206 protein-coding genes and 1 riboswitch (1 of these 207 cut by a window edge) are annotated in these 230,686 nt (G+C 44.4%); of the genes, 97 read left to right on the top strand and 109 right to left on the bottom strand.

What is annotated here, in order from left to right; translation table 11 throughout:
* The first annotated feature begins 42 nt into the window (after positions 1–42).
* From ACK8OT_RS02170 to ACK8OT_RS02185, 4 genes are all read left to right on the top strand, one after another.
* A complete protein-coding gene (locus ACK8OT_RS02170; protein ID WP_410194862.1) occupies positions 43–387 on the top strand; it encodes a DUF6882 domain-containing protein in 345 nt (114 codons plus the stop codon).
* A 109-nt stretch (positions 388–496) separates the two neighbouring features.
* Positions 497–1,039 carry a hypothetical protein gene (locus ACK8OT_RS02175; RefSeq protein WP_410194863.1) on the top strand — a complete coding sequence of 181 codons (543 nt, stop codon included), beginning with the start codon at positions 497–499 and terminating at the stop codon, positions 1,037–1,039.
* Between the two features lie 362 nt (positions 1,040–1,401).
* Positions 1,402–1,737, top strand: a complete 336-nt coding sequence (locus tag ACK8OT_RS02180; RefSeq protein WP_410194864.1) for a MafI2 family immunity protein — start codon at positions 1,402–1,404, stop codon at positions 1,735–1,737.
* A gap of 148 nt (positions 1,738–1,885) precedes the next feature.
* Positions 1,886–3,463, top strand: coding sequence for an aspartate:alanine exchanger family transporter (locus ACK8OT_RS02185; protein WP_410194865.1), 1,578 nt, complete (start codon positions 1,886–1,888; stop codon positions 3,461–3,463).
* Positions 3,464–3,609: 146 nt separating this feature from the next.
* Here ACK8OT_RS02185 and ACK8OT_RS02190 read toward each other — a convergent pair whose 3' ends face one another.
* From ACK8OT_RS02190 to dapA, 4 genes are all read right to left on the bottom strand, one after another.
* A complete protein-coding gene (locus ACK8OT_RS02190; protein ID WP_410194866.1) occupies positions 3,610–4,782 on the bottom strand; it encodes a choice-of-anchor X domain-containing protein in 1,173 nt (390 codons plus the stop codon).
* A 306-nt stretch (positions 4,783–5,088) separates the two neighbouring features.
* Complete coding sequence (locus ACK8OT_RS02195; RefSeq protein WP_410194867.1) at positions 5,089–6,195, bottom strand: phosphoribosylaminoimidazolesuccinocarboxamide synthase; 1,107 nt, start codon at positions 6,193–6,195, stop codon at positions 5,089–5,091.
* A gap of 86 nt (positions 6,196–6,281) precedes the next feature.
* Positions 6,282–7,379: an NlpB/DapX family lipoprotein gene (gene bamC / locus ACK8OT_RS02200; RefSeq protein ID WP_410194868.1), complete on the bottom strand. Its 1,098-nt coding sequence runs from the start codon at positions 7,377–7,379 to the stop codon at positions 6,282–6,284.
* A gap of 12 nt (positions 7,380–7,391) precedes the next feature.
* Positions 7,392–8,273 carry a 4-hydroxy-tetrahydrodipicolinate synthase gene (gene dapA / locus ACK8OT_RS02205; protein ID WP_410194869.1) on the bottom strand — a complete coding sequence of 294 codons (882 nt, stop codon included), beginning with the start codon at positions 8,271–8,273 and terminating at the stop codon, positions 7,392–7,394.
* Positions 8,274–8,655: 382 nt separating this feature from the next.
* Here dapA and bcp point away from each other — a divergent pair, with 382 nt between their 5' ends.
* Positions 8,656–9,120 (top strand): thioredoxin-dependent thiol peroxidase, encoded by a 465-nt coding sequence (gene bcp / locus ACK8OT_RS02210; RefSeq protein WP_410194870.1) that lies wholly within the window; start codon positions 8,656–8,658, stop codon positions 9,118–9,120.
* A 344-nt stretch (positions 9,121–9,464) separates the two neighbouring features.
* The gene (gene cysD / locus ACK8OT_RS02215) at positions 9,465–10,391 is read left to right on the top strand and encodes a sulfate adenylyltransferase subunit CysD (RefSeq protein WP_410194871.1); all 927 of its coding nucleotides are present in this window, start codon (positions 9,465–9,467) and stop codon (positions 10,389–10,391) included.
* A 72-nt stretch (positions 10,392–10,463) separates the two neighbouring features.
* On the opposite strand, the gene ACK8OT_RS02220 is transcribed toward cysD, so the two are convergent.
* Together ACK8OT_RS02220 and ACK8OT_RS02225 are read right to left on the bottom strand one after the other, a co-directional pair.
* On the bottom strand, positions 10,464–11,531 hold the full coding sequence (locus ACK8OT_RS02220) for an AI-2E family transporter (protein WP_410194872.1): 1,068 nt from the start codon (positions 11,529–11,531) through the stop codon (positions 10,464–10,466).
* A 32-nt stretch (positions 11,532–11,563) separates the two neighbouring features.
* A complete protein-coding gene (locus tag ACK8OT_RS02225; protein WP_410194873.1) occupies positions 11,564–11,782 on the bottom strand; it encodes a sulfurtransferase TusA family protein in 219 nt (72 codons plus the stop codon).
* A gap of 175 nt (positions 11,783–11,957) precedes the next feature.
* On the opposite strand from ACK8OT_RS02225, the gene bepA reads away from it, so the two are divergent.
* Positions 11,958–13,403: a beta-barrel assembly-enhancing protease gene (gene bepA / locus ACK8OT_RS02230; RefSeq protein ID WP_410194874.1), complete on the top strand. Its 1,446-nt coding sequence runs from the start codon at positions 11,958–11,960 to the stop codon at positions 13,401–13,403.
* Positions 13,404–13,406: 3 nt separating this feature from the next.
* Here the strand turns inward: bepA and ACK8OT_RS02235 are convergent, their stop codons facing one another.
* A complete protein-coding gene (locus tag ACK8OT_RS02235; protein ID WP_410194875.1) occupies positions 13,407–13,853 on the bottom strand; it encodes a TlpA family protein disulfide reductase in 447 nt (148 codons plus the stop codon).
* A 158-nt stretch (positions 13,854–14,011) separates the two neighbouring features.
* On the opposite strand from ACK8OT_RS02235, the gene arsC reads away from it, so the two are divergent.
* Both arsC and ACK8OT_RS02245 read left to right on the top strand, forming a co-directional pair.
* The gene (arsC, locus tag ACK8OT_RS02240; protein WP_410194876.1) at positions 14,012–14,362 is read left to right on the top strand and encodes an arsenate reductase (glutaredoxin); all 351 of its coding nucleotides are present in this window, start codon (positions 14,012–14,014) and stop codon (positions 14,360–14,362) included.
* Positions 14,362–14,754, top strand: coding sequence for a DUF2069 domain-containing protein (locus tag ACK8OT_RS02245; protein ID WP_410194877.1), 393 nt, complete (start codon positions 14,362–14,364; stop codon positions 14,752–14,754). The genes arsC and ACK8OT_RS02245 overlap by 1 nt, the downstream gene beginning before the upstream one ends.
* 102 nt (positions 14,755–14,856) lie before the next feature.
* Here the strand turns inward: ACK8OT_RS02245 and hda are convergent, their stop codons facing one another.
* The 4 genes from hda to upp form a co-directional block, all read right to left on the bottom strand.
* Positions 14,857–15,579, bottom strand: a complete 723-nt coding sequence (hda, locus tag ACK8OT_RS02250) for a DnaA inactivator Hda (protein ID WP_410194878.1) — start codon at positions 15,577–15,579, stop codon at positions 14,857–14,859.
* 64 nt (positions 15,580–15,643) lie between these two features.
* Positions 15,644–16,675, bottom strand: a complete 1,032-nt coding sequence (locus tag ACK8OT_RS02255; protein WP_410194879.1) for a DUF2066 domain-containing protein — start codon at positions 16,673–16,675, stop codon at positions 15,644–15,646.
* A gap of 123 nt (positions 16,676–16,798) precedes the next feature.
* Positions 16,799–18,070 (bottom strand): uracil-xanthine permease family protein, encoded by a 1,272-nt coding sequence (locus tag ACK8OT_RS02260; RefSeq protein WP_410194880.1) that lies wholly within the window; start codon positions 18,068–18,070, stop codon positions 16,799–16,801.
* 134 nt (positions 18,071–18,204) lie between these two features.
* Positions 18,205–18,831, bottom strand: a complete 627-nt coding sequence (gene upp, locus ACK8OT_RS02265; RefSeq protein WP_410194881.1) for a uracil phosphoribosyltransferase — start codon at positions 18,829–18,831, stop codon at positions 18,205–18,207.
* 211 nt (positions 18,832–19,042) lie between these two features.
* Between upp and purM the strand changes: the two genes are divergently transcribed.
* The 5 genes from purM (at position 19,043) to ACK8OT_RS02290 (ending at position 24,968) form a co-directional block, all read left to right on the top strand.
* The gene (gene purM, locus ACK8OT_RS02270) at positions 19,043–20,083 is read left to right on the top strand and encodes a phosphoribosylformylglycinamidine cyclo-ligase (RefSeq protein WP_410194882.1); all 1,041 of its coding nucleotides are present in this window, start codon (positions 19,043–19,045) and stop codon (positions 20,081–20,083) included.
* An 8-nt stretch (positions 20,084–20,091) separates the two neighbouring features.
* Positions 20,092–20,736 (top strand): phosphoribosylglycinamide formyltransferase, encoded by a 645-nt coding sequence (purN, locus tag ACK8OT_RS02275; protein ID WP_410194883.1) that lies wholly within the window; start codon positions 20,092–20,094, stop codon positions 20,734–20,736.
* Between the two features lie 137 nt (positions 20,737–20,873).
* The gene (locus ACK8OT_RS02280) at positions 20,874–22,856 is read left to right on the top strand and encodes a S9 family peptidase (RefSeq protein ID WP_410194884.1); all 1,983 of its coding nucleotides are present in this window, start codon (positions 20,874–20,876) and stop codon (positions 22,854–22,856) included.
* Positions 22,857–22,989: 133 nt separating this feature from the next.
* Positions 22,990–24,471: a S9 family peptidase gene (locus ACK8OT_RS02285; protein WP_410194885.1), complete on the top strand. Its 1,482-nt coding sequence runs from the start codon at positions 22,990–22,992 to the stop codon at positions 24,469–24,471.
* The gene (locus ACK8OT_RS02290; RefSeq protein WP_410194886.1) at positions 24,444–24,968 is read left to right on the top strand and encodes an alpha/beta hydrolase family protein; all 525 of its coding nucleotides are present in this window, start codon (positions 24,444–24,446) and stop codon (positions 24,966–24,968) included. Before ACK8OT_RS02285 ends, ACK8OT_RS02290 begins: the two co-directional genes overlap by 28 nt.
* Positions 24,969–25,025: 57 nt before the next feature.
* Here ACK8OT_RS02290 and ACK8OT_RS02295 read toward each other — a convergent pair whose 3' ends face one another.
* From ACK8OT_RS02295 to ACK8OT_RS02310, 4 genes are all read right to left on the bottom strand, one after another.
* Positions 25,026–26,843: a class I poly(R)-hydroxyalkanoic acid synthase gene (locus ACK8OT_RS02295; protein WP_410194887.1), complete on the bottom strand. Its 1,818-nt coding sequence runs from the start codon at positions 26,841–26,843 to the stop codon at positions 25,026–25,028.
* 58 nt (positions 26,844–26,901) lie between these two features.
* Positions 26,902–27,249: a phasin family protein gene (locus ACK8OT_RS02300; protein WP_410194888.1), complete on the bottom strand. Its 348-nt coding sequence runs from the start codon at positions 27,247–27,249 to the stop codon at positions 26,902–26,904.
* A gap of 138 nt (positions 27,250–27,387) precedes the next feature.
* Positions 27,388–28,623, bottom strand: a complete 1,236-nt coding sequence (locus ACK8OT_RS02305) for an acetyl-CoA C-acetyltransferase (protein WP_486348272.1) — start codon at positions 28,621–28,623, stop codon at positions 27,388–27,390.
* A 24-nt stretch (positions 28,624–28,647) separates the two neighbouring features.
* On the bottom strand, positions 28,648–29,388 hold the full coding sequence (locus ACK8OT_RS02310; protein WP_410194889.1) for an SDR family oxidoreductase: 741 nt from the start codon (positions 29,386–29,388) through the stop codon (positions 28,648–28,650).
* A 444-nt stretch (positions 29,389–29,832) separates the two neighbouring features.
* Here ACK8OT_RS02310 and ACK8OT_RS02315 point away from each other — a divergent pair, with 444 nt between their 5' ends.
* The 4 genes from ACK8OT_RS02315 (at position 29,833) to ACK8OT_RS02330 (ending at position 33,044) form a co-directional block, all read left to right on the top strand.
* The gene (locus tag ACK8OT_RS02315) at positions 29,833–30,327 is read left to right on the top strand and encodes a hypothetical protein (protein WP_410194890.1); all 495 of its coding nucleotides are present in this window, start codon (positions 29,833–29,835) and stop codon (positions 30,325–30,327) included.
* An 80-nt stretch (positions 30,328–30,407) separates the two neighbouring features.
* Positions 30,408–31,259 (top strand): polyphosphate kinase 2, encoded by an 852-nt coding sequence (ppk2, locus tag ACK8OT_RS02320; protein WP_410194891.1) that lies wholly within the window; start codon positions 30,408–30,410, stop codon positions 31,257–31,259.
* Positions 31,260–31,437: 178 nt separating this feature from the next.
* Complete coding sequence (locus ACK8OT_RS02325) at positions 31,438–32,712, top strand: hypothetical protein (RefSeq protein WP_410194892.1); 1,275 nt, start codon at positions 31,438–31,440, stop codon at positions 32,710–32,712.
* A gap of 134 nt (positions 32,713–32,846) precedes the next feature.
* Entirely contained in the window at positions 32,847–33,044 is a 198-nt protein-coding gene (locus ACK8OT_RS02330; protein ID WP_410194893.1) for a hypothetical protein, read from the top strand.
* Positions 33,045–33,095: 51 nt separating this feature from the next.
* Here the strand turns inward: ACK8OT_RS02330 and ACK8OT_RS02335 are convergent, their stop codons facing one another.
* Together ACK8OT_RS02335 and ACK8OT_RS02340 are read right to left on the bottom strand one after the other, a co-directional pair.
* The gene (locus tag ACK8OT_RS02335; protein ID WP_410194894.1) at positions 33,096–33,347 is read right to left on the bottom strand and encodes a DUF2999 family protein; all 252 of its coding nucleotides are present in this window, start codon (positions 33,345–33,347) and stop codon (positions 33,096–33,098) included.
* A 108-nt stretch (positions 33,348–33,455) separates the two neighbouring features.
* Positions 33,456–33,881 carry a secondary thiamine-phosphate synthase enzyme YjbQ gene (locus ACK8OT_RS02340; protein WP_410194895.1) on the bottom strand — a complete coding sequence of 142 codons (426 nt, stop codon included), beginning with the start codon at positions 33,879–33,881 and terminating at the stop codon, positions 33,456–33,458.
* Positions 33,882–34,038: 157 nt separating this feature from the next.
* Here ACK8OT_RS02340 and ACK8OT_RS02345 point away from each other — a divergent pair, with 157 nt between their 5' ends.
* The gene (locus ACK8OT_RS02345) at positions 34,039–35,745 is read left to right on the top strand and encodes a protein adenylyltransferase SelO (protein WP_410194896.1); all 1,707 of its coding nucleotides are present in this window, start codon (positions 34,039–34,041) and stop codon (positions 35,743–35,745) included.
* 79 nt (positions 35,746–35,824) lie between these two features.
* Here ACK8OT_RS02345 and glnS read toward each other — a convergent pair whose 3' ends face one another.
* Both glnS and nagE read right to left on the bottom strand, forming a co-directional pair.
* The gene (gene glnS, locus ACK8OT_RS02350) at positions 35,825–37,498 is read right to left on the bottom strand and encodes a glutamine--tRNA ligase (protein WP_410194897.1); all 1,674 of its coding nucleotides are present in this window, start codon (positions 37,496–37,498) and stop codon (positions 35,825–35,827) included.
* A gap of 239 nt (positions 37,499–37,737) precedes the next feature.
* Positions 37,738–39,240, bottom strand: coding sequence for an N-acetylglucosamine-specific PTS transporter subunit IIBC (nagE, locus tag ACK8OT_RS02355; protein WP_410194898.1), 1,503 nt, complete (start codon positions 39,238–39,240; stop codon positions 37,738–37,740).
* A gap of 587 nt (positions 39,241–39,827) precedes the next feature.
* Here nagE and nagB point away from each other — a divergent pair.
* The 3 genes from nagB to ACK8OT_RS02370 are packed head-to-tail and all read left to right on the top strand — an operon-like array spanning position 39,828 to position 43,013.
* On the top strand, positions 39,828–40,628 hold the full coding sequence (nagB, locus tag ACK8OT_RS02360) for a glucosamine-6-phosphate deaminase (protein ID WP_410194899.1): 801 nt from the start codon (positions 39,828–39,830) through the stop codon (positions 40,626–40,628).
* Between the two features lie 18 nt (positions 40,629–40,646).
* On the top strand, positions 40,647–41,783 hold the full coding sequence (gene nagA / locus ACK8OT_RS02365) for an N-acetylglucosamine-6-phosphate deacetylase (RefSeq protein WP_410194900.1): 1,137 nt from the start codon (positions 40,647–40,649) through the stop codon (positions 41,781–41,783).
* Positions 41,784–41,786: 3 nt separating this feature from the next.
* Positions 41,787–43,013 (top strand): ROK family protein, encoded by a 1,227-nt coding sequence (locus ACK8OT_RS02370; RefSeq protein WP_410194901.1) that lies wholly within the window; start codon positions 41,787–41,789, stop codon positions 43,011–43,013.
* Between the two features lie 192 nt (positions 43,014–43,205).
* Here ACK8OT_RS02370 and yfcE read toward each other — a convergent pair whose 3' ends face one another.
* The 4 genes from yfcE to ACK8OT_RS02390 form a co-directional block, all read right to left on the bottom strand.
* Positions 43,206–43,757 (bottom strand): phosphodiesterase, encoded by a 552-nt coding sequence (gene yfcE / locus ACK8OT_RS02375; RefSeq protein WP_410194902.1) that lies wholly within the window; start codon positions 43,755–43,757, stop codon positions 43,206–43,208.
* Positions 43,758–43,842: 85 nt separating this feature from the next.
* A complete protein-coding gene (locus tag ACK8OT_RS02380; RefSeq protein WP_410194903.1) occupies positions 43,843–44,085 on the bottom strand; it encodes a FeoC-like transcriptional regulator in 243 nt (80 codons plus the stop codon).
* Positions 44,066–46,369, bottom strand: a complete 2,304-nt coding sequence (gene feoB / locus ACK8OT_RS02385) for a Fe(2+) transporter permease subunit FeoB (RefSeq protein ID WP_410194904.1) — start codon at positions 46,367–46,369, stop codon at positions 44,066–44,068. The genes ACK8OT_RS02380 and feoB overlap by 20 nt, the downstream gene beginning before the upstream one ends.
* Positions 46,366–46,602, bottom strand: coding sequence for a FeoA family protein (locus ACK8OT_RS02390; RefSeq protein WP_410194905.1), 237 nt, complete (start codon positions 46,600–46,602; stop codon positions 46,366–46,368). Before ACK8OT_RS02390 ends, feoB begins: the two co-directional genes overlap by 4 nt.
* Positions 46,603–46,803: 201 nt before the next feature.
* Between ACK8OT_RS02390 and yciH the strand changes: the two genes are divergently transcribed.
* Both yciH and ACK8OT_RS02400 read left to right on the top strand, forming a co-directional pair.
* Positions 46,804–47,124 (top strand): stress response translation initiation inhibitor YciH, encoded by a 321-nt coding sequence (gene yciH / locus ACK8OT_RS02395; protein ID WP_410194906.1) that lies wholly within the window; start codon positions 46,804–46,806, stop codon positions 47,122–47,124.
* Between the two features lie 30 nt (positions 47,125–47,154).
* On the top strand, positions 47,155–47,712 hold the full coding sequence (locus tag ACK8OT_RS02400; protein ID WP_410194907.1) for a TMEM165/GDT1 family protein: 558 nt from the start codon (positions 47,155–47,157) through the stop codon (positions 47,710–47,712).
* Positions 47,713–47,714: 2 nt separating this feature from the next.
* On the opposite strand, the gene ACK8OT_RS02405 is transcribed toward ACK8OT_RS02400, so the two are convergent.
* From ACK8OT_RS02405 to ACK8OT_RS02430, 6 genes are all read right to left on the bottom strand, one after another.
* On the bottom strand, positions 47,715–50,063 hold the full coding sequence (locus ACK8OT_RS02405; RefSeq protein ID WP_410194908.1) for a DNA polymerase II: 2,349 nt from the start codon (positions 50,061–50,063) through the stop codon (positions 47,715–47,717).
* A gap of 116 nt (positions 50,064–50,179) precedes the next feature.
* A complete protein-coding gene (gene nhaD, locus ACK8OT_RS02410; RefSeq protein WP_410194909.1) occupies positions 50,180–51,619 on the bottom strand; it encodes a sodium:proton antiporter NhaD in 1,440 nt (479 codons plus the stop codon).
* A gap of 407 nt (positions 51,620–52,026) precedes the next feature.
* Complete coding sequence (locus ACK8OT_RS02415) at positions 52,027–52,599, bottom strand: GNAT family N-acetyltransferase (protein ID WP_410194910.1); 573 nt, start codon at positions 52,597–52,599, stop codon at positions 52,027–52,029.
* A gap of 147 nt (positions 52,600–52,746) precedes the next feature.
* Entirely contained in the window at positions 52,747–54,609 is a 1,863-nt protein-coding gene (locus tag ACK8OT_RS02420) for a formylglycine-generating enzyme family protein (protein WP_410194911.1), read from the bottom strand.
* A gap of 426 nt (positions 54,610–55,035) precedes the next feature.
* The gene (locus tag ACK8OT_RS02425) at positions 55,036–55,563 is read right to left on the bottom strand and encodes an NlpC/P60 family protein (RefSeq protein WP_410194912.1); all 528 of its coding nucleotides are present in this window, start codon (positions 55,561–55,563) and stop codon (positions 55,036–55,038) included.
* Between the two features lie 21 nt (positions 55,564–55,584).
* Positions 55,585–55,872, bottom strand: a complete 288-nt coding sequence (locus ACK8OT_RS02430; protein ID WP_410194913.1) for a DUF406 family protein — start codon at positions 55,870–55,872, stop codon at positions 55,585–55,587.
* 199 nt (positions 55,873–56,071) lie between these two features.
* Here ACK8OT_RS02430 and ACK8OT_RS02435 point away from each other — a divergent pair, with 199 nt between their 5' ends.
* Positions 56,072–57,082, top strand: coding sequence for a M14 family zinc carboxypeptidase (locus ACK8OT_RS02435; RefSeq protein ID WP_410194914.1), 1,011 nt, complete (start codon positions 56,072–56,074; stop codon positions 57,080–57,082).
* 39 nt (positions 57,083–57,121) lie between these two features.
* A complete protein-coding gene (locus ACK8OT_RS02440) occupies positions 57,122–57,907 on the top strand; it encodes an alpha/beta fold hydrolase (RefSeq protein WP_410194915.1) in 786 nt (261 codons plus the stop codon).
* Here ACK8OT_RS02440 and ACK8OT_RS02445 read toward each other — a convergent pair.
* On the bottom strand, positions 57,904–58,518 hold the full coding sequence (locus ACK8OT_RS02445) for a TetR/AcrR family transcriptional regulator (protein ID WP_410194916.1): 615 nt from the start codon (positions 58,516–58,518) through the stop codon (positions 57,904–57,906). The genes ACK8OT_RS02440 and ACK8OT_RS02445 overlap by 4 nt on opposite strands.
* Before the next feature lie 527 nt (positions 58,519–59,045).
* On the opposite strand from ACK8OT_RS02445, the gene adhE reads away from it, so the two are divergent.
* Together adhE and ACK8OT_RS02455 are read left to right on the top strand one after the other, a co-directional pair.
* Positions 59,046–61,712 carry a bifunctional acetaldehyde-CoA/alcohol dehydrogenase gene (gene adhE, locus ACK8OT_RS02450; protein ID WP_410194917.1) on the top strand — a complete coding sequence of 889 codons (2,667 nt, stop codon included), beginning with the start codon at positions 59,046–59,048 and terminating at the stop codon, positions 61,710–61,712.
* A gap of 101 nt (positions 61,713–61,813) precedes the next feature.
* On the top strand, positions 61,814–63,115 hold the full coding sequence (locus ACK8OT_RS02455; protein WP_410194918.1) for a cyclic di-GMP phosphodiesterase: 1,302 nt from the start codon (positions 61,814–61,816) through the stop codon (positions 63,113–63,115).
* Here the strand turns inward: ACK8OT_RS02455 and ACK8OT_RS02460 are convergent.
* On the bottom strand, positions 63,112–63,927 hold the full coding sequence (locus tag ACK8OT_RS02460) for a helix-turn-helix domain-containing protein (protein WP_410194919.1): 816 nt from the start codon (positions 63,925–63,927) through the stop codon (positions 63,112–63,114). The genes ACK8OT_RS02455 and ACK8OT_RS02460 overlap by 4 nt on opposite strands.
* Before the next feature lie 660 nt (positions 63,928–64,587).
* Between ACK8OT_RS02460 and ACK8OT_RS02465 the strand changes: the two genes are divergently transcribed.
* Complete coding sequence (locus tag ACK8OT_RS02465; RefSeq protein ID WP_410194920.1) at positions 64,588–65,418, top strand: hypothetical protein; 831 nt, start codon at positions 64,588–64,590, stop codon at positions 65,416–65,418.
* A gap of 46 nt (positions 65,419–65,464) precedes the next feature.
* Positions 65,465–69,226, top strand: coding sequence for a zinc-dependent metalloprotease (locus ACK8OT_RS02470; RefSeq protein ID WP_410194921.1), 3,762 nt, complete (start codon positions 65,465–65,467; stop codon positions 69,224–69,226).
* 134 nt (positions 69,227–69,360) lie between these two features.
* Here ACK8OT_RS02470 and pcp read toward each other — a convergent pair whose 3' ends face one another.
* From pcp to ACK8OT_RS02500, 6 genes are all read right to left on the bottom strand, one after another.
* On the bottom strand, positions 69,361–70,014 hold the full coding sequence (gene pcp / locus ACK8OT_RS02475; protein WP_410194922.1) for a pyroglutamyl-peptidase I: 654 nt from the start codon (positions 70,012–70,014) through the stop codon (positions 69,361–69,363).
* Positions 70,015–70,095: 81 nt separating this feature from the next.
* Entirely contained in the window at positions 70,096–71,073 is a 978-nt protein-coding gene (locus tag ACK8OT_RS02480) for an ABC transporter ATP-binding protein (protein ID WP_410194923.1), read from the bottom strand.
* Positions 71,073–72,107, bottom strand: a complete 1,035-nt coding sequence (locus ACK8OT_RS02485) for an ABC transporter ATP-binding protein (protein ID WP_410194924.1) — start codon at positions 72,105–72,107, stop codon at positions 71,073–71,075. The genes ACK8OT_RS02480 and ACK8OT_RS02485 overlap by 1 nt, the downstream gene beginning before the upstream one ends.
* Positions 72,088–73,896, bottom strand: a complete 1,809-nt coding sequence (locus ACK8OT_RS02490; protein WP_410194925.1) for an extracellular solute-binding protein — start codon at positions 73,894–73,896, stop codon at positions 72,088–72,090. The genes ACK8OT_RS02485 and ACK8OT_RS02490 overlap by 20 nt, the downstream gene beginning before the upstream one ends.
* 81 nt (positions 73,897–73,977) lie before the next feature.
* Entirely contained in the window at positions 73,978–75,024 is a 1,047-nt protein-coding gene (locus ACK8OT_RS02495) for an ABC transporter permease (RefSeq protein WP_410194926.1), read from the bottom strand.
* Position 75,025: 1 nt separating this feature from the next.
* On the bottom strand, positions 75,026–76,042 hold the full coding sequence (locus tag ACK8OT_RS02500) for an ABC transporter permease subunit (protein ID WP_410194927.1): 1,017 nt from the start codon (positions 76,040–76,042) through the stop codon (positions 75,026–75,028).
* Positions 76,043–76,570: 528 nt separating this feature from the next.
* Between ACK8OT_RS02500 and ACK8OT_RS02505 the strand changes: the two genes are divergently transcribed.
* From ACK8OT_RS02505 to purU, 4 genes are all read left to right on the top strand, one after another.
* Positions 76,571–78,622 (top strand): prolyl oligopeptidase family serine peptidase, encoded by a 2,052-nt coding sequence (locus tag ACK8OT_RS02505; RefSeq protein ID WP_410194928.1) that lies wholly within the window; start codon positions 76,571–76,573, stop codon positions 78,620–78,622.
* 114 nt (positions 78,623–78,736) lie between these two features.
* Positions 78,737–80,173, top strand: coding sequence for a leucyl aminopeptidase (locus tag ACK8OT_RS02510; RefSeq protein ID WP_410194929.1), 1,437 nt, complete (start codon positions 78,737–78,739; stop codon positions 80,171–80,173).
* Between the two features lie 202 nt (positions 80,174–80,375).
* Complete coding sequence (locus ACK8OT_RS02515) at positions 80,376–80,852, top strand: YchJ family protein (RefSeq protein ID WP_410194930.1); 477 nt, start codon at positions 80,376–80,378, stop codon at positions 80,850–80,852.
* Positions 80,853–80,868: 16 nt separating this feature from the next.
* Positions 80,869–81,705, top strand: coding sequence for a formyltetrahydrofolate deformylase (purU, locus tag ACK8OT_RS02520; RefSeq protein ID WP_410194931.1), 837 nt, complete (start codon positions 80,869–80,871; stop codon positions 81,703–81,705).
* Between the two features lie 36 nt (positions 81,706–81,741).
* On the opposite strand, the gene ACK8OT_RS02525 is transcribed toward purU, so the two are convergent.
* Complete coding sequence (locus tag ACK8OT_RS02525; protein ID WP_410194932.1) at positions 81,742–82,281, bottom strand: VC2046/SO_2500 family protein; 540 nt, start codon at positions 82,279–82,281, stop codon at positions 81,742–81,744.
* Positions 82,282–82,534: 253 nt separating this feature from the next.
* Between ACK8OT_RS02525 and ACK8OT_RS02530 the strand changes: the two genes are divergently transcribed.
* Entirely contained in the window at positions 82,535–84,193 is a 1,659-nt protein-coding gene (locus ACK8OT_RS02530; RefSeq protein ID WP_410194933.1) for a response regulator, read from the top strand.
* Between the two features lie 8 nt (positions 84,194–84,201).
* Here the strand turns inward: ACK8OT_RS02530 and ACK8OT_RS02535 are convergent, their stop codons facing one another.
* Entirely contained in the window at positions 84,202–85,167 is a 966-nt protein-coding gene (locus ACK8OT_RS02535; protein WP_410194934.1) for a glutathione S-transferase family protein, read from the bottom strand.
* A 196-nt stretch (positions 85,168–85,363) separates the two neighbouring features.
* Between ACK8OT_RS02535 and ACK8OT_RS02540 the strand changes: the two genes are divergently transcribed.
* The 4 genes from ACK8OT_RS02540 to ACK8OT_RS02555 all read left to right on the top strand — a co-directional run bounded on the left by ACK8OT_RS02540 (position 85,364) and on the right by ACK8OT_RS02555 (position 88,725).
* Positions 85,364–86,365, top strand: a complete 1,002-nt coding sequence (locus ACK8OT_RS02540) for an ion channel (protein WP_410194935.1) — start codon at positions 85,364–85,366, stop codon at positions 86,363–86,365.
* Between the two features lie 102 nt (positions 86,366–86,467).
* Positions 86,468–87,364 carry a DMT family transporter gene (locus ACK8OT_RS02545; protein ID WP_410194936.1) on the top strand — a complete coding sequence of 299 codons (897 nt, stop codon included), beginning with the start codon at positions 86,468–86,470 and terminating at the stop codon, positions 87,362–87,364.
* A gap of 66 nt (positions 87,365–87,430) precedes the next feature.
* A complete protein-coding gene (gene xthA / locus ACK8OT_RS02550; RefSeq protein ID WP_410194937.1) occupies positions 87,431–88,240 on the top strand; it encodes an exodeoxyribonuclease III in 810 nt (269 codons plus the stop codon).
* Between the two features lie 17 nt (positions 88,241–88,257).
* Positions 88,258–88,725 (top strand): EVE domain-containing protein, encoded by a 468-nt coding sequence (locus ACK8OT_RS02555; RefSeq protein WP_410194938.1) that lies wholly within the window; start codon positions 88,258–88,260, stop codon positions 88,723–88,725.
* Positions 88,726–88,996: 271 nt separating this feature from the next.
* On the opposite strand, the gene metQ is transcribed toward ACK8OT_RS02555, so the two are convergent.
* The 5 genes from metQ to ACK8OT_RS02580 all read right to left on the bottom strand — a co-directional run bounded on the left by metQ (position 88,997) and on the right by ACK8OT_RS02580 (position 94,642).
* A complete protein-coding gene (gene metQ / locus ACK8OT_RS02560; RefSeq protein ID WP_410194939.1) occupies positions 88,997–89,830 on the bottom strand; it encodes a methionine ABC transporter substrate-binding lipoprotein MetQ in 834 nt (277 codons plus the stop codon).
* A 19-nt stretch (positions 89,831–89,849) separates the two neighbouring features.
* Entirely contained in the window at positions 89,850–90,503 is a 654-nt protein-coding gene (locus ACK8OT_RS02565; protein WP_410194940.1) for a methionine ABC transporter permease, read from the bottom strand.
* Positions 90,496–91,527, bottom strand: a complete 1,032-nt coding sequence (metN, locus tag ACK8OT_RS02570; RefSeq protein WP_410194941.1) for a methionine ABC transporter ATP-binding protein MetN — start codon at positions 91,525–91,527, stop codon at positions 90,496–90,498. Before metN ends, ACK8OT_RS02565 begins: the two co-directional genes overlap by 8 nt.
* A 196-nt stretch (positions 91,528–91,723) precedes the next feature.
* Entirely contained in the window at positions 91,724–93,640 is a 1,917-nt protein-coding gene (locus tag ACK8OT_RS02575) for a putative bifunctional diguanylate cyclase/phosphodiesterase (protein WP_410194942.1), read from the bottom strand.
* Positions 93,641–93,889: 249 nt separating this feature from the next.
* The gene (locus ACK8OT_RS02580; RefSeq protein ID WP_410194943.1) at positions 93,890–94,642 is read right to left on the bottom strand and encodes a substrate-binding periplasmic protein; all 753 of its coding nucleotides are present in this window, start codon (positions 94,640–94,642) and stop codon (positions 93,890–93,892) included.
* Positions 94,643–94,971: 329 nt separating this feature from the next.
* On the opposite strand from ACK8OT_RS02580, the gene cspE reads away from it, so the two are divergent.
* The 4 genes from cspE (at position 94,972) to ACK8OT_RS02600 (ending at position 99,962) form a co-directional block, all read left to right on the top strand.
* Positions 94,972–95,181: a transcription antiterminator/RNA stability regulator CspE gene (gene cspE, locus ACK8OT_RS02585; RefSeq protein ID WP_410194944.1), complete on the top strand. Its 210-nt coding sequence runs from the start codon at positions 94,972–94,974 to the stop codon at positions 95,179–95,181.
* Positions 95,182–95,425: 244 nt separating this feature from the next.
* Positions 95,426–96,835, top strand: a complete 1,410-nt coding sequence (locus ACK8OT_RS02590; protein ID WP_410194945.1) for a C45 family autoproteolytic acyltransferase/hydrolase — start codon at positions 95,426–95,428, stop codon at positions 96,833–96,835.
* Positions 96,829–99,084, top strand: coding sequence for an ATP-binding protein (locus ACK8OT_RS02595; RefSeq protein WP_410194946.1), 2,256 nt, complete (start codon positions 96,829–96,831; stop codon positions 99,082–99,084). The genes ACK8OT_RS02590 and ACK8OT_RS02595 overlap by 7 nt, the downstream gene beginning before the upstream one ends.
* Positions 99,081–99,962: a diguanylate cyclase domain-containing protein gene (locus tag ACK8OT_RS02600; RefSeq protein WP_410194947.1), complete on the top strand. Its 882-nt coding sequence runs from the start codon at positions 99,081–99,083 to the stop codon at positions 99,960–99,962. Before ACK8OT_RS02595 ends, ACK8OT_RS02600 begins: the two co-directional genes overlap by 4 nt.
* 115 nt (positions 99,963–100,077) lie before the next feature.
* Here the strand turns inward: ACK8OT_RS02600 and ACK8OT_RS02605 are convergent, their stop codons facing one another.
* Both ACK8OT_RS02605 and ACK8OT_RS02610 read right to left on the bottom strand, forming a co-directional pair.
* On the bottom strand, positions 100,078–101,676 hold the full coding sequence (locus ACK8OT_RS02605; protein WP_410194948.1) for an isocitrate lyase: 1,599 nt from the start codon (positions 101,674–101,676) through the stop codon (positions 100,078–100,080).
* A gap of 110 nt (positions 101,677–101,786) precedes the next feature.
* Complete coding sequence (locus ACK8OT_RS02610; protein WP_410194949.1) at positions 101,787–103,973, bottom strand: malate synthase G; 2,187 nt, start codon at positions 103,971–103,973, stop codon at positions 101,787–101,789.
* Positions 103,974–104,114: 141 nt separating this feature from the next.
* Between ACK8OT_RS02610 and ACK8OT_RS02615 the strand changes: the two genes are divergently transcribed.
* The gene (locus ACK8OT_RS02615; protein ID WP_410194950.1) at positions 104,115–105,701 is read left to right on the top strand and encodes a DUF3612 domain-containing protein; all 1,587 of its coding nucleotides are present in this window, start codon (positions 104,115–104,117) and stop codon (positions 105,699–105,701) included.
* A 64-nt stretch (positions 105,702–105,765) separates the two neighbouring features.
* Here ACK8OT_RS02615 and ACK8OT_RS02620 read toward each other — a convergent pair whose 3' ends face one another.
* From ACK8OT_RS02620 to ACK8OT_RS02630, 3 genes are all read right to left on the bottom strand, one after another.
* Complete coding sequence (locus ACK8OT_RS02620; protein WP_410194951.1) at positions 105,766–107,616, bottom strand: methyl-accepting chemotaxis protein; 1,851 nt, start codon at positions 107,614–107,616, stop codon at positions 105,766–105,768.
* Between the two features lie 423 nt (positions 107,617–108,039).
* Positions 108,040–108,714, bottom strand: a complete 675-nt coding sequence (locus ACK8OT_RS02625; protein ID WP_410194952.1) for a DUF2913 family protein — start codon at positions 108,712–108,714, stop codon at positions 108,040–108,042.
* A gap of 101 nt (positions 108,715–108,815) precedes the next feature.
* Positions 108,816–109,697 (bottom strand): helix-turn-helix domain-containing protein, encoded by an 882-nt coding sequence (locus ACK8OT_RS02630; RefSeq protein WP_410194953.1) that lies wholly within the window; start codon positions 109,695–109,697, stop codon positions 108,816–108,818.
* Between the two features lie 186 nt (positions 109,698–109,883).
* Here ACK8OT_RS02630 and ACK8OT_RS02635 point away from each other — a divergent pair, with 186 nt between their 5' ends.
* Positions 109,884–111,110, top strand: a complete 1,227-nt coding sequence (locus tag ACK8OT_RS02635) for a sugar efflux transporter (RefSeq protein WP_410194954.1) — start codon at positions 109,884–109,886, stop codon at positions 111,108–111,110.
* 173 nt (positions 111,111–111,283) lie between these two features.
* Here the strand turns inward: ACK8OT_RS02635 and ACK8OT_RS02640 are convergent, their stop codons facing one another.
* The 6 genes from ACK8OT_RS02640 to ACK8OT_RS02665 form a co-directional block, all read right to left on the bottom strand.
* The gene (locus ACK8OT_RS02640) at positions 111,284–111,493 is read right to left on the bottom strand and encodes a cold-shock protein (RefSeq protein ID WP_233069928.1); all 210 of its coding nucleotides are present in this window, start codon (positions 111,491–111,493) and stop codon (positions 111,284–111,286) included.
* 340 nt (positions 111,494–111,833) lie between these two features.
* Positions 111,834–112,541 (bottom strand): TIGR01621 family pseudouridine synthase, encoded by a 708-nt coding sequence (locus ACK8OT_RS02645; RefSeq protein WP_410195066.1) that lies wholly within the window; start codon positions 112,539–112,541, stop codon positions 111,834–111,836.
* Positions 112,542–112,610: 69 nt separating this feature from the next.
* Complete coding sequence (locus ACK8OT_RS02650; protein ID WP_410194955.1) at positions 112,611–113,354, bottom strand: ABC transporter permease; 744 nt, start codon at positions 113,352–113,354, stop codon at positions 112,611–112,613.
* Positions 113,355–113,356: 2 nt separating this feature from the next.
* On the bottom strand, positions 113,357–114,100 hold the full coding sequence (locus tag ACK8OT_RS02655) for an ABC transporter permease (RefSeq protein WP_410194956.1): 744 nt from the start codon (positions 114,098–114,100) through the stop codon (positions 113,357–113,359).
* A 116-nt stretch (positions 114,101–114,216) separates the two neighbouring features.
* On the bottom strand, positions 114,217–114,990 hold the full coding sequence (locus tag ACK8OT_RS02660; protein ID WP_410194957.1) for an ABC transporter substrate-binding protein: 774 nt from the start codon (positions 114,988–114,990) through the stop codon (positions 114,217–114,219).
* 122 nt (positions 114,991–115,112) lie between these two features.
* Positions 115,113–115,883, bottom strand: a complete 771-nt coding sequence (locus ACK8OT_RS02665) for an ABC transporter ATP-binding protein (RefSeq protein WP_486348273.1) — start codon at positions 115,881–115,883, stop codon at positions 115,113–115,115.
* Between the two features lie 685 nt (positions 115,884–116,568).
* Here ACK8OT_RS02665 and ACK8OT_RS02670 point away from each other — a divergent pair.
* From ACK8OT_RS02670 to ACK8OT_RS02680, 3 genes are all read left to right on the top strand, one after another.
* Positions 116,569–117,177, top strand: a complete 609-nt coding sequence (locus tag ACK8OT_RS02670) for an acetate uptake transporter (protein ID WP_410194958.1) — start codon at positions 116,569–116,571, stop codon at positions 117,175–117,177.
* Positions 117,178–117,571: 394 nt separating this feature from the next.
* Positions 117,572–118,666, top strand: coding sequence for a YjgN family protein (locus ACK8OT_RS02675; protein WP_410194959.1), 1,095 nt, complete (start codon positions 117,572–117,574; stop codon positions 118,664–118,666).
* Positions 118,663–119,676, top strand: coding sequence for a M48 family metallopeptidase (locus ACK8OT_RS02680; RefSeq protein ID WP_410194960.1), 1,014 nt, complete (start codon positions 118,663–118,665; stop codon positions 119,674–119,676). Before ACK8OT_RS02675 ends, ACK8OT_RS02680 begins: the two co-directional genes overlap by 4 nt.
* A gap of 33 nt (positions 119,677–119,709) precedes the next feature.
* Here ACK8OT_RS02680 and ACK8OT_RS02685 read toward each other — a convergent pair whose 3' ends face one another.
* From ACK8OT_RS02685 to ACK8OT_RS02700, 4 genes are all read right to left on the bottom strand, one after another.
* Positions 119,710–121,692 carry a methyl-accepting chemotaxis protein gene (locus ACK8OT_RS02685; protein WP_410194961.1) on the bottom strand — a complete coding sequence of 661 codons (1,983 nt, stop codon included), beginning with the start codon at positions 121,690–121,692 and terminating at the stop codon, positions 119,710–119,712.
* A 104-nt stretch (positions 121,693–121,796) separates the two neighbouring features.
* Positions 121,797–122,318, bottom strand: a complete 522-nt coding sequence (locus ACK8OT_RS02690) for a DUF2753 family protein (protein ID WP_410194962.1) — start codon at positions 122,316–122,318, stop codon at positions 121,797–121,799.
* A gap of 6 nt (positions 122,319–122,324) precedes the next feature.
* Positions 122,325–123,266 carry an ATP-binding cassette domain-containing protein gene (locus ACK8OT_RS02695; RefSeq protein WP_410194963.1) on the bottom strand — a complete coding sequence of 314 codons (942 nt, stop codon included), beginning with the start codon at positions 123,264–123,266 and terminating at the stop codon, positions 122,325–122,327.
* A 7-nt stretch (positions 123,267–123,273) separates the two neighbouring features.
* Positions 123,274–124,131 carry an ABC transporter ATP-binding protein gene (locus ACK8OT_RS02700; RefSeq protein ID WP_410194964.1) on the bottom strand — a complete coding sequence of 286 codons (858 nt, stop codon included), beginning with the start codon at positions 124,129–124,131 and terminating at the stop codon, positions 123,274–123,276.
* 477 nt (positions 124,132–124,608) lie between these two features.
* Here ACK8OT_RS02700 and ACK8OT_RS02705 point away from each other — a divergent pair, with 477 nt between their 5' ends.
* Positions 124,609–125,457 (top strand): tetratricopeptide repeat protein, encoded by an 849-nt coding sequence (locus ACK8OT_RS02705; protein WP_410194965.1) that lies wholly within the window; start codon positions 124,609–124,611, stop codon positions 125,455–125,457.
* A gap of 86 nt (positions 125,458–125,543) precedes the next feature.
* Here the strand turns inward: ACK8OT_RS02705 and sohB are convergent, their stop codons facing one another.
* Positions 125,544–126,593 (bottom strand): protease SohB, encoded by a 1,050-nt coding sequence (gene sohB / locus ACK8OT_RS02710; RefSeq protein ID WP_410194966.1) that lies wholly within the window; start codon positions 126,591–126,593, stop codon positions 125,544–125,546.
* A 149-nt stretch (positions 126,594–126,742) separates the two neighbouring features.
* Between sohB and ACK8OT_RS02715 the strand changes: the two genes are divergently transcribed.
* From ACK8OT_RS02715 to ACK8OT_RS02735, 5 genes are read left to right on the top strand one after another with little or no spacing between them, the layout of a single operon-like run.
* Positions 126,743–127,477 (top strand): YciK family oxidoreductase, encoded by a 735-nt coding sequence (locus ACK8OT_RS02715; protein ID WP_410194967.1) that lies wholly within the window; start codon positions 126,743–126,745, stop codon positions 127,475–127,477.
* 24 nt (positions 127,478–127,501) lie between these two features.
* Positions 127,502–128,440 (top strand): LysR family transcriptional regulator, encoded by a 939-nt coding sequence (locus ACK8OT_RS02720; protein ID WP_410194968.1) that lies wholly within the window; start codon positions 127,502–127,504, stop codon positions 128,438–128,440.
* A gap of 15 nt (positions 128,441–128,455) precedes the next feature.
* Positions 128,456–129,193: a 5-oxoprolinase subunit PxpA gene (locus tag ACK8OT_RS02725; RefSeq protein WP_410194969.1), complete on the top strand. Its 738-nt coding sequence runs from the start codon at positions 128,456–128,458 to the stop codon at positions 129,191–129,193.
* Between the two features lie 10 nt (positions 129,194–129,203).
* On the top strand, positions 129,204–129,905 hold the full coding sequence (gene pxpB / locus ACK8OT_RS02730) for a 5-oxoprolinase subunit PxpB (RefSeq protein ID WP_410194970.1): 702 nt from the start codon (positions 129,204–129,206) through the stop codon (positions 129,903–129,905).
* Positions 129,902–130,846, top strand: a complete 945-nt coding sequence (locus ACK8OT_RS02735; RefSeq protein WP_410194971.1) for a 5-oxoprolinase subunit C family protein — start codon at positions 129,902–129,904, stop codon at positions 130,844–130,846. Before pxpB ends, ACK8OT_RS02735 begins: the two co-directional genes overlap by 4 nt.
* Before the next feature lie 262 nt (positions 130,847–131,108).
* Here ACK8OT_RS02735 and ylqF read toward each other — a convergent pair whose 3' ends face one another.
* Positions 131,109–132,032 (bottom strand): ribosome biogenesis GTPase YlqF, encoded by a 924-nt coding sequence (ylqF, locus tag ACK8OT_RS02740; RefSeq protein WP_410194972.1) that lies wholly within the window; start codon positions 132,030–132,032, stop codon positions 131,109–131,111.
* Between the two features lie 466 nt (positions 132,033–132,498).
* On the opposite strand from ylqF, the gene ACK8OT_RS02745 reads away from it, so the two are divergent.
* The 4 genes from ACK8OT_RS02745 (at position 132,499) to ACK8OT_RS02760 (ending at position 136,940) form a co-directional block, all read left to right on the top strand.
* Complete coding sequence (locus ACK8OT_RS02745; protein WP_410194973.1) at positions 132,499–133,476, top strand: TAXI family TRAP transporter solute-binding subunit; 978 nt, start codon at positions 132,499–132,501, stop codon at positions 133,474–133,476.
* Positions 133,477–133,563: 87 nt separating this feature from the next.
* The gene (locus ACK8OT_RS02750) at positions 133,564–136,149 is read left to right on the top strand and encodes a TRAP transporter permease (protein WP_410194974.1); all 2,586 of its coding nucleotides are present in this window, start codon (positions 133,564–133,566) and stop codon (positions 136,147–136,149) included.
* A gap of 9 nt (positions 136,150–136,158) precedes the next feature.
* Positions 136,159–136,590 (top strand): universal stress protein, encoded by a 432-nt coding sequence (locus ACK8OT_RS02755; protein WP_410194975.1) that lies wholly within the window; start codon positions 136,159–136,161, stop codon positions 136,588–136,590.
* 155 nt (positions 136,591–136,745) lie between these two features.
* Positions 136,746–136,940, top strand: coding sequence for a YaeP family protein (locus ACK8OT_RS02760; protein WP_410194976.1), 195 nt, complete (start codon positions 136,746–136,748; stop codon positions 136,938–136,940).
* Between the two features lie 56 nt (positions 136,941–136,996).
* Here the strand turns inward: ACK8OT_RS02760 and ACK8OT_RS02765 are convergent, their stop codons facing one another.
* A complete protein-coding gene (locus ACK8OT_RS02765; protein WP_410194977.1) occupies positions 136,997–137,746 on the bottom strand; it encodes a hypothetical protein in 750 nt (249 codons plus the stop codon).
* Between the two features lie 299 nt (positions 137,747–138,045).
* On the opposite strand from ACK8OT_RS02765, the gene ACK8OT_RS02770 reads away from it, so the two are divergent.
* Both ACK8OT_RS02770 and ACK8OT_RS02775 read left to right on the top strand, forming a co-directional pair.
* The gene (locus ACK8OT_RS02770; RefSeq protein WP_410194978.1) at positions 138,046–139,161 is read left to right on the top strand and encodes a sensor histidine kinase; all 1,116 of its coding nucleotides are present in this window, start codon (positions 138,046–138,048) and stop codon (positions 139,159–139,161) included.
* A gap of 116 nt (positions 139,162–139,277) precedes the next feature.
* Positions 139,278–139,889, top strand: coding sequence for a hypothetical protein (locus ACK8OT_RS02775; RefSeq protein WP_410194979.1), 612 nt, complete (start codon positions 139,278–139,280; stop codon positions 139,887–139,889).
* A 77-nt stretch (positions 139,890–139,966) separates the two neighbouring features.
* On the opposite strand, the gene ACK8OT_RS02780 is transcribed toward ACK8OT_RS02775, so the two are convergent.
* Positions 139,967–140,890, bottom strand: coding sequence for a LysR family transcriptional regulator (locus ACK8OT_RS02780; protein WP_410194980.1), 924 nt, complete (start codon positions 140,888–140,890; stop codon positions 139,967–139,969).
* Between the two features lie 254 nt (positions 140,891–141,144).
* On the opposite strand from ACK8OT_RS02780, the gene ACK8OT_RS02785 reads away from it, so the two are divergent.
* The 3 genes from ACK8OT_RS02785 (at position 141,145) to ACK8OT_RS02795 (ending at position 144,406) form a co-directional block, all read left to right on the top strand.
* Positions 141,145–142,359 (top strand): pyridoxal phosphate-dependent aminotransferase, encoded by a 1,215-nt coding sequence (locus tag ACK8OT_RS02785; RefSeq protein ID WP_410194981.1) that lies wholly within the window; start codon positions 141,145–141,147, stop codon positions 142,357–142,359.
* A gap of 95 nt (positions 142,360–142,454) precedes the next feature.
* Positions 142,455–143,051, top strand: coding sequence for a 5'-deoxynucleotidase (gene yfbR, locus ACK8OT_RS02790; RefSeq protein ID WP_410194982.1), 597 nt, complete (start codon positions 142,455–142,457; stop codon positions 143,049–143,051).
* A 32-nt stretch (positions 143,052–143,083) separates the two neighbouring features.
* Positions 143,084–144,406 carry an anti-phage deoxyguanosine triphosphatase gene (locus ACK8OT_RS02795; RefSeq protein WP_410194983.1) on the top strand — a complete coding sequence of 441 codons (1,323 nt, stop codon included), beginning with the start codon at positions 143,084–143,086 and terminating at the stop codon, positions 144,404–144,406.
* Between the two features lie 307 nt (positions 144,407–144,713).
* On the opposite strand, the gene ACK8OT_RS02800 is transcribed toward ACK8OT_RS02795, so the two are convergent.
* The 8 genes from ACK8OT_RS02800 to pspA form a co-directional block, all read right to left on the bottom strand.
* Positions 144,714–145,301, bottom strand: a complete 588-nt coding sequence (locus tag ACK8OT_RS02800; protein ID WP_410194984.1) for a SanA/YdcF family protein — start codon at positions 145,299–145,301, stop codon at positions 144,714–144,716.
* 249 nt (positions 145,302–145,550) lie between these two features.
* The gene (locus tag ACK8OT_RS02805) at positions 145,551–146,516 is read right to left on the bottom strand and encodes a hypothetical protein (RefSeq protein ID WP_410194985.1); all 966 of its coding nucleotides are present in this window, start codon (positions 146,514–146,516) and stop codon (positions 145,551–145,553) included.
* A gap of 76 nt (positions 146,517–146,592) precedes the next feature.
* Entirely contained in the window at positions 146,593–146,943 is a 351-nt protein-coding gene (locus ACK8OT_RS02810; RefSeq protein ID WP_410194986.1) for a 4a-hydroxytetrahydrobiopterin dehydratase, read from the bottom strand.
* A 3-nt stretch (positions 146,944–146,946) separates the two neighbouring features.
* Positions 146,947–147,954, bottom strand: coding sequence for a YcjF family protein (locus ACK8OT_RS02815; protein WP_410194987.1), 1,008 nt, complete (start codon positions 147,952–147,954; stop codon positions 146,947–146,949).
* Complete coding sequence (locus ACK8OT_RS02820) at positions 147,951–149,363, bottom strand: YcjX family GTP-binding protein (RefSeq protein WP_410194988.1); 1,413 nt, start codon at positions 149,361–149,363, stop codon at positions 147,951–147,953. The genes ACK8OT_RS02815 and ACK8OT_RS02820 overlap by 4 nt, the downstream gene beginning before the upstream one ends.
* Positions 149,364–149,427: 64 nt before the next feature.
* Positions 149,428–149,832: an envelope stress response membrane protein PspC gene (gene pspC / locus ACK8OT_RS02825; RefSeq protein WP_410194989.1), complete on the bottom strand. Its 405-nt coding sequence runs from the start codon at positions 149,830–149,832 to the stop codon at positions 149,428–149,430.
* On the bottom strand, positions 149,829–150,056 hold the full coding sequence (gene pspB / locus ACK8OT_RS02830; RefSeq protein WP_410194990.1) for an envelope stress response membrane protein PspB: 228 nt from the start codon (positions 150,054–150,056) through the stop codon (positions 149,829–149,831). Before pspB ends, pspC begins: the two co-directional genes overlap by 4 nt.
* A gap of 26 nt (positions 150,057–150,082) precedes the next feature.
* A complete protein-coding gene (gene pspA, locus ACK8OT_RS02835) occupies positions 150,083–150,745 on the bottom strand; it encodes a phage shock protein PspA (RefSeq protein ID WP_410194991.1) in 663 nt (220 codons plus the stop codon).
* 187 nt (positions 150,746–150,932) lie between these two features.
* Between pspA and pspF the strand changes: the two genes are divergently transcribed.
* The 6 genes from pspF to ACK8OT_RS02865 all read left to right on the top strand — a co-directional run bounded on the left by pspF (position 150,933) and on the right by ACK8OT_RS02865 (position 157,222).
* Positions 150,933–151,925, top strand: coding sequence for a phage shock protein operon transcriptional activator (gene pspF / locus ACK8OT_RS02840; RefSeq protein WP_410194992.1), 993 nt, complete (start codon positions 150,933–150,935; stop codon positions 151,923–151,925).
* Positions 151,926–151,997: 72 nt separating this feature from the next.
* Positions 151,998–153,602 (top strand): ABC transporter substrate-binding protein, encoded by a 1,605-nt coding sequence (locus ACK8OT_RS02845; RefSeq protein WP_410194993.1) that lies wholly within the window; start codon positions 151,998–152,000, stop codon positions 153,600–153,602.
* 3 nt (positions 153,603–153,605) lie between these two features.
* Positions 153,606–154,571, top strand: coding sequence for an ABC transporter permease (locus ACK8OT_RS02850; protein ID WP_410194994.1), 966 nt, complete (start codon positions 153,606–153,608; stop codon positions 154,569–154,571).
* Complete coding sequence (locus ACK8OT_RS02855; protein ID WP_410194995.1) at positions 154,558–155,448, top strand: ABC transporter permease subunit; 891 nt, start codon at positions 154,558–154,560, stop codon at positions 155,446–155,448. Before ACK8OT_RS02850 ends, ACK8OT_RS02855 begins: the two co-directional genes overlap by 14 nt.
* Positions 155,448–156,449, top strand: coding sequence for a peptide ABC transporter ATP-binding protein (locus ACK8OT_RS02860; RefSeq protein ID WP_410194996.1), 1,002 nt, complete (start codon positions 155,448–155,450; stop codon positions 156,447–156,449). Before ACK8OT_RS02855 ends, ACK8OT_RS02860 begins: the two co-directional genes overlap by 1 nt.
* Entirely contained in the window at positions 156,446–157,222 is a 777-nt protein-coding gene (locus tag ACK8OT_RS02865; protein ID WP_410194997.1) for an ATP-binding cassette domain-containing protein, read from the top strand. Before ACK8OT_RS02860 ends, ACK8OT_RS02865 begins: the two co-directional genes overlap by 4 nt.
* Positions 157,223–157,271: 49 nt before the next feature.
* Here ACK8OT_RS02865 and ACK8OT_RS02870 read toward each other — a convergent pair whose 3' ends face one another.
* The 8 genes from ACK8OT_RS02870 to ACK8OT_RS02905 form a co-directional block, all read right to left on the bottom strand.
* Positions 157,272–157,622 (bottom strand): DUF2850 domain-containing protein, encoded by a 351-nt coding sequence (locus tag ACK8OT_RS02870; RefSeq protein ID WP_410194998.1) that lies wholly within the window; start codon positions 157,620–157,622, stop codon positions 157,272–157,274.
* A gap of 74 nt (positions 157,623–157,696) precedes the next feature.
* Positions 157,697–159,598, bottom strand: a complete 1,902-nt coding sequence (gene ppiD / locus ACK8OT_RS02875; protein ID WP_410194999.1) for a peptidylprolyl isomerase — start codon at positions 159,596–159,598, stop codon at positions 157,697–157,699.
* A gap of 139 nt (positions 159,599–159,737) precedes the next feature.
* Positions 159,738–160,034, bottom strand: coding sequence for an HU family DNA-binding protein (locus ACK8OT_RS02880; protein WP_410195068.1), 297 nt, complete (start codon positions 160,032–160,034; stop codon positions 159,738–159,740).
* A gap of 203 nt (positions 160,035–160,237) precedes the next feature.
* The gene (gene lon / locus ACK8OT_RS02885) at positions 160,238–162,586 is read right to left on the bottom strand and encodes an endopeptidase La (RefSeq protein WP_410195000.1); all 2,349 of its coding nucleotides are present in this window, start codon (positions 162,584–162,586) and stop codon (positions 160,238–160,240) included.
* A 158-nt stretch (positions 162,587–162,744) separates the two neighbouring features.
* Positions 162,745–164,028 (bottom strand): ATP-dependent protease ATP-binding subunit ClpX, encoded by a 1,284-nt coding sequence (clpX, locus tag ACK8OT_RS02890; protein WP_410195001.1) that lies wholly within the window; start codon positions 164,026–164,028, stop codon positions 162,745–162,747.
* Between the two features lie 160 nt (positions 164,029–164,188).
* A complete protein-coding gene (gene clpP, locus ACK8OT_RS02895; protein ID WP_285229707.1) occupies positions 164,189–164,812 on the bottom strand; it encodes an ATP-dependent Clp endopeptidase proteolytic subunit ClpP in 624 nt (207 codons plus the stop codon).
* 86 nt (positions 164,813–164,898) lie between these two features.
* A complete protein-coding gene (gene tig / locus ACK8OT_RS02900; RefSeq protein WP_410195002.1) occupies positions 164,899–166,212 on the bottom strand; it encodes a trigger factor in 1,314 nt (437 codons plus the stop codon).
* A 278-nt stretch (positions 166,213–166,490) separates the two neighbouring features.
* Positions 166,491–167,438: a chemotaxis protein CheV gene (locus tag ACK8OT_RS02905; protein ID WP_410195003.1), complete on the bottom strand. Its 948-nt coding sequence runs from the start codon at positions 167,436–167,438 to the stop codon at positions 166,491–166,493.
* 123 nt (positions 167,439–167,561) lie between these two features.
* On the opposite strand from ACK8OT_RS02905, the gene ACK8OT_RS02910 reads away from it, so the two are divergent.
* Complete coding sequence (locus ACK8OT_RS02910; protein ID WP_410195004.1) at positions 167,562–167,885, top strand: hypothetical protein; 324 nt, start codon at positions 167,562–167,564, stop codon at positions 167,883–167,885.
* 74 nt (positions 167,886–167,959) lie between these two features.
* Here the strand turns inward: ACK8OT_RS02910 and pyrC are convergent, their stop codons facing one another.
* Together pyrC and ACK8OT_RS02920 are read right to left on the bottom strand one after the other, a co-directional pair.
* A complete protein-coding gene (gene pyrC / locus ACK8OT_RS02915) occupies positions 167,960–168,997 on the bottom strand; it encodes a dihydroorotase (RefSeq protein WP_410195005.1) in 1,038 nt (345 codons plus the stop codon).
* Positions 168,998–169,157: 160 nt separating this feature from the next.
* On the bottom strand, positions 169,158–169,634 hold the full coding sequence (locus ACK8OT_RS02920; protein ID WP_410195006.1) for an FKBP-type peptidyl-prolyl cis-trans isomerase: 477 nt from the start codon (positions 169,632–169,634) through the stop codon (positions 169,158–169,160).
* Positions 169,635–169,773: 139 nt separating this feature from the next.
* Here ACK8OT_RS02920 and ACK8OT_RS02925 point away from each other — a divergent pair, with 139 nt between their 5' ends.
* The 3 genes from ACK8OT_RS02925 to ACK8OT_RS02935 all read left to right on the top strand — a co-directional run bounded on the left by ACK8OT_RS02925 (position 169,774) and on the right by ACK8OT_RS02935 (position 171,617).
* Positions 169,774–169,908, top strand: a complete 135-nt coding sequence (locus tag ACK8OT_RS02925) for a hypothetical protein (protein WP_410195007.1) — start codon at positions 169,774–169,776, stop codon at positions 169,906–169,908.
* Positions 169,892–170,356, top strand: coding sequence for a DUF2390 domain-containing protein (locus ACK8OT_RS02930; protein WP_410195008.1), 465 nt, complete (start codon positions 169,892–169,894; stop codon positions 170,354–170,356). Before ACK8OT_RS02925 ends, ACK8OT_RS02930 begins: the two co-directional genes overlap by 17 nt.
* A gap of 61 nt (positions 170,357–170,417) precedes the next feature.
* Positions 170,418–171,617 carry an ABC transporter substrate-binding protein gene (locus tag ACK8OT_RS02935; protein WP_410195009.1) on the top strand — a complete coding sequence of 400 codons (1,200 nt, stop codon included), beginning with the start codon at positions 170,418–170,420 and terminating at the stop codon, positions 171,615–171,617.
* Between the two features lie 87 nt (positions 171,618–171,704).
* Here ACK8OT_RS02935 and ACK8OT_RS02940 read toward each other — a convergent pair whose 3' ends face one another.
* On the bottom strand, positions 171,705–172,574 hold the full coding sequence (locus ACK8OT_RS02940) for a flagellar protein MotY (protein WP_410195010.1): 870 nt from the start codon (positions 172,572–172,574) through the stop codon (positions 171,705–171,707).
* 163 nt (positions 172,575–172,737) lie between these two features.
* On the opposite strand from ACK8OT_RS02940, the gene rnt reads away from it, so the two are divergent.
* Together rnt and ACK8OT_RS02950 are read left to right on the top strand one after the other, a co-directional pair.
* Complete coding sequence (gene rnt / locus ACK8OT_RS02945) at positions 172,738–173,388, top strand: ribonuclease T (protein ID WP_410195011.1); 651 nt, start codon at positions 172,738–172,740, stop codon at positions 173,386–173,388.
* A gap of 276 nt (positions 173,389–173,664) precedes the next feature.
* Positions 173,665–174,987 (top strand): Na+/H+ antiporter family protein, encoded by a 1,323-nt coding sequence (locus ACK8OT_RS02950; protein ID WP_410195012.1) that lies wholly within the window; start codon positions 173,665–173,667, stop codon positions 174,985–174,987.
* Positions 174,988–175,091: 104 nt separating this feature from the next.
* Here ACK8OT_RS02950 and ACK8OT_RS02955 read toward each other — a convergent pair whose 3' ends face one another.
* Positions 175,092–175,439: a Grx4 family monothiol glutaredoxin gene (locus ACK8OT_RS02955; protein WP_410195013.1), complete on the bottom strand. Its 348-nt coding sequence runs from the start codon at positions 175,437–175,439 to the stop codon at positions 175,092–175,094.
* Between the two features lie 215 nt (positions 175,440–175,654).
* Here ACK8OT_RS02955 and sodB point away from each other — a divergent pair, with 215 nt between their 5' ends.
* Positions 175,655–176,236, top strand: coding sequence for a superoxide dismutase [Fe] (gene sodB / locus ACK8OT_RS02960; RefSeq protein WP_410195014.1), 582 nt, complete (start codon positions 175,655–175,657; stop codon positions 176,234–176,236).
* Positions 176,237–176,502: 266 nt separating this feature from the next.
* The gene (olsF, locus tag ACK8OT_RS02965) at positions 176,503–178,221 is read left to right on the top strand and encodes a bifunctional ornithine lipid synthase OlsF (protein WP_410195015.1); all 1,719 of its coding nucleotides are present in this window, start codon (positions 176,503–176,505) and stop codon (positions 178,219–178,221) included.
* Between the two features lie 21 nt (positions 178,222–178,242).
* Here olsF and ACK8OT_RS02970 read toward each other — a convergent pair whose 3' ends face one another.
* The 3 genes from ACK8OT_RS02970 to ACK8OT_RS02980 form a co-directional block, all read right to left on the bottom strand.
* Positions 178,243–178,527, bottom strand: coding sequence for an Rdx family protein (locus ACK8OT_RS02970; RefSeq protein ID WP_410195016.1), 285 nt, complete (start codon positions 178,525–178,527; stop codon positions 178,243–178,245).
* Positions 178,524–179,180 (bottom strand): GTP cyclohydrolase I FolE, encoded by a 657-nt coding sequence (gene folE / locus ACK8OT_RS02975; RefSeq protein ID WP_410195017.1) that lies wholly within the window; start codon positions 179,178–179,180, stop codon positions 178,524–178,526. The genes ACK8OT_RS02970 and folE overlap by 4 nt, the downstream gene beginning before the upstream one ends.
* A gap of 61 nt (positions 179,181–179,241) precedes the next feature.
* Positions 179,242–179,397 carry a hypothetical protein gene (locus ACK8OT_RS02980; protein WP_410195018.1) on the bottom strand — a complete coding sequence of 52 codons (156 nt, stop codon included), beginning with the start codon at positions 179,395–179,397 and terminating at the stop codon, positions 179,242–179,244.
* A gap of 147 nt (positions 179,398–179,544) precedes the next feature.
* On the opposite strand from ACK8OT_RS02980, the gene moeA reads away from it, so the two are divergent.
* Positions 179,545–180,789: a molybdopterin molybdotransferase MoeA gene (moeA, locus tag ACK8OT_RS02985; RefSeq protein ID WP_410195019.1), complete on the top strand. Its 1,245-nt coding sequence runs from the start codon at positions 179,545–179,547 to the stop codon at positions 180,787–180,789.
* Positions 180,790–180,999: 210 nt separating this feature from the next.
* On the opposite strand, the gene moaE is transcribed toward moeA, so the two are convergent.
* The 11 genes from moaE to moaA form a co-directional block, all read right to left on the bottom strand.
* Positions 181,000–181,443, bottom strand: coding sequence for a molybdopterin synthase catalytic subunit MoaE (moaE, locus tag ACK8OT_RS02990; RefSeq protein ID WP_410195020.1), 444 nt, complete (start codon positions 181,441–181,443; stop codon positions 181,000–181,002).
* Positions 181,444–181,692, bottom strand: coding sequence for a MoaD/ThiS family protein (locus tag ACK8OT_RS02995; RefSeq protein WP_410195021.1), 249 nt, complete (start codon positions 181,690–181,692; stop codon positions 181,444–181,446).
* Positions 181,685–182,167, bottom strand: a complete 483-nt coding sequence (moaC, locus tag ACK8OT_RS03000; protein WP_410195022.1) for a cyclic pyranopterin monophosphate synthase MoaC — start codon at positions 182,165–182,167, stop codon at positions 181,685–181,687. Before moaC ends, ACK8OT_RS02995 begins: the two co-directional genes overlap by 8 nt.
* Positions 182,168–182,170: 3 nt before the next feature.
* On the bottom strand, positions 182,171–182,683 hold the full coding sequence (gene moaB / locus ACK8OT_RS03005) for a molybdenum cofactor biosynthesis protein B (protein ID WP_410195023.1): 513 nt from the start codon (positions 182,681–182,683) through the stop codon (positions 182,171–182,173).
* A gap of 63 nt (positions 182,684–182,746) precedes the next feature.
* The gene (gene mobA / locus ACK8OT_RS03010) at positions 182,747–183,319 is read right to left on the bottom strand and encodes a molybdenum cofactor guanylyltransferase (RefSeq protein ID WP_410195024.1); all 573 of its coding nucleotides are present in this window, start codon (positions 183,317–183,319) and stop codon (positions 182,747–182,749) included.
* Positions 183,320–183,449: 130 nt separating this feature from the next.
* Positions 183,450–183,992, bottom strand: a complete 543-nt coding sequence (locus tag ACK8OT_RS03015) for a NapC/NirT family cytochrome c (protein ID WP_410195069.1) — start codon at positions 183,990–183,992, stop codon at positions 183,450–183,452.
* A 79-nt stretch (positions 183,993–184,071) separates the two neighbouring features.
* The gene (locus tag ACK8OT_RS03020; protein ID WP_410195025.1) at positions 184,072–184,545 is read right to left on the bottom strand and encodes a nitrate reductase cytochrome c-type subunit; all 474 of its coding nucleotides are present in this window, start codon (positions 184,543–184,545) and stop codon (positions 184,072–184,074) included.
* A 25-nt stretch (positions 184,546–184,570) separates the two neighbouring features.
* Positions 184,571–187,063 (bottom strand): nitrate reductase catalytic subunit NapA, encoded by a 2,493-nt coding sequence (napA, locus tag ACK8OT_RS03025; protein WP_410195070.1) that lies wholly within the window; start codon positions 187,061–187,063, stop codon positions 184,571–184,573.
* Entirely contained in the window at positions 187,063–187,359 is a 297-nt protein-coding gene (locus ACK8OT_RS03030) for a chaperone NapD (protein WP_410195026.1), read from the bottom strand. Before ACK8OT_RS03030 ends, napA begins: the two co-directional genes overlap by 1 nt.
* A 49-nt stretch (positions 187,360–187,408) precedes the next feature.
* Entirely contained in the window at positions 187,409–187,888 is a 480-nt protein-coding gene (gene napF / locus ACK8OT_RS03035; RefSeq protein ID WP_410195027.1) for a ferredoxin-type protein NapF, read from the bottom strand.
* 219 nt (positions 187,889–188,107) lie between these two features.
* Positions 188,108–189,088 (bottom strand): GTP 3',8-cyclase MoaA, encoded by a 981-nt coding sequence (moaA, locus tag ACK8OT_RS03040; protein WP_410195028.1) that lies wholly within the window; start codon positions 189,086–189,088, stop codon positions 188,108–188,110.
* Positions 189,076–189,221, bottom strand: a riboswitch (molybdenum cofactor riboswitch). (Overlaps the previous gene by 13 nt.)
* Before the next feature lie 95 nt (positions 189,222–189,316).
* On the opposite strand from moaA, the gene narQ reads away from it, so the two are divergent.
* The 3 genes from narQ to yvcK all read left to right on the top strand — a co-directional run bounded on the left by narQ (position 189,317) and on the right by yvcK (position 192,651).
* Complete coding sequence (gene narQ / locus ACK8OT_RS03045) at positions 189,317–191,044, top strand: nitrate/nitrite two-component system sensor histidine kinase NarQ (protein WP_410195029.1); 1,728 nt, start codon at positions 189,317–189,319, stop codon at positions 191,042–191,044.
* Complete coding sequence (narL, locus tag ACK8OT_RS03050; protein WP_410195030.1) at positions 191,031–191,669, top strand: two-component system response regulator NarL; 639 nt, start codon at positions 191,031–191,033, stop codon at positions 191,667–191,669. The genes narQ and narL overlap by 14 nt, the downstream gene beginning before the upstream one ends.
* A gap of 85 nt (positions 191,670–191,754) precedes the next feature.
* On the top strand, positions 191,755–192,651 hold the full coding sequence (yvcK, locus tag ACK8OT_RS03055; protein WP_410195031.1) for a uridine diphosphate-N-acetylglucosamine-binding protein YvcK: 897 nt from the start codon (positions 191,755–191,757) through the stop codon (positions 192,649–192,651).
* 56 nt (positions 192,652–192,707) lie between these two features.
* Here yvcK and ACK8OT_RS03060 read toward each other — a convergent pair whose 3' ends face one another.
* Both ACK8OT_RS03060 and ACK8OT_RS03065 read right to left on the bottom strand, forming a co-directional pair.
* Positions 192,708–193,463 carry a Nif3-like dinuclear metal center hexameric protein gene (locus tag ACK8OT_RS03060; protein WP_410195071.1) on the bottom strand — a complete coding sequence of 252 codons (756 nt, stop codon included), beginning with the start codon at positions 193,461–193,463 and terminating at the stop codon, positions 192,708–192,710.
* A gap of 86 nt (positions 193,464–193,549) precedes the next feature.
* Positions 193,550–193,747: a DUF2517 family protein gene (locus ACK8OT_RS03065; protein WP_410195032.1), complete on the bottom strand. Its 198-nt coding sequence runs from the start codon at positions 193,745–193,747 to the stop codon at positions 193,550–193,552.
* A gap of 254 nt (positions 193,748–194,001) precedes the next feature.
* Here ACK8OT_RS03065 and ACK8OT_RS03070 point away from each other — a divergent pair, with 254 nt between their 5' ends.
* From ACK8OT_RS03070 to ACK8OT_RS03090, 5 genes are read left to right on the top strand one after another with little or no spacing between them, the layout of a single operon-like run.
* Complete coding sequence (locus ACK8OT_RS03070; RefSeq protein ID WP_410195033.1) at positions 194,002–194,373, top strand: type IV pilin protein; 372 nt, start codon at positions 194,002–194,004, stop codon at positions 194,371–194,373.
* Positions 194,374–194,384: 11 nt separating this feature from the next.
* Positions 194,385–194,825, top strand: a complete 441-nt coding sequence (locus ACK8OT_RS03075; RefSeq protein ID WP_410195034.1) for a GspH/FimT family pseudopilin — start codon at positions 194,385–194,387, stop codon at positions 194,823–194,825.
* Positions 194,825–195,238, top strand: coding sequence for a type IV pilus modification PilV family protein (locus ACK8OT_RS03080; protein ID WP_410195035.1), 414 nt, complete (start codon positions 194,825–194,827; stop codon positions 195,236–195,238). The genes ACK8OT_RS03075 and ACK8OT_RS03080 overlap by 1 nt, the downstream gene beginning before the upstream one ends.
* A gap of 8 nt (positions 195,239–195,246) precedes the next feature.
* Positions 195,247–195,792, top strand: coding sequence for a PilW family protein (locus tag ACK8OT_RS03085; protein ID WP_410195036.1), 546 nt, complete (start codon positions 195,247–195,249; stop codon positions 195,790–195,792).
* Between the two features lie 21 nt (positions 195,793–195,813).
* The gene (locus tag ACK8OT_RS03090) at positions 195,814–197,415 is read left to right on the top strand and encodes a DUF7305 domain-containing protein (protein ID WP_410195037.1); all 1,602 of its coding nucleotides are present in this window, start codon (positions 195,814–195,816) and stop codon (positions 197,413–197,415) included.
* Positions 197,416–197,482: 67 nt separating this feature from the next.
* Here ACK8OT_RS03090 and ACK8OT_RS03095 read toward each other — a convergent pair whose 3' ends face one another.
* The 4 genes from ACK8OT_RS03095 to ACK8OT_RS03110 all read right to left on the bottom strand — a co-directional run bounded on the left by ACK8OT_RS03095 (position 197,483) and on the right by ACK8OT_RS03110 (position 201,793).
* Complete coding sequence (locus ACK8OT_RS03095; RefSeq protein WP_410195038.1) at positions 197,483–197,956, bottom strand: response regulator; 474 nt, start codon at positions 197,954–197,956, stop codon at positions 197,483–197,485.
* Entirely contained in the window at positions 197,943–199,319 is a 1,377-nt protein-coding gene (locus ACK8OT_RS03100; RefSeq protein ID WP_410195039.1) for a sensor histidine kinase, read from the bottom strand. Before ACK8OT_RS03100 ends, ACK8OT_RS03095 begins: the two co-directional genes overlap by 14 nt.
* Complete coding sequence (locus ACK8OT_RS03105; RefSeq protein WP_410195040.1) at positions 199,319–200,728, bottom strand: SLC13 family permease; 1,410 nt, start codon at positions 200,726–200,728, stop codon at positions 199,319–199,321. The genes ACK8OT_RS03100 and ACK8OT_RS03105 overlap by 1 nt, the downstream gene beginning before the upstream one ends.
* 198 nt (positions 200,729–200,926) lie before the next feature.
* Positions 200,927–201,793 carry a M50 family metallopeptidase gene (locus tag ACK8OT_RS03110; RefSeq protein ID WP_410195041.1) on the bottom strand — a complete coding sequence of 289 codons (867 nt, stop codon included), beginning with the start codon at positions 201,791–201,793 and terminating at the stop codon, positions 200,927–200,929.
* A gap of 41 nt (positions 201,794–201,834) precedes the next feature.
* Between ACK8OT_RS03110 and ACK8OT_RS03115 the strand changes: the two genes are divergently transcribed.
* From ACK8OT_RS03115 to ggt, 9 genes are all read left to right on the top strand, one after another.
* Positions 201,835–205,326, top strand: coding sequence for a hybrid sensor histidine kinase/response regulator (locus tag ACK8OT_RS03115; RefSeq protein ID WP_410195042.1), 3,492 nt, complete (start codon positions 201,835–201,837; stop codon positions 205,324–205,326).
* A gap of 554 nt (positions 205,327–205,880) precedes the next feature.
* A complete protein-coding gene (locus ACK8OT_RS03120; RefSeq protein ID WP_410195043.1) occupies positions 205,881–207,437 on the top strand; it encodes an ABC transporter substrate-binding protein in 1,557 nt (518 codons plus the stop codon).
* 159 nt (positions 207,438–207,596) lie between these two features.
* Positions 207,597–208,574 carry an ABC transporter permease gene (locus tag ACK8OT_RS03125; RefSeq protein WP_410195044.1) on the top strand — a complete coding sequence of 326 codons (978 nt, stop codon included), beginning with the start codon at positions 207,597–207,599 and terminating at the stop codon, positions 208,572–208,574.
* A gap of 2 nt (positions 208,575–208,576) precedes the next feature.
* On the top strand, positions 208,577–209,491 hold the full coding sequence (locus ACK8OT_RS03130; RefSeq protein WP_410195045.1) for an ABC transporter permease: 915 nt from the start codon (positions 208,577–208,579) through the stop codon (positions 209,489–209,491).
* Positions 209,488–210,531, top strand: coding sequence for an ABC transporter ATP-binding protein (locus ACK8OT_RS03135; RefSeq protein ID WP_410195046.1), 1,044 nt, complete (start codon positions 209,488–209,490; stop codon positions 210,529–210,531). The genes ACK8OT_RS03130 and ACK8OT_RS03135 overlap by 4 nt, the downstream gene beginning before the upstream one ends.
* 16 nt (positions 210,532–210,547) lie before the next feature.
* Entirely contained in the window at positions 210,548–211,528 is a 981-nt protein-coding gene (locus ACK8OT_RS03140) for an ABC transporter ATP-binding protein (protein ID WP_410195047.1), read from the top strand.
* Positions 211,529–211,557: 29 nt separating this feature from the next.
* Positions 211,558–213,264 (top strand): glycoside hydrolase family 9 protein, encoded by a 1,707-nt coding sequence (locus ACK8OT_RS03145; protein WP_410195048.1) that lies wholly within the window; start codon positions 211,558–211,560, stop codon positions 213,262–213,264.
* A gap of 87 nt (positions 213,265–213,351) precedes the next feature.
* Complete coding sequence (locus ACK8OT_RS03150; RefSeq protein ID WP_410195049.1) at positions 213,352–215,238, top strand: family 20 glycosylhydrolase; 1,887 nt, start codon at positions 213,352–213,354, stop codon at positions 215,236–215,238.
* 148 nt (positions 215,239–215,386) lie between these two features.
* Entirely contained in the window at positions 215,387–217,144 is a 1,758-nt protein-coding gene (ggt, locus tag ACK8OT_RS03155) for a gamma-glutamyltransferase (protein ID WP_410195050.1), read from the top strand.
* Positions 217,145–217,160: 16 nt separating this feature from the next.
* Here the strand turns inward: ggt and tamB are convergent, their stop codons facing one another.
* Both tamB and tamA read right to left on the bottom strand, forming a co-directional pair.
* The gene (gene tamB / locus ACK8OT_RS03160; protein ID WP_410195051.1) at positions 217,161–220,871 is read right to left on the bottom strand and encodes an autotransporter assembly complex protein TamB; all 3,711 of its coding nucleotides are present in this window, start codon (positions 220,869–220,871) and stop codon (positions 217,161–217,163) included.
* The gene (gene tamA, locus ACK8OT_RS03165; protein ID WP_410195052.1) at positions 220,868–222,592 is read right to left on the bottom strand and encodes an autotransporter assembly complex protein TamA; all 1,725 of its coding nucleotides are present in this window, start codon (positions 222,590–222,592) and stop codon (positions 220,868–220,870) included. The genes tamB and tamA overlap by 4 nt, the downstream gene beginning before the upstream one ends.
* 351 nt (positions 222,593–222,943) lie before the next feature.
* On the opposite strand from tamA, the gene ACK8OT_RS03170 reads away from it, so the two are divergent.
* The gene (locus ACK8OT_RS03170) at positions 222,944–223,507 is read left to right on the top strand and encodes a carboxymuconolactone decarboxylase family protein (RefSeq protein WP_410195053.1); all 564 of its coding nucleotides are present in this window, start codon (positions 222,944–222,946) and stop codon (positions 223,505–223,507) included.
* A complete protein-coding gene (gene lpdA / locus ACK8OT_RS03175; protein WP_410195054.1) occupies positions 223,500–225,644 on the top strand; it encodes a dihydrolipoyl dehydrogenase in 2,145 nt (714 codons plus the stop codon). Before ACK8OT_RS03170 ends, lpdA begins: the two co-directional genes overlap by 8 nt.
* A 40-nt stretch (positions 225,645–225,684) precedes the next feature.
* On the opposite strand, the gene ACK8OT_RS03180 is transcribed toward lpdA, so the two are convergent.
* The 4 genes from ACK8OT_RS03180 to bioD all read right to left on the bottom strand — a co-directional run.
* A complete protein-coding gene (locus tag ACK8OT_RS03180; protein WP_410195055.1) occupies positions 225,685–228,177 on the bottom strand; it encodes an EAL domain-containing protein in 2,493 nt (830 codons plus the stop codon).
* A complete protein-coding gene (locus ACK8OT_RS03185; RefSeq protein ID WP_410195056.1) occupies positions 228,170–229,147 on the bottom strand; it encodes an ABC transporter substrate-binding protein in 978 nt (325 codons plus the stop codon). The genes ACK8OT_RS03180 and ACK8OT_RS03185 overlap by 8 nt, the downstream gene beginning before the upstream one ends.
* A gap of 219 nt (positions 229,148–229,366) precedes the next feature.
* Positions 229,367–230,233 (bottom strand): protease HtpX, encoded by an 867-nt coding sequence (gene htpX / locus ACK8OT_RS03190; RefSeq protein ID WP_410195057.1) that lies wholly within the window; start codon positions 230,231–230,233, stop codon positions 229,367–229,369.
* A gap of 205 nt (positions 230,234–230,438) precedes the next feature.
* On the bottom strand, positions 230,439–230,686 hold the 3' portion of the coding sequence (gene bioD / locus ACK8OT_RS03195; protein ID WP_410195058.1) for a dethiobiotin synthase. The gene runs 466 nt beyond the window's last position; only the last 248 of its 714 coding nucleotides appear in the window; its start codon lies off the right edge, out of view; it ends in the stop codon at positions 230,439–230,441.

Here is a 230,686-nt window from a genome sequence, read left to right on the forward strand (position 1 = left end):
TACCTCGGTATGGGGTCGAATAAGGTGTTATGAGTAAAATGGATGAATGACGACGAATTTCAACAATACATAGATTATTGTTTCGATGCCTTAGAAAGGAAGCAACAGAGCCGGATCGATGAGTTCGGTTTTGGATCGTTCGATAGATTTCAGCATGTCTTTGAAAAAGAAAAAATTTACCTTCTAAAAGACGATAAAGTCAAAGCCAAGATTATTCCTATAGGCAGCTTCAATACTAGGACTTACACCTGGATGTGGAGATGGGCCAATGAAGCCTTCCCCAGCAAACTAAGAGATAAATCAGCTAAGTTAAAAGAAATTGAAACTATTACTGGCTTTGAAGTGTTTGGCAATGAAATGGCAGATATCGAACCCAATATGGCTTGAAAAATAGCAGGAATGGCTCTTAATCTTCTAAATTCAGAAGGTGTTTATCGCGGCCACGCCTCGCTATCGCTCGTCTGTGCTAAAGGCTTTATACGTGAAAGGAAAAATCATGCTAGATCAAGATATCAAGACACTTTATTCAGGAAATATCGCAATTGAGTACGGACAATTTTACATTGATATCCCCGAGCTTGATGATGAAGATGACTACTTAGACCCAGAAGTCGCTTTCAAAGATCAACAGAATGGAATCTGTGGTGCTTCACAATCAGGTAAATTGTTCTTCGTCACAGGCATCCAAAATGGAACAGCATCAGTTGAGATCAAACTATATTCGTCTGAACCAACAATAGATGACGCCTTCGAAGAAATTGTTGAAGTGTCTTTCAAAAGAAATAAAACTCCTGTGGCCTTATGTGAATGGGGTTGCGAAGAAATTTACCCTATTGACCTTCCAGAAGGGAATTATGGTGTTCGCTATTGCATTATCGCCATGGGCGCGGATTACGGTGATGACGATGATTGGGAAGCCCCAGTTAAGGGACAGAAGCACTTGATCCAAATATGGCCGTCAGAGCCCACCATGGATAAAATTATTAAGAGCACTTCCGATACTGCAAGCTATTGGCACAAAGAATGGGGCGGTCAGTAAGCGTATAACAAAGCGTTATGTGTTACTGGAGTTTAAGTGAAAACTAAGTATGTGTTTTTAGCATTCCAGTTTTATATGGCTTGTTTTGGCACTTAGCTAGATATTTAAATTGGAACTTGAGTACGAATTTTAATATCCCGAGTTTTTTTTCCTTATTTTGGCAATGCCTTGGACGCTGCTTGCGATAGAAGTAGGCGAGTTTGCTAATAGTGTTTGTGGTATTGTCGGTAGAAATATTGTGACTATTTTAATGACTGGGTTAGGTTTTGGTTTAAACGTAGTTTTTTCGAAATTATGTATTTGTTGGCTGCTAAATAAATACAGAAAATCAAAAATAACAAAGGGTTAAGTTAAAGCAAAGTATGAACGAAGATCTTAGGTTATCTGCGCAAAGGGCACTACTCGGATGCGTTACTCGTGGACTTAGAGCTGTTTCTATAGAAATGGTTGGAAATACAATTAAGTGGCGCTGTGTTTTTGGTTCTGACATTGCGAAAGAGTCGCAATGGGCAATATTGTCCGAGGCGGCTGAAGCCCTAGCAGACTACGTTGAGCCAATTACAATTGAAGAGGAATATCTGGTGGTAAAGTTTAGAAATGCAGAAAATGAACCACCAAATGTAATTCCTCATTTAAAGCACATTGTATATCTAAGGCACGAGCGTGGGAGTTACCCAGAACTTGCAGTTAGTGTTTAAGACAAATCAAGGACTCCCGCCTAAATTATTTGGCTAAAAAACATCGGTTACTGGCAAGGTAACAGACTTTTCACAATAAAATTTTAATCATTTTTCACCTTTTACTGTTATGATTGCAACAAAATACAAGGGAAAGGATCAGTTTTAAATGATTGAAACTATTGCGCACTTTTTGAATTCTCAGCCATTTATTACACTCTTTTTGGTCATTGGCATTGGCTATGCCGTCGGTAAGATTAATATTGGTGGTTTTTCGCTTGGCATTGGCGCCGTCCTTTTTGTCGGTTTAGCTTTCGGCGCTATTGCACCTAATGCTACCCCACCGGGATTGCTTGGACTAATGGGGCTAGTGCTGTTTCTTTACGGCATTGGAATTCAATACGGTAGACACTTTTTTTCTGGATTAGCGAGTTCATTTGGTATCAAAGCTAATTTATTAGCAGCTATCGCCGTTTTGGCTGGTTTTGGAACCGCTGTCTTACTTAGCCAAACGATGCATTTTTCATCGGATTTTGCCGCAGGTATGTTTGCGGGCTCTTTGACCAGTACAGCAAGCTTGCAGGCGGCTATTGATGTTTCAGGAAATAATAGCCCCGCTGTTGCTTATGCGATTGCATATCCCTTTGGTGTGTTCGGCCCAATGATATTTTTCTACTTAGCATTGCGCGTATTTAAACCAAATATAGATGTACAGCCACCTAAGCGATTGGCCACCGGTGAGCTGAATGCAACTACCCGGAATTTCACAGGGCTAACAGTTGATAAGGTAATGCAACAACTTCCCAAGCAAGTAAATTTGCTTGCAATCAGGCGCAACGAGGAAAACCTGCTCCCAGCAAATGATCTGCAGATTGACGCCAACGACATGCTCTTGATCGCCGGTTACCCTGAACATATTTCCATGCTACAAGCTACCGACAGTGACAACGCTACCCAAGATCGACACAACCTCGACTACGTGCGCATGTTTGTCTCAAAGGAGCAACTCATTGGCGTAAAGTTGCGTGATATTGCCTTACCCAAAGATATTTCCGTAGAAATTATTCAGGTTCGCCGAGGCGATAACGACCTACTTGCTAAACCTGACTTGGAGCTGGAGTATGGTGATCAACTGGGTATTTTGGTTGAACCAAGTAAAAAGGAGCAGATAAGGAAGCTGTTTGGTGATTCTATTAATGCTGAGTTTCAACACAGTTTCGTGGCCATGGGCTTAGGCATTGCTGTTGGTGCTATGATTGGCTTAATCCCTTTTCCGATACCAGGTGTAGGTGTAGTTAAATTTGGAATAGCCGGCGGTGTATTAATTATGTCATTGGTACTTGGCTATGTTGGCCGCCTTGGTCCGTTAAATTGGAGTATGCCGATAGTTGCGAATACTTTATTGCGCAATTTTGGCCTAACCTTGTTCTTGGCCAGTGTTGGTATATCCTCAGGAGCACCATTTGTAGACAACATCGCAGGCGCAGGACTAAGCATATTCTTTGCAGGGATCATTGAGCTTGCAGTTGTCGTGCTGGCCGTTATCTTATTGGGGCATTTCATTTTCAAGATTAAATTTGATGAGTTACTCGGAATCGCATCTGGTGCAACCGGTAACCCCGCTATCCTTGCCTACGGTAATCAACTCGCCCCAACAGGCCGGCCCGAAATTTGTTACGCAATGATTTTCCCTGGCGTAGGTACGATATTGAAAATTATATTAGTGCAGTTTTTTATGGTGATTTAGCAACAGCCACGTTAAAGCATAAAGCGAGGACATTCTTCTAAGTAATTCATGATCGTATTACTGAAAGCTGCCTCGTTTTTTGTTAAGCGAACATTATACAATAGTGGTTGTCCAGCTATTTTTATGTATGCAAACTATGTTAAGTTTTAAATATTCACCCGACAGAAGCCGCTCTCTTTTAAATAAAACTTATCTGCTATGGCTGCACGTGGATTAACCACAGAATTAAACCCAGGGGTACCTGCTCTATCAAGATCTATGATTTCAATAAGTAGTGGAGAGAATGAGATTATTTCCTGTTGCGAGAACCTCTTTATCAACGCCTCCTTAGAATAAAATAATTCAATATCATGTTCACCTTGCGATAAGTCCATTTTTTGAATAACTCTAATACCAAACCGGTTATCTAAAGAACCTTTTAATGAGTTATATATGCTATAGTTACCTGATTTTTTTACTGTTATATTTGCCTTTAATATAACCTCTTCAGCACAAGAATCTTGCGGTATCATTACCTCTGTTTTGTTAACTATAGCAAGTTGTTCAGTCACAACGATATTCTTAGCAGCTTGGGTTTGATATTCATAACCTAGATGCTGTGCTGTCACTTTCGCTTCTATCAAATGCTCGCCTAGTTGCTGGTAAGGATAGGTCGAAACACTACTATACACACCATCACCAGCTGCACCATCAAAACCTAAACCATTATCGTAACCAGCAACTGTCAGTGTACTCCCATCAGGGTAAGTGAGTAAGAATGATACATCGGCATTAGGAATCCCTTCACCATTTGCTTTCACGATCACTGAAGGAGCCATTAAATCTCCTACAACAGCGAGGTTGCCAGGAATAGTCACCTTCGCATCAACTGTCATCTGTTTGAAAATTTGAGTGACAATCATTGAATCATAGCCAGGGGAATCATACTGAACAACAAACTGCCAAGTACCAGTCCTGTTGGCTACATCTATTAATGGTAAATCATATCTTACACCCGCTAATCCATCTCGCATGTCCGAACCATGGACCACCTTTATGTCATTGTGCTGATTGTCAAAAACAACAGTTCCATCTGCTGCAATTAACTCAAAACGAGCTCCAGTGATAGGAATCACAATAATAGACCAAAATGACTGCCCTTGAGTGACTTCAAACTCAACGACAGTTTTTGTATCTTCCTTTTTAAAAGGAGTATCAATGTAACCTAGTGAATCCCTCACCGAGGACGAAGGCGTAATATTATTGGCATTAGACATAAAATGAAAAGTTAATAATGCAATCAGAAAAACACTGAAGATAAAAATCATTAAATTGTTCATAATTATTTTCCTGATTGCATTGGCATGGGTTCTCCTTGTATTCCTAACTTGTTTATATATCGTCAGATTGGGAATCCATTTAAATGTCATGTCATCATATATCGAACTGTCTACACCGTCGCCAACGCTTTGAGCGAATTAGCAACAGGCTCACAAGCTGATTGGGTTTAGGCTTATGAAGTGAAACGTATTACTAGCTATAGCCCCGTAGGTTCAAGTTAACTCGCAGTTATGGGGAGCAGAGATCAAAAAAGCCAAACAAGTGTTTGGCTTTTAATTATTCAGTTAGCAGTATAACCAATTAGCTTAGTCAGCGATTAATTGGTATTCATCACGTAAGATCTGGATGATTTCTGCTTTAGGGTTATCCGATAGGGTAATTTTCTCACCTGTGATCTTCTCAGCAACGCCTAAATAGATTTCCGATACCTTCATTAGCACGGCTTCTGGAAGCGCATTATCACGCGCTAGGGCTTCACGCTCTGGCATGCGATCTTTATTTAGCAGGATGTCGGGATCAGGGAAGTGGTTGAGCAGTAATTGACGGAATTGCTCTTTTGAGTTTTCAATCACGTTACCTTTGGCAAACTCTGCGGCATCCCAGATGCGTGATGAATCGGGAGTACCCACTTCATCCATGTAGATTAGTTTCTCTTGGCCGTTTTTATCGGTAACGTAACCAAATTCAAACTTAGTATCGACAAACATCTGGCCAATATTAGCCAAAGCCTCACTGATCACACCAAAGCCTTCTTTTAATAGCTTCTCGTATAGATCGATGTCTTGCGCTTTAGTGAAGTTAAATGCAGCAAAGTTATCTTCAATATTTTTACGGGTAACATTCACGTCATCCGCTTCCGGCACGCCTGGAATACCACGTAATATCCCTTTGGTAGAAGGAGTAATTAATAGCTCAGGCAATTTTTGATCTTTGCTTAAACCGTCTGGTAGTTGAATACCACAAAATTCACGCTCGCCCTTTTCGTAGGCGCGCCACATTGAGCCCGTGATATATTGGCGACAAATCGCTTCAATCATCACTGGGCGCGCTTTTTGAACAATCCAAACAAATGGATGTGGAATGTCAAGAATATGGCTGTCCGCTAGGCCTTGCTCTTTAAACAGGCGGAACCAGTTGTTTGAAATAGCGTTAAGCGCCGCACCTTTACCTGGTACGCCATTCATGTCACCTTCACCGTGCCAAATGCAATCAAATGCTGAGATGCGGTCGCTGATAACCATAATGGCCAATGGCGTATCCGGTGCAACATCGTAGTTTTTCTCAGCAATCAAGCGACGACTATCGGCTTCGGTTAGCCAATAAACGGAGCGTACCTTACCACTGTGAACAGGCTTGTCGGTACGGATAGGAAGATCATTATTGACTGCTAAAACCTTGTCAGCAAGACTCATTATTATTCGCCTTCTTAAATAGCAATAACTGAAATACAGCTAGTATTGTTCATTAAAAAGGGCGCGATTAATTCGCGCCCGGGTGGTTATTTTGCTTCCACTTGCATTTGCTTTTGCATTAGGTCTGCAATACTTAGATACATACTGCTCACCTGTTGCACCGACAAAGGTTTTTTATCTTTGTCGAAGATTGTCACAAGTGTTTGCCCATCTTGAGACTGACCAAGTTGGAAAATGTAGTCACCTCTGTCTAGATCGAAGCGACGAACACCTTGCTCTTTCCAGAAACTCTCAGAGGGTTGCTTAAAGCTCATACGATAAAAACCAAGGGTTTTGTTGCTGGCTTCTTCCTCAAAGTTGAGTGCGCCCAGTGCCAATGGCAATTTTTGCCATACTTTGTCGTAGCTGACCGTTGTCACCCACGCAGGTAAACCATTGGCATCAAAACCTAGCTCAATCGGCACTCGGTTATCGACGCTTTGCGAAGCGCCAACCAAACGTTGATGCTCGGCAAGTGCGAACACTAATAGTCGGTTGATCATGTTGGTTTCGTAACGGTTTTTTTCCGCAACGGTAAGCGGCCCTTTATTCACGTCACCATCAATGGATTCGGTCACGTCAAGTAATTCAACCGCTAAGCTGGCACTGCGTGAAGAGCTAGATTCTTTGAGGTAAAACTTATATTGCTCTTTGGAGCGAAAGCGAGTTTTATTCCAGAACGAGCCAAACGTTTCTTCGAAAGTAAAGTAATCAGATACCAGCTCCCCTCGCCCTTTATCGAGCGATACTGTCGCTACGTTTTGTTGAGCAAGGAAATTCAGCATTAAGGTCCAAACATCGTCCTTCATCGTGCCGCCGCGAATCGCTTCGGTAAAGGTAACGGTTACCTTATCACTGGATTCATCAACATACGTACCTTGGAGTACTGGCAGAACTTGGCTAGGCGAACGTACGTCTACTTTTTTCCCAAGATATTCGCCAGAGGCATTTGTACCCAATGCAGGAATTTTATAGGTTGGATCTTGCTCCAATTCACCCACTCCTTCCGTTGAAAGGGGTGTGGCAAGGGAGGCATCCAAATAATCGAAGTCATTGACGGCTTGCTTACGTGACTCAGGGCTACTACACCCAGCCAAGATCGCTAACAAGACCCCACCAACTAATATTTTTTGTCTATTTAACACGCAATAATTACCCTAATCTATGAGTCCAGCTTGTTGTAATGCTGTTGCCACAATCGGTTGCTGCGGCTCAGAAAGCGTTGTTAATGGTAAACGCAAGGTTCCATTAGGAATAAGGCCCATACGCTGAGCAGCCCATTTTACCGGAATCGGGTTGGCTTCAACGAATAGCTTTTGATGTACCGGCATCAGCTTTTGATTAATTTCTTGTGCGGCATCTGCATTACCTTGCGCCACTAAGTCACACATGGTTGCCATTTGTTTAGCAGCAAGGTTAGTGGTTACGGAAATCACGCCATGACCGCCTTGAAGCATAAAGTCCAATCCTGTCGCATCATCACCGCTGTAAAGGGCAAAGCTGTCATCAACTAAGGCTTTGATATCGGCTAAACGCTGCAGATCACCGGTTGCTTCCTTAATACCTATGATGTTTTCAATTTTAGCTAAACGCGCCACGGTTTCTGGCAGCATATCCACTGCGGTACGCCCTGGTACATTGTACAAAATTTGTGGCAATGATGAGGATTCAGCTATGGCCTTATAATGCTGATATAAACCTTCTTGAGTTGGTTTATTGTAGTAAGGCGTTACATTTAAGCCTGCCGCAAGGCCAGTATTTTGAAATAGTTTGCTAAAGGTGATGGCTTCAGAAGTTGAGTTAGCCCCGTTACCCGCAATAATTGGAATGCGACCTGCTGCATACTCTAATGTTTTCATCACCACTTTAACGTGGTCGTCGACATTTAAGGTTGCTGACTCACCGGTTGTCCCCATTGAGACGATGGCAGAAGTGCCTGCTTCAACGTGGTATTCCACTAAACTCTTCAGCGCCTGAAAATCAATTTCACCGCTATTATCCATAGGTGTAATTAAAGCAACAATACTACCCGTCAGCATCTAGACATCTCCCTAATAATCGAGCGAATTATGGTACTTTTCCAACTCATTAAAAACAAGCATGAGGGCCAATTAGGATCACTTATATTCAGCTTGCAGCTGTCAACAGTGTATAAAATAACCAACACCTTAATGTCACAGCTTGACCCGTTGAGGTGGTATCAGGAGCATAAGTTACTTGGTTCTTTTCCAACAAGCGTTTTTTGTTGTTCTGCGCTTGTAATCATTTGGCAAATTTAGGCCAAAGATACCATATTCACTGGCGGTTTCGGACTGTTTTATTTTCCTAACCGAGTGGAAAAGTAGAATTCACAACAATAATGTGATCCAATGTAGCATTAAAACTGTATTCCATTGGTTTACTTAATTTCACGGAGTCCCCATGCAAACACTTCAAGCAGGTGATAAAGCCCCCGCTTTCAGCCTAAAAAACCAACTAGACAACACTATCAGTTTGGCTGACTTAGCAGGTAAAAAGGTATTAGTCTATTTTTACCCTAAAGCCATGACACCCGGTTGTACCACTCAAGCCTGTGGTTTACGTGACAGCAAAGCCGAGTTACAAGATCTAAATTTAGTGGTGTTAGGGATAAGTCCTGATCCGGTCAAGCGCCTAGCCAAGTTTGTTGAGCGCGATAATCTTAACTTCGACTTACTTGCTGATGAAGATCATCAAGTCGCCGATGCTTTCGGGGTTTGGGGACCTAAGAAGTTCATGGGCAAGGAATATGACGGCATTCACCGCTTGAGCTTTTTAATTGATGAGCAAGGCGTGATTGAACATGTATTTACCAAGTTTAAAACCAAAGATCACCATCAGGTGGTCATGGATTACTTAAGTCAGTAATGCCAGCCGAGGGTAACCCGGGCATCTGGTTATCCTCGGGTTACCCTTTTAATACACCTAGCAATATCCCCCTCATCATTTGGCTTAGCTAAGCCTTGTTCTATTTCACGTCTTGCCACTCTATTAAGTCATTTCGCCATTATTGATATCACTTGCCTTGATCTTAAAAAGAAGTAAGAGCCTCGCATAAAATACGAAACGATTATCCATTGTATGTTCAAACCGTTCTGTATAACGAAACGGTTTGTGAATATTTATCTATTTTACTTAATCGACAATTCTATCCACAATGTTTTGGTCAGCATGCACCGCAATTTGAGTTTAACTAAACGATAGGATTAATCATGACCGTGAATCGCCTCACTCACATTAAGGCTCTTGAAGCAGAAGCCATTCATATTATTCGGGAAGTAGCTGCTTGCTTTGAACGCCCCGGACTTTTTTATTCTATCGGCAAAGACTCGACCGTTTTGCTTCACCTTGCGCGTAAGGCATTTTGGCCTGCGCCTATCCCGATTAAGTTACTGCATGTGGATACCACTTGGGAATTTGCCGAAATGGCACAGTTTCGCGACAAAATTGCAGACAAATTTCAATTAGATATCGATGTGCATATTAATCATGAAGCGTTAGCCAAGGGAGTCCATCCCATTACTTCTGGCTCGGTTAAATACAATGACCAAATGAAAACCCAAGCATTAAAGCAAGCATTGGAGCGGCTAAAATTTGATGCCGCCTTGGGCGGAGCAAGGCGCGATGAGGAGAAATCGAGAGCCAAGGAGCGAATTTTTTCGGTGCGTAATCAATTTCAAAGCTGGGATCCGAAAGCACAGCGACCAGAGCTTTGGAAAAACTACAATACCCAGCTTGGTTTAGGCGAATCAGTGCGGGTATTTCCATTATCAAACTGGACCGAATTAGATGTTTGGAGTTACATCGAGCTAGAAGGAATAGAGATTGTTCCCTTGTATTTTTCAGCCTCCAGAATGAGCTGGCGCTGCCAAGAAAGTCAGCAAGTTTTTGCACTGGACGATGACCGTATGCTGGCGTTTTTAACGCCGCAAGAGCAGCAAAGCTTAAAAATGCGCAATATACGCTTTCGTACCCTTGGCTGTTATCCGCAATCTGGAGCGGTCGAAAGCGATGCTCAAAGCGTCAAAGATATTATCCATGAGCTGCTCATTGCCCGTACCAGTGAGCGCCAAGGCCGCATGTTAGACAGAGATCAATCAAGCTCTATGGAGAAGAAAAAAAGGGAAGGTTATTTCTAACCTCCCCCTTCTCTTTGCATCATGCACTGTCACCTCGTGCACTTTCGCTACTGAGTCATGTGATGCCCTAAACTAGGCGGCTTGTTGAGTCGCCTTATCAGAAGGCCATGCATTGACCACGGCTTTAACTAAGGTCGCCAGTGGAATAGCAAAAAAGATCCCCCAAAAGCCCCAGATCCCGCCAAATACAAGCACCGCCACAATGATAGAGACTGGGTGTAAATTAACCGCTTCAGAGAATAATACAGGCACCAAAACATTACCGTCGAGGGCTTGGATCACGCCGTAGGCAATCATTAAATACCAAAAATCAGAAGTAAACCCCCACTGAAACATGCCCACCAATGCAACTGGCACCGTGACCGCAGCAGCGCCAATGAAGGGGATCAGTACAGACAAGCCAACTAACACCGCCAGTAGCGCTGAGTAACGCAGATCTAACACCGCAAACACCACATAGCTAACAATCCCTACTATGAGGATTTCAACCACCTTACCGCGGATATAGTTAATAATTTGGCTGTTCATTTCGGTCCAAACTTGGCCAGCAAGTTGACGATTTTCGGGTAAGAAACGCGTCACGCTTTGCATCAATACCACTTTGTCTTTAAGCATAAAAAAGACCAATAAGGGCACTAAAATACAGTAAATCAGCAGAGCCGCGATATTAATCAGTGAGCCTAAAGAGAATGACACAATGGCCTCACCACTGCTAATTAGCTTGTTACGCACATTATCCATTAAGGTCGACACCATCTCGGCATCAATCATTTCAGGGTATTGCTCAGGTAAGGTGAGCAAATAGCCTTGCGCCTGATTAAGCATATAGGGTAACTCACGAACAAAGTTGGCACCTTGCTTAAATACCGTGGGTAATAATCCAAGCACGGCTAATACCGCAACCCCAACAAAACCCAACATCACGAAGATCACCGCGCCGGTACGGTTAATGCCGTATTTTTGCAAGGAATTGACTGGCCAGTCGAGCAAGTAAGCAATGACAATCGCGGCTAACAATGGCGCTAATAAGGAGCCAAAAAAGTAAATAATGCCAAAGCCAAACAACAATAAGATACCTAAGGTAACCGCATGAGGGTCGGAAAACCTATCTTTGTACCAACGAGAGAAAACATCAAACATATCGCGAATGGCTCCTATAAAAACTGATTAACTTACTTACTTGATATCACCAATGTCAGCTTGTTGGCTGATGCTTCGCATATTTCATAAGGTATTTTATGTTTGTCTAAATAACGTGGTATATCTTGCTTCGAACCGGTGTCATCGAGCACGAGCCTCAATTGTGCAGGGTAAATTGCTTGAGCTAACCATTGCCGCATTTTAATCAATGGCATAGGGCATTGCATCCCCTGACAGTCCAAATGAGTCATTGACCACTTACCTATTATTACACCGACTGAGGATTATCAAGCTATTCAAAATACAACACAACATTAACCAGCGGATTTGACGATTTAATTATTTACTTAGTTTTACCAAGGGAACCTTGCGCCAACCTAGCTTGAGCGTTTATGCTGCTAAAATCGTCCTAAATGAGATGCTTTTGTGTTTTTTATTTCAGCTTTTCGTGCTTTTCTCTTTGGCCTATTAATGCTTGTCGGCAGCGCATCTTGCTTTGCTAACTTGCCCGAAATCGGCACCGCAGGTGCTAGCGCCTTAACCATAGATAAAGAGAAGGAATATGGCAAAGCCTTCAGTGTGATGCTGCGTGGTGGCTTGCCTGTTATTGATGATCCCGTCTTAGTCGAATATATCAGTGAGTTAGGTCATAACTTAGTGGCCAATGCCGACTCAGTGAAGTTCCCTTTTCATTTTTTCCTAATCAAGGACGATGAAATTAACGCAGCGGCGTTTTTTGGCGGCTATATAAAAATTCACACTGGGCTATTTCTTTACGCCGATAACGAAAGCCAACTTGCCTCTGTGGTCGCCCACGAAATCGCCCACGTCACACAGCGCCATCTTGCGCGAATGATGGAAGCGCAGTCGCGCAGCAATCCGGCCACCTTGGCGGCCTTAGCAGGCTCTTTATTGCTAACCTTAGTTTCTCCTGAAGCGGGGATGGCGATGCTGCAAACCAGCCTTGCCGCTAATATGCAAGCCAGTATCAACTACACGCGCACCCATGAATTTGAGGCCGACCGTATTGGCATCTATACACTGAGCCGCAGTGGTTATGATCCTAGAGAAATGGCGGGCTTTTTTGGAAAATTATCAGCCCAATACCGCTACGCTAGCACGCCACCGCAAATGTTATTAACTCACCCACTGCCGGATACTCGTGTGGCAGAATCTCGCAGCCGCGCAGCACAATTACCCAAAGTAACGATCAAGCCAAGCTTAGATTTTCATTTAGCCAAAGCCAGGATTGAAACCCGCTATTCTAATCGCAGCGCCGAAGGCAGCTTAAGCCATTATGACAATCAGCTGAAGAGTCAAAATTACTCGGTGAAAGAAGCGGCGTTATACGGCAAAGCGCTGGCTTTATTGCAGTTAGAGCGCTATCAAGATGCACACATTATCATCGACCAGCTAATTCAAAATGATGGGCGTAATTTGTTTTACCTTGATGTCAAAACCGATCTCGATTTGGCGCAAAAAAACTATGACCAAGCCATCGCCCGCCTTAATACCTTTTATCAACAGATGCCAACCAATGCCGTGGTTGCCATTAACCTGATCAATGCGTATATGGAACAAAAAAACTACCAAGCTGCCGCCAAAGTGGTTGATAGCTTTTTGCGCCAAAAGCCAAATAATGCTCTTGCTTGGTCGATGGCTATCCAGGTTTACCAAGGCCTTGGCAATCTTAGCCAAGCCTATCAAGCCCGAGCCGAATACTTAGCCTTACATGGTGATTATAAAAGAGGAATACGCGAGCTCGGTAGCGCGCTAGCAGAAACCGACAACACCCTAGAGCGGGCTCGCATTGAAGCCAAAATTGAGCAATTTAAACTTTCTCAAGCTTGGCTAGAAGAGCTTAATGGTTAAGGTTTAATTAGACTGGGCTTGTTGCCAAGCTTGTAACAAGCTAGCTTGGCTTTGCTCGCCAATTAAGGTAGCCACCAGCTCACCTTGAGGATTAAGCAAATAGGTTGTTGGTAGAACCTTAGGGCGCGCTAACCTAAAGTCTTCTCGCTCTACTCTGGCGAAATCAAAAGATACCTGCCACTTTTGCCAGCTAGTCTGTAACTGCGCTAAGGGTAAATCATCAAAACTAATGGCAAGAACGGTATGCTGGTCTGACGACTGATCAAACTTGTCCAATTCAGGTAATTCCTTGATACAAGGTTTGCACCAATCGGCATAGTAATTCACCCATAACCACTGACCTTGATAATCTTTTAAGTTAGCGCTTGCTCCGGTTGCCAAAGTCAATTCTGCTTGGCCGCATCCAGCTAACAGCAAAAATAAGGACAGAAACGTGACACGTAATTTCATCTTTGTTTAACCTAAGGTTGACCACATTCAGTAAAGCCTTCTCGCATCTTAGCGCGCTTTGGGTTTACAATGCGCTATCTAATCGAGCCATTTAGTCTTGGCCTGTCGCTATTGGTTGACACGGGGCCGAGCTAATTATGTTGAAATGGAGATCCAGCATGTCACAAGTACAAATTTATCACAATCCACGTTGTTCAAAGAGTCGCGAAACGCTGGCGTTACTTGAGCAACATGGTGTACAAGCTGACGTGGTTTTATATTTAACCACCCCACCCAGCGCTGATACCCTCGCTACTATTTTGCAAAAACTTAATTTTACCAGTGCCAGACAATTAATGCGCACCAAAGAAACCTTGTATAAAGAATTAGGCTTGGCCGAGGTGGAAAATGAAGATGAGCTGATTGCTGCGATGATCGCCAATCCGAAATTAATCGAACGTCCAATTGTTATTAAAGGTGATAAAGCAGCCCTTGGCCGACCGCCTGAGCAGGTGTTGGACATTTTATAATGCAAACTCAAACTTATCGTAAAATCGCACAACTAGGTTATTTTAGTTTGATGGCCTACGTTTTGATGTGGCATCTATGGTTATCGCCCCCACCAGAAGGGATCAGCCTTGGGCTAATGTTAGGGCTATGGTTTGTGCCGCTTTTGTTTCCGCTACGCGGCATTCTAAGAGGCAATCCCTATACTTATGCTTGGGCTAGCTTTATCAGCCTATGGTATTTTTTGCATAGTTTAACCATCATAGTCGCCGATGAAAATGAACGCTGGCTCGCCGTGGTTGAATTGCTATTAGCCAGCACTTTCTTTTATGGCTGTGTCTATTATGCTAAATACCGTGGCCGCGAGTTAGGCTTAAGTATCCGTAAACCCAAACAGCCAAAATCCCCTAAATAGCTACCTAAATAGCTACCTAAATAGCCTAAAGTTACCCTGAATATCTGATTCAGGGTAACAACGCCAATAGTTAAGCAATTAATGTAATCTGTAGCGCTAAAGCTACAGATTTAGAGTTTCTTTAACAAAAGGAATGGTAAGCTTGCGCTGCGCAGCAATTGAGGCGCTATCTAAGTGGTCTAGCGTTTTCAATAGCATAGCCATTTCTCGACTCAAACGATTGAGCAGGAATCGACCTACTTCTACCGGTAATTTAAAACCTCGTAGCTGCGCCCTTAACTGCAGCGCACCTAATTTAGCCTCATCGTCAAGGGGGGCAATACGATAGCTGGTTCCCCACTCGAGCCGGGAAACTAAGTCTTGGAGTGATAAGTTCAAGTATTTGGGGCTGTTATTGCCTGTAAATATCAAGCAGTTGCGCGCTCGATTTGCTGCTTTCTGCTCCAAGCAGCGATTATACAGATTAAACAGCGCTTGCTCCCATGGCCCATTGCCCGCGATAGCTTCAAGCGCGTCAATGCAGATAAGCGGCATATTTTCCATGCCATCCAGCATTGCAGGATTCATCATATGATGTAAATCCAATGGCACATACGCCGCCGCTAAGCCACTATCGTTAGCTTCTGCACAGGTGGCATGCAACAAGTGGGAGCGGCCCGAGCCCTCTGCCCCCGACAAAAAAATCACATCGTCGCCTTGGCCAATAGCGGCATTTTTTAAGGCGGTTAATAACTGGGCATTGTCACCGGGGTAAAAACTGGCAAAGGTCTCATCATCTGGTAACTGCACCGATAGCGAAAGCTGTGAAGGGTTATGCTGTTCCACTCAATCATCTTAATGTCGGGGTGTGAGCCAAGTGTATCATTAGCTAGTTTGTTCGGCAAAGCGCTCATGGCGCTTCATTTGCTTGATTAACCCCTAGCCAGGTTACTGCTAAATGCTGATCTTGTACGCTGTCTTCTTGCCAAGCAATTTGACCTTGCTCGGTCAGTAATTGAATCAACTGTTCTTTGCTACTGAGTAATTTAAGGGAAAGTTGCATGCCATTGGGTTTCATGGCGGCCAAGGTCACTTGGTGCACCCCCGTTAATTGCTCAAAATATCGCTTCACTAAAACGACATCGGCCATCCCTTTGATGTTATCTATGTCTACCAAGATGGTTGCGTCTGTTTCAGCTTGTGGCGGCGATGCTAAATTATCGGCAAAATAATCTGCCAGTTGATTTGCTAATGCAACACCACTGTCTTCAAGTAATCCCAGTTCTTCTCCTTGTAAAATGGGCAACCCAGCGTTATCTATCAATTGCCATATTACTTGGCTTTCATCAGGCGTTTTTTCGTTATGCTGCGCTTTAATTAAAGCAATATAGTTCACTTGATAGCGCTGACTGGCTTGCACGACAGGTTGCAAAAAGCGCCCCCAAATATCGGTAAAGGTAATTGCACTTAGGTCATCTAAATCTAATAAAGGCAGAGTGACCGTTAACGCGCGCTGCTGTGCGCCTTCTTCTATTCCTGACACCAACTCATTCGGCTGATATTCAGCTATGATGGATTTGTCCTGCCCACTTTGCTGCGCAATCCAAACCAATACACGAGGGCGAGGCTCGGGCCAAACATCAATATTGGCAGTACTTAGTAGTTGATTCACTTTATACTGATTAAAGCTCACTTGTAGGGTGTCATCTATGCGGGTTTGTTGATAGATAAGATCTGTCATTGGCGGTAAAGTAGGTAATTGCATTACTCTGTCGACACGTTGATGACTGCCTGTCACTTTAAGCAACATACGTTCAAAGGCGTTAACCAAGAGTGCCTCTTCTTCGTCAGTGGACGCCTTTAACGTCACTTGATAAAGGTTTTGCGCCATCACAGGGGTTACAACTAGCCCAAGTAATACCAATACCATGGCGCTCAACATTCCCCTAACCCTAGTACCCAACACGTTTTCTTTCCTCACTTTTATTAACCTATTATATAAATAACAGCCATTAAAAAGGCGGCACCCAAGCCGCCTTAACGTTATTGCTTTTGCCTTATCCGCTTAGCGTTTAGGCAGTAGCAAATTAAGGGCAATGGCCACTAAACCACACAAGCTCACCCCTTGTAGACTAAATGAGCCAATACCGAATGCCATACCGCCGATACCAAAAACAAGTACCACCGAAACGATACATAAGTTTCGGGCTTTACTTAAATCAACTTGATGGCGAATTAAGGTATTTAGACCAACAGAAGCGATTGTACCAAATAACAGCATCATGATCCCCCCCATTACCGCAGGCGGTACGGTTTGCAGCACAGCGCCAAACTTACCAATAAAAGCCAGTCCAATCGCAAATACGGCAGCCCAAGTCATGGTCACCGGATTAAAGTTACGCGTGAGCATCACCGCGCCCGTGACTTCCGAATAGGTTGTATTTGGCGGCCCACCAAAACAAGAGGCAGCAGCTGTAGCAATACCGTCACCAAACAAGGTGCGATGTAGGCCTGGCTTTTTCAGGTAGTCTTTTTTGGTGACATTACCTATGGCTAATATATCGCCAACATGCTCCACCGCCGGCGCAATGGCAACGGGCAGCATAAATATAATGGCATGCCAATTAAATTCAGGCGCCACAAAGTTGGGAATGCTAAACCAAGCCGCTTGCTGAATTGGCGTAAAGTCAACTTGGCCAAACATCACAGCAAGAATATAACCTGCGACCACACCAGCAAAAATTGGCACTAATTTAAGTAAACCTTTGGCTAAGGTAGACATCAACAAGGTGACCAGCAATGCCGAGATAGAGATAATCATCGCGGTGTCTTGCTCCATCAACACCACGCTGCCGTCGCCGGTTTTACCTATGGCCATATTCACAGCCACGGGCGCTAAGCCTAAACCTATCACCATGATCACCGGCCCCACCACCACGGGAGGTAAGATACGGTGAATAAACTCACTGCCCCGCACTTTGACAAACATGGCCATCAACATATAGACAAAGCCAGCAGCCATAAGGCCAGACATGGTACCCGCTATCCCCCACGTTTGTACGCCGTATAAAATAGGCGCAACAAAAGCAAATGACGACGCTAAAAAGATCGGTACTTGACGCTTGGTTACCCACTGAAACAATAAGGTACCTATACCAGCCGTAAATAAGGCCACATTCGGATCAAGTCCGGTGATAAGCGGCATTAATACTAAGGCTCCAAAGGCCACAAATAACATTTGCGATCCGGCCAGTGCGGTTTGCCAAGGGCCGTTAGTGATCACTTGATCTTGTGGCCCTATATTTTGCGCAGGCGGCGCTTCTTCAACTTGACTCATATCTTCCCCAATATTATGTGTAAAACGAGACTGCGCTAAACCTGCCATGTTTGACTTTAGCCTGCGCAGTGGGCATTAGAGGTTAAGACCTGAAATTGATCTGGCTCTTAGTGGCCATTTACTAATCAACCTGCCTATTTGGTACCGAAAATTTTATCTCCGGCATCACCAAGACCAGGCATAATGTAGCCCTGCTTATTCAAGCCTTGGTCAATAGAAGCGGTATAAAGTTCGATATCCGGATGCGCTTGCTCAAGTGCCGCGATCCCTTCGGGCGCTGCCACTATGACTAACACTTTAATGTTGGTGCAGCCCTTCGCTTTGAGTAAATCTAGGGTAGCGATCATAGAGCCACCTGTCGCCAGCATAGGATCAACCACTAACGCTAAGCGGTCATCAATTTGGTTAACCAGCTTTTCAAAATAAGGCACAGGTTGTAAGGTTTCTTCATCACGATAAATCCCCACTACACTGATTTTGGCACTGGGCATATGTTCAAGCACGCCATCCATCATGCCTAGGCCTGCGCGCAAAATCGGCACTACCGTGATTTTTTTGCCTTTAATCTGTTGCACCGTGATTTCTTCAGCCCAGCCTTGAATGGTGACATCTTCTAATGCCAAGTCAGAAGTTGCTTCATAAGTGAGCAATGCACTTACTTCCCTTGCTAATTCACGAAAACGTTTCGTGCTAATGTTCGCCTCACGCATCAACCCTAGTTTATGTTGAATTAATGGGTGTTTAACTTCACGAATCTTCATAATCAACTCCAATACACAATAAAAAAGCAAAAAACCGACCAATTCTAGCAAAAAACGCCACCACCTAAGATCAATTTTTATTATTTTGCGCATTAATACACAGAAATATTTCTACTCAGGGGCTAGCCCTGTTAAAATACCCGCGAATTTTTACCGCTTAGTGGCATTAGTCACTGGCTATATATTGTCTGGTTATGGGTGAGGGACTTCTGTGAGCAACAAAACCACTTCCTTGAGTTATAAAGATGCTGGCGTAGATATCGACGCGGGTAACGCTCTTGTAGAACGCATTAAAGGTGTCAGCAAACGAACTAAACGACCTGAAGTTATGGGTGGCTTGGGAGGTTTTGGTGCGCTATGTCAAATTCCTGCTGGTTATAAAGAACCATTACTGGTTGCAGGTACCGATGGTGTAGGCACTAAGTTGCGTCTTGCTATCGACCTAAAAAAACACGACACAGTGGGTATTGACCTTGTTGCTATGTGTGTAAACGACTTGATCGTACAAGGTGCAGAGCCACTATTCTTCCTTGATTACTACGCCACAGGCAAGCTAGACGTAGACGTTGCAGCAGCCGTTGTGACCGGTATTGGCGCTGGTTGTGAGCTATCAAATTGTTCGCTTATCGGCGGTGAAACCGCTGAAATGCCAGGCATGTACGAAGGCGAAGACTACGACATTGCCGGTTTCTGTGTCGGTGTAGTAGAAAAAGCCGAAGTGATTGATGGCTCAAAAGTAGCAGCTGGTGATGCACTTATCGCACTGGGTTCAAGTGGCCCACACTCTAACGGTTACTCATTAGTTCGTAAAATTTTAGAAGTTTCAGGTGCTGACACCAGCGCGCCATTTGGCGATCGTACATTAGGTGAAGCCCTACTAGAGCCAACCCGTATTTACGTTAAACAAGTACTTGAGCTAATCAAGCAAACAGACGTTCACGCCCTATCACACATTACGGGTGGTGGTTTCTGGGAAAATATCCCTCGCGTGCTACCAGCTAACACCAAAGCCGTTATCGACGGCAGCAGCTGGCAATGGCCTGAGATCTTTAACTGGCTACAAGAAAACGGCAATGTTGAAACCGAAGAAATGTATCGCACCTTCAACTGTGGTGTGGGCATGATAATCGCGGTTGCTGACGCAGACAAAGAAAAAGCTCTTGAACTATTAACCAGCTTAGGCGAAAACGCTTGGTTAATTGGTCATGTCGAAAACGCTGCCGATGGCGAGCAACAAGTCGTCATTAACTAAGGCTAACCATGAGTAGTAACAGAATACTGGTGCTCATTTCTGGTAGTGGCAGTAATTTACAAGCTATCATCGACCAAGTTCACCTTGGCCAAGAGCCGGGTGAAATTGTCGCAGTGATTAGCAACAGAGCTGATGCGTACGGATTAGAGCGAGCAAAAGAAGCCAATATTCCGGCGATCACCGTTGCCAGTAAAGGCATCAGTGATCGCAGTGCTTATGATCAAGCTTTGATGGCTGAGATAGATAAGCTTAATCCTGACTTGATCGTGATGGCAGGCTTTATGCGAATCTTAACCCCTGAATTTGTGCAACATTATCAAGGTAAGATGCTCAACATCCATCCTTCACTGTTGCCTAAATATCAGGGATTAAACACCCATCAACGCGCCATTGACGCGGGCGATGAAGAGCACGGCGCAAGTGTGCACTTTGTTACCGAAGAGCTTGATGGTGGTCCGGTAATCTTACAAGCTAAGGTGCCGGTATTCACTGACGATACCGCCGAAGAGCTCGCTGCTCGAGTACAAGATCAAGAGCACCGCATTTACCCGTTAGCTGTTAAATGGTTTATCAACAACCGTTTAACCATGAAAAATGGTAAAGCTGTACTTGATGGTAGCGAACTACCAGCCCAAGGCTATGCTCACGATTAAGTTGACGAAGCAAAAAAATACTAACTTGAACCCTGCATTGCAGGGTTTTTTATTGTTCAAGTTGTGACATATTATGTCTTTACATCAATAAAAAATAAAAATACAATATTCTTAATCTACCTATTTAAGGATATTTCATGGAAACCAAACTGCTACCTTGTTTATTATTGGCTGGACTATTAAGCGCGTGCGCCAATACAACAAACGATACAACAAGCACACCTAGCGCTACTTCTGATATCCAACAAGCTGATTCAATGCTTGCACTGGTAGGACCTTATCAAGTTAAACATCAAGCCGTTGAACTTTTCTTTAAAAAACCGGCTATTAGTAACTTCCAATTATCACCTAATGGCAAGCACATCAGTTACTTAGCTAGGAACAAACAAGGAAGGCTACAATTATTCTTGAAAATGGATGGGCAACAAGACAAGCAATTAACACAAGTGACCAGTCAAAACCTAGACGGTTATTTATGGTTAGATGACGCTCATTTGGGCTATTTCCAAGACAATGATGGAGATGAAAACTATCAACTCAACATGGTTAATGTAGACACAGGAGAAATAACTAACCTTACCCCTTTCCCATCTACGCGGGTTGCTAATGTAAGGAGAATCAAAAATAAACCCGGCAAAATTACTTTCTATATGAACAAAGAGGATAAACGCTACTTTTATCCCTATTCCCTAGACATTAACACGAAACGAATAACTCCCGAGTTTGTACGTTCTGATAGTCTATGGGGCCCGATATACGACCAAGATGGTTTCGCCAGAGTTAAGTCGCGCTGGGCACCTAACGATGATAAATATGAAAAAATGGAATACCATTATCGTAATCCAGGCGACATGACCTTTAGTAAGCTGATCACAATAAACAAAGGCGACGACTTCTCAATCATCCACTTCAATGATGCGACTAACGAAATTTTTGCATTAACTAACCATAACTCCGACAAAGTAAGGGTCGTTAAATTCGATATGGATACGCACCAAATGGCGACCGTGTTTGAACATGATGATTATGATGTATTGGGAGCAGGCTTTCTCCCGCAAGACAATGAACTTTCATGGGTCTACTTTGCCGAAGGCAAAGGTAAATTAAAGCCTCTATCGCCTACAACAAAAAAGTTGTATCAAGTTATCGAATCGAAATTCTCAACTCACTTCACGGTCAATTCGATAACTCAAGACGGCAAGAAAGCGATACTAGCCAATACCGATGCCGACATTCCCGTAGAGTACATGTTATTTGATAGTGAAACACACAACTTTACAGCCCTTGGCCAGGCCACCCCTTGGTTAAAACCCGAGCACTTAAGTGAGATGCACCCAGTGAAGTTCCAATCGCGGGATAATTTAACTATTCATGGCCTATTAACTCTGCCGCATAAAAAGGAGAAAAAGAACCTTCCTATTATCATCTTACCCCATGGTGGCCCATTTGGGATACTCAACACTTGGGGATATAACCCTGAAGTGCAAATGCTAGCGCATCAAGGTTACGGCGTTTTACAAATCAATTACCGCGGCTCAGGTGGCTATGGTAAAAAATTCCTTACCGCGGGTTTCAACCAGTTTGGGACTGGTAGTATGCAACATGATATTACCGATGGAGTGAAATGGCTTATAAAGCAAGGCATTGCCGATCCTAAAAGAGTAATGATCTACGGTGCGTCCTATGGTGGCTATGCCACCTTAGCAGGCTTAGCTTTTACCCCTGATTTATATGCCTGCGGAGTAAATTATGTTGGCATATCTAACCTGCATACATTCTTAATGAATATGGATGAATCTTGGGGTATGGGCCGCGAATTCTGGCTTGAGAATGTCGGTAATCCTTATACCGATATTAAGAAATTGAGAGAAATATCCCCGTATTACCATGTTGATAAGATCAAAGCCCCCTTATTTGTGGCGCAAGGCGCTCAAGATCCTCGCGTTAAACAGCAGGAGTCAGATCAAATAGTCAATGCACTGCGTAAGCGTGGAGTAGAAGTAAAATACATGCTGAAACAAGATGAAGGACATGGTTTTCATAAAGAGGAGAATCAACAGCATTTTTATGATGAAATGATTGATTTTTTAGCGAGCTGCCCTGCTAATAATCGTATCTAATTTACGGACATAAAAAACCGCCTTCTCTATAGCTGGCGGTTTTTAACAAATAATGTAATACGACATATTATGCCTTTACATCAAATTATGGTAGATGTAACCTTCCCCTCAATTTTTTTGAGGGATGTAAAAAATGATACGACTAGCCAGCCTTATATTAGTGGGATTATTAAGTGGTTGTGCTAATACAACCGATACTCAACCTGAAACTTCTTTAGATACTCAACAAGCCCATTCACTGCCCGAGTTGTCAGGACAATATCAAGTTAAACATAAAGCTGTTGAGCTATTCTTTAAAAAAGCTCAAGTTGGGCATTATGTATTGTCTCCTGATGGAGAGAAGTTAGGTTATTTAGCTCGAGACCAGCAAGGCAGAATGCAGGTATTTGTTTCTCATGATAATATTCCCAACCCTAGCACCGATAAACAGTTAACGCGCTTTGTAGATCAAGACTTAGATTATTACTTATGGTTAGATAACCACCACATTGGTTACTTACAAGATAAAAATGGTGATGAAAATTTTCACTTATATGCCGTAGATATTAGCAGCGGGTTAACAACTAACCTAACGCCCTATGAGAATACCCGTGCCGCCAATATTCAACGGGTCAAAAACCAACCAGGTCAGATTCACTTATTATTGAATAAACAAAATAAAAGCCACTTTTTACAGTATTCAATCAACATTAAAACAAAAAAATTAACCTCGGAATATTCACTCAGCGACACCTTGTGGGCTCCCATATACGATGATAATGGCAACGCTCGAATCAAAGTACGCTGGCATCCAAATGATGACAATAAATTTGAAAAGCTCGAATATCATTACCGAGGTCCGAATGATTTAACGTTTCGCCCTTTTGTTACTTTAAATAATGGTACCGTTTTTTCTGTTATTAAATTCAATGATGATAAAAACGAAATGATTGTCCGAACTAACCATCGCTCCAACACGATTAGAGTTGTCAAATTCAATACTGATACTTTCGCGATGACGCCTATTATTTCAAGGGCAGGATACGATATTTTATCGGCTGGTGTATTACCCAATGATACACAACTATCTTGGGTCTACTACCAGAGAGACAAAGGCGTATTACTCCCTCTGTCTCAACAGGCTAAGGAACTTGATCAAGTAATAACTGAAAAATTCTCAAAACACTACCGAGTAATCTCTTTGTCTGATGATGGAAAAATCCTATTATTAAATGACAAATCGCCGCAAAGGCCAGGTCGCTACGCAAAATTAGATACTAGCACTTTATCAATCACGACCTTGCCTAATGCCTATCCTTGGCTTAACGATATCCCGTTAGCTGAAGTGAAAACTGTACAATTTATGACGCGTGATGGTCGAAGATTGAATGGCTTGTTAACAATGCCAAATAACGCTAAAAAATCTATACCCGTCGTAATTCATCCTCACGGCGGACCTTTTGGTGTGCTCGACAAATGGGAATATAATCCAGAGACGCAGCTACTAGCAAGCCAAGGGTACGGCGTTTTACAAATCAATTATCGCGGCTCAGGTGGCTATGGTCGCTCTTTGTTGCTGCCGGTTTTCACCAGTTTGGTACTGGAAGTATGCAGCATGATATTACCGACGGGGTAGAGTGGCTTATCGAACAGGGCATTGCCGATCCTAAAAGAGTAATGATCTACGGTGCGTCCTATGGCGGCTATGCCACCTTAGCAGGCTTAGCTTTTACCCCTGATTTATATGCCTGCGGAGTAAATTATGTTGGCATATCTAACCTGCATACATTCTTAATGAATATGGATGAATCTTGGGGTATGGGCCGCGAATTCTGGCTTGAGAATGTCGGTAATCCTTATACCGATATTAAGAAATTGAGAGAAATATCCCCGTATTACCATGTTGATAAGATCAAAGCCCCCTTGTTTGTGGCGCAAGGCGCACAAGATCCTCGCGTTAAACAGCAGGAGTCAGATCAAATAGTCAATGCACTGCGTAAGCGTGGAGTAGAAGTAAAATACATGCTGAAACAAGATGAAGGACATGGTTTTCATAAAGAAGAGAATCAACAGCATTTTTATGATGAAATGATTGATTTTTTAGCGAGCTGTCCCGTAAATAATCGTATCTGATTAGATAAAAAAAGCGTGGCACTATGCCACGCTTTTTGGAGTTAATCATTCAATCAATCAAACCATGGCAACAAACTCTTCTGTCTCAACGACCTTTGCAGCTGTTTGTATCGGCAAGGTTTGCTTAACGTATTCACCCGGAGCTGCCGCTAACACAGGATAATTTGCCGCGCCAATATGATAAGGCTCTACCTGCTCATCTGGATTAAAGCCAAGTAGCCATTGATGCCAATGTAACCACCAAGAGCCTTCGGTATGGTCGGCATTATCAAACCACTGCTGAGCGTCTTCCACTAAGTTTTGGTTAGTCCAAAATCCGTACTTGTTTTTGTCAGGATGATTAACTACGCCCGCAATATGGCCAGACTCACCTAAAACAAACGTTTTATCGCCGCCGATTTGCAACGCACCGCGATAAGTTCCTTGCCACAAGGCAATATGATCTTCTTTCGTCGAAATGAAGTAACTTGGGACCCGAATTTTAGCCAGATCGATCCAAACACCACCCACTTTTACGCCTTTGTCTTGAACCAGTTTGTTTTGCAAGTAAAGCTCTCGCAGCATAAAGTTGTGCGTCTTCGCTGCCACATTGGTACTGTCACTGTTCCAATACAACAAATCAAAATCGACTGGACTATTACCTTTAAGGTAATTATCCACATAGTAATTCCAGTACAAGCTATTTTCACGCAATAAGCTAAAGGTCACGCTTAATGAGCGACCATCCATATAACCTAAGGTGTTATTTTGTAATTCAATCGCACGAACCACAGGCTCGTTGATAAACGCGCCCACTTCACCCGGTTGGGTAAAGTCTAATAATGTAGTGAATAGCGACATCGATTTGATGCGTTTTTTCATCCGCTTAGCAGCATAATAAGCGACCGTTGAAGCCAGCACAGTACCACCAATGCAATAGCCTGCGGCATTAATTTGCTCTTGGCCGGTAATATCTTCGATGGCTGAAACGGCCTTAACCACACCTTCGGTCACATAGTCGCCAAATTCCACATCGGCGTGGGCGGCACTTGGATTGCACCAAGACATCATAAATACCGTATGGCCTTGATCCACCAGCCAGCGCACCATGGAATTCTTTTCACGTAAATCTAGGATGTAGTATTTATTAATAAATGGCGGCACTATTAGCAGCGGTGTAGCATTGACTTTTTCGGTGGTGGGACGGTATTGAATTAATTCAAATAATTGGTTTCTATAGACCACATCACCTGGGGTATTGGCAACGTTTTCACCTAACTTGAACGAATCGCTATTGGTCATGCGAATTTTCAACACATCCGCACTGTTTGCCATGTCTTGCTGAAGCACCGATAAGCCCGCTATTAAGTTCTCACCATTTTTTTCCATGGTTAACTTGAGTAGCTCAGGATTGGTCGCAATAAAGTTACTTGGCGACATCGCATTGATCATCTGACGAGAAAAGAAGCTCAAGCGCTCTTTGGCTTTTTCATCGACACCTTCAACCGCATTAATCGTATCTAGGTAAGTTTTACTAAACAATAAATAGGACTGTTTAATGAAATTATAAATGGCTTGATCTTGCCAAGCTTGATCAGCAAAGCGTTTATCACCGCGCTCAGCCTCAATCACTGAAGGCTTATCCGTTTCTTGCAGGATAACATTTTGCCAAATTTCCATCTGCTTTTGCCACCACTGCATTTGCAGCTCTAACATTGCCGCAGGCTGATTGACTGCACCTTGCAATAATTGCTTAAAGTCTTCACAGTTGACTTCGTTCATGGCTTGATTCAGTGGTGAATTGACGGCTCCCTTGCCTTGCTCAAAGTCCTGCCACCATTGCTGGTTGCTTTCTTGCAATTTGACAAGATAGTCCGAGAAGAAGTTTTGAAACATAAGTTGACCCTCTTGAACGGAAAAAGCCACCCAGAAAGGGTGGCTGACTTGTCGATTATTAAGCGGGTGTAGCCGCTTTGATATTCTCGTTAGTTAGCTCTTCAACATCTTGTTTAAATTCTTTGGCGATGTTTTGTAACTTGTTGCTGTCTTCCATCATTTGTTGTGACAGACGCGTTAGCACAGCCATTTGGTTGCTGTTAAATACCGCTAGTGAAGACACATCTTTCACTTCGGTGGCAGCTTTCATTTGCGATAAGCCAATCTCACTGTAAGTACGCACTGCGTTTAATTGCAACTCAGTCAATACTTCAGCATTTTTAGCCATCAGTTTATTGAACTTAATGTATGGCTGTAGGGCTTTTTCTGATTGCTCATTAAACATCTTAAACATATCGGTATACATGGTTTATCTCCTAAATTTTAATTTGGCGCTTAACATTAAGCGCCGTTTCCAACTTGCTATTAAAACCACATGCCTCACCCCTTTAATTAATTAACTAACTTAAATTAACTAAGATGAAGCAAGTTTCCTTATTGCCAACTACGAACAGCGTTTCACTATGACCGCCGTGCCCATACCACCGCCCACACATAAAGAAGCCACCCCGTAGTTTCCTTGCTGGCGAGCTAGCTCATGAACTAGCGATACTAAAATTCGATTACCTGACGCGCCCAATGGATGGCCTAATGCGATAGCACCGCCATTAACATTCGCTTTGTCTAAAATAGCTTGCACTGGCACGCCATGCTCTTTAGCTAGCTCTTTAGCAACGCCTAATGCTTGCGCCGCAAAGGCCTCATTTAATTCAAAAACATCAATATCTTGGATTGCTAATTCAGACTTAGCTAATGCCGCCGTGACTGCGCCTACCGGGCCAAGACCCATTACACTTGGATCTAACCCCACTTGCGCATAGCTTACGATTTCAACTAAAGGCGTTAGGCCAAGGCGCTTAACCGCGCTTTCAGATGCCAAAATAACGCTACTTGCACCGTCATTAATGCCAGATGCGTTACCCGCCGTCACACTGCCCTCTCGGTCAAATGCTGGACGTAACCCACTCAAGCCATCAAAAGTTGCATTGGCTTTTGGATATTCATCAACAGCAAACTGGGTAGTCTCACGACGTGACACCACATCAACAGGCACGATTTCATCGACAAAGCGACCCGCTTCAATGGCTGCGACCGCTTTTTGCTGGCTGGCAAGGGCAAACTCGTCTTGCTCTTGACGCGTAATACCAACTTGCTTAGCCACATTTTCTGCTGTCACGCCCATATGATATTGATTAAAAACGTCGGTTAGACCATCGTTAATGAGCAAATCCGTTAATGCCAGATTGCCCATTTTTTGGCCTTGACGCATCGCAGCCGGTGCCGCAAATGGAATTTGCGACATCACTTCAACACCTGCCGCCACAACAACTTGCGCATCGCCAGCGCGAATATGTGCCACACCGTCCATCACCACTTTCATGCCACTACCACAAACCATATTAACGCTGTATGCAGGTACTGATGCGGGGATGTCAGCATAGATAGATGCTTGACGCCCCACGTTCATGCCTTGAGCGGCACCGATAACATTACCCACGATAACTTCATCGATTTCAGTGGTAGGCAGTGAAATCGAATCCAATGCCCCTTTAATACTGCAAGCTGCCAATTTGCCAGCTGAGAAATCTTTTAAACTACCTAAGAATGCGCCTAATGCAGTACGTTTAGCCGCAACAATGTAAACTTTTTCCATCTCTACCTCATCCTTCTTCAAGTTCATTAACACCAATTGCACAAACTGTGCTTAGTGCATGTGTAAACCGCCGTTAATGGACAAGGTTTCACCCGTAATATAAGCCGCGTCATCACTGACTAAATAGCTCACCGCCGCCGCAATTTCTTCTGGCTTAGCAAGGCGTTTCATTGGAATTTCACCAGTAATGCTCTCAAGCACGTCTGGGCGCATCGCCGTCACCATAGGTGTCGCTGTGTAACCAGGTGCAATGACATTCACAGTTACGCCACTGCGCGCACCTTCAGCGGCAAGGGCTTTAGAAAAACCTATCATGCCAGCCTTAGCTGCCGAATAGTTGGTTTGGCCAAATTGACCACGAATACCATTGACCGAAGAAATGTTGATAACGCGACAATTGCCTTTTTCGCACATAGCCGCAAACAATGGGTGGGTAACGTTAAATAAGCTATTAAGGTTGGTATTAATCACATCGTGCCACTGCTCAGCGGTCATTTTTTTAAACACGCCATCACGCGTCACACCCGCATTATTAACCAGTACATCGATAGTGCCTTCTTCTTGCAAAATGGCACTCAGTCGTTCTGCACATTGGGCCGAGTCAGACACATCTAACTCTAAAAGTCGCACCTGCTCATCAGTGAAGCTTTGCTCTTCAAACCATTTTTTGGCGCACTCTAAGTTACCCGTGTAATACGTGGCGATAACACGATATCCCTGAGCAACCAATTTACATGTAATTGCGGAACCAATACCGCCTTTTGAACCCGTGATCAAAGCTAGCTTCTTCATTAAGATTAAGACTCCAAGTAAACAACGTACAAAATGTAAAGATGTCTGAAGCCGCATCTGGAACTGCTCAAACCAGAAATACAGTCAACTTTATTAACCATGCCATTCCATTTGGTAAGCGAATCAAAAATAGATCAACTGAATGACAGTTTTATTAATAGTAGTTTTAAAATTAATCAAGGAAGGAACAAAAGCAGATTTTTGATCAGCAAAAATGATTTTTTAGAGGTCGCTCTCAGATTAATCAGTGATTTGTTAAAATATTGTAAATAAAAAGGTTTTGATTAAACGTTTTTGTTACTCAATCATCTACTTAGAAGTCATACTAAGGTCGATTTCAGCCTAGCTTGACAAGACTTTTGTCTGTTATGAGCCACACCAACAGCCATTCAAGTTGATTTAGTGATATTATTTTTTTTATTTTATGAACACTTATATTGAACCATGAGTCACCCGAACCCGAGTTCAAAACAGCAAGCCCCTTTATACAGCAAACAAGAGCGCATCCGATTAATTGCCGGATACCTTGTTTTAACATTGCTTGGCTGGGCACTTAATCACTACTGGATCAGCCCGAATTTAAGTCAATTCTCAGACACAGCACATTGTTACGATTACCTCGGTATCAATGGCATCGCTTGGTTGATGTATGGGGTGTTTGTCGGTGTGCCCTTGCTGATCTTTATTATTTTTGCAGGTTTCGGTTGGCCAAGTGGCTTAAGGATTTTACGTGATGGTCAATATCCAGCCAAAGGTAAAAAGGTACTACGTCCGACCGTCATAACATACGGAATAAAGGCTAAATTAATGGGATGGCTGCTGATACTTGCCCCTGTGATGGTGCTAGCCATCGCTATATGGGGCGCGACTCAAACAGAAACAATGCTCTCACAGCCAATAAAATCAAGTGCGTATAGTGTTTGCCAAACCCTGAAGTAAGATTATAAAACGCTAATTAGGCAAAGAAATTTAATCCATTACACTAATACATAAAAACAAACCGATGCAAGGATCTCAATATGTCAAAGAAAAAACATGATAAGGGTGATACCGATTCAGCCAAAACAAGCAATGCTGCAAGCCCTGATAATGGGTTGGAAAAAATGAAAAACAAACCCTACATGAAAGAGCTACGAGCCCTGCATGTTGAGTTGGTTAAAATGCAGCGCTGGATCCAACACAAGGGCCTAAAAGTGTGTATCGTATTTGAGGGACGTGATGGTGCAGGCAAAGGCGGCACCATTAAAGCCCTTACGGAACGAGTTAGTCCACGTGTATTTCGCATTAATGCACTGCCTGCGCCAAGTGATCGCGAGAAAACACAAATGTATTGGCAGCGTTATGTACCGCATTTGCCTGCCGCAGGTGAAGTCGCCATCTTTGACCGCAGTTGGTATAACCGCGCAGGTGTTGAGCGAGTAATGGGATTTTGTTCTGAGGAAGAAGCGCAAGATTTTTTAAAGGGGGCGCCCATTTTTGAAAAAGCCATGATCGATTCAGGCATTATCTTGCTTAAATACTGGCTAGAAGTCACACCAGAAGAGCAAGAGCGACGTCTGCGCGATCGAATTAATGATGGTCGCAAAACATGGAAACTCTCGCCGATGGACGTAGCTTCATATAATAAATGGGACGACTATACCCAAGCCAGAGATGACATGTTTAAATACACAGACACCGAATGGGCACCTTGGTTCGTTGCGCATTCGGAAGACAAAAAGCGAGTTCGCTTGAATATAATCAAACACATCCTAGCTCATGTACCTTATGAGGATCTGCCACTCGAAAAAGTTAAATTGCCTAAACGTAAAATTAAGCAACCCTTAATCGATAATGATCATCCATTGCGTATTGTGCCCGAAATTTTTTAATTTCTTTGCCCTTGTGAAGAGGGCAATGGCTGCTTTTAGCCAAATAATTCGATCTGCTTCATGATGTCGCACAGCCAAGCTTTTATATAAAACAGGTTGCATATAAAGTTTGGCTTCATCATTTGATATAAGGGTTGGCCGCTTGAGCCAATTCCTCCCTCCCCCTTAGAGGCAGGTTATGAACAAACATTTGTTAACAAAACTATGCGTTGCCAGTGCGCTCACCTTAGGCATTATGTCGGCGCACAGCGCCAATTTATTACTTGACGAAAGCTTTGACAGTCTACCTGATTGGCATTCGGGCTTACCCGAAAATGGCCTTAACTTGTATGGTATTCACGACGGCCGCACCTTTGGCGATGATAAAAAAGCCGACTTTGCCCAGCGTCGTACTTTAGGCCATGTATTGCCAGGGAAATTCTTTTCAGCGCGCCAACAAGGTCAGCATTACAGTCCACGTAACGGCTATGACAATCACCATGAGATCATCGAAATCCTTGCCGCAAACAGCGATAAAGCGCTAGGCAAACAAGGGAAGTCCGCCGTTTTTTGGCGCGAGCCAACCCAAGACAACAGCCATGAGTGGATGACGGATGGCATTTTAAGTGTCTATTTGCCCGATCTAGTAGCAGGAGAGCCAGTCTTTGATCGCAATTCACATCAAGGGTTAGATGAGGTTTATTTTGAATTTTGGATCACCTTTAGCGACAACACCACTGTCTATCCACCGTGGCAAGATATTGGCCGTCGCGCCGATATGAGTAAAATTGCCCGAGTATCGAGCTTTGACGAACGAGGCAGCGAATATCAAGGCTTTCCCGGCGGCGATAAAGGCCCGATAGTTATCTGGAATTGGATGACAGATTACTATGGTGTGCGCAATGTGATCACCGTACGTGGCGGCCCACACGGGCACAGTTACACATTTAAAAATGGCGAGATAACCATACCGCAAGGCTCAATGAACTATGTTGAGATGATTGAAGGCATGGGCCCAAACGGCACAACAGAGCGACCATTAAACCTTCGTGATGGCGGTATTATCGAACAAGCTCCAGTACATCATACGCAAATTCATGGCAGCGAACACGACTGGGTTAAAATGGCCTTCTACGTCAAGATGAACTCGGCCATGGACGTACGCGATGGGGTGTTAATTCAATGGATGAACGGCCGTCGCTTACTGACCATCACCGACGTCCCCTACTTGCGTAGTGAGCGCAATGATGGCGAAGATGTGATAACGCCAGACGGCTATGTTAAATGGAATATAGTGGCCATTGGTGGCAATGATTTTTTCCATAGCTGGCCCAAAGAATCCATGCGTGAAGAATGGTATGCCATTGATAATCTGCGTATCTATGATGGCTTACCTGACTTTGCCGAAACCGACATCAATGGCTTTACCCTACCACCGAAACCACCAAAACAATTCAGTGTAGTAGCAAGATGAGACCTAAACCGTTTTGATACCGCCCCATCGGGCTAAAGTTTTTCCTGTATAAAGTCCATTGATGCTCTATCTTGGATCGCTTTTTGCCTAATCCTATGTGGTCGTCATGGGTTTGACGACCAAAGGAGGCCAAGATGCAAGCAATAAAACGGCATACTCGAACTAATATTTTTCAACAACTGAGAATAGATTTTAACTACCTTGGTGTAGCCTGTTGGCTTGGTGCCAATGTGGTGTTGTTTGGATTTACCTTAACTGAATTGGCGATAGGATTGTTTATTAGCAGTGGGCTCAGCTTATTGTGCGGATGCTTAATGCGAGCCCATCCTTAAAGCGTGTGGCGAAAAACTCGCCACAGCATAAACAAGAAAGGGCTAACACCATTACTGCTGCAATTTAGCTTTTGCCTCTTCCACCTTGGCAAAATCTAGTCCAAGCTCATCAACAGCGTCCTTGAGCAGCTGTGGATTTTGCATCACTTGCGCCATCAAGGCTTGCAATTTATCTTGCGGCAAGCCTAGTTGGCCTAATGTTGCCATCGCCATTAATGGGTTTTGCGTTAGCTCTTGAAACAATGAATGGATCTTATCTTCACTAACATTGTGTTCTTTTAACAGGGCAATAATTGGGTTCATGATCACCTCGTAGCCTAAGTTACGGCTCATTGATATTGACTAAATTGAATGGCCGCAAGTTTATCATTAGCCGGCCTGACAGGGTACATACTATCTTGGCTTTTTACCTTAGCTCAACTCTCCTTGGATGGTGATCACAAGCCTCCGACTACCCCCATCATTACGATGCTCTCCCAAATAGATGCCTTGCCACATGCCTAAATTCAACTGACCATGGCTAATAGGAATGGTTAAGCTATTGCCTAACAAGCTGGATTTTAAATGAGCAGGTAAATCGTCACTGCCTTCATAGGTATGACGATAATAAGGCTCGTTTTCTGGCACGCTGCGATTAAAGTAACTTTCAAAATCCTGGCGTACCGTGGCGTCAGCATTTTCATTTATGGTCAGTGACGCCGATGTGTGCTGAATAAATATGTGAGCAAGGCCCATTGAAAATTTCTTTAATTCAGGAAGTTGCTCCACTATTTCCGTGGTGACTAAATGAAATCCGCGTCGTTTCGGTAATAATTCAATCTCTTTTTGTAACCACACTGGTTTTTTCCTCAACTCTTTGTTTATTAGCATTTAAAATATGACACCCGCCATCAATAGCCCAGTTAAGTGCCAGGGCTGAATTAAACTCTTATTCACAATCCCACGTATTACCTGCATTATTATCGCCAAATGTAGACAAAAAAGGATGGCCGCGATGACAGCGCCTTCAACAACCGCCTCATCGGCGTTGATTTCAGATTTAACCACGTTCAGCAAGGCCGCTGATTTTTCGTTACTTAAAGCCTTAACACCCGATCCACAAGCAACCAATGACGGCAATGATCACTATGCGCGGCAAGTGTTCTGTGGCCATTATGTCCACGTAACCCCAACCCCATTGCCAGAGCCCGAATATGTTAGCCACAGCCAAGCTTTGTTTACCCAACTTGGTTTAGCCGATTCGCTGGCCCATGATAGCGGTTTTCGTCAACTTTTCTCGGGGGATTTAAGCCACGCCCCTGCCCCCATGCACCGTTATGGCTGGGCGACCGGCTATGCCTTGTCGATTTATGGCACCGAATACACTCATCAATGTCCATTTCGCACCGGCAACGGCTATGGCGATGGTCGTGCTATCTCGATTTTTGAGGGGCTACTCAATGGCCAACGTGTTGAAATGCAGCTAAAAGGGGCAGGCCCTACGCCATATTGTCGCGGCGCCGATGGCCGCGCCGTGCTGCGCTCCAGCGTACGCGAATTTTTAGCCCAAGAGTATATGCACGCATTAGGCATACCTAGCTCACGCTCATTGACATTATATGTATCTAAAGCTGAGACAGTGGCACGACCTTGGTATTCAGCAGAATCAGATGCAACCGATCCCGATATCATGGTCGATAACCCAGTTGCCATCTCTACACGTGTTGCCCCCTCGTTTTTACGGGTCGGACAAATCGAACTATTTGCTCGCCGAGCCAGAGAGCGCAAGCACGATAACGATTTAACCGAACTCAAAGACATAGTAGCGCACTTGATTGAGCGTGAGTATCGCCGTGAAATAGACCCAAGCCTGAGCTTTAATCAGCAATTGGTTACCTTAGCCGCCGTTTTTCGCCAACGTTTATGTGCCCTGGTCACCCATTGGCTGCGCGTAGGCTACTGCCAAGGCAACTTTAACAGCGATAACTGCGCGGCTGGTGGCTTTACCTTAGATTACGGCCCATTTGGATTTTGTGAGTTGTTCTCACCTGAATTTCAGCCATGGACCGGTGGCGGCCAACACTTTTCATTTTTTAATCAACCCGCTGCGGCCGAAGCCAACTTCCATATGTTTTATAGTGCACTAAGGCTACTGCTCGCCCAAGATGAGCCAGCCTTAGCCCAACTGGATAGCCTACGCCAAGGCTTTAGAGACGAAATACAACAGCAATACCAAGCCATGTGGGCAGCCAAATTAGGACTCACTGAATTTCATCCCGCGCTTTTTGGTCAGCTAATTCGCTTAATGATGCAGACCCAAGTTGACTACACCATCTTGTTTCGTGAGCTTTCTCATATCCCGCAAGATATTAACCCGTTGAAGAAAAGCTTCTATCAACAAGCCAGTAGTGAGCTAGAGCAGCAATGGCAAGCTTGGTTAGCACAATGGCATACTCAGCTGGATGCTGAGCCGAAAGACTTAGCGACTATTAAAGCAAATATGCAACAAACCAACCCTAAATACACCTGGCGTGAATGGTTGATCGTCCCAGCCTATGACCAAGCGATGCAAGGAGATTATTCATTAATTGAAGAGCTAAAACAGGTGTTTAGCGATCCTTATGGCGAGCAAACAAAAGCGGTGGAGGACAAATACTATCGCCTAAAACCAGCCGTATTCTTCAATGCCGGTGGCATCTCTCACTACAGTTGCTCGTCATAATAACGCCAAAAAAAATGCCGCTCACTTTAAGTGAACGGCATGATTTAGGGTTAACCTAGAGGAGTCTAACTTAGACTAATTAGTCTTCTATTTTGCCCCAAGTGTCTCTCAAGGTAACCGTGCGGTTAAATACAGGTTTATCGGTTGTTGAATCAACATCGTCCAAACAGAAATAACCTTCACGCTCAAACTGATAAGCCACCAAAGGCGCAGCATTAGCCAGTGAAACTTCGGCAAAACCTTGCTTCACGACTAATGACTCTGGATTAAGCACTTGATGAATATCTTCGGCTGCACCTGGGTTTGCCACGGTAAATAAGCGATCGTATAAGCGGATTTCAACAGGCAGATTTTGCGCAGCACTTACCCAATGAATAACACCCTTAACCTTGCGGCCATCGGCTGGGTTTTTACCTAAGGTTTCATTGTCGTAGCTACAACGCAGCTCGACAATTTCGCCTTGCTCATCTTTAATCACCTGCTCGGCTTTAATCACATAAGCGTTGCGCAGACGAACTTCTTTGCCTAATACTAAACGCTTGTATTTCTTATTGGCTTCTTCACGAAAATCATCGCGATCGATGTAAATTTCACGGCTAAATGGCAGCTCACGCGAACCCATAGATTCATCTTTCGGGTGATTCGCAGCATTAAGCATTTCAATCTGATCTTCTGGGTAGTTCTCAATCACGATTTTAAGGGGATTGATGACAGCCATTGCGCGCGGCGCACGCACTTCAAGATCTTCACGAATACAAGCTTCTAGCATCGCCACTTCAACGGTATTTTCTTGCTTAGTGACGCCAATACGCTGACAGAAATCAACAATGGATTCTGGCGTATAACCACGACGGCGAATACCGGCGATGGTTGGCATCCGAGGATCGTTCCAACCACTGACGATGTTTTCCGTTACTAGCATGTTTAACTTACGTTTAGAAGTTAATGTGCTTTCAAGGTTTAATCGTGAAAATTCAATCTGCTGTGGATGACAAGGAATGGTGATGTTATCAAGCACCCAATCATACAGCGGACGATGGTCTTCAAACTCTAACGTACAAAGACTGTGTGTAATGCCTTCGAGCGCATCCGAAATACAGTGCGTAAAGTCATACATAGGGTAGATGCACCACTTATCACCGGTTTGGTGGTGATGGGCATAACGGATGCGGTAAATTACCGGATCGCGCATCTTCATGTTAGGTGATGCCATGTCAATCTTAGCACGCAGCATCATCTCGCCTTCTTTGAACTCACCTGCGCGCATACGCTTAAACAAATCTAAGCTCTCTGCTACTGGGCGATCACGATAAGGGCTGTTCTTACCAGGCTGCACTAAGGTGCCACGGTATTCACGGGTTTGCTCTGCATTTAGCTGACAAACATAAGCTTTGCCATTTTCAATTAATTCAATAGCAAACTGATATAACTGCTCGAAGTAATCGGACGCATAATGAATATCACCATGCCACTTAAAACCCAACCATTGCACGTCACGCTTAATCGCTTCAACGTAATCTATGTCTTCTTTTTCTGGGTTAGTGTCATCAAAACGAAGATTACAAAGGGCATTGTCATAATCGCGGGCAATACCAAAGTTCAAACAAATAGACTTAGCATGGCCTATATGTAAGTAACCGTTAGGCTCAGGTGGAAAACGGGTATGAACGCGCCCACCGTGCTTACCGTTTTTAATGTCTTCATCAATGATTTGACGAATGAAGTTGCTAGGACGAGTGTCCGCCTGACTCATTGCATACCTCGAGTAATTAATATATTTCAACAAATAGCCGCTAATGATCACCCATTAGTGGCCTGAGCACAATAGCTGATCATGCTCCTAGCGTAAAAATTAGCAAGCAAAATCTAGTCAAACCAAAATAGAACAACCAATAGGCTCTCAAACCTCGATTTCTGGCGTATCACAGAATTTTAAGGCAAAAAAAAGGAGAGCCGAAGCTCTCCTTATCAAATCAGTTTGCAGCTGATGAATTACTTACCAGCGATGGCTTTCATTTCACCTGCAACGATTTCAGCTTGTGGGCCAAGGATAACTTGTAGGTTGTTATCACCTAGTTTAACCACACCCATCGCACCTAAACCTTTTAGGGTCGCTTCGTCGATAACGCTGCGATCTTTAAGAGTTAGACGTAGACGAGTAATACAAGCATCAATTACCGTTAGGTTGTCAGCACCGCCTAGCGCAGCTAGGTATTTTTGTGCTAGTTCACGCTTGTTTTCGTTACCTGATGCAGAAGATGCACCTGCGTTTGCTTCAGCCGCTTCACGACCAGGAGTCGCTAGGTTGAACTTAGTGATAACCACGCGGAATACTGTGTAGTAGATAGCGAAGAACACTAGGCCTTGTGCAATTAGCATGTACCATTGGTTAGCTACTGGGTTTTTCGCAGATAGGATCATATCCACAAGACCCGCTGAGAAACCAAAGCCCGCTGTCCATTGCATAGATGCAGCGATGAACAGAGAAATACCCGTTAGTACTGCGTGTAGTAGGTATAGTACTGGCGCAACAAACATGAATGAGAATTCTAGAGGCTCTGTAACACCTGTGAAGAAAGATGCGAAACCAGCCGCTAACATGATAGAAGCAACGCGCTCTTTGTTCTCTGGCTTAGCTGTTTGGTAAATAGCTAGTGCAGCACCTGGTAGACCGAACATCATAACAGGGAAGAAACCAGCCATGTACATACCAGTTACACCTTTAACGGCTTCACCAGAATCTAGACCTTGTTGAGCCATCCAGAAGCGACCTAGGTCGTTGATGCCTGCAAAGTCAAACCAGAATACTGTGTTTAGTGCATGGTGTAGACCAACTGGGATTAATAGACGGTTAAAGAAACCGTAAAGACCCGCACCTACATTACCAAGACCTGTGATGAACTCACCGAAGCTGATTAGGGCACCGAAAATGATTGGCCAAGTGTACATAAGTACAAAAGACATCACGATAGCAGCCCAAGAACATAGGATAGGAACTAGGCGTTTACCACTGAAGAATGATAGCGCTTTGTGTAGTTCTACTTGGTAGAAACGGTTGTAAATTTCAGCCGCGATAATACCCGATAGAATACCAACAAATTGGTTGTTGATTTTAGCAAAGGCCAGCTTAGTGCCTTCATCCGCAACCGCCACTAGACCAATAGCCTCAACCGCACCAGGGCTTAACAGCGTAGTGATTACCATAAAGGTAACAAAACCTGCTAGTGCTGCTGCGCCGTCTTTGTCTTTCGACATACCGTAAGCAACACCAATTGCAAACAGTACAGACATGTTATCGATGATTGCCGCGCCTGATTTAATCAAGAACGCCGCTAGAGCTGAGTTACCACCCCAACCGGTTGGGTCGATCCAGTAACCGATACCCATGAGTACAGCTGCTGCTGGCAAGACGGCCACAGGGACCATCAGCGCGCGGCCGATTTTTTGTGCATAACCAAGAATATTCACAATTACCTCTCCTTTCCAATAGGTCATTATGTGTATGTGTATTTATCGTAGATTTGTTATTTTTAAGCCTACTTTTATCTACCTAAAGTAAGCATGTCGGGCAGTCTAAGGGTTTTATTTCGCTGCGCAAATTAATAATCAAAACTTTTGTGATCGGTGTCAATTGCACTAAGCCTTTAGTCTCATAACTGTGCTTAATGCCACATATTCAGGGCATAGTTAGCCCGCTTTTGCATCACGATGGGGGCGACTCACCTTGAAGTAAAACCCAGTGGAACGATGAACCCAATAATGACGGACTAAGTTATCTATTTATCGGTTAAATAGTGATGTTTTCTGTTCATTGTGCGATCGTGAAGCCAAGATTTAGCTTTCAATTAAACCAAGCACTGAAAAATTGATTTGTAACAAGTAAGGGTATAAAAAAGTTTCTTCTCGCCGCGAATTAACTATTGCAAATCTGAGCCTCACTCGCCACAATGTAAGCAGTTTAATAAGTTTATTTTTGTGGCTGTGGCCAAGCGCTTTTTGAACTTAATTTCAAATGGCTCACTCGCGCTCACCACGTTGATTAAATTTCAATTTTATTTAACCCAATTTTGGAGAAAATCCCAATGAGACTGATCCCTCTTGATAATGCAAAAGACGTTGGCCTATGGTCTGCACGCTACATCGCTGATCGTATTAACAAATTTGCACCAACTGCCGAGCGTCCTTTCGTATTAGGTTGTCCTACTGGTGGCACTCCACTAAATACTTACAAACGCCTAATCGAGCTAAACAAAGCGGGTGAAGTGAGCTTTGAACACGTGGTTACTTTCAACATGGATGAATACGTAGGTATCGCACCGGATCATCCAGAAAGCTACCGCAGCTTTATGTACAACAACTTCTTCAACCACATCAACATTCAAGACAAAAACATTAACCTATTAGACGGTAATGCCGAAGATCTTGAAGCTGAATGTCAACGTTACGAAGACAAAATCAAAAGCTACGGTCAAATCCACTTGTTCATGGGCGGCGTAGGTAATGACGGTCACATCGCATTTAACGAGCCAGCTTCTTCTCTTGCTTCTCGTACTCGTATCAAAACACTGACGCCTGATACCCGTATTGCTAACTCTCGTTTCTTTGATAACGACATCAACCAAGTACCTAAACTAGCACTGACCATTGGTGTTGGTACGCTACTTGATGCAAAAGAAGTATTGATCCTAGTAACTGGTCACAACAAGGCACAAGCCCTTGAAGCTGCTGTTGAAGGCAGTGTAAACCACTTATGGACAGTATCTGCACTACAACTTCATCCAAAATCAATCATTGCTTGTGATGAAGCAGCAACCATGGAACTAAAAGTTAAGACGTTAAAATACTTCAAAGAGCTTGAAGCTGAAAACGTAAAACACTTATAAGCTTAGGAGTGGTTTGATATGTACGCTTTAACTAATTGTACTATTTATACAACCGATGCTGTGCTGAAGGATCATGCGGTATTAGTTGATGGCGACCAAATCCACTCTATCGTTGCGGCTGCTGATTTAGCAGCCGACATCGAGCAAGTTGATTTAGCAGGCGCTAACCTTGCCCCAGGTTTCATTGATCTACAGCTAAATGGCTGTGGTGGTGTGATGTTTAACGATGAAGTATCGGTAAAAACATTGCAAATCATGCAACAAGCTAATTTAAAGTCAGGTTGTACTAGCTACCTTCCTACGCTGATCACTTCTTCTGATGAAGACATGCAAGCAGCGCTTAAAGTCGGTCGTGAATACATGGATGCAACCCCTAACGAAGTGTTAGGTTTGCACCTAGAAGGCCCTTACTTAAGCCTTGAGAAAAAAGGCATTCACCGCGCTGAATACATCCGCAAACCAGCACAAGAAATGATCGATCTGATCTGTGCTAACGCAGATGTGGTCAGCAAGGTAACGCTAGCACCTGAAAACACCCCACTAGAAGTCATTACACAACTCGCACAAGCGGGCGTGGTGGTGTCTTTAGGTCACACCAATGCCACCTACGAGCAAGCAAAAGCCGCCATTGATGCCGGTGCAACCTTTGCTACTCACCTATTCAATGCCATGAGCCCAATGACAGGCCGTGAGCCAGGTGTACTGGGCGCAATCTATGATAGTGAGAATGTTTACACCGGCATTATCGTTGACGGTTTCCACGTGGCTTACCCGAACGTGCGCATTTCGAAAAAGATCAAAGGCGACAAGCTGATCTTAGTGTCTGATGCGACGGCTCCTGCTGGCGCAAACATTGACCAATTCGATTTTGTCGGCACCACGGTTTACTACAAAGACGGTAAATGTTTTGGCGCAGACGGCACCTTAGGTGGTAGCGCGGTAACCATGATTGAGTCAATTGAGCAATCAGTGAAATTTGTGGGTATTGAGCTAGATGAAGCGATTCGTATGGCAACCTTATACCCCGCTCGCGCTATTTCAGCGGATAACAAGCTAGGCAGCATCGCTGCGGGCAAAATCGCTAACTTAGCTATCTTTAACAGTGACTATAAAGTAACTGGCACTGTGGTTAACGGTGTATATAAGAAGCAATAAATCATGAAAAATGGACAGATCGCCAACGTAGATTTAATTAAACAGGTAAACAGCGCCGCTGTTTATCGCTTAGTCGATTTACAAGGGCCGATCTCGCGCGTCAAAATTGCCGAAGTGAGCCAGCTTGCTCCCGCGAGCGTGACCAAAATCACTCGGCAATTAATCGCCCATGGTTTAATCAAAGAAGTGGCGCAGCAAGCCTCAACCGGAGGCCGGCGCGCGATTTCCTTGACCACGGAAAAGTCCAAATTTCATTTTGTCGCCGCCAAAATTGGCCGGCGACTACTTACCCTGTCGTTGTATGATTTATCGGGTAACGAACTGGCTGGGGTACAACTGCCGATTCAAGTTACCGAGCAAGACCAACTGGTTGAATTTCTTTGTCAAACCCTAGAAGAATTTTTACAGCAGTACACCAGCAAAAGTCAGAAAATCATAGCCATCGCCGTCACTTTATCTGGTCTGGTTAATCCACAAACGGGGGTCGTGCTTTATACCCCTAGATACAAGATGAAAGATTGCCCCTTGGCCGAGATCATTGCCAAACGCTTTGACCTGCCCGCTTACGTAGGTAACGATACCCGCGCTATGGCACTGGCCGAGCACTACTTTGGCGCATCCAGTGATTGTGCCGATTCAATCTTGATCAGCATACATCACGGTACTGGCTCTGGCATTATGTCACGCGGCCAAGTATTTCTGGGTAGCAACCGCAACGTTGGCGAAATTGGCCATATACAAATCAACCCATTAGGTAAACGTTGTCATTGTGGCAACTATGGCTGCTTGGAAACCGTTGTCTCCAATGAAGCCATCATAGATCAAGTGAAACACTACCTAAGTGAAGGCAGAGCCAGCTGCTTAAGCGATCAAGAAGTAGACATAAATAGTATTTGCCAAGCCGCCAACAAGGGCGATGCACTGGCTATCTCTGTGCTCAGCAATGTCGGTAAATACCTAGGCCAAGCCATTGCCATTATGGTCAACTTGTTCAACCCTGAAAAAATCTTAATTGCCGGTGAAATCATGGCCGCCGAGCAAGTCTTGCTTCCAGCTATAAAACAATGTGTTGAGCATCAATCGCTGCCGAGTTTTCATGCCAACCTGCCGATTATCGCAGCGCAATTTCAAAAACAGCCTACCATGGGTGGCTTTGCGTTAGTTAAACGCGCTCTACTAGACGGCTCTTTGCTGCAACTGATCATGGAAACCAGCACCGCCCAGCGTTAAGCTCAGGCTAAGTCTTGAAACAAGATAAGCTTACTATCACTAAGACGCTTCACCGACACACCTCTTGAGCCTCAATCAAATCAGCACAACCTCATGTTCAGGCTAAATCTTGAAACAAGATAAGCTTACTATCACTAAGACGCTTCACCGACACGCCTCTTGAGCCTCAATCAAATCAGCACAACCTCATGTTCAGGCTAAATCTTGAAACAAGATAAGCTTACTATCACTAAGACGCTTCACCGACACACCTTCTGGCTCAATCAAACCATAACTTGGGGGATTGTTTTCACCTCTTGGTAGGGTAATTGAACCGGGGTTAAACATCACCAGATTGTGTTGCTTTTCGGCCATGGCAATATGCGTGTGGCCATAACAAAATACGTCACCACGCTCTAAGGGCGGCAAATTTAGTGGGTGGTAGATGTGGCCATGAGTGATAAATACTCGCCTGTTGCCTACTAAAAGCTGGTTGTAACTGGCATCAAGTGGAAAATGCAATAAGCCTTGATCCACTTCACTGTCACAATTACCGCGAACCGCAATAATTTTCTTTGCATATTCATTGAGTTTCGCCGCCACCATGGCTGGCTCATAACCGTTTGGAAGCGGGTTGCGAGGCCCGTGATTTAAAATATCCCCAAGTAATACAATATAGTCAGCCTGCTCTTGATGGAATGCTTGCAGGGCAAGGTTTAATGAAGATAAAGAGCCGTGAATATCGGTAATAACAAATAATTTCATGTTGCTCCAAAAATAACCTACCCCGCAGATTTGCGGGGTAATGAGACACGCTCAAGCATCTTCAAGATGCTTAGATATGAGTATCTTAGCTAATTTCGGTAGTCGGGATTTGCGCTATATCATGCCAGCTGTACCAAACCTCATTCTCACGGCCACAGCAAGATTTGGCTGCCTGTATCGACATAGATTTATGCACATGGCCACGCTTAATTAAAATATTGAGCATGGCATCCACGCCGTGTGGCGAAATTCGATAGCGCTGACAGAGTTGCTTTTGACTAACCCGACCAGCACGCTGAATATCTTGCTTAAGCTTTTGCAGGATCATTTATCACCACCGGCACTTTCACTAAATTGCCTTTTTGTTTAAGTAACTGTACCGCCACCAAAGCGATCACGACAATGGCAACTAACCAAGCCGAAGAGCTACCCGGATGGACATCAAAACGGGCTAGCTGATAAACCAATACCGCACTCATGTAAGCAATAGCCGTCGTCCAGCAGGCGGTAAATAACGCCCATTTCTGTCCCACTTCACGTACTAAAGCGCCCATTGCGGCAGCGCAAGGTATGTAAAGTAAGATAAACAACAGATAGGCAAAGGCACCTGCTTGACCATCAAAGCGCTGGCGCATATCACTAAACACGCTTATGTTCACTTGCTGTTCATCCGCCACGGCAGCGGTATCGGATAAATCCCCGACATCTAGCCCCATAGGATCGCTAAAGCTTACATTCACTAAGTTTTCGGGGATGGTGTTAAGCGCTTCAACTAACTGGTCAACTAAATTAAATTGAGCCTCTTCTTCAGCCTCAGGTGTTGAATATAAGCTGTTTAATGTGCCCACCACGGCCTCTTTAGCAAACACCCCAGTGATGACCCCAACCGTTGCTGGCCAATTGTCTTGGCTTATCCCCATAGGAGCAAATACGGGAGTAACAAACTGCGCTGCAGCACTTAACACAGAATGTTCACTGTCTTCGTTACCAAAACTGCCATCCGTGCCCAAAGAATTCAAAAAGCTCAGTAGAGCGACCACAACTACGATGGTTTTACCGGCGCCTAAAACAAAATTCTTTAATTTATGCCATGTCTTTAGCGCAATGTTACGTGCTTTAGGGATCTCGTAATCGGGCAACTCTAAAATGGTATTCTCACTTTTGCCCGGCAGCAAGGTGCGACTGAGTACCAAACCGGTAAACACCGCCACCAAAATTCCCGTAAGATACAAGACAAATACCAAATTCTGACCATTCTCAGGGAAAAATGCCGCCGCAAACAATGCATACACAGGTAACCTTGCCCCACAAGACATAAACGGAGACATAATACTGGTCAGCAGACGCTCGCGCTCTTGGTCTAACGTGCGCGCAGCCATTACCGCAGGCACAGTACAACCAAACCCGACGATCATAGGCACAAAAGCTTTACCCGGTAAGCCCATCTTTTGCATTAACTTATCTATCACAAAAGCGGCTCGAGCAAGATAACCCGAGCTTTCTAGCAAAGATAAAAACAGATACAAACAGGCAATGACCGGAATAAAGGTAGCAACCGTTTGAATACCAGAGCCAATACCCTTAGCTAAAATCGCCACCAGCCATATCGGCGCGCCCATTTGCTCGAGTAAATGCCCTGCTCCATCGACAAAAATCGCGCCAAAGCTGATATCAAAGAAGTCGATAAAGCTACTGCCGATGTTAATACTGAACATAAATAGCAAATACATCACCGCGAGAAACACAGGGACACCAAGCCACTTGTTCAGCACCACATTATCTATTTTATCCGATAAACTCAGTGACAATTTACCTTGATGACTGACGCTTTGTTGTACGATTTGGTATATCAATGAATATCTTGCATCAGCCAGATGTAAATCAACATCATGCGCAATGTCTAATTGAGCTCTGGCATTAGCAACCTGTTTTTGCTCATCAGCATTGAGGTGTTGTAACACTTTCGGGTCGCCCTCAACTAACTTAATGGCGATTCCTCGGGCCGTACAGGTCGAACTTATTTTGTCTGATAACCGACTAAGTGTTGCTAACTGGGCACTAAAATCAGCACCGTAATCTAAAGCAAATGGCGTGACACTTAGCTTAGCCATCAGCTCAGGCAAGGCTTGCTTAAACTGCTTTACTTGCTTGTTGTCATGGGCACTTAAACCATAAACAGGACACCCCAGCGCCGCACTCAACTTAGCCAAGTCAAAACGTAAATGTTGTTGCTCGGCACTGTCCATTTTATTCACGACCACAAGCACCGGAAAACCTAGCTCTCTGAGCTGCAAGGTTAAATACAAGCTACGCTCGATGGCACTGGCATCCAAGACATTAATGATTAAGTCAGGTTGCTGGCTCAGCACATAATTAAAAGCGATTTGTTCATCGACAGAGCTGCTATCACCAGCGTCATCAAAACTGTAAATACCAGGTAAATCAGTCAGTTGATATTGCTGTTCACCTAGACTAAATTCGCCGACCTTTTTATCAACGGTCACTCCGCTCCAGTTACCAACTTGCTGCCTCGCGCCCGTTAAACCATTAAATAAGGTGGTTTTACCGCAATTTGGATTGCCAACTGTGATGATCTTTAATGCTTGGCTCATTGGCTGACCTCAACCAAAATTTTTTCGGCTAACGCTTTACGTAACGCAATATTGATGTTGCTGGCTTTAATTTGCATGGGATCGCCAAAAGGTGCACTGCGCACATATTGAACTAAGGTTTGTGGCAACAGTCCCATGGCGAGTAACTTTTTACGATGTCCGGGACTGATATCTTGATAACTGATGATTTTTGCATATTGACCCATTGCCAATTCAGAAAGCTTTATTGCCACGCCTCAACCTTAAATACGAATTGTTTTCATTATTGGTATTCTACCGATTAGCCCCTCGCCATTTTTGCTGTAGATCAAGTTTGATCGAATCGATAAGTTTTTTAGTGCTGCTGACAAAAATTAACAACCGGGTTTATTTCTATTTCTCTTGTTGTTTGCGTTAGAATAGCCCCCCTTTCAGCGCTATCTCAGAGGCGAGTCATGAGTGACAGTAAATTAGTTTATTCGACAGAAACGGGCCGTATTAAAGACAGTGGCCCCAGTGAACAGATCCCTGAAACCGATGGCATTGTAAGGATCCGTCGTGAAACAAAAGGGCGCAAAGGCAAAGGTGCAACCTGTATCAGCGGCCTAGGATTACCGGAAAAAGAGCTAAAAGAATTAGCTAAGGCACTGAAAAAACGCAGCGGCACTGGCGGCACAGTAAAAGACTATGTAATTGAAATGCAAGGCGATCAACGAGAACTCGCCAAGGCATTTTTAGAACAAAAAGGCTATACCGTTAAATTGGCTGGCGGCTAACTCTTACTAAACAACTTGGAAATATTGACTTTGGAAGCTCTCTTAACTTCAACCGTTGCCGTGGCGATAGCCGAAATCGGTGATAAAACCCAGCTATTAGCCTTTTTGCTTGCCACTCGGTTCAAGCGGCCATTACCGATTATTTTGGGTATTTTTGTCGCCACCATTGCCAATCACGCTGCGGCCGCTTGGATTGGTGACTGGGCCGCAGGTCTAGTATCGGCTCAAGTGCTTAATTGGATTGTGGGTTTGTCGTTTATTGCCGTTGCCATCTGGATCTTAATCCCAGACAAAGCGGATGATGAAAACAACCGGCTTTATCAATACGGTCCTTTTGTCGCTAGTTTAGTGCTGTTTTTCATCGCTGAAATTGGTGACAAAACCCAAGTGGCAACGGTATTACTGGCCGCAAAATACGATGATTTATTGATGGTAGTCGTGGGAACAACCATCGGCATGTTACTGGCCAACGTACCTGTTGTTTATGCCGGCCAATTTAGTGCTGAGCGCCTACCGTTAAAGTGGATCCGCATCATCACCTGTATTCTATTCGCTGCGATTGGCGCCGCGACCTTAATTTGGAATTAGTCCTAAAACAGGCCTAGTTGATCATCAGCAATGGCCGCAAAACTCAGCCCTATGGCCGGTAATATCGCATCGGCAATGGGCTGCAGTTGTTTCTCTATGTAATGATCGTAATCGGGTGTACTGGTTAAATACTCGATAGCTTGTGGGCCAACTAAGGTCTGCACATATCTGACCACCCCTTTGTATTGATATTGTAATGGCTTACCTTGCCTTTCATTCTCTAAGTCGGCATTGATTGCAGCGCGCGCATGGGGCGGTATGTTTTTCACATAGGCTTTAATGGGCTGACCTAAGCGCTTGCGATACACCAGCTGTTGGTCAAAATCCCCGCGACGCGTTTGCAGCACCAGTTGGCGAATGTAGTCACTGGGATCTTGTTCGGCAAACACCATTTCATACAAGCGAGTTTGAAATAAACGGGCTAATTCGGTCCAATCGGAGCGCACCGTTTCTAGCCCCTTAAACACCAACTTTTGCGTGCTTCCATCGTCGATTAACCCCGCATAGCGTTTTTTACTGCCTTTTTCCGTGCCCCTGATGGTTGGCATAAAAAACTGGCTGTAATGGGTCTCGTATTCCATCTCTAGAAAACAATCTAAGCCAAACTCTTTAGCCAATTTTTGCTGCCATGCCTGATTAATCTCGGTAGCTAAGGTTTTACCTATTTTGTCTGGATCTTGGCCAACTTTAAGCTCATTGCCTAACCAAACAAAAGTTGAATCGGTATCGCCATAGATCACTTGCCAACCCTGTTGCTCTATCCACTGCTGGGTTTGTTTCATTATTTGATGACCCCGCAGGGTAATCGAGCTAGCAAGACGCGGATCGTAAAAACGACACCCACCAGAGCCGAGTACGCCATAAAATGAGTTCATAATGATTTTAATGGCTTGCGATGCCGCACTATCTTGCTCAGCTTTAGCTTGATCGCGCGCTAGCCATAAATGGCTAATAATATCGGGTAAAAAATGGTTGTCGCGAGAAAAATAAGCGCCGACAAAGCCCTCAATCGCTTGCTCTGGCTGCTTTAACCCTTCGATCATCCCCACTGGATCTATTTTAAAGGTGCGAATAATCGAGGGATACAAGCTTTTATAATCCAGTACTAACACGTGTTTGTATAAGCCCGGCTGACTGTCCATCACATACCCACCGGGGCTGGCTAGACCACCATGAGGTGGCAAATTGGGCGCAACATAACCGGCTCGGTGCACCTTAGGTAAATACAAGTGCGTAAAGGCGGCCACCGAGCCACCTGCACGCCCTAACTCTAATCCTGTTAAACGGCTACGTTGTTGTAAAAAGGGCAATAATTGGCATTGCTCAAATAAACGCCAAACCAATCGACAATCTTGTAAGTTATATTGCGCTAGGGCGATTTTATCGTGTTGGAATTGATAATTAATCTGGCTGAGTTTATCTACACTAACATCAAGCTCTTTGCCCTCGCCGAGTAAGGTGTTAGCGACATGCTCTAAGCTAAAGTTCTCAAACTGATAGCTGGCAGCTTTAAAGGCTTCGATGCCATCTATCACCACCCGCCCTTGGATCTGCAAAAAACCATTACCTTGCTGTCTATCACGCCATTTTGCTTGGGTATTGGCTCGGCCATAGTTTGGTTTGATCCCCAGCAACTCGGCGCGCTGCACGAGAATACGAAAATCAAAATTAATCACCGCCCAGCCGATCACCACATCGGGATCATGCTCTGTGAGCCAAGCTAAAAAGCGACTAATTAAGTCATGCTCTGACTCGCACCAATGGAGATAGTCAGGGGCATTTGGCACTGATGCTCCGCGCATATAGACCCATTGTCCCCAATCCGCATAAAGGCCTATGCTGTATAGCTCCCCCTGCTCTGAGCATTCGATATCCAGCGACACAATTTTTAACTGAGCTTCACAATTGGCTGGCTTAATTTTGGCGTCACGCACCTCAATATAATGCTCGCGCTGTATAAATTGCCCAGTGAAACAGGCATCACCTTGCACAAAGCGCTCCATTAAATAGCGCTCATGAGCCTTAATGTCTGCTTCAAAGGTGTCGATATTGGCCGCCGCTAAGCGCCGCGCAGCTTGGTGAGCTTGATAGCTAGAGTCAAAATACAAGCCACACACTTTTTGATGATCGAAGGTCGTTAATGCCAGGGGGGTCGCTTGCAATGAAAAGTCGGTAAGTAGTGCTAAAGCCAGCTCAAGCTGCGCCTCTACCACAAAGAAAACCACAGGCTCAGGCGAAGTGAATAAACGATATACTTGGTTTTCACCCTTTAACCAAAACTCATTACTGACGCCGGTTGGCCGATTATGGCTATGACGCGATAAAATAAAGCCCGTTGCTAGATTAACCACTTTCACTCCTTATCGTTATCAAGCCGTATGATAACCGTAACGAAAGCAAAATACTTAACCAAGCAGGCATAAAAAAGGCGCAGAAACTGCGCCTAAAGACAAGTAGAGTAACCAGATTAAAATAGGCTACTGTTCAACCATAGGTGAACTAAGATACTCGCCGCATAACCTAAGGCGATAGCAGGAGCCCACTTTAGGTGTGCGCCAAAGGTATAGATACCACGCGCTTGACCCATTAATGCAACACCTGCCGCCGAGCCAATAGACAATAAGCTACCACCCACACCCGCTGTTAAGGTTACTAATAACCATTGGCCATGTGACATTTCTGGATTCATCGTCAATACCGCAAACATAACCGGAATGTTATCGACAATAGCCGATAAGATACCCACCGCCACGTTAGCAAAGGTCACATCCCATTGAGTATACATGACATGAGAAATCAAGCTTAAGTAGCCAATAAAGCCAAGACCACCTACACAAACAACCACACCATAGAAAAATAACAACGTATCCCATTCAGCTTTAGCAACACGATTGAACACATCAAATGGCACCACCGAGCCTAGGTACTGCAAACGCTTTTCGTCATTAGCTTGCTCCGCTAATGCACGTTTGCGAGCCAAGGATTTATTCAGTGTGCGGCGTAAGTAGTAACCAAAGAATTGTAATAAACCTAGGCCTGTCATCATACCTAGCACCGGCGGCATGCCTAGGAAAGAGTGAGCACTAACAGCCATCACTATGGTCAGCAAGAATAAACCCACAATCACAAAGGCACCGCGCTTGATTTCTACCGCTTCATCATTCGCTTCTGGTTTTTCATTACTGATAAACAAACTCATTATCGCAGCAGGCACTAAGAAGTTAACTGCCGATGGAATGAATAAATCGAAGAACTCAGTAAACCCTAAGATGCCTTTTTGCCACACCATCAGAGTTGTAATATCACCAAAAGGACTAAATGCACCGCCAGCATTAGCCGCAACCACGACGTTAATACAGGCCATAGCAACAAATTTCTTGTTGTCGCCACCCACTTTCATGATGACGGCACACATTAACAGCGCGGTGGTTAAGTTATCCGCCACAGGTGAGATAAAGAACGCGAGGATGCCCGTTAACCAAAATAAACGACGTAGGGTAAAGCCTTTATTGACCATCCATGAACGCAGGCCATCGAATAACATACGCTCTTCCATCGCATTGATGTAGGTCATCGCCACCAATAGGAACAGCAGCAGTTCGGCATATTCTAGCAAGTTATGGCGAAATGCTTGCTCTGCTTCATGGCTCATCCCATGCTGCGCATAAACAAAACCTATCATGCCCCAGATAACACCGGCAGCGACCAACACAGGCTTAGATTTACGCAAATGCAGTACTTCTTCGCCCATCACCAAGATGTAAGCGACAACAAATACCAATACCGCAATATAGCCCACAGCCGATGAAGTAAGATCTAAGGAATCTCCTCCCGCACTGGCGAAACATAAAGGTGAAAATAACATCACCAATAACACCCACATCGTTCGGATCACGCTTTTATTCATTATTACTACCTTTGTTTTGCATCCTTGAAAAAAACTGGCGCGACAATAGCACAGGGATTTTTCTATTTTTTGAATCAAGTTCAAAGTTTTAAGATGACAACAAATTTTTACCGATACTAAACATCGGTATTTTCGATGCTTAAATCGTTCATTTTTCAGTTTTCTGATAAGTGGTCAAATTTCACCCAATTATCAGGATGATAAGTGAGACGCAGCCGAGCTTAAATAAGGCATTAGGATGAGATAAATACAAGCTAGCGGCCGATTTCGCTAGCAGTAACAGAAATCCAAAAGGCAGCATTGCGCAGATTGAGATGTGACAGCAGCGCGCACCTCAACAGGCGGTCGAGGTGAAAAGTAAGCTTTAGCCATTATTGTTAAGATATGCTTGTAAAAGCTAGTCTAACTTATGCGCTATGTACTTTTTTAGAGCGATGGGTAAGGCAAGCCAACTCATAATATTGGTTGTTATTATATGAAAACTCCTGAATGACTTGCAGCCCCACTTTTTTAGTGTGCGCAGCATAAGAGCGGGGATTAATCTTGTTAATAAAAGTGACGAGTACCGCGTACTTTGATGACATTTGCTGTAAGGAGAATTCAAACACCATTTCTAATGCGCCCTGCCCTCGAACTGATTTATCAACGCACACAGGCCCATATTGATATGAGTTGTCTGTGTTTAGCTGGTAACCTTGGTAAGTTAAGCTCGGTAACTCTTTGATCATGTGTGCAAACATTGGCCAACGCGCCCAAAACTGCCAAGAAGCCGCCATTGCATAAGCCACTATACAGCCATCTTTTGTGACCACAGATAGACCATTTTCCGACTCAATAAGCTCCACTAATTGGGCCTCTGTGAAAGCGGTGGTGATAAAGCCATCCTGCTTATCTTCTGCGGCAATAGAGTCAACTTGATATCTAAAATGCAGATCTAAAACCTCAGAAATATCAGCCACAGTGGCTAAACGTGCTTGCATAATATGCCTCATGTAAAAGTGTTGTGCAGATCTTGTTCAGTGTGAAGAGTCAGCTTAAAAAGTATCTATTCTGGTTGATTCAGCATGCCAAAAATAAAAAAACCGCGACACAAGGCGCGGTTCTTTTGATGCTAATTCGAGTGTTGTTTATTGCGCTCGAACGACGCGAAAACCTATGTAGTTAGCAGCAAAATTTGAGCTAATCTCAAGTCTTGAAGAAGCGCGCGCTAAGCTAGGAGCAAAATTCCATGCACCGCCTCTTACTACTGCAGGGTTACTGTCGGTTAATTCCCAAACGTTACCTACGGTATCAAATAAACCAAATTTATTGGCTTTAAATGAGCCTGTTGGCGCCGTGCCATTGTTAGACCAACGACTGCCACACCAACCGCAGTTAGCATTACCGGCACCCACGTTGTTGCCCCACCAGTAATCAGTACTTGAGCCCGCACGCGCAGCAACTTCCCACTCGGTTTCGGTTGGTAAACGATATTGATACCCCGTGCTTCGGCTTAACCATTTGGTATAAGCCTGCGCATCCGCACTGGTTACACAAACAACAGGTGAGCGTTTAGACTGCTCAAAACCCGGATTTTGCCAAGACATACTTGAACTGTACTCAGGTGCACCACTTGAATAAGATGCACAGCCCTGGCCTTTTTCTGCTGTAGTGCGATAACCCGTTGCATTAACAAATTTTTCAAACTCAGCAACGGTGACTTCTTTTTGGCCAATACCAAAAACAGCCCCGATGGTAACGTTACTAGGCGCTTTTTCATTGCCTAGACCACGCCCCTGAATATCACCAATTTTGTAACTACCCGAACCAATAGCAACCATTGCAGGTGCTTTACCGCCGTCACTGTATTGATCTGAGAATTTTTGCCCCGGTTTTAAATTAACCACTAAGCGACTTAGCTCGGCACGAATGGTTTTAGCACCCGATAGTTTCACGGTTGTATTGTAGGTATGAAAACCAGGTTTTTTTACCGTGACCTTGTATTCACCAGGTGGCAACATGGCATCAACACGACTTGCGCCGTAACTTTTGCCATTAATAAAAACTTCATCATGGAACTGATCTGAGCGCACCGTTAAGGTGACCATGCCAGGTTCATTTTGCACGGGAGAAAATTCAACTTCTTGATAATCACCTGACGCTGCCTGGTCAGAATTAACGCCACAGTAGCGATAATCTAAGCTAAGTAATCGACATGCTTGCGCTTGTGGTAAGCGGCCTTCCATTTCCACCAGCATTTTTACGCTGTAATCGCCTTGACCACTAAAGCCACTTTCCAACACTTTTTCACTGACAATTTTAATGCCTGCAGCCGCTGTATCACGATGCTTAGACACCAAAGCTTGCTCTGTCACGTTTTGAAATAGTTTATTGGTTAACATTTGGCTAGCCGTTTTTTTAGCCAAATCATTACCTTGCTCAGCACACTGCTTAAATGTCACGTCTTCGCCACAAGCAATGCTTTGGCTCACTTCCATCTTGCCGCCTTGGCTAAACTCACGCTTAATCCGCTCAACCCTAGCAAAATTGAAACGCTCCTTGAGGTTTTCAATTTCATTAAGCATGCTGAACTGAGTCACTTTTGAATTTGCGAGCTTTTCTTCATTAGAAGCCAACAGTGTCTTTTGTGCTTTTACTTTTTCTTTGTTCAGACTTTGGGCTTGAAGGGCATATTGATAAGCTTCAATTGCGGCTGAGATATCCAAAGAGGGATCCGAAACCAACAATTCGTACTGTTTATCCATTTCAAGCAAAGCAGCTTTACGCTTATTCTCAAGAGTTGTGTTGAGTTCAATCAGACGTTGTAGTTCATCTTTGTCTTGTTGAATTGAGCTTCTAATTTTTTCAAGACCGCCAACATAAGCGTCAAACTCAGCCTGTTTTGTCTGAATTTTATTATCTAACTCAGCGACTTGGCTTGCATATATGGGAGTGGCAGCCATGCCTAATGAGAAGATACCAGCCGATAATACCAGTGGAGCTATCCGCATTTTTTCTATTCCATGCCAAAAACAGTCTCATCACCAAAAATAATGAGTAAAATGTTTGATTATTATGATCTTTATATTTGTATATATACCAAAAGCATTACGCATTGGTAATTTTGCCTGTCAATCCTATTGCCTAACGCACAAAATGACAAGTGCAGGCTTATCAGAAAAGCGACCTAAGGACAGGAAAAATCGACATTTTTTTAACATTCTTAGCCCTTAACTGGGTATTAAACTAAGGGCTAATGCCTTGTTATATCAATGCTTACAAAGGACTTAGATATATTTAGTACGTTTGATTTTACCGTACATATAGGTTGCTTAAACTAATTTGGAAAAATGTCAAATTATTGGGCTTAGTCACGATTTTTCTAATGAGTGCGCTATTTCTGTAAAAAATCCCGTTTCGCCATTTTTCTGTCATCCTTATTGGATACGTCGTGACATCCAGTAACGCTTTTTCCAGTAAGGATTATCTAATTGTGAAATGATCACGCCTTTACTGGTGCTCGCATGCAGAAACTGGCCATCTTTAAGGTACACTCCAACATGCTGAGTTCTACGGGATATGCGGAAAAAGACCAAATCCCCAGTTGTCAGTTCACTGCGCTTAATTTGGCGTCCAAGCTGTGCTTGCTGAGTCGTCGTCCTTGGCAAAATGGCATCAAAACTATCTTGATAGACCCGCTGTACATACCCCGAGCAATCAACCCCTTTGGTGCTCGTACCGCCAAGTCGATAGGGTACGCCTTGCCATTGCTCATAATGATCGAGCAAGAGGTCGATATCGTGGGGCTCACTTGCTGGTTTTGCAGCCACTTTTGCTGGTTGCTGACTTGACGGCATAGTCGTTTGTTTAACCTGATTCGTTGTTGACTCAGGTGACGAACTACAGCCAGTAAGCAACAAAGCCAGTCCAGCTAGCACCAATATGAAATAAGGTCGACGGCCCATTTAAGCTCCTTAAAATGGCGATTAACGCAAGCTCATTTCAAAAATCAGTCGCTCAGCAGTGCATGAAAAGCGAATGTTAATCTGCATCGCAATCCCTGCATCTAAACCTTGTGTCACTTCTTCAATTTCACAATCAGGGTACTTTTCTTTAGCACGTTGAATGTAATCTTGTGCTAACGGCCGAGCTTGTTCAATACTAGGCGCACTGATTGGCAAAGTTAAAACGTTGTCATCTTCATGGATAACGCTACCTAGCTCAACTAGCACACCACAGGCTTCACATACATCATCATTTTTTTCAACTGTCATAATAATCCCCTTTAAGTAAAGTCTGCGCATTAAAACCTAAGGCCAAATCAAAAAACAAGCAGAATTAACCAATAGACCCGCGAAAAACAATAAATGTTAATTTAGAACAACTATTAACCGAAATCCAAGTGCTTATTTTCATCAAACTGTCTTACGCTTATTTTACCGTTAACCCTAACTCCCTTTTCTCGAACACGGCATGCAAACAAACATACCTGAATTAGACAAAATAATTGAGCTTATCGAGCGCCATCAGGACATTTTACGTGCCAACGTGCTTGGTTATGTTAACGAAAAGAAAGAGTCATACCCTATCCATGGGATCGAAATAGGCAGTGAATTGCCTCATAGCCCTACGGTTATCTTTGTTGGCGGCATACACGGTGTAGAGCGAATTGGCAGCCAAGTGATTATCGCCTTTCTCGACAGCATTTTGGAGCGATTACAATGGGATAATCACTTTCAACAGCTGTTTACTCAAGTTCGAGTGGCGTTTTTGCCATTGGCCAATCCCGTCGGTTTTTTAAAAAATACGCGCTGTAATGGTCAAGGGATAGACTTAATGCGCAATGCGCCCGGGGATGCCATTTGCCCGACCACTTGGTTAGTTGGCGGACATAGGATCAGCCGCCACTTGCCTTGGTATCGGGGCAAGCAAGGCTTGGCGCCAGAAAGTGAAATTTTATTATCTTTTGTCAGTAATTTGGTCGACCGCGCGAGTTTAACCCTTAGCCTTGATGCTCATTCAGGATTTGGCCTGCGCGATCACCTATGGTTTCCCTATGCAGGAAATATCGCCCCCTATCCCATGCTTGGTCAAACTTATGGCCTAATGAACTTATTTGATCAAACTTACCCCTATCACGCCCATTATCAAGTTGCACCGCAAAGTCACTTTTACACTACTCACGGTGATCTCTGGGATCATTTATCCAAACAGCATAAGCGTCAGCTTTTTATCCCGCTCACGTTAGAAATGGGATCTTGGCTATGGGTAAAAAAGAATCCTCGCCAACTGTTTAACTTTGCCGGTTTTTTTAACCCACAAAAACAGCACAGATATGAGCGTATTTTAAGAAGACACACGGTACTGATGAATTTTTTAATACAAGCCGCATATTCATCAGCAAACTGGCTGCCAGAAGGCAAAACCTTAGGCCTGATGAATGATGCCGCTAAGCGATTGTGGTATCAGGACTTAAAACGATAACGACAAATCGTTCTTTCGCTCAATATTGAGGAAGCTCAGATGGAACCATTAAATGCACAGCCTACGGTAGTACTATTAAGAGGTTTATCACGTGAACAGCGCCATTGGGGGGATTTTCCGGCGATCTTACAAAAGCAGCTCCCTCAGCATCAGGTGATCTGCTTAGATACTTTGGGCAATGGTGAACGCTTTCAGCAACAAAGTCCGCTATGTATTAGCCTGTACTGCCAAGACATTTTAAACCAATTAGCGAAGCAGAAGATTGAGAATGCGATTTTAGTGGGGTTATCATTGGGGGGAATGGTTGCCCTAGCCTCGTTGGCAGCGCATTCCAGTCAAGTAGATAAAGTGAGTCAAGTTATCGCCATTAATACTAGCTCACGCTATTCTTGGCCTTGGCAGCGCTTTGCGCTATTACCTTTTTGCAAGGGATTACTGAGCGCGAAGCGCTACCCAGATTGTAGCAAAATGGAGCACACCATTTTAACCCTCACCAGTTTACTGCATAAACAAGATTTAAATGTACTCAAGTATTGGAGTGAGTTGCGCCAGCAAGCCCCGACATCGATAACAAACAGCCTGCGCCAGATTATTGCAGCAGCAAGGTTTAAACCGTCTATTGACATGCTAGTGGGTAAACCCGTGAGTTTTATTTATGCTAAACAAGATCAATTGGTTAACCCTAAATGCACATTAGCTTTAGCCAAGGCCTTAAAAGCAGCTACTTATGTCATCGATCAGGCGGGTCACGATGTTGCCCTCGACCAGCCGCAAGTGTTGGCCAACACCCTAGCCAACATCATCAACAGCGGGAATAAGAATTAGTACTCATTAATGGCTTCTAACTCATCGCATAATTCATACGATGGCTGCATCGCTAAGGTAATCAAGTCACGCATCAATTTGATTTGACGCCTTGCCATCACCGCATTCATCTGCGGGTTAAGCCGGTTAACGCTTAAACCTGTGATAAAAGTGCGCACTAAATGAGCCAACGTATCTTCACTTGATTGCGCCATGGGTGAAAAACAACGCCACAAATTTTCTGATCCTTGATATAGCACAGGCCCAACCACCTGCTCGAGCTTGCTGTCGCCGCGCATCGATAACCATAAGTCCATCATCACTAGCTGCATTTTACTTTCAGGATCACGGTATAAGGCATCTAACATGGCCTTCACGAACTCTAAAGGATGGCAATATCCATGTTGGTAATAAAGCGCCACCTGCTCAGCAAACATGGTTTCAACTAAGTCGGCGATCAGGCCCACTTTACCATCTGGATATTGATGATTGAGAGCGCCACGAGTCACCCCCGCTGCATTACAAATCGCGCTGGCGTTGGTACCTGAATAACCAAATTGAACCAATTGGCTTAATGCCGCCTGACGAAGTGCCTCTCGGGTTGCTGCGTTTCGCTCTGCTTGAGTTGCCATAAGTAGCACCAATATCTCTAGTTGAAAAAATTAAGCACTGAAATATACGATAACGAAGTTTAAATTACTTTGAATATTAATAAAAACAATACAAAATTTTAATAAACGCAACAACAGAGGATGCAAAATAGATAAACAAAGTTGCGACTGAACACGGTGGCTGTAACTAAAGGTTAAATCAGTGCGATTTAATGTGATCTAACGCTAACAGAAGGTCAAAAAAGATGAAACTTTCCTACCATTTCAGGCAATATAATGGTTAGCAGCCAATATTAGTAATGCAAATAACACTTCAGAAGGCCTGTTATTTAGGGGCTGACGGTTAATTTTCAACCGTTCTACCCCAAGAGTAATAGATTTTCTTTTGTAATTTAGCAACAACTGATCCAAATCAACATTTTGACCACGATCAGTCATATAATCCTTCATGAAAGTTATTTACTAAGGCAGCAACAGCGTCACCCCCAACACTCTGGGATAATGTTCCACCCTTAATAAAGAATTTTTATTTACTAGGAGTAACCAAGATGACAGTTAGCAATCTTGCTGAATTAGACGCAATGGTCGCACGTGTTAAAGCGGCACAGAAAGAATTCGCAAACTACAGCCAAGAGCAAGTAGACAAAATTTTCCGCGCGGCTTCACTCGCTGCTTCTACAGCTCGTATTGAACTAGCCCGAATGGCTGCTGAAGAATCAGGCATGGGTATCATGGAAGACAAAGTAATCAAAAACCACTTTGCTTCTGAATTCATCTACAACAAATACAAAGATGAAAAAACCTGTGGCATCATCGACAAGAACGATGAGGGCGGTACTATCACTATCGCTGAGCCAGTTGGTATCGTTTGTGCCATCGTACCAACCACCAACCCAACCTCAACTGCTATCTTTAAAGCACTGATTTCTCTTAAAACACGTAACGGTTGTATCTTCTCGCCACATCCACGTGCTAAAAACGCAACTAACTTCGCAGCTAAACTAGTTTTAGACGCAGCTGTTAAAGCGGGTGCACCAAAAGACATTATCGGCTGGATTGACCAACCTTCGGTTGAACTATCTAACGCGCTAATGAAGCACAATGACATCGCCCTTATCCTTGCAACAGGTGGTCCAGGCATGGTTAAGGCAGCTTACTCTTCTGGTAAGCCAGCTATCGGTGTTGGTGCTGGTAACACACCAGTGGTTATCGATGAAACTGCAGACATCAAACGTGCTGTTTCTTCTATCTTAATGTCTAAAACATTCGACAACGGCGTAATCTGTGCTTCTGAGCAAGCCGCTATCATTGTTGAGTCTATCTACGACGACGTAGTAGCACGTTTTGCTAAGTACGGCGCAGCAGTACTAAACAAAGCTGACGCAGACAAAGTGCGTAAAGTATTAATGATTGACGGCGCGCTAAACGCGAAAATCGTTGGTCAACCAGCATACAAAATTGCTGAGCTAGCGGGTGTAACTGTACCTGAATCTACTAAGATCCTAATCGGTGAAGGCCTAGAAGCAACACCTGAAGATGAATTCTCTCACGAGAAACTATCTCCAACCCTAGGTGTTTACAAAGCGAAAGACTTTGAAGACGCAGTACGTCAAGCTGGCATCGTACTAGATATCGGCGGTGTAGGTCACACATCTGTACTTTATACTGACCAAGATGCTAACGCAGATCGCATCGCTTACTTCGGTGACAAGATGAAGACCGCGCGTATCCTAATCAACACGCCTTCTTCTCACGGTGGTATCGGTGACCTTTACAACTTCGAACTAGCGCCTTCTTTAACACTAGGTTGTGGTTCTTGGGGTGGTAACGCGATTTCTGAAAACGTAGGTCCTAAACACCTAATCAACAAGAAAATTGTAGCGAAGCGAGCAGAAAATATGTTGTGGCACAAACTACCTAAATCTATCTACTTCCGTCGCGGCTCTCTACCTGTTGCAATGGACGACCTAGACGGCAAGAAACGCGCTATGATCGTAACTGACCGTTTCTTATTCAACAACGGTTACATCGATGACCTACGTGCCATCCTAAAAGAAAAAGGCATGGAAGTTGAAGTGTTCCACGAAGTAGAAGCGGATCCAACACTTTCTGTTGTTAAAGCGGGTGCTGCGGCATGTCACAGCTACCAGCCAGACGTAATCCTAGCAGTGGGCGGTGGTTCACCTATGGATGCAGCGAAAATCATGTGGGTAATGTACGAGCACCCAGAAACTGATTTCGAAGACCTATCAATGCGCTTTATGGATATCCGTAAACGTATTTACAAGTTCCCTAAAATGGGTAGCAAAGCTGAACTAGTATGTATCACAACTACTTCTGGTACAGGCTCTGAAGTAACACCATTTGCGGTTGTAACTGACGATGCAACAGGTCAGAAATATCCACTAGCTGACTACGAACTAACGCCAAACATGGCGGTTGTAGATGCTAACCTAGTAATGGATATGCCTAAGTCACTATGTGCCTTTGGTGGTTACGACGCGGTAACTCACGCAATGGAAGCTTATGTTTCTGTACTAGCGAACGAGTACTCAGACGGCCAAGCACTACAAGCGCTTAAACTACTTAAAGAGTACCTACCAAGCTCTTACGCTAACGGTAAAGCTGACCCAGTTGCACGTGAAAAAGTACACAACGCGGCAACTATCGCAGGTATCGCGTTTGCTAACTCTTTCCTAGGTGTATGTCACTCAATGGCGCACAAACTAGGTGCTGAGTTCCATATTCCTCACGGTCTAGCTAACGCATTACTACTGACTAACGTAGTACGTTACAACGCGACGAATACACCGACTAAACAAACTGCTTTCTCTCAATACGACCGTCCAAAAGCACGTGCTCGTTACGCAGAAGTAGCTGACCACTTAGGTCTTGGCGGTAAGAACACAGAAGAGAAGCTAAATAACCTACTAGCATGGTTAGACGAGCTGAAGAAAGAAGTTAACATCCCAATGTCTATTCAAGAGACAGGCGTTAACGAAGCTGAGTTCTTAGCGAAAGTTGACGAACTAGCGGTAGATGCGTTTGATGACCAATGTACTGGTGCAAACCCACGTTACCCACTTATCAGCGAGCTTAAAGAAGTACTAATCGCTTCTTACTACGGTGTACCGTACGTTGAAGGCCAAAAGTGTCAAGACAAGCCTGCAGCAGAAGCCAAGCCAGCTAAAGCTAAAAAAGCAGCAAAAGCTTAATTAACATAAAAAATGTGTTAACTGAGTTAAAAAACAAAGCCCGCAAATAGCGGGCTTTTTTGTTTTTGAGATAAAGCCAACTAAACTGGTTATACAGTCCAATGAAGTTAGCTAATATGGCAGAAAACAAAGTAAAAAAATCTCCCGTTGCAATAAATGACCTAGCGATTGGCCATTTCGTAGAGCTTCCTCTTGGTTGGAAAGACCACCCTTTTATGTTCAACAGCTTTAAAATTAAAAACCAAGAGCAGCTGACCATTATTCAAGCATTAGGTTTAAGCCAAGTTGACGTAGACTGGCAAAAAAGTGATGTTAAACCTATCACTCCAGCTCAATCTGAAAATCCACCCGAACAACCAGTAAAAAAAGTTGTGCGGGAACTGACAGAAGAAGAGAAACAGCGGGCGATATCAAAACAGCTACGCATGGATAACAAACGTGCCGATGCCGCATACCATCATAGCCTACTGAAATTTCGTGAGGCCATGGGTCAGTTTGGTTTAGCGCCTGAAGAAGCTCTGGTAGAAATAAAAACACTGATAACGGCCTTATGTGCTGATGTGTATGCCAGCCCAACAACCAAAGTGATGCATGTTATACAAGCACAGCCTAGCTCAGATGATCTCTTCTATCACAGCCTAAATGTGACCGTGCTATGTTTAGTGGCAGCCAAAGCCCTAGAATGGAGTGAAACCGAAGCACAAACCCTTTGTCTTAGCGCGTTTTTACATGATATAGGCCTGCTCAAGGTTCCCACTTCGATCCGGCGTAAAACCACCCCCTTGACCACATCTGAAGATAATTTTTATAAAATGCACACCACTTATGGTGTTGAACTCATTAAAAAAGCCAACTGCTTCCCCAGTGAAGTACTGCCTTTAATTGCCCAGCACCATGAACGCTTAGACGGCAGTGGCTACCCTAAGCAGGTTAAAGCTAACCAATTAGATGAAATGACCCAGTTATTGGGCTTAGTCGATGCCTACGATAACTTGTGCTTTCCACATCCATCGCAGAAAGCTTTAAGCCCCCGTAGCGCGATTGCTCTGATGTTTAAACAAAGTGAAACCAAGTTTAATCGCAGTATGCTGGAGGTATTGGTGAAATTACTGGGGGTTTATCCTCCTGGATCTTTAGTCCAGTTAGATGACAATACACCTGCGTTGGTGATGTCAACTAACCCAGAAGATGCAATGAATCCAAATGTACTCATCTATGAAGTTGGTAAAAACCAATCCACTGGCTTGGTCATTCCACTAGCCAAGCATGAACGAAATATTAGCCGAGTACTGAGCTTTGAGGATTTAGATGAACTAGCAACTCGCTATTTTAACAATCATATTCGCTATTGTTTGTACTTTTCACCACGAGTTGCGTCAGCAGAGTCACCACTCCCTGGCTAATTGCCACTTTGATTCACCTGCTCAATAGTCGAAAAGCTTTCAATGCTGCTTGATACATGAGCTAAAAATTCATTGGGCAAATTAACAATACCATTAGAAAACAAGATCTTTTGATGAGGTCGGATCATCAACAGCACGTCATGCTGTAGCTGTTCGGTCTCGTGGGCTTTAAGCCAATGTTCAGTATTGGACTCTAAGATCTTTCTCACCACCATATCTTCAATTTCTTGAATACATTTTTTAGTCAAAAACATCCGCGAACAAGCAATGTTAGCTTTCTCTTCCCCCGAGCCATACACATGCTCTTTCAATTTTTGATCAAACAGATAGCTGAGTTTTGAATGCTCAGAAAAACGATAGTGGCAAGGCCCCTTAAGAAAAAACTTATTATTGGGTAGCAATTCAATCAGACCTATCATTTCCAACGCGCGCAAATACGAATAGGTACTTGTGGGAGTGAGTTGATAAGCCGCCACCATTTTATCAAGTGATTCTGGGGCAAGGCGTAATTCTTGGAAAAAATCGTAAAGTTCTGGAAATTGGAAAAACACCTCATCTTGAATTTCAGTAAATAAATCATCACTTTGCGATTGCAACTGACGAGCTTGTTTAATCAGATCATCTAAACTTAACTCCACCATACGACAGTATTCAACCAACTTGTCTAAGGATATGGCAGGACTATGTAGGTGCCTTTTTAGCGTCGACAAAGGCACATCTAGCTGCTGAGCCAACTTTGCGTAAGTTAAATGGCTTTCCTTAATTCGTTCACGCAGCGCACGCAGTAAATATTCCGGCTTTATATCATGCATAACCTTATCCTTTTCATCTTAACCTGTTTATTTAAATGAAAAAAAAGTAAAACAAACAGGCAGAACAATTATCCATACATTATAGATGAGCCATGGCTAATTAAATCAGAGCTGGGATAAATTTTTAATAAATGAAGACAGCCAATAAATCGTTAAAATCGAAACAAATAAACAAATTTATTATATATATGAGTTAATTCGATTCATCTCTCTTGATTATTGAGTTCAACCAATTTCGCAAAGACGCTTTATTCAATTTGACAATATAAATGTGATATCAAAATAAAACTAATTCACTAATGTATGTAGTAAAACTAGCACAACAAAACCAACAAACGCTCAACAAACAAAATAATAACTCAAAACAAGACCTGTAATTAGACATAAAAACCACCAATAAACCATTAGCAAAACAATTATCCTAAACAGCCGTTAAAGTTGGAATTAAACCCCAAAAATCGACCTTTGAGGTATCAAAACATACGGTTCATTTTAAGATACTAATAGGTTCACCCAGTGAACTCCTGCCCCACCAACTTAAAAAAATGTTCATTTTTCGGTCATTACAGTTTAAAAATCTCCCCACTAGTAATGTGGGGTAGTTCCTATTGCTAGATAAAGCAAGCACACAAAATAAAAAATAACTAAGTAGGCCACAATATGATACGGACATTGACTAAAGGCATTCTGCCTGCCGCAGTTTGCTGCGTATTCTCTGCAAATACCTTTGCAAGCACAACGTCCACCGAGGAAACATCTCTCCTCGACCGCGTTTCTGGTTCCATTGCAATTGATTACTCCCGTAATGCTTATAAAAGCAGTAGCTACAAGGCAAGACGTTCGACCGGTATCAGCTTGGGCTTACGTTACAGTACCGATACCGATGTGGTATTTGGTGTGAACGGACGAACTCAATACAGCTATGACATGGAAGAAGGCTGGTTTGAGCAAGACATATGGCTTTCAGCAGCTAAGGGCAACCTATTTAAGCCTTATGAATGGCTGACTATCGGCGGCGATATTCGCGCTGCGATCCCTGTTTCTGAATACTCAGATAAAACCAAACTTAATACGGCTGTGCGTGGTGCTGTGACGTTCGCTGTTGATCTTTCCTCTTGGGCCGAAGGGTTACGCTTTACCTATCAACCTCGTGCGATGAAAAACTTCCACAAATACAAAACTGCTGGCGGTCAAAATTTAGTTGAGTGGGAACTAAGCGGTTATTATGAGTTGGCTTACGGATACCAAGATTGGAGTTTCGTGGTGGGCGCTATCAACAACCACACGTGGACTTACAAAGGTAATTACAACCACCCTTCTCTGACTCACCAAGAATACATAGGTTACAAATTAACCGACAGCTTTAGCTTTGGTGTTGGTCATACCAACAGCATCAGCTTTTTTGACCCATCACGTGGCCCTGCGCCAGTGACGCGTCTACTTGATTATAAAAACTCAACCTTTTATGCGCTGGCCGTATATTCGTTTTAACAACATAACAATTAGAACATCGTAAACACACGAAATGGAGTTATCTATGAAACTAACTAAGTTAGCCTTCAGCGTTGCTGTTGGTTTATCACTAGTTGGCTGTGGTGCAGGAGATGCGCCGTACGACGAAGTAGTCAAACCAACAGAACAAGTAAAAAAAGATGTATTTGATACCGAAAAGGTATACATGTACATGCCTTCAATGAGTAAAGCCCCTCGCTATGCAGTAGCAATGGCGCCGTTCATGCAGGGTCAAGAAGCATTAGTTCGCCTTAACTTTACCGAGCAAGGCTTACAATTACGTGCGCTTAACTCAGACGTTATCAGCCAAGCACAACTTAACAGTGGTGATTTTGGTCGCTGGAATGACGATGAAACAGACAATGCACCGCTGTTGACTATTCCGGGTGATTACGCCGACTACCGTTGTAAGCTAGATGCCTATGACGAATGTACCAACAAAGAAGAAGAAAATACTGACGCCGATGTTAAGTGGTACGACAAACAATTCTTCACCCCTGACTTTGCTAACGTTAAAAACATTGCTGCTTCATGGAATGATTTCTCATACGGCAACCGTTGTTTCAGCCCAGTTGGCAGCCCGCGCTTAACCGAAGACCCAGCCACAGGTTGGAAAGGTTACGAAGTATCTGAAGATGGCTCTATCTTTATCGAAGTTGAGCAAGAATACACAGTAAACAAATCTTGGGGCTGTTTGGTTAATAGCCTGATTGCAGCTGATTTTAACTTCAGCGAATTAAGCTTCACCGTTGCACACAGTTACTCAATCGTGCCGCTAGAAAACCTAGCAAGCAAAGACTATGAGCCAATTCTTTATTCGGTAAATGATGAAGACACCTTTGGTTTCTTTACCAGCGAAGTGAGCCGCCCAACTGCAGCGAACATTGATGGCGAAGCAGGCTCTAAACATCAATACCTACATCGCTTTAATCCGAATCTAGCATCGATTGACTACCACTTAAGCGACAGTTTTAACAACAACGAGTCAACTCGCTTCTTCAAGCAAATCACCATTGAGGTGATGAACCGCATTAACCCTCAGCTAAAAGCTGCAGGTGTACCAACTATTAACATCGTTGAGCCATCAGGCAAGCACTCAGGTGACCTACGTTACAACGTAATCAACCTCATTGATGAGCCACTTGAAAACGGCTTAGCTGGTTACGGCCCATCAGCAGCGAACCCTGTTACCGGTGAAATCGTTCACGCCCATATCAACCAGTATGCAGGTGTGCTTGAATCTGGTGCAAACTTCTACTGGGATACGATTGCCAGTACCTTTAACCGAGGTGCAACGACGCAAACTTCTACTTTAGAAGTCACCGAGCAAGCCGCATCTGAGTCAGCAGACACAACTCAAGAAACGCAATTCGCAGAGCAAAGTGACATCCTACCAGCCGATGCGGTAGCTATTGCCCAAGCCGGTGAGTTGATTACTGAAGCCAATGTTGCCGAGACACAATACCTAGATCGTGAGCTCAACAAGCTGGCAGATGACGTTCATACCGAGAGCTTTGCTCTAGTACTAGAAGAAATTGCTCGCCTAGACAATATCGATGAAGAATCGTTAACTAACCAACAACGTGTTCGCCGTGATGAGTTAGAAAAACGCGTTTGGGCAGAGAACAATATGTTCCCAGCAGCGTCACTTTGGACCAGTGCGACAGCGAAAGCATTGCCTACTGGTATCGCTGGCCACACCATCGATTATTCTGATGCAAGCCTTTGGGTTAACGGCGTTATCGCAGAAGAGTTCGGCGGTGCACGTTCAGACAAACCCGCTCGTTTGAAAAAGTGGGCAGAGCTAACAAACGAACAACAAGTTAATATTGGTCGCGTTTTGGCGGGTATTTCTTACGCTAAAACCTTAGTACATGAATTGGGCCACAACTTGGGTTTACGTCACAACTTCAAAGGTAACGTAGACGCATCTAACTTCTTCAGCCAACAGCAAGCTAAAGAAAACGGTTTAATTCACGTACCAGCATACAGCTCTATCATGGATTACAACCCGTCAATTCTTGATGCACTTCCTGTATTTGGTCCTTACGATCTAGCGGCCCTTAAGTTTGGTTACAAGCGTGAGGTTACGGTTTTAGATCCAGAAACCAAAGAAGTATCAGGCGTTCGTAGCGTAAAAGACTACGATAACCAACTGCTTACAGAATACCTGGACATTAACCAAAGCATTTCAACTGAACTTAACAACGGTGTTATCGCCGCGTTAACGCAAGACTTGGAAGAAGAAGCAACAGCAGAAGTTAAACCTTACGAATTCTGTACCGATGGTAACGTAAGTGGTAACACCGACTGTAACCGTCACGATGAAGGCCGTAACCACGACGAGATCAACAAGTTCTCGATCCAACGTTACATTGACTTCTACGAGTTAAGAAACCGTCGTAATAATCGTGAAGATTACACTGAATCTTTCTTACACGGCTATGCAGCAGCGCGTGAAAGAGAGTTTGGTGCGATGCGTGACAACGTTGAATTCCTAAGCCGTGCTTGGGGTGGTAGCGTATCTCAAATGAACAACCAACTGCTATTTGCTAACCACAACCTAGCAGCAGAATTGGGCTGGCCTGAAGATAACTGGACAACCCGTTGTGTCAATCCACAAGGATCCACATTCTGGGAAGGCGAAGCACCTAAAGTTGATGATTTCCTATGGGATATCTACTGTGCCCTGCCAGCAGCAGTTGCGCGTACTCAGCAGCACTTCATTGAAGTTGTTTCTGAGCCGGATCACACCTGTGAGCTACAAGACACACAAACAGGTGCAGTTCGTTACTCACTGCTATCTGACCTAATGAACGGTAAATACGACAGCCTACGCACGCCGACCAGCAGCATGAACACTGCGCCTGAGTTTGGCATGAGTGTGGTACCAACCAGCTGTTTCGATGATGCCCTAGTCGATGCCGTAGCCGTTGACGGTTACCAAATCACTGCCGAAGCGGGTCGTCTGCTTAACAGTGGTCGTGCACCAGAGCGTAACCCTAACCATAAATACTCAAACGACCGTGATTACCTAGGTACTTGGGTAGATAAGTTAGTTGCAATGCGTAAATTGGTTGACCGTACGACATCAATGCCGATTTCAGATCGTCAATCTATTGCCCTAGCTGACTTGTACGAGTTCCGTACAACGCCACAAGGCATCATGCAGTACCCTGCGTTTAAACTACTAGTGAAAGATATGGTGCTTCAAGACAAGCCATTCTATGCACCTAAGTTTAAAAATGCACAAGGTGAGCAAGTTGCACCGCAAGGTGACTACAAAGGCCAGTGGAGCTGGGCGACGAATATCGAAGCACTACCGCTTTACTCTAGCTACCGTTGTCTATCTTGGTGTTATGGTCTAGCAGATAAAGGTGAGAACAATCTAATCGAAGCACTTCTTGAGCAGGTTATGATTGAAAGCCGTGATAGCAGCCTAGCAGGCCGCGATCAAGCTGAAGAGCTAGCACGCTTTGTCTCTATCCGTACCAGCGACACGTCACAAGTTAACGCGGTTTACTGGGAGCACAAAGGTACTCGCTATGCTGCAACACCAGAAAATGGTTTAGCACACGAGATCATTGTTAGCCAACAAGAGCTTGCCTACATGCAAGCACGCCCGAACTTAAATGAGTTAACTCAAGAAGAAGTTCAAACTGTGCTAGCGAACCAATATGTAGATGCGCGTGCATTCTACCTTGGCAGCGAAGAACAACGTGCAGAGCTAGTTGCAACAATTGAAGGCTACAAAAACGCTCTACCTATGCTACCGGTATGGAACTAAGTTAAATCTAACTTAACCATCACCTAAGTAAGCATCTAAAGCCAGCTGTTATAGCTGGCTTTTTTTATGTCTGGTTATATTGCTTTAACGAACTAAAATCGATGAAAGGAGTGACTCAAACAAACACGGTTTCGTTAGCACTCCACTCCAGTAACTATCTTAGGGAGCTGCTCATTTGGCTCTAACACGGCCATTAATGCCGCTTTTAATCCTTTAAGTTGCGCGGTTAAACCCATGCTTGGCTGCTTACCCTGTAAGCTTTGCTCCGGTAATAAAGGTAAGTGCATGAAGCCCATTTTCACTTCGCGCCCCCCCTCTGCTGCCTGCAAACTGTGCAGGGTGCGATAAAAAATATGATTACACACGAAAGTGCCCGCAGTATTGGAGATAGCCGCAGGGATCTGCGCCTTAAGCATGCTCTGAACCATGGCTTTGATGGGTAAAGTGGTAAAATAAGCCGCAGGGCCATCAGCAACAATGGGCTGCTCTAGAAGCAGTTCACCTGCATTGTCAGCAATCGGATAATCGTCTAGGTTAATGGCCACCCGCTCTAGAGTAAGCTTGTCTCGCCCGGCGGCTTGCCCCAGCACGAGAACAATATCAGCTTGATATTGTTCAATATAACCCATCAGTTTTGCGTGTGAGGCTGCGCCAACCACAGGCAATGTATGACAATGAATACACGCCCCATTCAACTGCAAGTTTGCCACTAAAGGCAGCAGCTCACTGGCAGGATTGATGTTCTGACCATTAAATGGCTCAAAGCCGGTTATTAAAATAGATTTCATAGGGAAGCTCGATAACGAAGACAAAAAAAAGCCGCATCAAGCACACTTGATACGGCATTAAACGAAGTTAAATATAACCTCTTACTGTTGAGGTTGTACTAACAGACAAGCCACCTGATGCCCTTTACCGTCATAGTCGACCAACTCAGGTCGCTTAACCCGGCACTCATCCGTGGCATGCATACAACGGGCGTTAAAATGGCACCCAGGCGGTGGATCCATCGGTGATGGTACATCACCTTGTAAGATGATCCGTTTGTTGCGCTGTCTCGGGTTCGGGATAGGAATGGCCGAAATTAAGGCTTGGGTATAAGGGTGCTTTGGCTCTCTATATAAGGTTTCCGCATCGCCGATTTCAACCACTTTACCTAGATACATAACCGCAATACGATCTGAAATATGCTTCACCACCGACAAGTCATGAGCGATGAAGATCAGCGCCAAATTCATTTCTTGTTGCAGCTCTAGCAGCAGGTTAACAATTTGCGATTGCACCGACACATCTAACGCCGAGACAGCTTCATCACACACAATAATTTTTGGTTTTAAGGCAATAGCACGGGCGATACCGATACGCTGGCGTTGTCCCCCTGAAAATTCATGTGGATAACGATCGGCAGCCGATTTGGGTAAGCCGACTTTCACTAATAACTCTTCAACCCAGACTCGACGCTCTTCGGGTGTGCCTATGCCGTGTATTTCAAACGGCTCGGCCATGATGCCGCCGATAGTATGGCGCGAGTTCAAGCTTTCCATGGGATCTTGGAAAATGATCTGCATTTCTTTGCGCAAATCGCCCATTTCTTTGCTGCCGAGCTTGGTAATGTCACGACCTTCAAACAATATCTGACCCGATGTCGGCTCATACAGTTTTAACAAGGTACGACCCACGGTACTTTTACCACAGCCAGACTCCCCCACTAAACCTAAGGTTTCACCCGCTTTAACATCAAAGCTAATACCATCAACGGCATAAACGAACTTCTTTTTGCTAAATAAGCCGCCACCAATCGCAAAGTGCTGCTTTAAATCGCGAATAGATAATACTACGTCACTCATTAACTTAGCTCCTTTAGCCTTAAGCAACTCACCATATGATCATCGGCAATCATTTCAGGCACAGGGGTTTGATGTTCACACTGAGCTTGACGATCGGGACAACGGTTGAAAAAACGACAGCCCTTTGGCATCTCGGCCAACGAAGGCACCGAGCCTTCAATGGTGTTTAAGCGCGTTTTTGGCTTATCATCTAATCGAGGAATCGAATTCAATAAACCACGGCTATAAGGGTGGCGGGGGTTCTCAAATAGTTCAAACACATTGGTTTTCTCTACCGCGCGCCCTGCATACATCACCACCACTTCATCACAAATTTCAGCAACGACACCTAAGTCGTGAGTGATAAAGATGATCGCCATGCCAGTTTCTTGTTGCAGCTCTTTCATCAAGCTTAAAATCTGGGCTTGAATGGTTACATCCAGCGCCGTGGTCGGCTCATCGGCAATCAAAATATCGGGCTTACATGCCAGCGCAATAGCTATCATTACCCGTTGGCGCATACCGCCTGATAACTCATGAGGGTACACATTAAAACGCTTTTCAGGGGCGGGAATATCCACCTTTTTAAGCATTTTAATGGCTTCTTCTTTACGCTGCTTTTTGTCAAATTCTGGGCGATGTAAACGAAATACTTCACACAGCTGCTCACCAATCGTGTGCACCGGGTTTAACGCCGTCATCGGCTCTTGGAAAATCATGGCAATGCGATCGCCGCGCATTTCATAGAGTTTTTCCGGCGGTAACTTAGTCACGTCTTGACCTTTATAGATCACCTCGCCGCCGGTTACTTGACCATGAGGACGGGGTAAAAGACCCATAATCGACAATGAAGTCACACTTTTACCACAGCCAGACTCACCTACGATGCCAATGGTTTGGCCGCGTTTCGCTTGAAAGCTAACACCATCAAGCACTTTAACCTGACCTTGCTCGGTAGTGAAAGTCGTTTCTAATTGGCGAACATCGAGTACGACTTCGCCCAAATCTGCGGCTTGCTCAACTGCTGAGCTAGGGTTAGATTTTAAAGGTTTCATCTATCTTCACCTCTGGCTCATAAGGAATACGCTTTTTACGTGCTTTTAGCACTTCTTCTTTCTCTTCTTCATCAATCCAGAACAAGCCAAATGTCATGGCGGCATCAAGTTTAAACATGGCTCTGGACATACGCGTGATCGGCACTTCTGGTGTATGTACCCAGCGCCAATGAGCAGCGCGCGAAGTTGACTCCTGATAACCCGGGATAAACATGGCCTGATCGTGGATCATATGCTGGATTTGTTTGGCTTGCTTGATGCGCGTCTCAACATCAAACTCAGTGCGATAAGCTTCAATTAACTTATCTAGTTCAGGATCCGCCGTGTTGGTGGTGTTATTGGTATTATTTTGTCCCACATGAACCGAGTGGAAAAATTGCCAATAAGCAGGTGCAAGCACACCCACACCCCAACCGCCCCAATAAGCTTGGTGTTTGTTCTCACCAACGGTGCGAATACGGGTAGTGAAATCCACCTTGTTTAGACGTAAATCAACGCCGGCTTTTTTGGCTTCTTCACGCAAAATAACCATTAGGTCGTTACGCTCATCGCCGTTGTACATCAATTCAATGGACAATTGTTGACCGTCTTTAACGCGAATGCCCGTTTCATCACGCTCACTCCAACCGGCTTTACTGAAGTACTCTTCCGCTTTAGCCAAATCAAATTCGCGCGGTTTGATGTCTGCTTGGTAAACGCCATTGCCTGAGGTGAACTGAGGCAAACGCTGGACATCACCACGTAGGGCTTTATCAATGCCTTTTTGCATATTCATGGCATGTTGTAAGCCTAAGCGAATATTGATATCCGACAGCAAGGGCGATTTAGTATTTAGATAAATACCCCAAGGGATCCGAGGCTTATCGTTATAAGCTAAGGTTTTTAAGATATAGCCAGAGGCAAATTCACGGGTTTTGGTTTTTTCATGCCAGTAAATCGGCTCAGGCATTTCAAAAGTATCTAACTGACCTTTTAAGAAGTGCTTGTAAGCAATGGCTTTGTCACGAATGATCTTAATGCGAATTTTATCGACGTTGAATCGATTCTGCTGAAACTTAAGATCTTTGGCCCACCAATCTTGATTGCGTTTAAAGGTAACGGTTTTACCTTTACGAAAGTTACTTAGAATGTAAGGACCTGTATTTGGCGCTACTTCCCAGTTTGCTTCTCTAACCCAATTTTCACCAATGCGACCTTTATAGAAGTGCTCAGGTACAGGAATAATACTGGTCGCGGCAATCAACTCTTGCTTTTCTTTGGCCTCACCTAAGGTAATCGAGATCGTATGATCATCGTACTTGGTCACATCAACCAATTGATTGGTGTAATACTCGTGATACCAAGGCGCTTTAATATTTGGGTTTAAGTGAAATTCACGGGCAAAAACGAAGTCATCTGCCGTAACAGGCTCACCATCAGACCAACGCGCCGCTGGGTTTAACTTAAAGTAAACGGTTTTAAAATCATCTTTAACCGCCCACTCTGTGGCGATTTGTGGAATGAACTCTTTGGTATTGGGATGCAACATGGTCAATGCCATTTGGTTACCCAAAATATACTCGCGAAACTCACCGTTGGAGTTTGGCCCAACCACACGAAATGTAGGTGGGTAGCTGTCGGTATAAAGGCGCAAGGTACCGCCTTTTTTTGCTTTATCTGAAGCAAATACCGGTTGGTCTAAATTATTTTCCCAAACCAGTCCTTGAGGCAGCTCAGCACTGAAGACGGCTGTCGAAAAGAGACTTATGGCCGCAATCAGGCCGTAATGCAATTTTAGACTTAACTTCATAATCTGTCCTTTTTCCATGTTCCGCCTGACAACTTGAACAGGCGCTTAAGTGACAAGGCAAGTCAATGCCCCGTCATTTCCTTAAATGTATTTAGTGTGTTTTTTCGGATCGAAGGCTTCACGAATCGCTTCACCAACAAAGGTAACCATGGTTAATACCACCACAATGGCCGTGACCACAGAGGCCACAATCCACACCGCGTCTAGATTATCTTTACCCTGAGATAACATTTCACCCCAACTTGGCGTTGGTGGCGCTAAACCTAACCCTAAGTAATCTAACGAAGTCAATAAGGTTAAGTTACTCACTATGGTAAACGGAGCCATGGTCACTATCATCACCAAGGTATTGGGCATGATGTGCTTAAATATGATGCGTGCGGTTGAAGCGCCTTGCGCTTTGGCCGCCATCACATATTCACGCGCTTTCTCTTTATAGGTAAGCGTTCGCATATACCAAGTCATGGCGGTCCAGTTAAACATGACGATAATCATCACAAACAGCCAGAAATTTGAGCCAAAGATAGACACGATAATCATGATCACGTAAATGCCCGGCAGCTGACTCCAGATTTCAATCACACGTTGGCCTAACAAGTCTGCTTTACCGCCCCAATAGCCCATGAAACAGCCAACCGTGACCCCTATGGTGTAACAAATAGCCATAACCAAAAATGCAAAGCCCATGGCTAAACGAAAACCATAAATCAAACGCGCTGCCACGTCACGGCCGTAGGTATCTGTCCCTAGATAATGCTTATCCTCAAAGGAAGGCGCCGTCGGCGGGTACTCGTTTTCGCTATAGTTATTTTCAAAAGCGTTATACGGAATAAATGGCATTAATACCCAGTTATCACCGCCTTCTTCAGCAAATTGCTGTTGTAATTCACGGTATTTGGTTTCATAGGCATAATCCAAACCAAAAGTTTTGCCCGAATAGACATCGCTGTAGGTTGGGAAATAGAAATCACCATTGTATTTAACGATCACCGCCCGGTTATTGACCCAAAGTTCGGCAAAAGCAGACAACAATACCAGCACTAACAAAATGATAGCGGAGTAGTAGCCACGTTTGATGGATCGAAAGCGATTAAGTTTTTTCAGCGTTAACGGATTTAATTTCATCATACTACTTCCCAAACTTAACTCGTGGATCAACCAAGGCAACACAGATATCCGACAAGATATTACCTATCATCATGGCGATTGAAGTCATCACTAAGATACCCATAACCACAGGATAATCGCGCTGCAAGATAGCGTCGTAACCTAATAAGCCTATGCCGTCGATATTAAATACCGCTTCAATTAAGAAAGAGCCGGCAAAGAAGACGCTAACCACGGCACCAAAGTGACTGGCAATCGGGATCAAGCTATTACGCAATGCGTGTTGTTTTAGCGCGCGATCAAATGGCAGGCCTTTAGCGATTGCGGTGCGCACGTAATCCGCTGACAGGTTCTCCATCAGTGAGTTTTTCATTGTCATGGTTAAAATGGCAAAGTCACCGATGGCATACGCCAACAAAGGCAACACGGCATGCCAAAGAATTTCATAAATTTGTTCACCTAAGGTTTCTAAGTCTTCAAATTCATCACTGACAAAACCACCAAAGGGAAACCACTCAAGCTGAAATGAGAATACCGTAAGCAGTAAAATACCCACCACGAAGCCGGGCAAAGCAAAGCCGACAAAAATAGCAATGGATGAAAGGTTATCAAACCAGCTGCCATGATGGCGGGCTTTGGCGATACCTAAGGGGATCGACACACCGTAACTGATTAAGAATAAACAGACCCCATAAAAGGTAGATACGGGTAAGCGCTCTAAAATCAGATCAAGTACGGGATCTTGGTAAAAGGTAGATTCACCTAAATCGCCTTGTAATAATTTCGCCATCCAGTCGAGATAGGCTTGCCACACTGGCTTATCCATCCCATAGAAGGCACTTAATTCTGCGAGTTGCTCTTCTGATAATGAACTGCTGCTCATGCTTGAGCCTTGCGACAAGCTCATTTGCTGCATTTCAGCAATCGCACGCTCCATCGGGCCACCGGGAACAAAGCGAGTAATGGTAAACACCAGTACGGTAATACCAATAAATGTGGGAATAACCAGCAATAAACGCCGGATAAAATAGGCTAGCACAACCCTCTCTCCTTCTTGAGCTAACGATTCAGCTTGAATCAGTACTGCCGACTCAGACGACCAGTTCGGTATTGGCCGCTGGTGGGACGCTTGATACTATCGCACCATTTTAAAATTGCCGCATTCTAGCACGGCTAACCTATCGCCTTGCTGTGCCAAGCCAGAAAGCCTCACTGCACGATACGCACAGTATCAATAAATGATCCTAGTACAACTTCACTCTGCAAACTCACTCAAAAGCAAGGGACAAAAGTGGGTCTATTGCACAAAAAAACCTGCCCAAAAACAGATAATAATTATCATTATTAAGACTTACTCAGCGCCTTAGTCACCTAAGTTGGCCTCATCTAGTGCACCCTTAGGGCTTATCCATAGGCACTTTTTGACATCCGCTATTTTACGGCCTCTATTCTTGGCAATATCAGTAGATTATGGGGAAGCCAAACAATGGAAAATGAGTACCGCCAACCTAGCTGCATGGTCTGACTTTTTACCGTGCACAAATCAATATGGAACAGGAGTTGTAACATGGTACAAGATGACTTGATACAAGATCACTCAGTACAAGATAACTTGCTCGAAGATAACTTTCTATGGTTAGAAGAGGTAGAAGGTGAGCAAGCACTAACTTGGGTTAATCAACAAAACCAGCGTAGCCAAGCTGAATTAGAGAGTATTAAGGAATTTAAACCGTTTCAACAAGCCATATTATCCAGTTTAGAAAACGACCAAAAAATCCCTTATGGTCAACGCCGCCAAGGCGACTACTATAACTTTTGGCAAGACAAGGAACATGTTAAAGGCATTTGGCGTAAGACCAACTTCGCACAATTCGCCAACGGCCAAGACTCTGTCGAGTGGCAAACCTTGCTTGATATTGATGCCCTAAGTGAAGCGGAAGGACAAGCTTGGGTGGTTAAGCAAATTGATGTATTAGCCCCGCAGCATAACAAAGCCCTTATCACGTTAAGCCCAGGCGGCAGTGACGCCAGTGAAGTTCGTGAATTTGACTTAACTAACCAAGCTTTTGTCAGCGATGGTTTTTACTTACCGCAAGCGAAAAGTAGCCTTGTTTGGGTAAATGAACAGCAAGTGTTAGTCGGCACTGACTTTGGCCCAAATAGCTTGACCGATTCAGGTTACCCCGCGCAATTAAAGCTTTGGCGTCGAGGGCAGCCACTGAGTCAGAGTAAACATCTGCTCACCATTCCTAGCAACGAAATGGGGTTATTTACGTTTCGATTAGAGCATGGCGATCACAGTTACAGTGGCGTTAGCCGTTGTATCGACTTTTTCCACCATAAGACCTACATCTTAGTGGGACAGAAATTAATTGAGTTACCGCTTCCTCAAGAGCATCAGATCCACGGCCTATTCAATAATCAGCTACTGATAACCTTAAAAGCCGATTGGCAAGAGTTTAACCAAGCCGATCTGATTGCCCTGCCGATGACTTCATTATTATGTAAAGAAATTCAACCTGAGCTAGTCTATCGAGCAGGCAGCCAAGCCGCTGTTGAGCGAATAAGCACAGCTGGCAACGTGATTTATATTGAAGTATTAGACAATGTTTCTTCACGCCTATTGTGCTTAGACGGCAACTGGCAGGTACGCGACCTGACGCCACAAGATAATTTAAGTTTATCTATCATCGACACTAATGAAGATGACGATACCGTGCTGGTCAAAGCCGAAGGCTTTTTAATGCCTGAATCCTTACTCTTAATTGGGCCAAACCAAGCCCCGCAGGTTATCCAACAATTAGCGCCACAATTTGATGCCACCCAGCTAGAAGTAAAACAGCACTGGGTCAACTCTAAAGATGGCACCCGAGTTCCCTATTACTTAATTGCTAACAAGGATCTCGCCTTAGATGGCAGCACACCTACCATACTCTATGGTTACGGTGGCTTTGAAGTTTCACTTAAGCCGAGTTATCTGGCCCACGCAGGTGTCACTTGGCTGGCTCAAGGGGGCGCTTATGTTATTGCTAACATTCGTGGAGGCGGAGAATTTGGTCCCGCTTGGCATCAAGCGGCGTTAAAGCACCATCGCCAGCGCGCTTATGATGATTTTTTTGCCGTGGCCGAAGACTTGATTAGCAGAAAAGTCACGCAACCCAAACACCTTGGCGCGATGGGCGGCTCTAATGGGGGTTTATTAATGGGCGTATGTTTAACCCAACGCCCTGAGTTATTTAACGCCATCGACATTTTAGTGCCCTTGTTGGACATGAAGCGTTTTCATCTATTATTGGCCGGTGCAAGCTGGATGGCAGAATATGGCAACCCAGATATCAGCGCAGACTGGAACGTGATTAAAACCTATTCGCCATACCAAAACTTAAAACCTAATCAGTCTTATCCCAAGGTGTTGTTTAGAACCTCAACCAAAGATGACCGCGTTCATCCAGGCCACGCCCGTAAACTTGCGGCCAAGATGGAAGCACTCAATTACCCATTTTTCTATTACGAAAATACCCAAGGTGGTCACGCTGGCGCAGCTGATTTAAAACAAAGTGCTTATGCCAAAGCGCTCGATTTTGCTTATTTTTGGCAACAACTCGGGAGCAATGGCTAGCCATTGCTAGCCATGAATAGCGACATCCATTACCCTGCACTTCCGCTTTGCTATAAGCTTGGCTGTAGTGCAGCCCTACCATTTACATATAAAACAAATAAATAGAGCAGTATTATGAAGTTTAACTTTACAACTAACCGTCAACTCGACAATCACACCCTAGTGGTACCTGTATTTCAAGATGATCATCAAGCGCTAGCTGGCCTTGAGGCTGAACATGCTATTGCCGCCCTGATTGAACAAGATGTTATTGCAACCAAAACAGGTGTGGTGACGCCCTACTTTGGCCAGCAGCAAAGCATTTTAGTGGTTGGCGCAGGTAAACGTGAAAAGTTCGATGAAAATGAATTACTTAAGCTTGTACAAAGCCTAGCAACGGCGACTAAAGACAGCCAAAAGCAACTAAACCTCGCAATAGAAGCATTAGTTCCTACGGGCCGCAGCCTAGATTGGACCTTAACTCAGGTGACTCAACAATGGCTAAGCAGTCTTTACAGCTACGACACCACTAAATCGGACAAAACACCCGCTCTAAAAATCGAGCTAGTGAACTTTATCACCGAGCAAGAAAACACCGCTGCGGTGCAATTAGGTCAGGCCATTGCCAAAGGCATGAACATTACCAAAGAGCTTGGCAACCTACCTTCAAACATTTGTACGCCAACTTACCTAGCTGATTTTGCAGCTGAACTGGCCACGCAAGACAGCGCATTTGAGCTTGAAGTACTCGAAGAAAGCGATATGCAAGCATTGGGGATGGGATCATTTTTATCTGTCTCAAAAGGCAGTGATGAGCCAGCCAAACTGATTGTATTGAAGTATCAAGGCGCCAACGAAAACCAAGCGCCTCACGTATTAGTAGGTAAAGGTTTAACCTTTGACAGTGGCGGTATCAGCTTGAAACCAGGCGCAGGCATGGAAGAAATGAAGTATGACATGGGCGGCGCAGCTTCTGTCCTAGGCACCATGCACACCCTAGCCGAGCTAAAACCAGCACTAAATGTGGTTGCTATTATCGCTGCAGCAGAAAACATGCCATCGGCTCGCGCCTCTAAACCTGGTGATGTCGTTACCAGCATGAGTGGTAAAACCATCGAAATCATCAATACCGATGCCGAAGGCCGTTTGGTGTTAGCCGATGCCCTTACCTATGCTGAACGTTTTAACCCCGCCAGTGTTATCGACATCGCGACCCTAACTGGCGCCGTTATTGTTGGTTTAGGCATTCACCCCACTGCCGTTTACGCCAACGACGACAAGCTCAGCCAACAATTATTAACTGCTGGCACAGAATCATGGGATCGCGGCTGGCCAATGCCTTTATGGCAAGACTATGCGGCTGAAATCACCTCGCCATTTGCGGATTTACGCAACACGGGCAACATCGCCCGCGCGGGTGGCTCAATCACTGCGGCCATGTTCTTAAAAGCCTTCGCTGAAAAATACAACTGGGCTCATCTAGACATCGCAGGCACAGCATGGCAAGGCAGTAAAGGCTCAACCGGCCGCCCCGTGCCTATGCTAACGCACTATTTATTAGCGCAAATTTAAGCATTTAAATTCATTTTTGCACGGCGTTGATATTGGATGACACCCTGTGTGCATCCCCTAAATAACGCCGTAACAGTTTGAATCTTCTAAAGCCGTCATCCATGCTATGACGGCTTTATTGATCTTATCCATATTTTCTCTTGTGATATGCCTTCAATATCTCCATTAAGGTGTGCATAATAGCGCCGTTAAGGAGAAATCAATGTCCCATTGCCACTGTGGTAATCCATTACCCTATCAAGAATGTTGTCAGCCGTATCATCTCGGGCTAAAGCAAGCGCCCACGTGTGAAGCCTTGATGCGATCACGTTTTAGCGCTTATATTGAGCAACAAGGGGATTACCTATTCAACACTTGGCACCCAGACACGCGCCATAAACTGACTCCTGCGGCATTAGCGCAATCCGGTAAAGAAACCGATTGGCGCAGTTTAAACGTACTCGCATCAGAAGGTGGCCCAGCGGATCAAGCGGGCGTGGTTGAGTTTGTGGCTTGGTTTATGGTCGATGGGGAATTGCAATATCACCATGAAAAATCGAACTTTAGCCGAATCAATGGTGCATGGGTATATGTCGATGGGATCTTTAATCCGAAAAATCAATCCGTCATTCCGGGGCGAAATGAACCTTGCCCCTGTATGAGTAAAAAGAAATTTAAAGCCTGTTGTGGCAAAAACTAATTAGATGAGCAGCGAAATGGAACGCAAAATATTACTGACCGATTGCCAAGATCAGAAAGGGCTAATCGCACAAATTACTAACATTTGTTACAAGCACCAGTTAAATATCATAAAAAACAATGAGTTTGTAGATAACGACTTTGGTCGCTTCTTTATGCGCACCGAGCTCGAAGGGCATTTTAATGATGCAACCTTCCTTGCTGATATTGACTCAGCACTGCCTGCTGGAGCCAATCGCAACCTAGTACAAGCCGGTCGTAAGCGTATCGTGATCTTGGTAACCAAGGAAGCGCATGCCCTAGGTGATATCTTAATGAAACAAGCTTACGGTGGCATGGATGTCGAAATTGCTGCCGTTATCGGTAACTATGATGCCCTTGAAGATTTGGTCAGTAAATTTGATATTCCTTATCACACCGTTAGCCACGAGGGCTTAAGCCGTCCTGAGCACGAAGCTAAGATTGTTGAATTGATCAACCAATATGATCCTAACTATGTGGTATTGGCGAAATACATGCGTATCTTAACGCCAGAGTTTGTCGCGAATTATCCAAATAAAATCATTAACATCCACCACAGCTTCTTGCCCGCATTTATCGGAGCTAGCCCATATAAGCAAGCGTTTGATCGCGGTGTTAAAATCATTGGTGCCACCGCTCACTTTGTCAACAATGACTTAGATGAAGGGCCAATCATCACTCAAGACGTGATCCACGTAGATCACACCTTCAGTGCACAAGACATGGCGAAGGCAGGTAAAGACGTTGAAAAATTAGTGCTAACACGCGCACTGTCGCTAGTGTTGGACGAGAAAGTGTTTGTTTACGGTAATAAAACCGTGGTGTTTAGATAACCGCTTGTTGTGACGGCTCTTTGAGTAGAAGGGCCGTTAAGCCACCATATCAAGTTTGTGCAACTTAAGATCTTTACTGTAATCAAAACCTTCAATTACCTGATTCATACTCACTTGCTCATACTTAACCGGCTTGGGCACCGCCTTAGTGAGTTGCTCCATCCACTGTAAACGCTTTTTCAAGCTAATATTATCAAGGACTTCTTGCCCTAGCCCACCCGTACTATCAGGCTGACACAGGGGTTTAGGCTGTAGCAATTCCATTAATCTTACCGAGCTAGTTAAACCTTGGCTGGTTAAATCACTGTACTGTTTGGCACGCTCAGCGGTTATGCCCGCTCCCCTTAGCGGGACAGGGTTAGCCAAACCAAACTCACGACGTAAATCCACATCGGATTTTTTCATCAGTGGTTTATCAGCAAGAGCAAACTGTGGCCATTCAGGCACATCGGCACATAGCATGCTCAGCAATAGTGAAAACTCAGCACGATGACCATGATGCACAGCCTGATTGAGGCGTGAGCCCAATTGCAGTTCATCGGTCAGTAAGAGTTCACGTATTTGGCCTGAGATCATTAAGCTACATCACTACTTATCGCTTGGAGTTAATGCTTATATCGGCGCAATGGCAAAATACATGAACATTTTTTTCTGATATCACTATAATCGCCCGATGCAACGGTCGCTTGTTGATTGTTTATTGACTACAATCTTGGTGATCGAGGATTAATGCAATTGCGGTACCCCAAAACGCAACTCGGGTTTTGGTTAGCATAGGCAGACACACATATTTTTCGAACCAACCTTCAGTGAGCATGTAGGAAACCTATTGGAACAACAACTTTACCGCTACCACAGTAAAAAGGTTCTGATCGTTGATGATCAGCGCGCTTTTCAAGTGATGCTCAAAGCCATGCTCACCAACCTAGGTTGTAACTCTGTCTATTTTGCTGATAATGCTGAATCTGCCGTCAAAATGTGCCGTGAAATCCCCTTTGATCTCTTGTTGGTCGATTACAACTTAGGCACAGGAAGAAATGGCCGCCAGTTACTGGAATACCTGAGACGCAATAACTTAATCAGTGTTGAGTCCATTTTTATCATAGTGACGGGGGACAATTCTCGCTCTATGGTGCTCACCGCCCTCGAATTAGAGCCCGATGATTATTTGATGAAACCCTTTTCCGGTCATCAACTCGATACCCGAATTCAACGCTGCTTTAGAAAGAAAAGTGAATTAATCGACGTCTTCACCGCCCTGCGGGATCAAAAATACGATCAGGTTGCGGCTTTGTGTCGCCGTAAACTAAAAGAAGATACGCGCTATAAAAATTACTGCCGCAATCTCATGGCCGAAATGCTGATCCGCACCGAGCGTTATGATTCAGCTCAGGTATTGCTGGAAAAAATCGTTGAACAACGGGAATTTACTTGGGCTTGTATTACCTTAGGCAAAGTCTATTTTTTGCAGGGCGATTATGACAAGGCCATCACCACATTAGAAAAAGTCATTAAGTCTAACTCGTTATTGATTGATGCTTATGAATGGCTCGGTCGCGCCTATGAAGGCAAAGGGAATGCCGAAAAAGCCTTAAGTATTGTGACGCGCGCTGCGGAGCTGGCTTATCACAGTGTCGAGCGCCATAGATTATTGGCTCGCCTCGCTACCGATGCGCAAGAATATGAAATGGCTAAAGACAGCTTTGGCGCGATTTTACAGCTATCACGAAATTCGTTTTATCCGGCTATCGAACACTTAGCCAATTACATTCGCAGCATCTTACAAGCAGCTAAACACACCGACGATATCCACCGCCGTAATCGTATTTTACAAGATGTGCACTCAGCTCTGTTTAAAGGCCGCCATGAAGAAGGTCGCCAAGAAGACTTTGACTTTGATATGTACGAGAACATTTGCCACGCCAGAGTCCATGAGACCAAAGGCGAAATGCTCAAAGCCAAGCGCACCTTGTTACATGCAATCGAGCCGATTTTGGAGCAGCATGATGAGGCTTCAACGCCAATTTTAGCGGAGTCTATGTTGGCACTGGTTGCCATAGGTGAATATGAGTATGCCGAGTCAATGGCCCAAACGTTAGCGCAACGTGATGTGGTCGATGAAGTCACCAATAAAACCTTAACTGACGTTACCCAAGGGGAAATGAAAGAGGCGCTGACTACCTTTAACGAGCTAAACCAAGCAGGTAAGCAAGCGTATGAGCATGAAGACTATGAAGTAGCACGAGGCTATTTCGATCGAGCACTGAAAAAAGCCCCAATGAATTCAGGTGCCGCCATTAATAAATTGCAAGCAACCATTAAACTGCTGTTACTTGATAGCAAACAAGCGCGTAAATTCACTGATGAATGTGAAGCTTGCATTAATAGCCTTGAAGGCATGCCGCTCTCAGCCAGTCACCGAGAGCGTTTTTTATCCCTTAAAGACGACTTCCATCAAGCCGTTGCCAAGGTGAATAAACGCAAGTAAGTCATTACTTACTTAGCGCTAATCTGGTCCCGAAGATGGGGCGATTCAAAGTCTAAACTAGGCCCTACCGGCACCACTTGGGTCGGATTAATCATGGTATGACTGTAGTAATAATGCCGCTTTATATGACTCATATTCACCGTTTCTGCCACTCCTGGTGTTTGATATAGCTCCTTTAAATAACCTTGCAGATTGGGGTAATCGGCAATACGAGCTTGATTACATTTAAAGTGACCAACATAAACCGCATCAAAACGTACTAAGGTGGTAAATAATCGCCAATCCGCTTCCGTTAATCTATCACCCAGTAAGAAACGGTTGCTGGCAAGGTGATGCTCTAGCCTATCTAATTCTGCAAATAACGTAGTAAATGCCGATTCATATGCGGTTTGAGTCGTGGCAAAACCACAGCGATAAACGCCGTTGTTTATGTTGTCGTAGATGGTTGCATTGAACGCATCTATTTCATTCCTTAGTTCCAACGGATAAAAGTCCAGTTTATTACCTGTTAGCTCATTGAAAGCGCTATTAAAGATTCTGATAATTTCGGCCGATTCATTGTTCACTATACGCTGGGTTTGCTTATCCCATAATATGGGCACAGTTACTCTGCCTGTATATTGATGATCCGCTTTTTGATAGATCTGATACAAATACTGACTTTGGTATAGATCATCCACCAGCCCGAGCTCGGCATCAAACTCCCAACCGTGCGACAGCATATCTGGGCTAACCACAGAGACTGAAATATGCGACTCTAACCCTTTTAATTTACGAAAAATAAGGGTGCGATGAGCCCATGGGCAGGCTAATGACACATAAAGATGATAGCGCCCCGAATCAGGCGTAAAGCCCTCTTGGCTATTGGCTTCAATAAGATGGCGAAACTGGCTTTGTTCGCGTTTAAATTCACCCTTGGTCTTACCCGTGTCATACCACTTGTCTTGCCACTTTCCGTCTACTAATAAGCCCATTGATTTATCCTCTTTCCCGTTTTTATTTATCATAATTCACAACAAATCGAAAACAAGCAGGCTTTTTAGCAGCATTAACCCTAAAAAATCGAATATTAAAATAAGAAAAGCAATAATGATGACCGCAACAAGCTTGTATAACTGGCCTATACTAACCTTGAGTTAGCCATGAGTAATACGCTGTTAAGGATGAGAAATGGCATCAAGTAGTATTTCTTCAAACAAGTCGGGGTGTTGTAAATTTCATGATCACCTAGGTGCAAGGTGTGAGCAAGAAGCAGGCCCAAGCGGATTGTGCTTTTGGCATGACCCACACACAGATAAAACCGGTACAGACATAAGTAAACGGCTAGAAGAGTACGCCAAAGGCGGCGGCATGCTGCATGGCTTAGCATTGCAACATGCAAATTTGGAAGGCGTTAACCTCGTTAAACCTCGCGCTAAGACCGGCTACGATCTCAGTGGTAGTGATTTTTATCGAGCCAACTTGCGTGGTGCACATTTGTTTAATGCTTCCTTGTGCAAAGGCAGCTTGATGAAAGCCGACTTGACTGGGGCAAATCTGCATTGTGTGCATTTAGGCGACTGTAATTTACTTGGCGTCAAACTGATCAAAGCCAAAATCGACAATATCAAAGTGGGCAACCAGTTACTGCAAGAAAAGCGCGCCGAGCAAGCGAAAAAAAATCACGATTTTGAAGCCATGTTAGACAACTATGAGCAAGCCGAAGAAATTTATCGAGATTTACGCAAAGCCGGTGAACAGCAAGGTTTGTTTTCTTTAGCGGGTCCGTTTTTACAGCGTGAATTAACCATGCGCCGCTACCAAATGCCACTCTTCTCTTTCTCAAGGTTATTTTCAAAAACCGTTGATCTGTTTTGTGGTTATGGCGAGGAGCCCATCCGAGTGGTGCTATTTTCCTTGTTATTGATCGTGGCCAGTGCCATCTTCTACTTCTTCTTTGGTATCAGTTTTGCTGGTGAAATTGTTGCTTTTAACCACGAGCATGGTCTTCTCGACAATACAATTTCCTTTTTAGAGTGCCTGTATTATAGCGTGGTCACCTTTACCACCTTGGGCTATGGTGACTTTACCCCGGTTGGTTTATCGCGAGGCATGGCTGCTATTGAGGCCTTTACTGGCAGTTTTACCTTAGCCTTATTCGTGGTGGTATTTGTTAAGAAGATGACGCGATAAAGACTTTATCAAGACAATGCAATACGCTGGATTAAAGCTACAAAGGCAGGTAAATTAGCCACCAATACCAAAGTATAAAGTTAAATTAACGGACTAATTTAGATGCCAGCAAACCTATGCCTGACGATCGCCATGATCATCTGGGGCAGCTCATATATAGCCTTAAAACAGGCCATTTTATTCTATCCACCTGAATGGGTTATGTTTTTACGCATGTCCACCACGCTGGTTTGTTGTCTTTTGCTATGGCGCTGGGTACGTCGCTTTACCTACCAAGCAGGAGATTGGAAACTATTGCTACTGATGAGTGCCGCTGAGCCTTGCTTATACTTTTGGTTTGAAGGCCAAGCCATGCAATACACGTCCGCAGCACAAGCCGGTGTGCTAGTTTCTTGTTTGCCCATTTTTGTTGCCCTATTGGCTTGGATTTTTCTAAAAGAGCGCTGCAGCACTACTTTAGCCTTTGGTTTTACCTTATGTATCGGCGGCAGCATTTTACTGTCTTTAGTATCTGAAACGTCAGATCATGCGCCAAATCCATTACTGGGCAATACGTTAGAAATTATTGCGCTATTTTTCGCTGCGGTTTACACCTTGTGCGTCAAAAAGCTATGTACTCGCTATTCACCACTCACCTTGATTGCCCTACAAGGCCTCAGTGGCAGCTTATTCTTTGCCCCACAAGCAGCATTTACCCCCTTCCCAACCGAGCATAATACCGCTGGTTTACTGAGTATTTTTTACCTTGGTGCCTTTGTCACCTTAGGCGCTTATGGTTTGTATAATTACTCAATTTCAAAGCTCAGTGTGCTTAAAGTAGCCGCCTTTTCGAACCTAACTCCGGTGTTTGCTTTATTGCTGGCGGTATTATTGCTTGGCGAAACCATCACCTTATTACAAGGAATGGCCATCGGCTTGATTTTCCTTGGCGTCTATATCAGTCAACAACATAAAGCTAATAAGGTAAGCCAGCTGGCCACTGAGCCCCCGACAGCTTAAGTTATATTGAATAATAAAAACCACTGCTCTAGTATGTGACCTTTTGATATCTCCAAAGGTCACATCATGAAAGTCGTTTCGTTTAATATTAATGGCCTACGTGCCCGGTTACATCAGCTTGCAGCGCTGATTGAAAAACACCAGCCTGACGTTATTGGTCTGCAAGAAATTAAAGTCCATGATGAAGCCTTTCCCTTAGCCGATGTGGAAGCCATGGGTTACCACGTCTATTTTCATGGCCAAAAGGCACATTACGGTGTGGCCATGTTATGTAAGCAACAGCCCTTATCCGTGCAAAAAGGATTTGCAACCGATACCGAAGATGCTCAGCGCCGGATGATCATGGTGACCGTTGCCGACGAGCAAGGCCAACCAGTGCGCATCCTCAATGGTTATTTCCCTCAGGGTGACAATATTCACCACGAAACTAAGTTTCCCTATAAGCGCCAATTTTACCAAGATCTGCAACACTATTTAGAAACAGAGCACAGTAATAACGAGCAACTCATCGTGATGGGCGATATCAATATTTCACCCACAGATTTAGATATCGGTATCGGCGAAGCTAATGCCAAGCGCTGGTTAAAAACCGGTAAATGTAGTTTCCAGCCCGAAGAGCGTGAATGGCTGGCTAGGTTAACCAATTGGGGCTTAGTGGATACCTTTCGTCAACTGCATCCTAAGGTGGAAGATCAATTCAGCTGGTTTGATTACCGCTCTAAAGGGTTTGATGATAATCGAGGACTGCGTATCGATGTGATATTGGCCACCCCGAGCTTAGCGGCCAAGGCTAAAGCTGCGGGAATTGATTATGAATTGCGTGGCATAGATAAGCCATCGGATCATGCCCCTATTTGGACCGAGTTCGGCCAATAATTGACTAGGAAGTACGAATGAATTATTGGTTATTTAAATCTGAGCCGGATGATTACAGTATTCGAGACTTAGCAACGGCACCAGAGCAAACAGCGAAGTGGGATGGGATCCGCAACTATCAAGCACGAAACTTCTTGCGCGATCAGGTAAGCCAAGGCGATCAAGTGCTGTTTTATCATAGCCAGTGTAAAGACATAGGCGTGGTGGGCATTGCAGAAATCGTTCGCGCCGCCTACCCCGATCCCGCTCAATTTGACGATACCAGTAAATACTTTGATGCTAAGGCCAGCTTTGAGCAGCCTCGCTGGTTTTGCGTCGACATTAAGTATCAAGCCAGCTTTAAACGCGTGATAAGTCTAGCGCGCCTAAAGGCTAACCCAGCTCTGGCTGACATGGTATTACTTAAACAGGGACGCTTGTCGGTCCAACCGGTTACCCAACAAGAATGGCAAGCTATCTTAGCGATGGCCGAGTCATATACCTAATCAACTTGAAGATGCATGCTCCAGAGTATAACCGTAACTAACCTGAGCTTTGGATAAGCTATATCGTATAAATAATCCGCAAAAACGCGGTGAATATATCCCTGTACGCTCTGCGTTTTCATCCTTGAAAACGAAGTTTTGCTACTTATTCATACGATATTCATTGGCTGGATCCATTAACCAGAATTGAAGTTAAGCAATAACATAAAAAAAGCCACCTCAACTTTCCAGTGAGGTGGCCTTTGTGGTTAGTTATAGTAAGAAATTTGGCTTACCAGCCTTTTACCACACTGCCTTTAAACAGCTCTTGTGCCGCTTGATAAACTTCTTCAGATTGGAATGATTGAATAAACTGCGCCACTTTCTGCGCATCTTTATTATCTTCACGTGTCGCAATGATGTTTACGTAAGGCGAATCTTTATCTTCAACAAATAAACCATCGCGCGTTGGTAGTAAATCAATTGAAGAAGCATAAGTTGTGTTAATCACCGCCAGTGCAACATCATCTAATGAACGCGGTAACTGCGCAGCTTCTAGCTCAACAAATTTGAAGCCTTTTGGATTATCAACAACATCCATAATGCTGGCGTTAAGTCCGGCATTTTCTTTTAAGCTAAACAAACCTTGCTTAGCTAATAAGATCAATGAACGACCTTGGTTAGTCGGATCATTAGGAATAGCAATGCTAGCGCCCTCTTCTAACTCGCTAATGTCTTTAATTTTTTTAGAGTAAGCCGCGATTGGATAAACAAAGGTGTTGGCTACGTTAACAATTTTAAAGCCGCGATCTTTCACCATGGTATCTAGGTAAGGCTGATGCTGAAACGCGTTTGCATCGATACTGCCATCAGACAAGGCAATGTTAGGCGTCACATAATCGGTGAAGGTAACCACTTCCACGTTCAGGTTAAATTTTTCTTTCGCCACTTGCTTGGCGACTTCTACTAGCTGAGCTTCAGCGCCAGCGATAGCCCCTACTTTAATGGTTTCAATCTGTGCTTTTGGCTCTGAGTTAGCTTGCTCTGGCGCGCTATTATCGCTACAAGCAGTGACAAAAAATACCGCAGCAAGAGCTGCAACATATTGTTTTAAATTTAGTTTCATTATAATTTCCATGATTAATTTAACGATGATCCACTTTGTTCACTAGGTAGTCACCTAGCATTTGTATTAACTGCACTAATGCAATCAGCACCACCACAGTAATAATCAGAATTTGCGGCTCGAAGCGATGAAAGCCATACCGGATCCCCACATCGCCTAAACCGCCGCCGCCCACAGCACCAGCCATGGCCGAATAGTTAACTAATGTTACAAGTGTAATGGTGATGCTGTTGATAATGCCCGGTAAGGCCTCCGGTAAGCACACCTTACAAATGATTTGCAGCGGACTTGCCCCCATGGCATTAGCGGCTTCCACTAACCCGTCTGGCACTTCCATCAACGCGCCTTCTACCAATCTGGCGACAAAAGGAATAGCTGCGATGGTCAAAGGCACGGTCGCCGCCAAGGTACCGATAGAGCTACCAACAATGAGGCGTGTGAGCGGGATGATCGCGACCAATAAAATAATAAACGGAACCGAGCGACCAATATTAACCATAATGCCTAACACATGGTTTAGCGCAGGATTTGACCATAACTCACCGGCTTTGGTGTTATGCAGTAAAACCCCGAGTGGCAGTCCCAATAAACAACTGATCAACCCCGACAATCCTACCATCATGAGGGTTTCACCAAAGGCTTGGATGAGTAAATCAATCATGGCATCAGACATAGCCCAAGACCTCCACACTAATATGATGTTCGATTAAAAATTGGATTGCTTGTTGTGTTTGATCTGGCTGCCCGAACAATTCAGCTAGCATATAACCAAACTTGACCCCGCCTGCGTAGTCCATATTGGCACTTAAAATACTGATATCGACATTGAACTGGCGGCTCATCTCAGAGATTAATGGCGCATCGACACTGGCTCCAGAAAACCCTAAACGCACCAAAGGATAAGTGTCAGGTCGAATATCAGCATGTAACCTAGCCTGATAATCATGAGGAATTTCAATGTGTATGGTGGCCGCAATAAAGCGCTTGGCTAGTTCGGTTTTAGGATGAGAGAAAAACGCAGCCACACTGTTTTGCTCTATCAACTGCCCGCCATCAATAATCGCGACTTCATCACATATGTTTTTGATCACTTCCATTTCATGGGTGATCAACAAAATCGTAATATTCAGCTTTTGGTTGATGTCTTTTAGCAAGCTTAGAATCGATTTAGTGGTTTCCGGGTCTAAGGCTGACGTTGCTTCATCACACAACAATACCTTAGGCGACGTGGCTAATGCTCTGGCAATGGCAACCCGTTGCTTTTGACCGCCACTGAGTTGAGCCGGATACACATTTGCCTTGTCGGCCAAGCCTACTAAAGGCAATAACTCAGCGACTCGCTGCTTAATGTTCGCTTTACTCTCACCCGCTAATTCTAGCGGCAACGCAATATTGGCGGCGACGGTGCGCGAGGATAGCAAGTTAAAGTGCTGAAATATCATGCCTATTTTACTGCGAGCTTGAGCTAACTCTGATTTAGATAATAACGTTAAATCAACGCCATCAAGCACCACTTGGCCGGAATCTGGGCGTTCAAGTAGATTGACACAACGGATCAAGGTGCTTTTACCTGCACCTGAAGCCCCTATCACGCCAAATATCTGACCAGCCTCGATATTTAAACTAACCTGTTGCAGGGCCGTCACTTGATTCGCCCCCGAGCCAAAGGTCTTATTCAAATTTTGCAATTGGATCATAGTAATGAGTGGGTCCTGAGCGCATGAAACGAGAGATTAAGATACATTTACTAGTAATAGCATTGTATTGAGTAATAAGGTCTAACACCCCACAAAAACGGGGTGGATAATGCTAAAAATTATAAAAGACTAAGTCAATGTATTATTTTATTCTAAAAAGTGCTGATATATGCTTTTTAAGTCAGATTGGGACGGGCTAACAGATAGCGGTCACGGCAAATGGCGTATCTTGCTCAAGGAGTCTGGCGACTTCATTAGCCAATAAAGGCTTAGCAAAATAGTAGCCTTGAATGGTGGGGCAACCCAAAGATAAGAGATGTTGCAACTCTGCTTCACGTTCAACCCCTTCGGCAACCAAATTAAGACCCAGGTTTTTCGCTAACTCCACTATGGCTTTGGTAATAATTTGTTGATCGGATTGTTGGTCTATATGGTCAACAAATGAACGGTCTATCTTGAGTTTGCTGATCGGGAAACGCGATAAATAAGCCAAGTTGGAATATCCCGTACCAAAATCATCAACACTCAAGCTAAGGCCAAGTTGACGCAATTCATGTAGCGTTTTATTAAGCTTGATTTCATCTTTCATTAAGATGCTTTCGGTTAGCTCCAGCTCAATGAGCTCACCCGGTACGCCAGCTTCATTGAGGCTTTTACCTATATCTTTGACCAAATCATGTTGATGAAATTGCAACCCTGAAACGTTAATCGAGACAGGCACACAGCTCAATCCAGCTTGATGCCATTGCGCTTGTTGTTGCAGCGCAGCCTTAAGCACGTACTTGCCTACGTCAGAAATCAATCCCGACTGCTCGGCAAAAGGAATAAATTCCGCAGGACCAATTTCGCCACGCTCAGGATCTTGCCAACGGATCAAGGCCTCCATCCCAACCATGGCACCGCTAACACCATCGACCATAGGCTGATAGCGCAAGAATAGCTGCTCTTGCTCGATTGCTAGCCGTAAACGCTTATCCATAGACAACTGCTTCAATGCTATGCCTGCGAACTGCTCCGAAAATAATTGATAACGTTTCCTGCCCGCTAATTTGGCCTGATACATAGCAATATCGGCATTTTTAACTAGCTCCCAACATTCACTGCCATGCATGGGATATAAACTGATCCCCATGGTCACCGCCAAATCAAACTCAAAAGCTTCGATTTCACAGCGCTGACAAACACAATCCATTATTTGTTGTGCCCACTCTTCTATCTGTTGTTGCTCACTAAGATCAGCTGCAACCAACACAAACTCATCACCACTGAGTCGGTAAACCTGCGTGTTGGCCGGAGCCGCTTGTTTTAATCGCTCCGCGGTAATGACTAATGCCTTATCACCTGCGGCATGGCCCATAGAATCGTTGATTAACTTAAAATTATCCATATCGAGAAAGGCAACCAATAAATCAGCAGGCTTAAGAGCTAAAAGTCGATTTAAGTCTTGTTCCAGCGAGTATCGATTGGCTAACCCGGTTAAAGAGTCATAATGGGCTAGATGTGCCAGTTTTTCTTGCGCTTTTTTGCGCTCGCTAATATCGCGTGCGGTGCCTGCAGTGCCTACTACTTTACCTGCTTTTACAACAGGCACTTTAATCAGCTCAATCCACGCCTGTGAGCCATCAACTGCCGTTGCGAGAAATTCTTGTCTTAATTGTTGGGCCGTTTCCATAACATGGAGATCATCTTGGCGATATTGCTCAGCATCTGCTCGATGAGAAAGGTCAAAATCAGTCTTGCCTATCAAGGTTTCATAATTGACGCCAAAGGCTTTTTCAAACTGGGCATTGACCGCCAAGAAACGGCCTTGCGGGTCTTTTACCCAGGCTAAATCAGGTAAGCTATCGAGTAAGGTTTGATACTTTTGGTTTTTATCCGAAAGGGAGGCAACATCTATATTAAGCAGTCTGTTTTGCTTAGCTAATTCAGCATTTCGCTGACTGAGCTGATGCACTTTTTGGCCCAGCTCTTTGAAATGAAAATATACCAATAACAATAAATTAACGACGGCAGAATATGCTATCAGGTGTACCATTTTGATATTTTCTTGAAAGAACACCCAAGCCAAAGTGTCTACCAATACGGTCAGCGCCAAGAAAATAAATAAAATCAAGTAACGCCCCACGCTTGACCTCACTGCTTTGTCATCTGTAAAACGAAATGAGTGTATTGCCCTAATAATAGAGATGAATCCACATCAGAGCCAGTATATCCCTCAGTTAAAAGCGATATCGACAACAAAAGGTGAAGGCGTGATGAGCACAACGCCTAATTTAAATAAATCGTAATCTAGCTAACAAATATAAACAATATTTTAAATTAAATTGGCAATTTTAAAACTTTGTGCTTTCAATATAAGTTCCTAGTCATGGGGGGCAAAATACTGGCGTGTTATTTCTTCAAAATCCTCACTTTGTAACAATTCCACCAGCGCTTTCTCAATTTCGCCAGCTAATTTTAAGTGTGGCGATTTTTTTGAAAATCCAATAAACAAAGATACCTGATGTTCTGGTTTATAGGGGGCTCTTGCCAAACTCAACCATAACCCTTGTCTCGATATCTCATACTCCACTTGACAATCTGTGCCAATAAACACTTCTATGTGACCTTTTTGTGCCATTTTTAGCAGCTGAATTTCCGTTGGCACGCTGTGTTTTAGCAGCTCTTTGTCCGAGTCAAAAGGTTCAAAATATGCCGAATCTCGCACATATCCAATGCGATAGTAATAAAGGTCTTGATAGCTATTTATCGGTTTGTGAATATCTTTTGTCGTATAGAAAGCGGGATAGCAATCAAAGTAGCTCGGTTGTAAATAATGAATATACTTTTCACGCGAGGGGGTCTTGGCTAAGCCAACCATCATGTCAACTTGCCCTATTTCCATATGGCTCAATGCTCTTGCCCAAGGGTAGCGTTTGACTTGAAATTGAATACCCGTTTTTGCACTTAATGCGGCCAACAAATCTATGTCTAAACCGATAAAACCATCCCCTGGCTTAGATATTCTAAAGGGGGGCCATTCATCTGTCGCGACTATCAGTTTGGCTGTTTGCCCTGCTGCAAAACTAGCAGCGAAAATGCAGTAACCAAAGATCAGCAATCTAATCGCTTTCATTCACTTACTCCAAACTACAAGTGACTTTATGAGTATAGAAGAAATATCGAAATGGCTTATAGATAATCTTGCTGGAAAAATATAACGCCAAGTAAATCACTTAAATTGGTTTACTTTGCTAAGCGCTGTGTTAGTATGACCGCGGGCTGTCAGACAGACCTTTGTTTATATGTAATTCTACAATGTTATGCTTTAGAAACCTTCGTTCCATCTGTTAATCAGTTAGTGTCATGAAGTCTTTCCTTACATCGTTAATGCAACAAATAAATAATTCTTTTCTGGCTACTAAACGCATCATGCGTACAAATTTGAAAAGTTAGGAGACAAACATGTCTAAATCTACTGGTATCGTAAAATGGTTTAACGAAGATAAAGGTTTCGGTTTTATCACTCAAGACAACGGCGGCGCAGATGTATTCGTACATTTCCGTGCTATCGCTGACGAAGGCTTTAAAACTCTAGCTGAAGGTCAAAAAGTTTCTTTCGACCTAGAGCAAGGCCAAAAAGGCCCACAAGCTGCTAACGTAGTTAAGCTTTAATCAAGACGGCTTAGGCCAACTTGGTATCTATCTGCGATTTTTCGTAAGATAAAATGATAAGTGCTGGCGATTGCCGGCATTTTTTTGCCTCATTACTTCTCACTCCTCCCCTATTTAATTCCCTAATAAAAAAATAATGCGCTACATCTTGCTATCCAAGCATTATGATTGACATCATTAATTCATCAAATAAGCTTAACATTACGAGCAATCTAAGCCCTCTATTTACATGTACGAATCTATTTTGAGTAAAGGACGTTTAACCTTAGAGCAAGGTGTTAAGACGTTAATAATGAAAGGCTCTCATTATGAAATGGGATTCCAGCATGGCTATTTACTAGCCGCTCAAATTAACACTATGATCCAACAAACCCAGCCAGCAGCCATTGCTGTTATCGCCAAAACATTACAACATGATTGGGATAAAGCAGAACGCGCCTTTCACCAAGGAGCCAAGGTCGCTGAAGAATTTGTACCTGAGTGCTTACTAGAAGAAATGCGTGGCATTGCTGAGGGGGCGCAAGCTGCGGGCTTTGACATCAGCTTAGAGCAAATCCAAACTTGGAACACCATGTACGATCAGTGGTGTATTTATGCTCATCCCTATTATTGGAATGTATTTGATGAGGAAAACAAGGGACACTACCCTGCCCATGGCGCAGGGACTCGGGTGCTAACAGGCGCGGGCTGCAGCAGTTTTTCCGCTTGGGACGACACCGTAGGATCGGACGGTGAGCTCATCTTTTGTAAGAATGAAGATAATCTAAACCTACCTGGTCAACTGGAAAATCGATATATCTTTATCAGTGTCCCTGACCAGGGTCAGCCCCATCTATTCCTGTGTTTTCCCGGCATGGTCGGCTTTGATGGCGGTTTTAATACGGCGGGCATCAGTGTGATGACGCAATACGATGCATCCATCGATGAAACCATGAGAGGTTATGGTTTAGGGGTATTGACTCGCTTGGCGCTACTTAATGCCACTAGCTTAGAGCAAGCTTTGGATACATTTCGCCATAATCCACGGCGCACCGGTATCGCTTATCATTGCGCTGATGCCAACAATCGCTGCGCAGCGGTGATCGAAGCTTCCGCGAAAATAACCACGGTTCGCTACCCCATGAACAACACAAGTTGTTTATGGCAAACAAACCATTCGATTTGTTACCCTGGCTATATGGGCTATTCAGGGTACAATTATGCCCTTGACCAGCAGCAAGTTTATGCCTTAGGTCCTATCGATAATATCCCTGATTACCTTGAACAGCTGCGCCACCCCTATAATTTCATTGTTCCGGCGCCCAGTCGTTTTGAGCGCTATCAAACACTACTCCATGAGTATTATGGTCAAATCAACGTGGCCAACGCCATCAAGATCATGAGTGATAGATTCGATCCCTTTACACAGTTAACTCGGGAACAAGGGGTTCCTTCATTTACCAATAATATACTCGCAACGATCAGTGCATATTATTCAGAAGAGACATTTACAACACCCAAGCAGTCTTTTGCTGCTGGCGTAGCGAATCTGTGGTGTTTGATAGCCTACCCCAACAAGGGGGATTTTTATTTAGCCATAGAGGGCTTTCCTGCCAACCAGCACGGCTTTAAAAAGTTTAATCTACTAGAATTACTACAGAAGAACACATGGTAATGATTTCGCCCGACGCTTTCACTCAATCACTATCAAATACCCTGGTTCATTTACCCTTAGCCAGCGCTTTGTTAGATCGCCAGTTAAACCTGATCAATTACAACCTTGCTTTTGCTCAATTATTCGACCTTATTGACTGCAAAACAAATAACCAACCACAAGCTAATCTGTTAGATATCATTGGCCAACATCATCAGCAGATGATTAATCAGCACATTTCAGAAGGCCCACAAACCGCCTTGAGTATCTCGGTCAATACCGCTGCTACAACCCAATACCTTGATTTATATATCGCTGTGTTAGCAAACTCGGAGCTATTTATATTGCAATGTATCGACACGAGTGAAGCAAACCATAAACAAAATCAGCTTGAACAAGCTAATTTAGACATTGACCGACTTGAGTTTGCAGCCCGTGGGGCGAATATCGGTATTTGGGATTTTTATCCACAACAAGGTCGAATTATCGCCAATCAAACTTGGGCGACCCAAAAGAAATACTCGCCAGATATCATGTTTGACAGCAACGAGTTGTTTTCAAAGGTTATCAACGGCTTAGAGCGCTGGTCAGAAATGGTGCACCCCGATGATCTCGACCAAGCCGTAGCCAAAATTCAAGCCCACCTTAATGGCGAAACCGAGAGCTACGAAGCTGAATTTAGAATGCGTTGTGGCGATGGTGAGTGGCGCTGGATCCTCGACTTAGGCAAAGTCTCTAACAGAGATGCTCAGGGACAGCCTACTCGGATGAACGGGATCCACCTTGACATAGATAACATCAAAAAATTACAGCAAAGCCTAGCAAAAGCCAAACATCAAGCTGAAGTGGCAAACCGAGCAAAATCAACCTTTTTGGCCAACATGAGCCATGAGTTAAGAACCCCGCTAAATGCAGTACTTGGCTTTTCTAAAGTGTTGCAAGACGCTAGCGGCCTCAGCGATGAAAACCTCAACTACATTAATATCATCAATCAATCAGGCGAACACTTACTCGCCTTGATAAATGATGTCCTCGATATGTCAAAAATTGAGGCAGGTCATTACCAACTTGAGCCACAAGTGGTTAACTTTCATGAGTTAATTGATGATTTATATAACTTACTATTAATTAGAGCCAAAGAAAAAAACCTTAGTTTAAGGGTGAACTATGATTCTGAATTGCCACAATTTATTATTGCAGATGGTATCAAAATAAGACAAATCTTACTGAACCTGCTGGGTAATGCGATTAAATTCACTGATCAAGGTCATGTCACTATGACCCTAAAGTGTCACGCCCCCAATTCGGCTAATTGCCAATTAAGCATCAAGATAAGTGATAGCGGATGCGGTATCCCCAATGCAGATTTAGCGCGTATTTTTCTCCCCTTTGAACAATTAGACCCATCAAACAGTGCCAAAGGCACCGGATTGGGCCTGAGTATTACTAAACAGTTTGTCGAGCTCATGCACGGCAATATACAAGTCAATAGTGAGCTAGGTGTTGGCAGTCATTTTTGCCTATCGCTCCCTATCAACATTGCTGATAGAGCAAGCCAAGACATTGAACTACTGCGCAAAGGGATCCAACTGCATCCGCAAAATGGGGAAATTAAAGTACTGGTGGCAGAAGATGAAGCCTTTAACCAAGAGCTTATTTTAAAAATTCTCAACGGGGCGGGCTTTCAAACTAAGCTTGCAGACAATGGCGAACAAGCTGTCGCCCTTTATCAGCAATGGCAACCCGACCTGATCTTTATGGATCGTCGCATGCCGTTACTCGATGGCCTAGCGGCCACCAAAAAAATCCGCAGTTTGAACACCAACAAGGCAAAAAAAGTCAAGATTATTGCACTCACTGCCAGCGTGTTTAAAGATGAAAGACACGAAATGCTACTGGCCGGTATGGATGATTTTATCTGTAAGCCGTATCGTCCAAACCAGTTATTTCAATGTTTAAAACAACATCTAAAATTAGAATTTAGTTACAACCAAGAACAGCCCTTACCCAATATTGCCCCTGATACATTGAGCCACGATCTGGTGACTCTCGTTGCTAACCTTGAGCCTAATTTAATACAACAATTAGTGGATAGTGCTGAAGAAGGGGATCAAGAACAACTAATCGAGCTATTAAATCAAGATGGGATCCCTGAGCCATTAAAAGCCCACCTGCTGAAATTAATTGATGGTTATAACTTCGCCGATCTTACGCTGATGTTAACCAAGCCAACATGCCTGATAGCTCAAGAGGATAAAGTTAACGGATGACATCTGATATTTTAATCGTTGATGACACAGTAGAAAACATTCGTTTGTTGAGTAAGTTACTTAAAGACGAAGGCTATCAAGTGCGCGGTGCCGCTGATGGAAAAACAGCTTTGATGCTGTGTGACAAAAAACCACCGTCATTAATTTTACTCGATATAATGATGCCCGGTTTGAGTGGTTATGATGTGTGTCGCCAATTAAAAGAGCAACCGGCAACCAAAGATATCCCGGTTATCTTTCTCAGCGCCCTCAATGAACTTAGCGACAAGATCCATGCCTTTCAAGCGGGAGGCGTTGACTACATCAGCAAACCTTTTGAAGCACTTGAAGTTCTTGCTAGAGTCTCTACCCATGCGCGCATAGTGGCATTGCAACGTAGCTTAATGGAAAAAAATGCCCAACTAAAAATGCTTGCTGAAACAGACTCCTTGACGGGCTTATTTAACCGTCGCTATTTAATCTCAAAAGTAAAGGCTAGCTCAGTTCACTACTCGGTGATCTTGTTTGATATTGATGACTTTAAACAGGTCAATGATCAATATGGTCATCAATTTGGCGATGAGGTATTAATCAGTTTAAGTAACCGAGTGATCGAGCTGTGCCGTGAACAAGATATTGCAGCGCGCTGGGGCGGCGAAGAATTTCTAATTTATCTGCCAGAAGCAGATCAGCAGCAAGCTAATGCATTGGCAGAGATGTTGCGCCTTAGCATTAACCAATGCGGTATTGAGCCGGCGGGTAATATTAGCGCAAGCTTTGGTGTCGCATCACAAATCCAAGGCGAAAACTTGGAGTTGTTGATTAAGCTAGCCGACAGTGCATTATATCGTGCAAAGCTAAAGGGTAAGAATTGCGTTGAACTGGCCTTACCACCCTAGTGTTTGGTTAGATGAGTTCAGTGAGCCCCAATCACATCGTTCACATAATTTAGTTATGCTCATGGGGCTTCACTGATTTGCCGCCTACTCTAACGAGCTTGGCTATAAGCAGATGTTAAGAGAACTGATTCATGGTGTTATTCTCACCTGAAGCCTTCAAGGCTTGATTGCCTGAGAAGTACTCTTTATGGTCATCACCAATATTCGAACCCGACATATCTTGGTGTTTAACCGAGGCTAAACTTTGACGGATTTCTTGGCGCTGAACACCCGCCACATAGGCAAGCATGCCTTGCGCACCAAAGTAATCTTTGGCCAGATTATCAGTGGAAAGCGCCGCAGTATGATAGGTTGGTAGCGTAATCAGATGATGGAAGATCCCCGCTTGTTGCGATGCGTCACGTTGGAAATTTCTGATCTTCTCATCCGCAACTTGCGCTAACTCTGAGCTATCATATTGCTGACTCATCAAGTTTTCGCGATGATACTCGCCGACATCACGCCCTTCTTGCTGCCAAGCATCAAACACTTGCTGTCTGAAGTTCAAGGTCCAGTTAAAGGATGGGCTGTTGTTGTAAACCAATTTAGCATTGGGCACCACTTCGCGGATCCGGTTTACCATACCCGCAATTTGCTGCACATGGGGTTTTTCGGTTTCGATCCACAGTAAATCAGCGCCATTTTGCAATGAAGTAATACAGTCAAGTACCACTCTATCTTCACCCGTATTGGCCTTAAACTTGACTAAACCATTTGGCAAACGCGTTGGTTTAATTAACTTATCGCCTTGGCGTAGCACCATATCCCCCGAGCCCAATTTGCTCACGTCGGTGATCTCTTCGCCATCGATAAAGGCATTGTATTGGTCGGCTAAATCACCAGGGTATTGTGATACCGGGATTTTTTGCGTGAGACCTGCGCCCAACGAATCGGAACGCGCGACAATAATGCCATTTTCAATCCCCAGCTCCATAAAGGCATAGCGAACCGCATTGATCTTAGCGAGAAAATCTTCATGGGGTACGGTAACTTTACCGTCTTGATGACCACATTGCTTAGCATCGGATACTTGGTTCTCAATTTGAATACAGCAAGCCCCCGCCTCAATCATCTTCTTGGCAAGCAGATAAGTGGCCTCTTCATTACCAAAACCGGCATCAATATCTGCAATAATCGGCACCACATGGGTTTCAAAATCGTCAATGCGTTTTTGCGCAGCACGCTCTTTGACCTGATCCCCTTCCTCTCGCGCGGCATCGAGCTCTTTAAACAGATGATTCAACTCTCGTGCATCGGCCTGTTTCAAAAAGGTGTATAGCTCCTCAATCAAGGCTGGCACCGAGGTTTTTTCATGCATGGATTGGTCCGGTAATGGGCCAAACTCAGAACGCATGGCCGCCACCATCCAACCAGATAGGTATAAATAACGACCTTTTGTCGTGCCAAAATGCTTTTTCACAGAAATCATTTTTTGCTGGCCGATAAAGCCATGCCAACAACCTAATGATTGGGTGTATTGACCTGCATCTTGGTCATATTTCGCCATGTCACGACGCATAATATCGGCCGTGTATTGGGCAATATCAAGCCCAGTTTTAAAGCGATTTTGTAACCGCATTCGCACCACATACTCAGGATTGATTGCACGCCAAGTGTCGCCTTGCTGTGCTAAAAAGTTGCTGGCTTGAGTCATTTGGTTAGTATAAGTCATCATAATTTGCCTCTTACTTTGTCCATGGTTCGCTAGCCAAGCTAGCGAAGGTTATCTACTTACTTGGAGTGACTATTCGCCAACGTTCCTTGCAGTCTTGCCTTATCACCCAATTAACCAGCTTGTTTAGCTAATCGGCGATATTGATGTAACAGGGGTTCGGTGTAACCACTGGGTTGATTTCCTCCTTCAAAAATTAATGCTTTAGCACTTTGAAACGCCAAGCTGTTATCAAGATCTGGGGTCATAGGGTGATAACCATTTACCCCCGCGTTTTGTTGGTCGACCTTAGCGGCCATGGTTGCCATCACTTGCAGAACTTGCTCAGCACTGCAAATGCCGTGCTTAAGCCAATTCGCTAGGTGCTGGCTGGAAATTCGCAGTGTGGCGCGATCTTCCATTAAACCTATGTTGTTGATATCCGGAACCTTAGAGCAACCTACGCCCATCTCTACCCAACGCACCACGTAACCAAGGATGCCCTGAACATTATTGGCAATCTCCTGCTCAATCTCGCTTGCCGTTAAGATGCGGTCTGTTGGTAACAAGGGCTGAGTTAACACATCCCTTAGTAGTGCGGGCGCACGTGTGGTTAAGGCTTGCTGCACTTGATGAACATTAACTTGATGATAATGAAGTGCATGTAATACCGCCGCCGTGGGTGAAGGCACCCAAGCGGTGCTGGCACCGGCTTTTGGATGATCGATTTTGGCTTTCATCATGGCGGCCATTTCATCTGGCATGGCCCACATGCCTTTACCAATTTGTGCCTTGCCGACAAAACCACAGCTCAAGCCTGCATCAACATTGGCGTCTTCATAGGCTTGGATCCAAACTTGCTGTTTGATTTCGTTTTTCGGTAAAAACGCGCCCGCTTCCATGCTGGTGTGTATTTCATCGCCGGTGCGATCTAAAAACCCGGTATTGATAAAGAACACGCGTTCACGCGCTTCATAAATACACGCTTTTAGGTTAACTGTGGTGCGACGCTCTTCATCCATAATGCCAAGCTTGAGGGTATTTCGGGTAAGGCCGAGCATATCTTCTACGCGACTGAACAATTTGCAGGTGAATGCCACCTCGGCAGGGCCGTGCATTTTTGGCTTCACAATATAAATACTGCCACGACGAGAGTTATGGATATCTCGTTTACTCATATCGGTGTCATGCATATGGGCTAGGTCATACATAGCAATCAAGCTGGTCACAACCGCATCAACAATCCCTTCGGGCGCTAAATTGCCTTGGGCATCCTGCATCAGCTCGGTATCCATTAAATGGCCAACATTGCGCACCAATAACAGTGAGCGGCCGTGTAAGCGATACTCTTCACCATCTTTACAATTAAAAATCTTGTCTGGATTAAGATGGCGCTCCATCACAGTGCCGTCTTTGTCAAAGGTTGCACTCAGATTGCCTTGAATTAAGCCCATCCAATTACGATAAGCGGCGATTTTGTCTTGTGCATCAACAGCAGCAATCGAGTCTTCAAGATCCATGATGGTGCTTATCGCCGCTTCCACCTTAATATCGTCAATGCCTGACAAATCGTGCTGACCGATAAAACCATTGCGATCGATAACCAACTCAATATGCAGACCATTGTTTTTAAGTACGATTGAGCTTGGATCCGCTTTAGAGTTGGCAAACGCAGCGAATTGACAAGGTTGCATTAAGCCCGATTCTGAGCCATCAGGGAAATAGGCTAACAAGTGTTGGAAATAAACCGTATAGCTGGCCACATCATGGTGCGAGCCTTTTTCTAACGGGAACACCTGATCGAGAAAGTCTTTGGCAAAATCGATAACATGCTTGCCGCGAGCGGGATTGTATTTACGACAGGGAGCCAATCCCGATGTCGATGGAATAACATCACTTCCATATAGAGCATCATAAAGACTGCCCCAACGCGCATTAGCTGCATTTAAGGCAAATCTTGCATTCATCACAGGCACGACCAGCTGTGGGCCAGCAATAGTGGCAATTTCATCATCGACATTGCTGGTGCTGATGGTAAAAGGGGCTGGCTCATCCACGATATAGTCAATACTGCGTAAAAAAGCCTCATACTCACTAGGCTCAGCATTTGGGTTAGTGCGATGCCATTGATCAATTTGATCTTGTAGCTGCTGACGAGTGCGAAGCAGTGCGCGGTTTTCAGGCGCAAGCTCTTCCACTAATGCCGTAAAATCATGCCAAAATTTGGCGCTGTTTAAGCCTGTATGCGGTAAAACTTCTTCGTTAATGAAGCGATAGAAGCCCTGATTAATTTCACATTGTTTCTTTAGTGCTTGGTTCATGGCCTCTTCCTCTTAGGTCGACAAGAACAAAATGGTTAAAGTGTGAGCACAAATCGATGTTTATTTGTTCACTGAATGGAAGTGTAGAGGAAGGAGAACTAAAATTTCACAATAGAAATTTCACAGTGTAAATTTTACAAAATGAAAAATAATAAAACCTTATATCGGCAATCTCACTTTCTTGGCACTAAAATCAGGAACTTACGTAAAAGAAACAACCTGACTTTGGAACACTTGTCAGCGCGTTGTGTAAAAATCGACCCGGAGGAAGCCCCTTCCGTGTCTTATTTATCCATGATTGAGCGGGGTAAGCGGGTACCCAGTGAAGCCATGCTCTTGGTGATTGCCACGGTATTTCAAAAAGAATTAAACTGGTTTCTCGATGATGAGCCAGAGCCGCAAGACATTACCCCAGAGAAAGGCAATCGAGGTGGTATCAGTGGTATCGCTCTTGAACCAAGCTTTTTGTTTTCCAATGATATTTTACAAATTGCTATTCCTGAAATGCTCTCCCAAACGGGCACCACTGGACGTCAATTTGCACACCTGCTGATCCGTGCTTACCAAGAGCATCATCAAAATCATTTTCCGGATTTAGAGCGAGCCGCCGAATCGGTTGGACACAAACGCATGCCCCTTCATGTCGATGATTTACTCGATATTGCTAAGCAAGTGGGGTTAGATGTGCATTGGTTTGAGCGCTCGGAAGAGCATTTTATTGATGAACAAGGTGAACCCAGTAACAGCATCATTACCTCTTTTTTTGAGCCGCCTAATGGGGTGTATTTAAACCAACAGTTAAAACAACATGTGCCTAGGCTCAAATATGATTTGGCGGTACACATAGGTCACTGCGTACTACACAACAATGACGGCATGAAAAGCGTAATGATCGCGGGGAAAAACCAAAGTCTCGGCTTGCATCAAGAAAGTCATCAACAGCGAGCCATGACGACCCTTGAGTCACAAGATATTTTGCATGCTTGGCGCGATTTTGAGTGCAGTTTTTTTGCTGGCGCACTGTTGTGCCCTAAGGTGCCGTTTCGTCAATTATTAGATCGCCATGGCTACGAAATTCAGGTGAGTCAAATGTTAGATGTCTCTGAATCTGTGGTGATGAGACGGATGACAGCGGTATCCCCCTATCCTCACTGGCACTACTTTGACGCCTATGCGCCAGGCAAACTAAAAGCCGTCTATCGTGGCAATGGCATCCCGCTGCCTTGGGGTAACATGCGATTGGTTAACGATCCTTGTCAGCATTGGTCGGTATTTCGCATGATCAACAGCAATACCTCGGGAACTTGTGCCCAAATCTCGATTTTAAACCAAGGCGATACGCCAAGAATTTATTGCTGTGAATCGATTAAGGTCGCCGATATCGCCGATAATCGCCATGTATTGTGCAGCGGAATAGATCTCAATCCAGCACTTGAAGCCCAAGGCCATGACAGCGTTGCCATTGCGACCGAGTTAAAGCAAGCTTGTATTCGCCATGGCGGTGAGGCAAATATTCCCGCTCCAATCAAAAAAATACTGCAAAGTGTGGCGCAGATTTTAAACATCGCTTGGGTCGAAAGAGGCATCAATACCCAAGCACGTTTAATCTGTTCTCGAGGCGGAGAATGTCCAAGAGAGCCCAAATGTTACGGGCAAAACTGTCCCGACAAATCCCGTTTTGATGTACAACAGATACAGGCTGAGATTTTGGCATCCCTAGGCAAATAGCCACTTAAACTAAGCAGCGGCAGCTTATGACTGATTAAGCTACCGCTAACGTTAATCGAGGCACTTAAACAATAAAGCGTGCCACATCCTTTTGCATTTCATCGGCATGCTCTTGCAGCGCTTGATTACTGCGTTGATTGTGATTGGCGTCAGCCAGTAATTGCTCTGCGGCACAAGAAATACTGTGAGTCGCATCACTGACATGCTCGACCGTTGATTTTTGCTCAGCCGTTGCCTGTGCAATTTGCGCCGTCATCTCTTTAATCCGATCAAATTCAATGCGAGTTTGCAAAATATGCTCACTGGCTTGTTTGACTTGCTCTACGGTGCTATCGACTAACACCAAACCCGATTCCATAGATTGAGATGATTGCTGTACCACATGCTGAAGTTGATTGATGATTTTTTCAATATCTACGGTAGACGTTTGCGTGCGTTGCGCTAGGGTGCGAACTTCATCGGCCACTACGGCAAACCCTCTGCCACTCTCACCTGCTCTAGCCGCCTCAATCGCGGCATTAAGGGCAAGTAAGTTGGTCTGTTCGGTAATTTCGCGTATAACCGCTACAACTTGACCAATTTCTTGGCTCGCACGGGCTAATTCGGCAACACTATTTACGCTTTGGCTAACTTGGTGTTGCAGTTGGGTAATGCGCTCTTGGGCTTGCTGCATGGCCGTATCACTTTGACGAATGATCACATCGGCCTGCTCCGCACTGTGTGAAACTTGCTGGGTATGCTGCGCGACCTGTTCAACCGCGATGGTCATTTGCTCTATCGAGCTGGCCACCGCTAGGGTTTTATTTCGTTGCTCTTCTATTGCCTGAGAGGAGCTAGTTGCCAGCATAGCGCTGTCTTTAGCACTGCTACCTACCGCATAGCCCTTGTCTTTAATTTCTAGCACTAAGCGCGCAGTGGTACTAATAAAGCCATTGATGGCATTGGCCAATCGGGCTATCTCATCTTTACCACTGATGTCTATTTGTTGAGTCAGATCACCATCGCCATTGCAGATATCTTCCATTCTTAATGCTGCCAATTTTAACCGTTGCGTCACCCGTAACGATTGCCAAATAAGAAACGCTGCGATCAGGCTGGTTAACAGCAATGCAATACTGATGCCGCTCATTCGACTTTGCTCTAATTGTGCTATCAACTGCTGCTCAAGTAAGTCGCTTAAACTGGCAATTTCTTCCTCTACTTCATGAATATTGCTACGCAGATCGCCACGCAAGCCAGACGACTCATCTAAACCCCGTGTCACCAAAGCTTGCGCAAGCTCATTGGTCACGGTTTCATAATCACTGATCGCTTGATGCTGCGAGCTAGTGGGATCTTCTAAACGTGTTTTGACCACGGATATATGTTGGTTTAACTGGGGTTGCAGCGCTAAATCTCGGCTGGCGGTAAAGTGTTGCTCTAAGAGCACTAGTTTAAGAATATCAGCCTGCCAGCTGGCATCTTGTACATAACGCACACTTTGATAAACATCCTGCTGCGCTTTTCGTAACTGAGCTTGCAACCCTTGATTGCTATCTAGGCCAATTCGCTTATCCACCGCAACTAACTGCTGGAATGTATCCGCATATCTATCCAACAACGCATTACTCTTATCTATGTCTTGCTGTACTTCTGCTAAGGTAAGCGTGTTTCTAAACCAGCTTAAACGCTGCTTCATTTCACTTAACTGAGCATGAAACTTAGCCAAGTATTTTTCATTCTTGCGCAGTAGAAAATCTTTCTCGTGGCGGCGTAACATCAGCATGTCAGTTTGCAAATTTTTTGCCTGCACTTGCTGGTAGCCTAAGGCTTGCATTTCCCCACTGGCTTGCCACAGCAAAGCGGACATCAGGCCCATACCAATGAGCACAAACAGTGAAATAAATAAGAAAACTTGCTTAATTGACAATGACATAGCGACAACACCTTATAATCATTTGACTACACCATGTAGCATTTCAATATTAGTAGATGCATATCACACGCAGCAGACCGGGCGATGAATCGACAAAAAAGACGCTTAAAGCGCTATTAAAACCGATTAAATGGTCATTATGAAATAGTCAAGGGAAGGAAAAGCGGTGGCGATAGCCTCGCCACCGTGATCAGGGCAAACGCATGAATATTTTTAAAGCAATTAGTGATGTTTTCTTATACGAATATCTGCCGCAAGGATGCGGCAGTTAAGCCATCATGGATGATTTTACGGCATTTCGTATAAGAAAATGTCACTTGGTACACTTGGATGATCGTTTTTTGTACGTTCATGCGGTCACCCTGCCACAGTGATGATTATCTTAGTGCTGTACTTATTGACGCTATTCCTTAGGTTTTGTAATCAATTCGCGGGGGAAGTGACATTAAGACTTGGAAATTCAGGTAAAAAGTCGCCTTTGTTACTTGGGAAAACAACATATTCCCCATGAAATTTCACCTTGGACTTGTAATCTGACATTTTGAACAGGAGCAGTTTTTGTTGGTACGCCAAATCAACCAACTGGCTCACATTGCCACGCACATATAAAGAGAGCGGACGAATTAAGCGCTGCTCGCTAGGCTCGATAGCATGAGCGTATTGCTTAGCACAAATGATCAACGAGTCTTGACCTGTGCTGTTTAGCTTCATTTTACGGGCTAATTCAACCTGATCTATCACATTCCAATCATCCGTAACTAATTGCTCTAACACGGTTTGTAATTGCGAGTCGTAAACCTTAGTTAAGTTGTTCTGATTATCTAACACCTTGGCATAGGTGCTAATAATGCGGTTTAAGGTTTGCGGCAAATTAGCATTTTTACCTAAGCTGCGAGCCTGCTGTTGCCAAAAAAGCAAGGTTTTGGCAACACAATGAGGAAAGCGCTGCGCCTTAATCGCTTTGGTAACCCAAGCATTAATGTAATGCGCTTCACTCACAGGCGTTCTTGATACAGCCCCTTGTTGACAAGCTTGCTCCAGTTCATCAAGAGCGGTGTTGGCGACTAAGGTGATCGCTTTGGCAAATTCATCATTCATGACATGACTCTACACGATAAAAAATGGGCCTAGTCTAGCTGATTTGTTTCCCTCTGTTGAGCTTTATTAGCCTCATCATATTAACGGTTCAGCCTTTCACTTTATTGAGACTTGTCGTTTCCACCTAAAGCAAATCGACGCCGAAATTCAGTCGGAGTCATGCCTTTATAATGCTTAAATTGACGATTAAAGTTAGCTAGGTTATTGAACCCAACTAGATCCGCAATCACGGCGATGCCCTGCTTACTATTAATGAGTTGTTGACATGCTTTGCCAACACGATATTGATTTAAATGCGCCGTAAAGCCTTCATTAATATGTTTATCAAACAGGCGCTTCACACTGCTGGGGCTCATATGCAGTAACTGACAAATGTCATTCATACTAATGTCTTGGTGGTACTGCTCAGCAATAAAGTTGGCGACCTTGGCAAGTTTGTTTTGGGCAACCTCGTCTTCTTGCCAAGTAAGTTGACGACCGCGAGTTAAATTTTCAACCTGTTGGCATTCCGCCATTAAGATTAAGATCTCTATTAGATTATTGACTTGCCTAATAGGGCTTAACTGGGGATGTAAATTTAGCCGTTGAAATACTTCTTCAGCTAACGCCTCTGGAAATAGAATGCCCTGTTGGGCATGACAGAATAACCTCTCTATTGGTCTAAATTCCGGGATTGATTTCACTAATCCACTGAGCCATGAAGGGTGAAACCACACCGCGAACGTATCACTGTGCTCGGCTCCATTAAGTAGCTGCCTAATGCAACTTGTGTGAGGTAAATTTGGACCGATTAACGCTAAGGTATTGTGACTATAGGGAATGATACTATCGTCAACAAACAACTGCCCAGCGCTGTCACGCTGTAAGATCAACTCATATTCTAAATGATAATGCCAGTCAAACTGAGCACCCGCACACTGATAGCGCGAAACTCGCCAAGAGCAGGCGTTATCGCCACTTATTTTTTCCATGTAAGGCTTCATGAGTCACTTTCCTATCGTTTTGTTTAGGCTATTGAGTGAACGCTTTTACGTCAATAAGTTATACTATTTAATCACTGAGATTCTAAAAATTGGGCTAATAGTATCAAACAATGACTAAAAGCTATCACTTTTCACCGCCTCTACCTCGTACAGTACTCCGGAAATATTATTCGTATCGAGGTTTACATGTTCAAACAACCGATTGCACTTGGCTTTATCCTAAGTACCTTTATATCCGGACTAACCACTGCCTTGGTTTTTCCCCTAACAAGCTTGTATTTGATCAATCAGGTGGGCGCAAGTCCAATGGCCATGAGCTATTATTTGGCTGCCATGGTGTTAAGTGGCGTCATTGTGTCTTTGTATCTTGGAAAGAAATCCGATATGGGCTGGTCAAGAAAAGTAATCTTAGTGCTGGGGCAAATTGGCTTCAGCCTAGGCGTGTTAACCATGGCACTGACCGATCATTATTGGCTAGCTTTAACCAGTGCTATTTGTTTTTTAAGCTTTAGCAATGCGACCTTACCACAGCTTTTTACGTTGGGCAGAATCTATGCTGATAACAAAATGCCAGACCATAGCACTCAATTTATATCTGTTATGCGCGCAGGTATCGCCTTGGCTTGGGTGATAGGGCCGCCCACTGCTTTTATGCTACAAGATAGCTTCGGTTTTGCCCTTACTTTTGCCAGCTCTGCTACTTTGGCACTTCTATTGATCGGCTTGATCGTATTTTTGCCAAATCTAGACTCACACGAGGTAGCACCAAGCATAAGCGCTACAGAAAAAACGACTACGTTATCATATGTTGAAAAAACACCCCATTGGTTAACTGTGCCTGGCGTCGCATTATTTCTTAGCAGTATTTTGGCAATGTGCGCAGCTAATACCATGTACTTAACCGCGCTACCGCTTTACCTCAGCCAAGAGCTCAACACCAGCACTCGCTTAGCTGGCTATATGATGGGCACTGCAGCTTTGTTTGAGATTCCCATTATGCTATTAGCCGGTAGTCTAGCAATTAAACTTGGCAATAACCGACTAATGTTTATTGCTTTTATTTCAGGTGTCATTTTTTATAGCGGCATGGTCGCACTGCAAAATGCCAACTTATTACTGTTAATCCAGCTGTTTAACGGTATCTTTATCGCTATCTCCGCATGTATCGGCTTGGTTATTATTCAAGACATGATGCCAAAACAACTCGGGCTAGCGACCACTTTATTCAGTAATGCCCAACAGCTTAGTTTGTTACTTGGTAGCTTATTGGTGGGGATGATCGCTCAACAATTCAATTATTATAGTGTTTTCCTTGCTTGCCTCATCGCCATGATAATTGCGTTAGCGTGTTTTGGTTTGATGATACGATCTCGATGTCAACGCTCTGCTGCAGCTACAACGCAAGTTGCTTAGGAACACAATCAAGCAAACTGATCCGTTCAGAGATAATAAGACCTTGGCTTAAACTCGGGATGTTAGATAAGAGACACTGTTATTTCACATAACAGCTCAGAATCGCTAGAGAAAAAAAGCAAAAAAAAACGAGACAGTATGTCTCGTTTTATCAAGGCAAAAGAACCGCTCTATTATAGAGGTACGATGTTCTCAGCTTGTGGACCTTTTTGGCCTTGAGTAACTTCAAACTGAACTTTTTGACCTTCAGCTAGAGTTTTGAAACCAGTACCTTGGATTGCACGGAAGTGAGCAAATACGTCAGGACCATTCTCTTGTTGAATGAAACCGAAACCTTTTGCTTCGTTAAACCATTTTACTGTACCAGTAGTTGTATTAGACATAATAAATATCCTGTAAATTCAAGAGTAATAAGCTCATCGAGCTCGTTGTTTTGCTGGAAGTGTTGCTATTACTTATGAAAACAGGATTGAAGATGTAATTCTTTAATCCGGATGGTGCGCATAAATATAAACCGTACTTTCAAGCTAAAAAGATTATAAACCCCCTTGCCATTAAGTCAATGTATTTTGTGTTAGTTTGAGGTTTGCGAGCTCCTCACTCACTCCCAATAAGATCGCTTTTAAAATCAATAACTAAAACAAAAAAACCTGTTCATCGATAAGCAACTAAAATTCCCCTTAAAATGAAAATTGCGGATTAAAATACAAACTACTTATGCCATTACACCTTCTCATCATCGGCTAAATTTTTCGGCAATCGATATCGCGGCCATGGCAGTGTTTGTAGATCATCGAGTTCATTCAAGCATTGCTTAAACTCCATCAGATTAAACAACTCTCCGCTTAACACCTTGGCTTGATAGCAAAAATCTTTTCCCTGATACGAAAAGCTAAGTTGATAGGCATGTAAATACCCCCTATCACAGGCTTGCTGGCCATAGCGTAGATCCCCCGCGATTGGCGCACCGATACTCTTTAATGCCACCCTGAGCTGATGCGTTTTACCGGTTAGCGGTTTAAGCACAAATAACCGCAGCCCCTCTCGCACATTAAAACTAAAAAAATGTGTGATAGCTGGGTTATGTTGCGTTTTAGTTAGCTTCCAACTGCCACGACGACTTTTAACCATATCCCCTTTTATCAGGCCTTGCTTCTTATTGGGTTTAGTATTACTTAAAGCAAGATAGAATTTGTCTACTTTTCGCTGAGCAAAAAGCTCAGAAAGTTCCGCAGCAGCTTGGGGGGATTTAGCTAACAACAAGATGCCTGAGGTTAACTTATCTAAACGATGCACGCTGTATAGCTTTAAACCAAGGGTTTGCTCAACCGTCACCACTAGGCCAGCTTCGCCTTGTTCACTATGAAAATTACAACCCGCTTGCTTATTAATCACCACAAAATCGGGCTCATCAGCAATCAGCTCAAACATAGCCATATCACCTTACCTTCAAATTCCATCAATAAAAAAAGGGCCAATTGGCCCTTCTTCGATAAGCAATTATACCTCAAGCGGCTTAAGATGCTTGTGCCATCGAGCTTCCCACTTCTTAAACAGGAAAACAATCACAAAAGTGGTCAGCATGTATAGCATACCCGCCGTGATAAATGCCTCAAACGGCGCATAGTAACGTGAATTAACAATCCGCGCTGCACCGGTCAAATCAACTATGGTCACCACCCCAGCTAACGCACTGCCATGCAACATAAAGATGACCTCATTGCTGTAAGCTGGCAATGCACGGCGAAACGCACTCGGCAGCACAATACGCGACATGATCTTAAAGCGACTTAAACCATAAGCTTTTGCAGCTTCAACCTCACCGTTGGGCATGGTGTTGATACTGCCACGTACAATTTCCGCTGTGTAAGCGCCGGTATTGAGCGTGAAAGCCAATAAAGCGCAAAACCACGCCTCTTGAAACCAAGGCCACAATGCTAAAGCAACGGGATGCTCATTGTTGGCCAAAAACTGGCCTGCGCCGTAATAAATCAAAAACAGCTGGATCAGTAAGGGCGTACCACGGAAAAAGTAGATAAATGCCCACGCCGGAAAACGTACCAACCAATTCTGGCTGTTATTCATGATCCCTGCGGGAATGGCAATAAACAAACCTAAGAAAAGCGACAGAGCCACCAGCCAGAGAGTGGTCCACAGGCCCGATAAATAAAGCGGCCATTCATCGGCAAGTAATTGAATATATTCGAGTTGAGTAAACCAAGAAATAACAGAATCAAATGACATGACTACCTCGACACGATGGCATACTTTTTCTCAGCTAAATTTAGCAAGCTGGTCGAAATAGCTGTAAAGACTAAGAAAATAAGTGCAACTACAAAGTAGAAAGTAAACGGCATTTGCGTAGAGCCACCCGCATCACCAGCAGCTTTAACCATGTCTTCTAAGCCGATAATAGAAACCAAGGCGGTTGTTTTTAACAATACTAACCAATTATTGCCAAATCCGGGTAAAGCATGGCGCATCATTTGCGGAAACATCACGCGGCGAAAAACCATCATGCTACTCATACCGTAAGCTCTTGCAGCTTCTAACTGACCTTTATCGACGGCGATAATTGCACCGCGAAAAGTCTCGGCCATATAAGCCCCAAAGATAAAACCAATAGTAGCCACGCCAGCAAAAAACGGGCTGACATCGACATAATCAGGTAAGTAACTGGTCCATTCATGTTGCGGGTTTTGACCACTAAAATACTCATTGAGCCAATCGTTGATAGTGACATTAAATTCATTGATAAAGATTTGCCCGCCGAAAAAAATCAGCATCATCAAAATCAAATCGGGAATGCCGCGGATCACTGTGGTGTATAAGGTTGCCCACCAACGAAAAAAAGCAATCGAAGAGAGTTTGGCTAAAGCCCCCATCATCCCCAATACCACCGCAAGCAGCAGTGATAACAATGCAACTTGTAGAGTGATCCAAGCGCCAGTTAGGATGGTGCCTTCATAGCCCTGTAAGTCTAACAACATAAATAGATTCTTAAATGCAGCAAAAAGCGTAAGGGAGCCACTCCAGCATCATTATCAGCAGCATCAATCGTCATGCCGCGTAATAGAGATTAAGGCTCCCTCGTTAAACGGCGGTTTTACTCGTCGCCGTAAATATCAAAGTCAAAGTACTTATCTTGTAGCTCTTTGTACTTACCGTTTGCGCGGATAGCTTTGATCGCTTCATTGAATTTTGCATGCAGCTCAGTATCGCCTTTACGCATTGCAATACCCGCGCCTTCACCAAACCATTTTGGATCGTTTAGTTTTGGTCCAACAAATTCAAATTCGTCACCACCAGGCTTGTTGAGCAGACCTTCTGAGATAGCAGCAGAATCAATCATCACGTAATCAATACGGCCCGCTTTAAGATCAAGATAAGCTTCATCAGCTGTACCGTAGCGTTTTACTTCCGCTTTCGGGAAGTTATCCGTTACATAAGTATCCATCGACGTAGCACGTTGAACACCAATGCGTTTGCCTGACATAAACGCTTCAGTTAGTTCAATTGAAGTGCCTTTTTTAGCGGCAAAACGCGCTGGAATATGTTGATATTTATCTGAAAAAGCGACCTTTTTCTTGCGCTCTTCGGTGATATCCATGGTCGCGATAATGGCATCGTATTTACGCGCTAATAGCGCAGGAATAATGCCATCCCAGTCTTGTTTCACTAAAGTACACTTCACTTTCATCTCTTCACAAAGTGCATTAGCAATATCAATATCAAAACCTTTCACTTCACCATTTGGCTCGGTCCAACTAAATGGAGGATATGCGCCTTCAATACCGATTCGAACATTCTTCCACTCTTTAGCTTGTGCTGTGCCAACGGCGGCACACAAAATAGCTGCAGCGATGATCAGTTTTTTCATCTAACTCTCCCTCTAGGTTTATAAGTGAGCGGGCCTTATTAAATGGCCGGTCTACTTCTTGTTGTGTTTGTACTACTTAAAAAACATTTCCGTGCAAAGCCGATTATTTTTATTTTAGCTGGCTAATAAACGGATGAAATAAATTGTTTAAATCGGGCCGACTTTGGCTGAGTGAATATCAGCTCTGGCGCCCCTTCTTCTTCTACTAACCCTTGATGTAAAAACATCACTTTATTTGATACATCCCGAGCAAACGCCATTTCATGAGTCACCACCAACATGGTACGCCCTTCTTCCGCCAAATTGCGCATAACCGTAAGCACTTCGCCAACCAATTCTGGGTCGAGTGCAGAGGTGGGTTCATCAAATAACATCACCTCAGGGTCAACGGCGAGCGCTCTAGCAATCGCCGCGCGCTGCTGTTGTCCGCCCGATAAGTGACCGGGGTAATAATCTCGGCGATCGTACAAGCCCACCTTGTTTAAATATTCGTGAGCCGCTTCAATGGCTTGTTTTTTAGGCACACCCAATACATGCACCGGCGCCTCGATGATATTTTGTAATACCGTCATATGAGACCATAAGTTAAAACCTTGAAATACCATGGCTAAACGTGCACGAATGGCTTCAACTTGCTTTTGATTGGCCGGGATCCGTTCGCCATTTTTTAACGGCTTCATTTGGATCAATTCACCTTTAACGTAAACATCTCCGGCATTGGGCATTTCTAATAAGTTAATACAACGCAAAAACGTACTTTTTCCCGAACCCGATGAGCCCAGAATTGAAATTACATCACCTTGGTTAGCAACAAGATCAATTCCCTTTAGCACTTCATTTTGGCCAAATTTTTTATGCAGAGCTTTCACTTCTAAAGTGGGGATTGCATTCATTTGGGTACAGGTTCCTTAAATTGGTCTTAACAAATTATGGGCTAATTGACGTTATTGCGCTAAAGCTATTTTTTAGCCAATAGACAGCGAAAAAACCAAGGATGTGACAAAAGATACTGCGGTTAATGAATTGCCAAACCAAAGATAACGCCAATAAACGGGCAGAATCTAACATCTAGCCATTCACCAATAAAGCATATTTAGTCAAAATACGATTTTTTTGATAACTGCCACGATCAGCATCACTTTTTGCACTGATTTAGCCAAGGACTGACAATAGAGACAATAAAAACCAATAGCCAACCGAATAATGGCATCAAACAAATATCACCCTAACCGACAAAACAGTCACATCCGTTGCAAAACTAGTCAAATTCAGAAAATAAAACTAGCCCATAAGAAAATACCTAAGCTAACAGCCAATATCGCAATCAAGAGCCAATTAACCCACCGCAACAATGTTTGGCATAAGCGATAATTTAAGACCTGTCTATTACCGTCTTAAATAACACTTTGTTGACGTTTTGTTATCAATAACACACTAACTTGCTAACAGGTATTTACAGGATAATTAAATACGAAAAATGTTTTTAAATGTGCTAGGAATGTGATCTTGATCCTGCTACATTCGCGCAGATTTTCCACACCATCTAAGCGATAGCTAACAAATTAAGGAGCACACTAGGTGTCAACAAACTACGCAAATCCTGGTCCACTTGGGTTAATGGGCTTTGGCATGACAACCGTTTTATTAAATATTCATAATGCCGGTTTTTTTCCTATTAGCGCTATGATTTTAGCCATGGGACTTTGCTACGGGGGCATGGCTCAAATTATTGCTGGTGTGCTTGAATTCAAAAAGGGTAACACCTTTGGTTTAACCGCTTTTACTTCTTACGGCTTTTTTTGGATAAGCCTAGTGGTATTACTTATTTTGCCTGAATTAGGCCTAGCCGAAGCCACTCCTCATGCCTACATGGGCTTTTACCTGTTAATGTGGGGTATTTTTACTGCCTTTATGTTTGTCGGTACACTAAGCCACAACAAAGCGACGCAATTTATTTTTGCCAGCTTAACCCTGTTATTCTTTTTACTTGCCGCTCGTGATTTCACTGGCTCAGAGTTAATTGGCACCTTAGCTGGTTTTGAAGGCATTATCTGTGGCGCGAGTGCGATTTACACGGCAATGGCAACCGTCATTAACGGCGAACTAGGCCGTGAAGTGCTACCTTTAGGTGAAAAGAAAGCTAGCACTGGCGCGCCAGTAGCAAACGCTCAAGCGCAAACAGCGTAACCTATTTAAACTCTTTATAGCCGAAAGCCCAATGGCTTTCGGCTATATACCCAAGACACTTGGGTATATAGCCCTCCTCAACACCAAAAGATTACCTTTCTAATTGATTGATAATTCACACTAGTGCTTGAGCGAGCATACGAGTGTACTTTTTGTGTGCAAGCTAGCAAGCCAAGTGATATTTGCTTATACCAAGCGCCATGAAATTATCCTTCAATCAGTGTTCACATTGATGTTTACATTAATGCGCTTACCCCATAACTAGCGCCATCACACTTTGCAATAATAAATAATATCGGGCGTAACCCTAATTGCTTATTAATATGTTTGATTGATAAAATATTCATCTTAAAATTTTATGACTCATTCATCTAAGCCATTTTGGGAGTTAACATTGAGCGAGCAACAAGACGTAACAGCGCAACCAGCGCCAACCTCAACCAAGGCGTATTACCGCGTTAATTTCACAGGGCAAGCTAGCGAGTATTTCAAAATTTGGATCGTCAATATCGCGCTCACCATCATTACGCTGGGTATCTATTCGGCGTGGGCAAAAGTAAGAACGCGTCAATACTTCTATAACAATACCTTAATCAACAATACCAGCTTTCAATATCATGGTGAGCCTTTGGCTATTCTCAAAGGCAGGATTATCGCGGTGATCTTGTTTGTACTTTATTCCTTTGCTGTTAATAGCTTACCTATTATTGCTTTACCCACATTTTTAATCTTTATGGCCGCTTTGCCATGGATAGTGATGCGAGCACTCGCCTTTAACGCACGTATGACATCTTTTAAAGGGATACGTTTTAAATTCAAGGCTAACTATCTAGAAACGTTACAAATTGTCCTGTTATGGCCCATATTACTCATTTTCACTTTTGGTTTAATATTCCCTTTGATCAAACACAAATACTATGAATTTGTGGCTAAGCACACCCAGTTTGGTAACAGCGGGTTTGCGTATCAGGGCAAAATCTCTGACATGTTTATCATCTATCTTATCGCGATGGCGATCAGCGCAGGGGTTACCACCGCCATGGTGATAATCGGACTGATATTTGCGGGATTCGCAGGGCTAGCATCAGGTATGGAAGATTCTTCCGCCTTGATGATATGGTTCGCATCGAGTGGCGTCACCTTATTCATCGTGTTATACATAGCGCTAAATTTAGTGATCTGGGCTTTCGTCCAAGCTAAAACCGTGAATTTGATTTTTAACAATCTGACCTTAGGTGAAAATCGCTTTTATGCTGATTTAAACTTCTCCCAAGTCGCGATCATTCAATTCACTAACACCTTAGCTATCTTATTTTCCTTGGGCTTGGCTTATCCTTGGGCAGCTATCCGTATGACACGCTATCGTAACACCTGTATTCAAGTGATTGCTGCAGATAACCTAGATAATTTTACTGCGAGCGAAGCTGAGCGTGTTAACGCTTTAGGCGATGAAGCAGCTGAAGTATTCGACTTGGACCTTGCGTTTTGATCTCAATATCAGGCCACTATTACTCAGGCAAAAACAGCAAGGCAACCCCTTGCTGTTTACGATTGCAAGGTGATAAACAAGTAGAAATTACCCAAGTTGGACTTTATTTTGACCTCACCCAGTTACGCATTCCGGCCAGAATTGGCAGTGGCAACCGCTGGATCTACTTCCCTGATGGCAGTAGTTTTGAATCGACAGACAGTGATGCCGTCGATAAAGTAAAACAAGCTCAACCCAGTTTTAGCCTGAATTTACATAAATTTGAAAGTCGCTTTCGTTACATAATCCCAAGCCTAGTGCTAACAGTGGCATTTGTTATCGCGTTTGCTAAATGGGGGATCCCTGCAACCACCTATTGGATAGCCGAAGCACTCCCCGAACAAACAAGCTCACTTATCGGCAATCAAAGCTTAGAGTGGGTCGAAGGCTCTTTGTTTGAACCTTCAAGCCTAAGCCAAGAAAAGCAAGACGCCGTTCATAAACTGTTTCAACCTTATTTAAAGCCTCATCATCAAGTCCTGATCCGCCATAGTGAAGCGCTAGGACCCAACGCCTTCGCTTTGCCAAATGGCACCCTAGTCTTTACTGATGCCATTATAGAGCTGACCAATGATCAAGAATTACTGGCTATTTTAGGCCACGAGTTAGGGCATGTTGATCATAAACATGGCTTACAACAGATGATCAGAAGCTCATTGATTTTATTCTTATACATGATGGTAACCGGTGATGCGGCGGGCGCCTCGTCAACGGTGACGGCCATTCCTGCCTATTTGTTAGAGCAGGGTTACTCTCGCGAATTTGAGCGTGAAGCCGATGATTATGCTATCGCCTTTTTGCAAAAGCATCAGCTCCCCACAACGGCTTTAGCTAGCGCACTTAACAAACTTTATCAGTCACACGGTATTAGCATCGGACAGCAGCAAGATCAGGAAACCAAGATTTACGATTACTTATCTTCTCACCCTGCTCCACCACAGCGATTAGAAAGGCTGAACGAAACACCTTAACCTAGAATTAAACCTCAGGTTAAGGTGCTTGATTTAGTGAATTTTAAATTGTCCAATATTTGTGGCTAAGCGCTGACCTAACTGATTTAGTAGCTCAGCAGAATGCGATGTCTCTTCGGTTTGGCTATAGGTTCGACTCGAAATATCAGACACCATGTTAACATTTTGACTGATTTCATCCGCGACCGTAGCCTGTTGACCCGCAGCATCGGAAATGTGTTCAATAGCAGAATTTATTTCACTAATGAAATCCGTAATCGAAAGCAGTGATTGCTCAGCGGATTGCACCAAGTCAACCGTATCTTGGGCACTATCACAGCTCTCCTGCATGGCTTTGTATGCTCGCTCCGAGCCTTGTTGTAAGGTTTGAATTATACTTTGAATTTCTTGCGTTGAGTCTTGCGTGCGTGACGCCAAAGAGCGAACCTCATCTGCCACGACGGCAAAACCACGTCCTTGTTCACCCGCCCGCGCCGCTTCAATCGCCGCATTTAAGGCAAGTAAATTGGTTTGCTCGGCAATACTTCTGATCACCTCAAGGACTGTGCCAATTTGCTCGCTGTCTTTTTGCAATTCAGACACGATATTTGATGAGTCTATGATTTGTTTAGATAAACCAGACATGCTAGATACAGAATTAACCACGACTTCCCGGCCTTGATTTGCAGTATTCATTGCGTTAGCTGACAACTCAGTCGCCTTGGTTGCACTACTGCTCACCTCAACGGCGCTTGCTGACATTTCTGTCATGGCTGAGGCGGCCAGATGTGCTTGGGATTGCTGCTCTTGGACATCATCTTGAGTGGCCCTCGCTTTACTGGTTAATTCCGCAGCAGCACTCAATAATTGCTCGGTCGATTCACTGACCTCAGATACCGAGGTTTGAATTTTTTGCGCGAACTGATTAAAACTAGCAGCCAGTTGTGACAGTTCATCTTTACCTTGCACGGGAATACGCTTAGTTAAATCGCCTTCGCCTTGGGCGATGTCAGCAAACACAGCATTTAAAGTTCTTAAACTGGCAATCAAAGCGCTTGAGATAACAAAAGCGATCAATAAACCTAAGATCAAGGCAGCGACCGCGACCGTAATCAACATAGATTCCGAGGATGCGGCTGTTTCATCTGCCTCATTCGAGGCTTGCTCCATGGAGGCCGTGATAGACTCGGTTAACTGGTTGAGTAACTCGGCGACATGAGGCCCAGTGCTATCTAATATCGCAATGCCTTTATTACGGGCAAAGATATAGTCAGCCACTTCATTTGCACTCTTTATATAAACGTCTATGTCTTTTTTCGCTTGCTCCGTTAAAGCTCTTCGAGCTGGATTTTGCAACTCACTTAACAAGGAATCCATGTTACTGCGCGCATTAGTCAACTCTGCTTTAAATCGCTCAACTTGTTCCGGTTTATTCTCCACTAGAAACTTCGCCACATACAAACGGCCAAGTAATAAATTTCGTACCGCGGTACCCGCCTCCACTGCCGCCACAATATCACCGTCGGCTTGTGCAGATTTCATTACTTGGCTAAGTGCACGTTCAATCTCAGGTCCCTTAACATTAAGAATATTGTTAACTAGCGTATTGCGTTTCTTTTGATTGGGGACCACTTGATCATTAAACGCGGCCAAATAAATCGCCTTGTCTTGTTTAATGCCATCGAGCATGGCAATCCGCTCTGGATTTTGAATCGATTTATAAGCTTGTTCTAAAGAGCTGTCCCAGATGTCGGCATCTTGATTAAATTTACCCGCAAGACTGTCATTACCACTTTTAATGTAATTTTTAACTGTTATACGAAGCCGATATAAGTTTTCTGTTATATCGGTTGAAAGGGCGGAATCGGGTGCGAGATCAAAGGTGATTTTGTGCATGTTTTCACGCACTTTAGCAAGGGCATTGACTCCAACAAAAGTCACTAAAACTAGAATAAGACCAAGAACAACAGGTGCAATGGCGAGTTTGGCGGCGACAGATATATTGTTCAACAGCTTCATCAAGGCTATCCCTTTCATTTACATATCCTTAGGTATAGCAGGTCAATTTGGCACAACGTCTAAATTAAAAGTAAAAAAAAGTGCTTAATTTGAAACATTAAAGCCCTAGATAGGGCTTTGTACTAATGAAAAGTCGCATTGCTGGGGTGGTGCTGACAGCCTTGGCAATGTTCACAATTGGGCTCAAGATTTTTATGTTGATGCTTATCCATATAAGCCACATGCTCATCCACTAAGGCATTGGATAGCAACTGCCAATGCGCTCCTTGATGTTGCTGGTGAAACTCAAGCAATCCGACCAAGGTTACGTCTAACATCTTCAAGCTGGTCACCCTAGTTAGCTCTGATATGGCATCCTTATCAGCAAACTGCTGCAGCTGCGCATGAGCTAGTTGCAAATAATAATGCTCATTCTCTATGTCACCTTGCTGCTTACAGGTGTTAACTAAGTTATGACAAGCTGTCATATAAAGCCGCGCCGTGTGCTCATAATCAGCCGCCAGCGAGAGATCATCAATCAGCTTTTGCGCTTCGGTTAATGCCAGCTTGTAAAAAATTTCAGCTTGGCGACTATCACCTTGGCGCAAATAATGTTGCCCTTGGGCTGATAAGGTCTGCCATAGTTCGAGTGAAAATGTGGCCATCGTCAATTACCCCGCCAAAAGCCGTACATAATGATTGTGGTTCACTCGCTTCACCTGATCCACTTTAGCGCTACTTATTTCTCTGATTTTTTGTGCATGGCCAGAGTAATCTTCATCCCCTTTAATCACATCAGCAAACCGCACATCGGGATCGGGCACAGCAGATATCAGCAATTGAGTGTAAGGGTGCTGCGGATTATTTATGACTTCGGTGGTATCCCCCCATTCCACAATTTGGCCTTTGTACATCACGGCCGTTTCTTCGGCGATATAGTGAGCGGTAGCAAGATCATGAGTGATGTATAAAAAGCCCAAATTGAACTCTTTTTTCATCCTTTGCATCAAATCTAATACTCCGATACGAATGGAAACGTCCAACATTGAAGTGGGCTCATCCGCTAGCACCAGATCCGCTCCCACCGCTAAGGTTTTGGCCATATTAACACGCTGACGTTGACCACCACTTAATTCATGCGGGTATTTGTCGGCCGTTAAGGCGGGTAATTCAACCATTTCCAACAACTCACAAACCCGCTCGCGTAATTTGGTTTTGTCATTTTCACACATTCGATGGAGCAGCAAGGGCCTAGCTAAATGATGGTAAATGGTATGGGTAGGATTGAGGGAGCCAAACGGGTCTTGGAAGATCATTTGCACGCTTTTGCGATAATTTAACACTTCCTGTCGAGCCTTAATTTGGGTGATATCTTGACCGCGAAATAAAATTTCACCCTCGGTCGGCTCGTAGATCTTTGTGATTAACCGAGCACAAGTACTTTTACCACAACCGGATTCCCCCACCAGCGCCAGCGCACGACCTTTGTGGATAGAAAATGACACATCATTTAATGCACGAAACACATCGGTTTTAGCAAATCCACCGCCGGTGGTGAAATCTTTCACCACATTACGTAATTCTAAAATAGGGGTATAGGTATCTGTCATCATAAGCTCCTTATAATTGAATTACTTCTGGGGTAAAGCCAGTGGTGGGTTGATAATGTTTTCGACCTTCATGGATAGAAGGAAAAGCGGACCAAAGTTTTTGGGTATAAGGATGCTGCGGATGATGGCGTATTTGTTGGGATTCGTTGACTTCTACTAACTCCCCCTGATACATCACGCCAATGCGATCGCAAAACTGGGTCATTAGGCTCAAGTCATGGGTAATAAATAAAATAGAAAAACCAAACTCTTCCTTGAGGTGATAAATCTGCTGCAAAATCTCACGTTGCACCACGACATCAAGGGCCGTAGTCGGCTCATCCATTACAATCAGTTTTGCATTCAAGGCTAAGCAGATGGCAATAACCAAGCGCTGGCGCATCCCGCCACTGAATTGATGGGGATAATCACGTAAGCGCTCTCGAGGGATTTTTACGATATCGAGTAATTTCTCTGCGCGATCGATGGCTTGTTCACGTGTCATTTGGGTGTGAGTCATGATCACATCACAAAACTGCTCTTCGAGGCGCAGCACCGGATTAAGGGAGTTCATGGCACTTTGAAACACCATGGCAATTTGCGTCCAGCGGAAATCTCGTAATTGCTTTTCCGTTAACTTTACAACATCAACACCATCAAAAATAATTTCGCCGCCACTGATTAAAGCAGGTGGCCGATGCAATCTTGTCACCGCAAATGCGATGGTACTTTTACCACACCCAGACTCACCAGCCAGACCAAATACCTCACCGGCACCGATATCAAAGCTCACCTTTTTTACCGCTTGAAACGCACCATCTTGCGTTAAGTAATCCACCTCAAGGTTTCGTACTTGTAGCAAGGGACGCTGGGTAGCTGATTCACTCATAGTCCACTCCTGTTTACACTCTTAAATGCGAGTTAGCCAAAATAGCTATCTCAAAAACAGCAATGCTATTGCGAATCCATATCATTTGCAATATCAAACAATCCTAATCTAAGTCACTTTCTTGCTTTTGTGATCTTTTACCTGCTTGTATTTCTTTACATTCGTGCCCACTATACCCAAGACACTTCAAGATGCAGGATTCAGAGCCGCTCATTCTGTTCAGTTTTAGGCAAAAAGACGAAGGAATGGCGTTCCCTTTCGAGTCTTTTTAACGACAAAATGGACATAATGAACGGCTCCCAAAGGGCGAGTTTTGTAGGCTGTTATGCTTTGTTGCTGATTTTCAACGTAGAATGACTATGTCTCAAATCAGCGTCGCGCCTAACAGCCTACAAATTCTCGCTGAACAAGCATCTTGAAGTAACTTGGGTATATATAAAAAACTGTTAGGAGCGCCGCGAGCGGATGCAAACCAAGATGCAATCAAACATAGTTGATATTTCTCTAGATAATTTTCAAGCTGAGATCTTAGAAGGCTCTACGCAACATCCCGTGATGGTCACATTTTGGGCCCCCAGTCATCAAGAGTCCCTTGAATTGGTCACCACTCTTGAAAAGCTAGCACATGAATTTACTGGCCAATTTGTGTTAGCCAAAATCAATTGTGAACAAGACCAAACGATTGCCATGCAATTCGGTGTTCAAGCCTTGCCAACCACCGCGATGTTTATTAATGGCCAACCTTGCGATGGCTTTGCAGGAAATCAAAGTGAACAGGACATTCGCAGTATTTTACAAAAGCATTTGCCTGATGAGGCTGCGCTTTTACTGCAACAGGGGCAACAGCAAATCCACCAGCAAGCGTTTGAGCAAGCCATCACGACCTTAAAGCAAGTGTTAACCCTTAAACCTGAGCTTGCCTCAGCTCAGCTATTACTTGCTAAAGCCCACATCGAATTAGGCCACATCGCCGAAGCGCAAGCATTAACCGAGCATATTAAGCTTATCGATCAAGATGAGCTTTATCACAGTGTCACTGCGCAAATTGAACTGGCGAAAGCCGCTGCCGATACCCCAGAAATTCGTGCATTAGAAGCACAAATGAAGACGCAGCCAACGCCCGAACTAAGTCATGATTTAGCCATCCAATACAGTCAAGTGAATCGCTTAGAAGAAGGGCTGGAGTTGTTATTTAAATTATTACAACAAGATATGAACAGTCTGGATGGCAAAGTGAAACAAACCTTTATGGATATTTTAACCACCCATAACAGTGATCCTGCCACCAGTGTCTACCGCCGTAAGCTCTATAGTTTGCTGTACTAAATCAGCAGGCATAAAAAAACCAAGCTTATAATAATCAAGCTTGGTTTTATTTTTTAGGCCTAACGCTGTTATCAAAGACAAGCAACTTAACTATTTAAGAATGGCCCCTTACCTTGTTGCCACAGTTTCATTAAACAACGCTCTAACGCCATGGAAGCACCATGAGCAATTTTGTCTGCCAGCTTTTTCTTGGTGACATAGCGCACCGAAATGATTTTTTTAGTTTCGTTTTGTTGCAGTAAATAGTCATCGCTGGTTTGAATTTTATCGATTAAATTCAAAGCGAAAGCTTGGCTACCATACCAGTGCTCACCGGTTGCGACTTTATTGATGTCTAATTGCGGGCGGTTGTTACTGACAAAATCTTTAAACAACACATGGGTTTCTTCCAATTCTTGTTGGAATTTCTCTTTGCCCTTTTCGGTATTTTCGCCAAACATGGTCACGGTACGTTTAAACTCACCTGCGGTCATTTGTTCAAAGTCCACATCGTGCTTTTTTAGCAAACGGTTGAAGTTTGGGATCTGCGCGATCACGCCAATAGAGCCGACAATGGCAAACGGTGCGGCGATAATTTTGGGTGCCACACACGCCATCATATAGCCACCACTGGCCGCCACCTTGTCTACCGACACCGTAAGATTAATGCCTTTATCACGTAAACGCTGCAATTGTGATGCCGCTAAGCCGTAGCCATGCACCATACCGCCACCACTTTCAAGGCGCACAAACACTTCATCATTGGGCTGGGCAACCCCTAAAATCGCGGTCACTTCTTGGCGTAACGAAGTGACTTCTTTGGCATCAATGCTGCCTTTAAAGTCAATTACATAAAGTTTATTCTTAACTTCTTCAGCAGATTCAGCTGGGGTTTTCTTGGCGGCTTTTTTCGCTTCTTTGGCGGCCTTTTTCTCAGCCTTGTGTTTGGCTTTTAATTCTTGCTCCGACAGCAGTTGCTCTTCGATGTGCGTCTTGTTATCACTGATTTGCTCCGAGAGGTCGGTGATTTGCAATTCCCCTTTTTGCCCTTTTTGCTTAGTCGCCAAGGCAAAAGCGGTAATTATGATGGCAAGTATCGCTGCCACAAAGGTCAAGGTCTTGGCAAAAAACAAACCGTATTCAAATAAAAAATCCAATCGTTAACTCCTATGTAAACTGCGCATCAACTGCCCCACCATGAGGCATCTTGCATTGCTGATAATACGCATCATGCAATTGCTCGCCAGCATAGCAAAAACCAGCCAAAGACGTTAGAATTTGCACAAAATTTTGCAGGAGACCTCCCTTGGATTATCAAGCCCCACAAGACCTACTTGCCAATAAAACCATTTTAGTGACCGGCGCAGGCTCAGGTATAGGTAAAGAAATCGCTTTAACTTACGCAAAGCATGGCGCACGAGTTATTTTATTAGGCAAAACCGTGGCTAAGCTCGAAGCTGTGTATGATGAAATCGAAGCCCTTGGCGCACCGCAACCGGCAATAATCCCGTTAGATTTACAAGGAGCAACTGAGCAGCATTATCAAGACATGGCAGAAACTATCGCGGGCCAATTTGGTCATTTAGATGGCTTAGTTCATAACGCCGGCGCTTTAGGTGTATTAGGACCGTTTCATCAAATCGGTCAAGATACTTGGGATGAGGTCATGCAGGTAAACGTGAAATCGCAATTTTTGATGACCAAGCATTTACTGCCGGTGTTAAAGGCTGCGCCACAAGCATCGATTATTTTCACCAGCTCAGGAGTGGGCCGCCAAGGACGTGCTTATTGGGGAGCTTATGCTATCTCTAAATTTGCCACCGAAGGCATGATGCAAACCTTAGCCAGTGAGCTAGATGGTAGCCATGTGCGCGCTAACTGTATTAATCCGGGGGCAACTCATACACCGATGCGCTCTAAGGCATACCCAGCAGAAGACAGCAGTTTATTGAAACGTCCAGCTGACATTATGCCAACTTATCTATACTTAATGGGCTCAGATAGCTTGGACATCAACGGCAGCAGTCTCAATGCACAATAATTTACCTCGATAGTAAGATAAGCAATGACAGACACCACCAACAAAAGATTAAAGGCCACCCTAGAGCAATGGCGAATATTGCAAGCCGTAGTGGACTGTGGTGGTTACAGTAAAGCGGCCGAAACCCTCAATAAAAGTCAGTCATCACTGAATCATGCTGTGAGTAAACTGCAGCACCAAATGGGGGTCGCGCTGCTAGAGGTGAAAGGCCGTAAGGCGTATCTTACTAATGCAGGTGAAGTGATGCTAAGGCGCTCACGACTGCTCACCCAAAGTGCATTCGAGCTAGAGCTACTGGCTGATAACCTCAGCCAAGGTTGGGAGCCAGAGATCACTGTCTATGCCGAGATCATTTACCCTCGGCAAAAATTATATGGCGCATTGAAAGCGTTTTTACCTCAGAGCCGTGGCTGTCGTGTATCCCTCTTAGATTCGGTTATTACCGGCACCAGTGATGCCATCGAAAAAAAGCGCGCCGATATTGTGATTGCGGGAATGCTGCCAAAAGGCTACATCGGCCAACCCTTAGTGCATGTTGATCTGTTACCCTGCGTGAGTAAAAACCACCCACTAAGCCAAGCTGAAGTGGTAGATGTACAAGAGCTGATGCAAGATTTACAGGTGGTTATCAAAGACACATCTAACCAGCCCGATGAGCGTTTGGGTTGGCTTAAGTCGGAGCAACGCCTCACCGTAAGCAATTTTCATGAGGCCTTAGCCTTAGTTAGTCAAGGCATCGGCTTTGCTTGGTTTCCTGCACATTTTATCAATCAAGAATTGGCCCGTGGTGAATTAGTCGCCTTGCCTTTAAAACAAGGTAAAAACCGCACTAGCGCGACTCACTTAGTGATCCCAGATGAAAATCGAATCGGCCCGGGTGCAGCCACCTTTATTGAGTGTTTACTGGCTGAGCATGGCATTGACAGTAGCCAATACCGCGACAAGCCGTTTGACCTTGCATAATTAATTAGGAACACGATGAAACTCAACTGTGATATGGGAGAAAGTTTTGGCCAATGGCAAATGGGCTGTGATGAAGCCATTATGCCCCACATTGATATGGCCAATATTGCTTGCGGTTTTCATGCCAGTGATCCCGTCATCATGGACCAAACCGTTAAGCTAGCTAAGCAATATAATGTCACTATTGGCGCCCATCCTGGCTACCCCGACTTGCAAGGGTTTGGCCGTCGTGCCATGCAGATTGCACCCAGCGAACTTGCCAGCATGGTGCAATATCAAGTCGGCGCCCTTGGGGCAATCTGCCAAGCCAATCAAGTTAAGCTCAGTTATGTTAAACCCCACGGTGCGCTCTATCATGCCATGATGCAAGACAGCGCCGTTATGGCGGCCTTAATGCAAGGGATTGCCGATTTGAACATGGATTTAGCCTTGATGATCCAAGCCAATAGCGAATCCGAGCAATGGGTAACATTAGCTTGCACCTTTAATCTCCCTTTATGGTTTGAAGCCTTTGCTGACAGACGCTACCTCGATAACGGTGAATTAATGCCGCGCTCACAATTAGGCGCTCAGCTCGCGCTTGATGATATGCTGAATCAAGCCGAGTCTTTATTTAGCAAGCAAGGTGTTGTTACCAACACTGGTAAATTATTGCCCCTCAAAGCCGATACTTTATGCGTGCACGGTGATAATCCGGCTGCGATTGCAGCCATTGCTAAACTAGCCCAGATGCGTTCTGGTTTTGGTCAATAGTTTTCAGCATATGCTACAAATTGATCAACTCAACGAAACTAGCCTGCTGATCACATTTGGTCACAGTATCAATGCCACCACCTTAGATACCATCCAACGATTTTGCTATCAGCTCAGTCGCACCTGCCCGCTCGGCTTGTTTAAAGAAGTGCTACCGTCTTATAACACTGTGATGATCGAGTACCATATTGACCGGATCAACTTTGATCAGCTGCACCATATGATCCACCAAAGCTACCTTGCGGCTAAGCAACTTAATCACTCACAAACAACAGCGAACTTGGTTGAGTTACCGGTATATTATGCCGGGCCTGATTTAGAGCGTATTGCCAATCGCGCCAAGTTAACCATAGAGCAAGTTATCCAACACCATAGCACCACCTTATATCGCGTTTATGCGATCGGTTTTAGCCCAGGTTTTCCCTACCTAGGAGATGTTGCCCAAGCTATTGCCACACCAAGGTTAACCACGCCAAGAAAACAAGTTGCAGCCGGCAGTGTTGGCATTGCCGATAATCAAACCGGTATTTATCCGCATACGTCACCAGGAGGTTGGAATATAGTCGGCTTTTGTCCACAGCCACTGCTTGACCAAGCCTACCAATGCCTTTTAAAGGTCGGTGATCAAGTCAAATTTAACGCGATTAACCGCGATGAGTATTTACAGCTCGGTGGCCAGCTAAGTGATAAGCTCGGTGGAGACTGGAGATGAGTATTCAGGTCATCCATGGCGGTATCTTTAGCCAAATACAAGATTTAGGCCGTGTTGGTCAGGGTCATATCGGGTTTAGCCAAGGTGGGCCAATGGATTTACCTGCCGCTTGCTGGGCAAACTATCTCGTTAATAATCACATTCAGAGTGCTGTGATTGAAATTACCTTAGGCCAGCTTTCCTTGCAGTTTAATCAAAGCACAACCTTGGCGCTATGCGGCGCCGATATGCAAGCCAAGCTAAACCAGCAACCAATGCCCATGTGGCAAGCAATAGCGGTTAAAGCAGGTGATGTCATCAGCATGGCAAGCTGCCAATCGGGAATGCGAGCCTATTTAGCGGTTGCTGGTGGCTTTGTCGGGCAAGATGTTTTAGGCAGTGTGGCCACTGTAGCGCGTGATAAAGTGGGCGGTTTAGGTCAAGGCAAGCCTTTGCAAGCCGGCGATGTGATTGAGTTTTATCCCAAAGCGGCACAAGACATTGAAGTCGGTAAAATAGCTCCCCCTAGTGCTTATCGCCAAGGCTATCAATATAGCGCCAAAAGCTGGGTTAGATTAGACGTCTTTAAAGGGCCGCAGTGGCATTTATTCAATCAAGCCGATCAGAGGCTATTTTTACAGCAGACTTACCGCATCGAGCAAAGCAGTAATCGCATGGCTGCCAGTTTTTCAGGTCAGCCCTTAACCAGTGAACTTTCAGGCATTATTTCTCAAGGCATTACGCTGGGAGCCATTCAAGTCCCCCCCAGTGGTTTGCCGGTGGCACTACTTAATGATCGTCAGACGTTAGGAGGCTACGCTAAGATAGCAAACTTAAGCCAAGGCGCATGCTGGCGTTTAGCGCAATTACCACCGGGATGTCAGGTTCAATTTCGCTTGGCAGACATCAGCCAAGCGCAGCATCAACTTCTGCAGTTTCAGCGTTTCTTTCAATTGAATTAGGCGAGTTAGCGGATGAGTGATCAAAGGTAAATCGATGATCACTTGAGATATTAGCGACCCTATTGGTGCAAATAGCTACTGGCAGAGCTACTTGTATAGCTTCTTGCAGAACTGGCTTAATCTCAGTTCTGGTTAATGGAGCCTGCCAATGCATATCGTATGAATAAGTAGCAAAACTTCGTTTTCAAGAATGAAAACGCAGCGAGTATAGGGACATATTCACCGCATTTTTGCACAATATTCATACGATATAGCGCTCAGATTAGTTACGACGGCGCTTTTTCGTTTTCTTACGCTGAGACTGTTTTTCTTCGCGCTCTAACATCAGTTGCGCAACCACCACTTTTTCCTGCTCAACCATAGCAGGGGTTTCCAGGCTAATGCGCCCTAAAGCAGCAGAGCGTATTTCATGCAGCAAAATTTCCGAGACTTTGTGTAAATCAGCACGGCCACCAGCACGTTTAGCGCCTCGTTTAGCCGCAATGGCTTCTAACAATTCTAATTCAGAATCAGGTAGCTCATCGAGTTGATAGCGCCCTTTAACTAGCTCCGGATACGCGTTAAGTAAGTATTCGGCAGCAAAAAAAGCAACGTCTTCATATTCCATTGCTGTGTCTTTAATTGCACCGGTCACGGCCAAACGATAACTCGAATTGTCGTTCATTACTTTTGGCCACAATATGCCCGGTGTATCAGAGAGCACAATACCGTTTTTTAAATTGATCCTTTGCTGCGCTTTGGTTACCGCAGGCTCATTGCCTGTTTTTGCAATGATCCGGCCGGCGAGAATATTAATGGTAGTGGATTTGCCGACGTTCGGGATCCCCATGATCATTGCGCGAATGTTGGCGACACCTTGATCTTTTTCTGGAAACATAGCTCGGCATAAATCCAAAATCCCGCGCACTTGTTCTGGCTCTTGAGTTGTCAGGGCAACCGCTTTGATATTGGTTTGCTGATTGTAATAATCAAGCCAAGCTTGAGTTACTTGTGGATCGGCAAGATCGGATTTATTTAGTATTTTGATACAAGGCTTATCGCCTCGCACTTCGGTGACGACAGGGTTTTCACTGCTGTAGGGAATGCGCGCATCCAATACTTCTATAATTAAATCTATATTTGGCATAGCTTCACGCATTTCACGTTGCGCTTTGTGCATATGACCGGGATACCAATGAACAGCCACTTTATTCCTCCTGACAATCGCTTGGCGCCATACTAACGACTCTGGCACAGAAGTACAGGTCTAAGTCTAATTATGTTTTCCATGTGCGGGACAATAACCACATGGTTTATTGCAGCATATTTCACCAATTTTTTTGCGATACAGCCATGCTCGACAATAAAAACGCATAAATTTCAATTTTATAACCTACATCACGCTTTTCTGAGAGTGAATTGCATTTGCTTGTCCTGATCTCTAAATTAGTCTTATATCATTGATTATTCTAGGCATCGAAAAGACGCCTGAGGGGCGACTCTGGTTGGAAAACATCAGCATTGGCCACCCCAGCACGCTTCACGTTTGCCTACGACATAGCATGATAATCATAATTAAATAATAACTATCTACAATTTAGAAAAGTCGACGCTTTTATAGCAACTCGACAGCAAACTCCCTGCACACAACACAAATACAAAAGGAACGGTACATGTCGTTAAAACAAAAGTTATCACTTGCAGTCGCTGCAACGGGTTTAAGTTTAGCCATGGCAATGCCCACGGCCAGTGCACAAGAATTCATTAGTATAGGCACAGGTGGGGTAACTGGAGTTTACTATCCTACCGGGGGCGCGATTTGTCGTTTAGTGAATAAAGATAAAGACCAACACGGTATTCGTTGTTCGGTTGAAAGTACCGGCGGCTCTATTTACAACCTAAATACGATCCGCTCGGGTGAATTAGACATGGGTGTAGCGCAATCTGATTCACAATATTACGCTTTTAAAGGCGAAGGCCCGTTCAAGGAGGCAGGCGCTTTCGGTGAACTACGCTCGGTTTTTTCGGTGCACGCTGAACCTTTCACGATTGTGGCAAGAAAAGATGCCAATATTCAAAATTTTAGCGACCTAAAAGGCAAGCGCGTTAATATCGGTAACCCAGGCTCAGGTCAACGCAGCACCATGGAACTGGTGATGGGCGCATACGGTTGGACCAATGCAGATTTTAAACTGACTTCCGAGCTAAAACCTGCAGAGCAATCACAAGCCCTTTGTGACAATAAAATTGATGCCATTGTTTATGTAGTTGGTCACCCAAATGGTTCAATCAAAGAAGCAACCACCTCATGTGAAACCGTGCTGGTTAATGTTGCTGGCCCTGAAATTGATCAGTTAGTGGCGGGTAACTCTTACTACCGTAAAGTTGAAATCCCAGGCGGTATGTATCAAGGCAGTGAGCAAAACACCCAAACCTTTGGTGTTGGTGCAACCTTTGTGAGTTCAACTAAAACATCAGAAAAAGTTGTTTATGAAGTGGTCAAAGCTGTATTTGAAAACTTTAACCAGTTCAAACGTTTACACCCTGCATTTACCAACTTAGAAAAATCTCAAATGGTGCAAGATTCCCTTTCTGCACCACTTCATGATGGCGCAGTTAAATATTACAAAGAAGCAGGATTAATTAAATAATTCCTGCCCCTGCCTGCCAGAGGAGCATCAATTAGAACCGCTAGATGCTCCTCTTTTCTTTGCTTTACCAATGCTTTAGGGGAGACGATGCACAACTCATCTCACACTGATACCGATCTTGAATTACAAGAAATGCTCGCAAAATCCGATACTGGCGCTAGGCAGCCCGTGGGGAGTGCTGGCGTTATTTTACTCTTGGTGCCACTACTTTGGGCACTATTTCAGCTTTGGTATGCCTCGCCTCTGCCTTTTGTATTTGATTTGTTGGTTTTTAACGACACCCAAGCGCGCGCCATTCATCTTGCGTTTGCTATATTTCTTGCCTTTACTGCCTATCCGGCATTAAAGCACTCGCCAAGGCAATACATACCTTGGCAAGATTGGTTATTTGCCTTACTTGGTGCCTTTAGTGCTGCCTATTTACTGCTTTTTTATGAAGAGCTTGCCAACCGCTCAGGTGCGCCTACCACATTAGATGTTACGGTTGGTGTTATCGGCATGCTATTACTGCTTGAGGCGACGCGGCGCGCCTTAGGGCCACCTCTTATGATAGTGGCTGCGGTCTTTTTAACTTATGCCCTCGCTGGGCCTTACATGCCCGATATCATTGCCCACAAAGGGGCCAGTTTAAATAAACTCATCTCTCATCAATGGTTAACCACGGAAGGCGTGTTCGGGGTGGCCCTTGGCGTTTCGACCTCTTTTGTGTTTATGTTTGTTTTGTTTGGTGCGCTATTGGATAAAGCCGGCGCAGGAAACTACTTTATTAAGGTCGCATTTTCCTTATTGGGACACCTTCGTGGCGGCCCCGCAAAAGCCGCGGTGGTAGCATCAGGATTAAGTGGCTTAGTCTCTGGCTCCTCTATTGCCAATGTAGTGACCACAGGCACCTTTACCATTCCGTTAATGAAACGGGTAGGCTTTCCAGCCGAAAAAGCCGGCGCTGTTGAAGTGGCGGCATCTACCAATGGTCAGTTAACGCCTCCAATTATGGGCGCGGCGGCCTTTTTAATGGTGGAATATGTGGGAATTCCTTATGTTGAAGTCATTAAGCATGCCATTTTGCCTGCTTTAATCTCTTACATAGCCCTTATTTATATTGTTCACCTTGAAGCACTCAAAGCCAATATGAAAGGCTTGGAAGGCCCCAACTCTTTAACTACCTCGCAATTTTTATTTGTACTGTTAACGGGCCTTTTCATGGTGACAGGGATCGGAGCCGTAGTTTATTACTTTATCGTCTGGACCAAGCAACTGGTTGGCGACGGCGCCGCTTTCGTCATTTCGATAGCCACACTCGCTAGCTATATTGGACTGGTCTATGTTTCGGCGCGAAATGAAGATTTAGCGATAGATGATCCTAACCAAGCAGAAGTGGTTATTCCGCCGCTTGGTGCCACCTTAGTCTCAGGTTTGTATTATTTATTACCCATAGTTGCTCTGGTTTGGTGTTTGGTGGTTGAGCGCTTCTCTCCGGGGCTTTCGGCATTTTGGGCGACCCTTTTTATGATTTTCATCGTGGTCACCCATCGCCCTCTTAAAGCCTTGTTTCGACAACAGCCGCAGCTTCGTCGCATCGCTTGGCTTGGCCTTACCGATTTATTCCAAAGCTTAGTCAATGGCTCACGCAATATGATTGGTATTGGGGTTGCAACGGCGGCCGCGGGCGTGGTGGTTGGCACCGTCACTCTCACAGGCATAGGATTAGTGATGACCGAGTTTGTCGAATTTATTTCCGGCGGCAACCTCTTCCTGATCTTATTATTTACCGCCATCATTAGTTTGATCTTGGGCATGGGCCTGCCAACCACAGCAAACTATATAGTTGTTTCCACATTAATGGCGCCCGTTATCGTCACCTTGGGTGCCAATGCGGGTTTAATTGTGCCTTTAATCGCGGTGCATTTATTTGTGTTTTACTTTGGCATTTTAGCGGATGATACGCCCCCCGTCGGCCTAGCCGCCTTTGCGGCTGCCGCAATCGCTAAGTCTGATCCTATTCGCACCGGTATCCAAGGGTTTACCTATGATATCCGCACCGCCATTTTACCCTTCATGTTTATTTTCAATACTCAATTGTTACTAATCGGCATTGATAGTATCTGGCACTTAGTTTGCACCATTGTCAGTGCAACCATTGCTATGCTGGCCTTCGCCGCTGCCACTCAAGGGTTTTGGCTGGTTAAAACTAAATGGTGGGAAGTGCTTGGTCTCCTGTTAGTGGCGTTTACCTTGTTCCGACCTGGTTTTTGGTGGGATGAGTTATATCCACCAACAGAGCAAGTACCTGCGGCTCAAATTGAGCAAGTCATTGCCAATTTACCTATTGGTGAGCCATTACAAATGCGGGTTTCGGGTGAAACCTTAGATGGTGACCAAGTCAGTAAAATAGCTCGCTTGCCTTTTGATGAAAAAGCCATTGATGGCGCAGCTCGCCTTGCCAGTACAGGCTTAAACCTACGCCAAGAGCAAGAAGAGCTGGTAGTAGATTTTGTTGAATTTGACAGCCCAGCTCAACAAGAGGGCATTGATTTTGATTGGGTCATTGAAAGTATTGAGCGCCCACTTGATCGCCCTGCGAAAGAATGGATGTATATTCCCGCTTTGCTGCTATTAGGATTACTGGCCTTTGGCCAAACGCGACGCCGTAAAGCCCAATCAAGTGTGGCATAAGGAGCGATGATGTATAAGAATATTTTAATACCGGTAGATCTCAATGCGGTTGGCTTTTGTGACAAAGCCATCGCCTGTGCCATTTGGCACGCAAGACAAAATGACGCTCAATTGCAGCTCATTTCGGTCTTGCCGGGCATGAACATGCCCATGGTGGCATCGTATTTTCCTGAAACGGCGATTACAGCCATGGCCAATGACACTCGCTCACAATTAGTATCATTTGCCAAGCAACATATCCCAACTGATATTCAGGTAAGTGTACATGTAGAGCAGGGAAAGCCGTATAAACGCATCTTAAAATATGCCCAAGCTAAAGACATTGATTTGATTATTATACCGAGTCATAAACGCTCCAAGCTCAATAAGGCAGTACTAGGCTCGGTAGCAGCAAAGGTTGTGGAAAACGCCAACATCGACGTGCTGGTGATTAAACCTTAAATCATAACTAGCACGGCTGCTATCATCGCCACGGTTAATCGCATATATAGTGGCGTATTTGATAAAAGATGAGTCGTAAAGGGAACCTGATATCGACAATAAATCGTGATATCTTTCAACTAAGTGTTTAGCCCTTATTTACTATTGGAACAGAAATGGAACTATCAAACAAAACCCGATCTACCGCAAATCAAATCGCCAGCGGTGACATCGGTTACGTCAGTAAGGCGATTGGCTGCGCCATTAAAACCTTAGATGAAATTGCTCAAGATGAATCACTGCCCGAAGCGGTTCGTAATAAGGCCGCTTTTGCTGCAGCTAACTTACATTTAAGCGATCATCAAGACTAATAAGGTCAGACTCGGTAAGACTTCCCCTCCAGCTGAGAGGGGATGCTCATGCCCCATTAACCCCGACAGCGTTTACTAAAATCACCAACGGGACAAATATAAGCTTGTTGCTTTAGATACAACTCGGTTTGACGAGCGGCTTTTTTAAAATCGCTCAGCGCCTGTGGATTGGGGAAAATATCCTGCTTTAACCGTTCAATGGAAATGGCCGTGACATCAAACGGTTCAACCCGCCATTCCCTTGTCACCAAATAAATCGCTTCTTTTCCGCGTAGCGCTTTAAAGTATGCGATCACGCCCTGCTCGGTACCTCGACGTCGACCACAATAATATTTGCCATAAGCTACGCCGACGCCTTTTTCAACATCAGCGTAGATAGGTTCATTGATTGAGCCATCACATACACTGTTCACAATGTCTTTAAGAGAAGTTGCAAAGCGCTCTGCGGGCATACTCTTTGGCAAAGCAGTCAGCCACTGCTCATTAAGCAAGTCGCTAAAGTTAAACTGGCTTTGACCTTCTGGAATGTGCTCAATTTCACGGAAGCTACCCAAGCGTTCATCCTTGATCTTTTGCCAATTCCCCCAACCTGGAAAAACTCCGACGGTCAAAAATTCTCTGCTAGCATCTTTACGTTTTTGGGTTTTTTTGCGCTCTTGCTCATAAGAAGGCTCCGCAACATCCAGATCACATGGTTGGCTGGAGAATACGACCTTGTCACCAAAATCACATTGATAAAACGATGCCCATGCAGGCAAGGTAATTAGCCATGTAACAATGAATACAAAAAGACGTATAAAACTCATTGGTATTGTGTCGCTTCCATATCGACGCGGGATTCGGCTAATAGTGCCAGACCCTGCTCTGTTGCTATAATTTTTTTCCTAAGATTGTGATTCAAAACACAAAGGAAAACCAGTTTTTGCCTTATTTATTAGCATTTTCACAGCTCTGAGCAATAAACTAACTCGAGGTGTTTTTTCTCTGTCGCTCCCATGTAATAGTTGATAATATGAACATATTGTCTACTGATTATCACTTTTCGGGTTTCTTATTATTTTCACGATAGTCATGTCATTAATTTTGATTCAAATGGTCGCAGCCTATGTCGTTTAGACTTGACAATAAAACAGGGAAGTTACGAGTCAAAGGCGTGATAACCGATATCGTTATCTCCAGTCTCCTTGCTTTTACCGTCACAATTATTCTCTATATTACAGAGATAAGCACTAATTTTACATTAAGCCTATCCATTGCTCATGGTTTTAGCCTTTCCTGTATCTTCATCGCTATTTTAGTTGATGCCTATTATCCTTTCGCATCAAGAGTGTTTAAAACTTCAATTATTGTCTCTGTCGGCATGGCTTTAGGCGCCCTACTCACCTATTTGTTTCTGATCAACTTTTATGGGCCCTCGGCTAACTTCTTAAATGAACGAGTCTATAAAGCGGCCGTGATATCACTCACCATAGGGTTAGTGGCTACTTTTTTCTTCCATAGTCGCGATCGCACCGTGATGATCCAACACAAGCTCAGCGAAGCCCAGCTGCAAAAAGCAAATCAGGAAAAAGCCTTGGTTGAGGCACAACTAAAAATGCTGCAAAGTCAGATTGAGCCTCATTTCTTGTTTAATACCTTGGCCAATATTCAAGCGATGATTTTTCATCAACCAGATATAGCCAGCCAGCTATTAACGAACTTAACCGATTTACTCAGACAAAGTTTAACTAAGACTCGCCAAGATAAGATACATATCAGTGATGAACTCACCTTTATTCGTTCATATCTTTCTATTCAAAAAATTCGCTTAGCGGAACGGCTAGAGTTTAGCATTGAATTAAGTGAACATTTACCCGATGACACTTATTTACCGCCTTTACTCATCCAACCCTTAGTTGAAAACGCAGTTAAGCACGGTATTGGGCCTCGTCAAGAAGGGGGCGAAATTAAAGTGCTGTTTTCCAAAATCAATGACCAACTCTGCGTTGCGATTAAAGATAATGGCGTTGGATTTTCTATTAGCCATACCAAAGGCAACGGTATTGCGCTGAATAATATTCGCAATCGGATAAATAGTTTATTTGGCGAAAAAGGCAAACTGGTTATTCGAGAGAACATGTCTGGAGGGGTAACATCTGAACTTCATATTCCTTTATTGACGGCAGCATCTTCACTGACCCCTAAGGAATATGAAACACAACAAACAGACCATGCCACTTAGTGTGCTCGTGGTGAGCCGCCTTTAGCATAAACTTAGCAAAATAGCGGTTCTGTTAAATCAGGTTACACTTTAACAAATACTCAATGGATTGAGTCCCACTGGACTGGGGTTTTGCTATGTGGATGTTGATTTGTTTTATATTTGTCTGCTTAACGGTTTTCACGCTGATTTTTATCTTAAACCAGACGTTATTAAAGCCGTTATTGCAACAACCTGAGCGGTATTTTTTACCAACTGAGTCAGCGCTTACCAGCCCTTTTGACAGTATCAACTGTTGGGCACAAAACCATGATTTTTTTGAAGATGGCCAATTCGTTTTCCAACGGGACCAGCATATTGCTCATTGCGCTAGTTGGATTAATGAAGAGGCAAACACCTACCTGTTGGCTTGTCAGTGGGATAGCAAACAATTATTGTTTTTTGTCCAGCTGTTTAATACAGGCGATCACTTTATTACCGCCAACACCTATCCGTGGTTAATTTTACCCGCACTCACCCAAGTCAATGGATGTTACCTCACCACCATCGATATTGAGCAACTTTGGCAACATCATTTGGCTAATGCCCCTAAACAATCGGCCTACATTGCCAATACCAAAACCTATCGCTTACTGTGTCGGTTCCTCAGAAAGCAACATGCCAGTTATATGGCATTACCTTGGTGGAAGATAAATTATTTTAAATTATTCTCATGGCACCGAAAGAGCAACGCAGCCCCATTTGAATAACTCTTTTGGCGCTCGCGCAAAACGAACTCATCAGCTTACAGCAATTGAGCACAGCCATAATTGCGACCTCACCCCTGTTAAGCGCTAACTACGTGTTTGATGCCCTTTAAGTTATTAAAACTTGAATTAATTGCAGTGGATAAAAAATCGCTCATAAATGGCAAATCAGCCTGCTCAGCACGCACCGCTGCGTAAAGTGTGCTCCAAAGGCCTTGCTCGCCTAGCGGTTTAGCCAGTACATAATCACGCTCTAAATACTCGGTCAATGCCCAATTAGGCAATGCCGCCACACCGCGGCCACTGGCCACTAGCTGAAGCATCATAATCGTCATATCGGCTTGTCGAATGCCTGCTGGCGACACACCAGCTGGATCTAAGAACAAATTAAAAATATCGAGGCGGTCGGTTTCTACCGGATAGGTAATGAGTATTTCCGAGGCTAAGTCTTCAGGCAACACAAAAGCACTATTGGCCAAAGGATGATGACGACTAATCGCCAGCATGGGCTGATAGCTAAATAGCGGCTTATACAAAATGCCGGTCATTTCCTGTGGATCTGACGTCACCACCAAATCGAGATCTCCCCTAGCTAGGGCTGGCAAGGGCGCAAAACTAAAGCCACTACTCAAGTCCAGTTCAACCTCAGGCCAACTATCACGGAACTTGTCGATTGCAGGCATAAGCCACTGAAAGCAAGAATGGCATTCGATTGCCATATGCAAACGCCCTGCTTCACCGGAATTGAGGCGGCTAATGTCCCGCTCTGCGCTAGCGATACTAGGTAAAATCTCATCAGCCAGATTTAATAAACGCTGGCCTGCTACCGTAAAACGTATGGGGCGGGTCTTGCGAATGAATAACTTGGCATTTAATTTAGCTTCAAGATCTTTAATCTGATGAGATAAAGCTGATTGAGTTAAAAACAAACGCTCGGCCGCTTCCACCAAGGAATTACAACTGCGCAGCGCTACGAGCGTGTTAAGGTGCTTAATTTCTATCACTTGAAAAAACCTATCGTTAAATTAAAACTAGATGAATTAAAATAATCTTATTGGAGTTTATGCTCAAAAACTAGCAGCAAATAGCACTAATCAAATACAAATACCAAGCCGTTAGAGCAAAGCTTCAACAATGCCCTAGTTGGCTAGATAATCCCCCCTGAAAATCATTTTAATTTAACGCCTTTAGCAGTTTATTCTACAACTAGAATCAGGTAGTTTGAGCACATCAGGTTTCGCAACAGAGCGGCTCAACAATGAATTCAATCAATAAATCGCAAAAATTAGATAACGTTTGCTACGACATCCGAGGCCCTGTCCTCAAACATGCTAAACGACTGGAAGATGAAGGTCACAAAGTTTTAAAGCTAAATATTGGTAACCCGGCTCCATTCGGTTTTGAAGCGCCCGATGAAATTGTCATGGATGTCTTGCAAAACCTGCCACAAAGCCAAGGCTATTGCGACTCTAAAGGTTTATTTTCTGCCCGTAAAGCCGTCGTGCAGTTTTACCAGCAACAAGGTATGCGCAGCGTAGATGTGGATGATATCTACATGGGCAACGGCGTCAGTGAGCTCATCGTCATGGCCATGCAAGCGCTACTTAATAACGGTGATGAGCTACTTGTGCCTTCTCCTGATTATCCGCTATGGACCGCAGCCGTTACCCTAGCTGGCGGCCATCCGGTACATTATATCTGTGATGAGCAAGCCAACTGGTTTCCTGATTTAGACGATATTAAGCGAAAAATCACACCGCGCACGAAAGCCATTGTGCTGATCAACCCCAATAACCCAACGGGCGCCGTTTATAGCCGCGCCTTGCTTGAAGCGGTTGTAAACATTGCTCGAGAGCATAATCTAATCATCTTTGCTGATGAGATTTACTCCAAAATTATCTACGATGACGCCGAGCATATTCCGCTTTGTACACTGGCCGATGATCTGCTCATTGTCACGTTCAACGGCTTGTCTAAAGCCTATCGTGTATGCGGTTTTCGAGTTGGCTGGATGATGATAAGCGGCGCTAAATCCAACGCCAAAGACTATATTGCCGGTTTAGATATGTTGGCCTCGATGCGTTTATGTGCCAACGTGCCGATGCAGCATGCCGTGCAAACCGCCCTGGGCGGGTATCAAAGTATTAATGAATTAATCGTACCGGGAGGGCGCTTATACGAGCAACGTGAAACCGCATGGCGACTCATTAATGATATTCCCGGTGTGTCATGTACTAAGCCAGATGGTGCCATGTACTTGTTCCCTAAGTTAGATCAAAAGAAGTTTAACATTAAGGATGATCAACAATTCGCCCTAGATCTGCTGCTCAAAGAAAAAATCTTACTGGTGCAAGGAACTGGATTTAACTGGCATAAGCCGGATCATTTCCGTTTGGTATTTCTACCCAATGTAGTGGATTTGGAAACGGCCATCGGCCGAATGGCGCGTTTCTTGGAGCACTATAAGCAATAGTTGAAAGCATATAGTGAAAGCAATAGTTTAGTATTTACCTAAGGCCTATAGCTTGGGCCTGTTATCATTAATAGCCAATCAAAGGTGAAAGTACAATGAGCCATTTTTATGCCCATATGGCACGGATGAAACTGATTCAGCGCTGGCCATTAATGCGCAATATTGAACGAGAAAACGTGGCTGAGCACAGTCAGCAAGTTGCCATGGTGGCTCATTTACTGGCTTTAATTAAAAACACCTTATTTGGCGGTAACATTAATCCAGCAGAGGCCGCTTTATTGGCACTGTATCATGATGCCTCCGAGGTCATCACAGGCGATTTACCCACGCCAGTGAAATACTTCAATCCCGATATTGCCAAGGAATACAAAAAAATAGAGTCCTTTGCCGAACAAAAATTGCTTGATATGTTGCCGCCAGAACTGCGTCAAGGCTTTATCCCTTTACTCGACAGCGAGCAAATGGATAACGAATACAAATCCTTGGTAAAAGATGCTGACACGTTATGCGCTTATATCAAATGTCTTGAGGAGTTAAGTGCTGGTAATCATGAATTTACCTTAGCTAAGCGACGTCTTGAAGCCAGTATTGAAACCAGAAAAACACCCGAGATGGCTTATTTCATCAGTCATTTTTTGCCCAGTTTTGAGCTCACTCTTGATGAAATCAGTGAAGATGAGAACAAGTTATAACGAGAGCCGTTTAACCCATTAGAGTTAAAACAATGACGACAAATAGCATTCTGAATACTGATTGGCAACAACGCTTAGGTAATGAAGCCAACAAGCAAAGGTTAAATGATCATCGCAGTCCATATCAACGAGACCGAGCGCGTATTTTGCACAGCGCCGCTTTTCGCCGCTTACAATCAAAAACCCAAGTGCTCAGTACCGGCGCCAATGACTTTTACCGAACTCGTTTAACCCACTCCCTTGAAGTATCGCAAATCGGCACAGGGATAGTTGCTCAACTAAAGCAAAAACAACCCGAATTAGCCCATTTATTGCCTTCCACCAGTTTAATCGAAGCAATTTGTCTCAGTCATGATATCGGCCATCCCCCTTATGGCCATGGTGGCGAAGTCGCGCTCAATTATATGATGCGCGCTCACGGCGGGTTTGAAGGTAACGGTCAAACGTTGCGTATTGTGAGTAAACTTGAGCCCTACACCCCTGAAAATGGCATGAACTTAGCGAGGCGCACCTTACTGGGATTACTGAAATATCCCGCACTTATTAGTCAGGTTAAAAGCGACATAGCACCCGAGCCTCCCGTCAACTTTCGTCAATTAAAAGCCAGTGATTGGGCCCCAGCCAAAGGCATTTATGATGACGATAAAGATATTCTTGATTGGATCTTAATGCCGTTATCCGATTCTGATCGCGAGCATTTATCCCTAACGCGCCCTAATGAGGATCCAAAAAACCATCAAAAAACCCGCTACAAATCCCTTGATTGTTCCTTAATGGAATTAGCCGATGACTTTGCTTATGGCATTCATGATCTCGAAGATGCCATTGCCATGGGTATCGTCAATAAGCGCCTATGGCAAGAGCAAGTGGCTTGCAAATTAGCCGACATCGATGGTTTTTGGCTATCTAAAGACATTAATAATCTGACCGATAAACTGTTTTCAGATCATCACTACCAACGCAAAGATGCCATTGGAGCCTTGGTCAACGCATTAATCACTTCGGTACACATCCAGCCCGTAGAAATACGTTTTGATGAGCCATTACTGCAATATCACGCCCTGCTGACGCCAGACATGGAGCAAGTACTCAATGTGCTAAAACAATTTGTGTTTAATTATGTGATCAGTAAAACCGAGTTGCAGATAATGGAATACCGCGGCCAACAAGTGGTTATGGAGCTATTTGAAGCCTTTGCCGGTGATCCTAAACGTCTGTTACCCAATGACACCAAAGCCCGCTGGCAAGCTGCAACCGAGCATGGGCATTCGGGCTATCGCGAAATTGCAGATTATATATCCGGCATGACCGATGGCCACGCCTTGCGCCTGCATGGCAATTTATTTGGTACTTGAGCCTAGGGTCTGTTGATCTTTGGTGGTTAATTTTTGTTCGAGAGGGGACACCCTGTCTAAAAGCGTTTTGAGCAAGGCGAGCAGTGTATAGCTTAGCATTCTAAGCAAATACTGCTCAACGACGGGTAGAATGCTTACGCCCGAAGGGCTTTAGCCGAATCCGTAGGACAGCGTTTGTTGGTCATTTCTACTGCGTTAGCGCCTTTTCGCGTAGTTCACTATGCCACAAAGGTGCTGGCCACAACGAACGTTTTGTATAAATACCCAACAAATCGCTGCAAAAACCAGCTCAAAAGATCAACAGACCCTATGGGTTTTGATAGGGGCTTCTCGGTGGAGGAGCCTTAAGAATGACAACTTCTTGTTGACCCAAAAACTTGGGCTGTTTATTTAATACATTAATATCAAGCACCGCCTTGGCACGAGCCAACACTTCCCTCAGACGAATTCTTACCGCGGCAAGGCCGGTGGCATTATCTGCACTTAAACACAGTGCATCGATATCTATCGACCGAGCAATATAAATAGCCCGCTCACAATGGAACCCTTGACTCACTATGGTCAATGCATCTTGACCAAAAATGCGTTTTGCACGGATCACCGAATCTAAGGTGCGAAATCCAGCATAGTCTTTCACCACATAGCGCCTTGGCACGCCGGCCCGGACCAGATCGTTTTCCATCGTCTGTGGCTCGTTATAATAGCGTGTCGCATTATCACCACTAACTATAATGGCTTGTACTTTATTATTTTCAAACAAAGCATAAGCACCATTTAACCTTGGCGGGTAAAAGGGGTTGATGCGCTTTCCTATGTATTTGCTGGTGCCCAACATTAAGGCAACGGGGCGGTGGGGGATGGCATTAACATCGGTATACACACGATCCCTAGCCATATAAGAGACATACCAATCTAAGCTCACAAGTAAACTTGCAGCTAGAAAAACGAGCAGCAACGAAAAAATAAATATTTGGCGAATCCGCTTAACCAATGGCACCGCCCTAAGCTTAAAAAAGGAATCATAACCGTTTGTTTAGGCATAATAAATAAAAAAACGATGACAGCAGTTAGCGAACGAGGAGGCAACGCCAGACTTTTGTACAAAATAGGATGACTCGATTACCTTACAAGCGTATTAATTCGATTAGCTTACAGCAGCCTTGACCATCGTCTTGATTCGACCGAAAAGGTTTCTGCCGGCATCATCTTGTACATAGATTTCAAGCGTATCACCCAAGCTTAACCCTATAAATTCCCCCTGCTCTTTTGTTTGCTGCGCTTTACTCCAAAGGTTGGCAGGGCCACTTAACTGAACTTGGTTCATGATTGGGCCAATACTTAACATCGCACCAGCAGATAATGAGCGATGCTGCGTTAATTGCATCAAAATGGCAGCAAAATCACTATGGGAGTCTTGCCAAGGATTCAGTGCCGCGAAGGGTTTACCGTTTAATTTAGTGATCACCGGCAAATTCATCATATTAGCTTGCCAAGCCTCGCCCAACTCTTCAGGGGTGACTAAAATAGGGGCGCTAACCAACTGATAAAAACTGTGGTTAATCCCCCAGCCTAAATTAAGCTCTGCCATTAGGTGCTGCGGACTGTAGATTTGATTATGCAAAGCCAATAAACGTATGCTTTGCTCACACTGATCAAGCTGAGAATAACGAGCAATAGGACCACAAATAGCCGACAAAAAGACTGAAAAGTCCAAAGGAACGGACTCAGATAAACTTATTTCAGCGGTCGCACTGCACTGCTGACCACTCGCTAACGCCACCACAGGCAAGGGATCAGGCTTATGCTGGTGCTGACAAGCTGCATTGAGTAACTCAATATACGGACGGTAATTAAGCGCTAAATAATGCTCAAAAGCATAGGATAACGGAGCAATACACTGACTCAACATCAACTCAAATGAGCCCGCGATAGGACCTTGATTTAATTCATGATAAATCATGTGTAGCAGAGGTGAGACGCTGTCCCAGTCATCTAAAGCGGCAGGCAAATTAGGCGCTAAAATCCCAACAAATTTAGCTCTGCGTAAATCTTGGCTAACCACGACCAAACGGCCGTAGCGAGAGCCATCATTCAAGCTTGCTAATTTCATGATCTGCCTCACCCATTATTTGCGTCTTGTTTAATACTAGACGCAAAAATGTGGTCATGAGCTAGAAAATCAGCTTCTAGATATGATTGCCTTGGTAGAGTAAATCCGTTTGTGCGGCCATGATGAAATCGTTTAAATGCAACGCTCCTAAACTGTGAGTCCACCACACCACGGTGACCTTGCCCCATTCTAAAGTGATCATGGGATGATGCTGAACTTGCTCGGCTAACTCAGCTAATTGTGCGGTGAAGTTCGCCGCCTCAGGATAAGTATTAAAGCGAAACACCCGAACAAGGCGTTGGCCGCCTTGCTCGCTTTGCCTTTGCCAATCAGGCAATTGCTCCATTAATGACTGTTGTTGCGATTCGGCCATGGCATGCATATCACCTTGGCAGGCCTGACAACGTAGCTGACTCAACGGTTTCATTCATTATCCTTTGATAACAGACTTTAACTTAGCGATTAGCGACATTCTTACTTCCTTTGCTTTAGGCCTTTCATTGTCTTGCCAAGGCAAGGGACGACAAATTTGCATGGCTTTAAAACCGAGCCGCGCAGTCAGCAAACCAGCCGCAACGCCTTGGGCGGCTCTGGCCGAGACTAAGCCCGCCATTTCTGCCCCTAGCATGTCAGAGCCTAAATCGGTGGCGACTTCCGCGCCGGCGGCATAAATCATATTGCTAAGCACTAACTTAAACAGTTTCAATCGACTTAAGTAGCCCAGCTCAATGCCATAAATATTGGCAACGGCCTCAATCATCTTAGTATTGCGCCATAATATAATCAGCATATCGACTAAGGCTAACGGGCTAATAGCAACCAACAAAGCGGCCTCACCCGACCATTTTGTTACCGCGGACTTGGCCCGTTGATCCTGTGTGGCTAAAACCTGGTGGCGATATAAATCCAACACCTCTTGATTATTATGGCTGTCACTTAATTGCGCCTGCCAGTTTTGATACCCCAGACTATCGAGCTGCCGGCTCACCTTAGCTAACTGCTGACAGTATTGATATGCGCCGTCGTTGGCATGCTGATCTAATAACTGCGCTTGGTTTTGTAACTTTTTATTTAGCCTAAGTCGATTGAGTTTACTGACCTCACTCCACAAAAATTTGAGCAAAGCAACCACTAAACAGATACAGACTAGGCTGTAAAACATGCCTAACAGCGGATTATTAAGCACAGTAGCTTGTAACCAAGTCACTGTTTCCCAGGTGACCCCGGCAGAAACACCAAACAAACCTATCCGTAACCACCAATTTGGCCGCGCCGGGGAAAGCGCGGCATCAAGTAAACTCTCAGCGCTCTCTTGCTCTTCATCTGGTACGAACTCATCGGCTGCAAATAGTTGCGCTGATTTAATTGTCGTGTTTTGCTGCGCCTCATCGGGGGCATTAAACACTTTTTTGGGTGCAATTTTGGGTGATTCTGTCATAACAATTTGTCCCCTAATAAATGCTCGATGGCTAAATCCATGCGAATATGAGGTAGTGGTAAGTTGCTTGCCACGACAGGGGGAGCAAAGTTTGTAAAATCAAAGCCTTGCTCTTGCCAAAATTTAGCTTGCGGTAAATCGGCCGGCACTTCCCCTGGATACAAACTAATCATTTCAGACGTATCCAACTGTCGCCCCGTCAGGGCGGCATGGGGCTTACCTTGATAATCCACTTTACCGGCTTGGGTACTTTTTACCGCGGCAAGGGCAATACAATGACTTTCAATGCCTGAAAAGGCGACTTCTCTTTGGCCGTTCACGATGATTTTATCGACCAAAGCAAGTAAGTTTTCGTGTTGATCAGGGGTGACATGATCCGCCTTACTGGCCGCAAAGACGATACGATCAATTTTAGGCGCAAATAAACGCCTTAATAAACCCGATTGGCCATATTGAAAACTTTGCATGATTTGCTCAATCGCCATTTGCATATCTTCAAAGCTCTGCCTGCCCGCATTCAGCGGTGTTAAACAATCTAACAACACAATTTGCCGATCGAAATGAACAAAATGCTGCTGATAAAAGCGTTTAACCACATGTTCTTTATATTGTTCAAATCGCGCTTTAAGCATGTTGAACGCACTGTCTTTGTCCTCTTGTCCTTGCCCATTGAGCTCACCCCAGACATAAGGAAAAAAAGCCAGTAAGGGTGCACCTTCTAGCTCGCCAGGCAAAACAAATCGGCCTGGCTGAATATGATGCAAACCTAATTGCGCCTTACACTGATGCAAGTAATCCGTATAGGCTTGGCTAATTTGTGCAATTTGTAGCTCATCATAGGCGCCATGGAGCTCAAGCTGTGCCCCTAGGTTGAGCCAATTCTTAGCAAGCTCGGCGCGCCCAGGCTGAGTCAAGGTTTGCGCCATTTGTTCACTCCACTGCTCATACGTCATTTGCAGTAAAGGCAAATCAAGCAGCCACTCGCCAGGATAATCGATAATATCTAAGGTCAGCTCCGCGGTTTGACTGATATTACGCCACAGTAAAGAATCTGGTCGATACTTTATCTTCAGGCGAATTTCACTCACCCCAGCGGTCGGTACTGGCCACGAGGGCGTGTCGGCGCGAAGGGATTTAATATTTTGCTCAAACTTAAAACTGGGAATATGAAAGTGCGCCTGAGGCACTTTTTTAGCCCCTAAGAAACGGCCTTCTCGCGCCACAGACCACAGCGGTAATTGATGATGTACAGGTCCTTGTAATAAATGATCCACCAGCGCGGTAATAAAGGCCGTTTTCCCTGAACGGCTCAATCCCGTAACGGCTAAACGTACGTGCCGGTCTAAACTGCGATTAACTAAATCCTTCGCGCTACGTTGCAAATTTGAAAATGTTGCTTTGGATACCATATATAATGGACTCTTATGAAAATAGACCAAGGGCATGACGGCCACTTGGTCTTAACTGACGATGTTATAAGCGGTTAATTTCTCGGTTTACTTTAAATGAAGCCGATGTCACTACTTTTTCTATATGATTTATCTTCCCTTCCAGCCTATCTAAGATATTAGAAACTTCTGCTAGGGCTTGTTTTGGTAGCTCCCCCCTTTGCCACACCTTGCTCTTCACATGGATATGGGCTGATGTTGGTTGTTGCTCAAAATCAGTCTGTATTGGCGTCTCGGGTTTCTTATCCAGCATTAACCATGCAGCGCCATAACCTAACGCCGCTAACGGAAAACTAAACAAGAAAGCACTGATGACGATGATCCTGACTAGCCACACTTCCATATTGAAGTAGTCAGCTAAGCCTTTACACACTCCGGCCACTTTGCCAGCTTTAGCGTCTCGATAGAGGTATTTAGTGGGTTGACTCATTCTTGATTCCTCCAATTTGGTGCTTCAACATCCAAGATGGATTCCAGTGTACGCACCCGCTTTTGTAATTTTTCAGCTCGCTCAACCAGTTCGTTTAATTGTGCGGTTTCTTGCACAGAAAGCCCCTCGCCCAATTGCTTTTTACTGCGATAATGAAGAATTAACCACAAAGGTGCGACCACAACCAGAAAAACGATAATGGGAAAAACCATAAAACCCGACATAAATACCCCCTATAGATCCACTTTGCTTATGCGTTATTGATTTTCTTTTTCAGCTCAGCTAACTGTTTGCTGATTTCATCATCAGCTTGCAGCTCTGCAAACTCATCTTTTAACTCAGGTTTACCACCTATATCATAGGCATCAGCTTTGCTATTTAGTTCATCAATACGACGCTCAAACTGGTCAAATCGCTCCATGGTTCGCGCCATTTTCTGACCGTCCAATTGTTTTTTAACATCTAAACGACCATTGGCAGCACGATGACGTAGTTCGATGCTTTTTTGCTTAGCACGCGTTTCAAGTAGCTTTTGCTCTAATTGCGTAATTTCGCCTGATAGTCGAGTCAAGGCTTCATCATTGGCGGCTAACTCTTCGTTCAACGAATCTTTTAACTCATTGAGTTTTTGCTTCTCAAGCAAGGCGGCTTTGGCTAAATCTTCACGCTCTTTGCGCAGCGCCAATTCAGCCTTGTCTTGCCAGTCTTGTTGGGTTGCTTCGATACGCGCAATTTTACGCCCCAAATCTTTCTTTTCCGCTAACACGCGAGCCGAAGTAGAGCGAACCTCAACCAAGGTGTCTTCCATCTCTTGAATGATCAAACGGATCATTTTTGCTGGATCTTCGGCTTTATCTAATATCGATGTCACGTTGGCATTGATAATGTCTGCAATTCTTGAAAAAACACCCATAAATCCTCCAAATATTCTATGTTAAGTAATAACTTGCTCGATTGCATTGCAAGCTACTGGCTTAGTTATAGCAATGGCTGTGCCAACATTTCAAAGACAAATAACCAACTGATATTAAAAAGAAAACAAAATAACACCTTGGCAAACCTCTAACTCACTTGGTATATTTAACCAACTATTAGTAATTTTGACCAATATAATGAAATCAGAGAATTTAATCGGTGAGTCCGACGCTTTTGGTTTAGTGCTTGAGCAGGTTTCACAGGTCGCCAAGCTTGATAAACCTGTGCTGGTTGTCGGTGAGCGAGGAACAGGCAAAGAGCTAATCGCGGCACGCCTGCACTATCTTTCAAAACGCTGGGACAAGCCTTACGTATCACTAAACTGCGCCGCATTAAACGACAACTTGCTGGATTCTGAATTATTTGGCCATGAAAGCGGGGCATTCACCGGCGCAGCCAAACGCCATCAAGGTCGCTTTGAGCGTGCAGACACAGGCACCTTGTTCCTCGATGAACTGGCCACAGCGCCTATGCTAGTACAAGAAAAGTTACTTAGAGTGATTGAATATGGCACTTTTGAACGTGTTGGCGGCTCGCAAGCCATACAAGCGGATGTGCGACTAATCTGTGCCACCAATGAAGATCTTCCCTCCCTCGCGAAACAAGGTCGATTTCGTTTTGATTTACTCGACCGCCTTGCCTTTGATGTGATCACCTTACCGCCATTGCGTCATCGCATTGAAGACATTCCTTTACTGGCTGAATACTTTGCTATAAAAATCTGTCAGGAATTAAGACGAGACTTTTTCGCGGGCTTTAGCAGCACTGCTATTAAGGCATTGCAACAGTATCAATGGCCAGGCAATGTGCGCGAACTAAAAAATGTCGTTGAGCGCAGTATCTATCGGCAAACGGATATCAACGCCCCGGTTAAACAGCTGATTTTCGATCCCTTTGCCTCTGAGTGGCAGCCTAACGTAACCCATGAATCGATAAGCGACCAAAAAGACTACAATTTTCCTATTGATTTTAAGGCATTAAGTGAAAAATTTGAGGTAGATCTAATTTCACAAGCGTTGAAACACGCACAATATAACCAACGCCAAGCCGCCATAGCCTTAGGGATAAGCTATCATCAACTAAGGGGCTTACTAAAAAAATATGCTATTAATACGTAACGTTACATCAGTGTCCACTTGGGCCTGATGCTAGGGCCATGTTACATTATGCAACCTAAAGCTACCTTTGACATGAAGTCTATGATCCGATTATTTGCCTTACTTTTCAGCTTACCTATGCTGGCCAGTTGCATGAAGGAAAGCCAAGTGCTTAATACAGGCTTGGTTTATTGTTCCAGTGGTAATCCAACAAGCTTCAATCCTCAGCTGAGTCAAACCGGTGACAGTTTAGATATCTCCAGTCAGCTTTATAACACCTTGGTTCGATTAGACCCCAATACCCAAGCGATCACATCGGGGTTAGCGAGAAAATGGCATGTCAGCCGCGATGGCTTACGTTATCAATTTGAGCTTCGCCGTGGAGTAACGTTTCACAAAACCGACTATTTCACACCTAAGCGCACATTCAATGCCGATGATGTAGTGTTTAGTTTTCGTCGCATTATCCACCCCACCCATCCGTTCCACAGTGCGTCGGGCGGAGTTTATCCCTTTTTCAACAATACCCAATTTAGCCAGCTTATTAAAAGTGTTAAAAAAATTGCCCCCTATAAGGTTGAGTTTGAGCTTCATCGTCCCGACACCTCTTTATTGGCTAACCTTGCGACCGAATTTGCCGTGATCCTGTCGGCGGAATACGGCGAGCATTTGCAACAACATGGCGATTTTAATCAGCTTGATCATCTGCCAATAGGCACCGGGCCATATCAATTTAAACAGTATCTGCCCGATAATTTAATCCGTTTTGAGCGTCACTGGGAATATTGGGAAGGCGGCGCACGTATGCCACAATTGGTGTTTGATATTACAACAAGCCCAACCTTAAGGCTCGCTAAGCTGATCACCGGAGAATGTGACGCCATGGCCTATCCCGCTGCCAGTCAGGCTAATGTTATCAGTGAGCATCCAGATTTATTAATGAATGTTGAAACAGGCTATAAGGTATCGTACTGGGCATTCAATCACGATAAACCGCCCTTTAACAATGCCAAAGTCCGCAAGGCCTTAGCTGCGGCTATCGACAGACAAACCATTTTGAAGGCCGTTTACTTTAATACGGGCGTCGCCTCTCATGGTCTACTTCCACCTACTTCTTGGGCTTACAACCCCTATCTAGATGATTACGCCTATTCACCTAAACTGGCCCGTAAACTATTACAAGAAAGTGGGCTTAAACTACCGTTATCTATCACCATTTACACTTCTTCTAATCCTGAGCCATATAACCCTAATTCATTTAAAACGGCGGAATTTATTCAGCGCGACCTACAAAAAATAGGGGTTAACGCCAAGATAGTGGTACTGGAGCCACACCACCTGCAAAGCAGTATTGTTAAGGGTGAATACGACACGCTGGTGAGTGGTTGGAGCGCCGTGACAACGGATCCGGATAATTTCTTTCGCCCTCAATACAGTTGTAATGCAATAGCGAATCACACCAATACAAGCCGTTGGTGTTCAGCAAAACTTGACGCCTTAATCGACCAAGCTGTGAAACAAAATCGAATGGTGCCTAGGATCCGAATTTATCGAGAGATTCAAGCTAAGTTACGTGATCGTTTACCCTTGCTACCATTGGCCCATTCGCTGCAATTGCAAGCTTATCGCCGCGATGTCCATGGCTTGAAGTCAACGCCTTTTGGCGGCGTTAACTTCTCACAGGCTTATCGAGATTAATCCATGCTAATTTATATTATCCGACGTTTAAATGTGTTAGTGATTACGCTGTTCTTGCTGAGCGTGGTTGCATTTCTATTACAACGCCAAGTTATCACCGACTTTGTAAATACGAGCAATGTATTAGGTGACTACCAACGCTATTTAATGGCGATGCTATCTGGAAATTTTGGGGTTTCACAAGCCTCTGGCAATCCCGTATTACAGGATATTTTAACCATATTCCCTGCCACCTTAGAGTTGTGCTTAATGGCATTTATCGTGTCATTATTGATCGGGGTGCCCTTAGGTATTTTGGCTGGTTTAAGCCGCGGAGGAGCAACGGATTACGGCATTATGACCGTCACCTTAGTCGGCGTATCTATTCCTGCTTTTTGGTTCGCCATGTTGCTGATGATGTTTTTTTCTTTGCATTTAGGCTGGCTACCTGTTTCAGGGCGCATGGGGTTGCTTTATGAAATTCCTGTCGTCACGGGATTTAATCTCATTGATACCTTACTATCAAGCCAACCCTATAAATATGAAGCGTTTTTAGATAGTCTGCAGCACCTTGCTCTGCCTACGCTGGTGTTAGCCACCTTACCAACCACCGAAGTGATCCGCCAAGTTCGCGCTTCCATTGGTGAGGAAATGGACAAAAATTACATCAAAGCCGCTCAAGCTAAAGGCCTTAATACCTTTCAGATCATTAAGCGTCATGGTTTACGTAATGCCCTGCCCGCGGTGATTCCTAGTCTAGGTTTGCAGTTTGGCCGCGTTTTAACGACAGCGATGATCACGGAGACGGTTTTTTCTTGGCCTGGAATAGGGCCTTGGATGGTCAACAGTATTTATTTAGAAGATCACAGTGCGATCCAAGGTGGGATGCTATTTATCGCGGCTTTTGTTTTGCTTGCAAACATGGCAACCGATTTACTGCATTTGCTAATTAATCCACTTAAAAGAGATGAGCTCTATGGCAAATCATGACGTTTTCAGGGAAGAGACCATACGCTCACCGCTTGCCCACAGTTGGTATATTTATCAGCAAAACACCATAGGTATGGTTGCCCTGTGGGCATTGATATTTATTGGACTGCTGGCCTTAATCGGTCCCTGGATAGCCCCCTATCCCCTTGATCATCAAGATGTAGGTGCGCTACTTAACCCGCCTTCTTGGTTTGAACAAGGCGAGGTGCATTTCTTCTTTGGTACGGACGATTTAGGCCGAGATTTATTATCCCAACTAATTTATGGTGCCCAGCTTACCTTTGGCGGGGCGCTCATTGCGGTCTTTTTAGCCATGTTAATTGGCTCGGCGATTGGCATCATAGGTGGGATGAGCCGAGGTATGCAAGCCAGTATATTGCATCACTTTCTGGATACTTTGCTGTCTATTCCGTCGCTCCTGTTGGCGATTATCATCATTTCGGTATTAGGCCCCGGCTACTTCAACACCTTGCTGGCTGTATTTTTAGCCCTGTTGCCGCTGTTTACACGTGCTGTTTATCGCTCTGTACATGACGAATTAAACAAGGAATACATTATTGCATTACGCCTCGATGGAGCGACGCCACTTCGCGTACTGAGATACGGTATTTTACCCAATATAGTAGAAACCTTTGTTAGTCAAACGACCAGAGCCATGACTTCAGCGATTTTGGACATTACCGCCTTGGGTTTTCTAGGGCTAGGAGCACAGCGTCCCTTACCTGAATGGGGCACCATGTTATCCGATACCATGGAGCTTGTTTTCTTAGCGCCTTGGACGGTCACCCTACCAGGCCTAGCAATCTTACTCACTATCTTGATCATCAACATTGTCGGTGAAGGGCTGCGTCAGGCCATCATTAAGGGGATGGATTAATGGCAATACTTGATATTCGCAACCTGACCATTGAATTGGATTCGTCACAAGGCCGGATTAAGGTGGTAGAGCGCGTTAACCTAACCATGGTTGAGGGCGAGATCCAAGGTTTAGTGGGAGAGTCAGGCTCGGGAAAAAGCTTAGTGGCAAAAGCCATTTTAGGGATCAAAAAAGACGGCTGGATAGTACAAGCAGATCGGATGCGATTGGGCGATATTGACCTGCTCAACTTAACGCCCAGCGAACGTCGTAAAGTCATGGCCAATGACATAGCGATGATTTTTCAAGAGCCCAGCAGTCATCTCGATCCCAGCCAAGAAATTGCCGAGCAAATCGAGGAAGCAATCCCCTCTCGTACCTTTGAGGGAGGTTTCTGGCAACGCTTTCAGTGGCGTAAAAAGCGGGCCATAACCCTACTACATAAGGTAGGTATCAAAGATCCTGTAAGCGTGCTGCGTAGCTATCCACATGAGCTATCAGAAGGGGTATGCCAGAAAATCATGATAGCGATGGCGATAGCAAAAAACCCGCGCTTATTGATTGCCGATGAACCAACGACGGCAATGGAATCAACCACCCAAATTCAAATTTTGAAGCTGTTGCATAAACTGAATAAAGTGAACAACACCAGTATTTTGTTCATTAGCCATGATATTGAAAGTGTTGCGAATTTATCAGACTCGCTGACCGTGATGTACTGTGGTCAAACGGTGGAATCAGGCACTCGAGATCAAGTCGTGAATCATCCACGTCACCCCTACACCAACGCTCTACTTCAAGCCATTCCCGATTTTGAAAGTAACCTTGCCCACAAGAGCCATTTATATGCTCTGCCCGGCAGTATACCGCCGTTAGTGCATCTCCCCATCGGCTGCCGATTAGGGCCTAGGTGTCCCAATGCACAAAAAACTTGTGTGCAAAAACCACACTCAACTCGGATTAAAGGACATATGTTCAACTGCCACTTTCCCCTTGAAATTAAGGAAGATAAGAGCGCATGATAGTATTGAGTGTCAACAAGCTAAGTAAAAGCTATGTGCAACATCATGGCTTATTTTCGCGCAAGCATATTACCGCTTTTTCCTCGGTTAGCTTTGAACTCGAGCAAGGCAAAACCTTGGCTATCGTAGGTGAAAGTGGCTCAGGTAAAAGTAGCTTAGCCAAGGCGCTCACGGGCGTGATCACGCCGAGCTCAGGCAGTATTTGTATCGATGGCGTTAACATCGCTAATAAAGACCATCAACAGCGCTGTCGGCAAATTAGGATGATTTTTCAAGATCCCAGCACCTCACTTAACCCACGGTCTCAAGTGGGGCGTATTCTGCGCTCCCCACTACTTCTTAACACCGAATTATCCGAGCAAGAAATGGATGAGCGTGTCAGTGATGCGTTGCGTCTCGTTGGTTTATTGCCTGAGCATGCTCAATTTTATCCTCGCATGCTCTCGGGTGGGCAAAAACAACGTGTTGCCCTAGCACGGGCATTAATCTTAAAACCCAAGATAATTGTCGCTGACGAAGTGCTCGCTACCTTAGACGTATCGGTACGCTCGCAAATCATTAATTTGATCTTGGATGTTCAACGCCAACAAAAAATTAGTTTTATCATGGTTGCCCATAACCTAGGCATAGTGCGACACATCAGTGATAACATCATCGTCATGCATGAAGGGCAAATTGTTGAAGCAGGTGAAACAGCTGCAGTGCTGGACAACCCTCAACATACCATCACCCAACGACTGCTAATGAACCAGCAAGTGAAGTTTAGAAAATAACTCTAAGCCGAATGGAAAGCCGATTGATTCAAGGCAAGCTTACCTATACCTATTCTACACGGTTATAGCGGATCCGTTTTAATCTTGGCACTTCGCGCTCGATCAAACTATCGTTGATCACTTTAAAGGTTAAGGTTTCACCACGTTTAGTGATAGTCACCATTTTGCCGTCTGTTTCGTAGCTAGCAGGATGAAAGCGGTTTTCAAAGGTATAGCCTTCCGGGGTAAATTCGAAGTATTCATAATCTCCATAAGGCTTGTCTTCGCTTTTCCATTTTCCATATATCTGGGTATCGACCACCTGTGGCTCACCACTAAAGTCATAATAGGCAACAAAAGCGGCTGAGCCAAACAAGATAACCGCCAACGAAACAATACAAATCAGGATGGTTTTAAGCAAAATTTCACCTCAATAAAAAAGGGTAGCAGCGCTACCCTTAATAATATATCTGCCTAGCGCTATTTCAAGCCGAGTTATTCCGCTTTAGGATAGCTAATCTCGGCGCGAGCTTGCAGTAATTTTAGCAGAGCTTGATAAGAAGTATCTGCCTGAGTGTTTTGAATGAACTGGCTTAACTGACTCGTTTCCGTGTCACTTGGCACTGTGTCAGCGGCAACTTCAATTACTTTATGAAGCTCAACAATCGACACATCCCCATTCATTAGCGTCACCTTAGAGCGCACAATCTCGTTCTCTTTCGGTTTAGCTAGGGTAAACACTGTTCGTGCAACTTCTGGGCTAGCACCCGGATCCATACGGCTAACTGTGGTTAACTCTGTGAAGCTCAGTTGTGCTTCTTCAAGTTCAGCAGTCACGTCGACACCTTGCGCTAATTTAGCCATTAATGCATCTGCGTAATCATTTGCAGCAGTTAAGGCTTTTTCACGTTGAAGGCGAAGCTCAAGCTCAGGTTTAACCTCGTCTAAGGTTTTTACCTGTTGCGGCTTATAATCAGTAACACGAATTACCATCACTTTCTCAGGAGTCAATTCAATGACTTCCGAGTTGAGTTGTTCTTCACGTAATGATTCACTAAATGCTTGCGCTAATACAACTTGCTCCGCAAATTCACCTTCAGCCGTGGCACGACTAAATAAGCCCGTTTGTTGGACTTTTAGGCCCGCTGCATCAGCTGCTTCGGTTAAGCTATCTGGCACTTCAAATGCTGTTTCACTTAACTTTTGCAACTTGTCATAAAACACTTCCATCGCTTGGTCATGCTTTAGGGTTGCGGCAATTTTGTCTTCAACGTCTGCTAACGGTGCAGCAGCGTCGGCTTCAACTTCAAGTAGTTTGATAATATGGTAACCAAACTCACTTTTAACCACTTCAGAAGTATCACCTACTTGCTCTAGCGCAAATGCGGCAGCTTCAAAGTCAGGATCCATCACACCTTGTTCAAACCAATCTAGCTCACCGCCATTTTCACCACTAAAGGTGTCACTAGAGAAGTTTTTAGCAAGCTCAGCAAAGTCATCACCAGCTTGTACTTTCGCTAATAGATCTTGAGCGGCTTGTTCAGCGTCGTCTTGATTAATATCAACGAGGATATGCGCCACACGACGTTTTTCAGGTGCTTTGTAATTAGCTTGGTTCGCTTCGTAGTAAGCGGCAACCGCGCCTTCCTCTAAAGTAATGCCTTCGCTTAATGCAGCTTTATCCAGTAACACATACTCAAGGTTAACCTGCTCAGGATGCTGAAATGCGTCTTTATTCTCTTGATAGTATTCATCAAGCTCTTGCTCACTGACACTCACCTTGTCTAAGAAAGGAGTGACCGCAATATTTAGCTGTCGCACTTCACGTTGCTGCGCTTGCAAACGATAAATTTGCAATGCTTCACTCGGTAAGCTGATCTCACTGCTTAAATAAGCTTGCAGTAATTGACGACGAGTCATGTCTTGGCGCAACATTTCTGGGAACTGCTCAGCTTGAATGCCTGACTGACGCAGTACGGCTAGATAAGTATCGTTATCAAATTTTCCGTCACGTTGAAATTCTGGCATAGAGCGGATCGAGTTTTTGATTTGCTCATCGCTAACACGTAAACCTAACTCATCAATGGCTTGATCGGTTAAACGCTCGCTAACCAGTTTCTGTAAAGCGTTGCTACGCAGTTGCTGAGCAAACGAAGGGTCTGCAGCGATAGCGGCAAATGACTCACCATATTGCTGCTCAACTCTGCTTCTCTCTTGCTGATATGCGGTTTCTAACTCTTGGCGTGAAATATCTTCACCGTTGACAACGGCTGCTGGCTCTTCTGTGCTTGAGCCTAGGTAACCACCAACACCTGCTAATGCAAATGATAGGATCACTACCCCTAAAATAATCTTTGCCGCGGGGCCCTGCGCACCTTCGCGAAATTTATCCAACATGCTGTACTTCTCTCTTAATTCCCTGGACAAAACCTAAATAAAAAAAGCGCATCAGTCAAAGATGCGCCAGAGTATCTGCTCTTGAGCACTGATGCCCAAGTGTATCAAGTTTCAGCCTGCAGGTCTGCAAACTCTTTGATTAGTTACAAGCGTCTTTCAGCGCTTTACCAGCTTTAAAGCCTGGTACATTAGCCGCAGCAATTTCAATGGTTGCGCCTGTTTGTGGGTTACGACCAGTACGCGCGCTGCGCTCTTTTACTGCAAAAGTTCCAAAACCAATTAAGGCAACTTGGTCACCGGCTTTTAAACTCTCTGTTACAGCATCTACGAATGCATCTAAAGCACGTCCCGCAGCTGCTTTAGAAAGATCTGCACCATCAGCTACTTTGTCGATAAGTTGAGCTTTATTCACTATTTTGTCCCCTATAGTTCTTATACTTAATCTGGGTTGACCAACTTAGTTAGTCACTACTAACCCCATCAATATTGAGAATTTGACACTTGGCCCGTCATCAGAATTGGTAAAGCAAAATATCAATCTGGTTAAATCTACTGCCAGCCTAGGGTGGCTGGCAAGCAAATTTCCCCCTGTAACCCGCTAACTTTGCGGATCATCAAGTTTTTTCGATAGCAATTGCGTTAACTCACCACTTGAAATTTTTCTGGGTGCTCTTGAAGTGCAACCGCGAGCACCTCATCAATCCAGCGAACCGGTATAATTTCTAGCTCACGAGTTACGTTTTCTGGAATTTCTTCCAAATCACGCACGTTTTCATGAGGAATAAGAACGGTTTTAATTCCACCACGTAATGCCGCTAATAACTTCTCTTTTAAGCCGCCGATTGGCAAGACTTCACCACGTAAAGTAATCTCCCCGGTCATGGCTACATTCGCTTTGACTGGGTTGCCCGTCAAAGATGAAACTAGGGCAGTACACATGGCAATACCGGCACTTGGACCATCTTTTGGTGTCGCACCTTCAGGTACATGAACGTGAATGTCACGTTTCTCGTAAAAGTCTGGGTTGATGCGTAACTTTTCAGCACGAGCGCGAACCACTGTCATTGCTGCTTGAATCGACTCTTGCATCACATCACCCAAAGAGCCGGTATGAATAAGTTTACCCTTACCCGGTACAGCCGATGTTTCGATGGTCAATAGATCACCGCCAACTTCGGTCCAAGCGAGACCGGTAACTTGGCCTATTTGGTTGTTCTCTTCTGCTTTACCATAATCACATTTCTGTACCCCTAAGTATTCCTTAAGGTTCTCCATGTTAATGGTGACCGACTTAATGTCTTTATTAAGCAAGATTTTTTTCACTGCTTTACGGCAAAGCTTAGAAATCTCTCGCTCAAGACTACGTACGCCAGCTTCACGGGTATAGTAGCGAATGATGCCAATAATCGCCGAGTCCTCGACGACTATTTCATCCGGTCTTAAACCGTTACGCTTAATTTGCTTATCAAGCAGATGCTGCTTAGCAATATTGAGCTTCTCATCTTCGGTATAACCCGATAGACGAATGACTTCCATACGATCAAGCAAAGGACCCGGAATGTTCATCGAGTTTGAGGTTGCCACAAACATCACATCCGACAGGTCATAATCCACTTCAAGGTAGTGATCGTTAAAGCTGTTATTTTGCTCAGGGTCGAGTACTTCCAATAATGCAGAAGCAGGATCACCGCGCATATCTGACGCCATTTTGTCGATTTCATCGAGCAAAAACAGTGGGTTTTTAACCCCAACCTTGGACATTTTTTGAATCAATTTACCCGGCATAGAGCCAATGTAAGTCCGACGATGGCCTCGAATTTCAGCCTCATCGCGCACACCACCTAACGCCATACGCACATACTTTCGTCCTGTGGCTTTTGCGATAGACTGTCCCAGAGAAGTTTTACCTACACCAGGAGGACCGACTAAGCAAAGAATTGGGCCTTTTAATTTATTGATGCGGTTTTGCACCGCCAAATATTCAAGGATCCGCTCTTTTACCTTTTCTAATCCGTAATGGTCGGCGTCGAGAATATCTTGCGCTTTGGCCAGGTCTTTTTTCACCTTAGAGCGTTTTTTCCAAGGTACGCCTATCATCCAATCGATATAGCTGCGTACCACGGTCGCTTCTGCCGACATCGGAGACATCATTTTCAGCTTTTGCAATTCCGCTAAGGTTTTTTCTTTACCTTCCTCGGTCATGCCTGCTTCATCAACCTTTTTGGCAAGCGCTTCAAATTCATCGGGCGCGTCATCAAGCTCACCTAATTCTTTCTGGATCGCTTTCATTTGCTCATTAAGGTAATACTCGCGCTGGCTCTTCTCCATTTGCTTTTTAACGCGGCTGCGAATTTTTTTCTCTACCTGAAGGAGGTCAATTTCAGACTCCATCATGGCCATCAAGTATTCTAAACGCTCCGGCACTTGTGAAATTTCAAGTACGGTTTGCTTGTCGTCAAGCTTCAATGGCATATGCGCCGCCATGGTATCAGCAAGGCGATCGGCATCATCGATAGCACTGACCGACGTCATTACCTCAGGCGGAATTTTCTTGTTCAGTTTGACATAGCCTTCAAACTGGCTGATGGCACTGCGAATTAATACTTCTTCTTCACGCTCATCTATGGTGTCTGTGGTCAGCTCAGTGACTTCGCCGACAAAATAGTCTTCCTTATCAAGGAAACACTCCAGCTTGGCGCGACGGCTACCTTCAACCAGCACTTTGACAGTGCCATCAGGTAGTTTAAGCAGCTGTAAAATGTTAGCGATAGTACCCACTTCAAACATGTCTGTGGTATCAGGATCATCTTTGGTCGCATCACGCTGAGCCACCAATAGCACTTGCTTGTCTTGATCCATCGCCGCTTCTAAACAAGAGATGGATTTTTCGCGGCCAACAAAAAGCGGGATGACCATATGTGGATATACCACTACATCCCTTAGGGGTAAGACAGGGATCTCTATGCGCGAACTACGCTCTAAACTCATTATGTCCTCTCTTTTTCGAATACTGGGCCATCTTATTCTGAGTATATTGGGGCAATAGCAAGATATTCAATGGCATATGAAGTAAATTTGCAAAAAAGTAAAAAAGGGGCCGAAGGCCCCTTAATAACTGGTAATAACTGATTATTTATTCATCAGTTTTAGTCAGCTGATGCCGCCTTACTATCATTACTTTGATAAATAAGAATAGGATCAGATTCCCCTTTAATAACGGTTTCATCAATCACTACTTTACTCACATCATTCACTGAAGGCAGGTCATACATAGTATCCAGTAGCACCTGCTCTACAATTGAGCGCAAACCACGAGCCCCTGTCTTACGCTCCATCGCCTTAGCAGCAATGGCGCGCAACGCATCGTCTCTAAACTCTAGTTCGACATCTTCCAACTCAAACAACGCCGCATATTGCTTTGTTAGCGCATTTTTGGGCTCTTTAAGAATTTGGATTAGCGCATCAGCATCTAGCTCTGCCAGTGTCGCCACTACAGGTAAACGCCCGATAAACTCAGGGATCAGACCGTACTTAACCAGATCTTCAGGCTCGGTTTTAGTGAAGATTTCAGACAAACTTGCTTTGTTGTCTTTCGACTTCACCTGAGCACCAAAACCAATTCCGGTACCGGTGTGAACGCGTTGTTCGATTACCTTGTCTAAGCCAGCAAACGCACCACCACAGATGAATAGAATTTTGCTGGTATCTACTTGCAAGAATTCTTGTTGTGGATGCTTACGTCCACCTTGCGGAGGCACAGAGGCAACCGTACCTTCAATGAGTTTCAGTAATGCTTGCTGTACGCCTTCTCCCGATACATCACGGGTAATTGAAGGGTTATCCGATTTACGTGAAATCTTGTCGATTTCATCAATGTAAACAATACCGCGCTGCGCCTTCTCTACATCATAGTCACATTTTTGCAGTAGTTTTTGAATAATGTTCTCGACGTCTTCACCCACATAACCCGCTTCGGTTAAGGTGGTTGCATCAGCCATGGTAAACGGCACATCCAGTAAGCGTGCTAAGGTTTCAGCCAATAGCGTTTTACCACTACCGGTTGGGCCAATAAGCAGAATATTACTCTTACCTAACTCAACACCATCGGCAATCTTATCGGCATTTCTTAAGCGCTTGTAATGGTTATAAACGGCTACTGAAAGCACTTTTTTAGCGTGCTCTTGGCCGATAACGTAATCATCTAGGTGTGCTCTGATCTCATGGGGAGTCGGTAAGCGATCACCTTCCTGTTTTGGAGCGATTTCTTTGATTTCTTCACGAATAATATCGTTACAAAGCTCAACACACTCATCACAGATATAAACGGAAGGGCCGGCAATAAGCTTTCTAACTTCATGTTGGCTTTTGCCACAGAAAGAACAATACAACAGCTTACCGCTATCTCCCTCACCTTTACGCTTATCTGTCATTCGTTAACCTCACCTTTGGCTTTTGCATGTTTCTGTTCAAAGCCTGCTTTGAACGCTATTACTGTTCGAGCTGTAGTTCTTGCTCTCAGTTTAAATCATTTACCGGGTAAATGCTTAATCATGACTTAGTCTTGACTTAGTCATGAGGCATCGTCTTGATTTAGTCTCGACGCTGCAGAATGGAGTCCACTAACCCATAGTCTACTGCTTGCTGAGCCGTCATGAAGTTATCACGGTCAGTATCACGTGCAATCACATCGTATTCTTGACCGGTGTGCTCAGCTAATAATTCATTCATTTTACGCTTGATGCGAATAATCTCTTGAGCATGGATTTCGATATCTGACGCTTGGCCTTGGAATCCACCTAATGGTTGGTGAATCATTACCTTAGCGTTAGGTAGCACATGACGCTTACCCGCTGCACCACCTGCAAGTAAGAACGCGCCCATACTGGCAGCCATCCCCATACAAACAGTACTAACGTCAGGCTTGATAAACTGCATGGTGTCGTAAATAGACATACCCGCACTGATTGAGCCACCTGGTGAATTAATATAAAGGAAGATATCTTTGTCAGGGTTTTCTGATTCAAGAAACAGTAATTGAGCCACCACCAAATTCGCCATATGATCTTCAACCGGACCGGTTAGAAAAATCACTCGTTCTTTTAGCAAGCGAGAATAAATATCAAAAGAGCGCTCACCTTTGGCTGTTTGCTCTATGACCATAGGGACAAGTGCGTTACTTGGCGTATCAAACATATTATCAAAGCCTCTCGACATAGATGATTATCCTTAAACAAAAATGGCTCGGGTGAACAGTCACACGAGCCATTATAATGATTAGATTAGACTAGATGTCAAATCTATTATGCGTTTGCCGCTGCTTTATTCATTACTTCGTCGAAAGTTGCTTCTTTTTCCACCACTTTCGCTTTTTCTAGAACGAAGTCAACCGCTTGCTCTTCTAATGCTACGTTTTGAATGTTTTGCAGTGCTTCTTTGTTGCCTTTGTAGTAAGCCACTACTTCAGCTGGATCTTCATAAGCAGATGCTGCATTTTCGATAATAGCGTCTACACGCGCTTCGTCAACTTTTAGCTCGTTAGAACGAATCACTTCACCTAGTAATAGACCAACTTTTACGCGACGAACAGCTTGTTCTTCGAACAATTCAGCAGGTAGTTCAGGCATATTTTTAGGGTCAATTTGACCACCAAAACGCTGCATTGCTTGCTGACGAAGTACGTTTACTTCACTTGCTACTAACGCTTTTGGCACTTCGATGTCGTTTGCATTTACAACTGCATCAAGTACTTGCTCTTTCACTGTGTTTTTCAGTGTTTGCTCAAGCTCACGCGTCATGTTTTTCTTAACTTCAGCTTTTAGCTCTTCTAGGTCGCCGCTAGCAACACCAAACTTCTTCACGAACTCTTCGTTTACTTCTGGTAGCTCTAGCGCTTCAACTTTAGATACAGTGATGGCAAATTTAGCCGCTTTACCTTTTAGGTTTTCAGCGTGGTATTCTTCAGGGAAAGTCACATCGATTTCAAATGACTCGCCTGCTTTTTTACCTTTAACGCCTTCTTCAAAGCCTGGGATCATGCGGCCAGAGCCGATTGCTAGTTTGAAGCCTTCTGCTTTACCGCCATCAAACTCTTCACCGTCGATAGAGCCAACGAAGTCGATAGTTACTTGGTTTTCGTCATCAGCAGCTGTGTCTACTTCAACCCATTTAGCGTGTTGCTTTTGTAGCGTCACTAGCATGTTATCTAGGTCTGCATCGGTTACTGAAGCTACTTTTTTCTCAACTTCTAGCTCCGCAAAATCCGCTAGCGTTACTTCTGGGTAAACTTCAAAAGTCGCTACGAAAGTGAAATCTTCACCTTCTTTACGCTCGTTTGGCGTTAACGCTGGAGCGCCCGCTGGGTTTAGTTTTTCAGCCATAATAGCTTCAAAGAAATTACGCTGCATCAGCTCGCCAGCAACTTCGTTAGAAACAGCGGCACCAAAACGCTTCTTGATTACTTTCGCAGGTACTTTACCAGGACGGAAACCGTCGATACGCTGTGTTCTTGCTAGTTGACGTAAACGGCTGTCTAATTCTTTATCGAAGTTTTCACCTGGTACGGTGATAGTCAGACGGCGTTCTAGTCCTTGAGTCGTCTCTACAGAAGCTTGCATTATATTACCTCAATTCTGTTCGGCGCTGGCTGGCCGAAATCTATCTTTCAAAAGGTAGCAAACTACCTTTTATTGCTAAAAAGTCAAGATAGGCAAGGCCTACCTTACAAAATGATATGTTTTAATAGGTGCTAACCTAGAATTTGACGCGGCATTATAGCGATGGATTGCCCCATAGTCGAGAATACAAATGGGACAATTAGTGAAGATAGTCGCATTAACGGTGTAATTGCGTCGATAATTGCAGCAAAAACTCAGTTAATGCAACCGCAAGCGGCCTACTCCTTACCTAAAACTTGCTTCAAGCGGGTTTGAGCAACCTCTACCAGTAAATCGGGTTGAAATTTAGAAATAAAGGCATCGCAGCCCACTTTTTCTACCATGGCATTATTAAAGCTGCCACTTAATGAAGTATTCAGTGCGATATATAAATCGCTCATTCTGGGGTCGTTTCGTATCTCATAAGTCAACTTGTAGCCATCCATCACGGGCATTTCAGCATCAGTAATTAATAATAATATTTCATCGGTCACTGTTTTGCCTTCATCACACCAGCGCTTAAGCAACTTCAGCGCTTCCATGCCGTTCTCCACTCCGATTACTTCAAGGCCTAGCTGCTCTAAGGTATCCGAAACTTGACGCCTTGCCGTGGGCGAATCATCGGCATGAAGCACCTTACGCCCTACAAATTCGTTGACTATTTCCGCATCTAATGTGCCTTCTGAAATTTCGATGTTATAGGTTACGATTTCAGCTAACACTTTTTCGACATCAATAATTTCAACTAGCTTTTGCTGATCTTCATGATCAACTTTTGTTATGGCGGTTAAATAATGTGCTTTGCCTACGGTATTTGGCGGCGGCATAATATTTTGCCACGTTAAGTTAACGATGTTTTCCACTTTACCGACCAAAAAACCCTGCACCGTTCGGTTATATTCCGTGATGATCAAATTGCATTCCTCATCAATCGGAAGCGGCCTCATTCCTATTGCTTCACGTAAATTAATCACTGGAATACTGTGGCCGCGCAAAGTCGCAACACCGCATACCTTAGGATGAGAGTTGGGTAATGAATTAAGAGGCGGCAATTTCACCACTTCTTTCACCTTAAACACATTGATGGCAAACAACTGTGAGCTTTGTAAGCGGAACATTAATAGCTCAAGTCGGTTTTCACCGACTAACTGGGTTCGCTGATCAACGGAATCAAGAATGGTCGCCATGCCTACCTCTGTAGTAAATTATTCGCTATTATGCGCACGACACGCTTATTAGCATTCTAGTATAAGTAAATTATCTTTACTGCTAAACCCAATCACTTCAGTAATTTTTGTTGGTATTACCTAATGCGAGACCTTACATTTACCGGTTTAAAAGCGCACCCTGCAGCCGTGTTGATTATGTTTATCCTAGCAACTGGCATTTTTTGCTATGGTTGGATAGACATATCGACCACCTTGAGCCAATCTCAATTGCTTAGCCGAGAAACATTTCTGTCCATGTTTAATGATAGAACAAATGGACGAGGTTATTTACTCTGCGCCGCCTTTAGTTTACTTCTCAGCTTATACGCCCTTGGAAGTTACCAAGGCCATTTCATTTATCGCGTAATTTGTTATTGCAGCTTAATTCTGGGGGGCAGTTTTGCGGGTTTCATGGCATTCATTTAATGGCCATCAAACTAAGAATGACTAGATAAAAAGGTTGAAAAGAGCCTGCATCATACAAGATGCAGGCTCTAGGGCTATGCCTTAACTTGCCAAGAGATGGTATCGCCGGCTTTAATTGGCACAACTTTAGCTGAGCCAAATGCCATCGATTCAGGAACCTGCCACTCTTCTTTAACTAAGGTGATGGTGTCTTGGTTACGAGGTAAACCATAAAAATCTGGGCCATTGAAGCTTGCAAATGCTTCTAGATTTTCCAATGCATCCATCATTTCAAAGGCTTCGGCATAAAGCTCAATCGCTGCATGCGCAGTATATGAGCCCGCACAGCCACAAGCTGATTCTTTCGCGCCTTGAGCATGAGGCGCTGAATCCGTGCCTAAAAAGAATTTCTTATTACCACTGGTCGCGGCTTCCAATAATGCTTGCTGATGAATGTTACGTTTAAGGATCGGCAAACAATAAAAATGCGGTTTAATGCCGCCCACGAGCATGTGATTGCGATTATACAGTAAATGATGAGCAGTAATGGTTGCTGCCACATTCTCGCTAGCCTGAGCAACGAACTCAGCGGCTTGCTTGGTGGTAATATGCTCCATCACTATTTTCAAGTTTGGAAAGCGGGTAACCAATGGCTTCATCACTTGCTCAATAAACACCGCTTCACGATCAAAGATATCAATATCATGATGTGTCACTTCGCCATGTACTAGCAACAACATCCCTACTTCTTCCATCGCCGCGATAGCATCAACAATGTTATCGACAGAGGTAACGCCTGAGTCTGAGTTAGTTGTCGCACCCGCTGGATAGAGCTTAGCAGCATACACCTTGCCACTTGCTTTGGCTTTACGGATCTCATCCGCTGTGGTGTTATCGGTGAGATATAACACCATCAAGGGCTCAAATGTCGCACTCTTGTTATGGCTCATAATACGTTCACGATAGGCAAGTGCGGCAGCTGTATCTGTCACCGGTGGCACTAAATTTGGCATGATAATAGCTCGCCCCATATAGCGGCTAATATCACGGGTAGTGTCTGCCAATGCCTCACCATCACGAAGGTGAACGTGCCAATCATCAGGGCGAGTAATAGTTAAAGAGGTAGTTGACATGATTTTCTCCATACGTGCATTTGCACCAAGTGTAATTTATAACGCGTTTTGAGTCATGATATGAGCAAAATAAGTCATCGCCAAGGTCAGCTAGCCCCAGCAGTAAGACTCTAAGCAAGGTTGTAAAAAAGGAGCCGCAGCTCCTTAATCTAATAGCAGATTAATGTTGGTGACCACCTTCACCGTGAGCGTGCTTATGCGCAATCTCTTCTTCGGTAGCTGGGCGCACGCCGGTTACCTTCATATCAAATGTCAGGGTTTTGCCAGCAAACGGATGATTGGTATCAACCGTGATCATGAATTTACCCACTTTTACCACAGTGACTTGGCGAGGACCATTGTCTGTGTTCACTTGCGCTATCATACCCGGTTGCCATTTATTAGCACCTTGAAGGTGTTTCACTGGAATACGCTGTAGCGCATCTTCTTGACGTTCACCGTATGAATCTTTTGGCGCTAAGGTAACCTTAACTTCATCGCCTTGCGCTTTCCCTTCAAGTGCTGCTTCAATACCTGCCAACATGTTGTTTTGGCCATGTAGGTAAGCAATCGGTTGACCATTGCTTGTTTCTAGCAGCGTGCCATCAGCGTCGGTTAACTCGTAAGAGAATTGTACTACGGTATTTTTTTCGATCATTTTTTCTGCTCTTGTCTGAAACCATTATTAAACTGCTGCCGACTTTAACAATCGCGCCAGTTTGACTCAAATTTATTTTAATAAACGGTAAAAAAACTGTGTAACATAGAGCGCAAAATAACATTGAATTAGGTCATAAATGAATAAAAAACCCATATCCGAAGAAGAGCTTGCATTGTGGATAGAGCAAGTGCACAACAGCAGTTGTTGCAGTGATATCGTGCCCGACAGGGAATCAGCAGAGCCCGAAACAAAAGATGACCAATCCAATTAAGGCGTTGTGGCAGCGCTGTGAGCGCCTCTACAATTCAAACCGGACGCCTTTGCTGTTAAGCCTGCAAGAAAGTGACGGGGTTAGCGTCAACTTACTTCTGCTGGCATTGTATTTAGACCAACACCATCTTCTGCTACCTCAAGCAACTTGGTATGAGCTAAACCAGCATGCTGAACAATTTGAGCGGCGTATTTTACGGCCCTATCGCCTGCGTCGTAAGCAATTAAAAGGGCTATCCTCGCCATGCGCTTATCAAAATATACTGATGCTTGAACTCGAGTTAGAGCGTCTTTTGCAGCAACAACTGGCATCGTTACTGCCCCAATCCATTGTTCAAGGCAATGCCAACAGCCAACAAAAAGCAGGAAGAACCAACAACCTTAACCGCTACGCTCACACTCGAGATCTCAGCTTAGCGCAATTAACCCCCATTTATTCAATAAATTAGCTACAATCATTGCGATAGCACTCGACACGGTGACAACTTAAACCTTACTTAGGAGTACAGCATGCGTTATCTCGTCAACCTGGTTTATTGTTTATGTTTATTATTAGGGCATCAGAGCCTCACTCAGGCCACAAGTTGGTCAGAGCTAGAGCAACAAGCCAAGGGCAACACCCTCTATTTTTATGCCTGGGGCGGCGCGCAATCCATCAATGATTACATTCAATGGGCAGCAGACGAAGCCAAACACCGCTATGACATTGAGGTAGTGCATGTCAAAGTGGCCGATACGGGGACGGTGGTTAACCAAGTTTTAGCGGAAAAAACCGCAGGCAACCTTAATCAAGGCAAGGTAGATTTGGTCTGGATTAACGGTGAAAACTTTGCGGCAATGAAGCAACAGCAACTGCTATTTGGACCTTTCACTCAACACCTGCCAAATATGGCATTGACCGACAGCAATGAAAAGCCTTCCATCGCCGCGGATTTTACGGTGCCGGTTGATGGGCTTGAAGCACCTTGGGGCATGGCACAATTGGTGTTTATGGCCGACCAGCAAAGGGTTAAGGAATTTCCTGATTCGATGGCCGCTTTACTCGCCTATTTAAAGCAGCACCCTGGCCAATTTAGTTACCCGAAAATCCCTGACTTTCACGGCTTAACCTTTGTTAAACAGGCATTAATCGAAACGACTCAAGCCAATCCGGCCCTTTATCAAGACGTCAGCCTAGCTGATTTTGATCAAGTAACGGCGCCACTGTGGCAATACCTAGATCAGCTTCACCCATTAATGTGGCGTAAAGGCCAAACATTTGTCATTAGCCAAGCCCAATTAAAGGCCAAACTAAATGACGGTGAAATAAGCATTGCCTTTAGCTTTAATCCCAATGATGCTGCGAACAGCATCAGTAACGACGAGTTACCCGACAGCGTAAGATCCTATGTCCACAGTCAGGGCAGCTTAGGCAACACCCATTTCCTTGCGATTCCATTTAATGCAAGCCAAACTGCAGCGGCGCAGGTCTTTGCCAATTTTTTAATGTCACCACTAGCGCAAGCTCGCAAAGCCGATCCTGCCATTTGGGGCGACCCCACCGTTCTAAGCATGGCTAAGTTATCGCCCGAACAACAGGCTTTGTTTAATCAAGCGCAGCGCCACCCTGCCAGCTTACCCGAACAATCATTGGGCAAAATATTATTGGAGCCACATCCAAGTTGGGTAAACCAACTTGAACAAGCTTGGCTGTCGCGTTATGGACAGTAACAAAGCTATGGTTAATAGCAGTTTCAATGCAAAAAAAGACCCGCATATTGCGGGTCAACACGGTTAAAGAATCAGGTAGAGAATGGCTTAGATTTCTTCGCGGCCAATGGATATAACCACTCTGCGGTTTTTTGGCCGCTGCACATCGGAGCGGTTATCCGCTATATGACGTTTTTCACCGTGACCTTCAACGGTAAACTTTGCCGGATCAACCCCTAGCTCGGTTAAGTATGTTTTAACGCTGTTGGCGCGCTTTTCAGATAATTGTTGATTGCCCCATCGACCGCCATAACTGTCCGAATAACCATCTATTAAAATGATATTCACCGCTTCATCATGGCGCAAATATTCCCCTATCATTTGCAATCTTTGCTTAGAATGGCGGGTTAATTCACTGCCATTTTTGACATAATTTAAAATACTGAATGAAATATCGTCAAAGCTATAAGGCAGCAAACCCGCAACACAATCAGTAAAATCTTGATATTTTTGTCTAAAATTAACCGCCGATAACGCCACTTGAGTCACTCGGTCACGGTTGTACCAGTCTTGGAAGATAAAGGTTGGAAAATGCCCGTCTTCTAGCTCATTGAGCATGGCCCAAGCGCTTTGACCGTTGATATAGCCGTCAAATCCTTCATGAAATTGAGCTAAGGTAATATCGTCAGCGGCAACACCGGGGCGCCAAGAGGGAGGCACCGAACGTAGCGTCACTTGGCGCGTGGCCGGTGTTTCACGGCGGCCGTCTAAATCAAAATCCAAATTAACGGATTTACTGGCACGCACGGTAAAACGAGCATGACCAAAACGTGGAATATTGTGATCTAAAGTACATTCGATTGGATTGGACTTGGTCACTTCCCAAATAGAGTTGGTAAGATCTGCTGTGTAAATTTTGTTAGATGCCAATGCTGCGGGCGACAACATTAACATGATCAGGTATTTCCAATTCGCCATAACTTACTGTCCACTTAATGGTGCATTTTGCGACAATATCCAGCCAGCTCAAACCAGCTTAATCCTTGTATCGGCGCTCTGAGCGCATCCTTTAATATATTTTCCAGCGACATCACAAAAATTCTGGCATAATTAGCCGCTTTTCCACTAGCTAGCTTTAACTATGACCCAAGAAACCAAAATCAGCGACTCGCTATTAGCTAAACGTTTTCGCGGCTATTTCCCTGTTGTTATTGATGTTGAAACCGCTGGCTTTAATCCTCGTGGTGACGCGCTATTAGAAATCGCAGCCGTACTGACGACAATGGATAAAGATGGCTGGTTACTGCCAAGCAAAACCTTACACTTTAATGTAGCGCCTTTTGAAGGCGCTAACCTTGAACCTGCTGCGCTAGAGTTTAATGGTATCGATCCGCATAGCCCGCTGCGCGGCGCGGTCAGTGAATACGAAGCCTTGCATGAAATCTTTAAAGTGATCCGCAAAGAGCAAAAAGCACACGGTTGTAATCGCTCCATTATGGTGGCGCACAATGCCGCATTTGATATGGGCTTTGTCAATGCAGCCATCGAGCGCACCGGACTCAAACGCACACCTTTTCATCCCTTTGCAAGCTTTGACACCGCCACCTTAGCTGGGCTAACTTTAGGCCAAACCGTATTAGCAAAAGCATGTAAAACAGCCAATATCGCGTTTGATAATAAAGCGGCTCACAGTGCATTATACGATACCGAAAAAACCGCCGAACTTTTCTGCTACATGGTAAACAAATGGAAAGCCCTAGGTGGTTGGCCACTGCTAAACAGTGAAGCTTAAGCAAAACACCGAACTAGCAATCAGTTTCGGATGGTAAAACATCATTTCTAAGGTGCCCAAGCGCGAAGAGCGCTAACAGGTAAGTCGCTTAAGCTGATCACGGGCACCTTGGGATACTACATTCGCCACAAAAACACTTGAGAATAGTCAAGAGTTGCATAATTAGTCAAAGCCTTCGCGTATAACTCTGATATCATCCACCACCTTAGACATTCCTCAGGAAAGAAAGCCAAAGAGCTTTTGCCCTGGACAACACAACATTTACAAGGACATTTCATGAACTCGGTTGTTATTGCCGTCAGCTTGATGCTGCTGCTTAGTTTACTTAGGATAAACGTGGTGGTTTCACTGACCTTAAGTGCTATCGTCGGCGGCCTTATCGGCGGTCTATCCATTAACGAAACCATTTCCGCTTTTAACGGTGGTTTAGGTGGCGGGGCAACTATCGCTCTTAGCTATGCCATGCTCGGCGCGTTTGCTGTGGCGATTTCACGCTCAGGTATTACCGACTTATTAGCGCAAAAGGTGATTAATACCTTTGGCGGCACCGCAAATGGCAATAATGTGTTTTGGTTTAAAACCGTGCTTTTTGCGGCGATATTAATGGTTTCTATCAGTTCACAAAACTTAGTGCCTGTGCATATCGCTTTCATTCCGATACTCATTCCGCCTTTGTTACACGTTATGGCGCAATTTAATATTGATAGACGCGCCATAGCTTGTGTTATTACCCTCGGTTTAACAGCAACATACATGCTGCTGCCGGTGGGCTTTGGTGGCATATTTTTAAACAATATCCTACTCACCAACTTAACCGGTAATGGCTTAGAAGCGCAAGCAGCTGATCTTCCATTAGCCATGGCTTTGCCTGTAGCGGGCATGGTTTTAGGCTTAATCATCGCGCTCTTATTTAGCTATCGTAAACCACGCCAATATTCGCTTGAAAAAATCCTCGCCGTTGAGCCAGAAAACAAACAGTTTAATCCGACTCATATTGTGGTTGCGATTATCGCTATCATAGTGGCGTTAACCTTACAGCTTTATGCTGATTCGATTATTTTGGGTGCATTAGCCGGCTTCACCATTTTCACTTTAGGCGGTGTAATACGCTTTAGCGAAACCCAAGACGCCTTTACCCAAGGGGTAAGAATGATGGCCATGATTGGCTTTATCATGATTGCCGCTGCGGGATTTGCTGCGGTATTAAAAGAAACCAACGGCGTGGCTACCTTGGTCAGCTCATTGGGTGAAATGATTGGCGAGAACAAGGGATTAGCTGCGATGCTTATGCTCATCGTAGGCTTATTAATCACCATGGGGATTGGCTCTTCTTTCTCGACGATCCCTATTATCGCAACAATTTATGTGCCACTGTGTATTCAATTTGGTTTTTCGCCAATGGCAACAATGGCACTAGTGGGAACAGCTGCGGCCTTAGGTGATGCAGGCTCACCCGCATCAGACTCAACCCTAGGCCCAACATCAGGCTTAAACGCAGATGGTCAGCACGATCATATTTGGGATACCGTAGTGCCTACTTTTATCCACTACAATATACCGCTGCTTATCTTTGGCTGGATTGCCGCGATGGTGCTGTAAGCGCCCCCTCACCCAATATGATAACCACCTACTGAAGTAGGTGGTTCAGGACTAACAAAAAAAGCACCCTAGGGTGCTTTTTTTAGCTATAACATATCGTCTACTTATTCAGCGTCGCTAGACTCGGCATCTGCCGTTTTCGCAGCTGCTTGTTTGATTAGTGGCTGTAGCTCACCTTGTTGGAACATCTCAAGGATAATATCGCAACCACCAATTAGCTCACCTTCTACCCATAGCTGAGGGAAAGTTGGCCAATTTGCATACTTAGGTAGTTCAGCACGAATATCTGGGTTTTGTAGGATGTCTACGTAAGCAAACTGCTCACCACACTGCATTAAGGCTTGTGATGCTTGAGCCGAAAAGCCACAACTAGGGAACTTAGGTGAGCCCTTCATATACAATAAAATCGTATTTTCGCTGATTTGGCTTTTGATCTTGTCTAATGTTTCCATTTTATCCTCACACTGCATTATTTTTTTGCTAGTTTACCTTAAAGGTCCAACACAAAAAAACGTAAAAAATCTAGGGTCTTTTGCCTAGTCTAAATAAAAGCGTGCTTGGCGTCACGTTGATCTAGATCAATACGCAAAAAAAGGCTAAAGTGTTGGCGTCTATTTTAATAACCTCTGATAAAAAACAGAGGGATAACGAGCAATGGAGAATAAAAATGGCTTTTGAACTTCCAGCACTTCCTTACGCGCAAGATGCACTAGAACCACACATCTCTGCTGAGACACTTTCTTACCACTACGGTAAACATCACCAAACTTACGTAACTAAACTAAATGGTTTAGTTGAAGGTACTGATCTAGCGAACAAATCACTAGAAGAGATCGTTAAAACTTCTGAAGGCGGCGTATTCAATAACGCAGCACAAGTTTGGAACCACACTTTCTACTGGAACTGTTTAAGCCCAAATGGTGGCGGTGAGCCAACAGGCGCGCTAGCTGATGCAATCAACGCAAGCTTTGGTTCATTTGCTCAATTCCAAGCGGAATTAAACGACAAAGCTGTAAACAACTTTGGTTCTTCATGGACTTGGTTAGTGAAAAATGCTGACGGCAGCCTAGCTATCGTTAACACTTCTAACGCAGCGACTCCACTAACTGACGCAAGCGTTACCCCAATCCTAACCGTGGATCTATGGGAGCACGCGTACTACATCGATTACCGTAACGTACGTCCAGATTACCTAAAAGCGTTCTGGGCACTGGTTAACTGGGAATTTGCTGCGGCAAACTTCGCATAATCAGCTCTATCGATTAGTCGTCAATCTCTATACCCAGCTTTTGCTGGGTATTTTTTTGCCCTTTTATCGCTATTCATAGCAACAGCTATTGCTCGTTAATTCATCGCTCCACGCCTTCGTTACGTCATTAATGTGCCACATTTCTGACAAGCTAGTGTCACATCCTCGCTTTATTTTTGAACTATTGAGCTAAAACTTCACTGCCATTGTCATCATCTTGTATTGGCGCCAAGTCATCGCTCACTTACCCAATAGAAGGATGTCTTATGTTTTCAGTCGATCAAGTCGTCAACCAACACTTTCCCCAAATCAATAATAAACCTTGGTTACGAAAACCTATCACCTTCTTTTTACGTCGCCTATTACACGAAAAAGAGTTTATTGAATTTGGTCAACAATACCCACACCTAACGGGTTTTGACTTCGTTGAAAAGGTACTGGATTATTTTGACTTTAGTTACCGAACCACAGATAGGGAAATGGATCGCATCCCCGTATCTGGTAAGGTCGTTATCGTTGCCAACCATCCTATCGGCTCACTTGATGGCTTAGCACTGCTGCAATTTATCCATCGTTTGCGCCCCGATGTCAAAGTGGTTGCCAATGAACTACTGATGTCTATTGAGCCTTTGCGCTCGACTTTACTCCCAGTCAATAATATGGGCGGCATGACGGTTAAAGAAAATCTGCAAAACATTCACAATCACCTGCAACAAGAAGGCGCACTCATTATTTTTCCAGCAGGTGAAGTTTCAAGACTAAGACCCACAGGCATCAAAGACATAAAATGGAACAGCGGCTTTCTAAGAATTGCCAGTCGCGCTCAAGCGCCCATATTACCGATTCATATTCAAGCCCGTAACTCAGCACTATTTTATGGTACATCAATGCTTTACAAGCCTTTAGCGACGCTATTACTGGTTAAAGAAATGTTTAAGCAAAATGCTAATACGGTGAAAATGACGGTGGGTAAAATGGTCCCTTATGACAGTTACCAAGGGGATCAAATATCCACCAGCGCCAAGGTAAAATTATTACAAAAACAAACTTACCGCTTGGCCAAAGGCAAGAATGGCTATTTTCGTACCGAATCCCCCATCGCGCATCCTGAGCCACGCATCGCGCTAAAACAAGCCATCGAGCAATGTGAATTACTGGGCTCTACCCCCGACAATAAACAAATCTATTTGTATCAACATCAGCAAAGCTCGCCGATTTTAAGAGAGCTAGGCCGACTCCGTGAAGTCTCCTTTCGCGCCGTGGGTGAAGGTACCGGAACTAAACGCGATATTGACCACTATGACAGCCACTACCTGCATTTGATTTTATGGGATGCCCAAGAGCTGGAGATAGCCGGCGCATACCGCTTTGCCAAAGCCGATCAGGTATTGGAGCAACATGGCTGTGAAGGACTTTACAGCCAATCCCTGTTCCAATATCAACCAGCCATGCAACCTTATTTTGCACAAGGCTTAGAATTAGGTCGTAGTTTTGTGCAACCCAAATACTGGGGTCGACGCAGTTTAGATTATTTATGGTTAGGCATAGGCGCGTTTATCGCTAAAAATCCGCACTATCGCTATTTATTTGGCCCAGTGAGTCTGAGTGACAGCTTACCGAAAAATGCCAAAGATTTATTAATCTATTTTTACCTACTGTATTTTCCAGCGGGTGAAGAGTTAGCAAATGCCAGAGTACCCTACCAAGTTCCAGAGAATTTACTGTCAGATTTAGGTGTTGAGTTTGTCGGCAACGACTACAAACAAGATTTCATCACCTTGAAGGCCGTATTAGACAATATGGGCGCGGCGATCCCCACCCTCTACAAACAATATAGTGAGGTGTGTGATCCTGAAGGGGTTAAGTTCATTGATTTTAGTGTTGATGCGGACTTTAGTAACTGCATTGATGGCTTAGTACTGGTTGATCTAAACCAACTAAAAGCGAATAAACGCCAACGGTATATCAATTCGCACTTGAACTAGTTTGTGCGTCCAGCGACAAGCTTACTTGTCGCTGTGACCAAGATCTCGCTCGGGAAATAGCACATCCCGTACGCGTTGTTTAAGCACTTTTGCTTCGGGAAAGCCCTCGTCTTGCACTCGACACCACACTAACTGGTCATTAACAAAAATGCGAAACTCCCCTTTATCACCTGGGGCTAAAGCGACTTCCCCTAAATCATCGGCAAAGGTCGACAATAATTCTTGAGACAGCCAGCTTGCACGCAATAGCCAACGACACAAGTTACAATAGCGGATCACAATTCGAGGCTTAGCTAGCTCGCTCACTTACGGATCCCCATCATAAACTCATGACGCGTTTCAGGTTTTGACTTGAAATTTCCGCCAAGGGCGGTGGTGCGAGTATGGCTTGATTCATCTTGAACACCGCGGGCTTTAACACAGTAATGCACCGCATCGATAGTGACTGCGACATTGTCTGTTTCAAGTAAGGCTTGCAACGCACATAAAATTTGTTGGGTCATGCGCTCTTGTACCTGAGGTCGGCTAGCAAAAAAGCGTACGATGCGATTGATTTTTGATAAGCCGATAACCTTGGTTTTCGGAATATAAGCGACGGTAGCACGGCCATCGATAGTGACAAAATGGTGCTCACAGGTACTGGTTAAGGCAATATCTGAAACCTGCACCATTTCATCTACTTTCATCTTATTTTCAATCACAGTTATTTTTGGAAAACTGCGATAATCAAGCCCAGAAAAAATTTCGTCTATATACATTTTAGCAATGCGGTGAGGGGTTTCTGCTAGGCTATCATCGCTTAAGTCCAACCCCATCAGATTCATAATGGCGCTAAAATGCTGCTCTATCTGGCGCTTTTTATCGTCATTGGTTAATCCCGTTTCAACTAACGGGGTTTCAAGACCTCGGCTTACCAAAGCATCACGTACCACCAAAGCGGCATGATTTATAGATGACATTCATTCTTCCTTCGCTGAACTAATCCGGCATAAATAGAGGTTTTCAGTCCAGATTGCAACTTTAACTTCCCGGCAACTGGCTAAAAATATCCTCAAGTAGGTTATCAAGGTACGCTTGTAGGTCTTGTTTGGATTGCTCACTCGGGTTTATTTCGGTGCTATAACCTGGCTGCTCGCTATCGTAAGCCTGGGTTTGCTGCATTTCTTCATGGTCCATAGCACTACCTCTTTGGTAAGTATTTACCTAAGTATAGCGAGACATTTAACATTTTATTGCCTTTGCGCTTATCTCGGTGAGTTTTGGGCGGCATAATGCTAGGGTATTACCTTGATTAATCACCCAGCCTTCAAAGGAGCTTAGCTCATGGGATGTTGCGATACACCTGGCTTAAAACCCATTGAATCGGCACTTGCCGACATGCTTGCCGCCGTTTCTCCTTGCACTCAAGTGTTATCAATCGATCTCGACCAAGCCATTGGTTATACCTTGGCCAGCGCAATCCATTCGCCCATGTCAGTGCCACCGTTTAACAACTCAGCGATGGATGGTTATGCGTTTCGCCAACAAGATCTTGAACAATATAAAACCTTAAACCTAGTCGGCAAAGCTTTTGCCGGCGCTCCTTTTACAGGTGATTTACCCTTGGGAGCTTGCGTGCGAATAATGACAGGAGCGCCCATCCCAGCAGGGGCCGACACGGTTGAAATGCAAGAAAACACCCACGTTGAACAAACCGCGCAAGAGCCTCGAGTCACATTCCAACAAAGCACCCGCTTAGGTCAACATGTGCGCCTTGCCGGAGAAGATATTCGCCAAGGTCAAACCTTGTTTGATAAAGGACACACGCTGCGCAGTCGCGATATTCCCTTACTGGCCTCTTTAGGCATTGCCAAACTTGCCGTATTCGCGCCGCTCAAGGTTGCCATTTTCTCTACCGGTGATGAGTTAAAGCCGCTAGGCTCTGCACTTGCCCCAGGGCAAATCTATGACAGTAATCGCTATTGCTTGCGGGCTATGTTGAGCAAATTAAATGTCGAGGTGATTGATTTCGGTATTATCGCCGATGAGCCCGCGCAATTAACCCAAACCTTTTTACAAGCCGACCAACAAGCCGATGTGGTGATCACCAGCGGCGGCGTATCGGTAGGTGAAGCGGACTACACCAAAGATATTCTTGAACAAATTGGTGAGATTGGCTTTTGGAAACTGGCCATCAAGCCGGGTAAACCCTTTGCGTTTGGTAAATTAACCAACAGTGTCTTTTTTGGCCTGCCCGGCAATCCAGTATCAGCGTTAGTGACATTAAGTCAATTGGCCATTCCTGTGATGCAAAAAATGGCGGGGTCATTACCCAAAGAGCCAACGCGCTTAACCGCAATAGCCAGCCATGATTTGCGTAAATCACCCGGGCGAACCGACTTCCAGCGCGGGATTTATCATGTAAACGCAGCAGGTGAGTTCGAAGTCACGAGCACCGGCAGTCAAGGCTCAGGGGTCTTTAGCGGCATGAGTAAAGCCAATTGCTTTATCATCTTAGAGCAACAAAGAGGCAATGTGACCGCAGGGGAAAAGGTCACTATCGAGTTATTTGCTGATTACCTTAATTGAGTTTTTTGCTGAGCTAGTTGCTGAAATAGCTACTTAACCTCAATTCTGGTTAATGGAGCCAGCCAATAAATATCGTATGAATAAGTAGCAAAACTTCGTTTTCAGGGATGAAAACGCAGAGCGTATAGGGATATATTCACCGCGTTTTTGCGGGTTATTCATACGATATAGCTTATCCAAAGCTCAGGTTATTTAAGCAAAACGTTGGCATTAGCGCCAACGTTTTGCCGCTTGCTGATCTTTTTCATTGGCATCTAGCCAAGTCTCGCCCAAATCTGTGTGCTCTTTTTTCCAAAATGGCGCTTGGGTTTTCAAATAGTCCATAATGAATTCACAAGCTGCAAAGGCATCACCGCGATGCTGACTGCTCACACCAACAAACACAATTTGCTGATTCACCGTTAAGGTACCAACACGATGGATCAAGCTAACATCAATCAGCTGCCAACGCTGCTTTGCCTGTTGCACAATGCGCCTGAGGCTTTTTTCCGTCATTTCTGGGTAATGCTCAAGATGCAGTGCGGTCACCTTTTGCTCGAGGTTTAAATCTCGTACCAAACCAACAAAGGTGACAATTGCCCCTGCTTCCGGTTTACTGGCTAATATTTGATATTCATGGTTAATATCAAAATCTTCCGTTTGCACCTTGATCATTTAGCCTCCCGTTACCGGTGGAAAGAGCGCCAGTTCATCGCCGGACTTAACCTCGCTGGTTAACTTGGCCATTTCATGGTTGATGGCCACCAACAATTGGCCTGATTGCAGCTCAGTTTGCCACTCAGGGTAGTGCTGATATAAAGCGTCTAATACATCTGCCACAGTTGCGATCCCCATAGGATCAAGTTCAATACCTTGCGTACCTAGACGCTCTTTTAGCTTAGCGAAAAAAACAACTTTAATCATAACTGCCCTTAAAATGTCCGGATTTCCCACCCTTTTTCTCTAGTAATCGGGTTTGGGTGATCACCATGTCTTTTTGCACCGCCTTGCACATATCATAGATGGTTAATGCTGCTATCGATGCTGCGGTTAACGCTTCCATTTCAACCCCGGTTTTGCCAGACAATTTACACAAAGCCTGAATACGAACTCGGTTTAGTTCAGGCTCAGGGGTAATATCAACCGTCACTTTAGTGAGCGCCAGCGGATGGCAAAGCGGGATCAAATCGGCGGTTTTTTTGGCCGCCATGATGCCCGCAATTCTAGCCGTTGCAAACACATCACCCTTGTGATGTTGACCAGACAAAATGAGCGATAAGGTCTGACTCGACATAACAATAAAACTTTCAGCAATCGCAATCCGCTCATTGACCGCTTTATCGCTGACATCCACCATGTGGGCTTCGCCTTGTTGATTAATATGGCTAAACTCAGACATGGTTTACACACCAATATGAGGCATAAAGTTACACGGCTTAGAGCGAGAGTCTAGCTGGGCTTGTAAGATCTTGGTCCAAGCCGTTTTACAGGCATTGGTTGAGCCCGGCATACAGAAAATAACGGTGCGATTAGCAAAGCCGCCCAAAGCTCGACTTTGAATGGTCGATGTACCAATTTCGTCATAAGAAACATGACGAAATAGCTCGCCAAATCCCTCAATTTGCTTATCAAACAAAATGGACACAGCTTCGGGCGTGGTATCGCGAGCGGTGAATCCTGTGCCGCCTGTAATTAAGATAACACTAATGGCTTCGTCAGCTATCCAATCCGATACCACGGCGCGAATTTTGTATTTATCATCAATCACAATTTCTTTGGCCATTAAATTATGGCCCGCCGTTTTTAGCGCATCCACTAAGTAAGCACCCGATGTATCATTTTCTTCGGTGCGTGTATCCGATACCGTCAATACCGCAATATTGGCAGGCTCAAATTGTTTCTCGGCATGTCCCATAAGGTTTCCTTATTAAATTCTTGGTTTATTTGCGAAAAAATATCATAACACAGGGTAAATAAATTATTGCTTGGCAAGTAATGTCTGCCATTGTTCGGGCGTATTGGCATTCATTAGACTCAGCTGCTGGTCAATATCAGGCTCTATCACTTGGACATTGAGTCGTTTAAGCAAGGACCGCAACGAACGCTTATGCGGTGATGGATCGGCTAATAGATCCTTTAACTCAGACCTAAGCTGGGGGGTAATGCCCAGTAATACTGGAAATAGGGCATCTTGATAATAGCCACCCTGTTCATTTGACCCCTCTAACAAAAAGCGAATATCGAACGAGCTCAACAATGGCATATCCACCGGGACAATGAGCAAGGCTTTACAATAAGGTGCTACTTGCTGCAGTGCAGCAGATAGCCCCCCTAGCGGCCCAAGCTCTGGCTCAGCATCAACAAAATGTGGGAAATCGGGATAGTCACCGCTGACTTTCAACTCACCAAACTGCATTTGTGCTAAAAGATTAAAGCAATAAGCAAGTTGAGTCTGCCCCTCTCTGGGTAACATGGCCTTATCTTGTCCCATTCGAGACGATTTGCCACCGGCTAAGATCACCGCACTAATTTCATGATTTTCCCAACGCATTTTGTTCTCATTAGAATATTAATTCAGCCACAAAAAAAGCGGCGCCGGCCGCTTTTTTGTTTATGTCGATAACAACGACTTGATAACCTAATCTGAAGTATTCAGTTTAAGCTAGGTTATCAATCAGCTATTACCAACCTTCTACGCCTTGCATATCAGGTAACTTATGCGCTATGCCTTTATGGCAATCGATACAGGTTTTATCACCACTGGCCAAGGCTGTTGAATGCATACTCACACTCCGCGGCCCCTGCACGGAGAAGTCCATAAATGCAAACTCATGACAGTTACGACATTCTTGCGAATTATTCTTTTTCATCCGCGCCCATTCACGATCCGCCAAATGGCGACGGCGCTCGTAAAATTTCTCAGGCGTATCTATTGTGCCCATAGCAAACGCGACTAACTCTTTACTGGCTTGTACCTTGCGCACCATTTTATCAGTCCAGTTATGCGGTACATGACAATCAGAACAGATCGCCCTTACCCCAGAACGGTTTGAATAATGGATAGTTTCTTGGATTTCTTCAACGATTGGCGCGTGACAACCCGAACAAAACGCTTCGGTATTGGTCGCTTCCATGCCTGTGTTAAAACCACCCCAGAAAATGATACCGCCAAAAAACCCCAAAAATAGAATAAAGCCTAGGGATGCCGAACTCGGCGAACGCATAATTAGCCATATCTGTTTTAGCCAAGCGATTATTTTTTTAAACATATTCCCCCCTTAAACAAGGTGATGATAGTGATCGCTAATTAAGGGCATCAACAGGTTTAAACTCATTCTCAACCAAAGGCGCGGCATCGGCTTGCGGTACATGGCACTGTAAGCAGAAGTAACGTCTTGGTGAAACATCTGAAAGAGTCATGCCTTCACGAGTTTCAAAATGGGTCGGGCTGATCTTAGTCGCCCCCGACTCGCGTGCATTTTTCCAACTATGGCAAGACAGACATTTATTCGCATTAAGATCCACTTCATAATGGCGTATGGTGTGTGGGATCATTGGCGGTTGATGAACGTATTGACGTTCAATGGGACCACGATCGGCAATGTTCTTTTTTAACTGCTCAGGCGTTTGTTGAGTATCAAGCTCAACATTGCCACGCAAAGAAGCGACACCACCATTGTTTGCTGGCGCATTGGTTTCAGGTGTCCCCAACGCAGAGGTGCTTAAAAAAGCACTAGTACAGGCGAAAATAAACGCCGCAACTATTTGTTTTTTCATTCTATATTCTCCACCGTTGGACAGTTTACGCTTTAACAATTTTCACTGCGCACTTCTTAAAGTCCGTTTCTTTCGATAACGGATCCGTGGCATCAAGCGTTAATTTATTGGTTAACTGCTTAGCATCAAACCAAGGCATAAACACCAAACCTTCTGGTGGGCGATTTCGACCTCGCGTTTCAACCCGCGAGCGTAATTCACCGCGGCGGGTGGACATGATGATCTCATCACCACGACGCAGATTACGTTTTTTCGCGTCATTGGGGTGCATAAACACCACCGCATCAGGGAAAGCCTTATAAAGCTCAGGTACCCTTCTGGTCATCGAGCCTGAGTGCCAATGCTCTAGCACTCGACCTGTGCTGAGCCATAAATCATACTCTTGATCCGGTGCTTCCGCTGCTGGCTCAAATGGCGTGGCAATAATAAATGCTTTGCCATCAGGCTTGCCGTAAAACTCCACGCCTTTGCCCGCTTTAACATAAGGATCATAACCTTCGCGATAACGCCACAAGGTCTCTTTACCATCTACCACAGGCCAGCGTAATCCATGAACTTGGTGATAAACATCAAACGGCGCTAAGTCATGGCCATGACCACGGCCAAATTGAGCGTATTCTTCAAACAAACCCTTTTGCACGTAAAAACCAAAATGACGCGCTTCATCGTTCAATTGGGTTTCTTTCACTTCATCTAAGCTATATGCGTCCACATTACCGTTGCGATATAACACATCAAATAAGGTCTTACCTTTCACTTCAGGCTGTTTATCGATTAACTCCTGTGGCCAAACCTCTTCCACTTTAAAGCGTTTCGAGAACTCCATTAACTGCCATAAATCAGACTTAGCTTGGCCTGGCGCAGACACTTGTTGATGCCAAAATTGGGTACGACGCTCGGCATTACCATAAGCGCCTTCTTTTTCCACCCACATGGCGGTAGGCAAGATTAAGTCTGCGGCTTGGGCCGTTACCGTTGGGTAAGGATCGCTACAAACAATAAAGTTGGCTGGATTACGGTAACCCGGTAATCCCTCTTCATTAATATTGGGCGCGGCTTGCATATTGTTGTTACACATTACCCAGTAAGCGTTGAGCTTGCCGTCTTTTAACATGCGGTTTTGCAGCACCGCGTGATAGCCCGGCTTAGGTGGAATCGTTCCCTCAGGTAGCTTCCAAATTTTTTCCGCTGTGGCACGATGCTTTGGATTCATCACCACCAGATCAGCCGGTAAACGGTGAGCAAAGGTCCCCACTTCACGCGCGGTACCACAGGCTGAAGGTTGACCTGTTAACGAGAATGGGCTGTTACCAGGCTCAGAAATTTTACCTGTTAATAAGTGAATATTGTAAACCGAGTTATTGGCCCATACACCGCGTGTGTGTTGGTTAAAACCCATGGTCCAAAAAGAGGTCACTTTTTGCTTAGGATCGGCATAAGACTCTGCCAGAGCTTGTAATTTCTCGGCAGGCACGCCAGATAATTCAACGGTTTTTTCTAGGGTGTAATCTGACAAGAAGGCTTTGTATTCCTCAAATGTCATGTCCGTCATGTCACCGCTATCTGGATTTTTAGCCGCTTTTTGTAACGGATGCTCAGGCCGCAGACCATAACCTATGTCGGTCGCACCGCGCTTAAAGACGGTATGCTTGTTAACAAAGTCCCAGTTAACCTTGTCGTTTTCAATAATATAATGAGCGATGTAATTTAGAATGGCTAAATCTGATTGCGGTGTGAATACAATGCCGTTATCAGCCAATTCAAAACTGCGATGTTCAAAGGTAGATAATACATGAACTTTAACATGGGGGTTTGATAAGCGGCGATCCGTTAGGCGAGACCAAAGAATCGGGTGCATCTCCGCCATGTTTGAGCCCCAAAGCACAAAGGCATCAGCGGCTTCAATATCGTCATAACAGCCCATTGGCTCATCAATACCAAAGGTGCGCATAAAACCAACCACAGCGGATGCCATACAGTGACGCGCATTAGGGTCGATATTGTTAGATAAAAAGCCCGCTTTCATTAACTTAGCCGCAGCATAGCCTTCCCAAACTGTCCATTGACCTGAGCCAAACATGCCTACCGAAGTGGGGCCTTTGTCTTTCAGAGCTTGTTTGAACTTATCCGCCATGACATCAAAAGCTTGATCCCAGCTGACGGGCGTAAAGTCCCCTTCTTTATCATATTGGCCATCTTTCATGCGCAGTAAAGGCGTTTGCAGGCGATCTTTACCGTACATTATTTTCGATAAGAAATAGCCTTTAATACAATTAAGACCTTTATTCACTTCGGAATCCGGATCGCCTTGGGTTGCCACCACTCGGCCATCTTGGGTACCGACCATTACACTACAGCCGGTACCACAAAAGCGACAGGGCGCTTTTTCCCATTTGATCTTAGTGACATCTTTACTAGCGATAAGGTTGCTTGCTGAAGCGGGTAATGCAATGCCAGCAACTGCGGCAGCAGAAGCAGCAGCATTCGCTTTGACAAACGCACGTCGAGTCAGTTTCATCATTGGTTGTCCTCACATTGCACACAGTGCGCTTCGGTTGACACGTCAATTGTGTCAGCCAGCTCTTCGAATTGGTGATAAACAAGCGCAGTATTAATCACACCTTCGATATTATTAAGGGTTTCAACAGTGGCAAGAATATGGCTTTTTCCGGTACTTTCTATGACCACCACCAACTTACCACCTTCCTGGGCATAGATTTCTGCCTCGGCTAGCTGCGCTATTGCTTGGGCAACGCACGCCTCACGCTCCGGTGCACAATAGACCACTAAACTCGAGATATGGCATTCTTTCATTGTTATCACTTGCCCATTTATGTGTCGTATTAACTATAGATTTGATTTGTCATTTTGGTTGACCTAAGACTATCGCTTGCACCGGACATACCGAAAGGCAAGCCCCACATCCACTGCAATCCGCCGCAGTAATTATCGGTACTGAGCTAATGCCGGGTTTGAAAGAAATGGCTTGGCTATCACAATGCTCACCACAACTTCGACAGTAGACCTTTTGATTAGCCAAACAGGTGTCTTTAATTTGTGCTTTAAGCTGCCAAGGCTCAGGTTGAGAAAGATCAAAAAGAGGCTCGGGGCATACCGCAGCGCATTGCTGACAAAAACTGCATTCTCCTTCCCCTTGGTTGAAATCTAAGGTGGGGAAACCACCGTCACCTTTAACGATAATCTGGGTTTCACAAGCGGATACACATTCACCGCAGCGAGTGCAAACATCTGTAAAACTCACCGATTTATCACGCCAAGGCAGTTCAACCAATGCGATAGTTTGACCACGACTAAACAAGCGTCTTTTCGCTAAATCAGCCAAAATACCCCTCAACTGTCATTCATTGTCGACCAATCGATTTTTCAACTTATTTGCTTATTAATTTCAAATAACATTAAACAAATAAAATTAAAGTAAATCATGTTTACAAACTGTAATCACAGATCGGGAGAACTGATATACCTATCAGGAGGTAATCAGCGATTGAATTGAGTTAGATCAAGCCAGAGAGGCGAGCTTGATCACATTTGATAATACTGACTAACCACCAACGGAAGCGAGGTGATAAGTTCCCCCCACCTCACCTTGATGAAGTAAATGAGTTGGACGCTTAGTAGCTAATGCGGCCAATAACATTTGTTGTAACTCAGGTAACTGACCGGATTGTTGCAGTAAAGGCCGCAGCTGCGTGCCTTGTTCGCCAAATAGGCATAAATGTAACCGCCCCAAGGCTGACACCCTTAATCGATTACAGCTATCACAGAAATGTGATTCATAGGGCATGATCAGGCCAATTTCACCTTGATAACCAGGATGACAAAATACCCTTGCTGGGCCATCGGTGGATTGGCGCACTTTCTCTATCCAGCCTTGCGCTAATAACTGCACCATAATACTGGCACCACTGACGTGGTGAGCTTTGAAAAGCGCTTGATTATCGCCCGTTTGCATCAGTTCAATAAATCGCAGTTGAATATTGCGAGGCTTTATCCATGCCAAAAAGGAAGCTAACTCATGGCTGTTTAAGCCCTTCATCAACACGGTATTCACTTTGACTTGATTAAATCCAGCAGCAAACGCAGCATCAATTCCAGCCATCACTTTATGCAATAAATTTTCACCTGTGATCTGATGAAACATATTGGCATCTAAGCTGTCCATACTGACATTAATCGAATCAAGGCCCGCTTGACGCCAATGACTCGCATCTCGGGCCATGCGATAGCCATTGGTGGTCATCGCCACTTTCTCGATGCCGGGTGTGGTTTTAACGGTTTCGATGATTTCACAGAGATCACGACGCAACGATGGCTCGCCACCCGTTATGCGTACTTTTTTTGCTCCCATGCTAGCAAATCCAGCAACGAGATGGCGGATCTCGGGCAAGGTTAAAAATGTAGCTTTATGCTGGCGATGATAACCATCGGGCAGACAATAGTTACATTTAAAATTGCACACGTCGGTGATTGACAGCCGCAAGTATTCAAACTTACGCTGATATTGATCAACAAGTTGAGACATAAACACCTTTCCAATTCGGGAGGCTAAATCATTTCTAATTTAACCCTTCTCAGCGGTCAGTCACAGATCACTAAAGCGGTCACATTGCCATATCTTCGACTTAGACAAATGAGACTCGGAGTTCATCATTTCTTTTGGTATAACAGATAACAGGCCTAGTTCCCAGTAATTCTGGCTCATTTTGCTTAAAATAAGCCACTATATTCTTTATTTACCCATTTAGTGATAATGAAAATTCACCAATTTAACCAATCCGCGACCTCTTCATTACGCTATGCGTTATTGTTGATTTTTGCCTTGTCGGTATTACAAGCGGCATTAACCTTGAGCATCGAAAGCACCAATTTAAAAGATGCCAGCATGGTGAACGTAGCGGGCTCAATGCGCATGCAAAGTTATCGCATTGCCTACCAATTAATGCGACAACCTGAGCAAACTGAACAGAACATTAGCCAATTTGAGGCATCCCTGTTTACCTCGCCACTCACCGAGGTACAAGCTTGGTACTATCCGAAATCCATTTTAAATGACTATCACCAAGTCGTTTTGCAGTGGCAACGCATGCGCAGCTTTATTGAGCAAGGCGATGACCTCGCCTATAACCAGCATCTAGTTGGCTTTGTTACCCTGATTGATACCTTTGTTTTGTCGCTACAAAACTACTCGGAGGCCAAGATCCGATTTTTGTTTCTCGCTCAAGCCATTGGGCTAGCAGTCATTTTAATGATATGTGCTTATCTGATGAATTTGATGCGTGTACGTGTGGTTGAACCACTGCATCAATTGATGGCGGCCACCGAGCAAGTGAAAGCCCGCCAGTTTGATAGTCATTTCACTATCGCCAAAGACCAAGAGATTGGCGCCTTGGGCCAAGCATTTCAACATATGTCTAAAGAGCTTAAACAGCTTTACTTAGAAATGGAAAATCAAGTCAATCAAAAAACCAAAGAGCTGGCCAAAGCGAATCAAACGGTCAGCTTTCTCTATAACATCTCACAACAGCTCAACGTTGCCGATTTATGCGAAGGAGACTTAACCAAAGCGCTGGATCAATTAATTTACCAACAATTACTGAGATCCGCTCGACTTGAGCTGCACAACCATTTTGACACACCTAGGTTCATTTATAGTACTTCACCTTGGTCCGTCGAATGTGACGAAATAATTCGAATTGAAGTCAGTAGTGACACGGAAAAAAGCGTTTTTCTCGAAATCCAAAAAAATCAATATGTCGATATGGTCGTGTTAGATAGCTTTGCATTCTTGTTGGGACAAGCAATGAAACAGCAAAATATTAGATTACAAACCCAGCGCATGGCCCTAATGGAAGAGCGCGGCGTTATCGCCCGAGAGCTGCATGACTCGATTGCCCAATCCTTATCATTTTTAAGAATACAATGCACCTTACTTAAACGCGCTATCATTCAGCAGCAAGATATCCATAAAGCGCAAGAAATAAGTCAAGAAATCGATCTCGGCGTCGCCAATACCTATAAACAGCTGAGAGAGTTGCTTAGCACATTTCGCCTTAAGGTAGACGAAGCCAATTTAGCCGCGGCTTTGGAAGCCATGCTAGAGCAGTTAAAACCGCAAACTGAGGCTGAAATCTCATTACACTATGAAATTAATGACTATCACTTAAATGCTGGTCAATACATACATATACTGCAAATTGTGAGAGAGTCTGTGCTCAATGCCATTAAACATGCCAATGCAACCCACATTGATGTGAACTGCCATTATCAAGGCTCGACTAGGATCCAAGTCGAAATCCGCGACAATGGCATAGGTATGGCGGAGCAAAATAGCAAGCTCAATCACTATGGTTTAAATATCATGAAAGAGCGAGCCGCTAAACTACAAGGTGAACTCATCATCAACAGCGCCGCTAAGCAAACCTGTATTTGTTTACATTTCCCAATAACGCAACAAGAGGCTCAGTATGGAGCAAAATAAAATCACCGTCATGGTGGTCGATGACCACCCGTTAATGCGCAAAGGTATTGTCCAGCTTCTCAATTTAGAGCCTGAATTTAATGTTGTCGCTGAAGCCAGTAATGGCTCTCAAGCCCTTGCTTTTGCAAAACAATATGAACCAGAGCTCATTTTATTAGATTTAAATATGAAGGGGATGTCGGGCTTAGATACCCTCAAGGCACTGCGTGATGAAGGCGTTGACGCGACAACCGTGATCCTCACGGTGTCCGATGCCAAACAAGACGTCATCAACTTAATCAATCATGGCGCAGACGGTTACCTGCTTAAAGATACCGAGCCAGAAGATTTGCTAAACCAGCTTCAGCAAGCCGCTTCAGGAACTCAGGTATTTAGCGAGGGCATTATCGAATATCTCAATTGCTTAGAGGAAGATAATGATTTTCAAGCTAAACTAGATCTGCTAACCAAACGAGAATTACAGATTTTACAGCAAATTGCCAAGGGGCAAAGTAACAAAGAAGTGGCTGACAAGTTGTACATTTCCGAAGGTACGGTAAAGGTACATGTAAAAAGTCTACTCAAAAAGTGCGAAGCTAAATCCCGTGTTGAAGCTGCGGTGATGTATTTAGAGCAACAAAAATAGCTTGGCGACCTAGTGGAATTATTTATTTACACAATACCAACTTGTAAGTTAATTTAACTACAATAGATAAAAATAACGGTTAAATATGCCAAATAATTCGCTAATTGATTCCAATAACGTCGTCGCTATCGGCGGTGGCCACGGCTTGGGTCGCTTACTATCGGCTTTAGCTCATCTTGGCCCTAACCTAACAGGTATCGTCACCACCACAGATAACGGTGGCTCGACAGGTCGGATCAGACAAAGCGAAAACTGTATCGCATGGGGCGATTTGCGAAATTGTATTAATCAGCTTGTGCCCGAGCCCAGTATCGGTAGCATGCTATTTGAATACCGCTTCCCTGGTAAGGGGGAATTTGCTGGCCACAATTTGGGCAACCTGATGCTACTAGCCTTAGACCAGCTCTCCATTCGCCCCGTTGATGCCATTAAACTCATTTCCAACATGCTTAAAGTCAACAGTCAAATATTACCTATGGCGGAGCAGCCCGCTGATCTGATGGCGATTTGCAGCGAAGGAAAAAATTATCATGGCGAGGTGTTAGTCGATAAAATGCTAAGCTTCCCTCGCCAGTTAGCCATTAGCCCAGAGGTACCTGCTACCCCAGAAGCCATTCAAGCAATTGAACAAGCTGAGCTTATTTTACTGGGGCCGGGATCATTTTTAACCAGCATCATGCCACCATTACTGCTACCCGATTTACAAGCCGCGCTAAGGCAAAGCCAAGCCAAGGTGATATTTATTGCCAACCTAGTGCCTGAATTAAGCCCAGCGGATCAATACACCTTAGATCAACAATTACGTTGGTGTGAACAGCAAATGGATATGCAGTTTATTGACTACGTTATCTTGCCTTACGGCGCTTCGCCTTTAACGGATTATCAAGTGTTTTACGCCGATCTTGCCGAAACCGAATTGGTACACCGACATGATCGAGATAAGTTAAGGGTAGCGATAGAAAAGCTTGTCAGCCTGATGTAAAAAAGACGATACGGCCGAAAATAGCGATAACCAGCTATTTTCAGCCCAATTTAGTTTTATACTGGATTATCTATTTCGACATACTCAACATCGAGCTCATATTGCTGAGCAAGCCATTCACCAAGGGCTTGTACCCCATAACGCTCAGTAGCATGGTGACCGGCACTGTAATAATGAATATTCATTTCTCGGGCGGTGTAAACGGTACGCTCGGATATTTCGCCACTGATAAACGCATCAACCCCCTGACTGGCCGCTAAATCGATATAACTTTGACCACCCCCAGTACAAATAGCCACAGAGCGAATGCTTTGTTTGTTACCGTCAATCCACAGCGGCTCACGTTGCAGTGCTAGCTGTAAACGCTGGCTTAACTCTTCTGGCGAAATAGGCTCATCAAACTTACCGACTTGCGCCACACTCATGGGATCCCATGGTTCAAGACCGCGTCGTAACGTCAAACCCAATAATTTGGCCAACTGAGCATTGTTACCCAGCTCAGGGTGAACATCTAAAGGTAAGTGATAGGCAAAAAGATTGATGTCATGTTGCAATAAGGCAGCAATGCGCGCTCGTTTCATGCCCTTTAACGGCTCTGGCTCACCTTTCCAAAAGTAACCATGATGAACCAAAATAGCATCGGCTTTTTTAGCTATCGCAATATCAATCAACTCCTGACATGCCGTCACACCTGTGATGATTTTCTCTATCTTAGGTTTACCTTCTATCTGTAAACCGTTGGGGCAATAGTCTTTTATCTTATGCGCTGATAACAATTGGTTCAGCGCGCCTTCCAATTTTGTTGCTGAGATGGCCAAGGTTGCTCCTTAATCGCGAAATTGCTGAACCGTATTATAGCGCTAAAGGCCTAGCCCTCAACCACAAGGAAAAGCAAGCCTTAATATAAGGGTCCAACTTCTTCGCTGCGCTCAATCCAAACCGGCTTGGTACTGGTCTTAACCCACATGCGATAAAGTAAACTCGTATACTTAGCGGGTTGCTTCATAAAAGGTAAACAAGGCAACAGTGCAAGATAACCCAATACTACAAGTGATCTGCGCAACACAATTTTGATCAAGCCATATGCTTTGTACATTTTCAATCACCTTAACGTGAACCATAAACTATGCATTATTGTACAAAAAGCAAACTCATCAGACCAGTTGTTATAGCAAAAAAGTAACTGCTTTTTTGATCTAATTTGATCTGACAACGGCCTAAACTGGCTTAATAAAGTATGGGAAAAGTATTAAACCCATTTCACAAACTTGAACAATTTATGATGAACTTATTCATCGACCACCTATACTTGAATTAGGCAATTAATTTTTGAAAATCAGACACTATTCTATGAGAAATAATGGCTTCACCTTAATCGAAGTGCTTATCGTCGTCGCTATCATCGGGATCTTAGCTGCGGTAGCCTTACCTGCTTATCGCTCCCATGTATTAACCGCCAACCGGGTCGATGCGCAAATGGCACTCACCGAAATGGCACAAATATTCGAACGCAGTTATGCCCGTCAAGGTGTCTACCCTAGTACTGTACCGTCTATCACTAAACCAAGTAGCTACACCTTTTCTTTGGATCCAAGCGCGGCAGTAGGCTTATTCACCTTAAAAGCAACGCCTGATACGGCACAAAGTAGTGACGAGTGCGGCACCTTAAGTATTAATCAAGCGGGAGCTGTCAGTGCCGCAAAAACCCATTGCTGGAAGTAATAGGAAGTAAAATGAAACCAAACGCCGAGGGATTTAATCTGATTGAATTGATGATTACCATCGCAATTGCGATGATCCTTGCTTTGGTCGCTATCCCCAGTTATCAAACTATTATGGGTAAAGAGCGCTTTACCAATGCCACCAACAACCTCTATAACGCTTATCGCTATGCACGTAGTGAAGCCATCAAATCATCAGCTCCGATCCGCCTTGTGCCTATTGACAACAGCTGGGCGAAAGGCTGGCAAGTGCTCGACGTAAACAATAAGGTTCTGCAAGAAGCTGGCGCCCCCCATTCCAGCATTACCGTAACGGGCACAGCAATTAAAGTATTAGCCACAGGCTCATTGGCCAGTGCGGCAAGTTTTCGTATTTCGGATTCCTCATCCACTCGCTACCTTTGTGTGCTTTCTAGCGGCCAAAGTCAGCTCCAAGAAGGAGCCTGTAGCTAATGAAATATCTTAATCTAAGTCAAAAACAACAAGGCTTTAGCTTATTTGAGGTGATGATAGCGGCCATTGTTGCCGTCATTGCCCTACTAGGTGTCGCATTACTGGAAATTAAGATGCTTCAAGCGGCTCAATCGAGTTTTTATTACACGGTTTCAACCATTCGAGCGCACAATTTAGTCGACAATATTTGGCTTGACTTATGTAACGCAAAAACTAATCCCGCCACCTATACCAATATAGTGACGACTTGGAAAAATGAGCTGCCATCAGATTATTCCGTTACGGCAAACAAACCGGGCGTGAGCTTCGCCTTAAGTACCGAAATTCAACTCACTTGGACAGACAGCAAAATAGATGAGGCTGATAACAATAAAGTCACCCTGATTGCTAACTTTCCAGACGCTTGTAAATAGGTGATGAGATGAATAAAAACATCCAAGCGCAAAACGGATTTACCTTAATGGAGCTACTGATTGCCATGCTACTAGGCTTAGTGCTTGTGTTAGCTTGCACCAGCGTTTATGGCTCTTTAAAAGGCACCCTAAACACCACTCGCTCACTCTCTGAAGCGCAAGAATCCTTACGCGGCGCCTTCAATTTGCTAACCCGCAGCATTAGACAAAGTGACTCAATAAGTCTTAGTACCCTAAATGGATTTGGTGAATTATTAGTCACTTACAACAATATCGCAGCAGGCGATCAGGTTGTCAGCTGTTTAGGCAATACCCGAATCAATGGCACCAGCGACCGTTTTTACAGTGACGGGGCTGGCCTATATTGTGATGATGGCATAGGTAATCAACTTATCGCCCTCAATGTAGAAAACTTTAAACTGCAAGCTGTTGGGACCGAAGGAGTAAAGGTCTCAATTAAAGTAACCGGCATGCCCGACACCATGGGCAGTGATGGAATTACGTTTACTGTAGCACTGCGGCAAAAAATACTCGCGAGGATCACCGCCCCGTGAGCAAATTAGCTGGAGTCAATCATGAACAGATACAATCAACAACAAGGATACGTACTGATAACGGTGCTCATCGTCACCATTGTCGCCACCTTAGTTGCCTTGGGAGGAATTGCTGAGAACCGCTTGCAAGAACAAATTGGCGGTAACCAGCAAAAAGAAGTCAACGCCCGCATGTTGGCAGAGAAAGGCATTTTTAAAAGCTTCTCTTACATTCAAGACCAAAATGACTTAGATAGCAGCTTAGCCACTATCGCCAATGGCATTCCGGGGCGCAGTAATGAGGGTGAGTTTACCTTACAAGACGTTTCTTTATCAGGGACCATGCTTAGTTTTGTCAGTAAAGGCACCTATCAAGGTGCGGTTGCCTACCTCAATGCCAAGATTAACGTCGATTCCAAACAAACTATCTTTGAAAATGGTGTGGTGGGTTGCGACGGCATCGACTTATCAGGCAGCGGAAAAATTGACAGTTACAATTCAAAAAATGGCCAATATGGTGAGAACAACAACGCCCATAACGCCAGTGTAATGACCATCAACAGCAATGCCGATGTTGCGCTAAATGGTAATGCCCCTATATATGGCAATATAAACGTCAATGGTAACTTTAGCAGCACAGGCTCCTCTGAGCTCATTGGTAATGTCAATGCGGTAGGCAATATTGATATCAGCGGCGGCGGCAATAATCGACTCACCGGCGATTTTACCGCGGGTGGAAATTTATCGGTATCAGGCCTAGAAATTGGTGGCAATGGCACCATAGGCGGAGACATCGATTATCATTCTGATACTAAGATCAACGGCAGCCTTACCTACGGCGGTAGCGATATTGCAGGCGGCGATCAAAGTGCGCTAGCCCAATCTGTATTTAAAGACCCGAATTTACTGCTACCGGATTTTAATGCACCTCCTTGCGACCCAATGAATATCGCAAGCCAAATGTCGGGGTTTTCAGACTTTACCAGTAATGGCACCATGGACACCAACCATTGGGAAACCGCAAATCGCCCTTATCAATTTACGCCGACTAATGCTGAAATGTATAAAAAACAAGGAAATAAATTTAGCATCGATAATAAAGCCGCACAATCCCTTGATATTCTGGGTGAGCCAACCAAGGTGCACGTATTTGATAACTTATCTGTAAAAAATGGCACGATTAATGTCAGTGGCGGAGATGTTGTGTTAGTGATTAAAGGTGACCTAACCACCAGTGGCGGCGGCCCCAGAATCGACATCGCGGCAGGAAGCTCATTAACCATCTATATCGAAGGTAAAGTCAATATCGGCTCATCAGGCCAAGTGGTGGCTCATGGCAGCATGACCGAAAGCGGCAAGCCACCCGTGTCTATCTTTTCTTCCTACGAAAGCGCTCGCGCTAACGACGTAGGGATCTCGCTGGCTGGCGCAACCGATATGTATGCTTCAGTATATGCACCAAAGTCTCATGTTGACGTAACCGGCTCAGGGGATATATTGGGAGCGATACGGGGAAAAACCGTTACTATCAGCGGCGCGGGCGGGATGCATTTTGACGAAGCACTGGCCGATATGCCTATTGAAACAGGCATTAAAAATACCGCATTTGCTTCCTTGCATTACTACTACCCCACTTATGATTAAACATATCTAAGCAGGATGGCGAAATTAGCGAGCGTTATAAAGTTAATTTCGCCATCAGATTAGTGCCCTATTGGATCAATTTATATAAAGTGGGCGCATCTAATACGCTCAAGTATTCTTGATAATCTAAGCCTTGCTCAACCACAAACTCAGTCAATAACTGCTTACTGATTTGCAATAGCTCAGCCCCATCCCAAGCCTTTTCTAAATAGTGATCAATATGGGCTTGATTAACTGCTTTAATGGTATCGGCATGTGTCGCAAGTCCGGTGAGTAAGATTTTTTTAGTACTGCGAAAGCGCGGATCATTGGCTAAATCCGTTAATAGTTGTACCCCTGTTTTTATCGGCATCACGTGATCTGAAATAATCAAGGCAACCTGTTCACCGGTAGCGTCTAACTCTTCTAATAATTCCTCACATTCATCGGCCGATTCACATTCTTCAATATTAAAAAAACTGGCAAGCGGCGCTAAATCTCGCACCACAGCAGATAACACTTCGCGCTGATCATCAACACAAATAATATTAATTGTTGTCATTATTTTCCCCTATAGGCAAAGCAACCCTAAAACAAGTATGGCCAGGCTCACTCACCACACTCAAGCTGCCTTGATAGCTAGTTATTATTCGTTGACATATAGAAAGTCCCAATCCTAATCCAAACGACAACCCGCCCTTTTTTGTCGTCATGTCGGGCTGGAATATATCGGCCATTAAGTGAGGAGCGATGCCGGGCCCATTGTCGCTAATTTCAACCATGATGTGGTCATGCTGTTGATAGGATTTAATCCGCAGCAGCGGATCGGGATTAGGCTGACTTAATATAGCTTCGTAAGCATTTTTGATTAGACTTACCCACACTTGTACCCACTCACTGTGGCTAGCCGTGATTAAAGCTAGCTCACCCGCTTGCACGCGGATCTGAATAGCTCGGCTATGACTGCTCATTAAATCTAAGGCATGATTAATGGTTTCATTAATGTCTAAACCAAATTTGCGCTCGGTATCACTAGCGCCAAGTAAACGCACTGATTTTATAATACCCGTGGCGTGATTGACGGCATATTTAAGCTCTCGAAAATCGCGCCCCAACTGCCAATAGTCGGCGTATTCATCCAATCGCTTTAAAAAACCTTTACCCAAGGCAAGCACATCTTGTTCATTATCGAAAATACGAGCCAAGGCTTTACCTTGGTCTCGCCCCACCCCGAGTTGTTGCTGAAATCGCTTACCTCGCTCACGTAAGGTTTTGCTATCCGGTGGTCGCTTGGAATCTAAACCAGCCCTAAAATAGTGATGTTGTGAGGGGAAAAATTCAGCAAAATGGGCATCCATAAAGCGCTCAAAATAAGCACTCTTGGCCGATATCGCGCCTAACGCGTTATTAAGCTCGTGAGATAAACCGGCCGCAAGCTGACCTATAGTAGACATTTTTTCTGCTTGCATCACTCTTTGCTGCGCTAAGTTATGCTCGATTTGTGCATCAATCGCTAAAATTTGTCGCTGTGATAACTCGTTCACTATCACTGGCATAAATTGTTGCTCGAGTGAACCGAAAACGTCCTCATCCTTAACCCTGACCGATTTATCTAAGTAGGCAAGCTGGCTATCGGCAGTAGCCACGACGCGAAATCTTGCTTGATAAGTACCAGAGAAAAAACTATGGACGCCAGTAAAAGACAGCGGGGTAAACTGGTTGAGTTCAATAAAATCGCTTTGCTCATTAACGCGGTAATAAGCCGTTAAGCGCCCCTTTAGTAATAAATACAAACGTTCATTCGCTTGCCCCTGCTCTAACAACAGCTCGCCATTATTCAGCGTCAGTTGCCGCTTAGGATCGACAAAATAACGCTGCTTTAATAATGATATCGCCGTAGCAATGTCGACATTTTGCCCTAGCATTAGATAAACCCAATTAGCTGCAGTACATAAACCATAGCAAAAGTCATCAACAAACCAATCACACCGATACTGACGCCCACTTTCGCCATTTGCTGGGTATTAATGTGTCCCGATGCATGGGCCAGTGCGTTAGGTGGGGTACTAATAGGTAACGACATACCCAACGAAGCAGCAAAGGTCACACACAAAATCAACGCCACTTGACCACCATAAGGCAACAATGAATGCATCGACAAGCCTAAGGCGGCAACAATGGGCATTAATAAGTTGGCCGTAGCCGTGTGTGACATGAAATTAGCCATGAGTAAGCACAATAACGAAGCTCCTGCGATAATGACCAAAGGCGAAAACTCACCAAACGGAATAGCTGCAACGGCATTGGCGGCTAAACCGGTTTTTTCCAGACCAAGACCCAAGGCAATACCCCCTGACACCAGCCACAACACATCCCACGAAATTTTCTTTAAATCCTCCTTGGTGATGATCTTAGTGACCGAGAAAATAGCCACGGGGATCAAGGCCACGACATAGGCATTCATACCGTGGATCCCTCCCATCAACCAAAGCAATATGGTGAGGGTAAAGGTAATATAAACAATGATGGCTTGAGGTGTATTTAAAAACCGTCCTTTTATTTCCAAGTTTATTTTGTCGGTATCGGAAGGAAATAAATAACTCAGTAACAGCCAAGAAATGAACAACAATACAATGACGAAAGGCACGCCAAAGGCCATCCATTCACCAAACGTGATCAAGTTATCACCCACTAAATATTTTAGTGCAATGGCGTTGGGCGGAGTACCTATCGGCGTACCTATGCCACCAACATTGGCAGCAACAGGGATGGCTAAAGCAAACCCAACTTTGCCTAGATCATCTTTAGCAAACACGGCTAATACTGGGGTTAATATGGCCAACATCATAGCTGTGGTGGCTGTGTTGCTCATAAACATAGAAAACGTTGCTGTGATCACCATTAAGCCCAGCATCACATATTTGGGCTGCTGACCGAATGGCTTGAGCAGCACCCTAGCTAAGTTCACATCCAAGCGATATTTAGTCGCCGCCATTGCTAAGAAAAAGCCACCAAGAAACAGCATGATAATAGGTGAAGCAAAGGTTGCCATAATATCTTTATAGTTAAGCAAGGTGCCTAACTCAGGACTGGGCGTTTTACTAAACCATAATCCTTTATCGGAAACCAATAACAGCTCTAACACAATAATCAGCACAGAGGTGGCGTAAATAGGAATGGGCTCAAGTACCCAACATAAGGCGGCAAGCACAAATAATGCAATGATCCTTTGTTCGGCGATGGTCAGCTGTTCAATGGGAAACCAAGACAAAGGCATTAACAAAATCAATAAAGGAGCCAAGATCGGCAACAGATATTTAATGTAAGTTTTCATATATCCTTATCCCTGCTAGGCAGGTTGGGCAAGTCATCAATTGATATATGACTACTTTGGCAGGATAAAGAAAAAAATCTGTGAAATAACCCAGAGTCCCCAAAACTGGAGTTTGGCTTAGATCAATGAATCGCCAGATCGCCGACCAAGACGACTAACGTTTTGAATATGCTTGCTACTTTTATAAACCGTCTTCCACTAAGCTTTCGCGCTGATAGCTTTTGGTGGTTTGAGCATGGCCCAAACAAATACCACAACACTGCATAGGGTCCACAGACCGCCCCAAAACCACGTAAATCCAAAGAACTCTTGAGCCAACATAGCCGCATCTGACATCAGATTGGCATGTATGATGGTATCTTGAAATACGTCATAAGGCACATAACACAGGCTCGCTAAGCCGATCAATTGCAATACACTCGCTTGCCAAAATGGCGAGAAGTAACAACGACACAAAGCAAAGCCAACGGCACTAATCAAACTAAATACCAAGGTAAACCAAGAACCAAAGAAAAACAGGCCCACGAAAAGCAAAACCCCGACCATCAACCATAACAGGTTATTAATATGACTAAAGCGGTATAACAAGGCACCACATAAAATTGAGCCAAGATAGCCCGCAGACAAAATAAGAAAGCGGCTCCCTCCTTGCGAAATAACATGGCCAGATTGGTCAGGGGAAACCACAAAGCTCACCACCGAGCCCCCTGTTAACCACGTCATTAACGCGTGGCTAAATTCGTGGAAATACACCACTAATACTTTTAATGGCAACACCCATATCGTGTGCCATGCTAAATACAAAACCATCACTAACAAGCAGGTAAGTATTATACGATAGTGATACATGCTAAACCTCGAGATAATTTTATAATTTTGTGACAGTATGCCCTGTTGTTCAGATTGAAAACTAGCCCTTTTTTCTGAGAGACTAACGCCCGCTGCCTTTTTGACGCTCTTTATCGGTAAAGACACAAGCATGATTAGTACGACAGGTGGCAAATAGCAGGTTAAATGACCCATAAGGTCAACAAACCCATGATGACCAAGGATTACGGACATCATCTACCGAATTTGATCGGCACATCGGAGAATGAATACACCTCATGGTTGAAAAAAGAAAACTCACCGGACTGCGTTCTAAGCTAATGCTAGCATTTCTAATGTTTAGCATTGTGCCCTTTTCAACCATTTCTATTCTATTTTTGTATTCTTATTCTAAAGATCTTACTCAGCAAACAACCAGCCACCTAATATCTGTTCGTGAGATTAAAAAGAGTCAAGTAACCGACTATTTTAGAGAATTAAAACAACAAGCGAGTTTGTTTTCACAGTCGGATTTTGCCAAGGCTTCTATCGGCCGCTTTTATGGCTTTAGTGCGGCATTTGAGCGCCTAGGCCCAAGCATTGAAAGCGCAAGACTTAACGCCCAGCAGTTATTCGAGCCAGGCAGTTGGGATCAATACCGCGAAGGCATTTCCTTTGACGGTGATGATAAATTCAAATCGGTTGACCAAGGTGATGGGCTTTATAAACGAGTCCATTTGAGATACCACAAGGAATACGCCAAGCTGGTACGGGAATCCGATTTTTCCGACATCATGCTGGTTGATGAAAACGGTAACGTCGTTTATTCGGTCACCAAACAAGCCACTTGGGGCACCAATTTAATTACCGGTCAATATCAATCCTCCGCCTTAGGAGAATCATTTCAAAAACTTAAAATTCAAATGGATCAGGTAAAAAACCCATCTGAATTGTTTCATTTTGCCGACTTCTCTCTAAACCCCTTAACCAATGAAGTGGTCGCTTATCTGAGCTTACCTATCATGCAACATTCCTATGTGCGCGGGGTGATCATTTTTGAAATTGCTAATACCGGGCTAAATACCCTGATGAGCGATCGCGAAGGCTTGGGTGAAACGGGCGAAACTTTTGTTGTTGGCAAAGATCATTTACTGCGCTCATCTCTGGCATTAACGCCAGATTATTCTGTACTGAATAGTTTTACTCAGCGTAAATATGCAATGAATTCAGAGCCTGTTAATCTGGCTTTAACCGGGCAAAACGGCGCAGGACGTTTTGACAGCTATCGCAATGAAGAGGTGTTAGCGGCCTACACTGAAATCGATGTTTTTGGCCAATCTTGGGCGTTGATTTCGGAAATTTCCGTGGAAGAAGCCTTTGCGCTGACTCGGCAACTGGAAAAGCTGGTGCTGTCTTTTGCCTTCTTCTCGGTTCTATTGTTCATTATGTTCTCACGTTGGCTGTCCAACACGATCACCGCGCCACTGCTTAACTTAACCTGGTCTGCCGAGCTCGTTGCGGCGGGTGACTTAGAAAAACCGATACGCGGTGCAAATCCCGAAGGCGATGAAATCTGCCGTTTAGCCCACAGCTTTGCCCATATGCAATATTCGGTCAGGGAAAAACTCCAGCTAATTAATCAACAAAAACAAGAGTTAGAGAGCCAAGTTGAATTAATTCAACAGCAAAATGAAGAGTTACAACAAGCAGATAAACTTAAAGATGAATTTCTTGCCAACACATCCCACGAATTAAGAACGCCGATCCACGGTATCGTTGGCATGGCGGAATCTATGATAGCAGGCAGTGCCGGCGAATTAACCGAAGCACAGCGCCAACAACTCTCATTAATTATTCGCAGCAGTGAAGGTTTAGCTCGTTTAGTCAATGATTTACTCGATTACCACAAGATGCGTTATGGCCAGCTCCCAATTAAACTTCAGGCTATCGATCTTAAATCGATTATTAATCTGGTGTTTGAACTTTGCCATCATTTAACCGGCAACAAACCGCTGCGCTTAATCAACCTCTGTCCCGATGACTTACCCGTGGTCTATGCCGACGAGCTCAGACTTGAACAGGTCCTTTATAACCTGATCGGCAATGCAATCAAATACACACCCGAAGGTAAGGTGGTACTGGAAGTAGAGCCGCTGGACGATTATTTACGCATTACCATTACCGATACCGGGATTGGTATGACCGAGGATCAACTTAAGCATATTTTTGAACCTCTAGTGCAAATTCGTAATAATCGCAATCATGCTAAATCAGGGTATGGCCTTGGCTTATCGGTGAGTAAACAGCTGGTTAATTTAATGCACGGTGAACTCAGCGTGACCAGTAAACCTGATCTTGGCTCGGTATTTAGCTTCACACTTCCTGTCCATGAGAATCAGCAAGTGACGCCACTTAAAGCCGTTGCTAGCCCGCAGAGTCATCTGGTACTCGACGACGCCCTTGATCTTAAACCGATTGCAACTAAACCTAAACCTGTCGCGCCTATTGCTGAAGATGCCCATACTATTTTGGTCGTGGACGATGAAGTGATTAACCTGCAAATCATGCAAAATCTATTAACCTTGCAGGGTTATCATGTCTATTGTTGCCAAGATGGCCAAGAAGCATTAGCGGTACTGGAAGTTGAAAAGCCGGATTTACTCTTGGTTGATATCATGATGCCAACCATGACGGGCTTTGAGTTGTGTCAAAAGGTGCGAGAGCGCTTTGATCGGCTGACCCTGCCAGTGATCTTTTTAACCGCCCTGAATCAACCTAAAGATTTAATCGAAGGCTTTGAGGCAGGCGCGAATGATTACTTGGTGAAACCTTTTTGTAAAGATGAGCTTTATGCGCGTATCAATGCCCATATTCAAGCTAAGCTTGCCAATGATCATCGCATTGAAAATAAACTGTTAAAACAGGAAATCTCTCAGCACCTTGATACCCAACGCGGCCTGCATCATACCCAGACAAAACTGCTAACCATGCTCGAGGAAGCTGACGAAGCGATTTTAAGCATTACTGCACAAGGGACCATCGATTTTGCCAGTGCAGGTGCCGCTATCATGTTCGATTTAGAGCAAGACTTGTTAGCCAATACCCATATTGATCAATTACTGGTTACGCCATTTAAAGCGCAGCTCGAAGCAAACCATAACCACAATAGTGAAATACAGGAATTTGAATTGGCCTGTAAAGGCCCCAACGGCCCATTTAGTGAGATGGTCACCGTCTCGCCAACCAGCAATGGAATTTCACGTGGCTGGAGCATCATCTTCCATTTCATGCCCAATGCAAAAGGTGAGCGTCAACCACGACATAGCAGTGAAAAAGTGGCGGCACTGACCAGTGCTATTAACTCATTGTCAAAATACGTCCTAAGTACAGATCAGCATCTGATCAATGAATTACGCGCACTAGGCCCCGACTTTGCCCATCTTGCCGATAGGCTAAGCAATGATAATGATGGCGATCGACTGCGCAATCAGATTGTCGATACCATGAAAACGGCGTTAGAGCTTTGGCAAGAATCCACCGGTTTAGGCAAGATAGAATTAGCAGAAAAAAGTAAACTGTGGAGGGTTTATCTAGATCGGAGTTCATTACAAACTCGGACCCTAGACAAATATTTACAAATTGACACACTGCCAAAATCACCACGTTGGCGCACCGTATTAAGCACGGCTGAATACGTTTTATCACATTGTAAATTAACTCCAGAGCAAAAAGAGCTACTTGAACAGGCCAAAACAGCCTTAAGATCACAAGTCAACAAATCAGAAAATTAAACACTCCATCCTGATCATTACCTTAGCGGGTGATCAGGATCACAACTCTCAAAGTTATCAATAAACTCTCTTTAATAGCGATTCTCATTATAGCTGTGATCTACCTCACAACAGCCCCAAAATCGTTCAAAAAGCACCCATCTTGAATGGCTTTATTCGCAACAAGAAAAAACATAAGCCATTGTTTTATATTATTTTTAATTCAAATGAAGCGGGATTAACGTGAGTTGCTTCACGCTTAACGAAATCGACGACAAAAACATTTGCGTGTTGGCGCTGAAATTGGTGTTATATAGCCCGTTGGTGACAAACATTAATCGAGTCATTTGTTGATAAGACAAAGGAACTCAAAAAACCAGCGGTTGGACAAGTGGAGGTCCAAAAGACCAAAGTTTGTTCGCTTCTCATATACAAGGAATGGAAAAGGAATTGTTATGCTTGCTAAGTTAACGAAAATTTCTACCGCAGTAGCAATGGGTGCTACTATGATTGCAGGTGCTATCTCAGCTCCAGCAATGGCTGCTGAAAAAGCAACACTTACTCTAGTTTCTGAAATGAAGCCAGCTTGGGTTCGTAACTTCAACCCACTAGTTGTTTCTTCTCGTCTAGCTACAACTAACCAATTCATCTACGAGCCTCTACTAATCGTAAATGAAATCAAAGGTGGTGAAGTTGTTTACCGTCTAGCTAACAAACATTACTTCTCTGACGACCTAAAAACTGTTTTCTTCGAACTGAAGAAAGACGTTAAATGGTCTGACGGCGAATCTTTCAACGCTGACGACGTAGTTTACTCTCTAGGTCTAGCTGCTGAAGGCGGTGCTTTCGACGTAGCTGGTATCGGTTCTAAAATCTCTGGCGTTAAAAAAGTTGACGACTTCAAAGTTGCTGTAGAGCTAACTGACGTTAACACTGGCGTTGTTTCTGAGATTGTTCGTGCACCTATCGTTGCTGAGCACATCTTCTCTAAACAAGCTGACCTAGCTACTTTTGCTAACGAAAACCCAGTAGGTACTGGTCCTTTCACTCAAGTAGATACGTTCACTCCACAATTATACGTTCAGTGTCGTAACCCTAACTACTACGAAGCTGACAAGCTAGCTGTTGATTGTATCAAAATGCCACAGCTTGCTAACAACGACCAGCTTCTTGCTGCAGCTATCAAAGGCGACCTAGACTGGACTTCTGCGTTCATTCCAGATATCGACCGTGTACTTGTTAGCCAAAACAAACACTACCACTACTGGTTCCCAGCTGCAGGTTCTGCATCTTTCATGGTGAACTTCAAGACTCCAAACGAGAACAACGCTAAAGCGTTCAACGACGTAGAATTCCGTCGTGCATTCTCTATGGCTCTTGACCGTCAAGCTATCGTAGACATCGCTGGTTACGGCTACTGGTCTGTGAACGAGTACCCAGATGCACTAGGTGACCAATTCAAAGCTTGGGCTAACCCAGATGTAATCGCTAAATACGGTAAGTTCAGCAAATTCAACATCGAAGGTGCTAAGAAACTTCTTGCTGATGCTGGCTACAAAGACGTTGATGGCGACGGTTTCGTAGAAAACAAAGACGGCTCTAAGATTGAATTCAAGATCCTTGTACCAAACGGTTGGTCTGACTTCGTAAACACTGTACAAATCGGTGTTGAAGGTCTACAAGAAGTAGGTATTAACGCTAGCGTTTCTACTCCTGAATTCTCTATCCTAAACGAGAAAGTTATGTCTGCTGACTTCGATGCTCAGTTCACTAACTACTTCGCAGGTCCAGATCCATACATGTACTACAACACGGCTTTCCATTCAGAGCAAATGGACAAAGCACGTTTCGGTGGTCACCACAACGTAGACAAAGAGCTTGACGCCCTAATTGACGGTTTCAACAAAACTGGCAACCAAGACGAGAAGCTGAAGATTGTTTACCAAATCCAAGAGAAGATTGGTGCTAACCAAACTACTATGGCTGCGATGAGCACTAACTACAACTACCAGTACAACACTAAGCGTTTCACTGGTTGGTTCAACGAAAGTAACCCAGTAGCTAAGCCAGTAGTATGGCCTGACACTCCTGAGCGTCTACTTCACGTACTAAATCTTAAGCCAGTTAAATAATTAACTGACTAAGAATCAAGCCTCTCCTTCGGGAGGGGCTTTTAACTTTAACGAAAACCTTCTAATTCGACTTTTTACACTCGCGTATCCCCTTTTTGGATGCACACCTGGAAACAGCTAGAGTGGCCCGAATGGAAGCAATAAAATAGGTGTAGAGATATGGGATTTATATTAAGACGTCTCGTCTTTTACTTTGGTGCCTTCTTGGTAGCCGTAGTAATTAACTTCTTCTTGCCGCGCATGATGCCCGGTGATCCAGTTGATGCGATGCTTGCACAAGGTGCAAGATTTACCGCTGAGCAAATTGCAAACTTGCGTTTGACCTTCGGTGTCGATCAACCTCTTTATCAACAATTTATTACTTACCTAGGCGATGTATTTACATTAGAGCTAGGTAATTCAACCTTCTTCAGCGGCATGCCCGTATCTGAAGTACTTGGTAACGCATTCTGGTGGACCCTGTTCCTAACAGGTACTGCAACTGTGCTAGCATTTATCTTCGGTGCAACCTTAGGTATTGTTGCAGCTTGGTACCGCGGTGGTAAATTCGATAGCTTCGCTTCGCCACTGTCGTTAGTACTGCAAGCCACGCCACAATTAGTATTCGGTATTGTGGTACTTTTCTCGTTTGGTGTAACGTGGGATTTAATTCCAATCAGCTACGCTTATGATCCTGAGCTAACACCGACTCTTAGCTGGGAATTCATCAAAAACGTACTTCACCATGCTGTTGGCCCTATCTTCTGTATCTTTATCGTACAGCTAGGTGGTTTCTTAGTGCCAATGCGTAACAACATGATTAACTTACTTAACGAAGACTACATCACCATGGGTAAGGCAAAGGGCCTATCTAACACTCGCGTGATGTTAAACTACGGCGCACGCAACGCTATCCTACCAAGTGTAACGGCACTGTCGATGGCACTAGGTTTCGTTGTTGGTGGTGCTCTGGTTGTTGAGGTTATCTTTAACTACCAAGGCCTAGGTGGTGTTTTATACAATGCCATCATCAACCGTGACTACCAGCTAATCCAAGGTCAGTTACTTGTTATGACCGTGTTCATGCTAGCGTTTAACTTCTTAGCCGACGTGCTGTATGTATTCTTAGATCCTCGTCTTCGTAAAGGTGGTAAGTAATTATGGACTTTATCAAATTATTAACGCGTAACAAGAAGGCCCTAGCCGGTCTGTGTATTGTTGGCTTCTTTGTATTTATTTCGATTTTAGCGCCTTTTATCACGCAATATGATCCAGGCAAACGTGTCACTAAATCTCACGTTGAGCCAAGTTCAGAGCACGTATTAGGCTCAACGCGTATGGGTCGCGATGTATTTGCGCAAACTCTATACGGTGGCCGTATCTCACTAGCGGTTGGTTTTGGTGCAGGTATTATCGTAGTTGCCATGGCAGTAGCGATTGGTATTACTGCGGGTTACTTCGGCGGTGTTATCGATGAAACATTAAGCTCATTAATGAACATCATGCTAGTAATTCCTCAGCTTCCTCTGTTGATGGTATTAGCTGCCTTTATTGGCGAGGTAAGCCCCATGGTCATAGCCATGATTATCGGTCTCACCTCCTGGGCTTGGGGCGCACGTGTTGTACGTTCACAAACCCTAGCTGTACGTGAGAAAGAGTTTGTTGTTGCTGCGCAAGTACTAGGTGAACCATCTTGGCGCATCATCCTAATTGAAATCCTACCTAACTTGGTTTCAATTATCGGTGCAAGCTTTATCGGTTCGGTTATCTACGCCATCATGACCCAAGCAACACTTGAGTTCCTAGGCCTAGGCGACCCTACATCGGTAACTTGGGGTACGCAACTATTTAACATGCAAAAAACCTCAGCTATCCACATTGGTGCATACTGGGAAGTGTTCTCTCCAATTGTTGTAATCGCTTGTGTGGGTGCAGGTCTTGCCCTACTTAACTTCGCGGTTGATGAAATTGCTAACCCACAACTACGTTCGCACGTTGGTCTAAAACGTTGGAAGCAAATCACTGCACAAAAAGAAGCTGAAGCACTACAACAACAAGAAGGAGCAGTATCATGAGTGTAAATCAAGCTAACGCATCAGTTCATGATAAAACAGACATTCAACTATCTGTACGCGATCTTTGTGTTGATTACATTACGTCTAACGGTGATGTGCGTGCAGTAAACAAGGTATCTTTCGATATCGGTCGCGGCGAAGTATTCGGCCTAGCAGGTGAATCAGGTTGTGGAAAATCAACCGTCGCCTTCTCTGTATGTCGTCTACATAAACCACCTGCGTTTATCTCTGGCGGAGAGATCATCTTCAATGGTCGCGACATTCTAAAATTTGATGATGAGCAACTACGTCAATACCGCTGGAAAGAGTCGGCGATGGTTTTCCAAAGTGCGATGAACAGCTTAAACCCTGTTTTAACACTGGAAGAACAGTTCTGTGACGTACTACTTGCGCACACTAACATGACGCGTCAAGAGTGTATTAAACGAGCTGGTCAGCTGCTTGAAATAGTTGATATTCACCCAAGCCGTTTGACTGACTACCCACACCAGTTCTCTGGTGGTATGCGTCAACGTCTAGTTATCGCTATTGCCTTGGCACTAAACGCAAAACTGATCATCATGGATGAACCAACAACAGCACTTGACGTTGTGGTTCAACGTGAAATTCTGCAGAAGATTTACCAACTTAAAGAAGAGTTCGGTTTCTCTATCCTGTTCATCACCCACGATATCAGCTTGATGGTCGAGTTCTGTGACCGCATTGGTATCATGTACGCCGGTGAGCTTGCAGAAGTGGCACCAGCGAAAAATATTTTAACTAAGCCTAACCATCCTTATACCGAAGGTTTAGGTAATGCCTTCCCTCCTCTACACGGTGAGAAGAAACGTCTTGTTGGTATTCCAGGTACACCATTGAACCTGTTTGAAGTACCAGTAGGTTGTCGTTTCCAAGCGCGCTGTCCATACGTTAAGGACATCTGCCGTAAAGAGTACTGTACACTAACCGAAATCGCGCCAGGTGAGTTTTCGTCTTGTCATCTTCACAAAGATGGCGTAGTCGACATTAAATCACTAGAGCAACAACCGGTTCAGGGCTAGCATTGAGAGAAGCATTATGAGCAATAATAATCCAATAATCGAAGTAAAAAACCTGGTTAAAGACTTCCCTATCAATGCCAATGCATTGAAGAAGAACCACATGCGCGCACTAAACGATGTATCGTTTAACCTTTACAAAGGTCGTGCATTGGCTATCGTAGGTGAATCTGGCTCAGGTAAATCAACCAGTGCGAAAATCATCGCTAAAATGTACAGCCGTACAGCGGGTACGGTTAAGTACCACGGTCGTGACATTGATGAGTTCAACCACAAGCAGTCTTTGATGGAATACCGTGAAAGCGTGCAAATGATTTTCCAAGACCCGTTTGGCTCTTTGAATCCAACGCACACTATTTTCCATCACCTAGCGCGTCCTTTGCTACTACACAAAAAAGTAAGCAGCAAGGCTGAACTACCAGAGCGTATTTACTCGCTGCTTGAGCGTGTAGGTTTAACACCAGCAAAAGAAACTGCTGAAAAGTTCCCACACCAATTATCGGGTGGTCAACGCCAACGTGTTAACATTGCACGTAACTTAGCGGTTGAAGCGGAAATCATTCTTGCTGACGAGCCAACCTCGATGCTTGACGTGTCTATCCGTCTAGGTGTTTTAAACCTAATGGAAGACATGAAGAACGACGGCATCTCTATGATGTACATCACTCACGATATCGCCACTGCACGTTACTTAGCAGAAGACATCGGTGTAATGTATGTTGGTCACTTAGTTGAATGGGGTGAAGTTGACGAAGTACTACAAAAACCAGCTCACCCATACACTCAACTATTGATGTCTGCGGTTCCTGATCCAGAGAAAAGTATCCACGACAACCTAGAAGGCGGTCGTAAGGGTGAAATCCCACTTTGGACACCAGAAAGTGTAGGTTGTCCATTCTCTGGTCGCTGTCTACAGGCAATGGATAAGTGTAATCAAGCACTTCCTGAGCCTAAGGAAATCGCACCTAACCACTTTGTTCGTTGTTTCTTGCACGAGTAGTTATAAAAAAGATATTTAAGGATCCTGCCATGCAGCTTTTGACTAACCACATTGGTTATCAAGTCGGCGCAAATAAAGTGGCAGTTATCAAAGCAAAAGCCGGACTTGTAATGAGCCCGGCTTCTTTGATTTCATGCCAGGATAAAAGCGTTTGTTTTAGTGCTGAAATTGAGCCTCAGGGCCAAGTCGACCAGTGGAGCGACTGGTATTTTTACAAAATTGATTTTAGTGAATTCGATCAACAAGGTGACTTCGTATTAGAAGTGGAGAGCGAAGGCCAACGTTATACTTCGCATGCCTTTAGCATTGCACCTGAGCTATTACTTCATCGTACCTTATCTGACAACTTGTTCTATTTTAAAGGCCAACGTTGCTCGGGTAAGTTTGACAAAGCCGATCAGAACATGACATTTTGGCAAGATGAAAGCCGCACTAAAGATGTTCGCGGCGGCTGGTTTGATGCCAGTGGTGATATGAGTAAATACCTCAGCCATTTGTCTTTTTCAAATTACCTCAATCCACAGCAGATCCCTATGGTGGCGTGGAATTTGATCCGTTGTCACCGTGAGCTTAGCCCGGCCGAAGACATCATCAAAATAAACTTAAACAAACGCATTTTGGATGAAGCACTCCATGGGGCCGATTTCCTCGTGCGGGTATTGGACGAAGAAGGTTATTTCTATATGACCATTTTTGACCAATGGAGCAAAGACGTTAATAAACGTCATATCTGCGCTTATGAAACCCAAAAAGGCATCAAAACCCAGCAATGGCAAGCGGCATTTCGCCAAGGCGGTGGGGTAAGTATTGCAGCACTAGCCGCAGCGTCTCAATTACCAGCAGAAGGCGAATTCAGCCCAGCACAATACCTAGCCAGTGCCGAGAAAGCCTATGCCCACCTTTGCCAACATAACGTAAGTTATTGTGATAATGGCAAAGAAAACATCATCGATGAGTACTGTGCCCTACTTGCCGCGGTCGAGCTGTTTAAAGCCACCAATAATAGTGAATACTTGTCTGAAGCTCAGCGTTGGTCACAGCGATTGCAACAGCGTCAGGTGAGCGATCAACAAGTACAAAACTGGTGGGTTGTTGAGCCAGGCAGTGATCGTCCTTACTTCCATGCTGCTGAAGCAGGCCTGCCTGTGATCAGTTTGCTTGAATACAGTCAAATTGAACCAGACAGTCAATTGCGAGAGCAAGCCTTAGCGACGGTGAAAAAAGCGGTTGAGTTTGAACTTAACATCACAGCTGAAGTCACTAACCCTTTTGGTTATGCACGCCAATACATCAAGGCCGTCGACCAAGCTAAACCTCGCACCTCTTTCTTTGTTGCGCAAAACAATGAATCTGGATATTGGTGGCAAGGTGAAAATGCACGTTTAGGCTCTTTAGCCGCCGCAGCCAAAATGGCCGCGCAAGTATTTGCGTACGATAGCCAATTAGCCTCTTCACTGAATGCATTTGCCCAGCAACAACTCAATTGGGTGTTAGGCCTAAATCCATTTGATGCCTGTATGCTATATGGTCACGGCCATAACAATCCCGAATACGTGGATGGTTATCCCAGTGCACCGGGTGGCATCTGTAATGGTGTGACAGCTGGCTTTGACAATGAGCGTGATATTGCCCTTGTACCTGAAGCGCAAAAGGATGACTTTTTCCAAAATTGGCGCTGGGGAGAACAATGGATCCCGCATGCTGCTTGGTATATGCTAGCAATCACACTTAAATAATCGTTAATTTCGCTTGGCTATATGCCAAATGAATCAACCCAGCGTGCACAAATGCCATGTGCACGCTGAACATTTTTGGGGTTTACCTTGGCTATCGTACTTGAAATAACCGAACTTCGTAATGGTCAGCACAATTACAACGCAGACTTTACTTTGACTAACCTTAGCCAAGCGTCTATCTGTAACTGGACGCTTAACCTATTTCTTGTTGGCTTATTAGATCCTGCAAAATCACACAATGTTGAGCTGGTTCGCCAATCTGGTAGCTTTATTTCGTTAAAGCCTGCTGGCGCGATTGATTTAGCACCCGGTGCAACATTTAGTTTCACCCTGCAGATTGATAAGTTAGCACTTAATAAGATCACCGATTTACCATCTGGCATTTACCTGTCAGAACAAACCACACAACAAATACATCAAGTTGAATTTGCACCTTTTATTCTGCCCCATGTGGAAGTGAATCAGCGAGAGCCGCTTAATCAAGCGCTACCACAAACTTATCCTGTGATCCCGCAGCCCAATAGCATGACGCAAGTGGCTGGCACCCTAGTAAATCAAGCTCACATATGGATTTCAGGCGCAGAGCAGCTCGCACAAGAAGTAGAGGTTTTTACCGCCCAACTACAGCATCATAGCTTGCATCCCGACAATGCGATTCAAGTGCTATGTGTCAATCAGGAGCACATTCCAGCGCAGGGCTATGAAATTCAATTTGCAAACAACATCACCATAAAAGCCAGCGATAACCTTGGCTTTAGCTATGCTTTCGCCAGCTTAGCGCAATGTTTAAATGCCAATAAAGACCTGCCCTATGGTGAAATAATTGATCAACCAAGGTTTAACTACCGAGGTTTTATGCTTGACTGCGTACGCCACTTTAGAAGTGTCGACAAAATCAAACAGCTGATTGATTTATTAAATTACTACAAGTTCAACACGCTTCATTGGCACTTTACCGATGATGAAGCATGGCGCATTGAGATCAAGGCTTTTCCTGCATTAACCGAAAAAGCCGCCTTTAGAGGCCATAATCAGGCCATAGAATCGCAATTTGGCAGTGGCTCTGAGCCTTATGGTGGCTATTATACTCAAGCGCAAGCCAAAGAAATTGTAGCTTATGCAGCTAAACGCCATATTCAAGTGATCCCAGAGATTGATATACCTGGCCATTCTCGTGCAGCTATTAAGGCGTTACCCGAATTGCTGCTGGATCCCACCGATCAATCTCAATATTGCTCGGTGCAGTTTTATAACGACAATGTGTTAAACCCCGCTTTACCAGGCACCTATCAATTTATTGATGCCGTTATTGATGAGTTATCTGAGATATTCCCTGCCCCCTATTTCCATGTCGGTGCTGACGAAGTCCCAGAAGGCGTTTGGGAAGGCTCAACCCATTGTCAAAAAATGTTAACAGACAACGGCTACAAAGACTTGCGTGAATTACAAGGCCATCTACTAAGATATGCCCAAGATCGATTACGCCAGAAGGGTAAAACCTTAATGGGATGGGAAGAAGCCATTCACGGCGACAAGCTTGAAAAGGATGCCATCATCTTTGCTTGGCGCGGAGTAGACAGCAGCATTGCCGCCGCCAATGACGGCTATCAAGTGGTTGCAACACCAGCTCAATATACTTACCTTGATATGGCGTATAACCGCTCAGAATTCGAGCCTGGCACCACTTGGGCAGCCGATATCGAGCTAGATAAGGCGTATCATTTTGAGCCACTTAATCAGGATTTAACACCACAAGGCAAAGACCGCTTACTTGGCGTTCAATATGCGCTGTGGAGTGAGTTTGTTCGCACCGACAACCAGTTTGACTACATGGTATTTCCACGCTTAATCGCCGGCGCCGAAGTAGCTTGGACTGAACCATCAGCTAAGGATTGGCAAGATTTTCAAGCTCGGCTCAACTTACATTTTGATTATTTAGATCACCGAGGCATTAAATATCGCCATTACAAATAATCATGTAAATTTCTAAGTCATTACTCCAAGCCCACTTAATCAGTGGGCTTTTTGCGTTACAGGAGGCAATAGACTAGTATTTTCAGGGTCATATCTTGGCTTTGCTTTTTAGTCAAACTCCAGCCACCAAAACAAACAAGGAAGAATGATGACCAAAACTGCAAAATATTTACTTTGGTGCTGGATATTTTCCACATTCACTTACGCTCAGCCGATTCAAGTCAGTGATCAGATAGCACCAGAAGCCGCGACAGGTTTTACACCTCAACAGACTCGCAAAGCAAAATCGACTTTAGTTGTCACCGCAAACCCTTATGCCAGTGAGGCCGCTTTCGCGATTATCAAACAGGGCGGCAGCGCTATTGATGCCATGATCACCGCCCAATTAGTCCTCGGGCTGGTTGAGCCACAATCATCCGGTATTGGTGGCGGTGCCTTCTTACTTTATTACGATAAAAAAAGCCAAGCCTTAACCAGCTTCGATGCCAGAGAAACAGCGCCCAATAAGGCCACGGATAAGCTTTTTCTCGATGCAGCGCAAAGCCCAATGGGATTTTTCGACGCAGTTGTGGGTGGGCGATCTGTCGGGGTACCTGGGGTGATAGCCCTGATGTGGCAAAGCCACCAGCAATATGGAAAGTTACCTTGGCAAGCGCTATTTACCCCCGCGATTGAACTTGCAAAGCAAGGCTTTATTGTTTCACCGCGGCTTGCGCAGTTGATCGCCTTAGACCAAAACAAGCTTGGCCAACAAGCGAGCACCAAAGATTACTTCTTTACTGCCAATAACAACCCTATCACTGCGGGTACTCGGCTTAAAAACCCCGCCTATGCCAAGACATTGACATTAATTGCGAAACAAGGCCAAGCAGGTTTTTATCAAGGTGAGCTGGCCAACGCCATGGTCACTGCAGTGCAGCAACACCCCACTAATCCCGGCTTACTAAGCCTTGACGATTTGGCAAATTATCAAGTTAAAACTCGACCAAATGTCTGCTTACAGTATCAAACCATATATCAAGTTTGTGGCATGGGATTGCCATCATCTGGCGCACTCACGGTAAACCAAATCTTGGCATTAACAGAGCATGCAGGGCTAAACAAATATGAACCCAGTCATCCTCAAGCCTGGCGTATCATTGGCGATGCCAGTCGCTTAGCCTTTGCCGACCGAGCCAAATACATGGCCGATCCTGACTTTGTTACCGACTACAGCGACGCCTTAATGGATAAAACCTACTTAAGTAAGCGAGCTAAACTCCTAGCCAGCCCTAAAGCATTAACTGAGGTAACGCCGGGGACACTGACTAGCCAATCCCAAGTTAGCCAATTAGCTAGTCAAACCAGTGAATCTTTACCGTCAACGACGCACTTAGTCATTCATGACCGCGATGGCAATATCGTTTCTATGACATCCAGCATCGAAAATGCCTTTGGCGCCAGACTCATGGTGGGGGGCTTTTTACTCAATAACCAACTGACGGATTTTTCGTTTCAATCCCACCATCAAGGCCAGCCGATTGCTAATCGTGTCACGGCCAATAAACGTCCTCGCTCGTCTATGTCCCCAACCCTAGTGTTTAAACATAATCAGCCTTACATGGTAATCGGCTCACCGGGCGGCAGTCGGATCATTAACTATGTGAGTCAGGTATTAATTGCTCATCTAGCTTGGCAAATACCGCTTCAGCAAGCGATTGAGATGCCTCATCTAGTCAATCAAAACGGCAACTACGAGTTAGAGCAAGATAGCCAAGCTATACAATGGCAAGCACCGCTACAAGCACTGGGATATCAAACTCAAGTCAAGCCATTAAACAGCGGCTTACATGGCTTTGTGATCACAGAGCAAGGCCTTGAGTCGGGAGTTGACCCAAGGCGTGAAGGGCTAGCAATCGGCGAATAACGGTCGAGGTAGCAGATTAATCCCAATCAAACTCATAATAAATATCAAATGCGTTATTGAGGCCACTGACCGCTTCTAAATACAGATTAGGCATGACCTCATAACGCAATGCTATCTCAGACATCGCGGTAAATAAGCCAATCCCATAGCGAATCTGCACGCCGGGTAAGATATAACCAGAAATATTCAACTGCGAATCGTCACCGCTGCCACTCGAATCAAGGGACAAGTCTTTCACTCCTATCGCCTCGCCGATTTGGTTAACTGTGCCCGCACTTTGGCCAACCCCTAAGTTGATTAATACCGACGTCAGCATCGAGTTATCACCGCCATTACTATCAATGGCTTTGCCGCGTAATAAATACGAGAGCGCGTTTTGTTGATCCATCGATGGATTGGAATAGATTTCAATCTCTGGTGCCGAGACCGGCCCTTCCAGTTTTATCCCTGCGGTCACCTTGTCTTCAATCAGGCTAGGATCGCGAATAGCATCCACCGACAAGTAGGGCTGATCCGGCGGCCCAGAAAATATAATCATCCCCTTATTGATCACCAAGTTTTGACCAAAGGCGCGGTAGGAGCCGTCTTCTAAGTGAATTTCACCGTTAACATGCACCGGCTGCTCGATTTTTTTGGTCACCGCTAGCTGACCCTCTAAGTTTGATTTAAGGCCAAATGCATCAATCTTCACCTCTTTGCCCAGCTGCATCTTCAGTTTCATCTTCATCGGCAAGTCGCTGCCATCATCTTCGGCTACATTATCATCGATGATCACCACATCATCCGAAATCGATACCGCACTCGGTGGGAGTGATTTCACCACGATCAATCCTTTCGGCACAAAAATTTCGCCACTGAGGTCCATCTTGGTATTGTCTAAGGTAAATTTAAGATCTGGACTCACAAAGAGTTGAATTTGCGAATGATGGTCTATCTCAATATTTTCACCTTTTAGCGTGACCCAAGCATCAACACCCTCAGCCCAATCCAGCTCTCCATTAACCTGTGCACTGCCGTCGCCGGTTTTTAATTGTCCTAGTAAGGTTGCTTGAGTACCATTTAATTTAAGCTCGGTATTTATATCCGACAACCACATAGGTAGGCTACCTCCGCCAATAATGGCATCGGTTAATTTAGCTCCGCCTTGTATGTTTGGTTCAAGGAGCGGCCCCGCTAAATTCATCTCAAGGTCAAACTTACCTGCAAGCTCCTCAATATCAGGCAACAAATAGTGTAACGCTTGTAAATCTAAACCTTGGTAACTCAACTTCCCTTGGATCTCACGCTCATCATGATATGGCTTAATGGAAACATCCACGTTGGCTTTACCCAATTGCGCCGTATCTAAAATAAGTTTTATCTTTGCCAAGGTTTTGTCTAATTCAGCTTGTAATGTCAGGGCTTCGACGGGTAACTGATGAGTCTGATTATTATCATCGGTGGCCACCAAGTTTATGCCCTTACCCGCTAGGTCAATATTGGCACTGGGTAACTGGCCTTTAGCCCACTTAGCATCTAGCTCAGCCGTTAGCGCGCCTGTTAACGCCATTTGGCTGGGTAAAAAATGCTGCAATCGCGTTAAATCATAATGAGTTAATGTCAACGCTCCTTCCCCACCTTCACCAACCCGAGAGGGGTTGATACAGAATTGGCTTGGAGTCGATGCCCAGCATTGCTTGTCGAGCTGTAACTGATTATTCAAATAAGCTAATTTACCCGCTTGTTGTAATTGCCAGCGCCCTTCTATGGTTTTAAACCACGCTTGTTCTAATTGCCCTTGCCAGCCATTATCAACCCATTGACCCGCCAAGGTCATTTCAGCATTAACAGGCTCACCTACTACCGCGAGTGTTGCTCGGTGAGAAGTCGCACCGCCTTTGGCCTCGAGATTAATGGAGTCAAACAGCAAATCCCCTTGCTTTAAGGATTCTATGACGAGGTTCACTTGACCATTGGGCTGGTTACTCGCCACCACGTCTCCATTTAGAACAAGCTTAGCAATATTCAAATCTTGGTATTGAATACCATTGGCAGACACATTCAGGTTAACCTCAGGGCTATCCAAAGCCCCCGTCACTTTGAGCTTGCCGGCCACCGCCCCTTCGACATCAGGAATTGAAGAACTCAGAGCCGGTAAGTTCAGATCTAAATCGAGCGCTAATTGCTGCTCTACACGCCCCGTTGCATGGATATTGTTTTGACCATTGTTCAGCACGAGCTTATCTATGTCCCATTGCATTTTGCTGTTACCCGATACTTGGCCTTGAATGAGTAAGGGTTGGTTCATAAATTGGCCATTCAGATCCAGCTGCGCTAACTTGACTTGCCATTGCTCACCTTGCAATGCAAATTGATGCTCAATGAGACCATTGAGCACCGCTGGGTAATCAGGTGCTAAGGTAGAGGTGTCTATGCCTTGAAGATTTAGTTTGCCTTGCCATTCGATTTGCTCTGACAAGTTTAACTGTCCTGTAAGCTGTGCAATACCAGACAAGGTTTTCGCATCAAGTTGAGTCACATTTAGCTGTGCTAAATTCCCATTGATCCGGCTACTTACTTCCACCTCGGGGATCCCTTCGCCCGCAGCAGACGAATCAAGGGCAAGGGCAAAATCATCGAGATCCCCCTCTGAACTCAACTCCCCCTGATTTAAATGATATTGAGCTTGGTTTTGTAATGGCCATTGCAGTTTTTGCCACTTCAATTTCAGTTTATGTGGCACCTTAGGATCTAACGGCGCAAGCCAACCTGTTAGGGCCATATCTACTGGGCCCACTAGATCTAATTGAGTGTCTAATTTATCACTATCCCCAGACACCTTTAAATACAAGGTTTGACCAACTAAATCGCCTGCGAGTAGGGGATCGCTAAGCACCTTGGTAAAGAGTTCTAATTGCAGTGGCCAATTCTGTTGCATGGATACCTGTGCATCCAATTTGGCCGATACTTCAGGTAAAACTAAAGATAACTCGGTAAATTTCAAGTCATACTCAGACCAACTTGCTTGAGTATAAAAACTATTGAGTACAAAGCGCTGCTCACCTTGAATGACTTCAATATGACTTAAACCAAGTTGTGGCACAGTAACTGGAATAGGGCTGCGCAGTTCCGGTAAGGTGAAGGGTTCATCCGCCGCGGCGTTAACTGGCGCGGTTTGCTGGCCAGTAGCTGATGATTCATCAACATCCGCAGCAGGAGCAAGCTTGACCACCAAACCATCAATAACCGGTGCTATACTGGCACCTTGTTGATTTATCTGCGCAGAAAGCAGCAGCTGTTTTAAGCTAACATCGATACCCTCTTGACGATAAGCGACATTTTGAATGTCAATCCCTTGAAGACGAACACCGATAGGGATAGTTAGCGACTCAGGCATAACAAAAGGCGTACTTGGCTCTGGCTCCGTCTCATCGGTTGGATGAAAATTTACATCCACCCCATTAACCACCAGCGCGTTAACACAAATCGATTTGGTTAAACAGCCCCAATCAATGCGATAGCTTAGCTCCTCTATCACCACATCTAATTGATCATCTTGCCAAGCAACGCCTTTTAATTGCGGAGCGAATAATAAGGCACCTTGCTCAAGTTCAATTTCTAGTTGAGGTAAAAACTGTTTAGCAAGGTGTAATATCAACACATTGCCGTGATGGGAAATAACTAAAGCAATCACTAGGCTCAGAAGTAACAGCAGCCCAAGTAAAAAACGGCGTAGCCAAATCATCATAGCTCTGGCCCCATCAAAAAGTGAATTCTGATGCCATCTTCGTCACCATTAATGGGCGTTCCGACAAAAATTTTAATCGGCCCGATGGGAGAAGCCCATGCCGCGCCAACCCCAGTGCCATATAATATATCTTCAGAAAAATCATTGGTGGCTGTGCCACCATCAACAAAGGTAGCAATACGCCAATTTTCTTTCACTGGGTAGCTATATTCGATACTTGCCACAGCCAAATACTTACCGCCAATCAGTTTGTTTTCGTCGTCACGCGGGGCAATAGATTTGTACCCAAAGCCGCGAATGGATTGGTCTCCCCCCGCAAAAAAACGCATGGTGGCGGGCACATTTTCAATTGAGTCCACCGCAATAGCACCTAACTCTAACCGTGTTAAAAAACGATGCTTTGGCGTCACCGAACGGAGCCATTTAGTCTGACCATAGAATTTTAAAATGTCTTGATCTGAGCCCCAATATTTACTGGCTACTTCCGTCCCCAATATTTGCTTATCCCCCCAGTGGGCATTGAGGCCACCGCGTACCCGCGTTCGAGTATAAGTGACACCGGGAAGTAATAGCTGAGTCCGCAAATCTTGGTTACCTTGGGTACTGTCCTCTATTTCATATTTAACATAAGCATTTCTGTCCCAGTTGCCAGAGGTCTTGGAAAATCGATTGGCACTGACAGTGTATTTATTACTTTCTGTGTCATTTTCATCAAGGCGCTGATACCCCAATTGAAAATTCCAATAATCCGTATTAGGATCCTTCACCGGTACTTTGTAATAAGCGGCAATGGTTTGTGAAGGTTTACTTAATTCAAAATTAGTGCCTAAGCTGTGGCCGTAATCATTTACCCAAGGCCGGGTCCAATTAAAGCTCATGCGTGGACCGATATCGGTGGTGACTCCGGCTCCAACTTCAAAGCTATTGGTCGGTTTTAACCCCACGGTGATTTCAATAGGCACTTGATTACCGACGGCTTTATCTAAGTTGGGTCTAACCAACACATTGCGAAAATACCCCGTATCGCTTAGCTCAACACTAAACTCAGCAATGTCCTTATTTAGATAAAAATCCCCTTGTTCAAACGTCACCATATTTCTGATTAAGGATTCGGCGGGCGTCGGTTGAGTAAATAAAACCTTGCCATAGCGATAGCGTGTACCAGAATCAAACCAAAGATAAATGGTTGCTTGATTGGTTTTACTTTCTACTTCTACGCTGGCTTTCTTAAATTTGCCGTTAAAGTAACCACGTTGTAACGCTTTACTGGTAATACTGGATTTCACCGAAGCATATAAACCATGGTTGAGAGGTTTATCTTGCTCAAGGGGTAAGTTTTTCAAAAAGGTAAGAAACTCCTCATCGTGGCGCGCTTCACCAAGGACTTGTTTATCAATTTTAGTAATGATCACAGGCTCACCCGCGTCAATGTCCACCACCACGACCAGTTTGCCTGGCGTTTGATCTTTAAGTGAAACCTGTAGCTCTATCTTAGGTTGGTAATATCCTAGCGCCATCAAACTTTTGCCGGTCTCTTCCAATACACTGTCGCGATAGGTGCCTAAATTACGCCCTTGAGGCTCAGAAATCGACAGAATGTAGGATTTAACATTATCTTTGAGATCCCCTTTAACCCCATTAATTGTTAAATCAACCTTCGCAAACGAGCTCCAACTCAGAAAGACACAGAAAAAAACCAATAGCCGCCAGATGAATGCCATAGATAACCTAAGATCCAAACCAAAAAATTCAATAGTAAAGTCTATTATAAAGCCTGATTAAGCTTAACTAGCTTAACGTCTGATATATAGATTTTATTTCACTTTCCTTAACCATTTCATCTAATTCCTGCTTTGAATATGAAAATAGGCTCGTATTTGACCTAATTAAAGCGTAAATCTAACAAGCCCAGCCCAATTAACATAAACTGAGAACTAAGTTTGAAATCGCTTTCGACGTAGTATTTGAAATTATTTTGCCAAATATTCTGTCTAGATAATCGATAACGAATTTTTTGAGCCTTGATTGCCTGTCAAAGCGCACATTCATCAACCAAGTATTAGGGAGAAAAGATGCGAATATCGCCCAATCCTATCAAGCAATATCCCTGGTGGATTAAGCCTTTTTTTTGGACCCAACGACGCAATTATGGGCAAGTGCTGATACCTGGGTTACTTTGGGGAAAGGTGCCGCTATTATTCGCAACCGTAGCCAGCTTATATGGTGTAATTAATCGTAAGCGCTCTCCTATCTCGCCGGTGCTACGCTCTCTGGTCACCGTTCGCGTATCGCAACTCAACCATTGTCAGTTTTGCATCGACATCAACAGCATGACGTTAGCCAAACGCGCCGGCTCTGAAGCCAAAGTACTTGCACTAAGCGATTGGCGTAACGATCCTATGTTTGATGAGCAAGAGCGTGCCGTATTGGATTACACCGAGGCCATGAGTGACAGCCATAAACGTGTGAGTGATGAACAAATAGAAGTATTAAAGCAATGGTTCAATGAGGACGCCATCGTTGATTTAACTGGCTTAATTGCCTTTCAAAATATGTCCGCTAAGTTTAACGCCGCCTTAGATGTACCCGCGCAAGGCTTTTGTCATATCAAGCCACAGGAGCCGCCTCATGAATAAAACCAAATGGACATTATTGGCAGTACTAAGCTTGAGCATTGTTTTGTTTGTTGCATTTGATTTGACGCAGTACCTCAATTTGGCCTCAATCCAATCCCAGCACGTCAAATTACAACAAATGATACAAGCCGAACCTTGGCTCTATACGGCAATATTTTTTCTTATCTACGTTGCCATTACCGCCAGCTCGTTGCCAGGGGCAGCTATGTTAACGCTACTTGCTGGCGCTTTATTTGGTCTGTGGCAAGGATTTGTATTGGTCTCTTTTGCCAGTAGCCTAGGCGCGACTCTGGCATTTTTGCTCGCACGTTATTTGGCGCGTGACAAAATCCAGCAACGCTGGGGCCATAAACTCAACCAGTTTAATAGCGAATTTGAAAAACGCGGTAGTGACTACTTACTAAGCCTTCGCCTACTGCCTGTTGTGCCTTTTTTCTTGATCAATCTATTGATGGGCTTAACTCAAATAAAAACTTGGCGCTTTTACTGGATCAGCCAATTAGGCATGATCCCCGGCACTCTCGTTTATGTTAATGCGGGAACCGAATTAGGCAAAATTCAACGTGTTGAGGACATCGCCTCAGCGTCTCTTTGGCTAGCCTTAGCCGCATTGGCATGCCTGCCGTATTTGCTGCGCTTCATTATGCAACAAATACGACAGCATCAATTATACCGCCCTTACCCTAAGCCAAGCGCCTTTGATTACAACATCATCGTTATAGGTGCTGGTGCGGGCGGGTTAGTAAGCAGTTACATTGCAGCAACAGTCAATGCCAAGGTTGCGATTATTGAAAAACATAAAATGGGGGGCGATTGCCTTAATACGGGTTGTGTCCCCTCAAAAGCCTTGCTGCGCAGTGCGCATTTTGCACATGAGCTAAGCAAAGCGGCTCAACTTGGTTTTAACCCAGTTAATGCCAATGCCAACTTTAAAGAGGTGATGGCAAGAGTGCACCAAGTCATCAAACAAATTGAGCCCCATGACTCCATCGAACGCTACAGCAAACTCGGGGTTGAATGCCTAACCGGACACGCCGTTATTCGCAGCCCTTATCACGTTGAACTTAACGGTAAGCAACTCACGACAGAAAATATCATTATCGCCACGGGCGCTAAGCCTTTCATTCCTAACATTACGGGACTGGAGCATATTGATTATCTCACTTCGGATAATCTTTGGCAGTTGCAAGAGCTGCCCAAGCAATTATTGGTGATTGGCGCGGGTCCTATTGGCTGTGAATTAGCTCAAGCCTTTGCCCGCTTAGGTGCAAAAGTCACGGTCATGGATCAGGCCAAACAATTAATGCCAAGAGCAGACCAAGATATCGCCTCACTACTGCAACAACAATTTGAGCAAGAACAAATTCAAACCTTGCTTGGGGTTGAGTTAACCCATTTCAGCGCTAATCAAGGGACTCAACTAGCACATTACCAAATCAATGGCGATGTGCATCAGCTGTCCTTTGATAAGGTATTAATCGCCGTTGGCCGCAAGGCCAATACCCAAGGTTTGGGGCTTGAGGCTTTAGGCATTGAATTAAACGACAACGGCACCCTTGCCCTTGATCCTTACCTGCGCACTCAGTATGCCAATATTTTTGCTGTTGGCGATGTAGCTGGGCCGATGCAATTTACCCACTTTGCCGCTCATCAAGCTTGGTATGCCAGCGTTAATGCTTTGTTTGGTCGATTTAAAAAGTTTAAGGCCGATTATCGAGTGATCCCCAGTGTCACTTATTGCGATCCACAAATTGCTCAAGTCGGGCTCACCGAGCAACAAGCGGGTGCTGCGGGCATCGCCGTTGAGGTAACCGAATTTGATCTCAAAGAGCTCGATCGCGCCATCGCCGATGATGCCACGCAAGGAAAAGTTAAAGTACTCACCGTGCCCAACAAAGACCGCATTCTCGGTGTCACCATAGTGGCAAACAATGCGGGAGATATGATTGGCGAGTTTGTGCTGGCCATGAAATATAATCTTGGTTTAAACAAAATCTTAGCCGTAACCCACGCTTATCCAACCATGCTAGAAGCCAATAAATACGTCGCCGGGCAATGGAAGCAAAAGCACAAGCCAATCTGGCTATTAACTTGGCTGGGGCGTTACTTTGAGCGGCGCAGAGGCATAAAGCAGTAACCGATAGGGCGCCTCAGTTTAACTAGGCGCCACTCTCACCTTAACTAACCGGCGCTGATTGCTTATTGGGCAACACCGTCTTGGCAAACTCATCGACACTTAGAGCCTTACCAAATAGGTAGCCTTGAAACAAATTACATCCCTTAGATTTTAAGAAGTTAAGCTGAGCTACATTTTCAACCCCTTCCGCTATCACCTCTAAATCTAAGTTATCGGCCATCGCAATGATCGCAGAAACTATCGCTTGCTGGCTTTCTTGGGTTTCTAAATGCTCAACAAAGGAGCGATCAATCTTAAGGGCGGTGATAGGCAAGGTACTTAAATAGGACATCGAAGAATAACCCGTGCCAAAATCATCGATCGCAAATCGAATACCGATTGCCCTTAAAGCTTTAATTTTTTCAACCGCATCATCAAGCTGAGAAACCAATATGGTTTCTGTGATTTCAAGCTCTAAGAAGCTTGGTGTGATACCACTTTCGGACACGACTTGAATAATTTGCTCGACAAAATCGACCTGTAAAAACTGCTTAGGACTGACATTAACCGATAAGGTGGTAAAATTCTCAGCTAGCCCTAACCGCTGCCAGTGCACCAATTTATAACACGCTTGGCGTAGCACCCAGTTACCCAATTCGATGATCAAACCAGAATCTTCTGCAGCAGGAACAAACTCAGTCGGAGAGATCCAACCGCGCTGCGGCTGATACCAACGCAACAGAGCCTCACAGCCCACAATATTTCCCTTGCGATCGGTCTTAGCTTGCAAGAACAATTTGATTTCATCTTGCTCTAATGCCAAACGCAGCATTTGCTGTAAGTTATGGCTACGTTGAACGCGGTTCTCCATTTCTTGGGAAAAGAAGTGGATCATGTCACGACCATCCTCTTTACCATGGAACATGGCGATATCTGCTTGGCGCAAAATATCGGTAGCAGAATAGCCACCTTCAGGAAACAAGGTAATCCCTATGGTGCAAGCTAGGTTAATGCGCTGACCTTGCAACACAAAGGGTGAAGCAATCCGTTTACGCACGGATTGGGCAAAGGTTAAGGCCTGTTCACCCGCTTTTTCAGGCTCAGTGCCTAATTGGGGCAATACAATGGCAAATTCATCACCCGGTAGCCGAGCTACTATGTTACTGCCTTCCATTATTTGCAATAACCGCTTGGCCACCATTCTAAGCAAGGTATCCGCCGCCATATGACCATGCACATCATTAACTTGCTTGAACTTATCGATGTCGATAAACAACAAGCAGCCAAATTGCTTGCTTTGCTTAGCCCTGCCTATTTCTAGGTTTAAATGCTCGAGTAACTTGCGCCTGTTTGGCAGTTGAGTCACTTCATCATGATAGGCTTGAAAAGCCACCAAATCTTGCGCTTTGCGGTATTCCGTAATATCCGTATGGGTACAGATGACCCGTGATGGGGTGCCATCAACGGCCCACTCAATAACCTTGCCGCGATCTAACACCCAGCAATAACTATCATCTTTACAACGAATACGGTGAATGTGCTCATAATAAGGCGTCTTACCTTGTAGATGCTGCTCTAAACAGCTGAACATGTCGATTAAATCATCAGGATGAACGCGTTGCTCTAACTCTTCGATGTCTTCACCGATCTCGTCATCTAGATGGCCTAACATTTCTTTCCAGCGGCTAGAGTAAAACACCCGATTATCTTCGAGATCCCAATCCCATACTCCATCTCTTGCGCCGCTTAAGGCGTAATGCCAACGCTGCTCACTGGCACTCAGCTGAGCAAAGTTAGTCTTCATTTTTTCTGCCATCTCGATTAACGAGCGCTGCAATAAACCGATTTCACCTTGGCCTTGTTTCAAAGCAGGAAAGTCGTCTTCATTATTCAGGTGCTGCGCAGCTTGAACCAGACGGTTCAATGGCAAGATAATCATCTTCACCATCAGTAAAATCAAAATGGTTAACGCAACTAACACCACCACCGTGGTGGTTATCGAGTCTTTAAGGGTGGTGTATTTTAACTGCTGATAAGGCTTTGATAATGAATACGACACAAAAATTGCGCCGGTATTGTTACGTTTTAAGCTGTGATCCTTACGCGCTAATTGCAACGGAGCATAGACATAAATGTTTTGGCTAGTTGGCACATACTGATATAACAAGCGATTCTTATCGCGGGCCTGATAAAAATCGTTCCAATTAAATTCCGGTAATACCGCGCTGGCAAACATGAACTTTAAATTCATTTGATTAGCCAACAACACTTCGGCATTCTCATCAAGTACGAGTAGCTGTGTCACGTTGTCATTTAAAGCAGCTAAGGTAAGCTCACGCTCGGCAACCGCGTTATCATGACGCATTAAGGCATCTGATAGACTTTGTTGTAGTTTATTGACCTTACCCAAGACTTCTTGTTTGCTTTGCTCAAGCAAACGTTCACTTTTATTTTGGTAATCAATATAAATAAAAACCGCTTGCAGCAACAAAAATACCAGCAGCAATAATGCGGGAATAACGGAAGCAAGCGACCATAATCTTGGATTATTCATAAACCACCCGCTCCAGAATTTGACTGTGCACGAGATGGCTCAAGTCAGGCACAGCTTCAATCATACCGCGATAAACCATGAGTTCACCTAAATCCCGAGCTTGGGTTATTAATGCGGATTGAGCCCCTCCGGCAAGGCGCATAATCGCTTCAACAGGCTCGACAAATTTGACCCCTTGCATGCTACTTTCCATCTCGCTGGTATAAAGCTGTAATCGAATTGCCATAATTTGCATGGCTTTTTTAGGCCTTCCCTTTTGAAATTTTCTGGCTTTGTAATAACCTTTGAGTAATTCAACCATCATGGCAGACTTAGCGCCAATGGCCTGCTCCGATGCCACCATCACATTCACAATTCGCCCCGGTAATCGCGAACTATCAAAAATAGCCACACCACCTAAGCCTAATAATTGTTGTTTTACGGGCTCACTGGTAATTAAAGCGTCTACTTGGCTACGATGGAACACTTGACGTTGCTCGTCTAATTTAACCTCAACCAACTCTACTTCATGGGCAGCTAGGTTTGCATGGCTAAGGGCTTCGGCTAATAACAGTGAGCCGGCGGCATTGTTTTCATAACCAATGCGCTTACCTTTCAAATGATGAATATGCGTCACGCCCGGTAAGCCGATAATGGCATCGCCCCCAACCGACTCATCAATAATCGCGATGACTTTTAGATTAACCCCTCGAGTGATTAAGGTCAGTACTTCATCAAGGGAAAGAAGCGCGACATCGAGCTTGCCAGCTTCAAAACTGTGGGCCACATGACTCGCACTGGTGAGTTCAAACAAAGAAATCCGCTCTTGGTTTAAATATTCCATTTCACGGGCAAGATAGATAGGTTCAAAACCGGGCCAAGGTGCCGCCCCTACACGCAAAGATTCGCTTTCTGGCGTACAGGCGCTGAGCATGAGTAAACATGCTAAATAGAGTTTCAACTTAACGACTTGTCTTACACACCTTGTCATCTACAGCTGTCCTTGCTGAAATACATTTTTTTTACATATCTTGCCAGAATAGTGAGGCAATTAATAGAATGCAGGTCGTTTTCAAGCGGTTTTTGCAGGTTATGCCTACAAAACGAATAACTTAACAATAACCGTAAATGGGTACAGCCGGAAATGGGGTTAATTTCAAGCACAAAAAAGGGCTGCCGAAGCAGCCCTACTCGATTAGCCAGCTTTAAATTATTGCTGCTTAAGCGCTTGAATACGGTCTTCCAGTGGAGGATGAGTCGAAAACAACGAGCTAAATCCACCATTAATACCAAACGCCGCGAACTGTCCTTGCATCTCATGCTGGTTGCCGCCACGTAAACGTTCAAGGGCATTAATCATTTTTTGCTTATCGACTAACTGGGCAGCACCCGCGTCGGCAGCAAATTCACGTTTACGGCTAAACCAAGCCACCACAACCGAAGCCGCAGCACCAAACACGGTATAAAGGATCATGCTGATCGCAAAAGATGCGATAAAGCCTAAGCCACCTTCACCTTCTTCATCACCGCCTAACACGTTTTGAATCACATTAGATACGATAGACACAAAGAAGTGAACAAAGGTATTCATTACGCCTTGCACTAACGTTAGCGTCACCATATCGCCATTAGCAATGTGGCTTACTTCGTGGGCAAGCACCGCTTCAACTTCATCACGTGTCATGCTATGCATTAAACCAGTACTGACCGCAACTAGAGATGAGTTCTTAGTCATACCTGTGGCAAATGCATTCATGTCTGGGCTGTCGTAAACAGCCACCTCAGGCATAGCGATACCGGCTTTTTGCGCTTGCTCAGCAACACGCTCTAACAACCAATGCTCATCCGCATTGCGAGGCTCAGTGATCACCACTGCGCCGGTAGAGCGCTTAGCAATCATTTTTGACATGGCCAGTGAAATAAATGCACCACCAAAGCCAAAAACTAAGGCAAACATCAGTATGCCACCGATTCCTCTGCTGTTAATACCCGTTACAGCAAAGACAATTTGTAACACTATACCTAGCACTAGCATCACAGCTAAGTTAGTTAGTATTAAAAGTGCAATTCGTTTCATGTTTGTCCTCTGCCCAATGGCTTGTGAAATATAGATTGATAACACCCGACATAATATGTCTAGCAACTAAAAGATCAAGTGTTCTTTACATAATTTTACGCAAAAAACGTTACAGCTCGATCACATTCGCGCTACATAGAAAAAACATCCAAATTGTAGAGCAAATATCAACCTATGATTGCCAAAAAAGCGCTTCAAGCTAGGCCTAAATTGACAATAACGGCGTGATGTCTAATTGACTAGACGCTTGCTTGGCCGCCGCCATGATGTCGTCAAATTCACCTTGGGCACCGGCCATGGCCGGGATTTGACCGAGAAATGGTGCGTCAATCGCTTGTGTTAAATACGCAATATTGTCAGCCAAAAAGTCTTGCTCAACACCTGGGCTATTCGCCACCCACCCCACTAATTTCAAGCCTGCGCTAGCGATGCTTTGTTCGGTGAGTAAGGCGT

The sequence above is a fragment of the Motilimonas thetidivivens genome (genome assembly GCF_046452435.1).
GTDB lineage: Bacteria > Pseudomonadota > Gammaproteobacteria > Enterobacterales > CBDFNC01 > Motilimonas.

What these genes read in the sequence shown, in the direction of transcription:
- ACK8OT_RS02170 (WP_410194862.1), top strand. Translation starts at nt 43, where the DNA reads ATGAATGACGACGAATTTCAACAATACATAGATTATTGTTTCGATGCC.
- ACK8OT_RS02175 (WP_410194863.1), top strand. Translation starts at nt 497, where the DNA reads ATGCTAGATCAAGATATCAAGACACTTTATTCAGGAAATATCGCAATT.
- ACK8OT_RS02180 (WP_410194864.1), top strand. Translation starts at nt 1,402, where the DNA reads ATGAACGAAGATCTTAGGTTATCTGCGCAAAGGGCACTACTCGGATGC.
- ACK8OT_RS02185 (WP_410194865.1), top strand. Translation starts at nt 1,886, where the DNA reads ATGATTGAAACTATTGCGCACTTTTTGAATTCTCAGCCATTTATTACA.
- ACK8OT_RS02190 (WP_410194866.1), bottom strand. Translation starts at nt 4,782, where the DNA reads ATGAACAATTTAATGATTTTTATCTTCAGTGTTTTTCTGATTGCATTA.
- ACK8OT_RS02195 (WP_410194867.1), bottom strand. Translation starts at nt 6,195, where the DNA reads ATGAGTCTTGCTGACAAGGTTTTAGCAGTCAATAATGATCTTCCTATC.
- dapA (WP_410194869.1), bottom strand. Translation starts at nt 8,273, where the DNA reads ATGCTGACGGGTAGTATTGTTGCTTTAATTACACCTATGGATAATAGC.
- bcp (WP_410194870.1), top strand. Translation starts at nt 8,656, where the DNA reads ATGCAAACACTTCAAGCAGGTGATAAAGCCCCCGCTTTCAGCCTAAAA.
- cysD (WP_410194871.1), top strand. Translation starts at nt 9,465, where the DNA reads ATGACCGTGAATCGCCTCACTCACATTAAGGCTCTTGAAGCAGAAGCC.
- ACK8OT_RS02220 (WP_410194872.1), bottom strand. Translation starts at nt 11,531, where the DNA reads ATGTTTGATGTTTTCTCTCGTTGGTACAAAGATAGGTTTTCCGACCCT.
- ACK8OT_RS02225 (WP_410194873.1), bottom strand. Translation starts at nt 11,782, where the DNA reads ATGACTCATTTGGACTGTCAGGGGATGCAATGCCCTATGCCATTGATT.
- ACK8OT_RS02235 (WP_410194875.1), bottom strand. Translation starts at nt 13,853, where the DNA reads ATGAAATTACGTGTCACGTTTCTGTCCTTATTTTTGCTGTTAGCTGGA.
- arsC (WP_410194876.1), top strand. Translation starts at nt 14,012, where the DNA reads ATGTCACAAGTACAAATTTATCACAATCCACGTTGTTCAAAGAGTCGC.
- ACK8OT_RS02245 (WP_410194877.1), top strand. Translation starts at nt 14,362, where the DNA reads ATGCAAACTCAAACTTATCGTAAAATCGCACAACTAGGTTATTTTAGT.
- ACK8OT_RS02255 (WP_410194879.1), bottom strand. Translation starts at nt 16,675, where the DNA reads ATGTTGAGCGCCATGGTATTGGTATTACTTGGGCTAGTTGTAACCCCT.
- ACK8OT_RS02260 (WP_410194880.1), bottom strand. Translation starts at nt 18,070, where the DNA reads ATGAGTCAAGTTGAAGAAGCGCCGCCTGCGCAAAATATAGGGCCACAA.
- upp (WP_410194881.1), bottom strand. Translation starts at nt 18,831, where the DNA reads ATGAAGATTCGTGAAGTTAAACACCCATTAATTCAACATAAACTAGGG.
- purN (WP_410194883.1), top strand. Translation starts at nt 20,092, where the DNA reads ATGAGTAGTAACAGAATACTGGTGCTCATTTCTGGTAGTGGCAGTAAT.
- ACK8OT_RS02280 (WP_410194884.1), top strand. Translation starts at nt 20,874, where the DNA reads ATGGAAACCAAACTGCTACCTTGTTTATTATTGGCTGGACTATTAAGC.
- ACK8OT_RS02285 (WP_410194885.1), top strand. Translation starts at nt 22,990, where the DNA reads ATGATACGACTAGCCAGCCTTATATTAGTGGGATTATTAAGTGGTTGT.
- ACK8OT_RS02290 (WP_410194886.1), top strand. Translation starts at nt 24,444, where the DNA reads ATGCAGCATGATATTACCGACGGGGTAGAGTGGCTTATCGAACAGGGC.
- ACK8OT_RS02295 (WP_410194887.1), bottom strand. Translation starts at nt 26,843, where the DNA reads ATGTTTCAAAACTTCTTCTCGGACTATCTTGTCAAATTGCAAGAAAGC.
- ACK8OT_RS02300 (WP_410194888.1), bottom strand. Translation starts at nt 27,249, where the DNA reads ATGTATACCGATATGTTTAAGATGTTTAATGAGCAATCAGAAAAAGCC.
- ACK8OT_RS02305 (WP_486348272.1), bottom strand. Translation starts at nt 28,623, where the DNA reads ATGAACTTGAAGAAGGATGAGGTAGAGATGGAAAAAGTTTACATTGTT.
- ACK8OT_RS02310 (WP_410194889.1), bottom strand. Translation starts at nt 29,388, where the DNA reads ATGAAGAAGCTAGCTTTGATCACGGGTTCAAAAGGCGGTATTGGTTCC.
- ACK8OT_RS02315 (WP_410194890.1), top strand. Translation starts at nt 29,833, where the DNA reads ATGAGTCACCCGAACCCGAGTTCAAAACAGCAAGCCCCTTTATACAGC.
- ppk2 (WP_410194891.1), top strand. Translation starts at nt 30,408, where the DNA reads ATGTCAAAGAAAAAACATGATAAGGGTGATACCGATTCAGCCAAAACA.
- ACK8OT_RS02325 (WP_410194892.1), top strand. Translation starts at nt 31,438, where the DNA reads ATGAACAAACATTTGTTAACAAAACTATGCGTTGCCAGTGCGCTCACC.
- ACK8OT_RS02330 (WP_410194893.1), top strand. Translation starts at nt 32,847, where the DNA reads ATGCAAGCAATAAAACGGCATACTCGAACTAATATTTTTCAACAACTG.
- ACK8OT_RS02335 (WP_410194894.1), bottom strand. Translation starts at nt 33,347, where the DNA reads ATGAACCCAATTATTGCCCTGTTAAAAGAACACAATGTTAGTGAAGAT.
- ACK8OT_RS02345 (WP_410194896.1), top strand. Translation starts at nt 34,039, where the DNA reads ATGACAGCGCCTTCAACAACCGCCTCATCGGCGTTGATTTCAGATTTA.
- glnS (WP_410194897.1), bottom strand. Translation starts at nt 37,498, where the DNA reads ATGAGTCAGGCGGACACTCGTCCTAGCAACTTCATTCGTCAAATCATT.
- nagE (WP_410194898.1), bottom strand. Translation starts at nt 39,240, where the DNA reads ATGACCTATTGGAAAGGAGAGGTAATTGTGAATATTCTTGGTTATGCA.
- nagB (WP_410194899.1), top strand. Translation starts at nt 39,828, where the DNA reads ATGAGACTGATCCCTCTTGATAATGCAAAAGACGTTGGCCTATGGTCT.
- nagA (WP_410194900.1), top strand. Translation starts at nt 40,647, where the DNA reads ATGTACGCTTTAACTAATTGTACTATTTATACAACCGATGCTGTGCTG.
- ACK8OT_RS02370 (WP_410194901.1), top strand. Translation starts at nt 41,787, where the DNA reads ATGAAAAATGGACAGATCGCCAACGTAGATTTAATTAAACAGGTAAAC.
- yfcE (WP_410194902.1), bottom strand. Translation starts at nt 43,757, where the DNA reads ATGAAATTATTTGTTATTACCGATATTCACGGCTCTTTATCTTCATTA.
- ACK8OT_RS02380 (WP_410194903.1), bottom strand. Translation starts at nt 44,085, where the DNA reads ATGATCCTGCAAAAGCTTAAGCAAGATATTCAGCGTGCTGGTCGGGTT.
- feoB (WP_410194904.1), bottom strand. Translation starts at nt 46,369, where the DNA reads ATGAGCCAAGCATTAAAGATCATCACAGTTGGCAATCCAAATTGCGGT.
- yciH (WP_410194906.1), top strand. Translation starts at nt 46,804, where the DNA reads ATGAGTGACAGTAAATTAGTTTATTCGACAGAAACGGGCCGTATTAAA.
- nhaD (WP_410194909.1), bottom strand. Translation starts at nt 51,619, where the DNA reads ATGAATAAAAGCGTGATCCGAACGATGTGGGTGTTATTGGTGATGTTA.
- ACK8OT_RS02415 (WP_410194910.1), bottom strand. Translation starts at nt 52,599, where the DNA reads ATGCAAGCACGTTTAGCCACTGTGGCTGATATTTCTGAGGTTTTAGAT.
- ACK8OT_RS02420 (WP_410194911.1), bottom strand. Translation starts at nt 54,609, where the DNA reads ATGCGGATAGCTCCACTGGTATTATCGGCTGGTATCTTCTCATTAGGC.
- ACK8OT_RS02425 (WP_410194912.1), bottom strand. Translation starts at nt 55,563, where the DNA reads ATGGGCCGTCGACCTTATTTCATATTGGTGCTAGCTGGACTGGCTTTG.
- ACK8OT_RS02430 (WP_410194913.1), bottom strand. Translation starts at nt 55,872, where the DNA reads ATGACAGTTGAAAAAAATGATGATGTATGTGAAGCCTGTGGTGTGCTA.
- ACK8OT_RS02435 (WP_410194914.1), top strand. Translation starts at nt 56,072, where the DNA reads ATGCAAACAAACATACCTGAATTAGACAAAATAATTGAGCTTATCGAG.
- ACK8OT_RS02440 (WP_410194915.1), top strand. Translation starts at nt 57,122, where the DNA reads ATGGAACCATTAAATGCACAGCCTACGGTAGTACTATTAAGAGGTTTA.
- ACK8OT_RS02445 (WP_410194916.1), bottom strand. Translation starts at nt 58,518, where the DNA reads ATGGCAACTCAAGCAGAGCGAAACGCAGCAACCCGAGAGGCACTTCGT.
- adhE (WP_410194917.1), top strand. Translation starts at nt 59,046, where the DNA reads ATGACAGTTAGCAATCTTGCTGAATTAGACGCAATGGTCGCACGTGTT.
- ACK8OT_RS02455 (WP_410194918.1), top strand. Translation starts at nt 61,814, where the DNA reads ATGAAGTTAGCTAATATGGCAGAAAACAAAGTAAAAAAATCTCCCGTT.
- ACK8OT_RS02460 (WP_410194919.1), bottom strand. Translation starts at nt 63,927, where the DNA reads ATGCATGATATAAAGCCGGAATATTTACTGCGTGCGCTGCGTGAACGA.
- ACK8OT_RS02465 (WP_410194920.1), top strand. Translation starts at nt 64,588, where the DNA reads ATGATACGGACATTGACTAAAGGCATTCTGCCTGCCGCAGTTTGCTGC.
- ACK8OT_RS02470 (WP_410194921.1), top strand. Translation starts at nt 65,465, where the DNA reads ATGAAACTAACTAAGTTAGCCTTCAGCGTTGCTGTTGGTTTATCACTA.
- pcp (WP_410194922.1), bottom strand. Translation starts at nt 70,014, where the DNA reads ATGAAATCTATTTTAATAACCGGCTTTGAGCCATTTAATGGTCAGAAC.
- ACK8OT_RS02480 (WP_410194923.1), bottom strand. Translation starts at nt 71,073, where the DNA reads ATGAGTGACGTAGTATTATCTATTCGCGATTTAAAGCAGCACTTTGCG.
- ACK8OT_RS02485 (WP_410194924.1), bottom strand. Translation starts at nt 72,107, where the DNA reads ATGAAACCTTTAAAATCTAACCCTAGCTCAGCAGTTGAGCAAGCCGCA.
- ACK8OT_RS02490 (WP_410194925.1), bottom strand. Translation starts at nt 73,896, where the DNA reads ATGAAGTTAAGTCTAAAATTGCATTACGGCCTGATTGCGGCCATAAGT.
- ACK8OT_RS02495 (WP_410194926.1), bottom strand. Translation starts at nt 75,024, where the DNA reads ATGATGAAATTAAATCCGTTAACGCTGAAAAAACTTAATCGCTTTCGA.
- ACK8OT_RS02505 (WP_410194928.1), top strand. Translation starts at nt 76,571, where the DNA reads ATGGTACAAGATGACTTGATACAAGATCACTCAGTACAAGATAACTTG.
- ACK8OT_RS02510 (WP_410194929.1), top strand. Translation starts at nt 78,737, where the DNA reads ATGAAGTTTAACTTTACAACTAACCGTCAACTCGACAATCACACCCTA.
- ACK8OT_RS02515 (WP_410194930.1), top strand. Translation starts at nt 80,376, where the DNA reads ATGTCCCATTGCCACTGTGGTAATCCATTACCCTATCAAGAATGTTGT.
- purU (WP_410194931.1), top strand. Translation starts at nt 80,869, where the DNA reads ATGGAACGCAAAATATTACTGACCGATTGCCAAGATCAGAAAGGGCTA.
- ACK8OT_RS02525 (WP_410194932.1), bottom strand. Translation starts at nt 82,281, where the DNA reads ATGATCTCAGGCCAAATACGTGAACTCTTACTGACCGATGAACTGCAA.
- ACK8OT_RS02535 (WP_410194934.1), bottom strand. Translation starts at nt 85,167, where the DNA reads ATGGGCTTATTAGTAGACGGAAAGTGGCAAGACAAGTGGTATGACACG.
- ACK8OT_RS02540 (WP_410194935.1), top strand. Translation starts at nt 85,364, where the DNA reads ATGGCATCAAGTAGTATTTCTTCAAACAAGTCGGGGTGTTGTAAATTT.
- ACK8OT_RS02545 (WP_410194936.1), top strand. Translation starts at nt 86,468, where the DNA reads ATGCCAGCAAACCTATGCCTGACGATCGCCATGATCATCTGGGGCAGC.
- xthA (WP_410194937.1), top strand. Translation starts at nt 87,431, where the DNA reads ATGAAAGTCGTTTCGTTTAATATTAATGGCCTACGTGCCCGGTTACAT.
- ACK8OT_RS02555 (WP_410194938.1), top strand. Translation starts at nt 88,258, where the DNA reads ATGAATTATTGGTTATTTAAATCTGAGCCGGATGATTACAGTATTCGA.
- metQ (WP_410194939.1), bottom strand. Translation starts at nt 89,830, where the DNA reads ATGAAACTAAATTTAAAACAATATGTTGCAGCTCTTGCTGCGGTATTT.
- ACK8OT_RS02565 (WP_410194940.1), bottom strand. Translation starts at nt 90,503, where the DNA reads ATGTCTGATGCCATGATTGATTTACTCATCCAAGCCTTTGGTGAAACC.
- metN (WP_410194941.1), bottom strand. Translation starts at nt 91,527, where the DNA reads ATGATCCAATTGCAAAATTTGAATAAGACCTTTGGCTCGGGGGCGAAT.
- ACK8OT_RS02580 (WP_410194943.1), bottom strand. Translation starts at nt 94,642, where the DNA reads ATGAAAGCGATTAGATTGCTGATCTTTGGTTACTGCATTTTCGCTGCT.
- cspE (WP_410194944.1), top strand. Translation starts at nt 94,972, where the DNA reads ATGTCTAAATCTACTGGTATCGTAAAATGGTTTAACGAAGATAAAGGT.
- ACK8OT_RS02595 (WP_410194946.1), top strand. Translation starts at nt 96,829, where the DNA reads ATGGTAATGATTTCGCCCGACGCTTTCACTCAATCACTATCAAATACC.
- ACK8OT_RS02600 (WP_410194947.1), top strand. Translation starts at nt 99,081, where the DNA reads ATGACATCTGATATTTTAATCGTTGATGACACAGTAGAAAACATTCGT.
- ACK8OT_RS02605 (WP_410194948.1), bottom strand. Translation starts at nt 101,676, where the DNA reads ATGATGACTTATACTAACCAAATGACTCAAGCCAGCAACTTTTTAGCA.
- ACK8OT_RS02610 (WP_410194949.1), bottom strand. Translation starts at nt 103,973, where the DNA reads ATGAACCAAGCACTAAAGAAACAATGTGAAATTAATCAGGGCTTCTAT.
- ACK8OT_RS02615 (WP_410194950.1), top strand. Translation starts at nt 104,115, where the DNA reads ATGAAAAATAATAAAACCTTATATCGGCAATCTCACTTTCTTGGCACT.
- ACK8OT_RS02620 (WP_410194951.1), bottom strand. Translation starts at nt 107,616, where the DNA reads ATGTCATTGTCAATTAAGCAAGTTTTCTTATTTATTTCACTGTTTGTG.
- ACK8OT_RS02625 (WP_410194952.1), bottom strand. Translation starts at nt 108,714, where the DNA reads ATGAATGATGAATTTGCCAAAGCGATCACCTTAGTCGCCAACACCGCT.
- ACK8OT_RS02630 (WP_410194953.1), bottom strand. Translation starts at nt 109,697, where the DNA reads ATGAAGCCTTACATGGAAAAAATAAGTGGCGATAACGCCTGCTCTTGG.
- ACK8OT_RS02635 (WP_410194954.1), top strand. Translation starts at nt 109,884, where the DNA reads ATGTTCAAACAACCGATTGCACTTGGCTTTATCCTAAGTACCTTTATA.
- ACK8OT_RS02640 (WP_233069928.1), bottom strand. Translation starts at nt 111,493, where the DNA reads ATGTCTAATACAACTACTGGTACAGTAAAATGGTTTAACGAAGCAAAA.
- ACK8OT_RS02645 (WP_410195066.1), bottom strand. Translation starts at nt 112,541, where the DNA reads ATGTTTGAGCTGATTGCTGATGAGCCCGATTTTGTGGTGATTAATAAG.
- ACK8OT_RS02650 (WP_410194955.1), bottom strand. Translation starts at nt 113,354, where the DNA reads ATGTCATTTGATTCTGTTATTTCTTGGTTTACTCAACTCGAATATATT.
- ACK8OT_RS02655 (WP_410194956.1), bottom strand. Translation starts at nt 114,100, where the DNA reads ATGTTGTTAGACTTACAGGGCTATGAAGGCACCATCCTAACTGGCGCT.
- ACK8OT_RS02660 (WP_410194957.1), bottom strand. Translation starts at nt 114,990, where the DNA reads ATGAAAAAACTGATCATCGCTGCAGCTATTTTGTGTGCCGCCGTTGGC.
- ACK8OT_RS02665 (WP_486348273.1), bottom strand. Translation starts at nt 115,883, where the DNA reads ATGAATGCAATCCCCACTTTAGAAGTGAAAGCTCTGCATAAAAAATTT.
- ACK8OT_RS02685 (WP_410194961.1), bottom strand. Translation starts at nt 121,692, where the DNA reads ATGAAAGGGATAGCCTTGATGAAGCTGTTGAACAATATATCTGTCGCC.
- ACK8OT_RS02690 (WP_410194962.1), bottom strand. Translation starts at nt 122,318, where the DNA reads ATGGCCACATTTTCACTCGAACTATGGCAGACCTTATCAGCCCAAGGG.
- ACK8OT_RS02695 (WP_410194963.1), bottom strand. Translation starts at nt 123,266, where the DNA reads ATGATGACAGATACCTATACCCCTATTTTAGAATTACGTAATGTGGTG.
- ACK8OT_RS02700 (WP_410194964.1), bottom strand. Translation starts at nt 124,131, where the DNA reads ATGAGTGAATCAGCTACCCAGCGTCCCTTGCTACAAGTACGAAACCTT.
- ACK8OT_RS02705 (WP_410194965.1), top strand. Translation starts at nt 124,609, where the DNA reads ATGCAATCAAACATAGTTGATATTTCTCTAGATAATTTTCAAGCTGAG.
- ACK8OT_RS02720 (WP_410194968.1), top strand. Translation starts at nt 127,502, where the DNA reads ATGACAGACACCACCAACAAAAGATTAAAGGCCACCCTAGAGCAATGG.
- ACK8OT_RS02725 (WP_410194969.1), top strand. Translation starts at nt 128,456, where the DNA reads ATGAAACTCAACTGTGATATGGGAGAAAGTTTTGGCCAATGGCAAATG.
- pxpB (WP_410194970.1), top strand. Translation starts at nt 129,204, where the DNA reads ATGCTACAAATTGATCAACTCAACGAAACTAGCCTGCTGATCACATTT.
- ACK8OT_RS02735 (WP_410194971.1), top strand. Translation starts at nt 129,902, where the DNA reads ATGAGTATTCAGGTCATCCATGGCGGTATCTTTAGCCAAATACAAGAT.
- ACK8OT_RS02745 (WP_410194973.1), top strand. Translation starts at nt 132,499, where the DNA reads ATGTCGTTAAAACAAAAGTTATCACTTGCAGTCGCTGCAACGGGTTTA.
- ACK8OT_RS02750 (WP_410194974.1), top strand. Translation starts at nt 133,564, where the DNA reads ATGCACAACTCATCTCACACTGATACCGATCTTGAATTACAAGAAATG.
- ACK8OT_RS02755 (WP_410194975.1), top strand. Translation starts at nt 136,159, where the DNA reads ATGTATAAGAATATTTTAATACCGGTAGATCTCAATGCGGTTGGCTTT.
- ACK8OT_RS02760 (WP_410194976.1), top strand. Translation starts at nt 136,746, where the DNA reads ATGGAACTATCAAACAAAACCCGATCTACCGCAAATCAAATCGCCAGC.
- ACK8OT_RS02765 (WP_410194977.1), bottom strand. Translation starts at nt 137,746, where the DNA reads ATGAGTTTTATACGTCTTTTTGTATTCATTGTTACATGGCTAATTACC.
- ACK8OT_RS02770 (WP_410194978.1), top strand. Translation starts at nt 138,046, where the DNA reads ATGTCGTTTAGACTTGACAATAAAACAGGGAAGTTACGAGTCAAAGGC.
- ACK8OT_RS02775 (WP_410194979.1), top strand. Translation starts at nt 139,278, where the DNA reads ATGTGGATGTTGATTTGTTTTATATTTGTCTGCTTAACGGTTTTCACG.
- ACK8OT_RS02785 (WP_410194981.1), top strand. Translation starts at nt 141,145, where the DNA reads ATGAATTCAATCAATAAATCGCAAAAATTAGATAACGTTTGCTACGAC.
- yfbR (WP_410194982.1), top strand. Translation starts at nt 142,455, where the DNA reads ATGAGCCATTTTTATGCCCATATGGCACGGATGAAACTGATTCAGCGC.
- ACK8OT_RS02795 (WP_410194983.1), top strand. Translation starts at nt 143,084, where the DNA reads ATGACGACAAATAGCATTCTGAATACTGATTGGCAACAACGCTTAGGT.
- ACK8OT_RS02800 (WP_410194984.1), bottom strand. Translation starts at nt 145,301, where the DNA reads ATGGCTAGGGATCGTGTGTATACCGATGTTAATGCCATCCCCCACCGC.
- ACK8OT_RS02805 (WP_410194985.1), bottom strand. Translation starts at nt 146,516, where the DNA reads ATGAAATTAGCAAGCTTGAATGATGGCTCTCGCTACGGCCGTTTGGTC.
- ACK8OT_RS02810 (WP_410194986.1), bottom strand. Translation starts at nt 146,943, where the DNA reads ATGAAACCGTTGAGTCAGCTACGTTGTCAGGCCTGCCAAGGTGATATG.
- ACK8OT_RS02815 (WP_410194987.1), bottom strand. Translation starts at nt 147,954, where the DNA reads ATGACAGAATCACCCAAAATTGCACCCAAAAAAGTGTTTAATGCCCCC.
- ACK8OT_RS02820 (WP_410194988.1), bottom strand. Translation starts at nt 149,363, where the DNA reads ATGGTATCCAAAGCAACATTTTCAAATTTGCAACGTAGCGCGAAGGAT.
- pspC (WP_410194989.1), bottom strand. Translation starts at nt 149,832, where the DNA reads ATGAGTCAACCCACTAAATACCTCTATCGAGACGCTAAAGCTGGCAAA.
- pspB (WP_410194990.1), bottom strand. Translation starts at nt 150,056, where the DNA reads ATGTCGGGTTTTATGGTTTTTCCCATTATCGTTTTTCTGGTTGTGGTC.
- pspA (WP_410194991.1), bottom strand. Translation starts at nt 150,745, where the DNA reads ATGGGTGTTTTTTCAAGAATTGCAGACATTATCAATGCCAACGTGACA.
- ACK8OT_RS02845 (WP_410194993.1), top strand. Translation starts at nt 151,998, where the DNA reads ATGAAGTCTATGATCCGATTATTTGCCTTACTTTTCAGCTTACCTATG.
- ACK8OT_RS02850 (WP_410194994.1), top strand. Translation starts at nt 153,606, where the DNA reads ATGCTAATTTATATTATCCGACGTTTAAATGTGTTAGTGATTACGCTG.
- ACK8OT_RS02855 (WP_410194995.1), top strand. Translation starts at nt 154,558, where the DNA reads ATGGCAAATCATGACGTTTTCAGGGAAGAGACCATACGCTCACCGCTT.
- ACK8OT_RS02860 (WP_410194996.1), top strand. Translation starts at nt 155,448, where the DNA reads ATGGCAATACTTGATATTCGCAACCTGACCATTGAATTGGATTCGTCA.
- ACK8OT_RS02865 (WP_410194997.1), top strand. Translation starts at nt 156,446, where the DNA reads ATGATAGTATTGAGTGTCAACAAGCTAAGTAAAAGCTATGTGCAACAT.
- ppiD (WP_410194999.1), bottom strand. Translation starts at nt 159,598, where the DNA reads ATGTTGGATAAATTTCGCGAAGGTGCGCAGGGCCCCGCGGCAAAGATT.
- lon (WP_410195000.1), bottom strand. Translation starts at nt 162,586, where the DNA reads ATGAGTTTAGAGCGTAGTTCGCGCATAGAGATCCCTGTCTTACCCCTA.
- clpX (WP_410195001.1), bottom strand. Translation starts at nt 164,028, where the DNA reads ATGACAGATAAGCGTAAAGGTGAGGGAGATAGCGGTAAGCTGTTGTAT.
- clpP (WP_285229707.1), bottom strand. Translation starts at nt 164,812, where the DNA reads ATGTCGAGAGGCTTTGATAATATGTTTGATACGCCAAGTAACGCACTT.
- tig (WP_410195002.1), bottom strand. Translation starts at nt 166,212, where the DNA reads ATGCAAGCTTCTGTAGAGACGACTCAAGGACTAGAACGCCGTCTGACT.
- ACK8OT_RS02905 (WP_410195003.1), bottom strand. Translation starts at nt 167,438, where the DNA reads ATGGCGACCATTCTTGATTCCGTTGATCAGCGAACCCAGTTAGTCGGT.
- ACK8OT_RS02910 (WP_410195004.1), top strand. Translation starts at nt 167,562, where the DNA reads ATGCGAGACCTTACATTTACCGGTTTAAAAGCGCACCCTGCAGCCGTG.
- pyrC (WP_410195005.1), bottom strand. Translation starts at nt 168,997, where the DNA reads ATGTCAACTACCTCTTTAACTATTACTCGCCCTGATGATTGGCACGTT.
- ACK8OT_RS02920 (WP_410195006.1), bottom strand. Translation starts at nt 169,634, where the DNA reads ATGATCGAAAAAAATACCGTAGTACAATTCTCTTACGAGTTAACCGAC.
- ACK8OT_RS02925 (WP_410195007.1), top strand. Translation starts at nt 169,774, where the DNA reads ATGAATAAAAAACCCATATCCGAAGAAGAGCTTGCATTGTGGATAGAG.
- ACK8OT_RS02930 (WP_410195008.1), top strand. Translation starts at nt 169,892, where the DNA reads ATGACCAATCCAATTAAGGCGTTGTGGCAGCGCTGTGAGCGCCTCTAC.
- ACK8OT_RS02935 (WP_410195009.1), top strand. Translation starts at nt 170,418, where the DNA reads ATGCGTTATCTCGTCAACCTGGTTTATTGTTTATGTTTATTATTAGGG.
- ACK8OT_RS02940 (WP_410195010.1), bottom strand. Translation starts at nt 172,574, where the DNA reads ATGGCGAATTGGAAATACCTGATCATGTTAATGTTGTCGCCCGCAGCA.
- rnt (WP_410195011.1), top strand. Translation starts at nt 172,738, where the DNA reads ATGACCCAAGAAACCAAAATCAGCGACTCGCTATTAGCTAAACGTTTT.
- ACK8OT_RS02950 (WP_410195012.1), top strand. Translation starts at nt 173,665, where the DNA reads ATGAACTCGGTTGTTATTGCCGTCAGCTTGATGCTGCTGCTTAGTTTA.
- ACK8OT_RS02955 (WP_410195013.1), bottom strand. Translation starts at nt 175,439, where the DNA reads ATGGAAACATTAGACAAGATCAAAAGCCAAATCAGCGAAAATACGATT.
- sodB (WP_410195014.1), top strand. Translation starts at nt 175,655, where the DNA reads ATGGCTTTTGAACTTCCAGCACTTCCTTACGCGCAAGATGCACTAGAA.
- olsF (WP_410195015.1), top strand. Translation starts at nt 176,503, where the DNA reads ATGTTTTCAGTCGATCAAGTCGTCAACCAACACTTTCCCCAAATCAAT.
- folE (WP_410195017.1), bottom strand. Translation starts at nt 179,180, where the DNA reads ATGTCATCTATAAATCATGCCGCTTTGGTGGTACGTGATGCTTTGGTA.
- ACK8OT_RS02980 (WP_410195018.1), bottom strand. Translation starts at nt 179,397, where the DNA reads ATGGACCATGAAGAAATGCAGCAAACCCAGGCTTACGATAGCGAGCAG.
- moeA (WP_410195019.1), top strand. Translation starts at nt 179,545, where the DNA reads ATGGGATGTTGCGATACACCTGGCTTAAAACCCATTGAATCGGCACTT.
- moaE (WP_410195020.1), bottom strand. Translation starts at nt 181,443, where the DNA reads ATGATCAAGGTGCAAACGGAAGATTTTGATATTAACCATGAATATCAA.
- ACK8OT_RS02995 (WP_410195021.1), bottom strand. Translation starts at nt 181,692, where the DNA reads ATGATTAAAGTTGTTTTTTTCGCTAAGCTAAAAGAGCGTCTAGGTACG.
- moaC (WP_410195022.1), bottom strand. Translation starts at nt 182,167, where the DNA reads ATGTCTGAGTTTAGCCATATTAATCAACAAGGCGAAGCCCACATGGTG.
- moaB (WP_410195023.1), bottom strand. Translation starts at nt 182,683, where the DNA reads ATGGGACATGCCGAGAAACAATTTGAGCCTGCCAATATTGCGGTATTG.
- mobA (WP_410195024.1), bottom strand. Translation starts at nt 183,319, where the DNA reads ATGCGTTGGGAAAATCATGAAATTAGTGCGGTGATCTTAGCCGGTGGC.
- ACK8OT_RS03015 (WP_410195069.1), bottom strand. Translation starts at nt 183,992, where the DNA reads ATGCGTTCGCCGAGTTCGGCATCCCTAGGCTTTATTCTATTTTTGGGG.
- ACK8OT_RS03020 (WP_410195025.1), bottom strand. Translation starts at nt 184,545, where the DNA reads ATGAAAAAACAAATAGTTGCGGCGTTTATTTTCGCCTGTACTAGTGCT.
- napA (WP_410195070.1), bottom strand. Translation starts at nt 187,063, where the DNA reads ATGAAACTGACTCGACGTGCGTTTGTCAAAGCGAATGCTGCTGCTTCT.
- ACK8OT_RS03030 (WP_410195026.1), bottom strand. Translation starts at nt 187,359, where the DNA reads ATGAAAGAATGCCATATCTCGAGTTTAGTGGTCTATTGTGCACCGGAG.
- moaA (WP_410195028.1), bottom strand. Translation starts at nt 189,088, where the DNA reads ATGTCTCAACTTGTTGATCAATATCAGCGTAAGTTTGAATACTTGCGG.
- narQ (WP_410195029.1), top strand. Translation starts at nt 189,317, where the DNA reads ATGAAAATTCACCAATTTAACCAATCCGCGACCTCTTCATTACGCTAT.
- narL (WP_410195030.1), top strand. Translation starts at nt 191,031, where the DNA reads ATGGAGCAAAATAAAATCACCGTCATGGTGGTCGATGACCACCCGTTA.
- yvcK (WP_410195031.1), top strand. Translation starts at nt 191,755, where the DNA reads ATGCCAAATAATTCGCTAATTGATTCCAATAACGTCGTCGCTATCGGC.
- ACK8OT_RS03065 (WP_410195032.1), bottom strand. Translation starts at nt 193,747, where the DNA reads ATGTACAAAGCATATGGCTTGATCAAAATTGTGTTGCGCAGATCACTT.
- ACK8OT_RS03070 (WP_410195033.1), top strand. Translation starts at nt 194,002, where the DNA reads ATGAGAAATAATGGCTTCACCTTAATCGAAGTGCTTATCGTCGTCGCT.
- ACK8OT_RS03075 (WP_410195034.1), top strand. Translation starts at nt 194,385, where the DNA reads ATGAAACCAAACGCCGAGGGATTTAATCTGATTGAATTGATGATTACC.
- ACK8OT_RS03080 (WP_410195035.1), top strand. Translation starts at nt 194,825, where the DNA reads ATGAAATATCTTAATCTAAGTCAAAAACAACAAGGCTTTAGCTTATTT.
- ACK8OT_RS03085 (WP_410195036.1), top strand. Translation starts at nt 195,247, where the DNA reads ATGAATAAAAACATCCAAGCGCAAAACGGATTTACCTTAATGGAGCTA.
- ACK8OT_RS03090 (WP_410195037.1), top strand. Translation starts at nt 195,814, where the DNA reads ATGAACAGATACAATCAACAACAAGGATACGTACTGATAACGGTGCTC.
- ACK8OT_RS03095 (WP_410195038.1), bottom strand. Translation starts at nt 197,956, where the DNA reads ATGACAACAATTAATATTATTTGTGTTGATGATCAGCGCGAAGTGTTA.
- ACK8OT_RS03100 (WP_410195039.1), bottom strand. Translation starts at nt 199,319, where the DNA reads ATGCTAGGGCAAAATGTCGACATTGCTACGGCGATATCATTATTAAAG.
- ACK8OT_RS03105 (WP_410195040.1), bottom strand. Translation starts at nt 200,728, where the DNA reads ATGAAAACTTACATTAAATATCTGTTGCCGATCTTGGCTCCTTTATTG.
- ACK8OT_RS03110 (WP_410195041.1), bottom strand. Translation starts at nt 201,793, where the DNA reads ATGATGTCCGTAATCCTTGGTCATCATGGGTTTGTTGACCTTATGGGT.
- ACK8OT_RS03115 (WP_410195042.1), top strand. Translation starts at nt 201,835, where the DNA reads ATGGTTGAAAAAAGAAAACTCACCGGACTGCGTTCTAAGCTAATGCTA.
- ACK8OT_RS03120 (WP_410195043.1), top strand. Translation starts at nt 205,881, where the DNA reads ATGAAGCCAGCTTGGGTTCGTAACTTCAACCCACTAGTTGTTTCTTCT.
- ACK8OT_RS03125 (WP_410195044.1), top strand. Translation starts at nt 207,597, where the DNA reads ATGGGATTTATATTAAGACGTCTCGTCTTTTACTTTGGTGCCTTCTTG.
- ACK8OT_RS03130 (WP_410195045.1), top strand. Translation starts at nt 208,577, where the DNA reads ATGGACTTTATCAAATTATTAACGCGTAACAAGAAGGCCCTAGCCGGT.
- ACK8OT_RS03135 (WP_410195046.1), top strand. Translation starts at nt 209,488, where the DNA reads ATGAGTGTAAATCAAGCTAACGCATCAGTTCATGATAAAACAGACATT.
- ACK8OT_RS03140 (WP_410195047.1), top strand. Translation starts at nt 210,548, where the DNA reads ATGAGCAATAATAATCCAATAATCGAAGTAAAAAACCTGGTTAAAGAC.
- ACK8OT_RS03145 (WP_410195048.1), top strand. Translation starts at nt 211,558, where the DNA reads ATGCAGCTTTTGACTAACCACATTGGTTATCAAGTCGGCGCAAATAAA.
- ggt (WP_410195050.1), top strand. Translation starts at nt 215,387, where the DNA reads ATGACCAAAACTGCAAAATATTTACTTTGGTGCTGGATATTTTCCACA.
- tamB (WP_410195051.1), bottom strand. Translation starts at nt 220,871, where the DNA reads ATGATGATTTGGCTACGCCGTTTTTTACTTGGGCTGCTGTTACTTCTG.
- tamA (WP_410195052.1), bottom strand. Translation starts at nt 222,592, where the DNA reads ATGGCATTCATCTGGCGGCTATTGGTTTTTTTCTGTGTCTTTCTGAGT.
- ACK8OT_RS03170 (WP_410195053.1), top strand. Translation starts at nt 222,944, where the DNA reads ATGCGAATATCGCCCAATCCTATCAAGCAATATCCCTGGTGGATTAAG.
- lpdA (WP_410195054.1), top strand. Translation starts at nt 223,500, where the DNA reads ATGAATAAAACCAAATGGACATTATTGGCAGTACTAAGCTTGAGCATT.
- ACK8OT_RS03180 (WP_410195055.1), bottom strand. Translation starts at nt 228,177, where the DNA reads ATGAATAATCCAAGATTATGGTCGCTTGCTTCCGTTATTCCCGCATTA.
- ACK8OT_RS03185 (WP_410195056.1), bottom strand. Translation starts at nt 229,147, where the DNA reads ATGACAAGGTGTGTAAGACAAGTCGTTAAGTTGAAACTCTATTTAGCA.
- htpX (WP_410195057.1), bottom strand. Translation starts at nt 230,233, where the DNA reads ATGAAACGAATTGCACTTTTAATACTAACTAACTTAGCTGTGATGCTA.